The organism is Aquirufa rosea, assembly GCF_004118285.1.
GTDB lineage: Bacteria > Bacteroidota > Bacteroidia > Cytophagales > Spirosomataceae > Aquirufa > Aquirufa rosea.
In genome coordinates this window covers 403,700-634,385 of the sequence record NZ_SDHY01000001.1, presented here as the reverse complement: position 1 = coordinate 634,385, position 230,686 = coordinate 403,700, and the positions used below count along the sequence as shown (strand labels likewise).

The window sequence follows — 230,686 nt, the reverse complement described above, 5'->3', positions numbered from 1 at the left end:
TGTTGGTCATTACAGGTGAGGGCAAGGCTTTTTGTTCGGGAGCGGATTTAAAATCAGGTACTAGTGATTCGGATTTGGGAGCTGTTTTACGAGCAACATATAATCCCATGATTTTGGCCTTGAGGAATTTAGATAAGCCGGTGATTGGGGCTATCAATGGTCCTGCAGCTGGAGCTGGATGTTCATTGGCATTGGCTTGTGATTATTTGGTGGCTAAAGATTCTGCTTATTTTGCCGAGTTATTTGTTCAAATAGGTTTGACTTTAGACGCGGGAAGTACGGCATTTTTAATGCAATCATTGGGATATCACAAGGCATTTGAGTTAGCTTCCACCGCTAAAAAATTTAGTGCTCAAGAGGCTAAAGAGATGGGTTTGGTGGCAGATGTTGTTGCAGAAGAGCAATGGGAGTCACGATTACAGGAAATTGTAATGGATTTTGCTCGTCGACCGACTTTAGCTATCGCCCTGATGAAGAGAGAGTTGCAGAAGGCATACCAGCCTGATTTAGCGACAGTTTTAGAGATGGAGGCACATGCCCAAAGAGAGGCAGGATATTCCAAGGATTTCCAAGAGGGTGTCAAATCATTTTTGGAAAAACGCCCTCCTAAGTTCATGGGGAAGTAAATAATGGGATTAAATTGATTTTTTTTCGGCAATATCTTTTCATATTCCCAAAGAAATTCTACCTTTGCAGTCCCGATTGGGAAATGGTTGCGTAGCTCAACTGGATAGAGCATCTCACTACGGATGAGAAGGTTTGGGGTTCGAATCCCTACGCGACCACCAAATGAATCAAAAGTCTGCTAATATTCAATTGGCAGACTTTTTTGTTTTAGTTATAAAGAATTTTTATTCTTTTTTATATGGATGCTATGGCTTTGTCTGACATTTTTTAAAAGATTTAGATACCATTTCAATATCAAGCAAATAAACAATGGAGCTTTCTTTCTCCCTACAATTAAGGCTAAGGAGAGCCTAATTAACTGTTAAATTTCGTTGATGAAAAATTATGTACTCAGTCTAGCCTTTCTTTTCACATCATTTTTAGGATTATCCCAAAAGGAAAATCGGATCCAAGGGAAATTGATCGATTCATTGAGTTCCGAACCCCTATCCTTTGCCACCATCCGTCTGGAATCTAAGAGCCAATCGAATCAGGTAAAAGGCCTTATCGCTGACGAAAAGGGAATATTTGAATTAAAGGATGTGCGGGAAGATAAATATATCATTAGGATTGAATACGTAGGATATAGAACCAAGTATTTGGAAATCAATATGAATGACGCATCTCCTCAGCTTGATTTGGGAATTATTAGTTTAGTTCCTCAAAATCAGATGCTTGAGTCCGTTAGCGTAACCAGTAATAAGCCCAATGTGATAGCAACACTGGAAAAACAGATTTTTAAGGCCGATCAGTTTGAAGTGGCAAAAGGTGGGACAGCTACTGATGTATTGAGGAATATTCCTTCCATCATGGTCAATGCAGAGGGCGAGCTTTCTATGAGGGGCTCCAAAGGTTTTTTGATTTTGATCAATGGGAAACCTACTCAAGTGGATGCAACCACAATTCTATCTCAAATTACCGCCAATTCCATCGAAAGAATTGAAATGATTACAGCTCCTTCAGCAAAATATGATGCTGATGGAAAAGCGGGTATCATCAATATAGTAACCAAAAAAGGCAGCAATGATGGCTGGTCTTTGTCGGGAAATCTGCAATATGGCCTTCCTCGCTTGAAACAATATCTCAATGCATCAGAGCCTTACAGGTATGGAATTGATTTTTCTACCAATTACCGAATGGGGAAATGGGATATCTCGACTTCATTGAATTACCTTAAAAACGATATTGCCGGTAGGAGGGTAGGTGATGTGAATACTACCATAAACAATATTTACACCAGCTTCCCCAGTGAAGGAGAACGAAGTTTCAAGCGGGATAATTATGGCCTTAGAACTTCTATCATATATTCACCTAGCACTCAGGATGATTGGGTTTTAGGCGTTTATTTGGGAGAACGTGAGCAATACCGCACGGCAGATATTACCTACAATAATGTTAAAACAGACTTGTTGACTAATTCCGTGATTGGTCGGGCTAATTACTATAATGCGAACCTAGTCTTGAAATCAGGTTCATTTAGAGTCTATAATTTGGACTATACGCATCGATTTCAAGATAAATCTAGCATATCCGTTTCTGGTCTTTATGAATATGCCATGATTGACGGATATACTAAAAATAGGAACTTGAATATAAAGAATTATGCAGATACGCTTCAATATACGCTCAACACTGGCAGAAATCCATTGGATGCATATCGCTTTAAATTTGATTACGATAAAACAATAGGCATAGGTAAATTGTCGATAGGTTATCAATATCGCTACCAGCTACAGAAGGGCATGTTTAACTACTTTGAAAAGGCGGGTAATTTTACTTCATTAGTTTTTAATCCATCCTTCTCTGCCAATATCGAAGTGGTCAACCGAATTCATGGTCTTTATGCTCAATATGCGGGAGTATATCAAAAATTAGAGTTTTCGACAGGTCTACGCTATGAGAATGCCTTTAGAGAGTTTAAGGCAGATAAATTGGCAAATTCAGCTATTTTGGATCTTTCTAATTTATTTCCTTCTGCCAACTTGATGTACCATATGAAGGATGATTTAAGTATAAAATTGGCCTATAGTCGAAGGGTACAGCGTTCTACCAACAATGAGTTAAATCCGTATCCAGAAAGGGAACATAGCGAGACATTGGAACAGGGAGATCCAAATATCAAGCCTGAGTTTGTGGGGATTATTGAGACAGGAGTGACTAAGGATTTTAAAAAAGCCTCTTTGTACATCAATTTATACACTCAGCAAATTGATAATATCGTGAATCGTGTAAATAGTATTTACAATGATACCATACTTAACCGAATTTATACCAATGCCGGCAAGGCTAGTCTCTGGGGCTCTGAATTGGGATTAACCTTAAATCTGATTAATAAGCTGAAAATCTTCTTAGGCGGAAATGTCTACAGTTTAAAAATTAATGGAGAGATTTTCAATAATTCGGTGGCCGTGAATTCCACGGGTACGGTGTATTCCATTAACTCCAACATTAGTTATCAAATCAATAATAGCTTGTCTACCCAGTTTAATTTGTCCTATTTATCGGCCAAAAACACAGCGCAAGGAATCGATTCCAGATTTTATCAGCCTAATTTTTCGGTAAAGAAGGTTCTTTTTGACAATAAATTATTTTTAACTGTCCTTTGGCAAAATGCTGCTTTGGGAAATATGAAGGTAAATGAACAGAGTATTTCGACTTGGGGGAGGAATTTTTATACAACAACTAATTACATACAGGAGCGAAATATTATCATGTTGAATTTAAGCTATAATTTTAAATCTTCAGAAAAGAAATCAAAATTGCCCACCAGTGAGTTTGGAGAAAGGGAATTTTAAATTTTTAGGATAGGCAATATTAATTTGTCCTAGTATTTTCGTGAATAAATTCTTTACAAAGTTGAAAAGAATGATTCATGCTTTAATTATTAGCCATTATATTTTAAAATTGATTAAAATCATTATTTAAAATTAGTCTAATAAAGGATTCTGCATTAATTTTGACAAATAAATGCAAAGGTAATTTGAATTGGGGTTGTAATTTTTACTCCGTGTTCTCAATTTGAAATAAGTTTTTTGAATCTTCTATTGATTCTCAATTTCAAGATCTTGCCTGTTTTACTCCTGTTGTTCTAGCTAAAAACTAATGTGTATTCCTGAAAAGAATAATCCTTAATCATGGGTAATTTTCGGGTTTAAATTGATAACCGAATAGGTAGAATATATGGATGGTATGCTCATTTTTATGGTACTTTTCAAACTAGTGGTTTCACTAGTCTTGGCAGTATTTAATTTCAGAGTAAATCGGAATACTATTTATTTGTCTGGTGTATTAATCATTATTGCTTTATTTGGATTACTGCATTATAGTTTATTTGCTAATAACTCACCTACCATGTTGGTTTTTATGGGGGTTTATAATATTCCTACCTATTACCTGATTGGGCCATTTTTATATTTTTATTTCAGAGGAACTATTTTGGATAATTCTAAAATTCAAAAAAGTGACTTGGTTCATTTTATCCCATTTCTGATTGCTTTTATCAATATATTTCCTAGTTACCTCAAGCCCTGGGATGAATCCCTAGAATTGGCTAACCGGATTTTGGCTGATCCCAATTATCTGAAATCCTTGAATTTAGGCTGGTTATATCCAAGTAATTTCAATATGATTGGTCGGCCAATATTCATGATTCTGTATGTCATATTAATCATTCGTCTATATAGAGAACATAGTGGTGAGCTTTATCGTAATGCACTACCAGATAGCCATCGTCAATTGATGAGGAAATGGTTGGTTCTATTGCTGATTGTTGTATCATTTGCTGCTTTGAGTTATCTATTAGGAGCCTTGGTATTTATCAATACACCCAATATTCCCAAAGAAACAGTTTTGCATTCTCCTTTGACCTTGATTGTGATGCTGTTTTTCTTGATGATTCCACTGCTAATTGTCATTTTTCCTCAAGTTTTATATGGTATACCCATTGTTAAAAAGAAGCGTAAGTCTTTTGATCATTATTTAAATGCAGGTGAAATTTATAAGTATGTAAATAAATCTGACGATCCACTAAAAGAGGATGCAATACGAATTTTGGATAGTATTCATAATGAAAAGTGGTATTTGGATCCTGAGTTTAACGTAGACATCTTGTCGGTTAAATTAGAACTACCCAAACACCATATTTATTACTGTTTCAATTACATCATTAAGTCGAAGTTTACGGCTCTCAGAAGTCAATTGAGAATTGAATATGCCAAAAACTTGCTTAAAAATGAGGAGGATATCAGTTTGGAAACTGTGGCAGTGCAATCTGGATACAGTTCATTACAGAGTTTAAATAGGGCTTTTGTAGAAGAGGAGGGAATAAGTGTTTATGAATATCTTTTAAAATTGAAGAGAAATTAAAAAATAGGATTGTAAAAATCCGACATATCAAAAACAACTGTGGTTTCTATTATTAATGTTTAAATCTGATAAAATGAAAAAAATGTTTCACTAAGGGCCCTGAGTGGTCCAATTTTATGACCCTTTATGTTGTGTTTAAGTTTACCAACCACTAAGAAATTAAGTACTAGAATCTCTACTAAAATCTTTTACTTAATTATTTCAATGAGCATTACTTGGATTAGTATGGCTCAAGATACCAATCAATTGTACAAACATGCCATTGGTTATAAATACACTACCTTATGTCAAGGAGTTATATTTAGAACAAAAATTGATCAATCGGCATTATTGGAGGCATTTGCCGGTCCGATTGAGAATGATCCCAATAAGCGCACTACAGTTTTAGGTGTTCGATACATTTACACTTTTCTTCAGGTAAAAGATTATCCCATGAATCCCTATATATTTGGAGGCTTTGGGTATGCAGCCAGTGAGATTAAGCACATAGGTTGTAAAATGAAAGATCCATCCGATATATTTAATTTATATGGATATAGTGCGGGAATTGGGTTAGAGCTCAAAATGACAGATCGAATATCATTAAATGCTGAGGCGGCTAGGATGACTTTATTTAATACAGTTAAAAAAGCGCCTAATTTGGATGGAATTTCCTTGAATTTTGGGATCAATTATTCCTTTGGAGGAATGGATTAAATGGGAAAAATGGCCAAGAAATTAAAAAAAAACGATTTTCTGAAGTTCACATTAATACTATTCAAACAATAAAGGCCTTTAAGAAATTATTTAGATGGCCTGATTTACAGCTAAATTAGCCTATCCTTGATTTATAATATTTTACATAAAATTCTCTTTTTGTTGATTGGGGTTCCCAAAATTTATAATTGTATACCCATGTACATGTTTAATTTATCCACCTTCCATATGTTGAGGCTGATGGCTTTCACCCTTGTGATAAAATTTTTTTAGCTTTTTGTAGTTTAGAAACAGGAGCTAATTTTCATGAGCCTAGTCATGGATTTGGGATTAGTTATGCATATTCTTCTTGGGATGTAACTTGGCGACATGCCTTTAGTCGAGTTAATCATTTTGTAGAATAACCCATTATAGAGAATAAGTCCAATCAAACGCTGGGGATATACGCGTGGGAGTGGGCATCAATTTTACTTTGAAGTGAAATGAATGCCAAAATTTGCGACTAATTGACTTGGTCTACTTTTAGCCTGTAAATCAATGATACATTCCTTTTTCTTTGCACGTTTAAATTTATGCATAATATAAAGTACCCCTTCCTCCCAAGAGGCGGATTGAATATTGGGCTTATTTATGAGATTTTTGATACTCTTACAGAAATCGATTATGATTGAATCTTGGCACCTGCTCTACAACTATGACAAGTATCGATCGCGATGATTTTTTGGCAAATAAGAGCGCACTTTGCTTTATGGAAGAAGCTTAAAATAGCTAACCACAAATTTTTCTCGGAAAATCTTGCCCTGGACTTGTGCCTTTCTCACCGCCTTACAAAAGCCATTGGTCGCATGGCTTCCACCATAATCATTGATGTTTGGACCCACAACATAATACTTTTTATCCTGGAATTTTATGGCTAATTGGCAATCATCTCCAGGCATATCGAATTGACAAGTACCACAGCTTGCTTCCACTTCATAGACCTTTTGTTTTTTGTTCAAATGAGTAAAATGAGGTCCTACCTGTTTGGCGGACATGGTACCCATTACCAGGCATGTCCAAATGATTAATAGATACAAGGGCTTTTTCATCTTTTGTATATTTTTTATTGTTTTCAGCATTACGGTAAATGTTATTTGAAGCTTACAAATCTTTCTTTTTAAAATATCGTAAGGAGTACATAAATGGAATAATTACCCACAAAACCAAAGTGCCAAAAGAGAGGCTAATTCCACTTGCTGTGCCAAAAAAATCTTTAAAAATGGCTCCTGTATATCCCATCAGGGCAGATACATCTAATTGCATTAAAATAAGGATTCTAGCTAAATCTATCGGGTTGAACATGCTTATGGCAATCATGAATTTTTCAATAGGATAATCAGACAACTGAAAAAGCATAAATAACACTATACCGTCAAAAATGATGGTGAAATATAGCCAAAGCATGATGGACAAACCAATGCCCTTGGCTTTGTCTTTGGTCAATACCGCAGCTAATAAGGCTAATGCGGTGAAAATACAGCTCAAAAGTAGTCCACATAAGACCAACATAAGCCCAAGAAGACTAGTCTCAAAAATCAAAATAACTATGCCTGCTCCTAATAGAAAGGCAAGCCCCAAGGCCGTTAAAAGGCCAATAAATAAACTCCACCAAATGGTATTCCTTTTAAGAGGCTGACTCAATAATAATTCGATAAATTCTCCGCTGTTGTACATATAAATGGTGGAGAATATGAGGCTCACCAACGGAACTATCATCAAGATGATGTTAAGCATGCTTAATATGCCTTTGGAAGAGGTATCTTCTAAACTAAATATACTAAGCGAAACTATAAATAGGAGTAGCGTGTAAAATAAGACCATTCGATTGCGAATGATATCTACCATGACATGTTTATATATCTTGTTCATAAGCTTAGGCTATCATCTTGGCAATCATCTTGGAAAGTTTAACTTCTTGGGTGGCTAGTTTTAAATCCTCCATCGACTTTTGAAATAGCACTTGTCCCTCATGCATATAAATCACTTCGGAAATCATTTCGTCCAATTCACTGAGCACGTGGGAAGTAATGATAGTCGTTTTACCTTTACTTTTCTCCTTAATAATTTTTTGTTTCAAAATTTCAGTGGAAAGTGGATCTAAGCCTGCCGTAGGTTCATCCAAAATGAAAACATCAGGTTGAAAAAGGAAGGCCAAACAAGCCCCTACTTTCTGCCTCATACCTCCTGAAAGAGTTCCCATTCGTTTATGATAAATATCCTTGAGCTGGTATTGTTCTAATAATTCCTCATCTCGGTTTTTTTGATCCTTGCGAATGTCCATCATCATGGAAATGACTTCACCAATCGTCATGTTTTCAGGATAGCGGGTCATTTGTGGCATAAATCCAATCTTGGCTCTGTATTCGCATTGGCCGGTGATGTCATCTCCCTGGAAGATGATTTTACCTCTGTCTGGAATAACCATTTGCAATATGCTTTTAATTAAAGTTGTCTTACCACTTCCATTGGGTCCAATTAATGCAATACAGGCTCCTGGTCGGCAGGTGATATGTACATCTCTCAGAACTTGCTGACTTCCAAATCGTTTATGTAAATGTTCTGTGATAATCATAAAGGGATAGGTTGAACGCGTGGACTTTGATCCTTCAATTGCTCAGGTGTTAGGCTTGGAATTAACTTCTCCGTTTTATCCATTAAAGCCGAAATGAAACTTCTGAACATGATGAGGGTTGTAGGATTTTTTTCTAATATGATGGAGAAAAGACTGACAGGTCTAAATGGGATATCTCCGAAATGATCTTTGTTTAAATCGTAGCCCTCGTATTTATCCCAATAGTTTCCATCAAAATTATTCAGTACCAAGCTGCCGTTGGTACTTACATCAAATGTATTGTTGATGAAGTTGTTCTGGTGTATGTTCATATCTTGGCAGCTTGCCTGTATTTTTAGTCCCCAGCCATTGGAGGAGAAAGTATTTCTGGACATATTCACCCGACTTACCCCCTCTAGGTAAATGCCTGTGGTATTTTTTTTAAATTGATTTCCTTGAATTTTTCCATCGGAAATTTCTTTCAGTAAAATACCGTAGGAAGCATCTCCCCAATTTTGATGAAAGGTATTATTAAACATATTGACGTGGTTTGAAAACATAACCGCGACCCCAGCTCCGTTATTAGTGAAAACATTGGAGATATAGGTATCGTGATTGGAGAACATGAAGTGTAAACCATAGCGAAGGTTTCGGAATGAACGGTTATTCTTGATAATTGACTGAGTAACAAATTCAAAATAGATCCCATCTCGATGTCCACTGACTACATTATCCTCTATGTGCATGTAACTGCTATTCCAACAATGAATGCCATTGCCGCTTTGTTGCTCTTCTTTTCCGTAAGCTACAATCTGGTTATCTTTGATCTGACAGTTTTTGCCGTATTGGGTATAAATGCCAAAAAATGAGTTCGTGATGAGGTTATGGACGATTTGAACATCCTGTGCATCATAAATTTTGATGCCAGCTAGATCTTTTAGACTAGAAATTCCAGAGTTACGAATATGAAATCCTATTACTTTTACAGAGGAAGCTTTGATGGAAATGATCTCGTACTTTCCTTCACCATCTAACACAGGTAATCCTTCTCCAATCAAAGTCAATGGTTTGTCAATGATCAAGTTACGTTCGAAGTAGACTCCTTTTTTTACCCGAATTTCATCCCCAGCCCGTGCTGATTGAATGGCTTGATTTAGACTATGTAAGCTTTCATTTTTGCCAACCCACCAAGTTTTTGCCTCTAGCTTAGCCAAAAAGCTAAGAAAGAAAATAATAAGTATCAGGTACGTTTTTTTATACATTATGGCTGAATACTTTCCCAAGTCTTTTCTTCTCCAACAAAAGCTTGGTTGTTTTTAATTAATTCGTTTTTATCTTGAAAAGCTGCCAGATTACCTGCCATAGGACTTCCCAAGCTGGGGCTTGCCAGAAAATAGGCGCTAGAGGCTTTGACCAATTCATGTTTTCCTGAGAAATTGCTGACATAAATGTCTTTGACTTTTATGTCTTTATCGGTCGATAAATAATTCAATAGACATTTGATATCATCAAAGGGATAAGTTTTTCCTTGTTGGGTGAGGATAGCCGAAGCAAAGCGGATATCGCTGATACCCATTTTGCAGAAATGGCAATTGTCTCTTCCTACTTGGATGGGTTTAACCTCATCCTGACAGGAATTTAGTAGGAAAACCAGGGGGAGGAAAGATAAAACTGATCTGGGGCTTTTGGAAAAACGCCATTCCAAAATGACCCCAGTCAGTAACATCAAACCTATGACTATAAATATCCATCCTCCTATATCTGGTATCGAATATGCCCCAAAATTCAATAATTGCTTGAAGCCAATCAGCGGAGGCTGATAAGCCATTCCGGGCACCTGAATAGCAGCATTAGGATCTAGGTCATGGCCATAATCATATTCCCATTTCCAAAAGTCCACCATGGCCACTACCCCGAATAAAACGAATGCACCGAATAGTGTGTACAATAATTTTTTTCGGTTAAGCCAGGCACCTAGCAGAAACAAAACGGAAAAACCAATGATGATATAGGGTAAGATACTAAACTCAATAAAGTCTTCTTTGTGCATGGTCTTCATCCCAATGTAGTGATTAAGGCCATTGATGATATCTACGTTTCCACGGATATCATTGGCATGAATTTGAAGCGTTAGACCCTCTGGATATTGAGGTGCGTCTAATTCAATTTTCCAAATGGGTAAAAATACCACCAATGGCAAGAGTAAAGAAGAAATTAATAATAGTACTCTGGCTGGTTTTCCAAGTTTCTGAGTATTCATGAGGAGGCAATTTAAACTATTTACTAGGAGGTAATAATACACCATCTATGACATGAATCATGCCATTGGAGGCGGGTATGGAGGCAACAATGGTGGCTGAATTGTTCAGAATAATTTTGCCGTTTTTTAGACTGACAATTACATTATCTCCATTTACCATGCCTAATAATTGACCATCTTGAAGAAAGTCAGCTTTTAGGGCAGATACAGTTACATGGTATTGGAGAATATTTTGTAGGTCAGCTTTTTTTTCATCTGTCATTAAGGCATTCAAAGTGGCCTTGTCTAATTTGTCAAAAGCCGCATTGGTAGGGGCAAAAACCGTAAAAGGACCTGCGTTCGATAGAGAAGTGACCAAGTCCGCCTGCTTTAAGGCAGCCACCAGGGTAGTATGGTCTTTAGAACCCACGGCTACTTTGACTACATCTTGCTGTGAATCATCATCTTTCACATTTTCTTGTCCTCCTGTTGCAGTAGTACTTTCTGTGCTGGCAGATGAGGTATCAGTTTCTGAGCTGGAACATGCTGTGCTAAACAATAGCCAGGCTGAACAAAGGATAATCGATAAAGCTTTCATAATAGCTAAAATTTTAGGGAATTAAGGGAGTATGGAAGCTATTCCATACTCCCCAAAGATTAGTTTTTGGCAATCGGTTTATTTTTACCTAGGCTGAAGCTTAAAGGAACATTACTTCCTTTCGGAGATACTCGAATGTATCCTGACATTTCTTGGTGTAGTGCACTACAGAAGTCGGTACAATACATTGGGAAAATACCTACTTTATCAGGTTCCCATTTTATAGTTTGTGTTTCACCAGGCATGATCAATAGTTCGGCATTGGTTGCCCCTTTAATGGCAAAGCCATGAGGTACATCCCAATCTTGTTCCAAGTTGGTTACGTGGAAATATACCACATCTCCCATTTTAATGCCTTCTATGTTATCTGGAGCAAAGTGAGAGCGAATAGAAGTCATGTACACATGAACCACATTACCTTCTCTAACCACTTTGGCTTGTCCTTCACCCTTGGTCACATACTTATTTTCATTCTCATTGATTTTGTAAAACTTAATAGAACGATCTTTCACTAAATCAGCAGAAATAGCTTGCGCATAGTGCGGTTCTCCAATGGTCGGGAAGTCCAAAATCATTTCCATTTTATCCCCACTAATATCATACAGTTGGGCACTTTGGGTTAATTCTGGGCCGGTTGGCAAGTAGCGGTCTTTGGTGATTTTATTATAAGCGATTAGGTATTTTCCGTTGGGCTTCTTGCTGTCTCCACCCGGAATACATAAGTGGCCCACGGAATAATAGGTGGGAGCACGATCCAACACTTTTAGGTCTTTGATGTTCCATTTAACCACCTCACTGGATACAAAAAAGGTAGTATAGGCATTTCCTTTTCCATCAAATTCAGTGTGCAATGGTCCAAGTCCTGGTTTTTTCACTTCTCCATACAAGGCAGCCTCGTATTTAATTACCGGAATACCTTCAAAGTCTCCATCAAATTGTTTTCCTTCAATGGCCTTGATCATTTTATCAAAGCTAAATACAGGAATCAAAGCGGCTAATTTACCTGATCCAACGATGTATTCACCTGTGGGGTCCACATCACAGCCATGAGGGGATTTAGGGCAAGGAATAAAATAGCATATATCTTTTAATGCTTTGGCATCCAACACCAACACATCCTTTTTCATTTCGGAAGTTGCCGTATGTGTTTTCTCGTTGTATTTATTATGTGCATACTTGGCGGCAATACGTTTAGCTTTTCCTGCTTTGATATATTCCTCTGCTTTTTTCCAGTTCACCGCCATGATGAAGTCTTTATCTCGTTGGGAAGCATTGACCTCCAACAAGGTATTGGCTTGTTCGGTATTATAGCAGCTGAAGAAGAACCATCCATTGGATTTGCCTTTTCCAGCATGGCTTAGGTCAAAGTTGACACCTGGGCATTCAATTTGGAAGGCTAAATCCATCTCACCACTTTCTTTTTTTACCGAAATAAAACTGATATATCCCTTGAAGTTTTCCTTGTAAGTGCTAATTGGGATATCTCCATTGGCATTATCTGGTGGAACAGAGAAACGAGTGCCTGCCACTACGTATTCAGTGTTTTCCGTAATGAAAGGGGAGGAGTGATTACCTGCACTATTCGGTAATTCAATGATTTCAGCTGTTTTAAAACTAGCTAAATCGATGCGAGCTACACGAGGGGTGTTGTTGGCATTACCAAATACCCAACGGCCATCCACTTCTCCATTGGTTTGGGAAAGCTCCGTGTGGTGCAAATCATCCCAAGGCACAAATCCATGAGAAGTATTTAACATGGGCTTGGTCTCCTCGCTGTAACCATATCCTTTCTCTGGATCAACAGAGAATACAGGAATAACACGGAACAAACGACCGCTTGGAAGGCCATAGACACTCATTTGTCCAGAAAAACCTCCCGAGACTAAATTGTAAAATTCATCGTATTTGCCGGGGGCAACATAAGCTTTTTCTGCTGAACCAGAGGAAGAAGCATTGCCAGCATTTTTTGGCTTACAAGATTGGATAGCCAATCCAGCAAGCATCAATAGCGGCAGAAATTTGGTTAACTTAGTTTTCATGTGCTTTAATTATTTGGTGAATATTTATTTTACGCCATCATTTTGACGCATAAACTCATAAAGTGATTTGGCTTCATCATCACTAAGGTTTTGATTTGGCATTCTAACCAAACAAATCTCCAACTGCGCTTGAGCTGCCGGGTCTTTGTTGATCATTTCATCGGTATTAGTCATGAAGTTTAAAATCCATGCTGGGCTATGGCGACTAGTAACACCCTTCCATCCTGGACCAACCAATTTTTCATCAGTTAATTTGTGGCAACTGCTACATTTAACATCGGAAGTAGCTTTCCCTTTTTCTGCTAAGGCTTTGTCTAAAGTTGGGCTGACAACAACGTCGGTAAATTTTCCAGTACCACGTTTTGGATCATAATCGGGGTTGGCACCACTGCTTTCGGTGGAACTAGCTGAAGCACTTGAATCCGCAGAAGAATTTGATCCTTCATTACCTCCACAGGACGTTAGCCAAAGGCCAAGAGCAAGCATCATTATTACTTTTTTCATTGTTTGATTTTTTTGTTGGGACAATGTTATCGCTCAGATTTTTCGAACTTTATGCGTGCAGTCATAAAGTGGCTCTTGAGCCTAATGCATATATATAATAGGTTACTTAAATAATTGAAAATCAGCTTATTGTGTTCATTTTTAAGCACTTTGTATAAATGTGATTTTAATCATAAATTGACATGATTTAGCTCATATTTGAACTGAAAAGAATGAGCTTGTTTCGCTTAAATTTTCAATGATGATCGACGAAAAATTACTTATTTCTTGGGGGGCTACTTATCGCACTTTGGAAAAAAACGAAGTGCTTTTTTCCGAGGGAATGGAATGTGCTTACTACTACCAATTGGTCGATGGACAATTGAAATGGGTGAACATTTCGGATGACGGCAAAGAGTATCTTCAGCGTTTGATAAATCCAGGGGAGAGCTTTGGGGAGATTCCTTTATTTGATGACGAACCTTATGCTGCTTCAGCCTTTGCATTGGTAAAATCTACCGTGATTCGTCTTTCCAAAGCTAGTTTTCAAACACTAATGAAGGAGCATCCAGAAATTCACCTTCAATTTTCCAAACGATTGGCTCAGCTTTTAAGATTCAAGTTCTTTATGCTGAAAGAAATGAGTAGCAATGAGCCCGAAAAATTGGTCGTGGCAGTGTTGAATTATTTAAAAGAAACGCAACAATACGTGACTTCGGAAGATCATTTGGTGCAATTAACCCGCCAGCAAATTGCAGATTTGACTGGTTTGCGGGTAGAAACAGTGATTCGTGTCATTCGGAATTTGCACCTAGATGGCAGGTTGAAAATTGAAAATCGAAAAGTGTTTTTATTTGATTAGGGATATGGAAGCGAAAGGAATCAATTTTTGGGTAAAAGTAGCTTTATTTAATCTAGTGGTGGTGGCACTGTTAGGGGTACTTTTACGCTATAAAATTGCTTTCTCATGGCCATGGATTCAACAAAAACATTTACTTCATGGGCATTCCCATTTTGCTTTTGCGGCATGGGTGGGACAAATGATCATGACCTTGATAGGTTTCTCCCTGAATGAACGGAATCAACAACAGGTTTCCTTCCAATTTAAATCATTATTATTTTGGAATAGCCTGGTGGCCTTTTTTATGCTATTTGCCTTTGTGTACCAAGGTTACGGCTTTATTTCTATCTTTTTCTCTACTTGGAGCACTGCTATTAATTATGTTTTTTGTTGGCGAGTTTGGCGGAATTTAAATCAAAATAAGTCGCTGACAACGGGAGATTATTACATTAAAGCAAGTATCATTTTTAATGTGCTATCTTCCCTAGGAACAATGTATTTAGGCTATTTGATGTCCAATAAAATCAATCATGCTGAGATGTATTTGGCTTCCGTGTATTACTATTTACATTTTCAATACAATGGCTATTTTATATTCTCTTGCTTGGGTTTGTTTACTTATTTCCTTGAAGCCCATCAGCTTCAAGTACCGAGGGAAAAAATAGTTTTTTATTTGATGGCTGTGAGTTTAGCTCCTGCCTATTTATTGTCTATCATTTGGGCTAAATTACCCTTATATATGTATTTGATTTTGGTCTTGGCTGCATTTACTCAACTCGGTGCTTGGTTTTATTGGCTTCTCCAAATTTTCCGACAAAGAGCATTCATCAAGCCTCATGTATCAGCCTTAAATACTTTTTTGTGGATCTTAGTGGCTCTAGCTGCTAGTTTAAAATTTAGTCTTCAGGGTTTGTCGGTACTCCCGAGCCTCAGTGAATATGCCTTTGGGTTTAGACCCGTAGTGATTGCTTATTTGCATCTGGTATTATTGGGGGTAGTTACCTTGTTTTTATTGGGATATGCCTTGAATAAAGGCTATATAGTTTTGAATAATTGGTTGCCCATAGGTCTGTTTATTTTCATTTTGGGAATATTATTGAACGAATTAATTCTGATGTTACAAGGGATGAGCTTTTTGAATTTAGTACAAATACCTTTCAGCAATCAGTTACTCTTTGGGGTAGCCCTAATCATGATGAGCGGAACTATGGTATTGTTTTGTAGTCAAAATAAGCCCCGGGCATCTTTAAAGTGAAAACATTGCCCTAGTATGATTTTAATAGTTTAATTTTGTCCATTCATGAACCGAGTAATAGCCCTAATTTTATTGATTGCCATTCAATTGCCTCTGATGAGTCAATGGGCATCAGTGGCATATTACCAAGTTAATAGGAATTATATCGCTAAAAATCTTTGTGTTAACCGCGACAAGCCTAAATTAAACTGTAACGGACAGTGTTATTTGGCTAAAAAATTGAAGGCAGCCGAGGACAAAGAGCAAAAAACCAATTCAGAGCGATTGGAAAAAATGCCTGAGATTCAATTGGCCTGTGAATCTGTGGATCATTTAACCTTTTTGGCCTCCTTTTCAGACCTCTCTGAAAATCATTTTTCCATGGCAACCATGGCCCCTAAGAGTATTCCTGAGTTAACATTTCACCCTCCTCAAATTAGCTAATTTCTTGAAACCATTGTCTTGGACTTTAGTGCCAAGCTTATTTTCTCATGTAAATTAGTTTAAAATGAAAGCTTTATTTTTAGCAGTCATAAGCATGCTATCGCTAGCAAGTTATGCTCAAATAGGTACCTATAAAATCTTAAATGCCAGTACTCAAGAACCCATCATTGGAGCCTCCTGCCTCCGTGACAATCGATTGATAGCCTTGAGCAATGAACGAGGTGAATTCATATCCCAACGTTTTCAATCTCAAGAAGAATATGTATTTAGTGCCTTAGGATACAAATCTTTAAGGTTGAAAGGTGATGCCATCCCTTCCATTATTCAGATGGAAGAAGCCTCCTTGGATTTAGCGGCGGTAATTGTAACCGCATCCCGACAAGCCGCTTTGCGTACGGAAACTCCCATAGCTATTCACAAAATACCCGCAAATTTACTTCAAGATACCAAGGCCATCCAATTAACCGAATTGCTTAACAAGGTCCCAGGTGTGGTGATGTTAAACTATAACAATGAGCAACATGCCATGGGCATTCGACAGCCCTTTGGAACCTCGGCGTATTTTTTATACATGGAGGATGGCCTGCCATTGCGTCCGTTGGGTGTGTTTAATCACAATGCTTTGATTGAAAGTAATTTACAAGGCATAAATTCCATCGAAGTTATTAAAGGACCCGCTTCTTCATTATATGGACCCGAAGCAGTAGGAGGGGCAGTCAATTTAATCAGCAAAGTGGCTCCCGGTATTCCTACCGCCACGATTGGTTTTCAGGGAGATGAATGGGGATATTTACGTACCCAGTTTACTGCTGGCGGACAATTGACAAAAAAATGGTCCATCATGACGGGAGGCTATATAGCTAAACAAAAAAATTCTTGGGCTTCCAATTCAGATTTTGATAAGTCATCTATTCAAGTAAGATTGGATTTTCAACTCTCTACTAAAAGCAAATTGTGGGCTTCTTGGGCTTATAATGATTATTTTTCTCAAACAGGTGGAAATATTGACAGCATAGGTTACTATTCCAGAAGCTATAAAAGTCCTGCCGATTTTACTTACCGCAGTTCTTACTCTTCTCGTTCAAGAATTACTCTAGAGCACCAGGGTGATGATCAATCTATTTCCAGTTTGACTGCTTTTTATCGCGATAATGCTTTGGGGCAAAATCCGGCCTATAGTATTGCTTGGACAGCACCATCCACTACGGCTTCTGGCCAAGTTAATTCGAATAATTTCACGAGTTGGGGACTGATGGGTCAGCACAGTAGGAAGTTCACATTTCTGGATGCTAAATTGGTAATGGGATTTCTATTAGACCGCTCCCCAAATACTTATTGGGCTTATAAATTAAATTTATCTGCTACGCTTAGACCTGATAAGAAGTCGGTGGAGAAATATGAGATTGCTCAAGCTTTGCCCAACAATTTTCTTTCCAATTATCAAGCCATTATTTGGAATAAGGCAGTTTATGCCCAATGGGATTTGAATCCCACCGAGCGATGGAGAATTTCCCTGGGTGGAAGATACGATGACATGTCATTTGATTACACTAATTTCATAGACCAAAGTATTATTGGATCTAAATCCTATGCCCAGTTTTCTCCTAAAATTGGGATGACCTATGAGGCTAGTTCATCCCTTGGTTTTTATGCCAATTATTCCAAGGGTTTTTCTCCTCCTGCATTATCGGCGGTATTTAGGACACGTCCAGTAGCACAGGCGACCGCAACGGGAGAAAAGTTTTATTTAAGTATTGACCCTGCTGTGTTCCATAATGTGGAGACGGGGGGATGGGCCTCTTTGTTTCAAACTAAATTGTTTTTGGACTACTCTATTTATCGCCTAAGTGGTCAGAATGAATTGTTGGGTATTCGTCAGCCAGATAATTCCACCGATTACCAAAGTGCAGGTAAAACCCTGCATGAAGGTATTGAATATGCCATTTCATATCGTCCTGACAATCAATGGAATTTTAGATTAGGCGCTACTAATGCCCGTCACATTTTTGTGGATTTTGTCTTGAGTCAAAAAGCCTCCGACGCTATCAGAAATGTAAACCAAAAGGAAATGCCTCAAGCTCCACATTTTATTGCTAACGCTGAGATTACCTATAAACCTAATTGGCTAAAAGGAGCCAGAGTATCATTGGAGTGGCAGCGAATAAGTACTTGGTATCAAAATCAAGTGAATACGGTGGTGTATGCTGATCCAGGATTTGCAGGATTGCCTGGCGTGTCGGTATTGAATTTACGCTGGGGCTATCAGTGGAAAGCCTATCAAATCTTCATGAATGTGATGAACCTTTCCAATGAATTATATGCCAATTCAGCTAGCCGGGGTAATAATGTCAATGATAAAAGTACTTACACTCCTGCAGCACCCAGAACCATCAATATGGGCTTGCAAGTGGATATTTTTCAATTGTTTAAATCGAAGTAGTCATGAAAATATCGATGCTATTAATCTTAGTCCTAAGTGTATATTTGACTCATGCTCAACAAGTATCTGATGCCAAAAGAGTTGCCATGGACCCTTCTTTTGCAATTAAAAAGGATGGAAGTCCCGTGCTTTCCTGGGTTGAAAAACATGGCGATTCTGCTTTGTTTTTCAGAAAAGTATGGAGCAAAGCAAGTCAATCTTGGTTGGCTTCAGAAGCCATTCCTATTCATCCGAAGGCATCTACCCATGCGGAGGGAATGCCGAAATTGGCTTATAAGTCGGACGGTACTTGTATTTTGTTGTATGAGTTAAATAAGCCTTCAGAGAAATCCCGATTCAGTGGAGATTTGTATTATGCCATGGAAAACCAAGGTAAGTGGACGAAGGCACAAACGATACATCAAGATACCATTGCCGGGCTAAGCCACTCCTTCGGGAAGATTTTTCCATTGCCGAATGGACAAATTGGTGCTCTTTGGCTGGATGTCAAGCTGGGACCTAAAGGCAGAACCTTGGTTTATGCAGAGACGGATAATAATCAGGGTTTTGGTTCTATGCGTGTCTTGGATAAGCAGACCTGTGAATGTTGTCGGATTGATGCCATCGCAGATGAACAAGGTAATATGGATATTATTTATCGGGATTTAAATAATATTGGAGAGCGGGACATGGCTTATATTCATTCGAGTGATTTTGGAAAGACATTTTCTGAGCCAATCACTTGGGTTGAAGACCATTGGCAGGTAAATGCTTGTCCACACGCTGGACCCAGTTTAGCCCGAGGCCCCAAGGGCTTGGAGGCGGCTTGGTATACAGGAGCTAGTAGTGGTTCGGGAATAAAATGGTCCTATCAAAATAAAAAAGAAATGATTTTACACTTGAAGGGGGATAAATACCGTCAAGCACAATTGGCATCTAATCCTAAGGGAGAGGTGGCCTTGGTATATGCGCAAATCAAGCAGGATGGAGAGCGTTATTACAAGCAGATTGGGATTTATGTCAAGGATATTTCTGGTAAATTAAGGCACGAACTGGTTTCAGATCCTTTATCGGATTGTTCTTATCCCGTTATCACTTGGAATGGCAAGGCTTGGCTATTGGCCTATGAATCTTGGAAAGGAGAGGAGAGGGTAATAGTGTCCAAAGAGATATTTTCTATCAAGTACTAAGCTGGTATAAAATAAACAATCCCCGAATTCGGGGATTGTTTACGTAGAAGAGTGGATTAATTAATAGTTAAACCTTAAGGTAAGTCCGTAAGTGGCTGGATCACCCAGCACCGCCGCATAGTGTCCAGCATTTCCTGCCGCAGGTAATAACTGCTCGAAATAATCTCGATCCAATATATTTCTTCCCCAAGCGAAAATTGAGAAGCCATTGGAAGCTCTGAAGCCAATTCGACCATTGACAAGATTATAGCCTGCAATGTTTAGGTATTTGGATGGTGAGGCACTGGAAGAAAAAGTAGAACGAGCATAAGTATCTACACCGATAAAGAAATTACCTTTTAGCGATAGGAATTTAGCAGAGTGAATATACTCACCGCTTAATGATCCGGCCCATTTAGAAATTCCTGGTAATTCTCCACCTGAAATATCTTTAAAGGCAGAAGCTGCGCCTGTTTCTTCTAGGGGCACTGGAGCATTTTTGAAGGAAACATAAATTCCATCCGTATAAGAAAGAGCTCCTGTGAAAGTAAAGTGGCTGTTAATTCGAATACTTCCATCTAATTCGACACCTTGTACTCGCACTTTTTCGGCATTGGCTAAATATCCTCTGTTGACACCTACCTCGGCAGTTTGAACTTGGGTTTGATAATCTTGAATTTCAGTGTTGTAAACTGTTAAATTCAAGGTAGATTGAATACTTGGTTTGGTTTTTAGTCCTAGTTCATAATGGGTCACAAATTCAGGTTTTACTCGTGCCAAATCGATTAATACCACACCATTCGCACTAGGTAATCCGCCCAGATTGACGCCCACAGGTTTGTAGCTATTGGCATAGGTTCCAAATAAATTTACAGATTTATTGGGTTTATAAGCCAAAGTAACTTGACCAGAGAGATTATTTTCATTCACACTAAAATTAAATGCTTGGTTAGTATATAAGCCGTTTTTCAAGGCCAATAAGGCGGGGTCTGTAGTCTGCAAACCACCATAGGTTTCTCTTTTATAGTCCACATCTTTTTTGTCGTAGTTAAATCGAATTCCTGGCAACACATGGATTTTATCGGTTATCTTCCAGTCGATTTGACTAAACACCGCTGCTCCTAAGGTATGTAGACGAGAGGTAGTTCGGGTACCAAAACCATCAAATAAACCAGGTGTTTTCCAAAGCGCAGAAGTAGAACTTTGGGCAAATCGCCACTGGGCAGAGCCAGATTCTTCTGTTTGTACTGGATTGGAAGTAAGAATTTGATCTATTAAGAATATGCCAAATACACCACTTAAACTTTCTGTGAATTGCCCAGAATATCGAACTTCTTGCGTCCATTGGTCATGTCGGGAATTTCCCTGTGACTTAGTTAAAACCGGTAATCCGATGAAATCACGGTCATTGGATGGATCCCAAATCCAGTAGCGCCATGCGGTGGTTGAGGTTAAAGTTCCTTTTCCAATTTTTGCATCTACGTTGATGGAAGCACCACCAAAATCATTGTTGACACGCCAAGGAGAATCAGCATCTGTGATGCGATCAAATGGATTGGTCGTAGGCAATTTATAACCTAAATCTGCAATGATGGCATTGAATTGACGGTAGGCAGCTCTTTGAGTTGGAACTACACCCGCCACCACAGTGGCATTTCCATCGGGTCTTTGTCTAGCATTATCTCCTGCAAAAGTGATATTGACATACTCTGAAGGGGTGTACAATAACTGTGCTCTGAATCCTAAGTTATTTAAGGCGTTGGTTGGTTTTAAGGTGGTCAAATTGTAAATCGTACCATCCCGTTGTGTACCTGAAAAGGAAAGTCTAGCGGCCAGTTTTTTGCTTAATGGGCCAGTAACGGAAGTTTTTACTTGGATGTAATTCAAATTTCCATAACTAGCTTCAAAAGAAACACCTTGCGTGAAACTAGGAGCTCGAGTAGTAATATTAAAGGCACCTGCTGTGGTATTTTTTCCAAAAAGTGTCCCCTGTGGACCACGCAGAACTTCAATACGATCTACATCGACAAAATCGATGGCAGTGGCAGCTGGTCTGGCATAATAGACTCCATCCACATAAAAACCAACTCCTGGGTCAATACCATCATTGGTTAAACCAAATGATGATCCCAAACCTCGAATATTTAAGGTAGTGTTTCGACCGTTGGAAGAATATAATTGAACAGACGGGATTAATTCTTTCAATCGATTGGGATTAAATGCCCCTGCATCTTCAGCTACCGCACCGCGAATCACCGAAATGGGAATAGGTATATCTTGACTGGATTCCTGTCGTCTGCGAGAGGTAACCACCACATCGCTTAGTTCATTTGTACTTTCTTCTAACCTAATTTCCACTTGGTGGCTATTAATGAGTATTTCCTTTTTTTGGTATCCCACATATGAAACCACTAATGTAAATGGAAGTTTTTGAGCCGTGATTAAGGTGAATTCCCCATTGGCATCCGTGCTGGCACCATTGGTAACCCCTTTGATAAATACGGAGGCACCGATAATGAATTCATTGGTGCGTGCATCAAGAATCTTACCCGAAATCTTGGCATTGATGATGGGTTTTTCTTGGGCGAATGAAAGGAGTGGTACTAGACCTAGTAGAATTAATAGAACTAATTTAGAAAATTGTTTCATGGTATATTAGAGTGGATTATGGGTGTGATTATTATATTTTATTTATCATGATTGGCCTTGTGAGGCTTTGAATCATTGTTGATTTTCTCAACTCGATGGCAAATTAAAGACATTATTCTATTAAGTATATATATTTAATAGACTAAATAAATAAAATTCTTTATTTTGTTCTGGTGAAACTTGAAATTGTATAAAATATCGCACCTTGAATAAGCCTATTTCTACAAATCAAGAATAAAAAATGTCAAAAGTGAAAGAGGATCTTATGTTTTAATTTCGGCTAATTGGCGTAAAAAAATCTCTCTGTCAGGTTTAAGCAGGTTTGTTTTTTAGGTGAATTCCTTTAACTTGGATCAAGTAAAACCTATTAAAACTGCTACTTGTTGCTTCATTTCACAAGTAGTGTAATCTAAGTACTGTTCATACGATGAGTCAAGCGGTCTCCATTTCTGCTTTAAGTAAGCGGGATACCCAGGTATCCATACTGATTATAGGCTTCATGTTTTTTATCTTCGGATTTGTTTCTTGGGTCAATGCTATTTTGATTCCATATTTTAAAATTGGCTGTGAACTGAGCAATTTTCAGGCCTATTTTGTCACTTTTGCCTTTTACATTTCCTATTTCGTTATGTCCGTTCCTGCTTCATTCTTACTAAAGAAAGTGGGATTTAAACGTGGAATGATGATGGGTTTTTGGCTAATGTCATTGGGGGCCTTTATTTTTTTACCAGCCTCTATGACTCGAACATATCCCATTTTTTTATTTGGATTATTTACCCTGGGTGCAGGTTTGGCTATATTACAAACTGCTGCTAATCCCTATATCACCGTGTTGGGTCCTCAGGAAAGTGCCGCTCAGCGCATTTCCATCATGGGGATATTCAATAAGGGAGCAGGCGTTTTGGCTCCATTGGTATTTGCTGCGGTCATTTTAAAAGCAACGGACAGTGATTTATTTAAAAATTTGGCCAATATGTCAGGGGAGGCAAGAAATGCTGCTTTGGATGAATTGGTTGGACGAGTTACCGTTCCCTATGCAATTGTTGGAAGCGTTTTGTTTTTATTGGGTTTAGTAGTGCGTTATTCTCCTTTGCCAGAAATTGACACAGATGCTGAGTCGGAAGAATTGGCCATGGTCAATTCAAGTAAACATAATATTTTTCAATTCCCTCATTTGATTTTGGGTGCTCTTGCCATCTTCCTACACGTGGGTACTCAAGTAATTGCCATAGATACCATTATTGGTTATGCAGGTTCCATGAATATTCCACTCATGGACGCAAAAGTTTTTCCATCCTATACTCTCTTGGCTACTATCGCCGGTTATATTTTGGGAATCATCTTTATTCCTAAATTCATATCCCAAGTCAATGCCTTTAGAATCTGTACCATCTTAGGGACTCTTTTTACTTTGGGTATTTTATGGGCACAGGGAGAAGTGAACTTTATGGGCCATCAAGTGGATCTTTCCATTTGTTTTGTGGTTTTATTAGGCCTAGCTAATTCCTTGATTTGGGCGGGTATTTGGCCATTGGCATTGGACGGTTTAGGTAAGTTCACCAAACTAGGTGCCTCCATTTTAATCATGGGACTATGTGGAAACGCTATCATGCCTTTGTTTTATGGCTATTTTGCAGATTTGTATGATTTACGTTCAGCCTATTGGGTCTTGTTTCCTTGTTATTTATACCTCGTATTTTACTCTATTTATGGTCATAAAATCAGAAAATGGATTTTCTGAATTCCTATATTATGAAGAAATTATTTAAGTCTCGTCGAGCATTTTTACAACAAGGTAGCCTAACCAGCTTATCCTTGTTAAGTACTACATCTTGGGCTACAATTTCTACCCATTCCAATCTAAAAATGGCAGAAATAGGAAAACGCATTGGAATCATAGGTTTAGACACTTCTCATGTGACGGCATTCACCAAGGCCTTGAACGCGCCCAATGCCACCCAATATGCTGGCTTTAAAATTGTAGCAGCTTACCCCCACGGAAGTAAGGACATCGTTTCCAGTGCCGAACGTATTCCGGGTTATACAGCAGAGGTGCAAAAATATGGCGTAGAAATTGTCCATTCCATACAGGACTTATTGACCAAAGTGGATGTGGTTATGCTAGAAACTAACGATGGAAGGTTGCATTTGGAACAAGCCATGGAGGTATTCAAAGCAGGCAAAAGAATGTTTATCGATAAACCCATAGCGGCCTCTTTAAAAGATACTCAAGCTATATTCGCTGCCTCGGAGAAATACCAAGTACCTATTTTCTCGGCTTCATCTTTACGCTATTCACCTAGCGTGCAAGAAATTCGTGCCGGTAAAGTGGGGAAGGTCAATGGTGCAGATGCATTTAGTCCTATGAAATTAGAAAAAACACATCCCGACTTGTTTTGGTACGGTATTCACGGTGTGGAGACTTTGTTTACTATGATGGGAACAGGTTGCCAACAAGTGAATCGATACATTAACGAGGATCAGGAAGTGGTGGTAGGTGTTTGGCAAGATGGCCGAATCGGGACATTTAGGGGGATAAAAAATGGTAAACAGGAATATGGCGGTACAGCTTTTGGTACTAACTCTGTGGCTCATTTAGGACCTTATGGAGGATACGATCCTTTATTGCTAAAAATTATAGAGTTTTTCCAAACAGGTATTCCTCCTGTTTCCAAGGAAGAAACCTTGGAGATTTTCGCTTTTATGGAAGCTGCCGATGAAAGTAAACGCAAGAAGGGTGCATCCGTTAAGCTTGCCGACATGTATTCAAAAATTAAATAATTCAAAATGAAAATCGTTTATAGTCTATTGATTGCTAGTATGTTATGTGCTTGTACAAGAGATAATGTTTTAACTCGTGCCGAAAAAAAAGCGGGTTATGCCTTGTTATTTGATGGTAAGAGTACTCAAGGGTGGCGAGGTGCATTTATGAATGAGTTTCCTAAAAAAGGCTGGGTGGTTCGTGATGGCACTTTGTTAGGAGAGTTGAGTGATGGAGGAGAGGCCGCAGATGCTGGCGATATTGTCAGCATTAAGAAATATCGAAATTTTGATCTAAGTTTTGATTGGAAATTGGGAAAATTGGGTAATTCTGGAGTGAAATATTTGGTGGAGGAAAAGCTTCCTAAAGCCACAGGTGGCTCTCAACCGGGCTATGAATATCAATTGATTGATGATGCAGATTTTATCTACAACGATAAGCATTTGCCTGCCGACATTAAAACGGGCTCTCTATACCAAATAGCAGCTGCCAACAAGCCTGATGTGGATATTTCAACTTGGCATCGCTCCAGAATCGTTTTTAATCAGGATCAAATTGAACATTATTTAGATGGGAAATTGATTGTGTCCATCAACCGTAAATCGAAGGCATTTATGGATGGTTTTCAACAAAGCAAATTCAAATCTTTTCCCAATTACCCTTTGATCCAAGAGGGACATATCCTATTGCAGGATCATGGCCATAATGTAGCCTTTAAAAACATCAAGATTAAAGAATTATAGTGAATGGTTGGGATCGTAGATGATTCGTCCATTGACCATGGTCATTTGGATGTTGATGTCCTTGTCAAAGATTAGGATATCGGCATCTTTGTTTCGGCTCAAACTGCCTTTTTGCTGGTCCACTTGAAGAATTCTGGCAGGTACTAAGGAAATCATTTGAATAATATCCTCCAAGGCTATGTCTGTCATTTGAAGCATGGTTCTCACCAAACGATTGGTCGTTGCGATGCTGCCAGCAAATGCACTTCTATCAGGTAATTTTGCCACGCCATCCTCTACAATAACGGCTAAACCTTTGTCCTTATGACCTAGCACGGAATGATCCGTATCTTGTCCTGCCGCTCGCATAGCATCGGTTATCAAGGCAATTTTGGAAGTACCTTTGATTTTGTGAATCAATCTCAATAAACTAGAGGGTAAATGCACGCCATCTGCTATGATTTCCACATCCATTTCGTCTATTAAATAGCCCGCCTCTACTGCGCCAGCATATCGGAAAGCGTTTTTTCGGGTAACTCCCGACATGGCTGAATAAAAATGGGTGGCTAGGCTATAACCATGTTGAAAGGCTGTTTCAACCTCCTCACAAATAGCATCTGTATGAGCTAGGGCAACCAAAACTCCTTTTTTTCTAGCGTAATCTGCAAATTCCAAGGCGCCGGGTAATTCAGGTGCAGCTGACCACCGTCGGATACAGTTATAATTTTCCAAAAGATCAGTGTACTCAGCTGGATCAGGATTTCGTATATATTTTGGATCTTGCGCTCCTCGTTGACTTAATGCAAAGTACGGGCCTTCTAAGTGCATGCCTAAAAAACTAGCGCCCTCTGTATGGCTGGCATGGGCTTTTTGATAGGCTTCCAAGGTTAAAATTAAATCCTCCTTTTCACTGGTCAAAGTGGTAGGAAGCATAGCCGTAGTTCCAAATCTTGCATGCGTTTTAGCAATTTCTAAAAACGCTTCTACCGTTCCATCCATGAAGTCGTGTCCGCCTCCACCATGCAAGTGAATATCGATGAAGCCTGGCGAAATGAAATTTCCGGCAGCATTTATTTCAATGGCACCCGGAAAGTCCAATTCTCCTTCAGCAATTTCCACGATTTTACCATTTTCCACCAATACCGTACCCACAGGGAGAATTCCATTCGGTAAAATGACAGAACCATGGTAGATTTTATATCGTGTTATCAGTGATTCCATTAGGCTATGAATGCTTGTTTTTTCAAATCTGCCGATAGTAATTCGGCCGAATGGATGTCTAAAAACATGGAGCAATCAGTGTGCTTTTGTAAGATACTGGCAGGATACCAAGGACTCACTTCATTTTCTAAACAGTTTTTAACGGCCTCTGCTTTACGGAAATCTGGAACCGATGAAATGATTTTGCTGGAAGCCATAATGTGTTGAATGGACATACTAATAGCCTGTGTTGGAACATCTTCTAAAGTAGGAAACCATCCTTCGCCCATTTGTTGTTTCCGACAAGCTTCATCTAATTCAACTACCAAATAGGGGTCTTTAGTTTCAAAATTTGCCGGAGGATCATTAAAGGCTAAATGCCCATTTTCTCCAATGCCTACCAAGGCTACATCGATGGGATGTTGGCTAATGATACTATTTAGTCTAGTGCATTCCGCTTGGGCATCCGTCTCTCCATTGATTAAATGGAAGGATTTTAAGTTAGGAACGAGCTGAATAAATCGCTCTTTTAAATATTTTCTAAAACTGGCAGGATGGCTTTCTGACAATCCAATGTATTCATCTAAATGGAACAAATTAACCAAACTCCAATCAATCTCTTTTTCCTGAATTAACTGATTCAGGGTTTCAAATTGACTAGTACCTGTCGCCAAAATTATATTGGCCTGTCCGTTTTCTTGGATGGCTTTTTTAATATGCTCGGCCGCTAAACTTCCTGCAGCTTGCCCTAAGTGCTTTGGGGTTGAAAAAATATGTAGTTTCAAAATAATAGGTTTTAAACACGTAAAAAGACCTTTTTCTCGTAAAGGAATCTTAAAAATACCCATTTAATCAGGATCACACAAGCCACAGCCATGATTATTGAATACGGCTCGCCCAGGAGTTGAAATAACCAAGTAAACAAGGCCTTGTTCGTATAATCCCAATCTAAGAAATGTCCAGAAAGGTATATCAGGATGGAATTCATACCGATGACCTGAAAGAAAAAGGACCATTTTTGATAGCCTTTTACATCAATGACAAAATAGAAAATGGCTAACAAAATAAGACTCAAACCCGTGGTTTGCAGTACAAAAGAACTAGACCACATGTTTTTATTGATAGGAAAATCTAGGTTCCATAATTGAGCCAGCACCAAGGAGCCAATTCCTGCATAAATCATCCATTTAACCTTAGTCATTGGGGCTATTTCAGGCTTTTTAAGGTAGATTCCGGTGATAATTCCTGCCAAGGCCGTGCTTATAGCGGGAATATTATTAAAAAAGCCCACGGTATCATGTATGCCTCTTGAGAGCCTTCCTGGTAAAATACTTCGATCCACATAGGATGCAAAATTGCCTTGCTCGGTTAAATCACCCAATGGAAAGCCCGGTGCGGATGTGAACTTTAAGATGAGCCAATACGCAATCAATAAACCGGAGAACCAGTAGATTTGAGCTTTATCTTTAAAATATAAATAGATGATATTGGCCAACATATAGGCTATACCGATTCTTCCCAAAACACTCGAGAATCGGATTTCAGCGATAGGTTTAATTTCTAAACCCTCGTTATAAATAATGCCTAAAATGACTAGCATCAATCCTCTCTGTACTACCTTTCTAAGTACCTCAGCCTTTGATTTTCCCAGTTCAAGCGATCTACCAATGGAATAGGGGGTTGATACCCCCGCCAAAAATAAAAATAGCGGAAAAATCAGATCATAGATTCTGAATCCATCCCATTTGACATGTTTGAATTGATGGGCTAGGGCCTGCCAAAAGGGCGATTGACTTTGATCGGCAATTTTGTGAATGAGTTCATCCGCCCCCATAATCCAAAACATATCAAAGCCCCTCAGCGCATCCAATGAATGCAGACGCTGATGTATAAATGAGTCATTGTTGGAACTGGCCATCAGTTTAGATTTTTGGTTCCCAACCTTTTTCATAGGTTCTACTCCAAAACTTCATGGCTTCTTTGTCGTTCACAATATGCCCATTGGTTGGATCTATTTGCAAACTTCTACCCACTCGCTGTGCGATATTACCCAATTGAACCAACAACGTACTCTGATGTCCACTGACGATGTCTGAATTCAAGGAAGTCCCTTTTTTTATGCCATCAAATAGGTTTTGAATATGCAAAGCATCCAAATTAGATGCTGGGTCAGCTAAATTGCGGGCATCTACTGCAAAATCATTTTTCACCTCTTTTACTAAATTATTTTTAAGGTCGAAAATCTTGTAGGAGTTACCACTTTCAATCAACATGGATCCTTGCTCTGCATAGAAAATCACGCCGACACTTTGGCCCTCGGTAGATTTACCATTGCAACTTCTTCCTTCCCAAGTAATGAGTGATTTATTGGCAAACTCTAAGTTAATCATTTGGGTATCTGGAGTTTCCCAATCATCTTGATAACGGTATCTTCCGCCATTGGAGCTTACTTTGGTAGGATACTCTACATTTAAACCCCAACGGGCTAAATCCACCATGTGGGTACCATTGTTTAAGGCTTCACCGGTTCCCCAGTGCCAAAACCAATGCCAATTATAGTGAATTAAATTATCCTTGAAGGCTTTTCTAGGAGCTGGTCCTTGCCATAAATCATAATTTAACCAAGAAGGAACAGCAGTTTCTTTCCCTATACCAATGGAAGGACGGTTATTCGTATACCAGGTTTTCGCATAATAGGGCTTTCCAATGACCCCCGCATGTAATTCGGCAATGGCTGCGGCCACATTAGGCCATGACCTGCGCTGGTTACCCATTTGTAAGATTCGATTGTGTTTGGCAGCTGCCTTTACTAATAATTCCCCTTCGTTGGGATTGTGCGAACAAGGTTTTTCTAAATACACATGTTTTCCGGCTGAACAGGCCAGTATCGCTGCAGGTGCATGCCAATGGTCAGGTGCGGTAACTATTAACACATCTACATCCTTATCTTCTAATGCATTTCTGAAGTCGGGTGTAGCTTTAGGTCTTTTTTGTTGAATTTTCTCAATGGCATTAATACAGATATCAGCTGCGCGAGTATCCACATCGCTGACATGCAAGACTTCACAGTTTTTTTGTGCAGCAAAATTCTTTCCCACGGCTAAGCCCCTACTGTTCACACCCATGCAGGCGACGGTAATTTTTTCATTCGCTCCTAAAATGCGGTGATAGCTTTTGGCTGAGAAGCAAGGAAGGATTCCTCCTAAGGATAAAACGGCTGCCCCTGTGGAAGCCTTTTTTATGAAATTTCTGCGTGAATTTTTCATTATTCCGAGTTAAAATAGGTTTATTTGTTGCAAAAAATTGGGTCTGTATTTTCCAAAGTTATCAATTGCTTTGATTAATACAAGCCTGCCTTGGCTTGAATTTGACTTGGAGTTTAATTTTATGAAAAGACTAACCTATTGAATCATGACCAGGCTCCTATTCATTCTTTTTTTCTATTTGTTCTTATATCCTGTTAGCGCTCAATCATTGATTAGCCGAGAGGATTTGGCTTTTTTAAAGGAATTGACTCAAGCCGTTGTTGATAGTTCAAAAATTTATCCTGGCCAGCGTATTTCAAGGGATTTTGGCCCTAATCAAACAGGTGGTGTTTTAATCCGTCCTGGAGGTAGGACTTCCTATCCTGCATTTTGGATAAGAGATTATGCTATGTCATTGGGAACAGGAATGATTCCTATAAAAGAACAAAAGCACATGCTTTTATTGACTGCTAGTACTCAAAATGATCACGAATTTAAGACCCAATTTGGTTCTTTTGTACCCATGGGTGCGATAGCAGATCATATTCGGATAGATGATAGTCTACCCATTTATTTTCCGGGTACCTACGATTTTGAAAACCAAGGAGAAATACGCTGGGGCCAGCAACCTCCATTGGATGATATGTTTTTCTTTATTCAAATGGCTTATGTGTACATAAAACAAAGTGGAGATTTATCCATCTTGCAAAGCCCCATACGAGGAAAAAGTCTATTTGATCGACTCTTATCTGCTTTTCATGCCGTTCCTATTAATCCACTGAATCAGCTAGTTTCTGTAAGTGATTTTAATAGAGGTGTGGATTTTGGTTTTAGGGATGCAATTCACATCACAGGAGATTTATGTTTTACCTCCATCTTGAGGTACCAAGCTTTATTACATTTGGCTGAGCTATATCGATTGCAAGAGAGAGAAAAGGACCGATTGAGCTTTCTTGCTAAGGCAGATACATGTAAAATGGAGCTAATTCGGGTCTTTCAGGATAGGAGAGGTATGTTGAGAGCGTCCACAAGAAAAAGTGCACAGGCCGATGTTTGGAGTACCTCTTGGGCGGTTTACTTAGGTCTTTTAGAGGGAGAGAATGCCATGAAGGCATCAAATTGTTTAGCACAAGCCTACAAAAGTAATCACTTAGCTTTTAGGGGAGCTATTAGACATGTATTAAATACAGACGATTTTAATCGTCGCACGGCCTGGGAGGGAAGTCTAGTGGAGAAAAATAGCTACCAAAATGGGGCTTACTGGTCTACCCCTACGGCATGGGTGGCTTACACTATTTCATTAACACAGCCCAATTTAGCTCAACAATTGATCAAAGAACTCATTTCAGACTTGAAAAAGGGGGATTTTCGTAAGGGCAAGGACTTTGGAGCTCCATGGGAGTGTTTTACCGAAAGTAGTCGACAAAATCCAGTTTATATGACTTCGGTAACAGTACCATTTCAGGTTTTATTGGAGCTTGTTTCCCACTAATTTTCCTAATAATTAATTGTTGGATTAAAAATAGTTTAAATTGAATTGTTTCAATCCAAATTTGTTTTAGATTTGAAGATTGAATTGGCATGTAGGAATTGTCATTTCGGGATACCTTTAAATTTAGACCTATGAAACTAAAAAAATCCGATGCTTCCAGAAGGGAGTTTATTAAGTCTGCCAGTTTAGCCTCTGCTGGTTTTATGATTGTTCCTCGCCACGTTTTAGGTGGAAAAGGCTTTACCGCTCCCAGTGATAAAATAGTAGTAGCCGGTATAGGAGTTGGAGGGAAAGGAAAATCAGATTTACGTTATTTCGCTCAAAGTGGAAAAGCCGACATCGGATTTTTATGTGATGTGGATGACCGTCAGGCGAAAGATTCAGTGGAAGCATACCCCAAAGCGAAATATTACAAAGATTGGCGAGTGATGTTGGAAAAAGAATCGAAGAGCTTTGATGCGGTTTCGGTATCCACTCCAGACCATAACCATGCCATTCAAGCTATGGCAGCCATGCAATTAGGTAAGCACGTGTATGTGCAAAAGCCTATGACACATGATATATATGAGGCGAGAGCTTTGACGCAAGCGGCCAAAAAATATAAAGTGGTGACTCAAATGGGTAACCAAGGGGCTTCTGGTGACGGAGTTCGTCAATTGGTGGAATGGTTTGATGCAGGTATCATCGGTGACGTGCATACGGTACAAATCTGGACTAATCGTCCTATTTGGCCGCAGGGTATACCATGGCCTAGTACAAAGCCTGCAGTTCCACAAGGATTGGATTGGGATTTATGGTTAGGAACGGCTCCATACAAAGATTATGTTGACAATTTAATTCCGGGTAGCTGGAGAGGCTGGTGGGATTATGGTACTGGTGCATTGGGTGACCTAGGTTGCCACTTAATGGAAGCACCATTCCGTGTATTAAACTTAAAATATGCGACAGATGTACAAGCTTCTGTAAGTTCGGTATATACGGCATTCGGTAAAAGAGGGTTTTTCCCAGATAGTTGCCCTCCATCAAGTCATGCTACTTTGACTTTCCCTAAGACTGATCGGACCAAAGGTCCAATCACGATGCATTGGATGGATGGTGGTATTAAACCAGAGCGTCCTGAGGAATTAGGTCCAGATGAAATGTTTGGAGATGGTAATTCAGGTATCTTGTTCATTGGAACAAAAGGTAAAATGATGGCTAGTGAGTATGCGGCCAATCCACGTTTATTACCATTGTCCAGAAATGAAGAAGTGAAAGTGCCTCGCAAATTGGAGCGTGTTCCTGGAAGTGCCGATGGCCACTATGCTCAATGGGTAGAAGGCTGTATCGCAGGATATGGTAAAAAGGAATTGAGTTCTCCATTTGAAATGGCTGGTCCGTTGACTGAAGCTATTTTGATGGCGAATTTAGCCATTCGTGTCGCAGATATTCCAGTTCCAAGAAAAACGGGTAACGGAATGCATTATCCTGGCTCTAACACCAAATTACTTTGGGATAATCAAAATATGCGCGTAACTAATTACGACGCTGCCAACGCCTTTGTCAAGAGAACATATCGCGAAGGTTGGACCTTAGGTAATTAAAACCTGATAAGATGGATCCTGCCAAAGGGTCCATCTTTTTTTTATACCTATGGAATGGATGAAGCAGTTCCATCTTTAAAACATCGATTAAAAATTAGTAATTATGCCCTCTAAAATTAGTTTTGGAATCTTAGGTATTGTATTAGCCATTTTGGCATTCAGTTCTTTCCAACCTACCTCGTCGCCCTATCTTAGCATTAAAAAACAATCAACGATTTCCTTAATAGGGAATAATTTGGGTTCAAGAATGATCAATTTTGATCACTTCGAGACAGAATTACATTTGAGATATCCTGATAGTTTGTTAACTGTCAGAAACCTTTGTGATGGAGGAGATACTCCTGGTTTCAGACCTCATTCCTCTAGAAATGATCCTTGGGCTTTTCCGGGTGCAGAGAAATTTCAATTGGAATTTGCCAAAAACTCAGGTTCAGAAGGGCATCTTGAAAAACATGATGTGTGGTTAAGTCGGCTTAAAACTGATATCGTTGTAGCATTTTTTGGATACCCAGAATCCACAGAAGGTGCTGCCCGGGTGGATAATTTTAAAGCTGAATTGCAAGCATTTATAGAACATACTAAAAAACAGAAATATAATGGAGTTCAGGCACCTCAATTGGCACTTGTTTCTCCAATCTCCTTTGAAGACCTGAGTGCCTTGAGAGATTTACCCAATGGGAAAAAGGAAAATGAGCGTATAGCGCTTTACACAAAGGCCATGAAAGAGGTGGCTGAACAAAATGGGGTGTTGTTTGTCGACGTTTTTGAGGTTTCTCAAAAATGGTATGATGAACATAAGGAACCTTTGACCATTGACGGATTACAATTAAATGACGCAGGATATAAGCTTTTATCGCTGTATCTGACGGATAAACTTTTCGGTAAAAAGGCTGCCGAGGTGGAGTCGCGCCGTGCTTTAATTCAAGCAGCAGTAGATGAGAAAAACTGGATGTGGCACAATGATTTCAAAATACCGAATGGAGTGCATGTTTATGGAAGACGTTACAATCCTTTTGGACCAGATAACTATCCAGCAGAAATTGAGAAAATACGTCAAATGACTCAGATACGTCAGGAGGCAATTTGGTTGGCAGCTCGAACAGGTAAGGTAATGGATATAGAGGCTGAGGATAAGAAGACCAGAACTCTACCAGCAGTGACGACGAATTATAGTCCAGATAAAAATGGAAGTTTGAAGTATCTATATGGAGAGGAGGCATTGAAGTCCATTCATGTTCCAGCAGGATATAAGATTGAATTATTTGCCTCTGAGCAGGAATTCCCCAATTTAGCGAAGCCTTCTCAAATGACTTTTGATAATAAAGGACGACTTTGGGTAGCAGTTATGCCTACCTATCCTCACTATAAACCAGGTGATCCCAAGCCCAATGACAAATTATTGATTTATGAGGATACTAATGGAGATGGTAAGGCAGATAAGGAAATTGTATTTGCTGATCATTTACAATTACCTGTAGGTTTTGAAATTACTCAAGAAGGGGTGTTTGTGAGTCAGGGGACAAATTTGGTGTTACTAAAAGATACTAATGGCGATGATCATGCTGACACCAAAGAAATTATTTACAGTGGTTTTGATGACCATGATTCCCACCATGAAATTCATGCCTTTGTTTCAGATGAATCAGGAGCTATCTACATGGGAGAAGGGGTATTTTTACATACTAATGTCGAAACTCCTTATGGAACCGTTCGCGCCACCAACGGAGGATTCTATCGTTTTAATCCTACTAGACGGCATTTGGAGCGGGTGGCACAATTATCTATTCCTAATCCATGGGGAATTGCGTTTGACCAATGGGGACAAAATTTCTTTGCTGAGACTTCCGGACCAGATGTGCGTTGGATGATGCCGGGTAGTGTGCTAAATCGCTATGGAGAAGCAAATCATAAATCTTACAACCTCATTGAAGAGGCACATCGTGTTAGACCTACTTCTGGTTTAGAATTTATTTCTAGCAGACATTTTCCTGATGAGGTTCAAGGAGATATGTTGATTAACAATACCATTGGATTTTTGGGAATGAAGCAACACCAGATTTGGGATGATGGTACAGGTTATAAATCCAAGCATCGGGTTGATTTGGTGAAGAGTGATGACCGTAATTTTAGACCCGTGGATATGGAATTTGCTCCTGATGGATCCTTGTATTTGATTGACTGGCACAATGTGTTGATTGGTCATATGCAACATAATGCCAGAGATCCACTAAGAGATCATACGCACGGACGTATTTATCGTATTACCTATCCATCTAGACCATTGGTGAAACCAGCTAAAGTGTATGGGGCTTCCATAGATGAATTATTGGAGAATTTAAAGCTACCAGAATACCGTACTCGTTACCGTAGTCGCAGGGAGTTGAGAGGAAGAAATGTGGCTGATGTATTGGCTAAAACAAAAGCTTGGGTGGCTAAATTAGATAAGAATGATGCCAACTACGAGCATAATGCCTTAGAGGCCTTGTGGGTAACTTGGGGAATGAATAAAATAGATCAGGTATTGTTAAGTCAATTATTAAAAGCGAAAGATTACCATGTACGTGCGGCAGCTGTACGTGCAGTTCGTTACAATGGACATCAATTGGCAAATCAAGCTACATTACTTAGTCAGGCAGCCCAGGACAAACATGGCCGAGTTCGTCTAGAAGCTATTGTGGCCGCTTCTTGGATAGGTCCTGCCAAGGGTTTACCTATTTTAGCCATCGCCAAAACCAAGCCTTTGGATGATTGGATGATTCATACTTATGAAACGGCTTTGGCTCATTTAAGTGGCAAGGGTGTGGAGCGTAAAAAAGAAGTTTATGGCGCTACTAACTTAAAGGGAAGTGATTTGGAATCTTACACGGCGGGTGGTGCTTTATTTGGCAAAGAAGGCTATTGTGGTACATGTCATCAATTAGACGGAAAAGGATTATCTGCTTCAGGTTTTCCTCCTTTGGCGGGTTCTAAATGGGTAACGGGCAACCAAGATCGATTAATCAAATTGGTTTTAAAGGGTTTAATGGGACCAATGACCGTGAATGGGGTGAAATATGCGGGTCAAGTACCTATGACTCCATTTGGTGGATTGATGAATGATAAAGAAGTGGCCGATGTATTGACGTATATTCGTAATGCGTTCGGTAATAAAGGTTCAGTGGTTAGTCCTCAAAAGGTTAAGGAAGTAAGAGCCGCTATTCAGAGTAAGAAAGATTTTTATCAGGTTGATAAGCTTCTTTCTGAACATCCCATGGAAGATTAAATACTGATTCTTTGAAGATAAAAAGCAGCCTGGACATAGGCTGCTTATTATCTTTAATGATGGATTGATTTTTTAATCCAATAACTTTTATTCTTTTGAGACCTTTATTTGGTTTTGAAATTAACATGGAACAAATAACCATTAATTATTACCTGTATTTTTTGGGATACCTTTTTTTTGCCTTTGGGGCAAGCTTACTACTGAAAAGGGGACTGTTAGCTACCAAATTTTTAGGGCTTCAATTTCTTCAATTAGGCCTCCAATTATACGGTAGTTATTATGTTCAATTTCCACTGATATTTGAACATCCCAATTATTTTCGTGTCATTTCTCCGTTGTTTTATTTAATAGGTCCGCTGTCCTATTTATTTCAGCATTTTTTGCTTTATCCAGAGCGAAAATTCCGATGGATACATCTACTACATTTTCTTCCCTTTCTTTTCCACTTCATCGAGCTAATGCCTTTGTATTTAAGTTCAGAGGCTGTAAAAATGGTGGAAATCAAACAAGCATTTAGAGAAAATACTTTTAATACCAGACATTCTCAATTTGGTGTATTTTCCATGCATGTTCATTTGTATTTGAAGGCTATATCCTATGTCGCTTATTTGTGTTGGACCTCCTTTGAATTGTATAAGTACTATCGATCAGTATCTGAGTCGTTTTTATCCAAGAATCGATTAATAGTTTTTTGGCTTACAGGAGACTTAGCTCTTAAAATTTTGGCTCTGAGCATCCACATTGCATTTAACTTGATTTATCCAACTCATATAGAAACGTTAGCTAGGGATTATTTATATGCAATGGAATTTGCCATCATGGCATTATTTCTATTTTTAAATCCTCGATTGCTGGACGGCCCCTATTTAAAAGGATTAGTTTTTCAGCATTCGTATCGAGATATTCCAAAAAATGGAGAGAGATTATCAGAAAATTCGGAGATTCTACCCAAAACTCGTGTAAAGAATAAATCAATTTTGGAAAAACTTGATCGATATTTTGAATCAGAATTTATTTTTTTAAAATCTAATATTACGATCAATTTGGTGTCTCAGAATTTAAAAATTAAACCTAGACTTATACGTATATGCCTTCAAGAAGAGCGTGATTTTTCCTTTACAGACTATGTAAATTCGTGGAGAATTCAGTACGCGGAGGAACAATGTAGGGAAAATCCTCGTTGGAAATCCTATAAAATAGAGGTTATAGCAACAGAATCGGGTTTTGGTACTCGGCAAAGTTTTAATGCGGCTGTCAAGAAATTAAAGGGGGTGTCGCCTGGTCAATACTTTGCTAAATACTTAAGTTGATGTTCTCTTGTTTAAATTTCAGTTAAAATTTTAATTATTTAAATGTTCTCTTTTTAAAATTGGTAAAGAATATTTTTGGGTTAAATTTTCTTTACATCTACTTATTATTGATACTTTGTGTTTGTTAATTTTTGCTCTACCTTTGAAGTGTTGTAAAAATAATATCCGCTAGTGGTTGATACGTGTGGTTCCTACATGCAGTTTTTATGACATTGGAATAAGATATAATTTAGAACACGGAGTAATGTAAATCCAAGATTCGCTGAATCTTGGATTTTTTTGTGCCTTGAAATGAACTTGGTTTTACTTTAGTTCCAGCGTTTGAATCTGGGAGTTGATGGTCAACTCTTGCTCAAGCTTGTAAAGTTCCTTCTTTGGGGTGGTTTGATGGCTGTTCATAGACCATAAATACATTTCGTAGGTGCCATCTTGAATCGATTCGTGATTGAATTTTATGGAACCGTACTTAGCTCGGTAATTTTCCCAAAGAATAAAGTTCTTTTTGCCGTTTAAGCCAAACTGTATAGGTAATACATACGTGTATCGAGATTGATTCTTTAACCTTATGATGATATACCATTGTTTTTTAAAATCATTATCTAGAGGGAATTCTTGAAATTCTAGCCAATAATAATGGTTTACCCAGGTTTTATGTTTTTGCTTCATAATATCCTTGTATTCTTTGGCATGTAAGTTCAAGGATGCTGTCTTTATTGCTTTGCCAGTGTCACTTTCAATTGGATTTACCCATGGCATTGTCATAGTGTAAATTTGATTCTTTTCTGCCTTTTGGTAGATTTCTCTGGCATTGGATAAATATCCTGAGCTCACAGAGAGTAAACTTTGATTATAGTACCAATTGATTCGATCTGCCAGAAAGCTCATTTTTTTGTATTGCTGCGAAATGGTGTGATTGAAATAGGATAAACCACTGAATGAGATACTAAAGGCCAATGCGATGAAGAATACTAAAGCTTGTTTTTTTGCACTAGCTCTACTTAATAAAAATAGATATAGGATAATGACCGAAAGGGCTGCGTACAATTGGTATCTACTATATATGGTGTAGCTTTCTGCTGAGCGGACAAGGGCAATTAATCCTGATGTGATCAAGATGAAGGCTAGAATACTAAGATAAGTGGCTTGGAGTGTGTTTTGTGAATTTCTTTTCCAGTATGACCAACTATAATAAACGAATATACTTACGACCCCTAATCCTAAAAAACCTGATAATATTAAACTTATTTTAGGGAATTCAGTGGCACTGGCACCGATAAATGCTAAAAAAGAAAATAGGATGTGGCTGATGTTCCAATGGAATTTAGTCGTTTGGCCCATTTGGTAAATTTGCAGGTAAACGGCAAAAAAGACAAGTAGACCAAAGGCGACAATCAGCACATTTTTCCAGTTTTTTTGAATCAAATACAAGTATCCGATGGTTAAAAACAAGATAAAACCATTACCATAGGTATAGCAAGCTAAGAATGCAAATAAAATGGACCACGCTAATGCAAATGGTTTTTTCTCTGAAATCAGAATTAAACTGCTAAGTAAAAAAATGTTTATTAGGCTATGTTGTAGGCCAGTGATGGCCCAATTCGACACTTCGTGGTACTGGGGTTGCAACCAAATGAGTACTACCGGAATAAAATATACCATGGGTAATTGTTGCTTTTGAAAAAGTCGATACAATAAGTAAAGAATAAACAACAAATTGACCACAGTAATCATGATCAGATGCTGGAAATTTACTTTCCCATTGATGATATAGTCCAACCAAGTGATTAATCTAGGTAAGGCGATGGAATGATCATTGTCCACCCGGAATAGTTCATGTAAAAAGACCGACCAATTCCATGGACGTATTAACGTTGTATTAACAAAATCTAGTAGGGAAACATCGTCCTGAAATGGAAAATCTAGACTGAAATTGTAAATGTAACATACATATACTCCAATCAAAGACAATATTATGATGGTGGAAATATAGGTAGAGACTTTGTACATAGGTTTAAATAATGGTCAAAGGTAAATAAATTTTATAAATTAGACTTAGCGAAAATTTAGGCTTATTTTACCAAGCATGACTTTGTTCTAACATTTTAGTTTTAATTTTAACCACTTAAGATAGAACTGTGAGAAATTTTCAGTCCTTTTAAACCTATTTAAACTTTATAAATTATGTTACATCGAATGACCTATGTGATAGGTTCATTGGCATATTTCATTAGCCTGAATTTTCGAATACTTTTCAAACGATTAATTGAGCCCCAAGCCGTACACATAGGTATTCTGATGGATGGGGATTTAGGGGACATGGTGGCTTCTGAGCCGATTGTAGGGGCTTTGCACCAAAAATATGGCAAAGTGGCTTTGTACTGGATTACCGAGAAAAAATATTTCCCCGTATTTTCAGAGCATCCCCAAATCACCGAAATGGTGGATGAATACAATTTATTGGTAGCGCGATTTTTATTGTGCTGGAATCCCTTCTCTAAATTTTATTTTTTACAGTTAAGTGATTTTCGAATTGAGCCTGAATTTCAAATTCCTTTAAAAAATGAAAAAGCTGATGCCTTTGGAATACAATTGAATAATTATTACCATCAGTTTAATTTATTGGAAATTGCCTCTCAATTAGCAGATTTAGGTATTATTTCAGGTCAACCTCATTTATACGTAGATAGCCAAGCTTTACAATGTACATTGCCTGCTACTTATTGGGTAGTGCATTGCAAATCCAATGCTGGCCTCCGAGATTGGAAAGATGAACATTGGATAAAACTTATACAAGAAGCTATTGCTACTTGGGGAGTGCATGTGGTGGAGATAGGTATGAAAAATCCTCTTCCTTTTACTCATCCTAATTTCACTTCCTTGGTAGGGAAATGTGATATCATGGAAACCATGAAAATTATCAAGGGAGCTAGCTTTTTTATTGGTTTGGACTCTGGACCCACGCACATGGCCAATGCATTTCAAATACCGGGATTGGTGATTTGTGGTGAATTTACTTACTTTAAGAAATATATGTCCTATTCAGGCTTTTACCAGGAAGCTAAGCACTCTCGAGTGTTATTTAATCTCCATGGTAGAGCGGAAGGACTACCTTACGATGAGGTTTGGCAAGCCTTGCTTGCCCTTCAGGAAAAATAAAGTATATGTTATTTCTCGTAACCTTTGGGGCTATAGTCTTATTGGTTTTAGCCATGACTTGGCTGAAATTTCCTCCATTTGTTGCATTTATAGGTGTTAGCATTATTGCTGGCATCTTTTTCCAGTTGAGCCCCACCTTAATATTTAAAGCCATTCAAGATGGCATGGGAAGTACTTTAGGGTCTATTGCTGGCATATTGGCATTTGGCTCCATCCTAGGGAAATGGGTAGGAATGAGTGGCGCCGCCCAAAAAATGACGGAGGTCTTATTGCGAATTTCGGGTACACGATATGCTCGGATTGGCTTTATGATGGCTGGGTTTTTAGTGGGCCTTCCTTTGTTTTATTCGGTAGCATTTATGTTATTAGCTCCTTTGGTGATTACCGCGGCCGCTAAATTAAAGCAACCAGCAACTTTCATAGCAATCCCGATGTTGGCTTCTCTCACGGTTACTCAAGGCTATTTACCGCCTCATCCTGCTCCATTGGCTATCATGCAGGAGTTTGGTGCTGATTTATCCAAAACGATGCTATATGGTGTTGTCATTGCTATTCCTGCTATATTGATTTCTGGTTTATGGTTTGGTTTAAGTACCCGTTATATTTCAAGTCCTCCTAATCCTGCTTTTGTATTTACGGATCCAGAGGAGAAAACAGGGCGTCCTCAATTGTCTAGTTTTCAAAGTTTCCTAATCGTTTTGTTTCCCATTCTTTCCTTGGCTTTGGGTTCATTTGGAGCATCTTACTTTCCTTTATTAGCTGGGTATTTGTCTAACCCCGTGTTTTCTTTGTTTTTAGCAGTATTATTGGCGGCATTATTATTAAGAAGGATAGGTTTTCAAACTGAGGATTTACTTCAATCATCCATTGTTTCCATTAAGGATATTGCTGGAATCTTATTGATTTTCGGTGGAGCAGGAGCATTGAAACAGGTTTTGGTGGAAGCAGGGGTGAGTCAAGCGGTTGCAGATTCTTTAGGCTCCTCCACATGGAATGTATATGTGCTAGGATGGACAATGGCCGCTGTGATTCGTGTTTGTGTAGGTTCTTCTACCGTGGCAGGAATCACCGCTGCTGGGTTTATGAAGGTAATCTTGCTAAATTCCTCAGCCGACCCCAATTTAATGGTATTGGCCCTAGGTGCAGGTAGTATGATGTTTTCTCATGTCAATGATACCGGTTTTTGGCTATTTAGAGAGTATTTTTCTTTGAATTTTAGGGATACCCTAAGGTCTTGGACCCTCATGGATACCTTAGTCTCCTTTACGGGTTTACTGGGTGTGCTTGTGCTCGATTTCCTATTGTTTTAATAGTGAGAGACTTAGATTCACTGACCTAAGTCATTGTTTGAGAAGATAGATTTCTCTAATTTAGGTCGTTCATCTTGGAAATTATGAGAAACTACTTAATCCTTCTGCTTAACCTATCTCTGCTGGCTTGCCAATCCCCTAACTCTGAAAATAAGCAGCCTATAGCTCCCCATTTGATTTTGAATGATGTTTTGGCCTGTAAAGATTTAGCAGGTTTACAGGCTAAATTTGGAAAGGATTCCTTACTGGCAGATACCAGCTGGATCATGAATGAAGATACTTTAAGAGGTTCTATTCTTTATCCAGGTACAAACAAACAAGCTTATGTGCTTTACCATGATGGAAAAATCGTGGATGTATCGGTGGTGGGTAAGCAATCGGCATGGAAAACGCTTTCGGGATTGTATTTGGGCTTGCGAGTAAAAGATGTAGAGCAATTGAATGGAAAGAATTTTACCATTTCGGGCTTTAATTGGATCAATGGCGGCATGGTAGTTAGTTGGGAAGGTGGTAAGCTAGGAGGGGATAGTTTAACCCATGTTTTGCAGTTTAGCAATGCGGGAAATAAGCATGAAGGCCTATCTGATATAGAATACAGTCAAATTAGTGGTGAGGCTGAGTTTGATATTCGTCACCCTTTAATTCAAAAATTAAATCCAAGCTTGGATCAGTTGGCCATTATTAAACCATATGTCCCAAGTAAATCGGAGGGACAAAGTATTGGAAATCACATTACAAAAACTCAAATTCCACCTTCAAAGAAAAAGCCTTAATTGACTTGATTGATGGCTTTTCCCTCCAGGAAGCCTTCTAAGGTTAACGTTAGACTTTGAATAATGCGAGTTCTCGCCTCGATGCTTAGCCAAGCATTGTGGGGAGTTATGAAGGCATTGGAAATACCGATTAAAGGATGTTTTTGTGGAGGAGGTTCTTGGTCTAAAACATCCAATAAAGCTGCTTTAATTCGATTTTCTTTTAGCGCATTGGCGAGGGCCATATTATTCACTAAGCCGCCCCTCGAGCTATTAATTAAAACAGCATGCTCAGGCATCCAGGAGATAAACTCCTCGTTGATAATTTGGTCGGTTTGCGGGTTTAATGGACAATGTAAGCTGATAACATCGCAAGTTTGGGCCAATTCTTTTTTGGAAAGAAAAGTATAATTGGGCAGCCCCAAATCTTTAGTATGGTGATAATAAATGCTCATTCCTAGGCTGGCAGCCATGTTGGCAAAACATTTTCCAATATTTCCCATACCTATGATTCCCATTTTTTTACCTGCCCATTCATTTAAGGGACTCAAAGAATAAGCCCAATCATTTTGAATCCATTCTCCTGCCTGAACAGAGCGATTATGTTGTTCTACCCGATTGCTCCAAGCCAACAAAAGGGCGAGGGTATGTTGGGCTACCGAATAGGTTCCATAAGCTGGTACATTGGAAACTTGAATACCACGATTTTTACAGGCCAAGGTATCTACCGAATTATACCCAGTCGCTGCTACCAACACTAATTTGACTTCTTTGAAATGCTGCAATGCCTTTTCATTCACCAAACATTTATTGGTCACTAAAACCGTGGCCGCTGGGTCTCGTAAGGGAATTTCATCTGGATTCGTTTTTTCATAGAAATCAATCTCCCCAAAAGCTTGGAATGCATTTCTAGGAATATCTTGTTGAAACAGCGCTAAACCATCTAAAATTACAATTTTCATGCCTTTAATTTGGGATTGTTATGGTGGCGATCATGGTCTCTTTGGGTCTTTTTGGCAAGGTTTTTGGCCAGGGCCTCTTCCAAATTAATCCCTGTTTGATTAGCCAAACAAATTAATACAAATAGCACATCCGCCATTTCATCTCCTAGGTCTTTCTGCTTGTCAGATTCTTTTTCTGACTGCTCTCCGTAGCGTCTAGCGATGATTCGGGCAACTTCTCCAACTTCTTCTGTCAGCATAGCCATGTTAGTCAGTTCGTTAAAATAACGAACTCCTACGGTCTTAATCCATTGGTCCACTTGCTCTTGTGCTTCTTGTATGGTCATATTAGGATGATTTAGAATCAAGGATAATGGTGACAGGGCCATCATTGGTTAGGCAAACTTGCATGTCTGCTCCAAAGGTGCCCGTTTGTATTGGGAAACCTAATTTCTCTTCCAATAATTGGATGAGTAATTCGTACAAAGGTATCGCTTGTTCGGGCCTGGCAGCTTCGATAAAGCTAGGTCTATTTCCTTTTCTGGTTTGAGCGTATAAAGTAAATTGACTGACTAAAATGATGCGCCCTTGGATGGCTTGAATATCTAAATTCATTTTTCCATCATTATCAGAAAATATCCGCAATCCACTAATCTTGCTAGCCAGATATTGGCAATCTTCCTCAGAATCAGTTTGATGGATACCCAATAAAATCAGAAAACCCTGATCAATTTCAGCTTTGATTTGACCATCAATTTCGACCTTAGCTTCTGAGACACGTTGAACTACCGCCAGCATATTAAAGCAATAAATAAACGATCAGGAAGTAGACTCCGTAGCCTAATATATCGTTGGTGGTGGTGATAAAAGGACCACTTGCCACGGCAGGATTGATTTTTAATTGATTTAAAACGAGGGGAGTCAAGGTTCCCATCAAAGAGGCTAACATGACCACGGCGAATAAAGATAACGATACAGTAATAGATAGCATGATGGCCCCATGGTCCACTAACATGGAACAGCCAAAGGCGAATGCCGCAGCAATTATGGCATTAATCGTGGCTACAATCAATACTTTTTGAAGTCGTTTCCAAAGACTGGTATCTAAACCACTTTTATCGGCCAAACTTTGAACAATCAATGAAGAAGATTGAATTCCTACGTTTCCTCCGGTAGAACCTATCAATGGAATAAATGCCGAAATGGCTGGCATGAGTGAGATGGAACTATCAAAGCGGTCGATGATTTTGGCAGCTAAGAAACTGCCGACCATGCCCCCGATCAACCAAGGTAAACGAGATCTCACTAATAGCCAAATGGAGTCGTCCTCTTCCACATCTTCGGAAATACCGGCCATGACCTGGATATCCTCTTGAGCAGATTCTGTGATGAAATCGACCACGTCGTCGATGGTGATGCGTCCTAAAAGTCGGCCTTGGATATTCACCACGGGAATAGCCTCCAAATCATATTTTTGCATTAAATCCGCTACTTCCTCACCCGAAACATAGGTCTGCACAGATACAATTCCATCGGCATCAAACACATCTTGAATTTTAGAACCACGTTTAGCTAAGATGATCTTTTTCAGTGAAACGGTTCCCATTAATAATCCGTCATCATCTACTACATAAACAGCATATACTTTTTCAACGTCTTCAGCCTGTCTACGGATTTCCTCTACACATTCCGTTACCGTTTGTTTGACATTGATTTTTATTAACTCCTTTTGCATTAAACCGCCTGCGCAGTCCTCGTCATAATGCATCAAATCAATGATGAAACGAGCTTGTTCACGGTCTTTCAAGAGAGCAATAACCTCTTCTCTAACCCTGACAGGTTGTTCATTTAAAATATCCACGGCATCATCCGAGTCAATGACATTGATATAGCCCGCAATTTCTTTTGAATTAAAGTTTTTTAAGAATCGCTTTCGGTCATCGGAGTCTAAAGTGGAAATAATTTCCGCGGCTAGTTTAGTATCTAACAACTGAACGATGTATTTGGCCTCTTCTCCGCTGAGCTCATCTAAAATACTAGTGATATCTGCTGCAAATAAGTCCTCTATTTTATGTAATATAGCCTCATTAGATTGCTCTGCGATGAGTAATCTGATATCCTCTAAAAACTCTTTGGTGAGTTCAAACGGAAGGTGTTGTGGGTTGACTACTTCCATGGATTTCGCTGAGGTTTGAAAATTTCGTATCTAAATTAAGAAATATTTGCTGGAATCTGCCTATGCTCCTATATATCCATGGGTTTTCCAAAGTTCAGTCAGCTCAGAAAATTCTGCGACACCCAATTGTTCGGCGCGTTTATTCAACAAGGGATGGTCGGGCAATTGCATAGCTTTTAAAGCATTTCTTAGGGTTTTTCTACGCTGATTAAATGCCATTTTGACTACTTGCTTAAACTTTTGTGGATCGCAATCTAGCTTCTTATCCCAATTTCTCACAACTTTAATCACCCCGGAGTTAACCTTGGGTGGGGGAGTGAAGACCTCAGGTCCTAACGTAAAAAGATATTCTACATCAAAATAAGCTTGGAGTAAGACACTTAAAATGCCATAGTCTTTATTCCCTGGTTTGGCTGCTAATCGTTCAGCTACTTCTTTTTGAAGCATGCCCACCACTTCGACACATTGATCTTTGTATTCTAAAATTCTGAAAAATATTTGAGTGGATATGAAATAAGGGAAATTACCTACAATAGCGAATTTTTCTTCTCCAAAAATCTTTTCCAAAGGATATCTTAAAAAGTCCCCATCGATAAGTCGAGGCCCCGTAAACTCCAAATAATTCTTTCGTAAATAAGCTACTGATTCTTGATCAATCTCGATTAGATAAGTTTCGTACTCTTTCTTTTTTACCAGATACTGAGTAAGAACCCCCATGCCTGGCCCAATCTCCAATACTTTTTGATAAGATCCTTTCGGATCTAGTGCATTGACGATGCGCTGGGCAGCATCTAAATCATTTAAAAAATGTTGACCTAAATTCTTTTTTGCTCTTACTTGCACGTGCTCTTGGGGCTATTAGGAAACAAAATTACGCCCTTTTTTGTACATTGTAAGTAAATTTTAGAATAAAGCTATGGCAGGTTGGGCCCAAAAATCCAAAGAAGAATTAATTCAAGAAATTAGACAGCTGAAAAACCAGCTGGATGTACTCGAAATGACGGAATCCTCATTTTCAGGTACATCGGCCAAAGAGAATTTAATTCGAACTTTAGATAGTCTAAAGCTATTTGGGATCATCATGGCATTAGATGGGACCATTACCCATGCCAACGCCTACACGCACAGGTTATTAGGTTATGAAGCTAATAGCCTCAATGGGAAAGATTTTTTCACCACTTTATTGCCGGAAGAAGAAAGGCAAGTACGAAGGAATGCCTTCAACCAAGCCATTGCTAATGGGGGGTTGTTTGAAGAAAGAGAAAGAACCTATGTCACTAAAACAGGTGAGATTAAATGGGTGGAGGTGAACTCCACTATTGTGAGTGAATTGGATGAACAAACCTATTTAAGTATCATTGGTGAAGATATCAGTGAGCGTAAAAAGGTAAGTGAGGCATTGAGTCGTTCCAATGCGCAATTACAAGATTTGATCAACAATACTACCGACCTCATCCAGATTACAGGAATAACGGGGCGGTTTTTATTTGTGAATCGTGCCTGGTTGGAGACCATGGGATATACTGAGGATGAGGCGAGAGATTTAAAATTGCAAGATGTCCTGCACCCGGAATTTGCCTCCCATACGCTAGATCAGCTGGATTTGCTTAGTAAGGGACAAGAAATACCGGAGTTTACAGCTGTATTTAGACGAAAAGACGGTAGACGATTGTATGTCAGTGGCTCAGCCACCTGCCGATTTGAAAAGGGGGTACCTACCGCTTTCCGCTGTATTTTGCATAACTCCACGGCCAAAGTACGTGCCGAAAGAGCTAGTAAATTATACTCTTCCATTGCTCAGGTAACCATCAATTCATCCAATTTAGATGATTTATACACCAATATTCACAAGCAATTGGGAGAAGTAATTGATGTTAAAAACTTCTTCATTGCTCAATATGACCCAGGGAAAAGCTTTTTATATTTCCCGTATTATGTGGATGAATATTTCAATTCCAGAGTGCATTTTACCAAAAGGAAATTAGGTAATGGATTGACAGAATACGCCATCATGGCCAATAAGCCTTTGATTTTGCATGATGATGATATTCATCAATTGGCTAACGAAAAGAAAATTTATCTCTATGGAGTGGTGCCCAAAGTGATGCTTTGCGTGCCTCTGCGCATTGGAGACCGAGTGACAGGGATTATTGGTGTGAAGTCTTATGAACGTGCCAATAAATATGAGAACCGAGATTTAGAATTGCTCGACTTTATTTCAGGACAAGTGGCATTAGCCATTGCTAGAAAGCAGGCTGAAGAGGCATTGGCTAGGGAAACAGCTCGTTTAAATGCGATTTTCGAAGGAAGTTCCCACTTGATGTGGTCAGTGAATAAACGCTTGTTTTTGACCAGCTTTAACCATGAGTATTCGGACTTGTTGGTAGAGCAACTAAGTATTAATCCTCAAATCAATATCAGTGCTGAAAAAATGGGATTTCAGCTCTTAGCTCCTCTCGAACGGAGAAGGATGGAAGAGGGTTATAAATATGCATTCCGAGGTCAAAAACAGCATTTTGAATTGGAGTTAATGACTAAAAATGGAGAGGAGAAATGGTTAGAGATTTATTTGAATCCCATTTTTCTAGAGAACGGTACCATTGAAGAGGTATCTGGAATTGCGCGTGATATCACAGAATTGAAGAAATACCAACAAGCTCTGGTAGAAGCTCGTGAACAGGCAGAGCGTTCCTTGAAGGTAAAGGAGCAATTCTTGGCTAATATGAGCCATGAGATCAGAACTCCGATGAATGGTGTTATTGGGATGGTTGACTTGCTAAGCGATACGCCATTGAATGTGGACCAGTTAGACTATGTACAGACCATTAAGAAATCCTCGGAGACTTTACTCCATATTTTAAATGATATTTTAGATTTAGCTAAAATTGAAGCAGGTAAAATGGTCCTACATCCAAGTGATTTGGTGCTGGATGATGTACTAGATCGATTGATGGCTTTGTTTTCTCAAGTAGCCTGTCAGAAAGGGAATACGCTTGAGTATCATTTATCGAAAGACCTACCAGAGGTAGTGGTGGCCGATGAGACCAGACTCTTGCAAATTCTTTCCAATTTGACTTCTAATGCCCTGAAATTCACGGAAAATGGCAAGGTGAGCATTGAAGTTAGTGGAGAAAACATCACTAAAGATGCTTTGGATTTAATCGTCAAGGTAAAAGATACCGGGATTGGTATCAGTCCCGAAAATTTAAAAATACTATTCAATGCTTTTCAACAATTGGATAATTCCACTTCCAAGGTTTATGGAGGGACAGGATTAGGCTTAGCTATTTCAAGGGAGTTCTGTAAAATGATGCAAGGTGATATTGGGGTGGAGTCTACCTTGGGTAAAGGAAGTACCTTCTGGTTTAAAGTTCATTTGCAGGTTGGAAAGCAGGAGTTGGTTCAAAGAAACAAGGAAGCTGATAAGTTTGTTATTCAGGGTAAATTGGAAGAAATTCAACCGCATATTTTGTTGGTTGATGATAATTCAACCAATAGAAAAGTGGCTTCCCAAATTTTATCTAAAGCAGGATGCATTGTTCAAACAGCCTCCAGTGGTAAAGATGCTATTGGCTTATTAAGTAAATCTCATGAGTTTGATTTGATTTTGATGGATATTCAAATGCCTGAATTGGATGGAATGCAAACAACCCAACATCTTAAGCAGATGAATTTACCTGATCTGCCACCCATTATTGCCATGACTGCCTATGCGATGAAAGAGGATCGTGAGCGTTTCTTAGCTGTGGGTATGGATGATTATTTAGCCAAACCTATACGTGCCCAACAATTGATTCAGATGGTCAATCAATGGGTGATTAAAAGCGTTAAACCGCATGTTATACAGGGGGGATTTAGCGAGGAGCATTCAATAAATCCTTTGGATCAAGAGGCATTGGATTCACTACTTGAAGCCACTGGTGGAGATCAAAGTTTTGTGAAAAGTATGCTATGTGATTTTATTCAAGAAGCCAAACAGCAAATTCAAGATGCGGAGGATTTCCATGAAAAGAATGATTGCAAAGGTGTTCAATCAGAACTCCACACCTTGAAGGGGAATTCAGGTACACTCGGTGCAGCTGAGGTATATAGTCTTTGTCGAAAAATAGAAGCCAAAGCCAAGGTCTGTGATTTTCAACATTTTAAGGAAGAAATTACCTTATTAAAACAAGCATTGCATCGATTCGAGGAACTTATTCAGGTACATTATGCCTGATTTAATGACAAAATGGCCTGTTTTTGAAAATTAAACCCAAATAAACAGGTCATTATTTCCGCTTTTTCTACTTGGATTCACATTTGATGTAGGCTGTGTCAAATTGAAAATAAAGCGATGAATCCTAAAAATTACACTTCCCAAGCGAGTATCGTGATTCAAAATTCGGTGGAAATAGCCTCCAATGCGGGGCAGCAAGCCATTGAAACGGGTCACTTATTGGCCGCCATTTTACAAGATGATACCCAAACGGTTTCATTTTTGTTGAAGAAATTGGGTATTACTACGCAGCAAATCCAAGAGAAGTTGAGTAAAATCATGGCGACATACCCGAAAGTTTCGGGAGAGCCTTTTCTCAGTAATGGATTGCAGCAAACCCTTCAAAAGGCGGATAAGTGGAAAGAAACGATGGGAGATTCGTATGTCAGCGTAGAAGTCTTGTTTCTTTCTTTGCTGGATGGAAGTGATGCCGTGGCGGATATTTTGAAATCTATGGGCCTCACGACTACTTCATTAAAAAATGCTATTGTTGAACTAAGAGGAAATAGAAAAGTGAATGATCCACATGCAGAGGGTACCTACCAATCCCTAGAAAAATATGGTAAAAATTTGAATGATTTGGCCAAGGTGGGTAAAATTGACCCTGTAATTGGTCGAGATGAGGAGATAAGACGCGTGTTACAAATCTTATCACGCAGGACTAAGAACAATCCAATTTTATTGGGTGAGCCAGGTGTTGGTAAGACAGCCATTGTAGAGGGTTTGGCTCAGCGTATTGTGTCGGGGGATGTTCCGGAGAACTTGAAGTCTAAAATCATCATGTCTTTGGATATGGGTTTGTTGGTAGCTGGTGCTAAATACAAAGGCGAGTTTGAAGAAAGATTAAAGGCCGTTATTAAAGAAGTGACTGATTCCAATGGAGAAATAGTCATGTTTATTGATGAGATACACACACTTATTGGAGCTGGAGGCGGTGGAGAAGGAGCTATGGATGCAGCCAACTTATTGAAACCTGCTTTGGCACGTGGAGAGCTACATGCGATAGGTGCGACCACATTGAAAGAATACCAAAAGTATATCGAGAAAGATAAAGCCTTGGAGCGTAGATTTCAGGCGGTCATGGTGGAAGAGCCCGATGTGGCTGACGCAATTTCCATTCTACGCGGTATCAAGGATAAATATGAGCTTCACCATGGAGTTAGAATTCAGGATGATGCGGTTATTGCTGCCGTAGAGTTATCTAATCGTTATATTTCGGACCGCTTTTTACCCGATAAGGCCATTGATTTAATTGATGAAGCTGCTGCTAAAATGCGCTTGGAGATTGATTCGGTGCCGGAGGAAATTGATGATATTCAACGCAAAATCATGCAATTGGAGATAGAGCGTGAGGCGATACGTCGGGAGAATAATAAGGAGAAGGAAACGATTTTAACTCGTGAATTAGCTGATTTGACAGAGAAGCGTGATGCCTTAAAAGCACGCTGGCAATCTGAAAAATCGGTATTGGATTCCATCCGCGAGGAAAAGGAGAAAATTGATAAGTTGAAGTTGGAAGCTGAACAAGCCGAGCGCCAGGGAGACTATGGAAAGGTGGCGGAGATACGTTATGGTCGTTTGGTGGAGTCTGAGCAAAAACTGAAAGATTTACAATCAGCTTCTGCCGGAGAAAATACGATGTTGCAGGAGGAGGTAACCGCGGAGAATGTGGCAGAGGTAGTAGCGAAGTGGACAGGCATTCCTGTAAGCAAGATGCTTCAAACGGAGATCGATAAGCTTTTACATTTGGAAGATGAATTGCACAAACGAGTAGCTGGACAAGACCAAGCCATAGAATTGGTATCAGATGCTGTGCGTCGTTCCAGAGCGGGTTTACAAGACCCTCGTCGCCCAATCGGATCCTTTATTTTCTTGGGAACCACGGGTGTAGGTAAGACAGAATTAGCGAAATCATTGGCTTCTTATTTGTTCAATGACGAGAATGCCATCGTGCGAATTGATATGTCGGAATACCAAGAGCGTCACGCGGTGAGTCGTTTGATTGGAGCTCCTCCAGGATATGTGGGATATGATGAGGGGGGGCAATTAACCGAAGCCGTGCGTAGAAAACCTTATTCAGTGGTCTTATTGGATGAGATTGAAAAGGCTCATCCGGATGTTTGGAATATCTTGTTGCAGGTGTTGGATGAGGGTCGTTTGACAGATAATAAAGGTAGAACCGCCAATTTTAAAAATACCATCATCATTATGACCTCCAACATTGGTAGTCATTTGATACAGGAGAAAATGGCTCAAATGGAGGGTTGGAATAACCAAATCATCATGGATGAGACCAAAGAAGAAGTGATGACATTGTTGAAACAAGTGGTTCGTCCGGAGTTTTTAAATCGTGTGGATGAGGTAGTATTGTTTGAACCATTGTCTGAGGAACATGCTCGTAAGATTTTGGGAATTCAATTCAAAGAAATTCAGCGTAGATTGGCAGAGCAGCAAATTACATTGGAAGCTACCGATGAAGTATTAGCTAAATTAGCCAAGGAGGGATATGATCCAAACTATGGAGGTAGACCTATGAAGCGTGTACTTCAACGAGCTGTCTTGAACGAATTATCTAAAGAGATTTTATCTGGAAAAATCAAGAAAGATTCAGCGGTGTTGATGGATTTGGATACTGATGGGAATATCGTTTTTGATAATGTGCCCAATCCTGAAGTCTTGTAATCTGTAGATTAAATGTAAAGGCCTGAGAAAAAATCTCAGGCCTTTTTTAATAACGTTGTCAAGGTTTTAAACCTTAACAACGTTGGGGAAAAAGAGTTTATTATTCAGTTATTTGATAAGGAAAGTTAATTGATTTTATCTCCATCAATTATCAATGTATTGATTTTAATGTACAAATTATTGTACATATATTTGTACAAAAAAATAATAAAATGCTAACAACATCCATTTCTGATTTCAGAAAAGATATAAAAAGTTACTTGGATCAAGTGACAGGTAATTTTGAAACATTGATTATTAATCGTGGGAAAGATAATGGGGTAGTCATAATATCTCTTAGTGAATATAATTCGCTTTGTGCTACACAGCATGAGTTGTCATCTAAAGAAAATGAAAAAAGATTGGATTCAGCCATTGAAAAATTGCGATCAGGGGATGTTCAAAGTAAAAGTCTTTTGGAAGAATGAAATATGTCTTTGTGGATGAATCATGGGAGGATTATGTGTATTGGCAACAGACTGACAAAAAGAAATTAAAGCGGATCAATGAATTATTGAAAGATATTTCTCGGAATCCATTTGATGGTATAGGTAAGCCAGAGCCATTGAAGTTTAAATATGCAGGGTTTTGGTCCAGGAGAATAGACGAAGAACATCGTCTAATTTACCAATATCGTGGGGGAGAAATATTAATCGCTAAATGTAGGTTTCATTACGACGTATAGAAAAACATAGGCCTAAGAAAATATCTCAGGCCTTTTATTTAACGTTGTCAAGGTTTTAAACCTTAACAACGTTGGGGAAAAATCAGATATTGCATCAATTAATTGATTAAGTCCGCAGGGAAATTTTGGTAGCAGATGTGGCGAGTAAATCGATAAATCGCTTGTGTACCCACCGAAGTACCTCTTGAATCTGAAGTAGCGGGGAATGGACCACCGTGCACCATAGCAGGTGAGACCTCAACCCCCGTTGGGAAACCATTTAATAGGATTCTACCAACTCGTAAACTTAATACCTCAATCAGCTCAGGAAAGGCTTTAATCTCTTCAATTGTTCCGTGAATGGTACCGGTAAGTTGTCCCGGTAAAGACTCAATAAAGGCAATCATCTCCGATTCATTTTCCACCACAACTGCTAAGGTACTCGGTCCGAAAACTTCTTCTAAAATCTCCTGATCCTTCATGGCAGCTTGCGCTGTAGTAACGAATAAACTAGGGGATGGGATTGCCTGCTTGGTATAACGTTTAACTTCAGGATGCTGGTCTAACTTTTGACAGCCCTTCGTAAATGCCTGAGCAATTCCTTGAGTTAAAAAAGCATTCATCGACATGGTGTCTAATTGAGCCGCTAAATCGGTTAAAAATGCTTCATCCGATTTCTTGATCACAATTAAGCCCGGGTTGGTGCAAAATTGTCCTTGGCCCAAGCAAACTGACTGACTAAAATTGGCCGCCAGACTAGTGCCATTAGCCGCCAATCCATTTGAAAGTAAGACAACAGGATTTATACTTCCCATTTCCGCATACACAGGAATAGGATTGGGTCTTCTAACCGCCAAATCATACAATGCTTTTCCTCCTCGGTAAGATCCAGTAAACGCAACAGCCTGGATGTCAGGATGCTGCACTAAATATCCGCCTAATTCGTGGGAAGTCGTATGAATCATCGAGAATATACCTTCGGGCATGCCTGTTTTTTGGGCTGCTGCCTGAATGGCTCTTCCTACCATTTCACAAGTATTGGGATGCGCTGGATGAGCTTTAAAAACCACAGGACAACCTGCGGCTAGGGCCGACATGGTATCACCCCCAGCAACAGAAAATGCCAATGGGAAATTACTTGCACCAAACACCGCGACGGGTCCCAATGGAATCTGTTTTTGAAATAAGCTGGGTTTCGGTAAAGGCTGACGATCAGGTAGAGCAGGATCATCAATGGGATTAGTCCATGATTTGTTCTTAATGAAATTAGCAAAGGCAAGTACTTGTCCTGTCGTGCGTCCGCGCTCTCCTTGGATACGCGCAGTAGGTAATCCTGCTTCCAAACAAGCCATTTCAATCAATGGCTCTCCTATGGCATTTATCTCTGCCGCAATGGCCTCTAAAAATGCGACCCTCTTTTCATCTGATATTTTTCTCAATGCCCCAAATGCCGATTTAGCCAATGCAACCGCTTGATCTATTTCTTCTGTGGTAGCCTCATAAAATGGCTGGGAAATGGCAATGCCTGAATCCGCTTGCATGCCTTGGAAAGTACTAGTACCTTTTTTGGAAAATGAATTTCCTATAATTTGTTCACCTGTTAGGTTCATTATGCTACAATTTGAATTAAAGTTCCGATGGGTTCTATTTGAATTTCAATGCGGTCGCCTGACTGCAAGGTAAAAGGGAAATCAGGCACCACGCAGGTTCCCGTCATTAAAAAAGTGCCTTTGGCGAAGCTCAACTCACGAGTAAGGTATTCTACTAATTCGGCATGTGTTCTCTTCATTTGCGAGATTTGAGTGTCTCCCTGAAATACCTCATTTTCATCACGGAAAATACGCATATCAATGACCGTTTCAGGGGCTAATGGTTTGTCAGTTACCAAAAGACAGGGTCCAATGCCCGCCGCTCCATCATACACTTTAGCTTGCGGTAAGTACAAAGGGTTTTCTCCCTCAATATCCCTAGAGCTCATATCGTTACCGATGGTATATGCTGCCAATTTCCCGTGAGCATTGATGAATAAGGTTAATTCTGGTTCAGGGACATTCCATGCGGAATCCTTTCTGATTCTTACTTTTCCTCCTTGTCCTACTGCCCGGTGGCTATTGCCTTTATAAAAAATTTCGGGTCTTGGAGCCGAGTATACTTTATCATAAAAAGTATCACCACCAGATTCTTTAGATTCTTCCATACGGGCTACCTTGCTACGCAGATAAGTAACACCTGCCGCCCAAATCTCTTGTTGGTCAACTGGATGTAATAAATGAATATCACCAAAATTCACTTCCGTTCCGTGAGCAAAGGCTTGAGCACAGGCCTCAAATAGATTTTCTTGATTGATGAAATCATCCCAAGATTGTGATTGATGAAAAATAGATTTATCCGATTGGCTGGATTGAATGACATGTCCGTGAGGCGTACGGTACAGTTTAAAATAGTTCATTTGAAATAGGTTTATATATGTATTTGGGCTATTTTTTCCAATGCTTTCATGATGTCAGCGGCATTTTTTTGCGTGAAGGAAAGATGGAAAGTACAAAGATTGTCAATTTTTTGATTTAGAATTCGAATTGGTAATTTTTTACAAACTTTCATGACATCATTTAATGTTTTATAAGCAAACTGAATTTCCACTTGCTTCAAAGGTTCATGTTCTATTATTTCTGCTTGTGTCAAGGCATCTATACTAGCCTCTTTATAGGCATGTATCAATCCAGGTACACCCAACAAGGTTCCCCCAAAATAACGAACAACTGCCACCAGCACGTAGTGTAATTGATGTGATAAAATCGTATTTAAAATCGGTTTACCCGCGCTGCCTGAAGGCTCTCCGTCATCATTGGATCTAGCCTCTTCTGCTGTAAAACCCAGACGATAGGCATAGCAAATATGTCGAGCCTTAGGGTGCAAAACTGACAGCTCATGTAAATGGCTTTTGATTTCTTCCAGATCTTTCACGGGATATGCCATGCTGATGAATTTACTTCCTTTATCTTTGTAAAGACCTTCTGAAGGAGCAGCAAGTGTTAAATATGCATCTGGTTGGGCCATATAAAGGTTAAATTCCTCGCAATTTATGCACAATAATTATTATTTCTTAAAAGTCATAGCCGCGACCTTACGTCAAAAATTGATGTATGCCCGACTGAAACAATGTTTTTCCCAAGATAAGGACGAGCTCATGCTGGGTTTCGAGCGACAAAACGGAGAAGAGTTTTGGATGAAATGCAGTCTTGGAGCTCAATTTTCTAGCTTACAATTTCCGGCTACTTTTCACCGGGCAGGGCGTAATTCCGTGGATTTATTTTCTGATTTATTATTGGCCGAGGTACAAGAAGTGGAAATGTACGAGAATGAACGGGCTTTTAGCCTACATTTTTTGGGTGACTTTGTACTGCTCTTTAAACTGTATGGAAATAGGTCAAATATCATCCTTTTTAGAGATGGTGAATTTCAAAGTCTATTTCAATCCCGCCTAAAGAAAGATGCTGAAATTTCTTTGGCGAAGATTCACAGGCCCATCCAACAAAGTTGGGAAGAGTTTCAAGCACATGATGGAGAATATGGAGCTTTGTTCCCTACTTTTGGAAAAGAAATCAAAGCGCATATTCATAGCCTAGGTTATGAAGAGGCACATCTAAAACGACGCTGGGAAATTGTACAAGAGGTACTTGCAGAACTAGAAGACCCTACTATTTATGTATATCACCAAGAGGATGGAGTCTATTTAAGTTTGTTGAAATTGGCTGGAGAGGCTCTTTATGTAGGACATGACCCTTTGGAAGCCTTAAATGCGCTGTATAAATTTCATTATTCTATAGGAGAGTTTCTAAAGGAGAAAAATCAATTGATTGTATTCTTCCAAAGGGCTCAGGACAAGGCTCGTTTGTATTTACAGGATTTACAAAAACAAGGATTTAAAAGGCAAGAGTCGGTTCCTTATGAGGAAATAGCCAACATCATTATGGCTCATTTGCACCTAATTCCTGCCAATGTCAGTTCTGTAGAACTACCCGATTTTTATCGGGATGGAATAATTAAAGTCAAGTTAAATGCTAGCTTAACTGCCACTCAAAATGCTGAAAACTATTATCGGAAGGCTAAAAATTTCTCTAAGGAATTGGCGCATTGGCAAGAACAAGTAGATCGAAAAATGGAAGAAATACAAATCTGGGCTAAAAGATTGGAAGAAGTTTCGCAGGCTACCAGTCGGAAGCAATTAAATGCCTTTGTTCCACTAATGACCAAAGATACTTCTCAGAAAGAAGTAGAGGAAATTCCATTCCGAGTGTTCGATGTGCAAGGTTGGACCGTTTGGGTAGGAAGGAATGCCAAAAACAATGACCTTTTGACCATGAAATACATGAAACGCCATGATGTGTGGTTGCATGCTCGGGATGTAGCAGGTTCACATGTGGTGATACGTAATCCTCAACAAAAGGTCGTTCCCAAGCAGGTGATCGAAGAAGCGGCAGGCCTAGCTGCGCATTTTTCTAAAAGACAACATGAGAGCCTTTGCCCGGTCATCATTAGTTCAAAAAAGTACCTGAGAAAGACGAAAGATTTATTAGCCGGTCAGGTCATCGTGGATAGGGAAGAAGTTATTTTAGTTCCACCTGCTCGAATAGATTAAATCACATTTTGTCTAACTATTCTTCAATATTTTTTTATTTTCCTTTGGATTAATCTAAATTAGTAAACTTTTGACCCATTCACTTTAATAAAAACTATGCAATCTCAAGGTTTACAGTTATTAGATTACCTCGTGTTTCTCTTTTATTTTATTGTCGTTTCCGGATACGGTTACTGGATTTACAGACAAAGACAATCAAAAATTTCAAACTCCAATGACTTCTTTTTAGCTGAGGGTTCATTGACTTGGTGGGCCATTGGAGCCTCTCTGATCGCTTCCAATATCTCAGCAGAGCAGTTTATTGGTACTTCGGGTGATGGATTTAGATTGGGATTAGCCATTGCCACCTACGAGTGGATGGCAGCAGCTACCTTACTAATTGTGGCCATTTTCTTCATGCCCATCTATCTTAAAAATAAGATTTTCACCATGCCTCAATTCCTAACCCAGCGCTACAGCCCAACGGTTAGTTTGATCATGGCAGTTTTTTGGTTGATGTTATACATTACCGTAAACTTAACGTCTATTTTGTATTTAGGGGCATTGGCGGTAACCACCATCTCCGGTGTTGACTTTACCGTTTGTATGATTGGAATGTCGGTATTTGCCATCTTTATTACTTTGGGTGGTATGAAAGTTATTGGTTACACCGACGTTATTCAGGTAGTATTCCTCGTTTTAGGGGGCTTAGCCACGGCATATTTAGCTTTAAACATGGTAACTGACCGCTTTGGTGGTTCAGGAGTAGTGGATGGAGTCAACCACTTGTTGACCAAAGCTCCAGAGCATTTCCACATGATTTTACAGAAAGGCAATCCCAATTACCCAAGTTTACCGGGTCTAGCGGTATTGGTTGGGGGTATGTGGATTATCAACTTAAATTATTGGGGATGTAATCAATATATCACACAAAGAGCCTTAGGAGCTGATTTAACTACAGCAAGAAATGGTATTTTGTTTGCTGCTTTCTTGAAATTGATGATGCCTATCATTGTGGTTTTACCGGGTATTGCGGCATATTTATTGTACAAAGACGGTATGTTTCAAACAGAGATGTTGAAAGATGGAGTTTTGAATAAGGACAACGCCTATCCCGTGTTATTGAACTTATTGCCAACAGGATTAAAAGGTCTTTCATTTGCGGCATTAACAGCTGCGGTGGTGGCCTCCATGGCTGGAAAAGCCAACTCTATTTCCACCATTTTCACTTTGGATATTTATAAAAAATACATCAATCCAAACGCAAGCGAGAAGAAATTGGTGAATGTAGGTCGCTTTGCCGTAGTTGGAGCCATGGTCACTTCGGTGATTGTAGCGCCTATGATGGGTATTGATAAAAAGGGTGGTTTTGAGTTTATTCAAGAATATACCGGATATGTATCTCCGGGTATCTTTGCCCTATTTACTTTAGGATTTTTCTGGAAAAGGACGACTTCTACAGCTGCATTAGTGGCTCTTTTAGGTGGTGTTACGTTTTCCATCATCACTAAATACATTCCTTCATGGACGGGTGTAACAGAATGTTTATTCTATTCTTCATTCCCTGATGAGACAGGTCGTATGATGATTCCATTTATGGATCGTATGGCGTGGGTATTTATTTTCTGCGTGACCTGTATGGTAATTATTACTTTGGCAGATCCAGAAAGCAAGAACAATCCGAAGGGATTAGAGATTGATGCTAGCATGTTCAAATTATCTCCATCCTTCATTGTAGGTTCGGTGGTGATTTGTACCATATTGACTTTCTTGTATACCTATTTCTGGTAATGATTAGCATGAAAGAATTCTTTTCTATTCTTTTATGCTTGCACATATTAGGAGGAGGCCTAGGTTTATTGGTGGGAACGTTTATTCTCTTTTTGAAAAAAGGGGATAAGCTACATCGACGACTTGGCCTTCTTTTTTATGTAGGTATGGCTCTGGCTGGCTTTACCTCCTTGATCATGGCGGTACTTCATCCCAATAATTTTTTGTTCATTGTGGGTATTTTTACGCTATACATGAATTTGAGTGCCAAACGCTATTTGAGGTTCAAGAAGAAAGAGCAAGTAGCTGAATACTTCGATTATATCATCAGTGCTTTTATGCTGATTTTTGGTCTGATATTTATGGGTTGGGGAGCTTATTTATTGATTCAATTTAAAATTTTTGGTCTGGTGTTTGTCGTATTTGGCTCCATCGGACTACGTTTTGTTAGGCAGGATTATCTATTTCATCAGACCATGCCAAGAGGCCCATTAGCTTGGCTTTCTAACCATATTCAGCGAATGATGGGAACTTATATCGCTTCATTGACAGCATTTTTAGTCGTCAATGCTTCCATTTTTCCTGCATTTATTCCGTCCTTTGTTTTTTGGTTATTGCCTGGATGTATCGTCGGCCCCATGATTGGTCGTTTCGTAAAGCAATACACTCAAAAAACCTCCATGTCATGATGGCCAAACAGCCTATTTTATTGGTGATTGCAGGCCCTACGGCAGTGGGGAAAACGGCGCTTTGTGTAGAGCTAGCTCAAAAGTTACAGACAGAAATTATTTCTGCGGATTCTCGGCAGTTTTACCGCGAATTATCCATTGGTACGGCCAAGCCATCGAAAGAAGAACAAGGAGGTATCAAGCATCATTTTATTGATTCTCATTCCATTCAGGAATATTTTTCTCCTGGAGATTTTGAACGCGAGACCTTGGTACTCTTAGAAGAGTTATTCCAAAAACATCCCGTGGTGATTTTGACGGGTGGATCGGGTTTGTACATCAAGGCTTTGCTAGAGGGTTTGGATGAGATGCCTGAGGTGGATTTAGCTTTAAGAGAGCAACTAAACCAACGGTTGACTCGTGAAGGAATCGAACCCTTACGAAAACAATTACAGGAATTGGATTCAGACTACGCAGGGCAGGTGGATGTTCAAAATCCTCAACGGATAGTGAGGGCTTTGGAGGTATGCTTGTCAACTGGCAAAGCCTATTCCGAATATAGGAAAAAGCAGTCGGTTGATCGGCCATTCCAGGCTATCAAGATTTGCTTGGACAGGCCACGTGAGGAATTATACGCCCGCATTGATCAACGAATGGACCAGATGTTGGCTCAAGGCTTGGTGAATGAGGCCATACAATTTCAGGACTATCAACATCTATATGCCCTTAAAACGCTAGGCTACAAGGAAGTTTATGGACATTTGAGGGGAGAATACGATGAGCAGGAGATGGTTCGATTATTAAAAAGGAATAGTCGGCATTATGCAAAAAAACAATTAACCTGGTTTAGGCATCAAGGGGAGTTTGAATTTTTACATCCCGAAGAGGTGAAAGAGGAGGTTTTGAGGAGATTGGGAATGTAGAATGTCATGTCCTGATATAGGTTGACAGTTGGAAAAATAAAATATGTTCATTTCTGTAACATTTACTCGATTGTAAAAGTGATTTTCCGGCCGAGACCCACTTCTAAAAGTTTGTATAAAGTGGAAAGTTGAATGTCGCTATGTCCATTTTCAATTCTGGATATGAAACTTTTTTTCGTTCCCGTTTTTTGAGCCAATTGTTCCTGAGTCATAGAACATAAACGTCTTTCTTCTTTTATGACTTCTCCAATGGCAAATGCTTTGGCTTTTATTTCAAAATCTGTTCTTTTGACTGACCCTATTTTGCCATAACGGTTTTCAAGATGCTCTTCAAAAGTGGAGATGTTTGAGTTATTTTCCTTTATAGCTGTCATAATTTTCTTGATTTAGATTCTTCAAAATATTCCGCTTTAATTTTTAAAGCTTTGTCAATTTCTTCTTGAGGTGTTTTTTGAGATTTTTTCTGAAAGCCATTGAATAGAACAACTACTTTTCCTTCGTCGAAGCAACAAAATATTCTAAAAATATTACTTTGGAATTCAACTCGGACCTCATAAAGTCCATCTGTACCTTCCAAGTGCTCAAAAAATTTCTTAGGTACCCTTTCCGTCACTGTGATGACAAATAAAACGTAATCGATTTTTTCTTTTACTTTTTCTGTTTGTTCATTAAAAAAGTCAATAAAGTAATCTTTGAAAAAGATGATTTTTCATACAGTTTCCATTAAAAATTTAGAACACTTGTAAAGTTAACTAATAATGGAACAGAAAAACAAGGGACGGTTGTTATGGGATTAAATATTTAAGAGATATTTTAAACTTAACTTAATTGATTAATTAATTAAGTTAAGTTTTTTACTTAGATTATTCTCATTTAATAATGAAAGAATGATCTAGAGCATTGTAAGTATCCCCTTTTTCAGACAGTCAAAACTGTAGATATGGGGTTTTTAAGTACTTTTTCTTTCCATTCCTTGGGAGTTAAATTTCCTAAAGATTCATGGGGTCTTTTGTAATTATATTCTTCAATCCACTCATTTGTTAATTTTCTTACATCGTTTAGTTCAAAAAAAAGATAAGCATCAAGTACTGCTTCGCGGTAAAGACGGTTGAATCTTTCGATAAAACCATTCTGCATTGGTCGTCCTGGTTGGATAAATTGTAAGGTTATTTCTTTGTCATTACACCAATCTCTAAATCCTTCGAGGTAAACTCTGACCCGTTGTCTGAACGAAGAATAGCTGGTTTTCCTCGGTCTTCTATGATTCTTTCCAAAGTTCTAATAACTCGCTTAGAAGAAAGCGAAGTATCGATTTCAATCGCCAGCTTCTCTTGGGCAATCATCCAATACATTAAACGTACGAAAGCGTCTGCCGCTTACTACGCTGTCACTCATAAAATCCATACTCCAGATTTGATTTACATTCACCTGGGTAGCTAAAGGCTGCTTTACACGAGCCGGTAATCGTCTTTTCCCTTTACGCTTACGGTTAAGCTTTAATAGTTTATATACTCGGTACACCTTCTTATGATTCCACACATTACCTGCCCGCCGAGTGTAGGCAAATAACTTCCTAAATCCATAAGATGGATGCTTAAAGGCTAAATCCTGCAAGACATCGATTACTACACTATCGTCCTTTTTACTTTGGTAATAATACTGTGACCGAGGTAATTTAGTTAGCTTACAGGCCCTACTAACGGGTAAATCATACTCCTTGACGATTTGCTCCGTCAGTTCCCTTTGCTGGTAGGGCCCCAGCCTTTTTTTGATATTACATCCTTTAAAACCGAATGATCCAAACTCAAATCAGCAAACATTCGTTTAAGTCTGAAATTCTCCTCCTCAAGCTCTTTTAATCGCTTGACATCACTGACAACCATCCCGCCATACTTGTTCTTCCACTGATAGAAAGTGCCTTCGGCAATGGCGTGCTCTCGGCAGATGTCACGGACACTTCGGCCGCTCTCCTGCTGGTTCAAAATCGAAACAATCTGCGTTTCTGTGAATCGGGTCTTCTTCAAATGCAATTTAAAATTAAAGGTTTTTTCTTCAATTCTAAACTGTCTGTTAATTAGGGACACTTACAAAAGGTTTGATATTCAGAAAATAAGTTTTTCTCTATGAAAATATACACTAGCTTATTTAATTCTAATGCAGTCCTAACTTCAATTTGAGAAATGGAGTTATTTTTATGCTGACTTTCACTACCAAAACTCCCACCAATAATTGAAACTTAAATTTCAACATTGCTAATTTTTTTGTAACAATATTCTTCTAGTTTTTCATCTTTACCGTAAGATATTTTACCAAATTCATTTAGAACTGGTTCGTATCCTAAGTCTTTGATAAATCTATCAAGGTCCGATCTTACTTGTCGAAGATCATAGAATGTTGAGCTTGCGAAAATTCTTGGTTTAGCAATATTTACTTTGTAGTCAACTTGATGTTATGAATTATAATTTTCAATAACTATTAAACCCCCAAATACGCCTCCAAGCCTCCTGCTAAATTCTGACATGAGATGCCTTTGGCCAGGAGCAGTCGACAAGCGATGCTGCTTTGAGTACCATTATAACAAATTACGGTGATGGGTTGTGGGATGGCTTGGACTTCTTCGATGCGGTCCAATAGATGATCTAGTGGTATATGAACACCTCTCAGATTAAAATCGTCCCATTCTCGGGGTGTACGAATATCCAGGAGGTGTAGTTGATTCAATTGTTCTTTAAAATCGGCAGCCGAGATGGATTGCATCTTAATAGCCTGCTGCCTGCCAAGCGAGCATGCCGCCAATTAAATTGCGGACATTGCTGTAGCCTTCGCTAGTTAAGTATTCTTTGGCACGGCCTGAACGGGCTCCTGAGCGGCAATGCACGATGATTTCCGCATCTTTGTCTGCCTTAATCTCATCCAAACGTTCTGGCAATTCTCCCAGTGGAATTAATTGAGCTCCAATATTGAACTCATCAAATTCATGTTCTTCACGGACATCAATGACATACAAGGACTCATTTTTATCCATTCTTTCCTTTAATTCTTCTATTGTAATATCCATAAGATTATTGATTTTCTCCTCCACCCACAACCCATAGATCGATGGTGTCTCCCGGGTGAATACTGGTACCTGTGCATGTAGCACATACTTGTTTAAAGACTGTTCCTGGTTGGAATTCCTCATTGGCTTCGTAATAAATTTTACCCACCGTCAGGTTCATTCCCGCTAAAATAATGTTTACTTCATCCAATGGCTTTCCGACTAAATCGGGTAATTCCATTTCCACATTGGCTGTTCCATTTCCTATCACAAGATCTACCAATGTTCCCTTAGGAATAGTGGCCCCTGCTTCGATCTTTCGTCCATTTACTTGCATTTCAATGACCTCCTTCACCCTTGGATCATTGATTTCCCGCACGATACCTTTTCTCAATCCTGAGATAAGTAACTGCTGCTCAGCACTTCTCACGGATAAACCAATCAAGCCCGGCATTTTAATGGTCGGTGGAGTTTCGGAATTGATGGTGATGTAAATCTTTCTGCCCGACTTCACCAAAGCATTCGGCAATGGATACTGCGAAAGAATGGTCAATGGCGGTTTATCTGCCGTAAAAGTGCAATCCGAAATTTCGTAGGTCAGATCATTGGCATCCACCAATTCCTCCATTTTCTCTAAGCTCATGCCCTTTAAATTAGGCACTTTAATGGTTTCCCCATGATGGGTACTCCAAGGCAAATACACAAAAAAGAACCCAAAAAATAAAACCAGAAACAAGGAGATCAGAATCGCGATGTGCGTGTACAGATCTTTTTTGGTTTGAGTAGGGATTTTCATCATGAGGGATGCGTTCAATTACAGCATGCAAGTTAGGCAATTGTCTGGAAAACAAAAACCCATTTTGTTATGCCAATGGCTAGTTTGGACATAAAAAAACCGAGTAGTTCAACTACCCGGTTTCTTATTTGAACTAGTTCTTAGTATTTGAATACCTTTGAACCTGCCATTACTTCTTGTGTCTTCTCGTTGAAGGTAACACGCTCTCCTGTGCGGTAAGCCGCATTCGCCATGATGGTAGCGATGGAGTGCTGATAACCTGCTTCAATTGGAGCGTTTGGAGTTTTACGTGAGCGAACACATTCCATCCAGTTTTTGATGTGCGCAAATGTCAAGCTATCACCACCTGTGTTGGATCCAGTCTCTACTTTTGGTCCTTCAATTTTCAAGGTTGGTAATAAGTTAGCTTGCATTCCCATACTTCTAGCTTCACCTTCCGATAAACCTCCGTTTGGAGAAATCATGTTGGTATCTAGATTTAACTCTCCACCATTGGAATAATAAATTTCTTTTGTTCCACCTGCACCATTGGAGAAACGAGAAGTAAAGCTTACTTGGAATCCTTTGTTTGGCTGATCTGCAGGACCGTAATCAAATACCGTGGTCATAGTGTCCGCATTTTTACGTCCATCATTCCACTGGTAAATACCTCCATTGGCAACAGCCGAACGTGGGTGTGCTAAGCCAGAGAACCAGTGTACGGTGTCAATTTGGTGCGACATCCATTGGCCTGGAATTCCAGAAGAATATGGCCAGAATAAACGGTATTCTAAATATTTACGTGGGTCAAAAGTATCTTTTGGACGGTTCATCAAGAAACGATTCCAATCGATATCAGACTCTTTCAAATCTTTGCAAAGATTTACTCTTCTCCAACGACCCGGTTGATTCACATTCCACATTAACTCCACCATTTTGATGTCGCCAAATTTACCCGATTTGATGAATTCATCTGCTGCCCAGTAGTTAGCACCACTACGACGCTGAGAACCAATCTGAACTATTTTACCTGATTCTTTTACGGCTTTTAATACGGCGCGTGCATCTTCCATGGTCTCCGCCAATGGCTTTTCAGCATATACATCGCAGCCCGCTTTTACTGCTTCAATGGTATGTAAAGCATGTTGGAAGTCAGCCGTAGAAATGAATACGGCATCCACCCCTTTGGCTGAATATAACTCTTCATTATTGCGATAGGTAGTGATTTTACTGCCTAATTGTGACTCTAAATACGCTTTTCCTTCCTCACGTCTACGGTTCCATAAGTCGGAAACCGCGACCATTTCAAAGTTCATTTCTTTTTGTAAAATCTTGAATGGAGGAACGTGTGAAGAACGGTGACGGTCAGAAAAACCGACACAAGCTACACGAACACGATCGTTTGCACCAAGAATCTTACTGTAGGATTTTGGACTGAAAGCAAATGTTCCCAAGGAGGCAATGGCACTCTTTTGGATGAAATCTCTTCTTTTCATGTTAAAAATTATTTTTGAGGTAAAGGTTTTTAATTAATTTCTCTGATTTTGATGTTCTTGTAAAATACTGAATCTCCGTGCTCTTGTAACAAGATTGGTCCTTTGGCTTTCATACCGAAACCCGGCCATTTGTTGTATTTACTGTGAGCTACTAATACTTTGTAAATGTTGCTTCCACGAACATATTCTATAACTTTGAAGCCATTTAACCAGTGTTGAACCAGGTTGTTAGGATATACAACTACCCGTCCACGATTCCACTCGCCAATTTTTTTGATAGCCCGCTTGTCTTTGTCGGACGGAATCAAATCATATAAACTAGACAATGTTCTATTGCCTTCCGTTCCCAATTTTGCATCTGGGTGTTTGTCGTCATCCAAAACTTGGAATTCCAAACCGATGGCCGACATACCTGAATTGTATGACTCGTCCACAAAATATTTCACACCAGAGTTGGCACCTTCCGTTAATTTGAAATCAAATACCAATTCAAAAGCACCAAATTGATCGTTGGTTAGGATGTCGCCACCATTACCAGACTCTTTGCCGCCTTTGCTATTCACATGCAAGGAGCCATCTGATTCAACTGTCCAAACGGATGGAGGAGCCGTAGTTTTAAAGGCAGAACGCCAGCCACTTAAATCCTTACCATTGAATAATAATTTAAATCCTTGAGCTTCTTCCTGAGGAGATAGGGTGTTTAGGGTATAGTTTTCGACTGGAGTTGTCTTGTCCAATGGACGAGGGCGCATTTGCTTGCCAGTTTGAATTTTGATGTTTTTCCACATCACCTGAGTTCCTTCTTTTTGATCTTTTCCGATGGCATGCACTTGGAAGGCGATGAATCCTTTGGGAGTTACATCATCTACCAAATAAGTAACTGGAATATCATTTACCCAAGTACGAATTGTGTTTCCGATGGCCTCGATGCGATAATGATTCCATGCATCTTTTTTGAAGGCTTTTTTAGCGGCTACATTCTTTTCAACTGTGTATAACCAGCCACGACGTGCCTCATCGTATAAACCTCCTGACCAAGCACGGTCGGATGGGTCAATTTCTACTTGATAGCCATGTACACGACCATTCATGTAATCTGGAGTAGATAAACTACGGATTTGAATACCTGAATTCATAGAATTGTCAACTTTTACATCGACCTCCAGAATAAAATCATCGTATTCTTTTTCGGTAGCCATGAAAGAGTTGGGAGTATTGGCTACGGTAGTTCCTATCATGACGCCATTTTTGGCCTCATATTTAGCCTGACCATTTAATTGTTTGAATCCTTTGAACGATTTCCCATCAAATAAATTCGTCCACTGCTCACTTTGTGCCATGGCAGGCAACATTAGCCCTAAGCTTAGGACTAAGGCAAATATTTTTTTCATAGTTATGCTTAAAATGTATTAATTGCCTGTAAAAGTCCAAAAAAGAATTGATTTACTCAAATACCTGTAAGGATTCCTACTATTTTTTTCTTAGGTTGATGTTTACATATTAAATAGTCCCTTGTGGCGCTCAAAGCCTCATGCTGAAATATTAAATTTGATTTTCGTTCTATTCCATTAAATTTGTAGATTAAATTTCGCCTGCATCTATATGAAGAAACAAACTCAAGCTATCCGAATTCAAGCAAAGCGTTCACATAACCGTGAGCACTCTGTACCATTATATTTAACTTCTAGTTTTACGTTTGAAGATTCAGAGCAGGGTAGAGCCATTTTTGCAGAGGAAATTCCAGGTAATATCTATTCTAGATATCAAAATCCCAATGTAGATGAGTTTGTTGAGAAAATGTGCATGTTGGAAAATGCTGAGGCTGGTTTGGCTTTCTCCACAGGTATGGCGGCGATTTTTTCTTCTATCGCTGGTTTATTGAAACAAGGTGATCATGTGGTGGCATCTAGTGCGCTATTTGGATCGGCTATTCAAATCCTAACTAAAATTACAGCTAAATGGGGTATCGAATGCACTTTCGTGGAGGGGCATGATCTCCAGGCTTGGAAGGCAGCCATTAAAGACAATACTAAATTTTTCTTTTGCGAAAGTCCCTCCAATCCAGGGCTAGATTTAATAGATTTAGCTGAGTTAGCCGCATTAAAAGAGGGTAAAGACATCATTTTAGCAGTAGACAATTGTTTTGCCACGCCTATTTTGCAAACGCCATTGGATCTTGGGGCAGATTTAGTGATTCACTCAGCCACTAAATACATTGATGGACAAGGTAGAGTTTTGGGTGGAGTCGTTTGTGGAAAGGAAAAATACATAACTGAAATACGCTTTTTTGCTCGTCATACAGGTCCTTCCTTATCCCCATTTAATGCTTGGGTATTATCTAAAAGCTTGGAATTATTAGATTTACGCATGCAGAAGCATGCCGAAAATGCCTTGGCCTTGGCTGAGGCATTGGAGGGGCATCCTGCTATCAAAACCGTGAAATATCCGTTTTTAAAGAGTCATCCACAGTATGAATTGGCTAAAAAGCAAATGAAATATGGGGGAGGAATCTTGACTTTAGATATCCATGGTGGATTTGCTAAGGTGCAGAAATTGAGTCAATTATTACATATAGTTTCTATTTCCCCTAATTTAGGAGATACGCGTACCATTTTAACGCATCCAGCTTCTACTACTCACTCTAAAATTTCGCCAGAAGACCGTGCTGCCGTAGGTATTACTGATGGTCTAGTTCGTGTGGCGGTTGGTTTAGAGGCGATAGAGGATTTAAAAGCTGATTTTTTGAACGCCCTAAATCAATTGTAATCCATGTGGATAGCCTTGGTGGTTTGTTTAATTTTACTGACTATCAATGTGGTGGTGGGTGTTTACGTGGAGCGTAAATTATCTGCGTTTATGCAGGACCGATTGGGACCTATGGAAGCGGGGAAATGGGGTTTGCTTCAGGTTTTCGCAGATTTATTGAAATTATTTCAGAAGGAAGATATTGTTCCCGCTTCGGCTCAAAGGCAGTTGTTTATGTTGGCCCCTTGGATCATTTTTTTATCGGTTTTTGGAGCATTTTCCGTCATTCCACTCAGCTCGGGTAATTTTCTACAGGGCAGTCAAACTGAGATGGGAGTCATGCTGTTGATGGGTATTGTCTCATTGGATACTTTAGGGATTTTGTTAGCCGGCTGGACATCCAATAATAAATATTCTCTTTTGGGAGCCATTCGCTCAGCAGCACAATTGGTCTCTTATGAAATTCCTCTGGGTTTAAGTATTTTATGTGTCATCCTGATTTCCTCAAGCTTAAACTTGCAGGAAATAGCTTTGCAGCAAGGCGTTTTTAGTTCAAAAACTAATTACTTGTTTGGATTATCCTTTCTAGATTGGGATGTCAGTCGGGTAGGAGGAATTTTAACCTGGAATGTAGTTCGGGTACCTTTTTTCTTTTTTCTCTTTATTCTGTTTTTCATCGCCAGTTTAGCGGAAGCGAATCGAGCGCCCTTTGATATTCCTGAGGCAGAGTCTGAATTAGTAGGAGGTTTTCATACTGAATATGCCGGTATGCGTTGGGCCCTACTTTTCTTGTCAGAATATGGTATGATGCTACTGGTCAGTGTATTGGGAGTTATTTTATTTTGGGGTGCTTGGTATTCTCCCTTTCCCAATGTAGGAAGTTTACGCTTGGCTGATTGGACGAATGGTACACCTGGGACGATTGCTGCCACTTTATTGGGATTTATGTGGCTTATGATTAAAACTTATCTACTCATTGCACTTCAAATGTGGGTACGTTGGACATTGCCTCGTTTACGCGTTGATCAACTAATGTACCTGTGCTGGAAGGTTTTAACACCTGCCGCCTTAGTTTTCGTCGCATTATCGTCCATTTGGTCGATGTTCATGTAATTTCATTTCTACTTTTCAGCTATTATCCGTAACATTGGTTTTTTACCTCAAACCAATTCTATGAGTAAACTCTTTACCAGGGTCTTTTGTGTCTTATGTTGCTTAATCGTTTTCCACAAAAGCTTTTCACAAAATACAACTACTTTACCCTATTTGGAGGGTAGAGTCACAGATGCTCAGACAGGAGAGCCTCTTCGTGGAGCAGATATATCTGTTGATTTTAAAAAATCTGGCACTTCTACAGACTCCTTAGGTTATTATCGAATCTATTTGCCTTATGGCGAGTTTGTAGTGAAGATAGGTCATGTGGGTTATAATCCTTATCGTACCAAGGTTTATATCAAATCCAACACCACGCTGAATGCACAATTAAATGATGTGACCAAGCAGTTGGAAGAGGTTATTGTCTCCAGTGCGGCAACTAAACGTGATATTCAAACACCCTCCTTGGGCGTAACCGTACTAAGCTTAAAGGGAATCAAAAAGCTGCCTACGATGATGGGGGAAGTGGATGTTATTCGAAGTTTACAAACCCTTCCAGGGGTGTCATCCGTGGGTGAGGGGGCTAATGGTCTTAATATTCGAGGATCCAATGTGGACCAAAATCTGGTATTTATTGACAATACCCCTATTTTTAATCCAACTCACATGTTTGGTTTATTCTCGGTTTTTGCTTCTGATGCCATCAGAGACCTAGAATTATACAAAGGAGGAGTGCCTTCTCGATTTGGGGGTAGAACTGCAGCTGTCTTGGATATCAAAATGATTGAGCCTAATACGGAGAAGTTCAAAATGCAAGGTGGGGTTGGGTTGGTATCTAATCGGGTAATGGCAGAAATTCCTATCTTAAAAGAGAAATTGTCCGTTCTTGTAGCAGGACGATTATCTGTCAATGATTTTATGTTCAAATGGTTTGCTCCCACTGAACTGAAAAATATCCGTGCCAATTTCATGGATGTAGCAACCAAAGTGTTTTACCGTCCAAACAATAAAAATACTATTTCAATTTCTAGCTATTTGAGTCAAGACTTCTATCGGGTGGATTCATTGTTTAGCATTGAAAACGTGGTTGCCAAGCGGACATCCTTTGATTATGGACATAATAATTTGGCGGTACACTGGAACCATTATTTTTCAGATAAGTTAAACATGATGCTCAGTGCGACTAGTACTCTATACAAAACCAAAACCTATTCTCCTGATACGGTTAACACCATTGATTTGTTAAGTTCCATCGATTACAAAAATTTACATATTAGTTTTGATTACCAGCCAAGAGAAAGCCATAAGATGAACTTTGGTGCTATGGCGACCCGCTATTATGTTAAGCCTGGTTCTTTAAATGATGGGGTAGTTTCTCGTGTGGCTCGCGTGGTTTTACCGGATGAACAATCTTTAGAGGCCGCTATTTATGCCGATGATGAATGGACGGTCAATTCTAAATTTACTATTCAGGCTGGTTTGAGATATGCCCAATATTGGCGAATAGGTGCAGGAGTGGTAAATCAATACGATCCATCTCGTATGCCAGCTGCCAATACGGTGACTGGGAAAAAAGTATATGGTGATGGAGAAGTCATGGCATCCTATGGTGGTTTAGAGCCCCGATTGACCATGAAGTATTCGTTAGCGGAAAATACCACCATGAAATTTGGTTATAACAGAATGCAACAATTCTTCCAATTGTTGTCGAACAATACCACTCCTTTACCTACATCTCGTTGGAAAACGGCCGACAATTTTATTAAGCCACAGCAATCTGATTTTTATTCCTTAGGCTTTTTTAAAACCTATAATGAAAATGTGTATGAGGCATCTTTAGAGACTTATTACCGTGATGTAAGAAATACCTTGGATTTTGTTTCAGGGGCTAATTTGCAGCTGAATCCCAACATTGAAACTCAATTAATAACAGGTAAGAGTAAAGCTTACGGAGTGGAGTTAATGTTGCAGAAAAAGAAAGGAGAGGTATCTGGCTGGGTGAGTTACACTTATGCTAGAGCATTCAATCAAATGATTGGTGATTTTCCTGAAGTACAGGCTATCAATGGGGGAGAATGGTTTGCCACCAATTATGATAAGCCGCATACCTTCAATATGATGTTGAATATTCAGCCGACTACCCATCATAGTTTCTCCTTTACTTTTGCTTACAATACGGGGCGTCCATTTTCTTCACCATCAGGAAGTTACGAGATTGCAGGGAAGAGATATCCTGTTTTTGCGGCCAGAAATAATGATCGAATTAGAGATTATCACCGTTTAGATTTTTCATGGACTATTAGTAATCCATCCATGGTTAAAAAGAGATGGGAGGGTTCTTGGGTATTCACCGTATATAATTTATACGGAAGACAAAACCCATATTCTGTCTTCTTTAAATCGAATAAGCAAATGCTTCAACCCTATGAGTTGAGCGTTTTTGCTGCCCCATTTGTTTCATTGACCTATAATTTTAAATTTTTGTAGAATGCCTAATAAGTTAATTAGCTATATATTCTTGTGCTTTGCCTTGTTCTTTATGACTTGGGCATGTATCAATCCAATCAAAGATTTTGTCCAAGTGGACTCTACCTCCTACATGACCATAGAAGCGGACATTGTGAATGATCCAACCATGTGTCGAATTCGTTTGACGAATTCTGCGAATAAGATCATGTCAGTTTTATCCCTGCCTGTAACAAAAGCTGAGGTATATATCGTAGACCAGGCCGGAACTAAAACCATATTTAAAGAAGTGACTGGTGGAACTACGGGTACATATTTTCCTCCAACGGGATTTGCTGGTAAGGTAGGTTCTACTTATCAGTTATTTATCAAGACTTTGGATGGTAGGCAATATCAAAGTAGCCAGGAAGAAATGAATCCTGTACCCGAGATTGAAAATATTGTGACACAGTTTGAAGTATTAGATCAATATTCGAAAGGAGATGTTCGTAGGGCGGGTTATACAGTTTATCTGGATTTTAAGGATAGTCCAAGAGAAGGCGATTATTATATGTGGAATTGGAAACATTATGAGCCAATCAGTGTATGTGCCTCTTGTGGAGGAGGAGGAGTTTGGAATTTTAGGCAAAATACTTGCACTACGCCACCTGTAGCCACTGACCAAATTTTGAACTACGCTTGCGATGGTAAATGCTGGGATATTTCGACTAACAATGATTTGAATGTATTTTCTGATGTCTTAACCAATGGTCAAAGAATTGTAGGTCGACAAGTTGCGCGTGCGCCCTTTGATAATTACACGCCTTATTACTTTCGTTTAGAGCAACGCGGTATTTCAAAAAATGCCTTTAATTTTTATCAAAGTTTAATTGCTCAGGTTCAATCTAGTGGTTCTCTGTTTGATGTTCCAGCGGAGACAAGATTCAGTGTGAATATCAAGTCAGTGACGAATCCCAATGAAAAAATTTTAGGTATTTTTAATGTTTTCTCCGTAAGTAAAAAGATCTTTTACATAGATCGTACCAAAGGAATTCCTCCAGGTGAAAAGGCTTTAATACCCCAATTGCCAGGTGAAATGTTTTACTGTCCAGGAGCTTCTCCTGGCTGTCAGGATCGTGTACCCTGCTTTGAAGGACCTACCCGAACAAAGATTACACCAGAAGGGTGGACTTTATAAGAATTTTACCTCATCTTTGCGGCAAATTAGAAATACATGGTAGGAGTATTATTGGTTAATTTAGGTACTCCGGATGCTCCGGATACCGCATCGGTACGTCGATATTTGCGGGAATTTTTAATGGATGGTAGGGTTATCGATATACCTTATCCTTTCCGATTTCTTTTGGTGAATGGAATCATTGCACCATTTCGTGCGCCCAAATCTGCGAAAATATACCAGCAATTATGGGAGGAGAGAGGCTCCCCTTTAAAATTTTATGGGGAGGATGTATGTGCTGGATTGCAAGAAGCTTTGGGAAGTGAGTATGTGGTTAAATTAGCCATGCGTTACCAGAACCCAGATTTGTCATCTGTATTGGCTGAAATGGAGAAATTGCAGTTGGACAAATTAATCATCATCCCATTGTTTCCGCAATACGCCTCTGCTACAACAGGTTCGGTCTATGAAAGAGTTATGGAGTTGATGAGCTCTTGGCAAGTCATGCCCACTATTTCTTTGGTGAGTTATTTTTATCAACATCCTAGATTCGCAGCATATTTCGCTGATAGGGCTAAGAAATACCAAGCAGAGCATGATTTTGATTATTACCTTTTCTCTTACCATGGTGTTCCTGAGAGACATATCAAAAATGGAGATATAACTAAAAATACTTGTGTTTTTGGATCTTGCTGTGAACAGATTGGTCCTAAAAACCACGGATGTTACCGGGCACAGTGTTTTGAAACTACCCGACTCATCGCTAAGCAAATGGGACTCAAGGAAGGGACTTATGCCACGGCCTTTCAAAGTCGATTGGGAAGAGATCCTTGGTTACAACCCTACACGGATGATACCATCAAGCGATTAGTGAAAGAAGGAAAAAAGAAAATTTTAGCCTTTTCTCCAGCTTTTGTGGCAGATTGCTTGGAAACAACCATTGAGGTAGGTGAGGAATACAAAGAGTTATTTGAAGAGGCGGGTGGAGAACATTGGCAATTGGTGGAAAGCTTGAATAATTCACCGGAATGGATTCATTTGTTGAAAGATTTGGTGCATCAAAACTAGGCACATGCTTTACTTTATATTGAGTGTCGTTTTCTCGGTGTTATTGTTGGTCAACTTCCGTATACACGCCAAGTATCAGGTGGATACAAGTTTGACTATCCTTTTGAATTACCCTATTTGTTTTTTGACGGGATGGGCAGTCCAACCTAACGCCTTACCATTTCATTGGCCAGACATGCCTTTTACCATCGCTATGCTGGCCTTGGGTTTAGGATTTGTTGTGACATTCCTTTTGACAGGATATTCCACTCAAAAGAATGGCATGGCCACTACTTCCTTAGCCAATAATATATCCCTGGTTATTCCTGTTTTATTTAATCTATTGATTTGGAATCGGGGAGGCGCTACATGGACTTGGCAGGTAGTGGCAGGTTTGATTTTGGCTTTTGGAGCCATTTATTTTTGTAGTCCAGCTTTAGATGGGAAAGGCAAAAATAAATCCTTAACAGCCTTATTATTGGTTTTTGTAGGTTATGGTATTACCAATACCGCTTTTAATTTTCTAAATGCCGAAGTATCAGTGCAGGCAGGTGGGACTATCCCATTTATGTTAATGATTGTACTTGGGGCCATTGTAGCCTCTGTGGTGGAAATTATCCGAGGAACCATTTTAGGTAATTTTACTTGGAATAAAGCTTCCGTGTGGGCAGCTTTCCCACTAGGTTTACCTAATTTCTTCTCTTTTTATTTTTTATTAAAAACGCTAGATTATTTCAATAACAACGGAGCCATCGTATTACCTATTTTTAATATTGGGGTGATTGTAGGTTCTACGGCAGTAGCTTATTTGTTTTTTAAGGAAAAGATTAGCAAAAGACAAGGTATTGGTATTAGTTTAGGGTGCGTAGCAATCGTATTATTGTTGCAATAATTGAATCGATATGGAGGTTGAAATATTTACGTTGGCGGATTTTGCGGCAGATTATGGCCAAGGGAAATTAGTCATTAATGGGACTTTTGATAATATTGTGGCCAATGATTTTCCGGCCATTCATGCATCTTGTGCCATTGTAGCCAGAATTAGAATCGCTAATTCTGAGGCTGGATTGCATTATTTTCAGATTGATGCCATAAATCCTCAAGGTGAAAATTTTCAAGAACCTTTTAAGGGGGAATTTACAGTCCACAAGAATCCGAATGCCGATCACAACACCTTGAATATCATTTGGAATTTAGTACATACCCGATTCGATACTCCTGGTAAATATGCCTTTGAATTTTATTATGATGGGGAATTTAGGACGGGATTGAGCCTGACGGTGGGGATGCAGCAGGGGTAGACGGTGAATGAAGAATATAGAATGGATTTTTGAAATTATCCTTTACATGTAATTCTTCATTCTACATACTACATTTTTCATTTAATATTTACAGCACATTCGCTGTCTGCTCCTTAATCTTTTCCAACTCATCTTTCATGTTAACTACCAAGCGTTGAATGACAGAATCATTGGCCTTGGAGCCAATGGTATTGATTTCACGGCCGATTTCCTGCGCCATGAAATTGAGTTTTTTGCCATTTCCCTCTTTTAAGACTTCCATGAAGTAGTCTAAATGCGTCTCTAAGCGTACTTTTTCTTCTGATATATCAAATTTCTCAATGTAATAAACGACTTCTTGTTCAAAGCGATTTTGGTCAAAATCCTCGTTAATGCCAAGCTCCAGCAAAGACTTTTTCATTCTCTCCTTAATATTAGGCATTCGGATTAAATCCTGCTTTTTAACTTCTTCTAAGCCATTTTTAATGGAGGCAATGTATTCCTTAAATTTTTCATTGACCACATTTCCTTCCCTCAATCTAAAGGCTTTACACTCTTGGGTAGCCTCTTGAATTAACTCAAAAATGGATTGCCATAAAGCCTCAATCTCCTCTTCCGTTTCTTGTGTTTGCTCTGCTTGAATGGTATTGGGCATGGATAATGCATGCAAATACAAGGAAGTCTCATTGAGCTGTTGCACTCCCACTTGTTGGGCCAATCTTTTTAATTCCTGAAATAGTTCCTCGATTTGTTTTTCTGGCAATAAGGTATTGGAGGTAACATCATTGGCCTTTTGCATGCTTAAGCTAAGCTCAATTTTCCCTCTTTCTAGCTGTTGAGTCAGGTAATTCCTTACCTCAATTTCTCTAGCAGAAAGTGCTTTAGGAAGACGACAAAATAAATCAGTGAATTTGGAATTCAAACTCTTGACCTCTACCTTGATTTGAAGATCTTGTATTTCTTTTTGGGCCTTCCCAAAACCGGTCATGGAATAAATCATCGTTTTATTTTTTACTTTGTTTGTAGGCCAACCCCAAGGAAATACCTACTAATAATATTAAACCAATGGATGCGATTCCATCTATTTTATTGCCTAGTTCAACTGATTTAGGTTCAAATTTGAATACAATTTGGTGTTTGCCTGCTGGAACCACCATCGCTCTTAAGACGTAGTTGGCACGTACATGAGGGACTTCTTTCCCATCAATATATGCCTTCCAATCCTGGTTACCTCGATAATATATTTCAGAGAACACGACCAGGCCTGCAGCACTCAATTGGCTTTGATAGCTAAGTTGATTCGGTGCATACTGGCTCAAGCTCACTTGACCACTAATAGATGATACCGAGAAATTACCCAACCATTTTTTATCCTGCACTTCCAATACTGCTTCCTCCTTTGGATTAATTTTTTCGATGGCGTTGAGAGCCTCGTCCGCATTGTTGGCCCATTGTACCTTAGAAACTACCCATGAATTGCCCAAAGCTGATGGATTAGTTTGGGCGATTGGTCTATTGGTAGAATCCATTCCAATGACGTATTTGGTATTTAACATATTCAATACCGTCATTTGAGCAGGATTTCCTGCCATATATTTTTCAATCAATTCTTGATAGCGACGAAGTTTTGCACCGTGATACCCCCCAATAGAATGATGATAATAACTGGTGCTGGCATCACTCATGAAGTCAACGGTAGAGTTTAAGACCCTAAACTGACTTTTATCCGCCAAGATTTGTTGGTCAGCAGGACTCGGTTCTACTTGTTCTTCTATGGTACTTTTTGATACAAAGAAATCTTTACCAAAATATCGTTTAGCTACGGGAGTAACATCCAAAACCAAAAGAAATACCATACCAAATACCCAAACACTCTTTTTGACTTTTTCTAAAGTACTTAGAAATAGTAGACCCGCACCTGCCAATATGAAGAATAAACTTCTCCAAGCATCTGCTTGGAACAAAGCAATTCGATCTAAACGAATGCTGTTCCAAATGGAATTGTTCAAATTGGCGTCCTGAATCAATTGGAGGCCATCTTGAGGCCCTTTAAAGGATAGAAATAAATCAGGCAATAGAGCAAAGATCAAACAAAGTCCAGCCGTAGACCCTAAAGCAATTAATAGGGGTTGTTTGATTTCGGCGAATTTGGGTTTTTCTTTAGCCAACTGAATCAATCCCAACATGGCTAAAGCTACCAATCCAAATTGTACAAAGGAGAGCACCATCGTGATGGCTCTAAATTTGTTGAATAGCGGGAAATAGTCAAACAAGAATCCATTGAAGCCAAAATTTTTACCCCAAGAAAATGTGATAAACAAGAGGGTAATCGAGATGATCCACCATTTTTCTTTGCTTTTTACATACCAGGCAGAAAAGACAAATAAGAAAATGAGAAGGGCACCTGCATAGGCTGGTCCAGCCGTATATCTTTGTTCACCCCAATAAGTAAAGCCTTTCTCCACAAATCCCAAGGATTGTTCTTCGGGAATACCTGCGTCGGTCATGGTTTTGAAAGTATTGGATTTAGTACCTCCTAAATCTCCTTGAGAAGCACCTCCCATAAAATTAGGGATTAAGAGTGTTCCCGTTTCCGCAATGCCATAAGACCAGTCGAAGGCATAAGCTTTGTCTAATCCATCTCCACGTTTGGCATTGGATTTTAATTCCGAGGGACCACGGGTTGTTTCTTTGCTATATTCATAATTGTTCCAAAGGCGCATGGAATGTGTGCCCAATGCCAATACCAAACCCAAGGCCATCCAAAGGCCATTGATCAGCCAGGTTTTGAATTGTCCCGTTTTAAGGGCTTTTGCCAACAGATATAGCTTGATGGCACCAATGATGAAGAATAAATAATAAGTTATTTGTATGTGGTTAGCATATAATTCCAAGGCCATTCCCAGGGTAAAAATGGCTAATCCCAACCATTTTTTTTGTCCCCAGCATAAGCGCAATCCAGCTAAAACCACCGGTGCATAAGCTAATGCTAAGACTTTGGAAGTGTGTCCCGCTGGAATGATAACCATGTTATAGGTAGCAAAAGCATAGGCAACCGCACCCGCAAATCCCAAGATAGGAGAGATGCCCATGGCCCACAAAAATAGGTACATGCCTAATAATTGCAGGAAAATAAGATTGACTGGATTAGGTAAAATATTGGTAATCCAGCTACCGAGGTAGCTGGATATACTGTTGGTGTAAGAACCAGCAATCTGGTAGGTTGGCATTCCACTAAACATGGAATTGGTCCACCAGGCATCTTGTCCCGTTTCATTTTTAAATTGAACGCTTTCTCTTGCCGCTGCTTGCGCCTGCTGGATGTCATGCTGTATCAATACTTTGCCTTCCAGCACGGGTCCGCAGTAAAGAAAAGCCATGATGATAAAGCCCAGAATAACTAATCCATGAGGCAAAATAGAACGAAAATCAATTTTCATGTCTAGGAAATTATTTGATCGCCACTAATTCTAATTCGAAAGTTAAATCTTTACCTGCCATCGGGTGGTTGGCATCTAAAGTGACATGGGTGTCACTTAAATCCGTTACTGTAACTTCAATGACGTGACCTCCTTCTTGGTGCATGTTTAAGGTAACACCCAACTCCACAGGAATGTGGGCAGGAATTTGGTTTCTTTCAATCGTTACGGTATTTTCTGGAGAATGTTCGCCATAAGCCTCAGCTGCTGGAATTGTAATGGTTTTCTTCTCACCGATGGTCATGCCTGTCACCCCATCATCAAATCCTTTGATAACCATGCCAGAACCTAATTGAAACTCCAATGGACTATTTCCTACCGATGAATCAAAGACGCTTCCATCGGTATGTTTTCCTGTGTAATGAACGGCAACATGGTCGCCAGTTTTTGCAATAGACATAATGTATTGTTAAGTGTAAAAAATCAGAGACAAAGGTCAGTATTTTTTTGTTAATCGAGGCATGAGGCGACCGAAGTTTTTCGCTTATCTCATGGTCACCACACTGATACCTGCCCCCCCTCGATCTGCGTGCTCGTCTTGAACATGTTTAATTTGAGCGTATCGTTTCAATTGTTCCCGGACCAAATTGCGTAAAATGCCATCTCCTTTGCCATGTAGTACACGCACCTCTGGCGCCCCCAACAGCAAGGCATCATTGATGTATTGGTCTAAAGAAACCCATACTTCTTCTCCTCTTTTTCCTCTTAGATCCAGGGTTAGACTAAACTGAGCCATCCGGTCATTGATATCAATACCTTTCATCGGCAATGTTTTGACCTTTTCCGTCTTAGGAGCTTGCACTTTTTGTAAGCGTTTCAATTTCAATGTGGACCTAATGGAGCCCAAAGCAATCAACGCATCTTTGCCTTTGATTTCCAAGACCTGTCCGACGGTAGGCTCTGCACTTCCATCTTGAATGGCCACCCAATCTCCCATTTCAATGGGACCTGACACAGGCTTAATGGAATTGTTTGCCGCGGGTTTAGGCTTCACTGGGACTTCTTTCAAAGTTTTTGTCGTGAATTCATCCAGTTGCTCTCGAAGGATTTTGGTTTCTTCTTTCCCTGCTGCTTTCTCTTTTATTTCACGAATGGTCTGTTCAATGCGTTGATTAGCCTCTTTGATCAGTTGCTTGGCCTCAGACTTGGCCTTATTCAGGATATTTTTTTGCTCCTCCTGCAAATGATTTTTTAATTGCTCGTATTGCTCTTTCAGAGCAGCTACTTGCTCATTTTGAAGGCTCAAGCCTTTATTTTTGCTCTGCCAAATTTGTTTTTCTGTTTCTGTTTCCAGTAATAATTTATCAAAGTCAACTTGTTTCTTCCCAAGTTTTTTTCGAGCATTTTCAATGATTCCCGAGGGTAGACCTATTTTTTGTGCAATCTCAAAGGCAAAGGAACTACCAGGTTTTCCCATGTCTAAGATAAACAAGGGTTCCAGATGTGCCGTATCGTAACGCATGGCGGCATTGAATAGGCCTTCTTTTCTGTCGGCCAAACTTTTCAAATTCCCAAAGTGGGTATTAATAGCGCCGTAGCAACCTTTATCTGCCAATTTTTCTAATATAGCTTCCGCAATAGCCCCTCCCAAAGAAGGCTCCGTTCCCGTTCCGAATTCATCCACCAAGATGAGCGTATTTTTATTGGCATGCTGTAAAAAATACCGCATATTGCTCAGGTGGGAGCTGTATGTACTTAATTCATTTTCAATGTTTTGCTCATCTCCCATATCCAAAAAAATCTGTTGAAAGAATCCCATGCTAGACCCCTCTTCAATGGGCACTAAACAACCAGATTGAAATAAATATTGCAATAAGCCTATGGTGCTCAAGGTGACCGATTTACCTCCGGCATTTGGTCCTGAAACCACCATGAGTCGTTTTTTCTCATCAAGCTGTATGCTCAAAGCCTTAATTTTTTTACCATTCTTTTCCAAGGATTTCTCTAATAGGGGATGACGGGCATTCCTCCAATCCAAATGAGGTTTATCGTTCAAATGTGGTAAAATAGCTTGGTGCTCTTGTGCCCAAATGGCTTTGGCACGGATAAAATCAATTAAACCCAGCCATTGCATCCAGATTCCCAGCATGGGTACCATGGGCCTAATACGATCTGCTAAGCGGGTAAGGATTTGAATGATTTCACGTTTTTCTGCTGACTCTAAGGATTTGATTTCATTATTAGCCGTTAAGGCATCCGCTGGCTCCAAAAATACGGTTTTACCTGTATCCGATTCATCCTGAACAAACCCTCGAATTTTTCGCTTATGCTCCGCAGCCAATGGAATCACCATCCGGCCGTTTCGGAGTGTCAAGGAAAAGTCTTTTGAAATCCACCCTTGCTGTTGCGCTTGGTGCAACATGCTATCAAGTTTCTTTCGTAAGCCTTGTTCTTCCGCATGTTTTTTTCTTCTGATTTCTCCTAACTCTGTGGAAGCACTTTCTTTTATCTGTCCATTCGCATCAAATATTCTGGATAATTCCTGCACAATGGGCAATAATTGCATGTAATCTACTTCGGATACTTCTGCAATTTTCTGTGCGTATTGTCGGGTTAATTGATGTAATTCAGGGTAAGTTTCAGGATCCAACAAATGGAAGAACCGAATACATTGATAAAGTACTTCTATACCTCTTTGCCAATCTCTCCATTGGTCGGCCGACAAATAATTCCCCTCCAAGCTCAAGGGAGCCAACCAAGGTCTTAGGTCATAATAATCAACTTGGGGCCATTCTCCTCCTCGCTCCGCCATCAATTGCTTCATCTCATGAACCTGCTTCGCCCATTGTTGCACCAGAGTAAAACGGGAAGAAAAGCGCATTTTTTCGGCAAATTCTATGCCCATTTGGCTAAGACATGCCGCTTTGATGTCGGCCTGAACGTGGCTAAATCCGATTTTATCGGCTAATCCTTCTGGGTAATTCATGCGGAATAAAAGGCGCTTATTTTTTCTAAAAGCACTTCATTAATTTTTCGATAACTTTCTACTGTCCAGCCAGCTACATGTGGACTAAACAGGCAGTTCGGATGCGAACTTATTTTATGAAAAAGACTTTTTTCTTCTTCTGACCAAGTGCTTAATTTCTCATTAGGTAACACATCCAATATTAATCCGGCCAATTGACCTTTTTGTAATCCTAAAGCCAGACTCGCTAGCGGACTGATGGCGCCCCGAGAACTATTGATTAACACAATGGGCTTTTTAAACTGAGCCAACCATGTTTCAGATACCAATCCTCGGGTTTCATCTGTCAATGGAATATGCAAGGAAACGATATCAGCCTGATGAAAAATTTCTTCCATTTGGGCTTGATAAGGACCACTAGGATGGTATTTGTCGTAGCATAAGATACGGGCTCCAAAGCAGCTTAATCGACTGGCGACCGACTGCCCCATGTGTCCATATCCAATGATTCCCACTGTTTTTTGCGCTATCTCCCAACCTCTATTTCCTTCTCGATCCCAAATGCCTTGACGTACCTCTCGGTCTGACTTATGTAAATGATGGGCAAGGGATAGTAATTGTCCAATGACATGCTCAGCCACGGCTTCTTTGTTTCCTTCATTGGCAGAAAATACCTGAATGCCTCTTTTCTCCGCTGCAACTAAATCAATCAAATCCAATCCAGCCCCAGCACGAGCTATGAAACGTAGAGCATTAGCCTTTTGAAGAAATGTCTCATCTATTTTCAATTTACTTCTTACTACAATGCCTTCAAAATCAGCTATTTGCTGAATGATATCCTCTTTGGGCCACTGACTCCCATCTACTACCTTAAAATTTAAAGCCTCCAAACCAGGTAGCATGGATTCATGAACTTCATCGATGAGTAAGACTTGGGCGGGCATATTATGCTTGCATTCTGTTTTTGACTAAATCCAATGCCAAAAATAGGGCATATAAAAAGGAACTTGGATCAGCTACATTCTTTCCAGCGATATCATAAGCTGTTCCATGATCGGGAGATGTACGAATAACCGGAAGACCCGCTGTGAAGTTCACACCCGTGTCAAAAGCAATGTATTTAAAAGGGATTAAACCTTGGTCGTGGTACATACCTAACACCCCGTCAAACTCTTTAAACTGCGCTTTACCAAAGAATCCATCAGCAGGATAGGGGCCAAAAACTAAATTCCCCTTGCTCCTAAATTCCTCTATCACGGGTTGAATAATTTCTAATTCTTCTTTACCCAACAAGCCAGATTCTCCTGCATGTGGATTTAATCCTAATACAGCCAGTTTGGGTTTGTCGATGGAAAAATCTTCCTTCAAGCTCTTCAAAAACAAGTTGATTTTTTCCTTGAGTAAATCGGCATTTAAAGCCTTGCTCACTTCTTGTAAGGGTAAATGCCCTGTGGCCACGCCCATTCGTAGATTTTCGCTGACCATCATCATCAAGGAAGAAGAGGCATCGAATCTTTCAGTCAAGTATTCCGTATGTCCGGGGAATTGAAATGCTTCCGATTGAATATTGTGCTTATTAATGGGCGCAGTTACTAAGGCAGAAATTTGTCCACGCTCTAAATCTTTACAGGCTATTTCTAGACAAGCTAAAGCGGCTTTTCCTGCTTCTGGGGTAACTTTTCCTGGCTCTACGATGGTTTCTTGATCTTCCCATGCCTTGACCAAATAACTTTGTCCTTCGGTCACCTGATTTAGGTTTTCTACTACTTTAATGGACCAATCTTTAAGCTCTAATTTTTGACGGTAAAAATCCAATACCTTTTTGGATCCATAAATGACAGGAGTACACCATTTCAACATTCTTGGACTACCCAAGGCTTTTAAAATGATTTCTGGGCCGATTCCATTGTAATCACCCAAGCTAATACCAATCAAAGGTTTATTTGTGCTCATGCTTCAAAAATTCAGCCTGCAAGTTAAGAAATTTCAAGGGAAGCAGGCCTGATTTTTTTTCTGTGGATGCTTTATGAAAATATTCTATGGCCAATTTAGTAACGAACCCTATTATTATTGTAAATTTTTAATATTTGACAAATAAAGTGGCCTAGTTCATGTAATTATGCCAATTATTTTAGCATTTTTGTTAGAATGCAATAAATGAAGATAATGCCAAAGTCATACGTAAGAAAAATTTCTAGTCTCCTTGTCGCCAATCGTGGTGAAATCGCTATTCGTATTATGCGTGCTGCTTCCGAATTAGGAATTCGGACCGTTGCGGTTTACACCTTTGAAGACAGGTATTCCTTGCACCGTTACAAAGCAGATGAAGCCTACCAAATTGGAAAGGATGATGAACCATTAAAGCCGTATTTAGATTACGAGGGATTGATTGCCTTGTGTAAAAGTAAAAATATCGATGCGATTCATCCAGGCTATGGATTTTTGTCAGAAAATGTCAATTTGGCCCGTCGTTGTAGAGAAGAGGGCATTGTTTTCGTGGGACCTTCTCCAGAAGCTATGAATGCTTTAGGAGACAAAGTAGCAGCCAAAGCGGCTGCCTTGAAGGCCCAAGTGCCCATGATTCAAGATTCTAAAGGGGATTTATCTGAATATCCCTTGGCTTTGTCGGAAGCTAGACGCATAGGTTTTCCCGTGATGGTGAAGGCTGCCGCTGGTGGTGGAGGTCGAGGTATGCGTGTAGTGAGAACGGAGGAAGAACTAGAAAAGGCTTACAATGAAGCCAGAAATGAAGCCAAAAATGCCTTTGGAGATGAGACCATCTTCATTGAAAAATTTATTGATCAACCTAAGCACATCGAGGTGCAGCTGTTGGGTGACCAGCATGGCAACTTAGTACACTTGTATGAGCGTGATTGCTCCGTTCAGCGTCGTTTCCAAAAAGTGGTGGAGATTGCACCTTCTTACGGTTTAAAAGAAGAAACAAAAAAGAAATTATACCAATATGCCTTGGCCATCGGTAAAGCTGTAAATTATTACAATGCAGGTACCGTGGAGTTTTTGGTGGATCGCGATGAAAACATCTATTTTATTGAGGTTAATCCTCGCGTTCAGGTAGAACATACCATTACAGAAGAGGTAACAGGCATTGATATTGTTCGTACTCAAATCCTCATTGCTCAAAACTATAAGTTATCGGATCCAGGAATCTATATTTTATCTCAAGAAGAAATTCCATTGAAAGGCTTCGCCATTCAGTGCCGAATTACTACCGAGGATCCTTCCAATGGATTTAAGCCCGATTTTGGTACTATCATTGCTTACCGCAATGCTGCTGGTTTTGGAATACGTCTGGATGAGGGTTCTTCTTACCCAGGGGTTAAGATTTCACCCTATTTTGATTCCATGCTAGTAAAGGTTTCTGCGAAAGGTCGTACCCTTTTGGGGGCTGCTGAGCGCTTAAACCGTGCCTTGACCGAGTTTCGTATTCGTGGTGTTAAGACCAACATTCCTTTTTTAAGAAATGTGATCTCACATCCGATTTTTCAAAATGGACAATGTACGGTGCAGTTTATCGACTCGCATCCGGAGCTGTTTAAATTTACTCCTACCCGAGATCGTTCCACCAAGGCACTACGATATTTAGGAGAAGTCATTGTGAATGGCAACCCCGATGTTAAGGTTAAGCCTAGCACGGCATTCAGAACTCCTCTTGTTCCATTCTCTGACCCTATGACTGATTTCCCCAAAGGGAATAAGCAATTGTTGATGGAATTAGGGCCAGAGAAATTTGCCAAGCACATCCGAGAATCTAAACAAGTATTATTTACGGATACAACTTTCCGCGATGGACATCAGTCTTTATTAGCAACCCGTGTAAGAACCCAGGATATGTTGGCCGTGGCCTCAGGTTTTGCTAAATCTTTCCCACAATTATTCTCAATGGAGGTTTGGGGAGGGGCGACCTTTGACGTAGCCATGCGTTTCTTGCAGGAATCACCTTGGAAGCGTTTGCAGGATTTTCGTCAGGCTATGCCGAATATGTTATTACAAATGTTGTTCCGTGGCTCCAATGCCGTGGGTTACTCGGCCTATCCAGATAATCTGATTGAGAAGTTTGTCGAGAAGTCTTCCGAGGCAGGAATCGATGTATTTAGAATATTTGATTCCTTAAACTGGGTGGAGGCGATGAAAGTGTCCATTCGAGCGGTAAGAGAAAGAACTCCGGGTATTGCTGAAGCCGCTATTTGTTATACAGGCGATGTATTTACCAATGAGAAATATAATTTACAATACTACCTGGATTTAGCCCGTCAATTGGAAGATGAGGGTGCTCATATGTTGGCTATTAAAGACATGGCTGGCCTATTAAGACCTTTCCAAGCGGAGTTATTAGTCAAAGAATTGAAAAAGGCAGTGGATATCCCTATCCACTTACATACTCATGACACAGCTTCCATTCAATCCGCCACTTACTTAAAGGCGATTGAAGCTGGTGTGGACGTGGTGGATGGAGCCTTGGCAGCGATGTCGGGATTAACTTCTCAGCCTAGCTTGAACTCTTTGGTGGCCATGATGCAGGGACAACAGCATCAGGATTCATTGGATTTGGAAGAAATGAACCAATATTCCAATTATTGGGAGGCGGTGAGAACCTGGTATGCACCATTTGAGTCAGAATTGAAAGCAGGAACGGCCGAGGTTTATGACAATGAAATCCCAGGTGGACAATACACCAACTTACGTGGTCAGGCAGTTGCCCTAGGCGTAGGGGATAAGTTTGAACAATTAAAAGTAAATTATTCGGAAGCCAATAAACTCTTTGGAGATATCGTAAAAGTAACTCCTTCCTCGAAAGTAGTAGGGGATATGGCTATTTTTATGACGGCAAATTCATTGACTGCCGAGGACGTTTACGCAAAGGGAGCAACGCTTTCTTTCCCAGAATCGGTAAAAGACTTCTTCAAAGGAGGTTTGGGACAACCATATCAAGGATTCCCGAAACAATTGCAGGAAATCATCTTGAAAGGTGAAACTCCAATGGAGGGTAGACCTAATGATCACCTTGCTCCAATTGATTTTGACAAAGATTTTGCCGCATTCCAGGCTAAATTCCCAGATAATGAGGGTGGATTCTACGATTATTTATCGTATAAAATGTATCCTAAGGTATACGAAGACTATTACAAGAATCATCAAATTTATGGTGATTTAACAGCTATTCCGACCCTTGCCTTTTTCTATGGATTAAAGCAGGATGAGGAAATCATGATTACGATTGAGCCAGGAAAAACCATCATTGTGAAGTTTTTACATATGTCGGAACCCGATGAATCTGGATTGCGCAATGTGACTTTTGAACTGAATGGTCAGGCCCGTCGAATCAAAGTATTGGATAAGAACATTAAAATTGAGCGTCCTCAACATGTGAAGGCTTCTCAAAAAGGAGATATCGGTGCTCCGCTGCAAGGAAGGTTGAGTCGCATCTTAGTGAAGCCGGGTGATGAAGTGAAGAAAAATGCTCCATTGTATGTGATTGAAGCCATGAAGATGGAGTCCATTGTTTCGGCACCTTTTGAAGGGATTATTGGTAATGTAGTTTTGCATGAGGGGACTGTGGTAGAGCAGGACGACTTAGTCTTGACCTTAGAGGAGGCCAAATTACCTGAACCGAATGTGGAGGAATATTTATTCGTTTATGGAACGCTTCGTAGAGATTGTGGCAATGACTTACATCGCCTGCTGGCTCGAAATTCAGATTACGTGGGAATGGCTAGTTACCAAGGAAAGATGTTCCAAGTGGCTGAGTATCCAGGAATCATAGCTTCCAATGACTCTAAAGATCAAGTAGTGGGTGAATTGTATTTATTATCTAATACCATCAAGTTGTTGAGTGTTTTAGATGAATACGAGGAATTCGATGCAGAAAAGCCAGATAAGAGTTTATTTGTTAGAACCAAAGTGCAGGTGATGCTCAATGGACAACCGGTAGAAAGTTATGCATATCTGTATAACAGACCGACCGATCTAAGTACTCAAATTACCTCGGGAGATTATTTAAAGAAATAAAATGAAAGGTCTATTAATTGCTGTATTTAGCCTATTGGCTTTAAATATGCAGGCGCAAAAAGCCTTAATGAAAGCGCATGCCCATAATGATTATGAGCATAGCAAACCATTTTATGAGGCTTTTGGATTAGGTTTTGGTTCCATTGAAGCCGATGTTTATGCTATTAAGGGTGAACTATTAGTGGCACATGATATCAAAGACATCAAGGCTGATAGGACTTTAAAAACCTTGTATATTGATCCCATCGTCAAAGTTTTATCAGAAAATAAACAAGGCAATTTTCATCAGTTTTTGATTGATTTTAAGACGAGTGCAGATTCTACCTTGCCTTTGCTAATAAAGGCCTTAGAACCTCATAAAGATTTGTTTATCCAAAGAGATTTACGCATTGTGATTTCAGGAAATAGACCAGCAATCAAAAACTATGTACTTTATCCTACTTGGGTAACTTTTGATGGACGCTCTACAGAAAGCTATCCTGCGGGACTAGGAAATCGTGTGGTTTTAGAAAGCGAATCTTTGTTTAAGTTTGGTGTTTGGAGTGGACAAGGACCTATTAGTCCTGAATTGAAGGAAAAGCTTAAGGCATATGTTGACAGGGTACATGCCCAAGGAAGGAAAGTGAGGTTATGGGCCACCCCAGATAGCCTTCTTGGATATCAAACATTATATGATTTAGGAGTTGATTATATTGGAACAGATCACCTAAGTGAGCTGGCAGATTTTCTTCGATTAGCCGTTAAGTAGATTATTTAAGACAAATCCTTTCCTATTAAAAATTAAACCATGATAAACCGTCGAGAATTTCTACAACAAAGTTCTTTGTTAGCCTTTATGGCTTCCTTGCCAGCCTCTGAAGCGGCCTCAAGTTTTAAAATGGGCTATTCAGCCATTACTTGGGGAGGGAAAGATGAGCAGGCCATTGCCGATATTTCGTCTTTAGGATTTAGGGGTATTCAATTACGGGCTAATTCTTATGCCAAATACAAGGATAATCCGCAAGATTTGAAAGCCTTGTTGGATGCAGCTAAATTACAATTGGTGATGTTTTCTAGTGGTAATGTGGAAATAGACCCAGCCAAGGTTCCTTCTTCTATTGAGCAGCACGTAAATCATGCGAAGTTCGTGAAGGCTTTGGGCGGAGATTCTATACAGTTGACCAATAGCTTACGTAAAAAGGGCGAAACGCCAAGCAAAGAGGATTTAGTAAAGTTGGCCGAGGTAATGAATGAAATTGGTAAAAGGACTAAAGAGGTAGGTGTTCAAGCCACTTACCATAACCACATGCATCAATTTGGGGAAACTCCAGAAGAAGTGGATATCTTGGTTAAGAGTATGAACCCATCTTACTTACGTTTATTGTTAGACGTTGCTCATTATCATCAAGGAGGAGGCAAGCCCGCAGATGCCGTTTTGAAATACAAGAATATCATCCATGCTTTCCATATCAAAGACGTAGAAAGCCCAATCAAAGGACAAGAAAGCAATCCATCTTCTTATAAATTTGTTGAGCTAGGGCAGGGAAATGTGGATATGAAAGGTATATTTACCAATATTCGTAAAATCAAATTTAAAGGTTGGGCCATCGTGGAATTGGATGGAGTACCTGATAAATCTAAAACACCTTTACAGTGTGGAACCATAAGTAGGGATTTTTTGCGGGATAGCATTGGTTACTCATTCATCTAATAGCAAATAAATCAATCAAATGGCTCGTAAAAAAGGTGCTGCTAGTGTTTTATTCATTTTTATCACTTTAGTTATCGATGTGTTGGGCATTGGGATTATTGTTCCCATTATGCCAACCTTGATTTCAAGTTTTACGGGCGGAGATTTAAGTTCTGCTTCCCAATATTCTGGCTGGATGATGGCTTCCTATGCCATCATGCAGTTTTTATTTTCACCTGTATTGGGTGGATTGTCTGATCAGTTTGGGAGGCGTCCTATCATTTTAATATCCTTGTTGGGGTTTAGTATTAATTACCTCATTTCTGCCTTGGCACCCAGCCTATTGTGGTTGTTTTTAGCAAGGATATTTTCAGGTATAACAGGTGCAAGTTTTACTACCGCTCAGGCCTATATTGCGGATATTTCTAAGCCTGAGGATCGAGCCAAAAATTTTGGTATGGTAGGAGCCGCATTTGGTATTGGATTCATCATTGGCCCAGCCGTGGGAGGTTTTTTGGGTTCTTATGGAGCAACTGTCCCTTTTTATGCCTCAGCTATTTTAACTCTGCTAAATGCTTTGTATGGTTATTTTGTATTGCCAGAGTCCTTGGCAGTAGAGAATCGTAGAAAATTTGATATCACCCGAGCGAATCCACTAGGATCCTTAAAAATATTTACCCGCTACCCTTTAATCACAGGATTGGTTGGTGGATATTTTTGCCTCCAACTGGCTGGACAAGCTCACCCTAGTACCTGGTCCTATTTTACCATGAAGGTTTTTTCTTGGACCCCCACAGAGGTCGGATATTCTTTAGCATTTGTTGGGGCTATTGTTGCCATTGTGCAAGGCGGTCTCTCCCGGTTTATTATGCCCAAATTGGGTGATAGAAGGGCTATTATGTATGGATTATTGATGTATGGATTGGGTTTTTTCTTATTTGCTTATGCCTCTAAATCCTGGATGATGTATGTATTCATGGTACCATTTGGATTAGGAGGAATTGCTGGACCTGCCTTACAGAGTATGATTACCCAACAAGTGGGACCAGATGCTCAAGGGGAATTGCAAGGAGGTTTAACTAGTTTGCAATCCATTACCACCATTTTAGGCCCATTGGTGGCATCTAACCTATTTGCTTATTTTACCTCTGCTTCTGCACCTATTCAGTTTCCTGGAGCTGCCTTTTTCATAGCTGGAATCCTAGTATTCATAGGTCTTGCCATTGTCCTTTCGTCCATCACGTCTAGAAAACGAGCATAATTGATAATTGGCGATTATTGGGGATGAACGATTTTCTAATTCGTTTGGAATCTTCTAACTTCAAGCATTATTTAAAATCCTAATCATGAGAAAAATCATTTATTTAACGGCATTGATTGCCTTCACAAGTTTTTCATTTGTAACTACCGCGCAAACTGCGGATGAAATTTTAGCCAAACACCAGGATGCTATGGGAGGGGCTGAAAATTGGAGTAAGGTTAAATCCTTGGTTCAGCAAACTAAATTTACCGTACAGGGTATTGAGATTCAATCAAAAGCATCCATTTTAGTGGGTAAAGCCTTACGAACTGAAATGGAAATTATGGGCAATAAGATGATTCAAGTTATAGAAGGGGATAATGGCTGGTGGATTAGACCTCAAATGATGGGTGGATCTGGTGAACCAGAAGATATGCCCAGTGAAATGGTAAAAATAAGCAAAAATCAGGAAGCTGTGGGATCTTTATTGTTGAACGCAAAGATGGAAGGTCATAAGATAGATTTAGTAAACAAGGAAAAATTAGATGGAGCTGATGTGTTTGTATTTCAAGTAACCAAGAAAAATGGAGATACAGGTCAAGTTTACGTTTCAGCGAGTACTTATTTGATTTTGAAGGTTATGGCTAAAGTTAATATGGCGGGACAAATTGTTGACTCCGAAATGAGATTTTCAAATTATAAAAAGTTGGAGGGACTTAATTTTCCATTTTCCATAGAGACCGCAAGCCCAATGGGTGGAGGAATGATGCAGATAGATACTACATCTATTGAAATTAATCCTACTCTAGATGCATCTATTTTTGCAAAACCAACGAAGAAATAAGACTAACTCAACAACATCTTTACAAAAAAATACCCAAGATAAATTCTTGGGTATTTTTTTGCCTAATCGTTACCTAGTTTTAAGGTAAATACTGTTTGATATGATTTCTAGCACTTAAAATAGCTTTTTCGATATCTTCATCCGACCCTTCATAAGCTTTGTCCTCCACCTCAATGACAATCGGTCCACGATATCTTACATCATTTAAAGCCGAAATGAATTTTCCCCAATGAATATCTCCTAAACCCGGAATTTTAGGTGAGTGGTATTCTAAAGGATTAGCCAATATCCCTACACGATTTAATTTCTCAGGATATACTTTGACGTCTTTCAAATGGATATGATGGAGTTTTTCTGCATAGTGATAAATTGGGTAGGTATAGTCCATCATTTGAAAGACCATATGCGAAGGATCATAGTTCAGTCCAAAGTTTTTGGAAGGTATTATCTCAAATAATTGATCCCAAATTTTAGGAGTAGTCATGAGGTTTTTACCTCCTGGCCATTCATCGTCCGTAAAAAACATAGGACAATTTTCTATTCCAATCTTAATATTTAAGGAGTCAGCCAAGGCGATAATTTCTGGCCATACCTCTTTAAATTTAGCAATATTGTAGGCTACATTTTTAGTGTAATCGCGTCCAATGAAGGTATTTACATTTCCTATTCCTAAAACCGATGCCGCATGGATGACCTTTTTTATATGTTCCCGATAAAATGAGGCCTGCTCTTCATTGGGATCCATTGGATTAGGATAATATCCCAAAGCCGATATTTTTACGGGATGAGCAGCTAATTGTTCTTTCAGTGCTAACAGGTCATTGGTGGATAATTGATCTACGGCAATATGGCTTACGCCAGCGTATCTACGAGTATCTGCATTAGCTGAAGGCCAACACATGATCTCCACGCAAGCAAAATGTTGAGTATGAGCGAAATCCAATACTTCAAATAAGTTCATATTGGGTAGAATAGCTGAAACAAATCCTAAATCAAGCATAGATTAATTGTATTTTTTATCAAGTAAATAAAAGGTAGCAAAAGATAAAGTCGTTATCCAAAGCCCTACAGCCTCACGAGCTAACTCCTGGTTCATAGTTTTCATACTTAAGCCATCTGTGATAAATCCTTCCCAAGCCGTCATCTCTACCCAAGTTTGTAGTCCAGCTACCCCAGAAAGAATAAATAGGATGACCATCAATTCCGAATTGACTTTACCAAAAATGGCACGAAAAGATGTGTAAGTAGGGATAAGGTAAATGGGTACCCACAATATTGGATCTGGATCATTTAATTGCCAATAGGCAAATAAGATGAAAACGATTGTAAATAGAATGCCAGAAATCAGAAATGCTTTGTTCATAATGGTAAAATTTAGATTTTATTCACAGAGTTTTTGTACGGCTTCTTTGGCACCAGGATATTTGAGTTTTCTGGCCTGCTGAAAGGCTAAACAAGCTTTTTCTTTTAATTTTTGCTGATAAAGACTTAAGCCCAACGCATAGTAGCCTTTGGCGAATTCAGGATTAATTTCAACCGTTTTTTCGAAGTCTTCGGCTGCCTCTGTAAGCTTATTCCCTTGGTAATAGATATTTCCACGGTTGTAGAGGGCATGTATTTCTTGTGGGTTTTTGGCTAAGCATGTAGTGAAATCAGCAATGGCCTGCTGAGGTTTTGCTAATGCAGCCCAAACTATACCTCTTTGCAAATAGGCTGAGGCAGAATCAGGCGAATTTTTTATTGCAATTTCCAAGGGGGGCAAAGCTTTTTCCCAATTCAATTTTTCCATTCTTACTGCGGCTAGGTTTAGCTGAGCTTGGTATAAAGATGGTTTTAGTTCAGTCGCTTTTAAGTAATTACTTTCAGCTTCTTCGTATTTTTTTTCTTGGAAATCGATGACCCCTAGCATATTGAATGCCTCCGAAGAGCCAGGGTTTTTTTCAATGGATTTCTTTAAAGCTTCTCTAGCTGAGACCAGTTCTCCTTTTTTCAAACGCGTCTTGGCTTCCTCTAACCAAGCATCGGAAGAGGAAGAACAAGCTCCTTGGCTAACTAGCAGCACCATACCGATAAATTTCAGAAAATGGCTGGATTGTGTCTTGAAAATATGCATAACCAAAGTTAATGCCAAAGCTTAAATTATCGGTATATATTTTGAAAAAAGGGGCATATTTTATTATATTTGCATCGGCAAATTACCAGCTCCCGCTGAATCCCCCAGGTCTTGATCGAAGCAAGGGTAAGTTGGTTGTAGCGGTGAATTTGCCATTTTTTTGTTCAAACCCATTCTTCCCATGAAATTTTTTATTGATACAGCTAATTTAGAGCATATTAAAGAAGCACAGGATTTAGGTATTTTAGATGGTGTGACCACCAATCCATCCTTGATGGCTAAAGAAGGGATTAGTGGAAAAGATCGTGTTTTGAAGCACTACAAAGCTATTTGTGATATTGTAGATGGTGATGTTTCTGCAGAAGTGATAGCCACTGATTTTGAAGGAATGATCCGGGAGGGCGAAGAATTGTCAGAATTGGATGAAAAAATTGTGGTAAAAATACCTATGATCAAAGATGGCATTAAAGCCTTGAAATATTTTTCTGATCGTGATATCAAGACTAATTGTACTTTAGTTTTTTCTGCTGGCCAGGCTTTGTTGGCAGCTAAAGCAGGAGCTACTTATGTGTCTCCTTTCATAGGTCGTTTAGATGATATTTCTTTTGATGGTATACAATTAATCGAGCAAATACGCTTGATTTACGATAATTACGAATTTGAAACTGAAATTTTAGCCGCTTCTGTTCGTCACCCGATGCACATCATCAACTGTGCAGAAGTAGGGGCAGATGTAATGACAGGCCCATTATCAGCAATTTTAGCTCTATTAAAACACCCATTGACTGACAGTGGATTGGCTGCTTTCTTGGCTGATCATGAAAAAGCAAAGAATAAATAAACGTTTCTATGGCCGTTCTGTCTTTTGACAATGTCTCGATCTTGCAAGAAGATGTTCCTACCTTGCAGCAGGTTAATTTGGAAATGAATGAAGGTGATTTTGCCTATTTAATTGGTAAAACGGGTAGTGGAAAAAGTACTCTTTTTCGTTCCATCTATGCAGAACTTCCCATTAATTCGGGAGTTGCCAGGGTAGCAGGCTATTCTTTGAATGATATCAAGCGCTCCGATATTCCATTTTTACGTCGTAAATTGGGTTTTGTCTTTCAAGATTTTCAATTGTTGACGGATAGAAATGTGGAAAAAAATCTATCTTTTGTGCTGGAGGCAACGGGACATTCTAATCCCGATGAAATACGTTTTAGAATAGAACAAGTTCTAGCTCAAGTGGGCATGAGTAATGCTATTCAAAAGCGTGTGCATCGTTTGTCGGGTGGAGAGCAGCAAAGAGTCTGTATTGCTCGAGCCATTTTAAATAAGCCTCTGTTACTCTTAGCAGATGAACCTACTGGTCACCTAGACCCAGAGGTTTCTTTAGAAATTATGCAGCTATTTAAGCAGTTGAATCAGCAAGGTACTGCCATTTTAATGGCCAGCCATGATTACAATACTATGCGTCAGGTACCTGGCAAATTGCTCAAAATCGAAGCAGGAAGGATATTTCCCGTAAACTCTTTAGATTAAATCGATTCATTCAGTATATCAAAAAGGAGATGCCAATGCATCTCCTTTTTGATTTCCATCAGTAGCTTTATTTTCCTGTAAGATAAACTACGGGAATAATGCATTCTTCCAAGGAAATACCACCGTGCTGAAAGGTATTGCGGTAGTGATTGACATAATGGTTGTAATTGTTAGGGTAAGCGAACATATAATCCTCCTTGCTAAATACATAGGTGGTGGAAACATTAGGTTTAGGTAAAAACAACTGTTCAGGTTTTCTTGCCACCATCATTTTATTGGTATTATCCCAATTCAAATTCTTCCCCTGCTTATAGCGTAAATTGGTGTTCGTGGTTCTATCTCCAATGATTTTAATAGGATTTTGCACTCGAATCATTCCATGGTCTGTGGTAATGATAACCCTTCCTTTTTTGTCAGCTATTCGCTTTAACAAGTCGAAAAGGGGAGAGTGTAAAAACCAACTGGCCGTCAAACTTCGATAAGCCGATTCATCTGGGGCCAATTCCTTGATCATGGCCATGTCTGTTCTGGCATGAGAAAGCATATCCACAAAATTGTACACCACCACATTCAGGTCATTGGTTAAAAGCTTACTGAAGTTGTCAACCAAATTTTTGCCCTGATATTGATGAATAACTTTATGGTAGGAGGCTTTTGCTTGAATCCTAAGGCGCTTTAATTGTTCCTGCAAATAGAATTCCTCATATTGATTATACCCTTCTTCATCTTCTGAATCCCCTAAATCAAACACCCATTTGTTAGGATAATTTTTTTGAATTTCCAATGGCATCATGCCAGCAAATATGGCATTTCTAGCGTATGCAGTAGTGGTAGGTAAGATAGAATAATAGGTGTCCTCTTGCTCCAATTGAAAGTATTCTTGAATGATTCCTTCCAATACTTTCCATTGATCAAATCGTAGATTATCAATCAAAACAAAGAACAAAGGGTTTTTTTCTTTCAGCTTAGGAAACACAAATTTTCTCATCATTAAATGCGAAAGGACGGGTGTTTCTTTGTCAGGCTTTTGTAACCAGTTTTCATAGGAAGTTTCAATAAACTTACTAAAGTGAACATTTGCCTCAGATTTTTGGCTGCTCAATACCTCTGCCATGGACTTATTTTCCGTTTGGTCAATTTCCAACTCCCAGTATAACAGTTTTTTATAAATTTCAGACCATTCCTTGGCACTCAATTGATCCTGGTATTGTAAGGACAAGGCGCGAAATTCCTGTTGATAACTGATATTTGTTTTCTCTTCTTCCAAGCGTTTTTTATCAAATATACGCTTGACAGAAAGGAGTAATTGATTAGGGTTGAGTGGTTTAATCAGGTAATCGGCTATTTTGGAACCAATGGCATCCTCCATTAATTCTTCCTCCTCAGATTTAGTAATCATGATCACTGGTAAATTTGGCCTTATTTGTTTGATGGAAATAAGCACCTCTAAACCAGTCATTCCTGGCATATTCTCATCTAAAAATAATACGTCAAATTTCTGTTTTTCCACCAATTCCAATGCATCTGCACCTGAATTCACGGTCGTAACCTGATAGCCTTTATTTTCCAAAAAAAGTATATAGGGAGTTAATAAATCAATCTCATCATCAGCCCAAAGTATTGAATACGTCATAGAAATATGTTTGTCTTATTTAACCAAGTTGGATACTAATTATTGCGCCTTGAAAAAATTAAATTTTGTTAAAGGAGCAATCTAGGCTTTGGTCAATAAATTTAGCTAATTTTGTTCTGTTAATCATTTTATTTCATGTCAAATCAGCCCCATCCTGTCTGTTTTACGGAAAGTGCCAAAGACAATTTGTTGCCATGGGTTTTGGAAGGAAAAATGCCAGAGCCTTATATTCGAATTGGGATGAAGGGGGGTACTTGCGGAGGTACCTATGTATTGGGTTTTGATTCAAAAACAGAGTTTGATGAAGAATATTTGATTGATCGCATTCCTGTGGTCATCGACCGTCGACAGTTATTATTTGTTCTGGGTACAGAAGTTGATTTCCAAGCCCGAGCCAATGGATTTTACTTGCATAAAACTCAGAATTCATGAAATTTGCCGCCATTGATATAGGTTCAAACGCCGCCCGCCTTCAAATTTCCAGTGTATTGGAAAATGAGGGAGTGATTAGCTTTAAGCGGATTGAATACGTTCGATTTGCCCTGCGTTTAGGCCATGATGTATTTATTGATGGGGTAATTTCTCCCGATTCAGAAGTAAGGATTTTCAAGTTATTGCATGCCTATAAATTGTTAATGGATCTACATGAGGTGAAAGATTATGCCATTTGTGCTACTTCTGCCATGCGTGAAGCTTCCAATGCCCCCGATATCATCACTCGTATTCACAAGATATTGGATATGAAAATCAATGTCATTGATGGAAGTCGTGAGGCGGAGCTTATCAATGATGTGGTGGTTCAATCTTTGCATCCTAAAAAGAACTATCTGCACATCGATGTGGGTGGAGGTTCTACTGAGTTAAATATTTACCACAAAAGACAAAAATTGGCTTCTAAGTCATTCAAAATTGGATCTGTGCGTTTGCTTGAGGGAAAGGAAAAAGAAGGAGATTGGGAAAAAATGCAAAAATGGATTTCGCAGCAAAAGATGGAAATCCCAGGTCAAATGGTTGCTGTAGGAACGGGTGGGAATATCAGTAAACTCTATAATATTTCTGGCAAGCTCAACGATGCCAAAACCATGAAATATGAGGAACTCCAGCAAATTTCAGATTATGTAGCTTCCTTTTCTTATGAAGAAAGAGTACATAAATTACGTCTTAATACCGACCGTGCCGATGTCATAGTGCCAGCTGCCTCTATTTATTTAACTGCCATGAAATCAGCAGGTTGCGATGAAATATTTGTGCCAGATTTAGGCTTGAAAGACGGTATTATTCAATTGCTCTACGACAGGTATTGTCAACGTAAAAAGAATAATTAAGAGATTTACTGGAAGGCAAAATGCCTTTTGTTTTAGCGGGTGATTTTATACAACAAACCCATGGACAGAATTTGAGAAAACTGCCAATTGGGATCTTGGTCATAATCTCTAAATAATACCGCTTGTACATTGGTGCTTAGGTATTTGTTCACTTTCATCGTAAGATTGGCATCAAAGCGATGTACGATTCCATTGGAAACTCCAAATCTGAAATAATCGATCAAAGCCGAGTAACGCGCCTTTAAGTTGACGTTTTCAAAGATGTTTTTATCAACGTTGGCCAAAAACTGGAATACAAACTGATTCCTGATATTATCTCCAGGTTTTTTCAAACCATATAGTCCTGCCCTAGATATACGCTCATCTAATACAAAGGTTTGACGCAAACTACCGATACCAAATCGGGTATAAAAAGCCTTTTGAGGGTGATATTCAAAACCCATGGAAGTTGTCAAATATGCTGGCGCAAATATGCTAGAAGTCAATGAGTCTACGGGTATGCCAGCACTGTTTTTTTTATTGTATTCGAAACCTTGAAAGAATTGAGTTTGGAAGTTAGTGGAGCCATAGTAATCCCATTTTGGACTAATCCGATAACCCGCTTTAAATTCATAAAATATTCGGTCAACGTTTTTACGTAAACTTTGAGTTCTATTTTGCAAAAAACCTACCTGCATTTGTAAATCACTAGCTAAGCGCCAAGAATTATTTTGAACACTAGCAGAGTGATTTAAATACCAACCTGTGGCAAAAGTGTTAGTACCTCCACCTTTCCAATTATCGCTAAAACTTGATTGATTTAAATTGATTCCTGTGGTAAATTCCTGTTTCCACTTTCTCACTAAGCTGTCTGGTTTCATCGAGCCCATCGACTGAAATGCCAAGAAAATGCCAGCAATAATGAGTAGGAAATGGACCTTCATGAGACAAATGTACAAAAATGATTGTTTTACCTTGTGAGCTCTAACGGTTTTCCTGCCCATATTTGTACATTTCCCTGAAAAAAATCCTGAGACTTTAGTTGAATCAGTCCATCCAAAGTGTTCATGGCATCCGTATTGGCGGTCATAGGTTCTATCGCCACACAATCTTCATTTGCAGGAGCAAATACCACTAAAAATGGAAAAATTTCACTGGATTGTTGTACAAATAACGCTCTATTTTTCTTGATGTCAGTCAATTGGGTAACATGAGCCTTTTCTGGATAAAGTCGAAATACGTGATCAATCTGATTACTTTTGAAAGACAAACCTTTGGGTATATCAATAGACTCCTCTTTCATAGGAATCATTTGTGAATCTGACAAAAACCTACTTTTTCCCTTAAAATGAATGTGGTAATCTTCTACTAAGGTGCCTGGAATTCTAAAATAGGGATGCCAACCGCAGGCAAATGGCATATCGCCACCACCAGTATTCTGGCAATTAAATGAAACATCTAATTTGCCCGATTGGAATAAGGTGAATTCCCATTCAAATCGGAAAGGGAATGGAAAGCCAACAAAGTCTCCCAAGTACTCATGGGTCAATTTTACTTTGGCAAAATCATCCTGAATGGTTTGATTACCTAGTGTGAACTTTCTTCTGGCTAAAAATCCATGAATGGCATTACCTAAAGCGGGCTCATTGATGGGCAATTGATAGTTTTTACCTAGAAAGGAGTAATTCCCATTGCGAACACGATTGACCCATGGACAAAGTAATGCACTTGGGTATAAATCATTTTCTGCTAAAGTGTATTTCTTGGATTGAGGTATGGCAATCACATTCAAAAGTTCACCTTGAACTCTTAAATGAAGGCTTTTTAATGTTGCTCCTAAATCCAATAGAATTTCTGCTGATTCACCATTGGCAGGATTTTTCAATTGGACAATCTTACCATCTGATGAAGCTAAATGATTTATTTCCATGTCGTTTTATCTTCTATTCCCATACCATAAAGAGCAAAGTCATATCGGGTAGGGTCTGTTGAGTTTACTTGTTTTAATACATTGGTTAATTCTATGGCCTTTTTCCAATTACTTGGTCCACCACTTACCAAACCTAATTTTTCAGCGGTTCTTTGCGAATGAACATCCAAAGGACATACTAGTTGGGCAGGAGATATACTTGACCAAATGCCAAAATCTACTCCAGCATTGTCTTTTCTGACCATCCATCTTAAAAACATACACAAGCGCTTGCAAGCTGAATTTTTCATGGGTGCAGCTATATGCTTTTGGGTTCTCTGAGGTGCCCATGGTTCATCAAAAAAATAGGTATAGAACTGATTTAATGCAGGTCCAATATCTTTATTTTCAGTTGAAAATCCATTCAAAGTGAATGCACTTTCTAAACTATCATGTTGTTGGTAATGCTTTTGGAAAAAATGAATAAAATATAAGGTATCTGTTAAATGAAAGGTTCGATGTCTAAAGCGTTCAAATCGCTTCAAATCAATTTCCTGATGCTGTAATATGAATTGATGGGGATTTCCATCCATTAATTCAATGAGTTCATGTCCCTTTTGTAAAATCGTTTTTCTTTGTCCCCAGGCTAGCATCGCTATCCAAAGGCCCATGATTTCGATATCCTGTTTCCGAGTAAACAGATGAGGAATAGAAATAGGATCATGTTCAATAAATCTAGGATGATTGAAGAAAGCTACTTTTTCGTCCAGCAGCTCAATCAATTCATTTGACAATCCTTTATTTTTTTGATCCAAAGAAGGCGATAATTTTAGAGGGTAAAGAAAATATCCATACTAAGATGGTTACTAGCACAGAAAATACTGCTATGAATGGGTAGGATAAAATAAATAACACTTCAAAAACAATATTCCCTAGCGTTATTGGCCTTTTACGCTTTGCCATGTTTATTGTACTAAATAACTGATCTCTGCTCGAATTCTTTTGTCTACAGCATTTAATCTTTCAAATGCTTTAGGAGACAATTTAATGACCACTTTGTTGTCAGTATTGGGTAATCTTCCTATCACCTTTACCCAAATACTTTGATTATTGGCTAGGTTTTTGACCAAAACTAAGGTACCGATAGGTGCTGATTTATGTAAGGCAAGATATTTACCTGAGTTATCTGGTACATCGATTAGTTCAGCAATTCCGGTTTCAATGGTTTTGCGGATTCCCTCTGAACTTGTAGTAGCTGTAGCATCAGCTGTGTTGGGAGCAGTATTGGCCGTGCTTTCTTTTGTAGGAGGAAGCGTCATGTCAATTTTGGACTCGACAGCTGCGCTAGCTTTTTCATTTTTGCTAGGCAATAAACTAGTTTTATCAATGCTGGTGGAACCGCTTGGTTCTGCCACTATTAAGCGCTGACCTTCCTGCAGTCTGTCAGAAGTAAGGTTATTCCATTTTCTGATTTGAGCCATGGTTACCTGATGCATGTTCGCGATGGTCAACAGACCTTGTCTACGTGCTACAATGTGTATGCCTTTGTCAGATTTATTGCCTTCTTCTACTAATTTTTCATTGGGGCTAGGAGCCATTGCCGTTTCATTAGGCTTATCGATGGTTTTAAGAATACTAGGACTTTCTTCCAAATAATGTAGAGGAATGAATACCAATTCTCCTGTTTTAACAGGAATGGCAATTTCAGGATTAACTTGCTTGAATTCAGTCAAGGATAAATTATATCGACGTAGTATGGAAAAAAGCGATTGCTTAGGTCCTACTTTAAATACCACATAAGTTTTATTGTTTTCTTTTTTTAGGCCTAAAGAATCCACTGCTATGGAATTTGCCTGAAAAACGATAAATAAGCCCAAGAATAAACAGAGTATGGTTGATTTAAAATTCATAAATTTCTAGTTGTTGCTTGTGTTGAATAAATAATAAATTGTTTTGGAAGATTTGAAATGTATGATAACCCATCAATTCGCCTTCTTCCAAAAATTCATGCAATATTATCTGGAAATCTAGGTCACAGACCAAAAGAAAATTTTTCCAAGCACCGTCGTAAAGATAATAAGAAAATATCAGCTTATCCTTGCCTTCCCAATAATCTAAACCCTTGCCAATCTCTAAACTGAATTTTAGGTGAAAAAATTGTTTGAAAGCCTGAAATTGTTCTTGACTATCTTCGATATGTGTAGGGCTTTCGAATTGAAAATGGACAGACGTTTTATCAGTTTTTAAGTTAGAAAACTGCCCTGAATCCAAATCAAGGTAAAATCCTCCTTCTTTTTGTTGTATGAAAATTTGTTCTTCAGTAATAATTTTAGCCATTTGGCATGGAACGGCATAGGCCAGTTTTCCATCAGACATCTGGTATGCCTCTATGGCCTCTATTCCAGGGTTTTTGCCTGATTGCAGACGGACAAATATGCCTAAGGTTGGCCTTCCCACGAGCCATTGAAGGTGACTGTGATGGGAAGGACTATTTGTCATTGGATAAAGTTCATTCGTTTGGAATTCATAACTAAACCAGTTCCCTGACTCGATATCTTTGGACTCAATCCATAATTTAGGCTGATCTGGATTACCCCAATAACCTAAACTCCAAATGGCTTTATCAAAACGGTATGTGAATTTTTTTTTCAAGAGGGATGAAAGGTTTCTAGGCAAATAATGTGCAAATTTGACAATATTCTATCAATTAACGTACATCTGGATATGATGCAAGGTAAAAAAGTCGTCGCTGTGATTCCTGCAAGGTATGCATCTACTCGTTTTCCTGGAAAACCCCTAGTGGATTTAGGAGGTAAGCCCATGATACAGAGAACCTACGATCAAGTAGCATCTGTGGCTGGTTGGGAGAGGATTATAATTGCTACTGATGATGAGCGAATATTTTCAGTGGCTAAAAAGTTTGGAGCAGAGGTTATGATGACGGATTCAGCCCACCAATCAGGTACGGACCGTTGTGCCGAAGTTTTGACTAAGTTGGATGGGTCTATTGATTATTTGGTTAATATTCAAGGAGATGAGCCCTTTATAAACCCAGATCAATTGATGGAATTGAGTTCTGGATTTACCAGTAATGCACCTATACTCACCTTAGTCAAAGAGATTCATGATGAATTGACTTTGTTCAACACAAATGTTCCAAAGGTAGTTATGGACGATCAGCAGAATGCTTTGTATTTTTCACGTCAAACGATTCCTTATTTAAGAGGAGTAGCTACGGAAGACTGGTTTGATCATCATCGATTTTACAAGCACATTGGTTTATATGCCTATCGTGCGGATGTATTACCTCGATTGAGTTCCTTGCCTGTTTCAAGTTTGGAAAAGGCTGAAATGCTAGAACAGTTGCGCTGGTTGCAGCATGGTTTTCAAATTAAATTGATTCAAACCCAGCATGAGACAGTGGGAATAGATAGTCCGGCCGATTTGGAAAAAATAAAGAAATTAGGGTTCCTTTAGCTTAATTTTTCTTCATTAGAAGCTTCAAAAGCTGTATCTTTATTGGATTTTAATAAGATTATCCGAATTATTTAATGATTCGGAGACTAGTATATATATGCAGAAACAAAATATCTTGGATAGATTGAAAGAAAGAATCTTGGTGCTTGATGGTGCCATGGGTTCATTAATTCAACAGTACCAGTTAACAGATGCCGATTACCGAGGTGAACGATTCAAAGATTTTCCCCATGAAGTTAAGGGGAATAATGATTTACTCTCTTTAACTCGTCCAGATGTTATCAAAGAAATTCATGCCAAATATTTTGAGGCAGGTGCCGATATAGCGGAGACCAATACCTTTTCAGGAACTTCTGTGGCCATGGCGGATTATCATATGGAAGATTTGGTATATGAACTGAATTTTCAGTCGGCCAAAATAGCCAAGGAAGTTGCCGATGTTTACACATCAAAGACTCCGAATCAACCCCGTTATGTGGCTGGTTCAATAGGGCCTACCAATAGGACCCTATCCCTTTCCCCTGATGTAAATGATCCGGGCTACCGTGCTATATCTTTCGATGAATTAGTAGAGGCTTACCAAGAACAGGTGAGAGGTCTTGTGGACGGTGGAGTGGATTTACTCTTGGTGGAAACTGTTTTTGATACCTTGAATGCTAAGGCAGCCCTTTTTGCTATTGATCAATATTTTCAGCAGCATCCTGCGCGACCTTATTTGCCTGTTATGGTTTCTGGTACCATCACCGATGCTTCTGGAAGGACATTGTCTGGTCAAACTACGGAGGCATTTTTAGCTTCCATCGCTCATATGCCTTTGTTGTCTGTGGGACTCAACTGTGCTTTGGGGGCAGATTTAATGCGTCCATATATCAAGACCTTGGCAGATAAATCGCCATTTTATGTTTCTGCGCACCCCAATGCAGGTTTGCCCAATGAAATGGGGGAATACGACCAAAGCCCTGAGCAAATGGCGGAGGTGATTGAGGATTATTTGCAACATGGTTTTATCAATATCATCGGAGGATGTTGCGGTACTACACCCGCACATATTCAATTGATTGCAGAAACTGCTGCTAAATATGCACCAAGGATATTGCCTCCTGTTAATCAACATCAGAAACTGTCAGGTTTAGAGCCTTTGGAAATCACGGAATTGACCAATTTTGTCAATATCGGGGAGCGTTGTAATGTGACGGGTTCTAAGAAATTTGCTCGATTGATTCGAGAGGAGAATTTTGAGGAAGCCATTGCTATTGCTCGAGAGCAAGTAGATGGAGGTGCTCAAATTTTGGATGTGAATTTGGATGAGGGTATGATTGATGGGGTTCAAATGATGCCTAAATTCCTTAATTTATTGATGGCAGAGCCCGATATCTCTCGCTTACCCATTATGATTGACTCTTCCAAATGGGAAGTGATTGAGGCTGGATTGAAATGTGTTCAAGGAAAATCGGTAGTAAACTCCATCTCTTTGAAAGAAGGAGAAGAACGATTTAAAGAATTAGCCCATAAGGTTAAACGATATGGAGCATCGGTGGTGGTTATGGCTTTTGATGAGCAAGGACAAGCAGATTCTTACCAACGCCGAATTGAAATTTGTCAAAGAGCTTATAATATTTTAGTTAATGAAGTGGATTTTCCACCTCAAGACATCATTTTTGACCCTAACATCTTAACCGTAGCCACGGGAATGGAAGAGCATAACAATTATGCGATAGACTTCATTCAAGCTACCTCTTGGATCAAGAAAAACTTGCCTTTGGCAAAGGTTTCGGGTGGAGTTTCCAATATCTCATTTTCCTTCCGAGGAAATGAGGTGGTGCGTGAGGCCATGCATACCGTATTCCTATATTATGCTATTAAGGCAGGGATGGATATGGGTATAGTTAATGCAAGCCAATTGGGCGTTTACGATGAAATATCTCAGCCTTTAAGGGATTTGTGTGAAGATGTGCTTTTAAATAGAAATCCGGATGCTACTGAAAAATTAGTGGCCTTCGCTGATACGGTTAAGTCGGCAGGAAAAGAACAAGTGGTGGATGATGCTTGGAGGAAATTGACGGTAAACAAGCGTTTGGAACATGCTTTGATTAAAGGTTTAACGGAGTTTATTGATGAGGATACCGAGGAAGCTAGAAAGTTAGTAGATAGGCCTATTGAGGTGATAGAGGGTCCTTTGATGGACGGAATGAATGTGGTTGGCGACTTATTTGGTTCGGGTAAAATGTTTTTACCTCAGGTAGTAAAATCTGCTAGAGTGATGAAAAAAGCGGTAGCTTATTTATTACCTTTCATTGAATCGGAAAAACAAGTTGGAGAGAGTTCATCAGCAGGGAAAATACTTTTGGCGACTGTTAAGGGTGACGTACATGATATTGGAAAAAATATTGTGGGTGTGGTTTTGGCATGCAATAATTATGAGGTGATTGATTTAGGGGTCATGGTTTCCTGTGATAAGATTTTAGCTGCGGCTAAGGAACATCAGGTGGACATCATTGGACTTTCCGGATTGATCACTCCAAGTTTGGATGAGATGGTTTATGTAGCTAAAGAGATGAAGCGGATGGGCTTTACAATTCCTTTGTTAATTGGAGGAGCTACAACTTCTCGTTTGCATACTGCGGTGAAGATAGATCCACACTATGATGGTCCAGTGATACATGTATTGGATGCCTCTAGATCGGTGCCAGTAGCGGGAAGACTATTGCAGAGTGAATTATCCCAGCAGGAAATATTCCAAGAGATCAAGGCAGAATATGCTCAAATTCGGGTACAGCACGCTGCTCGCCAACAGGAAAAGAATTATTTAACAATTGAGCAAGCTCGACAAAAACGAAGAGGAATCGATTGGTCAGATTTTTCTGCCCATCAGCCTAGCTTTTTGGGAGTGAAATATTTTGAAGATTATTCCTTGGAAGAAATTGTGCCATATATCGATTGGACACCATTCTTTGCTACTTGGCAGTTGAGTGGAAAATACCCACGCATTTTTGACGATGAGGTGGTGGGACATGAGGCTAAAAAGCTGTATCAAGATGCTCGAAATTTATTGGATGAGATTGTACGTGATAAATCGCTGAAAGCCAGAGCAGCTATTGGTTTTTTCCCAGCTAATGCCTACGGAGATGACATTATTTTGCATGAGGTAATTAGTAAGGAAACGAAAGTGGCCTGTGAGAAACATGGAGAACATGTGCATACTCAATATGAGATTGTTAAGAAAGATGAGCACAGCGATTCAAGCCAATGGTTACATCATTTACGCCAGCAAAATGTAAAAGCGGCCAATTTAGCTAACCATTGTTTAAGTGATTTTGTGGCGCCATTGGAGACAGGATTGACGGATTATGTGGGGGCATTTGCTGTGACAGCTGGCATTGGGATTGAAGCATTACTAGAAAAGTATGATCATGCCCATGATGACTATAATTCCATCATGGTCAAGGCTTTGGCAGACAGATTGGCCGAAGCATTTGCTGAATTAATGCATGAGCGGGTGAGAAAGGAGTTTTGGGGATATGAGCGTGATGAAAACTTGTCCAACGAGGAGTTAATTGCTGAAAAATATGTGGGCATTCGTCCTGCACCAGGATATCCCGCTTGTCCCGATCATACAGAAAAGAAACGATTATTTGAATTATTGAATGCCGAGGAGAAAATTGGTATCAAATTAACAGAGAGTTATGCCATGTATCCTGCCTCTTCTGTTTCAGGTTTTTATTTTTCTCACCCTAAATCTACTTATTACGGTTTAGGTAAAATCACGAAGGATCAAGTGGAGGATTATGCTAAACGTAAGCATATGCCTGTAGAGGAGATTGAGCGTTGGTTAAGTCCGGTGTTAAATTATGATGCATAATGACTAAAATAACTGAATATTTTAAGAGCTCTGGGGGTAAAACATTATTTTCTATTGAGATTATTCCGCCAGTAAAAGGTCAACATCTGGGAGAATTAATGGGGCATATTGAACCATTGATGGAGTTTAATCCGCCATTTATTGAAGTGACTTACCACCGTGAAGAATACGTGGAAAAGGAAATAAATGGTGAAATAAAGCGTATTCCCATTCGGAAGCGTCCAGGAACCTTGGGGATTTGTGCGGCACTGATGCAAAAATTCAAAGTGGAAGCTGTTCCTCATGTTATTTGTGGCGGTTTTACGAAGGAGGAAACGGAAGATTTCCTGATCGATTTACATTATTTAGGAATAGAGAATGTGTTGGCTCTTCGTGGAGATCAGGAGAAAGGGGAGGATAGATTTATACCCAAATTGGGTGGGCATGCCTATGCCAATGAGTTGGTGGAGCAAATTGCTCGTATGAACAATGGGCAGTTACTTTATGAGGAAACAGAATCCTTTCCTACGAATTTCTGTGTTGGAGTAGCAGCTTATCCAGAAAAACATTTTGAGGCAGTTTCCTTGGATGTGGATATACATTTCTTGAAGCAGAAGGTGGACGCTGGTGCCGATTATGTAGTAACTCAAATGTTTTTCGACAATCAGAAATACTTTGATTTTGTGGATGCTTGTCGTTCGGCTGGCATACAGGTGCCTATTATACCAGGCATAAAACCTTTAGCTACGGCTAAGCAATTGGAAGTTTTACCTTCTATATTTCATTTAGACATTCCAAAAGAACTATCTTCAGCGGTACTTTCAGCTTCCAGCTCGACTGCGATTAGGCAGGTGGGTATAGAATGGGCGATTCAACAAGGCAAGGAGCTAATCAAAGCAGGTGTACCTGCCTTGCATTTTTATACCATGAGCAAGTCGGATAGTGTTCGGGCCATAGCCTCAGCCTTATTTTAAAAGAAAAGAGCGGTGAAAACACCGCTCTTTTTTATAAAACTCCTGATTCTTCTAATTTCACATGTTTCCAGTTTTCACCTGATCGGATACGATTCAGTTGGGTATGAGTAATTCCAAATTGCTTGGCAATCATTTTGAAACGACTTTTTTCCGACTTTAACATCTTTTTAATCATCAAGACCTTGCTTTCAGTCAATTTATAATTTTTGGTTCTCTTGGGTATCTGTCGATTGATGACTTTGGGGTTTGTTTTGTTATGTGCCGTAACCATACTTCTACTTCCCCAAATTAAATTTTCAGCTCTGTTATTCATTTTGTCATGATCCAAATGCAACACAAATTGGTCGGTTTCATTTTTTTTAGGGACAAAACTCTCAGCCACTAATTTGTGGATGTACCTATTGGCAGATTTTTGTTGAAAACGAATATTCAAGGAACGATAACCTTGAATCATGGAGCCTTGAATCAATTCTCCTTCAGGATTATTCTGAAAGCTTTTAACACGGCCGTAATTTGAAATCTCGTAGTGAATTTGGTTGTTAAATTCAGGAAACAGAATGCGCACCCATTGCTCATTCCAATAGTTTTTTAAGGCGGTCATAGTATTAATAAATTATTATAGAACGGTAGTCACTGCAAGATAAAGATATTCTTTGAATTGCAAAAGTCAAGTTAAAAACGAAAAAGAATAAGTAATATTGTTAAGTTTTAATCATAACATTTTTTATGAAGGTTTTAATTTATGGCGCTTCCTTAAATCCGCAACGGTACGCTTATTTAGCGGCAAACATGTTGCATCAAAAGGGACATGAAATTGTGCTTGTAGGAATAAAAAAAGGAGAATTATTGGGTCAAACAATTCATCCACCAGAATGGATGGAATCGGATGTACATACAGTGACCTTATATGTGGGCCTTAGAAACCAAAAAGGTTTGTTGGATTATTTAAAACAAATAAATCCCAAGAGGGTAATTTTTAATCCAGGTACGGAAAATCAGGAACTTGAAAGTGGACTAGAGGCAGCAGGAATAGCTGCCGTGGAAGCTTGCACATTGGTGATGTTACAAACTGGTCAATTTTGATGGGTATCTGTCAGATGAATTCCAACAGATACCTGATACATGTTAGATAGTCTTTAGAACGAAATCAAATTCTTCCATAATTAAGTTGGCTAATAATTTCTTACAAGCATTGGTAACAATTTCATTCGCCTCAGCTTCAGAACTAGCTTCCAATTGTAGCTGAATGTGTTTGCCTATACGTACATCAGCTACCTGATGTATATCTAAATTTTGTAATCCTATTCGCACCGCTTTCCCCTGTGGATCAAGGATTTCTTTTTGAGGCATTACATTGATTTCAGCTAAAAATTTCATTTTTGTTGGGTATTAAGTATGTAGATAATTCCTGAAAGGACGATATATGATGCCACTAATAATGGCAACGCTGCAAATTTAAGGAAAATCAGTCCAGCAACACAAAAAACTAAGAAAATGAATTTTATTTGGTTGCTTTTCCAATCCCAGGATTTAAACTTGAATGCCATGAGTGGTAATTCACAAACCAGTAAATAACTCATGATGATGGAGTAAATGAGCAAGCCCTTGAAGTTTAATATATATTCACTAAACTCAGGCTGAAACTCCAAAATCAAAGGCAATGAAGCAATAACAATGGCATTTGCTGGGGTAGGAACTCCTATGAATTGGTCGCTTTGACGGGTATCGACATTGAATTTGGCTAGTCGGTAAGCAGAGAAAATAGCTAATGAAAATGTCAAAAAGGGTTTATAAAAGCCAAATAGTCCAACTGAACATTGTGTGCCACAACTCGATTCTACCAAATAGAATAGCATAAAAGCGGGTAATACTCCAAAGGAAACCATATCCGCCAATGAATCTAATTCTTTACCTAAATCGGAATAGGCATGCAATAATCTGGCTAAAAAGCCATCTAAGAAATCACATACTAATGAAATCAGTATGCAATATGATGCCCAAAGGATATGTCCTTGCATAACAAAATAAATACCAAAGCAGCCAGCTAATAAATTGCCTAGGGTTAGGGTATTGGGGATTTCATTTTTGATTGACATCTTATGCTCGGACAAAAGGGTTTTGATTTTTTTCTATTCCTATGGTGGTACTTCCTCCATGTCCGGGAAAGACTTCTGTCTCCTCAGGTAAAACATAGAGCTGATTTTGAATGCTGTTTACTAAATCGGCATGATTACATAATGGGAAATCTGTTCTACCAATGCTTCGCCTAAATAGAACATCTCCATCAATCAGCCAGCCTTGTTCTTCCAAATAAAAGGCTACATGCCCGGGAGCATGTCCAGGCACAAATAAAACCTTGATTTTCATTTCTCCTATTTCAATGATCTCATCATCTACTAAAAACCGATCTACTTCCACGGCTTGGTAGGCAGGAAAACCATAAACAGCTGCGCGATTAGCCGCATCCATTAACAAGGGCAAATCTTTGGCATGTAAGGCAAATGGCACTTGATACCGTTCTTTTATGTAGTGTACTCCCAACACATGGTCTATGTGAGAATGGGTGTTAAGGCAGTATTTTAATTGAATGTTGTTGGATTCAATGAATTGACTTAGCGTTTTTCTCTCCTCATAATTATGGCATCCTGGGTCTATAACGATTCCATTTAAGGCATCATCCCACAAAATATAGGTATTCTCTTGAAAGGGATTGAATGTAAAAACTTCTTTTTGTACCACGAATGATTCAGTTTAAATGCAAATTACTGATTTCCCGTAAATTGATATTGCCCCAGTAAAAATAAGCATGGTTTTTTGTGTAATTCAGGAAGAGATTTAGCCCAAGTATCCATCGTTTTAGTCTGGATAAACCCTTCAGGGGCTTGAATATCGCAGCCGATGCAGAGCAGTTGTTGTTTAGGCGCCCATTGAATTAAATCAGCCAATAGGGTATTGTTCCTATATGGTGTTTCGATGAATAATTGAGTCTGGCCAGATTTTTCCACCTCTCGGATCATTTGTTCAATTTTCTTGTTTCTGGCTATTTTTTCGATGGGTAAATAGCCGTGAAAACAAAAGCTTTGACCCGAAAAACCTGAACCCATTAAGGCCAAAAGTATGGATGAGGGCCCCACGAGTGACTGGACCTCAATATTTAATTTATGTGCAATGGAGACGGCCATAGCACCAGGATCTGCAATTCCTGGGCAACCGGCTTCAGAAATGACACCGATGGAATGATTGTGGGCAGCTTGTTTTTTAATAAAATTTTCTACTTGGGAAGAAGAACTGTCTTTATCCAACACCTCGAAAACTAATTCATCGATGCTAATTCCTAGTTTTAATTCGCTGATAAATCTTCTTGCCGTACGCACATTTTCCACTAGGAAATGTTTACAGGCTAAAACGGCCTGACTTACTTCTGGAGCTAATACTTGCGCGGCAGTTTGTTCGGCAATCGGACAAGGAATTAAATAGATTTTCATAAAATTTGATGTAATACCTTCACAAAGGCTTCTGGCTGATCAGCTTGCACCCAATGCCCTGCCTGTGGAATTTCAATCAGCTCGAAATTAGGAAATATTTCAGCGATATAGCGTTCGTCTTCTGGTTGAATGTAATGAGAATCTGCTCCTTTGATGAAATAGGCCGGAGTGTCTACCGCCTTTTTTACCCAAAGCTCATGACCTACCACATCGATATTTTTGGTAATCACTTTCAAGTTGATTCTCCAAGCAAATTCCTGCTGATCATTTCTATATAGGTTTTTCAATAAGAACTGTCGTACTCCTTCTTTCTCCTCGAAGCGTTTTAAATGCTCATTGGCTTCGGTTCTGCTAGCTAGATTTTTTAGATCAATGCTGTTCAATCCTTCTAAAATGGCAGTATGGTGTACTGGGTAAAATTTAGGAGCAATATCTACCACAACCATTTTACTAGCTATTTCTGGATGATTTAAGGCAAACTGCATGACAACTTTCCCTCCCATAGAATGACCAAGGATAATTGGCTTGACCAATTGATGTTCTTCGATAAACTCTAATAAGTCATTGGCCATGACCTGATAATCAAAATCGTCTGACCATGGGGATTGTCCATGGTTTCTTTGGTCCACCAAATACACTTGATACTGGTCAGATAATACTTTGGCTATCGCTAACCAGTTATCAGAAGAACCAAAAATACCATGTAAAATGATAAGTGCCGGGCCCTGATCACCTACTTTTCTAAAATATAGTTTCATTTTTTATAAGTAAATGGCCTTTTCACCTTTTGCCATGGTTTCTCCAATGACATTCAAAGAAAAGCCTTGTGCTAGAGCAAATGATTCAAATTTCGCTTGAAATTTTTTATCGACCGCGATCAGTAGACCGCCGGAAGTTTGCGGGTCAGCTCCAATGAGTCTTTGCTGCTCGGAAATCTGTTCATCTACCCGATGGCCATAGCTGGCCCAGTTTCTAGAAGTTCCCCCTGGAAAACATTTTTTTTCTAAATAATGACTGATCTGAGGTAGGGTGGGGATTTGGTTAAAAAATAAAGAAGCGCTAACTCCAGAACCATCGCACATTTCCACCAGATGGCCCAATAAACCAAATCCTGTTACATCCGTTAATGATTTGACATAAGGTAGAGGACCTAGTTTTTCACCTAGGTTATTTAAGCTACTCATTTGCTTGACTGCTAATTGTAAATCTTCAGGACTAACAATACCTCGTTTTTGGGCGGTGGTCAATATGCCCACACCCAAAGGTTTAGTTAAGTAGAGCAAACAATTGTCGGTGGCTTGGTCATTTCGTTTCAAATGATCTTTTTTTACTTTTCCTGTAACTGCCAAACCAAAAATGGGTTCTGGGGAGTCAATGGAGTGACCACCTGCTAATGGAATACCTGCTTCTGCGCAGGCAGCTCTTCCACCTTCTAAAACTTTTTTAGCAATTTCTGGGGCCAATTTATCAATGGGCCAACCCAAAATAGCGATGGCCATCAGAGGGCTGCCTCCCATGGCATAGATATCGGATATGGCATTAGTAGCTGCAATTTTTCCGAAATCAAATGGATCATCCACTATGGGCATGAAAAAATCTGTAGTAGATATTACAGCTTCTCCATTTTGCCAGTCAAAAACCGCAGCATCATCTCGACTCTCATTTCCCACCATGAGCAGAGGGTGATTCTTTTTTGGGGTATCAGTATGTAAAATTTGATCTAAAATTTGTGGAGAAATCTTACAACCGCAGCCCGCGCCGTGTGAATAAGAGGTTAATTTAATGCTTGTATCCAATGTCGTTAGATTTAATTTGCGATTACAAAAATATTCTTTAAAAAATTAAAAATTAAGTTTGTGTTAAGATTTCCCTTGAAATTGTACAATAGGGTGAGTCTTTTTGTTAAAATACAGGATGATTATGCACAATAAGTACTATAAATCAATTATTTAGTACAATTTTATCTTGAATGACTTTTGTCAATTAGTTGTAGTATTTGATTTTTTGCGTTTATTTTGTGTAAATATCTTTCAACTCAATTATAACTAAATTCCAATTATTTATGCAGAAAAGATTTATTACTCGTTCTGTGTTGTTAGGAGCGTTTTTTGCGCTTTTGATGGCATTGCCGATTGGGCAGCTTTTTGCTCAAGTTACAAGCTCTTCTTTTACCGGTGTGGTGACCGATGCCAAAGGAGAAGTTTTGCCAGGTGCAAGCGTACTTGCTGTGCACACTCCATCCGGAACCAAGTACGGAGTAGCCACCAACGCTGCTGGTCGCTTTACTTTGATTGGTGTACGTGTGGGTGGACCTTTTGTCTTGAAAGTGACATTTGTAGGTTACAAAGAGCAAGTTAAAGACAATTTGTTTACTAGCTTAGGTACTGCCACTAACGTAAGCTTTAAATTGGAAGAAGAAGGTCAACAATTGCAAGAAGTCGTTGTTAAATCTTCTCGCTCTGATTTATTTAGCTCGAACCGTACCGGTGCTGCTACCTCCTTTGCTACAGAAACAATTAATGGTTTGCCTACAATTGGTCGAACTATTGATGACATCACCAAATATAATGCATATAGTAATGGACGTTCTTTTGCAGGACAAGATTCCCGTTTCAATAACTTTACTATTGACGGTTCCGTGTTCAACAACGGTTTTGGTTTAGGTAGTTCATCTCAGGCTGGTGGTCGTACAGGTACCACAGCGGTGTCTTTGGATGCTATTGAGCAGATTCAAATCAACATTGCTCCATTTGATGTACGTCAATCAGGTTTTGCAGGTGCTGGTATCAACGCAGTAACTCGTTCAGGTACAAACGAATTTACAGGTTCAGCATATCACATATTCAGAAACAGTGATTTAGTTGGAAAGAAAGCTGATGGAAGAGATTTACCATCGATCAATATTTCTGAAAAAACTACAGGTTTTCGTGTAGGTGGTCCTTTGATCAAGGATAAATTATTCTTCTTCGCTAATTATGAGGAATTCAAAAGTTCAACACCTGCGTTAAACTGGTCAGCTAACCGTCCAGGCGCAACAGGAAACGTATCGCGCGTGTTAGCTTCTGATATTGAAGATTTAGGAAATTTCATGAAGACTAATTTCAACTATGAGATTGGTGCCGTGGATAATTTTAATAATGAAGTAAGTTCTAAGAAAGGTTTGTTGCGTTTGGATTACAATATCAACAATAATAATAAGTTGACTATCCGTTACTCGCACCATGATTCAGAATCTGGATCCATCATTTCTAACTCAAACAGTAGTAATACTGCAGGAAATGGTAACCGTACTAACTCTGCTTTGGCATTGTCTCCCCAAAATACAGGATATATCATCCAAGACAATACTCGTTCGATTGTAGCTGAGTTAAACTCAACGATTAATTCTAAGTTTGCTAACAACTTCATTGCTACTTATAATAAGCAAATTGAAGACAGAGCTCAAACAGCTTTATTCCCAACAATTGATATCTTGAAAGATGGCTCTACCTATACTTCTTTAGGTATGGATCCATTTACTCCGAACAATAAGTTGAATTATTCTACTTTAAATTTCACGAATAATTTGACTTACTTCAACGATAAGCACACCATCACGTTTGGTTTAAGTTATGAATACTTCGTTTCTAACAACGTATTCTTCCCATCTTCTAATGGAGTTTATGTGTTTAACTCTATTGACGACTTTAAAAAGGCAGCATTAGCGTATAAGGCGAATCCGAATTTAACCGTTTCTCCTGTTGTGATGCCTCGTTTCAACTACAGATATTCCTTGTTGCCAGACGGTGCTGAACCATTACAGCAATTGAAAGTATCTACTTACTCGGCTTATTTGCAGGATGAATTCCAAGTTACTGAGAAGTTTAAGGTAACCGGGGGTGTTCGTTTTGATTTGTTCTCTTATGATAACTCTACTTCTGCTGATTTCTACAATCCAGTAGTAGCCGGATTGACTTACAAAGATGAAAATGGTAAGGATTTAAAGGTAAATACAGGTGCTTTCCCTCCAGCTAAATTATTAGTTTCTCCACGTATCGGATTTAACTACGATGTAAATGGAGATAAGTCATTACAAATCCGTGGAGGAACTGGTTTCTTTGTTTCAAGAATTCCTCAAGTATTGGTATCTAACCAATTGGGTAATAATGGAGTAAATACAGCGGTTATTTCTGCTTCAAATACAACAGCTTATCCATTTACCATGAATCCTACGGTGTACAAGCCCGCAACTACTGATATCAATAAATTGCCAGCTTATGTAGTGAATGCTTCTACCGAAGATTTGAAAAACCCAATGATTTGGAAAACAAACTTCGCAATTGATAAGAAATTACCATGGGGCTTAGTTGGTACATTGGAAGCTATTTACAATAAGAACATCAATTCTTTACGTTATATTGATGCTAACTTAAAGGCTCCAACAGCAAATTTTGTAGGTCCAGATAACCGTAGTCGTTTCGCTACAGCCGGTCGTTTCATCAACGCAGCGACCACAAACGTATTCGTATTGACTAATACAGATAAAGGTGAGTCTTACTCATTCACTGCTAAATTAGAAAAGCCTACAGTAGATGGTTTTGGGGGTATGTTAGGTTATACGTATGCAGTGGCTAAAGATATTCAATCAGTAGGTTCTACTGTACAAGCGAACATTGCTACTGAATTAGGACAGAATTACTTAGCTACTTCTTTCTCTGACAACGACTTACGTCATCGTTTTGTAGGTTTCGTAAACTATCGCTTAAACTACGGTGGTAAAGTTGGCGGATCCACCATGTTTACTTTAGGTATGGTTTCTTCTAGCGGTTACCGTCAATCATATACTTATGGAGCTGACTTCAACGGAGATGGTCAAATCAACGACTTAATCTTTGTTCCTTACAAAGCATCTGATTTAACATTTACTCCATTGACTGTAAATGGTCGTACTTACACTCCTGCTGAGCAAGCAGCTGCTTTCGACGCATTTATTGAAGGAAATGATTATTTGAAGAATCGTAGAGGTATGTATGCTGAGCGTAATGGAGCTTACTCTCCTTGGTTAACTCGTTTTGATTTTACAGTTGAGCAAGATTTCCATGTTAGAACTGGAAAGAACAAGAGAAACATCATTCGTTTACGTGCGGATATCTTGAACGTAGGAAACTTAATTGACAATAAGTTAGGTGTAGGTTGGGTTCCAACCAATGCTAACCCATTACGTTTTACTACTGCTTCCAATGGTACTGTAACATACCAAATGGGAACTCAAGTAATTCAAAATGCAGCTGGAGCCAACGAGACTATCTTATTACGTGATTCATTCGTGAAATCAATTAACGTAAATAACGTTTGGCAAGCACAATTGGGTATTCGTTATATCTTCGAATAAGAGATTATCAAATTATTAAAATTGGACGAGGCTGCCCATCGGGCAGCCTCGATTGTTTTCAACGCAAATTCCTAACGCTGTTAAGGTTGTGAACCTTGACAGCGTTGTGCGTTGACAACGAATTTGATATTTAATTTATTTCAAATCTAACATGATTATCAAGTTCTTGATGTTGGTAAGTACAATAAAAAAGACCAGCATTTAGCTGGCCTTTTTCGTGTGTAATCTGTGATTTTTATTTAAACTCCTTATGATGAGCTAAGCGATGAAGATCTTCTTGACTTAAAGATTTAAAGTACTCGTATGTAATTTTTAATCCTTCAGCTCTAGAAACCTTGGGCTCCCAGCCTAAAATACCCTTAGCCTTGGTAATATCAGGTTTTCTTTGTTTTGGATCATCCGTTGGTAAAGGCAAAGAAATTAACTTTTGGCTGGTACCAGTCAATTTAATAATCTCCTCACCAAATTCCTTGATGGTAATTTCGTCAGGGTTCCCAATGTTGACAGGAAGCGCATAATCGCTCAATAACAATCGATAGATACCTTCAACTAAATCATCTACATAACAAAAGGCACGTGTTTGAGAACCATCACCAAACATGGTTAAATCTTCTCCACGCAATGCTTGTCCAATGAAAGCGGGTAATACACGACCATCATTCAGTCGCATTCTTGGACCATAAGTATTGAATATACGAACAATACGTGTTTCAAGGCCATGATAAGTATGATATGCCATGGTCATCGCTTCTTGAAAACGTTTAGCTTCATCATATACTCCCCTAGGCCCTACAGGGTTAACATTTCCCCAATATTCTTCAGTTTGTGGATGAACTAAAGGGTCACCGTAAACCTCGGATGTCGAGGCAATTAAAACCCTAGCATTTTTTACTCGAGCTAATCCTAAGCAATTGTGAATTCCCAAGGAACCTACTTTTAAGGTTTGAATCGGGATTTTTAAATAATCGATAGGAGAGGCAGGTGATGCAAAATGTAAGATGTAATCTAAGTCACCCGGGACATGAATGAATTTGGAGACATCGTGGTGATAAAATTCAAAATTAGGGAGCTTAAAAAGATGCTCTATGTTTTTTAAATCACCAGTAATCAAATTATCCATGGCGATCACATGATATCCCTCCTTGATAAAGCGATCACATAAATGAGATCCCAGAAATCCAGCTCCACCGGTTATTAATACTCTTTTCATTTCTGTAAATTAAGATTGGATAGTTTGACGGCCAATAGAATAATAGGTATATCCCAATTCTTTCATTTGAGATAATTCATATAAGTTTCTGCCGTCGAAAATCACCTTATTTTTTAACAAAGAATCCATTTTGTCGAAATCCGGTGTTCTAAATTGAGGCCATTCCGTTACTATCATTAGCGCATCTGCATCTTCCAATGCCTCATACGGGTTTTTACAAAACTGAATACTATTTCCTAATAAGGCTTGTACATTTGGCATAGCTTCTGGATCATAGGCCTTAATACTACAACCTGCTTCCAATAAAGCATCAATATTATATAAAGCTGGAGCCTCACGAATATCATCCGTGTAAGGTTTGAATGCCAAGCCCCAAATAGCGATGGTTTTACCCACTAGCTCATTATTGAAATAATTTTTAACCTGCGGCAATAATTTAGTCTTCTGGTTTTCATTGACCTTCATGACACTATCCAAAATATGGAATTGGTAATTATTTTCCTCTGAGGTTTTTGCCAAAGCTTGTACATCTTTTGGGAAACAACTTCCACCATATCCAATTCCTGCAAATAAGAAACGTTTTCCAATACGAGAATCAGTTCCTATTCCTCTACGAATATCATCCACATTAGCACCTACTAATTCACACAAATTTGCAATCTCATTCATGAAGGTGATTTTCGTCGCTAAAAAGGCATTAGCTGCATATTTGGTCATTTCTGCCGAACGTTCGTCCATGAAAATGATAGGATTACCTTGGCGAACCAAAGGGGCGTATAACTTAGCCATTACTTCTTTTGCTTTTTCAGACTGTGTACCGATAACCACACGATCAGGCTTCATGAAATCCTCCACAGCTACTCCTTCCCGTAGAAATTCAGGATTTGAAACGACATCAAATGGCACTTGTGCTTTTTGAGCAATGGCTTCTTTGACTAATTCCGAGGTTCCTACAGGTACCGTACTTTTATCTATAATAACGGTATATTCTTTTAACAATGGCCCCAAATCATTGGCCACTTGTAGAATGTATTTTAAATCGGCAGAACCATCTTCTCCAGGAGGCGTTGGCAAAGCCAAAAAGATTACTTTGGCCCCTTCAATTCCCTCTGCAAGGGATGTGGTGAAGTTTAATCTTCCCTCGGCTACATTTCGATGAAATAATTCCTCTAATCCAGGCTCATAAATAGGTACTTTACCCGCCTTCATTTGATTTATCTTTGCTTCATTGATATCAACACAAGTAACATGGTTTCCTGTCTCTGAAAAACAAGTTCCTGTAACTAGGCCAACATATCCCGTTCCTACTACCGCAATTTTCATAGATTAATCTTTATTTAGTTCAAAAATTAGGGTCAAAATTAGCTATTTTTCTTCTAAAATTTATAATAACTCGTTTTTAAAACGACTTATTTAGCGATCGGTATAATTTTGCCAATACTGCCAGATGGTTCCATACATCCTAACCAATTGGCTAAGCTAGTTGAAATATCACTAATGCTAGTGCGACTAGTCAATTCTTGAGGTTTAACTTTCCATCCATAAAACAGAAGAGGTACATGGGTGTCATAGGCATATAATGTACTATGTGTGGTTCCTGTTTTTCCTCCCATAAACCATTGCGGCTTTAACAAAATCATAAAATCACCACTTCTAGTTGGGTGATAACCATTGGTTACCAATTCTTTGTAGGGCTGAATTAAATGACTATTACTCACATCTTGCATATCGATGATACTAGAAAAACCTTCCATTTTTGAATAGGCTTTCAACAAAACTTGATGCAGCCTGTTGCGATTGATATTTAGTTTTTCCGCCAGTTGGTGATCAATGTACAGTTGAGAGTTTTCACTTCCAATGATTAATTTGTCAGAACCAAACTCTTTTTCTAAAGCATTCTTGGCTTCAGTCAATGCTTTATTAGCCTCAAATACTCCACCAGGCATCTTTTTCGATTGTAAATATCCCGGTACCTCTGCCACAGCATGATCGGCTGTTAAAAATACCAATACGCGATCTTTGCCAAATTGCTTGTCCAAATAGCTTAAAATTTCAGCGATATCTCGGTCCAAACGTAAATAAGTATCTTCTAATTCAATAGACTGTGGTCCAAAAGCATGACCTACGTAGTCAGTGGAAGAAAAGCTTACTGCCAGAAAATCAGTGGTATTATTTTGTCCTAATCTTTCTGCCTCAATCGCTTTCAGAGCAAAATCTTTAGTTATTGAATTACCAAAAGGAGTAGATCGAATAATTTCCAATGGATTAGGTCCTTCTAATGCATGTGGGAAAGTAGGCGTTTTTTCTGAGGGTAATTTTCCTTCAAAAGGTAGATTATCTTCCGCACTTTGAGTGTATGTTTCAATGGGGTATAAGGTATTCCAGCCTTGTTTTACATATTTGATTGCCTTCTCTTCTGAGTTAAACTGTTGAACCCAAGTAGGTAATTCTTTCATGTAAAATGAAGAAGTAATCCATCTTCCTTCTTTGGAGTCATACCAATAGGAACCATTGGCAGTATGTCCGCCTGGTAAAATAGCACCGCGATCTTTTAAAGCTATCGCGATGGTTTTAGAACGAAAATTCTGAGCTATTCTTAGTTGGTCAGTAATGGTACTGGTCCAGAGATTTTTAGGTGACATAAAGCCTGTTTTGCCTGTAGTACCCACCGTAGTTACGGTACTATCATCTGTGCAATATACTTTTTTACCACTTGCCACATCTGTCCAATCATTGCCTACAATACCATGTACTGCAGGTACAGTACCTGTATATACGCTGGCATGTCCTGCAGCGGTTACCGTAGGGGCATAATTATAATGATTATCTTGGCAGTTTAAACCTTCCCTCATCAAACGCTTAAAACCATTATCACTGTAACGATCTTGGTATTTGTACAAATAGTCATAGCGCATTTGGTCCACAACGATACCTACCACTAAAGCTGGCCTTTTGGGCATTGTTTTAGCTTTATTTTGTGCATTCATAGTACCGACACTAAGTAGGCAGATGAAAAGATAGACAATAACTTGACTGATTTTTTTCATAAGTAAATAGGAAAATGAGTTAATGATTTGGTTGTTTGATTATTGGTGTCAATTTCTACTATTTGTGTATCAAGGCCATTCGTTAATACCAAGTACTTGGCCAATACTTCCTTTTGGTATTGACTAATTTGGTGCCATGTCATTTCTGAGAGTTTGACGAATGGCGCCTTACATTCAATTAACATAAATATGGAGCCATCTCTGCCAAATACTTGAATGTCACTCCTGCGAGTCAACTGATTAGTTTGAATACCTCCCTCAATTTGAATCATCCCAGTTGGATATTTCATTTCATTCGTAAGGAAATGTAAACAATGCTGACGCACCCACTCCTCTGGGGAAAGAAACCTATATTTTTTGGCTATAAAGTCGAAAATATAGAGTTTTCCATCCTTTTTTTTTAATTTGTAATCATATGGAGGAAATTGGAGCGTCAGGTCAGCTAAAGGTTGCATCATGGGCCATTACACAAACTCTAAATTAATCTATTTGTGGATTAATTTCATCACGAACTAGCTCTTTTCATGAAAACAAAAGAAGAAATTGTACAAAATTGGTTACCTAGGTATACCGGAACACCACTAGAGAAATTTGGTCAGTATATCTTATTGACCAATTTTAAGAATTATGTCGACATGTTTGCTCAAAAATTTGATGTGGAAATTTTGGGACTAGATCGTCCTATGCAAACAGCCACGGCAGATAATATTACGATCATCAATTTTGGAATGGGTTCACCTATGGCCGCCACGGTCATGGATATTTTATCTGCCATTTCACCTAAAGCCGTTTTATTTTTAGGTAAATGTGGAGGTTTAAAAAAGAATCTATCTCTTGGCGATTTGATTTTACCCATTGCAGCAGTGAGAGGAGAGGGTACTTCTGACGAGTATATGCCCAAAGAAATTCCAGCTCTTCCTTCCTTTCGCTTACAGCGTTCAGTTTCTTCCATGATTAAGAAACATGAGAAGGATTATTGGACAGGATTAATATATACGACCAACCGCCGTGTTTGGGAGCATGATGAAGAATTCAAGAAGTATTTGTCGGATATTCGTGCTATGTGCATCGACATGGAAACAGCCACCATTTTTACAGTCGGCTTTGTAAATAAAATCCCTCGTGGGGCTTTGTTGTTGGTTTCAGATAATCCAATGACTCCTGATGGTGTAAAAACAGATGTCAGCGATAAAAAAGTGACCGATAACTTTGTGAACCTACATTTGCAAATAGGCATTGATGCCCTAGAGGAATTAGCTTCCTCTGGAGAATCTGTTAAACACTTACGATTCGAATAAATTAATTACAGTAATCTCGAATTACCTGAAAGGATGGATTGTAGCCCAGCTCGCCTGCCTTACTTAAGTCCATACAGCCGGAGGTATCTGATAAGGCTAATTTGATGATACCTCTGACAAAATATGCTTCAGCGTATTTGGCGTTGAGCTTGATGGCATTACTGCAGTCTTGGATAGCATTTCGTTGATCGCCAAGGTTCGACTTGGCCATGGCACGCATGAAATAGGCATCTGCATAGATTGGATTTAGAGATATGGCCCTGTTGTAATCATCCATAGCTTGTTTTGGATCTCCAGATTTAGATTTTGCCAAACCGCGATTGAAATATACCTCAGCTTTTTCAGGGCTGAACTCGGCAATCTTGATTTTATCTTGTACTGAATTGCGAAGTTCATCTAATGCTACTTTGTTCAATTTAGCCGTGTAAAGGATTTTAGCATTATCTTGATTGCCAATCTCGACGGATTTGGTATAATCCTCAATGGCTCCTCTCTGATCCCCTAATTTCGATTTCACAAATCCTCTACCATAAAACACTTCTGATTTACTTGGGTCCAATTCTAGCGCTTTATTAAAATCTTCAAGAGCACCTTTTTCTCCGTTTTCTCCACGAAAGTTTTCTAATTGTGTTTTGCAGAATCCTGAATAATACCAATCACTGGCTTCATCTGGACTGATTTTGATGGCTTCATTAAAATCTTTTAAGGCATTAGCAAAATCGTTTAATTTCATTTTGGCAAAACCTCTACCCGAATAATAACTGGATCTTTTAGGACTTATTTCAATGGCCTTACTGTAATCTTCTATACTACTAGAATACTCACCTAATTTCACCTTACATTCGCCTCTGGCTGCTAGGCATGGAGCATATTCTGGATTTAATTCTAAAGATTTGTTGTAATCAGATAATGCTCCACGGTAGTTTTCTAATTTGCTTTTTGATAATCCTCTTGAATAATAAGCTGTTGATTCTAAAGGATTTAGGCGAATTGCCTCATTGTAGTCTTGTATCGCAATCTTATGATTATCTTGTTTGCTGTAGCTTTGTCCTCGGGCAATAAACGCCTCGTAATAGGTTGCCTTTAATTCAATGGCCTTTTCGAAATCTAAGATAGCACCGCGGAAATCCTTTAAATTGTATTTGGCAAATCCACGGTTGTAAAAAGCTACTGGATTAGGGTTGGCGGTATTTCTTTCAATTTCAATACTAAAGTTTCTCAATGCTTCGGCGTAATTACCTGTTTTATTTTGAGTTAAACCTAATTCCATGTAATTGACATCCTGTGCCAAAATTGAATGGGAAAAAACAAGTATTGCGGCAAATGCCCAAGAAGTCCACTTCATGCTATGAATGATTTATTATTTCGTAAAAATAAGGGAAATCACTCGCTAAGAAAAATTTGAGTAAAACCAAATACCAAAATTAGCCATAAGGTAATTAAAGCCGTTTTTTTCAAAAACGGATCTATCTGTGCGGGACTCAATTTGTCATGAAGTTTATTGGCAAGTAGCGCTATGGGAATGTAAGCTGCCAGCATGGTGCTACTTTGTAGGAAAGTAGGAGGGGTGCCCGTATTGACCATGGGGAATAAGCCAAAACTCAAGATGGTAAGTATGTAGAGAAATTTTTGATATAAAAACCCTGCTTTTTTGCCGATGCGCACAGGAATCGAATGCTTGCCCTGTTTTTTGTCGTTCTCCAAATCACGTAAATTATTCAGATTTAATACGGCCACCGACATGAATCCACATCCGGCAGCAGGAAGTATGGTGGAAATTTTAAATTCTAAGGTTTGAAGGAAATAAACCCCCACAGTACCCACCAAACCAAAGAAAATGAATACAGATAAATCACCAAGACCAATATAACCATAAGGTCTTTTGCCCACCGTATAAGCAATAGCCGCTGCAATGGCCATGACTCCTAAGGCTAAAAATGTAAGAATGATAGCTAGGGAGGCATGTTGAAGGCTGAAATAGAGCAGAGTTAAACCAGTTAAAAATGAAATAATGGCACTTAAGTAGACTGCTTTTTTCATTTCAGCAGGACTGATTGCCCCTGTTTGTACGGCTCTTAATGCTACTTTTCTGTTGGAATTATCTATTCCATTTTGAGTATCTCCCAAATCATTAGCGAAATTGGATAAGATCTGAAGTGAAAGTGTAGTTAAAATAGCTAAGGAAGCAATCAGCCAATTAAAGTGTCCATTCACATAGGCTAATATATTCCCTAAAATAGTACTGGCGATGGCCAAAGGTAAGGTACGTGGTCTGGCAGCTTCTACCCAACGATTCATATTGTAATTGCTAACGTTTATAAACAATCATCCCTGAATTAGGCTTAATTCAGGGATGAAAGATACTTATTATTTCGCAATTGCTTGAAGGAACTCTGGGCTACTTGGCTTTACTGCTGAAGCAAAGAAATTAACCAATTCTCCTTTTTCATTGATTACGTATTTGCAGAAGTTCCAGCTAGGCTCTTTTTCATTCCAGCCATTGCTTTTCTTGTCTGTTAACCATTTGTAAAGGTCACACTTCCCATCTCCCTTCACTACCACTTTTTCCATCATTTGGAAGCTTACACCATAATTTTTTTGGCAGAAGCTGGCAATTTCATCGTTAGACCCCGGCTCTTGACCACCAAATTCATTGGCAGGGAATCCTAAAATAACAATGTCTTTGTTGGCTTGATGGAATTTCTCCCAATCTGCATACTGAGGTGTATATCCACATTTGGAAGCAGTGTTCAATACAACTACTTTTTTACCTTTAAATTGACTAAAGTCGATTAATTTACCATCTATTCCTTTCATTTTAAAGGAATGGAAGTTAGGGGCTGCTACTACTGATTCCATGTTTTCTGGGCGAGTTAACACTTGGTTTTGAGTAAACGGCAACGTAAGTGCTGTTAATAAGGATCCGATTTTTACAATATTGAATAACATAACGACAGTGATTAATATGAGTGAGAAAGTTAAAATTCGCTTCATTACATACGTTCAGGAGAAACTATACCTAATAACGAGATTGCATGCTGAATTGTTTTGCCTGTCACATCTGCCAAGATAAGTCTTAATTGACGAACCTGTTCATTTTCTTCATTCAAAATACTCAATTCATTGTAAAATTTATTGAATTGTTTAGCCAAATCAAAAGAATATTGGGCAATTACGGATGGGGAGAAATTGTCGCATGCCTCTGCCAGTCTACTTTTATAAGTTCCTAAAAGGTAGATTAATTCCTTTTCAGACTCGGCTAAGGCCGATGTTTGGTTGATATTTCCTTCTAAACTAAATCCCTTTTCCAAGGCTTTTCTACGAATGGAGCAAATTCTTGCATGGGTATATTGGATGAATGGGCCAGTATTTCCCTGAAAATCAATGGATTCTTCTGGATTAAACAACATCCGTTTTTTAGGATCCACCTTCAATAAAAAGTATTTTAAGGCACCCATACCCAATTGATGAAACAAAGCATTAGATTCTTCCTCCGTAAAACCCTCAATTTTCCCTAATTCCAGCGTTCGTTCTTTGGCCGTATTAACCATTTCCTCCATTAAATCATCGGCATCCACCACGGTTCCTTCTCTAGATTTCATTTTACCGCTTGGAAGGTCCACCATACCATAGGATAAATGATAATTGCCTGTAGAAAATGGTTTGTTGAGTTTTTTCAAAATATGGAACAATACCTCAAAATGGTAGTCTTGTTCATTTCCAACTACATAAATGGATTGATTAGCGCCAAAATCTTCATATTTCAATTGAGCTGTTCCCATATCCTGGGTAATGTAGACAGATGTCCCATCTTTTCTAAGAACTAATTTCTCATCCAGACCTTCTGCCTCTAAATTGATCCAAACAGAATTATCTGGTTTTTGATAAAAAATGCCTTGCTGTAAACCTTCTTCTACTAATTTTTTCCCCAATAAATACGTATTGGATTCGCGGTAAATTTTGTCAAAATTCACGCCCATTTGTTGGTAACTAGTCTCAAAACCTGCGAAAACCCAGGAGTTCATTTTCTCCCAAAGTTCCATCACCTCTGCATCTCCTTGCTCCCAAGCTAATAACATAGCTTGAGCTTGCTGCATGATAGGCGCCTGATTTTTTGCTTGTTCTGCCTCCATGCCCCCTGCTACTAATTTTTCGATTTCCGCCTTGTAGGCTTTGTCAAAGGCCACATAATATTTCCCTACTAAATGATCTCCTTTGATCCCACTAGATTCAGGAGTCTCTCTATGTCCAAATAATCGGTAGGCCAGCATAGACTTACAAATATGAATACCTCGGTCATTAACTAAATTGGTTTTAACCACCTCATATCCTCCTGCTTTTAAAATTTCAGCCACCGAATATCCCAGAAAATTATTTCGTAAATGGCCTAAATGCAGCGGTTTATTGGTGTTGGGAGAGGAGTATTCAATCAGAATTTTTTCATTCTTAGGAGCTAATTGAAATGCCGATTTATCTTGAGCTATATCTTGAATTAAAGAATACCAAACTGAATCATGCAAAGAAATATTCAAGAAACCCTGTACCACTTGGTAAGCTTTAACTAAGCTTGGAATATCTGCTAATAAAAATTCTCCCAACATTTGAGCAATCTGTCCAGGAGCCTTGGCTGCCCTTTGGGTATAAGGAAAGACCACAAACGTATAAGTACCTTCAAATTCTTTTTTGGTTTCCTGTAGGCTCAGCTCAGTTTCGTCTATTTGAAAAAGAGAGCTCAAACCCGATTGAATGCTGTTTATTAGTTGTACTTGTATACTCGACATACCAAAGAGTTAGAAATAAGGATTAAAATGTTTGCAAAGGTAGCCAATTACACCTAAACATTAATTCTTGACTAAATAAAAGAGGAATTAATCTTTACCTTTGCAGCATGATACAGTCTATATACGACGAAGCCATCAAATCATTAAAATCCAGTGGGGTTATTTTGTACCCTAGTGATACCATTTGGGGTTTGGGTTGTGATGCTCGCATGGATGGCGCCATTGAGAAATTGTTTAATATCAAGCAAAGACCAGAAAACAAGGGGCTTATTTTGCTTATTTCAAAGATTGAACAATTGAATGAATATGTAGAGCAAGTGCCAGATATCGCTTGGGATTTAGTAGACTTTGCCGAAGATCCTTTGACCGTAATTTACCCTAAAGGAAAAAATGTTAGTCAGCATGTACTTGGTCCAGAAGGCTCCATCGCCATTAGATTGGTGAAAGATGATTTTTGTAAGGGTTTAGTTTATAGGTATCAAAGGGCCATAGTTTCGACTTCGGCCAATATTTCAGGGGAGGATTCACCAGAAAGATTTGAGGATATTTCTATCAAAATAAAAGAAGGTGTGGATTATATTCTTCAAAACCCAAATCCTTCCAAAGTAAAAGCCAAGGCCTCTAAAATAGTTAAATTAGGTCTAAATGGTGATTATTCAATGATTCGTAAATGATTAAAACGGGAAAGGAAATTATAGAAAATCCAATTTTTGCAAGAATTGGTGCAGCAGCTGACCGTTTAGGGGTGGATGCCTATGTCATTGGCGGATATGTTCGTGATGTTATTCTAGGTAGAGATACCAAGAAAGATATCGATGTGGTATGCATAGGTTCTGGGATTAACTTAGCCGAAGAAGTGGCTCGAGAGTTTAACATGCCAGAACATCAAGTATCCATTTTTAAAAACTTTGGCACGGCTATGCTGAAGGTAGAGGATTGGGATTTAGAATTTGTAGGAGCTAGAAAAGAATCCTATCAAAGAGATTCCAGAAAGCCTTTGGTGCAGGAAGGGACCTTAGAGGACGACCAAAATAGGCGCGACTTCACTATAAATGCCATGGCTGTACAGCTAAATCAAGCTCATTGGGGTAAACTGTTAGATCCATTTGATGGCTTAAAAGATTTAGAAGCTAGGATTTTAAGAACGCCATTGGAGCCTAAAATTACATTTTCAGATGATCCTTTAAGAATGATGCGTGCCGTACGCTTTGCGGCTCAATTGGGTTTCGATATTTATCCAGAAACATTTGAGGCACTTCAGGTGGAAAAATCTCGATTGGAAATCATTTCCATGGAACGAATTTCAGAGGAATTAAATAAGATTATTTTATGCCCTAAGCCATCCTATGGATTTTTATTGTTGGATGCCTGTGGTATACTGCCCATCATTTTTCCGGAGTTTGTCAAGTTAAAAGGGGTGGATACGGAAGAGGGGAAAGGACATAAAGATAATTTTTACCATACCTTACAGGTCTTGGATAACATTTCCAAACATAGCGATGACCTTTGGTGGCGCTGGGCTGCCATTCTACATGATATTGCAAAACCTGCTACTAAACGTTTTGATCCCAAAAAAGGTTGGACTTTTCATGGCCATGAAGAAATGGGAGCAAGGCAAGTTCCGACCATTTTTAAGCGATTAAAATTGCCATTGAACGAAAAGATGAAACTCGTTCAAAAGCTCGTTCGACTGCATTTAAGGCCTATTGCTTTATCCAAAGAAGAAATTACCGATGCGGCATTGAGACGCCTGCTTTTTGAGGCTGGGGAAGAATTGGAGGCTTTGATGACACTGTGTCGGGCAGATATTACTTCCAAAAATGGAGATAAGGTAAAAAGGTATTTGAAAAATTTTGATAAGGTAGAGGAGAAACTAAAAGAGGTAGAGGAGAAGGATTCGCTTCGGAATTTTCAACCAGTCATTTCGGGTGAAATCATTATGCAAGTTTTTGATATTGGCCCAGGTAGAGAAATTGGTTTGATTAAAGTGGCCATTCGTGAGGCCATTTTAGAGGGACAAATTAAAAATGATTTAGCCTCAGCCTGGGATTTTATGTTGGAAGAAGGAAGTAAATTGGGACTTAGTCCCCAGATTCAAATAAATGATTTAAACTAAAAAAGGTCTCCGAGGAGACCTTTTTTAGTTTTGAGTATAAGTGAACTAAAGATGAATAAATAACTCTTCTTTAGGCCAACGAACTTTCTTGGCATTTACCATAAAGTCTGAGGCAGCATCACGTTCACCCACTGCCATCATCAAAACGGAGTGAAGACCTTTTTCTTTGAGTCCTAAAATAGCATCCACTTCAGCAGGTTTAAAACCCTCCATAGGTGTGCTATCAATCTCCAATTTGGCGGCAGCAGCTAAGGCAGTGCCTAAAGCCAAATAAACTTGCTTGTCCATCCATTTTACCTGATCCTCTACCGAGCGACTTAACAAAGCCCCTGCAATGGAATCGTGATAAGGTTTCAAATCTTCTACAGGTACATTTCTGGTTTTTGAAACCAATTGGATAAAGTTTTCAATTTTTTCAGCCGTAATTTCATTCCAAGCGGCAAAAACCAATAAATGGGATGATTCTACTACTTGAGGTTGATTGTATGCAGCTGGTTGGATTTTAGCTTTGATTTCTGGGTTTTCGATCACCAAAATTTGATATGGTTGAAGACCAAATCCCGAAGCTGACAATTGAATGGCGGATAAAAGTGCATCTATTTTGGTAGATTCAATTTTGTTACCATTCATTCTTTTGGTAGCATATCTCCATTCTAAAGCGTCTATTAATGACATATTATATTAGGGTTATAGTTTGTTTGAAATAAAGACTAAGTCTGATTAACAGGCTTAGTCTTTAAATTGTTTTATTCTGAAACTAAATTCACGGCTAATGTGAAGTCATCAAAAATGGCTTTATCTCCAATAGATTCGAAGAATTTCTTTGATCCAAATTTGATATCATAATCGGTACGATCAATGGTAATGTTGGCTTTAGCGCTCACTTTTCCTTTATTAACTGCAATTTGAGCAGGGAAAGTGATGGCTTTAGTAATTCCTTTGATAGTTAAATTTCCACTGATTTGGTTACCCACTACTTTTGTAATCACAAATTGAGCAGTTGGGAATTTTTCTACTTCAAAAAAGTCACCAGAAGAAATGTGACCAATAAATTTCTTGTTGTATTCTGGATCAGTAATGTCCTTGCAAACAATGGATTTCATGTCGATGGTGAAATTACCACCTGTGATTTGATTTTTGTTTACTACTAATTTACCTGCTGAAATAGCGATAGTACCTGTATGTTCTCCAGTTACTTTCTTAGCGTTCCAAACAATGCTGCTAGCTTTAGTAGATACTGGACTTGTGCTAGGAGCGGCAATTGTTTGATTTGTAAATGCCATAAAGGCTAAGGCGGAAAGAATAAAGCTTACTTTTTTCATGGTTGTTTAAATTAATTTGAATTGTTTTTACTGTGATTATTGAGAGAATATAATATGTTGATGAAATGTACTTGGGTTAATTTCTTAATTTGTCTAAAAGTTCATTTAGCTGTGTTAAATCTTTTTGACTCATGTGAGCGAAGCGTTTAGCCCATTGGTTTTGAATCTCGTCTATTTGTTCAAGTAATGCTAAACCTTCTGGCAAGATTAATACATCTACAGCCCGGCGGTCATTAGGGCATTCTCTTCGTAGTACCCATTTTTTTTCTACAAGTTTGTCCACTAATCTCGAGGCATTGGATGTCCGGTCTAACATGCGCTCAATGATGGCAAGTACGGTCATGGGTTTACCATTTTGTCCCCTCAAAATGCGAAGAACATTGTACTGCTGCATCGTAAGGTCATAGGGTTTAAGCAATTCTTGTTGCTGGTAAGTCACCCAATTTCCTGTAAATATGACGTTGACAATGGCCTTGGCTTCCTCAGATGCAAAGTTGCTTTGTTGTAATTCACTGGCAATTTCCATAAAGTGTAAATTGATGTTGCAAAATTAAATGTAATTACATTAAATGCAAATGTTTTTAAATATTTTTTTTTAAAGAGTTTTTAAAATCCAAAATCACGTATTTTTGAAATATGTCTACACCACTTTCACTCGAATATCCTCTCGTATTAGCCTCCAATTCTCCTCGCCGAAAAGAAATTTTATGGCAGGCGGGCTTTGATTTTACCGTTTTACCAGCTGATATTGATGAATCCATTGATGCTTCATGGAAGTTGGAGAATGTTCCTGGGATTTTGGCAGAAAAAAAAGCAGAGGTGCTAGCCTCTAGTTGCAACAATCAACTGATACTGGCCGCTGATACCATTGTGGTAGTAGATGGGCAAATTCTCAATAAACCTGCTGATAAACAGGAGGCTATTCGAATGTTACAAATGCTTTCAGGAAAAGCCCATGAAGTATATACAGGTGTATCTTTGGTGGGTCCTGCCGGTGTAAATACACAGGTGGATGTTGCCAAAGTGACATTTAGGAATTTGCTGGATTGGGAAATTGAGAGGTACGTCAAAGGTGGCTCCTCCTTAGATAAAGCAGGAGCCTATGGTGTTCAAGATTTTATAGGGATGGTGGGTATTAGCCGATTAGAAGGCTCATTTTACACCGTCATGGGATTGCCTATTCATCGAGTATACGATATGCTTAGCCCCTATATTTTAGACGGTCGACAGTCGAAATTGGCTTTTTAATTAAATCGAAAAGCTCTCTCCGCAACCGCAAGTACGCGAAGCATTCGGATTTTTGAATTGAAAACCTTTTCCATTTAAACCATCTGAGAAATCTAATTCTGTGCCCGCCAAGTATAAGATCGATTTTTTATCAACCATCACTTTGATACCCTTGTCCTCAAAAATCATATCATTGTTTTGGGGTTCTGCGGCAAAATCCAATTGATACATCAAACCAGAACATCCGCCACCTTCCACGGCTACGCGGATATTGTATTCTTCCGTTAAACCTTCTTTTGACCGTAATTCTTTGATGCGCTCTGCTGCTAAGTCGGATATACTAATCATGATGACGAATTTTATTTGAACACAAAATTAGAAAAAAAATACAGAAATATACATATTGTTTAGAGTGAATCTAAATAAGCTATGGTTTTTCCCATCTATTGAATATAATTTTGCAGCACAAAGCAAGAATCAAATTCAAACATTATGCTGTTAATAAAAAATTTACACGCCTCAATTGGTGAAAAAGAGATACTCAGAGGAATCGATTTAGAAGTTAAAACGGGTGAGGTACATGCCATCATGGGGCCCAATGGATCAGGAAAATCGACATTAGCTTCCGTTTTAGCGGGTCGTGAAGATTACGAGGTGACGGAAGGTTCTGTTAATTTTTTAGGAAAAGACTTATTGGACCTAGCTCCAGAGGAGAGAGCTGCAGAGGGTATTTTCTTGGCATTTCAATATCCAGTCGAAATTCCAGGAGTTTCTACCACTAACTTCCTAAAATCAGCGGTAAATGAAATTAGAAAGTATCGTGGAGAGGAACCTATGGATGCTGTTCAATTTTTGAAAATGTTCAAAGAGAAAATGGCCTATGTAAACATTGACCAGTCATTGTTAAGTCGTGCCTTAAATGAAGGCTTCTCTGGAGGAGAAAAGAAACGCAATGAAATCTTTCAAATGGCAGTTTTAGATCCCAAGTTGGCCATTTTGGACGAAACAGATTCTGGATTGGATATCGACGCTTTACGTATAGTGGCTGAGGGAGTTAATAAATTGAAAAGCCCTGAAAATGCTACCATTGTTGTAACTCACTACCAACGTTTATTGGATTATATCGTTCCTGATTTTGTACACGTATTGTATAAGGGGCGTATTGTGAAGTCTGGAACCAAAGAATTGGCTTTAGAATTAGAAGAAAGAGGATATGATTGGATTAAATCTCAAGTAGATTAAAATAGATATGTTGTCAACAGAGTTAAATACAGCTTTGCAAGAAATTGCGGAGAAATTAGGAAAGAATTCAGAACAGGGTAAAGCCTTGTCTCAATTTATATCCAAGGGCTTTCCTACTTCCAAATGGGAGGAATGGAAATATACGTCATTGAAAGATTTTAACGATACGACTCGGAATTGGTTTCCCCAAGGTGAAGCTCAGATATCCTCCTCTGTGGATTGGGCCTCCTGCATTATTCGCTCTACGAATGCTCATTTTACGGTAGAAAAGCCGTGTCAACAAAAAGGAATTGAATTGTTGAATTTTGAGGAATTTATTCAAAAATGTCCTGATTTTAGCACTATTTGGGAAAAAAAGAATCCTATTCTAGATCAAAATTCTTTGTTTGATTTAAATGTGGCGCTTTCTCCTCAGCACTGGGTTATTTGGGTGAAAAAGGGGGTGGATGTGGATCAGGCTATCTTGCTTAAATATGTGGTGAATTCTCTGGAAACAGCCTCTGCCGCACAATCCAGATTATTGATATACTTGGAGGAAGGGGCAAAGCTTTCATTGGTAGAGCAACAAAATTCCGCAGGTACCGCCGACATTCTTTCCAATTATGTGCAGGAAATCTTTGTATCTAATGGAGCTCATTTCACCTATTTGAAAGATCAGGATTTCCAAGATGGAGTTAGTCATATAGACCATACTTTTATCTACCAAGAAGAAGGTAGTCAAGTGGATACTTTCACTTTTTCTATCAATGCCTCCTTGATTCGAAATAATTTACATTTTTATATCAATGGCCCGCAAGTAGTTTCAAATTTGAACGGATTATACATTCCTGGTGAAAATCAGTTAATGGATTCTCATACAGTGGTAGACCACCGAATGCCTCACTCGGAATCAAATGAGTTGTTTAAAGGGGTATTGATGGGTAATGCTACGGGTGTATTTAATGGTAAGATCTTTGTTCGTCAAGATGCACAAAAGACTAACGCTTTTCAATCTTGCCGGAATGTATTGGCTTCTTCCCGTGCTACTATGAACACCAAACCTCAGTTGGAAATTTGGGCGGATGATGTCAAATGTTCTCATGGTACTACGACGGGACAATTGAATGAGGAAGCCTTGTTTTATATGCGTTCACGAGGAATTTCCTTACCTGCAGCGCGTACTTTATTGTTATTAGCATTTGTACAAGAGGTCATTAATAAAGTGGATCATGAAGTGATGCGTGAATTATTGACGGAAAAAATAGTGGCTAAAATTCAGCAATCGGTGGATTTGTCCAAATAGAATTATGAGCAGCATCGAACAAATACGTTTAGATTTTCCTGTATTAGACCAGCTAGTCAATGGTTCTCCATTGGTGTATTTTGATAATGCCGCCACAACTCAAAAGCCTAAAGCGGTATTAGATGCTCTACAACATTACTATTCTTTAGATAATGCCAACATCCATCGAGGCATACATAGTTTAGCAGAAAGAGCAACGGCAGCTTACGAGTTAACAAGGAAGAAAATTCAGCAATTTTTACATGCGGAATCTAGCGACCAAATTATTTTCACTTCAGGCACTACAGGGGGTATCAATTTAGTTGCACAAACCTACGGTAGAGCTAATTTTCAAGCTGGAGATAAAATTTTGGTTTCCAATCTGGAACATCATTCCAACATCGTGCCTTGGCAAATGATTGCTTTGGAGCGTGGGGCAGAGGTTCTGGTGATTCCTGTTTCTGATGTTGGTGAGCTTGACATGGATGCCTATTGTCAAATTCTACAAGAAAATACGGTGAAGTTGGTGGCTGTCAACCATGTTTCCAATGCTATTGGTACCATTAATCCCATCAAGGAAATGATTGAATTAGCTCACGCACATGGGGCTAAAATTTTGATTGATGGAGCGCAATCAGTGGCTCATTTGGAGGTGGATGTTCAGGAATTTGACATGGATTTTTTTGCATTTTCAGCCCATAAATTATTTGGTCCTACCGGAGTTGGGGTTCTTTATGGAAAGCGTGAACTTTTAGAAGCCATGCCTCCCTACCAAGGTGGAGGAGAGATGATTAAGGAAGTAAGTTTTTCGGGAACAACCTACAACGAATTACCCTATAAATTTGAAGCTGGAACTCCTAATATTGCCGATGTGATTGCGTTTTCTGCCTCCTTTGATTACTTGGAATCCCTAGATAAAGGATGGGTAGAAAAACAAGAAAATGAATTATTGGCCTATGCCACGGAACAATTAAGCCAAATTGATGGTTTACGAATCATTGGAAACGCAGCCAAAAAGATTGCAGTAATCAGCTTTTTGATCGATGGAACTCATCCTCAGGACATAGGTGTTTTGCTTGACAAGTTTGGAATTGCTATCAGAACGGGTCATCACTGTGCACAACCCTTGATGCAGCGATTTGAAATACCAGGTACTTGCAGAGCTTCATTCTCTTTCTACAATACTAAAGAAGAAATTGATCGATTGGTTACAAGTCTTAAGCGCGTAAAGACAATGTTATTATAATAATATGGCTTCGACGATAAACGATACACAGGAGGAATTGATAGAGGAATTTGGCCTATTTGAAGATTGGGCTGATAAATATGAGTATCTGATAGATTTAGGAAAGAAATTACCAGGATTATCTGAAGACCTAAAAACGGATGAAAATGTGATTAAAGGATGCCAAAGTAAAGTTTGGCTTCATGCATTCATGCAAGACGGAAAATTGATTTTTCAAGCTGATTCCGAGGCGGTCATTGTAAAAGGTTTAATTAGCATGTTAATCAGGGTACTCTCTGGTCACAGTCCAACTGAAATCTTAAAAGCTGATTTATATTTTATAGATCGAATAGGAATGAGTCAACATCTGGCACAAACAAGGTCTAACGGACTTTTATCTATGGTGAAACAGATGAAAAACTATGCATTAGCCTATTCCTCACAAGTTTAAAATATGGAAAATACCACACCAAGTTCCGTGCTTACTGAGGCAGACCTTAAGGAAAAGGTTGTAAAGGCCATTAAAACAGTGTATGATCCTGAAATACCTGTGGATGTTTATGAATTGGGACTGATTTATGAAATTAAGATTTTCCCAGTAAATAATGTCTATATATTAATGACTCTTACTTCTCCATCTTGCCCTTCGGCAGAGAGTATTCCAGTAGACATAGAAAAAGCTATTCGTGAAATTGAAGGGGTGGCTGAAGTATCCGTAGAACTAACTTTTGACCCTCCTTATTCACAAGATATGATGTCAGAGGTAGCCAAGTTAGAGTTAGGATTTATGTAATAAATAAAACATTCAAATTTAAATTGATTTCATATGTATCCAGAACATTTAGTACATCCTATGCGGATGGATATTGTAGAAGGGGGCTTTCAGGAATTGAAACAAGCCTCTGAAGTAGAAGAAGTATTAGCTAAACCAGGTACTACTTTATTGTTTATTAATTCGGTGTGCGGATGTTCTGCACGTACCGCAAGACCAGGTGTGAAAGAAGCGGTGGCTGCTTCCAGCAAAAAGCCTGATCAATTAGTTACCGTATTTGCTGGTGTAGACCAAGAAGCAACACAAAAGGCTAGAGAATATACTTTGCCATATCCTCCATCTTCTCCATCCATTGCATTATTTAAAGATGGTGAGTTAGTTCATTTCGTTGAGCGTCACCACATTGAGGGTCGTTCTGCAGAGCTAATCTCGGCTCACCTAGAAGGTGTTTTTGAGGAATTTTGCTAATTAAAATTTTACAGAATCAAAAAAAGCCGTAGCGTTATGCTACGGCTTTTTTTGATGGGAAGAATTGCCGATATGAATTCGGCAATTTTACTATTTCGGAGCCCCACCAACAGCACCTGTATTGTTAGGAGTATTTTCCGATTTGGCAGCTTTTTTCTTGGCAGCACCCTCATAATCTCCTGCCTTGATCAATGACATTTTCATTAAATCCAAGGTCTTGCGAGTAGCTTGTAAAATTTGATCAGAAGTTAATGCACTCACTTTCTTTTCTAATTCCTCCGAGAATTTGAAGCTACGGTTTAGGTATAAATTACTGTTCAAAGCATTGCTAAGTGCATTGTCCTGAGAACGAGTAACTTGTCTACCTTGCAACCAAGATTTTTTCGCTTCATCGATTTCTTTCTGGGTAAATCCATCTTTCAAGACTTTTTCGATTTCCTCCTTGAATGCAGCCTCTAATTTGGCCAAATTTTCTGGTGCGTAAATGGCATAAGTCAAGAAACTACCCGATTTATCAATAGGATGAGCAGAGAAGTTGGAACCTACTCCATAAGATAATCCTTCTTTTTGACGGATTCTTTCCATCAATCGATTAGCTAATCCTGGGCTTCCTCCCAAAATATAGTTACTTAATTCAAGTGCTGGATAATCTGGATCAGTATCTGAAATTTTGATTGGCTGATATGCGACAAAAAATGCATTGGCTTTATCAGGTGTTTCAATAGATACATTCACAGGTTTAGCCTCGTTAAGCACATCTGGAATACGAGTAAAAGGCTTGGGAGATTTCCAAGTAGAGAATTCTGTTTTGATTAATTCCTTTACTTCGTTTTCATCAAAGTCACCTACCGCTGAGAAGGTTGCCGCACTAGCACCATAAAAATTCTTATAGAAAGATATTGCTTCATCCAATTTTGCAGCACTGTAACTAGCTGTTTGCTCTGCCAACGTTGGATTGTAACGAACATCATTTTTGGCATAGTGCCCAGTTCTTACCTGATTTAATACCTCAATGGCTTTCGCTTGTGGATCACTTTTCTGTGACTCAATTTGAGTTAAATTTAATTGCTTTAATTTCTCAAATTCATCCGCAGGGAAAACAGGTGTTTTTAATGCTTCAGCCACCAATTTTAAAGCAGGAACTAAATTTTCACGAGTAGTCTCAATGGATACGTTGGCCTGGGTAGGTCCTCCCGTTATAGAAACCCTAGCTTTCAGTTTATCTAACTCGTCTTGGAATTGTTGACGAGTATGTTTCGTAGTTCCTTTGGTTAACATATCAGCAGCTAAATCGGCTGCTACTGCTGTACCCAACAAGGACTTTTCGTCACCGAAACGTAGTGTCATTCTGGCAAAAACGGAACTTCCGCGCGTCTTTTTAGGTAATAAAGCTACCTTCACTAATCCAATAGTCTCTTTCTTTGTTCTAGAGTCAATGTTGCTTGGTGATGGGTCAAATGCCTCACCCTCTGCTACAGCCGCTCTTCCTTTGAAATCTTTTAAAATATCTTCTGCTTCTTTAGCTTCCGGTATTTCTGCACGATCTGGCTTTTCTGTCGGATAGAAAATACCCGAAGTACGGTTAGACGACTTGAAGTAATTTTTTGCTACGCGTTGAATATCCTCTACAGTAACTTTTTCAATTAAATTTCTTGTATGAAATAATAAGCGCCAATCTCCCTGTGCAATGTATTCGGAAAGACCTACACCCACACGCTGTGCATTGTTCAATAATAATTCAATATTCTTTAAGTTTTTAACCTTGATTCTTTCTACATCTGCCGGAGTTGGAGGAGTCTTAGCAAATTGCTCAATCGTCTCAATCATGAGGGTGCGAACGGAATCAGCTGATTTTTCTTTTGGCACTTCAGCCCCAAAATAAACAACACCTGGCTCTTTAAGTTGAAAACTGTAACCATATTGCGAAGCCGCTTTTTTGGTGTCAATTAATGCCTTGTACAATCTTCCAGAGGGAGCATCTGTTAATAAATCAGTAAAGATATCACAGGCTACATAATCAGGATGTAAACCTGAAGGTATGTGGTAGGCAAGTCCCACGGCTTGTACGTCTCCTACACGACGTAAGGTTACTTGACGTTCTCCATCTTGAGTAGGTTCTGCTGTAAAAGTTTTAGGAAGTACACGCTCTGGTCTTGGAATAACACCAAATTTCTGATTGATAATGTTCAGTGTTTTTACTGGATCAAATTTTCCTGCTACTAAAAGCACAGCATTATCTGGCTGATAATATTTTTTGTAATAAGCCTGCAAATTCTCAATAGGTACTTTTTCTATATCCGAACGAGCACCTATGGTGGAATTTCCGTAATTATGCCATAAAAAAGCCGATGAAATAATGCGGTCATTAAGTACAGAACTTGGGTCATTCTCACCCATTTCAAATTCGTTTCTAACGACTGTCATTTCTGTTTCTAGCTCACTTTTAGAGATTCTAGAGTTTACCATACGGTCTGCCTCCATATCCAAGGCCCATTCTAGATTTTCATCAGTGGCAGCAAAGGTTTCATAGTAATTGGTTCTGTCTAACCAAGTAGTACCATTGAAATCTGCTCCGTGATCCGTAATCTCTTTAGCCACGTCTTTGTGCTTTTCTTTTGTCCCCTTGAAGACCATGTGTTCTAACAAGTGAGACATACCCGTTTCACCATATCCCTCATGGCGAGAACCTACCAAATAAGTAATGTTTACAGTAATAGTTTGCTTGGAAGGGTCTGGGAACAATAACACCTTCAAACCATTGCCTAAGCGATATTCAGTGATTCCCTCGGCTGAAGTTACCTTCTCTGGAATACTTAAGGCAGGTGATTTAACGGTTGCATTAATGGATTTAGATGCAGGCGACGTTGATTTCGATTTTTGTTGAGCTTGTATACTGTGAATACCGACTACAAGCATTAGCGCAATGAGAAGTGTTTTTTTCATAAAATGAATTAGGGTTGGGATAATAGACTTGAAAATGCCAAATTTCTGAGACATTTCTTAGAATTAAGTATAGGTGGTTCGAAAACTATATGTAAGGTTATTTCTTGTACTGTTGAATGAGTTTGAAAATAGCCTTTTGGGTTTCTAAGTTGGGAAAGAAATCAAAGATAATTTCATGCTTGTCGTAATCCAGTAATAAACCCGATTCCAAAAAGTGAAAAGCATCTTTAAATTGCCCAGCCTTAATAAGGTAGATGGCAGACCTATAATATAATTCTGCCTCTTCGGGAAGTTCATCGATAGCTGACAACATGATGTCAGCAGATTTTTCGTAGTCTTCCAATTCAAAATGCAATTGTGCCCATTTGATCCAAGTAGGTGCGAAAAACGAATCTAACTCTATGGATTTTTGATAGGCCTCATCGGCAGAAAGAGTATTGCCCAAATAAGCTTCTACATCCGCTAAGCCTGTCCAATACAAAGGATTGTTCTCGTTGAGTTTGAGCGATTTTTTCAGGAAGTGTAAGGCTTCAAACCATTTGTCTAACTCCGTTAAGCAAACCGCTAGCCCATAATATCCCTCGTCCCATAATGGGTCTATTTTAACGGCTTCTTTATAATATTCTATAGCCTCATTGAACTTTTTTTGGCGTTCTAGGCTAGCTCCCAAACAACAATATAATTCAGGGTTGGGCTCTTCATATTTTAGACATTGTCTATAATTCTCCTCAGCCAGTACATAACTTTGCAAATTCATGTGTGTATTCCCTAAATTAAATAGGGATGAACCAAAGGTGGGTTCTATGGCTAAAGAATACTCATAAGAATCAATGGCTTTCTCGTATTGCTTTAATTTTGAATAGGCTATTCCTAAATTATACCAAGCCGTGTAAGAAAAAGGATCCTCGTCAATAAACTGCTTATAATAAGGAATACTCTCTTCGATTTTGCCAATATCATCCAATGAATTGGCTAATTCAATTAAGGCATTTTCATTCTGAGGATTAATTTCCAAGGCTTTTTTAAACATATCTACAGCCTCTCTAGGTTTGGACCATGCGTGGTAGGTAAGGCCTAATCTAAAATAGATCTCATCTTTTTCCTCTGCCATTTCCAAAGCATTTAAGAATACCTCCACGGCAGCCTCATGCTGTTGCATCTGACTTAAAAGAGAGCCTTTGACCAACATAATTTCTATGTCGGTTGGAAATAATAAAATGGCATTTTCGATTAATTCCATTCCTTCCTCAGGCTTCTGCATGTCACCTAAAATTTGGGCTTTTAGGGAAATTAATTCGAGTGTGTAGGGGAAATGGGTTAATCCAATGTCACAGGCTTTCAAAGCTTCTTCAAATTTGGCATGAAGAAAATAGTGCTCGGCAATTTGTTCCAAAGTCTCCACATCGAAAAATGAATTTTCATGCTGATATATCATTTTTTCGAAACGCTGAACGGAAGATTGCAAATCTTCTTTATGATCATCAAAGTTGGAATCCAGCATAGAAGTTAATTGAGATGGAATAAGCGAACGTTTCCTCTAAAATAAAGAAAATAATTCAGGACTTTAACCTCTTTTGGGATTAATTTTGTTTCCATATCCAAATTAAAATGAAGCCCATAGCCGTTATTGATCTAGGTACCAATACCTTCCAACTTTTGGTTGCACAATGGCACTCACAAAGTGGTGAAATGCAGGTTTTAGCTCATGAACAAAGAGCAGTGCAATTGGGAAAAGGGGCTATGAAGTCCAATGTTCTTCAAGACGATGCTTTAGAAAGAGCTTTAGTTGCTTTGAGCGATTTTAAACAAATAGCAATGTCTTTTCAATGTGCTGAAAATCAAATATTTGCAATTGGCACAAGTATACTAAGAAGAGCTAAAAATGCTATCGATTTTTTAGATAAAGTAGAATATGATTTACAGATTCAAGTCGAGGTTATTTCAGGAATTCAGGAAGCAGAATTAATATATAATGGTATTAAGAATTCGTTGCCAAAGTTCTGGGAGCATACTAGTTTGGTGATGGATATAGGAGGCGGAAGTGTGGAATTCATTCTATTCAAATCCAATCAGGTTTTAGGGAAAATGAGTTTAGAAATTGGTGGATTACAATTGCAATCTTTGTTTCATGTCAATTCGGAATATGATCCCCAAATTGATCAGGAACTAACCACTTACATTCAAGATGCCTTAAAACCTTTGGACCAATTATGTCAAAAATACAAACCTCAAGTATTGGTGGGGGCGGCGGGAGCCTTTGAGACATTGTGGGACCTAGAAAACGCCAGTATTCCATTGGAAGAGCGAGTTATTAAAAGTGCTTATCCTTTATCGATGGAATATTTTTTAAAGCATAAAGTTCTGGTAGATCAACTGCCTTACGCAGAAAGAGTCAATCTTCCAGGTATGAAAATGTTCCGTGCGAGCATTTTGCCTTATGCCAGCGCATTAATTTTTCAAGTATTGAGAAGATATGATATACCTGAGATGTGGGTTTCTTCGTTTAGTCTCAAAGAAGGTTATTGGTTTTTAAAGCAATCTCAGGCCCATAAATCAGATTAGAGATTTTTAAAAAAAAATCGTAAACTTGTAAACAATTGTAAACCTTATTTAAGACTTATCTTTTATGGCTTTATCGCTAGCTTCCATTTTACTTCAAGCAGGTTCTTCCCTTGATTCAGTCTCTGCTGTAGTTTCCGATTCCCTTGTCACCCCCTCTGTTCAACAAGCCACTAAAGTAGTGGAAGAGTTTTCTGTACTTGACTTGTTAGGAAAAGGTGGTTATGTCATGTATCCCATCGGTATTTTATTTGCTGGCGCAGTCTTTTTGTTCATTGAACGATATCTATATATCCGCAAAACAGCCAAATTGGATGAGAATTTTTTGCATACCATCAACGATATGTTGGTGAATGGCAATGTGCAAGGAGCAATTACCTATTGTAAAACCTCTCAGTATCCGATTGCCAAATTATTGGAAAAGGGGCTAAGTCGTTTAGGATCTCCCATTCGGGACATTGAAACAGCCATTGAGAACAAGGCGAAGGTGGAGATTTATAATATGGAAAAGAATTTGGGTATTTTGAGTGCCATCGCCCGAATTGCTCCAATGTTTGGATTCTTAGGAACGGTAACGGGTATGATTCGTACTTTTCATAATATTTCGATTTCCAATAAAATTGATATTTCGACCATTGCAGGTGGTATTTACGAGAAAATGGTAACCTCGGCTTCTGGTTTGATCGTAGGTATTATCGCTTATGTATTGTACACTTTATTGATGACCATGATTGATCGTACCATCAATAAAATGGAAATTACGGCTATTGATTTCTTAGATATCCTTCATAAACCAGCTAACAAAGCCTAAGAGTATGAATTTTAGAAAAAGAAATAGAGAAGCCTCAGAGGTTGAAACAGGTGCATTAGCGGATATTTTATTCTTTTTGCTCATGTTCTTCCTGATGATATCTACTTTAGCTTCCCCGGATGCTATTAAGTTATTGCTTCCAGAAACCGCTAAGCCGGCACCAACTCCAGCCAATGAGGTGGTTCGATTGACGGTTGATGAGAATCGTAATTATTTTATCGATGATAATCCGGTCGATTTTACTAATCTTGAGACAGCCCTTACGCAAGCAGTATCTGCCAAAAAAGCGGCGACTTTGATTGTGCGCATGGATCGCAATCAAACTGTTCAAGAATTAACTAATGTGTATGACTTAGCTGCCAAATTGAACCTTTCCATGGTGATGGCCGCAGAAAAGAAAAAATAATATGGAGGGCTATGTACTAATCGCCCTTAAATCTATAGCCGTCTACGTGTTCATCGTGGCGGCTATTCGTCTTTTTGGAAAGCGCGAGTTTGCTCAATTATCCGTGGTGGATGTAGTATTCATTTTATTGATTTCCAATTCAGTTCAAACGGCCATGGTGGGAGAGGATAGCAGCTTGATCGGTGGATTGGTCGCGGCTCTCGCACTATTTATGATGAATTTTCTGTTTAAAAAAGTCATTACTTCCAATAAAAAATGGTCTAAGGCCATTGATGGAGAATCCATTTTATTGGTTTATCAAGGTAAATTAAAACCTCAGGGTTTGAAAGAAGCCAGTTTGACCTTGGAGGAATTAGAAACGGCCATCCGCGAACATGGGGTCGAAAAAATAGAGGAGGTGAATTTAGCCGTTTTTGAAGTGGATGGGAATATCTCCGTACTTTCAGAAAACTATCGAAAAATATCTAAAAGGAGACGAGGTGGTCATCGAATCATAGGGAATAATACCGCTTAAACTCGTATATTTGTCGAATCCTTGCCTGTTTGTAGAGGTAGGAATCATTTTCTCTTCTTTATTAATGGAAAAAATTTTAAAATTCGGAGGGACTAGTTGCGGTAGCGTAGATAGTATCCAGTCCGTCTTATCTGTCATTGAATCAAATTGGAAATCAACTAAACCATTTGCCGTAGTATTTTCCGCCATGAGCGGGGTTACTAACTCGTTGTTGGAGGCAGGCAAATTGGCTTCTAAGGGAGAAGTGCCTTATTCTTCTTTGATTGAAACCATCGAAAATAGGCATTTTGAGGTCCTTAAGCATTTTATTCCGCTCAAGGGCCAATCTCAAGTAATCGCGCAAATCAGAACCTTAGTTAACGAGCTCAGGGATGTATTGAAGGGTATTGCTTTGATTAAAGAGATCTCGCCAAAAACCTCTGATTTATTAGTCAGTTTCGGTGAAAGACTGTCCACCTCCTTGATTACCGCCATTTTAAAAGAAAAGGGATTACCTGTTCTTTACGTGGATGCACGTCAGTTTATTAAAACAGATGATGCTTTTGGTAAATCAGAGGTTGATTTCGTTCAAACGAATACTCTCATACAAACTTTTTTTAATCAACATACGCAGGAAATCTGTTTAATTACTGGGTTTATTGGCTCTAATAATCAGGGAGAAACCACTACTTTGGGTCGGGGAGGTTCTGATTATACCGCATCTATTTTAGGCGCGGCTTTAGCTGTGAGGGAAATCGAGATTTGGACAGATGTGGATGGCATGATGACAGCTGACCCAAGGAAAGTGAGCAATGCCTTTACCATACCTTCCATCAGCTATGCAGAAGCTATGGAATTAACGCATTTTGGAGCCAAAGTAATTTACCCACCCTCCTTGCAACCTGCTTTTGCCAAAAATATACCCATCAGGGTACTAAATACTTTTAATCTGGCATTTAAGGGTACAGTAGTTAGTAAAGAACAAAAGCCTAATCCATATATTATTACGGGAATCAGTTCCATTGATTCCTTGGCATTAGTTAATTTACAAGGCTCAGGAATGATTGGGGTAGCTGGTGTTTCTGCCAAGCTATTTACCGTTTTGGCTAGAGAGAAAATATCGGTTATTCTAATTTCTCAAGCTTCTTCTGAGCATTCCATTTGTTTTGCCATTGAGCCTCACAATGCTATTCGCGTAAAAGAAATTCTGGAGGCAGAATTTGCTCCTGAAATCGCTATGGGAGATATTGAAGGTATTGATATACAGTCAAATTTATCGGTCATCGCCATCGTGGGAGAGGGTATGCGTAAGCACACGGGTGTTAGTGGTAAGTTATTTTCTGTTTTAGGTAAAAACGGTATCAATATTGTGGCTACGGCTCAAGGCTCCTCTGAGCTTAATATTTCGGTAGTAATCGAACAAAAAGATTTATCTAAGGCACTGAATGTTATACATGAGACATTCTTTTTCTCCAAGCTGAAAACCTTGCATTTGTTTTTAGTAGGTACAGGATTAATCGGAAAAACATTATTGGATCAATTAGCCGGTCAGGAGCGATTTTTAGCTAAATACCGTGGATTAAAGGTGAAGCTGGTGGGTATTGCCAATTCTAGGCAGCAATTGATACGTGAAAGAGGTATTGATATGAAATCTGCCTTGGACCTTTTATCGCAACACGGCAAAGCGCAAGACTTATCGGGTTTTACAAAACAGATTAAAGCACTTAATTTGCCTAACTCAATATTTGCAGATTGTACAGCTGATAAGCAAATTTATACTCATTATTTAGGCTTATTCAAGTCGAATATTTCCGTGGTGACTCCTAACAAAGTAGCCAATTCGGGGCCATATCCTTTGTATGCGGAATTGCATCAGACGGCTTTAGAAAAGGGGGTTAAATTCTTGTATGAAACTAATGTAGGGGCTGGTTTGCCTGTTATTAATACTTTACAAGGTCTCATTGCCTCGGGAGATCGATTTGAGAAAATTGAGGGGATTTTATCCGGAACCTTATCTTACATTTTCAATCAATTTAAACCGGGTCGTTCCTTTGCCGATGTGTTGCGCGAGGCCAAAGCCAAAGGTTACACGGAACCAGATCCGCGTGAAGATTTGAGCGGGATGGATGTGGCTAGGAAGATTTTGATTTTAAGTCGGGAAATAGGCTTGAAGCTTGAATTTTCAGATATCACCATTGAAAAAATTATTCCTCCAGCATGCGAAGAGGCTGCCACGGTAGAAGATTTCTTTAAAGAATTGGAAAAGGCCAATGACTATTTTGAAAAAATGGTAGCATCTGCCGCTGAAAAAGGACATGTTTTACGCTATATCGCGGTCCTGGAAAATCAAAAAATAACCATAGGTTTGCGAGAAATAGATGCTTTCCATCCTTTTTATCAAATGGATGGGGCTGATAATGTGATAGCCTTTACCACTAAGCGCTACCATGACCGTCCCTTGGTTATTAAAGGGCCTGGCGCAGGAGCAGAGGTAACCGCTTCAGGTGTATTTGCTGATATTGTTTCATTGGGTAGTCATTTAGCATAATATGGAAAGAATTCGTGTATATGCACCCGCAACTGTAGCGAATGTCGCCTGTGGATTTGATATTTTTGGCTTTGCGGTCAATCGACCAGGAGATGAAATTGTCTTAGAGAAAAAGGAAGAAGCTGGTATTCGTATCATAGAAATTACAGGGGATGATGGGCGCTTGCCTTTGGATGTTGCCAAAAATACAGCAGGAATAGCCATTCAAAAATACCTAGCTCATATTGGTCAGGAAGATCAAGGATTTAATTTGTCCTTGCACAAAGACATGCCTCTAGGCTCCGGCTTAGGTTCATCGGCTGCATCAGCTGTGGCAGGGGTTTTTGCCGCCAATGAGTTGATGGGTAAACCCTTGACGCAACAGGAATTATTGCCTTTTGCGATGGAAGGAGAGCGGGTAGCCTGCGGTTCGGCGCATGCCGACAATGTAGGACCTAGCTTATTAGGTGGTTTTATTATCATTCGAAGCTACCAACCTTTGGATATCATTCAAATTGCGACCCCGAAGGATTTATATGCAAGTATTGTTCATCCTCATATTGAAGTAAATACGAAAGATGCTCGGGGGATTTTGGATAAGGAGATTTCCTTGTCTACGACAATTACCCAAATGGGAAATGTGGCTGGATTGGTCGCAGGACTGTTGTTGCCAGATTATGAATTGATAGGCAGATCCTTGGTGGATGTAATCATTGAGCCATCTCGAGCCATCTTAATTCCTCAATTTGCCGAAGTGAAAGCTGCGGCAAAAGTAGCTGGGGCATTGGGTTGCTCTATTTCTGGTTCAGGACCTTCATTATTTGCATTGTCCAAAGGAGAAGAAATAGCCAATAAAGTAGCTAATGCTATGAAAAATCAGTTTGCTTTGGTGGGTATCGATTCAGATATTTTTGTTTCTTCTGTCAATCAACAAGGGCCCATGATTCTTCCGAATTAGGCTTTTGGATGTGCTTGTGCATAAGTTTCCTTAATTTTTTCCATAGAGTTATGGGTATAGACTTGGGTGGCTGCTAAATTGGCATGTCCCAAAAGCTCTTTGATGGCGTTTAAATCCGCACCATTATTTAATAAATGAGTGGCATAGGTGTGTCTAAGTACATGAGGAGATAGCTTTTCTAAAGTACTGATTTTACTTAATTGCTTTTTCACTATTCGTTGAATGAACATAGGATAGACGGGCTTTCCTTTATTATCTACAATCAAGTAGGTGCTTGTAAATGGACAGGCAGATAAATAGGATTGAATTTGCTTTAATAGAAGCAAAGGGATGGGTATAACTCGTTCTTTATTCCTTTTTCCTAAAACCCTCAAGGTGCCTTGAGAGAGGTTGATATTGGCCCTTTCTAGTCGGAGTAATTCAGCCAATCGCATTCCAGTTCCGTACAGCAAATAGATGATTAAGTCATCTCTTAAGTTCTCAAAGGTGGGCTCTTCCCCATCAGAAGGAGCTATTTCAGCCATTTCTGTCTCACGAAGGAAAAGGGGTAGCTTTTTGCTGGTTTTAACCGTTCTTATAGGTAATAGTGGGTTTTGCTGGACATAGCCTCTCTGTAACAAAAATTTGAAAAAAGTACGTAGGCTGGCTAATTTCCTATTGATACTTCGATTTTCAATGGATTGATCGGATAAATGAACCATCCATTCCCTGATTTGCTTGGAGCTTGCTTGAGTTATGGGTGTAGCTGCGTGATTTTCTGCTAGGAAATCACTAAACTGCTTGAGGTCAGTCGTGTAGGATACAATGGTGTGCTGACTGCAGCGTCGCTCCACCGATAGATGCTCTAAAAAAAAATTGACTACATGCGAATCCATCATTCGAATGTAGTCAATTAATAGAAATTAAGGGAATTAGTTATTGATATTCCCGTAAGTTTTTTGCTTGTAAGACGCACGAATCAATTCAGTACGGCGAGTGATAGATGGTTTTTCGAAAGCAGATCTTCTACGCAATTCTTTCACTACACCCGTTTTCTCGAATTTCTTCTTGAATCGCTTTAATGCTTTGTCTATTGACTCGTTTTCTTTGATTGAAATAATTAACATGTACGTGATGATTTTAAAATGTCCGCAAATATAGTTTATTGTTTTTTTATATGCAAAAATTGATCAGATTTTTTAACTAATATATTCGAGTTTTAAATGCTGTTTTTTAGCTAAATTTGTGCTTTATTTTAACAAAGAATTATGTCTGAATTTAAACGAACCACAGTAACTGCTGCACTGATTTATGCCAATGGCCCCATTCATATAGGGCACTTGGCCGGATGTTATTTGCCAGCAGATATTTACGTTCGTTTTTTACGTCTTCAAAATAAGGATGTGATTTTTGTGTCTGGTACTGATGAACATGGGGTACCTATCACCATTAAGGCTCAAAAAGAGGGTAAAACACCACAAGAAGTAGTGGATTATTACTATAAGGAAATCAAGCAATCATTTGAAGAGTTTGGTATTTCATTTGATATCTACGGTCGTACTTCAGATCCTGTTCATCATCGTTTATCGCAAGATTTTTTCTTGAAATTATATCAAGAGGGAAAGTTTATAGAGGAGGTGACTGAGCAGTTTTATGATGAGGAAGCAGGTCAGTTTTTAGCGGATCGATACATTGTAGGAGAATGTCCTAGTTGTCATCAGCCGGGTGCTTATGGGGATCAATGTGAGAAATGTGGTACAACTTTATCACCTACTGAATTGATTCATCCAAAATCTACTTTGAGTGGCTCTGCCCCTTCCATGCGTCCTACCAAAAACTGGTTTTTACCTTTGGATCAATGGCAGCCGGAATTGGAAAAGTATGTTGCCTCTCATCCAGAATGGAAAATCAATGTAGCAGGACAAGTAAAATCTTGGTTGCAAGATGGTTTGAAGCCTAGGGCTATGACCCGTGATTTATCTTGGGGTGTACCTGTTCCAATTGAGGGCAATGAGGGGAAAGTCTTGTATGTGTGGTTTGATGCTCCTATTGGCTATATCTCTATGACAAGTCAGTTAAGGCCAGATTGGGAAAAATATTGGAAAGAAGAGGATAGCAGAATTGTGCATTTCATTGGAAAGGATAATATTGTTTTTCATTGTTTAATTTTCCCTGCCATGTGTATGGCCCATGGGAAGTATCAATTGGCAGACCAAGTGCCAGCTAATGAATTCATGAATTTGGAAGGGGAGAAGATATCGACTTCGAGAAACTGGGCCGTTTGGTTACATGAATATTTACAGGAATTTCCAGGAAAACAGGATGTATTGAGATATGCCTTAACGGCCTCTAGTCCTGAGACAAAGGATGCGGATTTTACTTGGGCTGATTTTCAGACCAAGAATAATTCTGAATTAGTGGCCATTCTAGGCAATTTTGTCAATCGTGCCTTTGTATTATTGGATAAGAATTTTGAATCTAAGGTTCCCGCTAAATTAGAAGATAGCTCCTTAGAGAAAGATTTGAAAATAGCTTTAGGAGAATTGCCTGATAAGCTGGAGGTAGCTATCGAAGCATATAAATTTAGAGACGCATTGGTCTTGGCCATGGAAGTAGCTAGGCTAGGTAATAAATACTTAGCTGAGTCAGAGCCATGGAAAATAATGAAGGAAAATCCTGAAAAAGCTGGCCATGTTTTAAATTATGCGATTCAATTAGTGGCACATATCAGTATTGCTTTAGAGCCATTTTTGCCATTTACTGCTCAAAAGTTAAGATCTGCCCTTGGACTACAAAAAGTCAATTGGGCTAGTTTAGGTGATTTTGAATGCATAGCTGTGGGGACCAAGCTGCAGAATCCAGGCTTATTATTTGAAAAATTAGAGGATGATGTCATTCAAAAGCAGGTAGAAAAGTTGAATCTGACAAAGCAACAGCAGTTAATTCAATCTAAGCAGCCAAATCCAATCAAAGAAACGATTGATTTTGAAAGTTTTGCCAAGATGGATATTCGAATTGGTCAGATTATTGCTGCCGAAAAAATGGAAAAAAGTAAGAAATTACTCAAATTGACCGTGGATGATGGAATGAAACATCGTACCATTTTGAGCGGTATTGCCGAACATTTCCAAGTGGATGAAGTGCTGGGTAGGAAAGTAACTTTTTTAGCCAATTTAGCTCCACGCAAAATGATGGGATTGGAAAGTGAAGGTATGATCCTGATGGCTGAGGGGCAGGATGGAAAACTGTCATTTATTGAGCCTGAAAAGGGAATTTGGAATGGTGCGACCGTCAGTTAATAAGGTTTATTAAACATAAAAATAAGGTCAGAAGATGCTTCTGGCCTTATTTATTTAACCTCTAAACCTATTTAACTATGAAAATTTATACAAATATATATGTTTTGCAAGAATATTATAGGATTAATGCAAAAAAAATATTGTATCATTTAGATTAAATAAAAAAGGTGCCGTTAACAACAGCACCTTTTTTTATTACCTCTAAACCTATTTAACTATGAAAACTACTTACAATCTAATTTTTAAATACAACAACTAACTCAGGCTTTTGTTCAAATTCTAAGTCTAAGTTTGAATCAATCACGGGTTCTTGACCTAAAATCGCCCAAATTGTATTAATTGCTTTGGCGGATTTATTAATTTCTTTCATCCAGTTTAACGATTTATCATCAGAGAAATTTTGTGCCTGACGAGATATTGTTTGAATAGTTTGGTTGAAAGTGATTTTATCCTGCTTGCTAGCACTTAAATATGCCGAGTTGCCACTTTGGTAATCTTCTAAAATTGAGATTGTTAAGCTGGCTGCTGATGGCTTAGTTGTGCTATTGTTTTTCTTTATAAAATTCTGAATTACTTCAGATAAAGTTTCCTTCTTGATCGACAAATTGCTTGTCGATGTTTCGTTGTTACGAATGTTACCGCTTGCTTTTGCTTCCGCTCCGATTAGGCTTAGTCCCACTAAACAGCTAATCACTAATAAATTCTTTTTCATTTGTTTTGTTATATTTAATTACTAAATCAACACGACAAAATTATTGTATTTTTTTAATATAACAAAACTTGAATTTACACAATTTTAGAATTTAAAATTGTTAAAATTTGTTTTTTACTTACCAAAACAGAATATAATATATTTAAATTGACTTATTGACAAATAATATTTTGCAATACGATTTAATACTTTTTGATAATTCTAATTTGAAAATTTAGGAATAATTCAAATATTCTTTAAAAAGTACAATTACTGATTGTATTTATTCATTGTTTGTTGGATGCCTTCCAGGCAAAAAGTTTCAATTATTTGGATACTCCTTTCTAGTACCTCAGGAATTAATCCTAATTCTTCTTCAGAAAAGTTACTTAATACATATTCGGCTTGTCTTCCTTTGGGAAAATTATCACCAATACCCATTCGTAATCTTGGGTATTCGTTGCTTGATAGGGTGGCCTCAATGCTTTTTAATCCATTATGTCCACCACTTGATCCTTTGGGCTTAAGTCGTAGTGTTTCGAAGGGTAAGGCTAGGTCATCTACTAAGATTAGAACGTTTTCTTTGGTGATTTTTAAATGTTGCATCCAATAATTAACCGCCTTGCCACTTAGGTTCATGTAGGTATTTGGCTTTATTAAGTGAATTTGATGTCCTTTTAAGCGATAAGAACACTGACTGGCATAGCGATCAGGGCTAAACTTGATGTCTTTTTGTTTGGCAAGGAAGTCTACCGCCATGAATCCTATATTATGTCTAGTAAATAAATATTCTGGACCAATATTGCCCAAGCCTACTATTAGATAGTTCATTTTTATAATTTTTGACAAAAGTACAAGCAAATTTTTTAGAAGACTGCTTAGACATTAACTTCGTGTAAAAAAAGAGATGAATAAAATTGCTTGTATTACGGGTGCTAGTTCGGGAATAGGTTGGGCTACTTCCAAAGCTCTAGCCAATTTAGGTTATGCTTTAATATTATGTGGAAGACGTCGTGAGCGCCTAGAAGAATTACAATCAAGCATTTCGAGCCCTACCATTTTATTGACTTTTGATGTTAGAAATTGGTCTGAAGTTGAGTCTGCCTTTTCAAGTTTGCCAAATGAATGGAAAAATATTGATGTTTTAATTAATAATGCGGGTAATGCTCACGGTTTATCAGCCATTCAGGATGGGGCCTTGGAGGATTGGGATGCCATGATGCTAGGAAACGTGAATGGCTTATTATATGTATCTAAAATGGTCATTCCTGAGATGATTCGTCGTCAGATGGGACATATCATTAACTTGTCATCTATTGCAGGGAAACAAACATATGCCAATGGAAATGTTTATTGTGCCTCAAAAGCAGCCGTAGAGGCCCTTTCACAAGGTATGCGTATTGACTTAAATACGTTTAATATTAAGGTTTCAAATATCGCCCCTGGGGCAGTAAATACAGAATTTTCTTCCGTTAGATTTAAGGGAGACATGGAGAGAGCCAATTCGGTATATCAAGGATTTACCCCTTTGGTGGCAGAGGATGTAGCCGATTTAATAGCCTATATTGTTTCCTGTCCATCCCATGTTAACATAGCCGATGTTACCATATTGCCAACAGCACAAGCATCAGCAACCCAGATTAAGAAGGATTTATAAGATTATTGAATTCTTTGTCTTACGGCTTCATAGATTATGACGCCCGCTGCCACAGATACATTCAATGAGCCAACCTGTCCTGCTTGTGGAATGGAAGCTAATTCATCCGCTTTACGAATCAATTCATCGGAGATACCATCTTCTTCAGAACCTAATATGATGGCTGCAGGCTCTTTGAAGTCCTTAGAATAGACAGAATCTTTCGTTTTTTCTGTACAAGCAATCACCTTAAGTCCAGAATTTTGAAGAAATTCTAGTGTCTGGACTAAATTTTCCTCCCGACAAACAGGTAAAAAGTTCAGTGCACCGGATGAAGTTTTCATGGCATCAGCATTGATTTGCGCCGCTCCCCTAGAAGGAATCACGATGGCATGAATTCCGGCACATTCAGCCGTACGAGCAATGGCTCCAAAATTTCGAACATCCGTTATTCGATCCAAAATCAGAATCAAAGGTGTTTCACCCTTTTCAAAGGTGTCCGCTATAATGTTTTCTAATTTGGCATAATGAATGGCAGATACGAAAGCAATTGCACCCTGATGATTTTTACGCGTTATTCTATTGAGTTTTTCAATAGGTACTTTTTGTACCTGAATTCCTTTCTCTTTGGCAAGTTCAAGTATTTCAATATTCCCAAGTTCCCTTTGTACCAATAATCGATCAATTTCCTTTCCAGCTCTTAGAGTTTCTAAAACAGACTGTATGCCAAATACAAATTCTTTATTATCTGTTTTGGGGGTAGTGAAATGCCTAAATGCTTTTTTGAAAGGCTTGGGATTTTGCTCGAATGACACGTTGAATGGAATAAAATGTAGAACAAAGTTCGGCATTTTTTTTTGTTTTTCTTTCAACCGCCCGTATTAGTGTTATTTCATAAGCCGGAAAGTGAGGTTTATTCTCAAATTTTTAACCTTTTTAGATTTAGCTAATGCGTGTTTCCAATAGTCCTGCGTGCATCCTTGCATATTAATTAATTGCCCATTCTTTAAGTCCAAACTTATTTTTTCCCCTGTCTGAAGGTGTTTAACATCAAATCTTCTGGTACTTCCTAGACTCAAAGATGCAATGCTTGAATGGGTAACTATACTTTTTTCATTGTCGGCATGCCATCCCATTCCTTCATTTCCGTCATGATATAGATTGAGCAAACAGGCATTGTAATTAGCCCGGCAAAGATTTTCAACTCGGGATTTTATTTCTAGTAAAAGGGGTGTCCAAAGGTGGGCAGTTTTAGTACTACCAGAGTATTGATAATTTTTTCCAACGTCACCATACCATGCCACCATGCGTGAAGTTTGATATACTCTTCCAAACAGCTTAACCTGATCATGCTTCCATGCAATGCTTTCTAGCATTTGCTCCATGATCTTATATGCTTCATCCTGCTCATAGATGATTCCATGGTCATACAATTCTCCGTCAAAAGGAAGTAAATTTTTCATTGGATGAATAAAATTAAAAAATCCTGACCTTCATAGAAAATCAGGATTTTAATCTTAGCCCGAAATCATTATGTATGATTTAGCTATGATGTATGGTGGTTAGGTATTATTCTCATTTAGGTGTAAATATTTTTTTATGTTTTCTACATAGGTTTCAAAGGCAATTTTCCCCTTTTCAGACAGACTAATGATGGTTAATGGGTAATTGTTTTTGTAAGTTTTCTCTATGTAGATGTATTGTGCTTCATGCAGTTTTTTAAGTTGGTGGCTCAAATTACCTTGCGTGGTTTGTGTTTCTTTTAATAAATCATTGAAGTGCGCATGTTTAACTGTTAGTAAAATAGACATAATAGCTAATCTTACAGGAGAATTTAATAAAGGATCTAATTCATTAAACATGATGAGTGATCAGATTGGGCAAAACATTTCCCACAATCATGCATGTCCCATTTAGGAGTAATTGTTGATGAAAGGGGATAAATAAACAATAGATTGCACCTAGTCCTAACATAATTCCAGATATAATGAATATTCGGTTTTTCATTAAAAATCCAGAAATATTTGTTCCTGTTCCCACACAAATCAAAAGATAGGGGAATGGGCTTATTTCATTAAACAAAGCTACAAAGAGCGATAAACCCATGGCTATGTATAAGGTAAACCACATGGTTAGGACAAAATGGTTATAATAACTCAAAGAAGACTTTTTGCTGGATAAACCCCAAATTATACTTAATATGAATCCAATACCAGGAAAAAAAATCCAAGGGGAATACCAAGGCAAGGGAATCAGATTGAGTTGAATGGCATATTGGGAGAAACTAGCGATGGCAATCAGTAAACCCCAAAGGATATAGAATTTTCTTTTAATATGGTAATCTTGACGGGTAGATAAAACTACTTTTTGAATAATTGCCAAGCTCTCGTTGGGATTTAATAAAGTTTTAGGCATTGTTATTAGCGGTTTAGTGTTTACAATATTAATGTAGTTTGTATTTCAAACCAAATTTTTTCAAAAAAAATATTTATTTGATTATTCCTACCTTTGTATGCAAATTCAATCATATGTATAAAACTACCGAAATAGCCTCTTCCGAAATTGCTTCTGATAATCCCATCCATCAACGACTTTTATTTCCCTATCTCCATGTAAGTCATTTAGTATCAGGAAATGTGTTGGAGATAGGTTGTGGAACGGGAAGGGGAGTAGGGGTTTTAGCTCCACAGGTAAGTCATTATACGGGAGTAGATAAAAACACTGAATTGATGGATGAATTGAGTAAAAAATATCCCTCCTTTCGATTTATAGACATGTTTTTGCCTCCTTTAAAGGATTTGCCTTCTGATCATTTTGATTTTGTAATCACTTTTCAGGTGATAGAGCATATTGAAAATGATGATTTTTTCCTTCAAGAAGCAGCACGTGTTTTAAAGCCGGGTGGAAAGCTCTATTTGACCACCGTTAATAAGAAATTCTCGCTAACTAGAAATCCATGGCATGTACGTGAATATGATGCCCATAGCCTCGAAAATTTGATGAAAAAGCATTTTTCTACTGTGATTACTGAAGGAATTCACGGAAATGCAAAAGTGATGGAATATTATGAAGAGAATAAAAAATCCGTGCAAAAAATTACGCGTTTTGACATCTTCAATTTGCAATATTTATTACCAAGAACCTGGTTACAAGTGCCTTATGATATAGCTAATCGCATGAGTAGACTGATTGTTTCCAAGGCAAATAATCAACTAGTTGATTCTATTCAGGTAGAGGATTATTCACTCAATCAGACTCCAGATTCTTCTTTTGATTTCTTTTATACAGGAATAAAATAAGCCTATGGAATTTATTGATCCAGCCATTGATGCTTATTCCAGGGCATTTTCAAATCCAGAAAGTGATTTATTGAAACGACTTTCTAGAGAGACACATGCCCAAATTTTACAGCCAAGGATGCTTTCTGGGCATTTGCAGGGTCGTTTTTTAGCATTGCTATCTTCATTGCTTCAACCTAAATTAATTGTTGAAATAGGAACATATACGGGTTATTCAGCCTTATGTTTAGCAGAGGGTTTAGTGGCAGACGGTAAGTTGATTACCATCGATATCAATGAGGAATTGGAAAGTTTTACCCGTTCTTTTTTCAATCAATCTCCTCTTACTGCACAAATTGATTATCGTATTGCTGATGCGCAAGATGAAATTCCCAAGATTCATGACACAATAGATTTAGTATTTATTGATGCAGATAAACGTAAATATGGGCTCTATTTTGATTTAATTGTTGATAAGGTCAGAAAAGGTGGATTAATTATTGTGGACAATGTACTTTGGAGCGGCAAAGTAGTGGATGAGTCTGCCAAAGATAAATCTACCCAAGCCTTACGCGACTTTAATCAAAAGTGTATGGACGACCCCCGAGTAGAGAATTTATTGCTCCCCTTGCGAGATGGCTTGTATATTCTTAGGAAAATCGATTAGGGTTTAACTTTCAATTGCTGTCCCACTTGAATTTTAGGGTTTTTCCCCAATTTGTTCCAATCCAATAGGTTTTGAACTGTTATGCCATATTGTGAAGCAATTCTGAACAGGGTTTCACCTGATTTAACTAGATGGATTGAAGTTGAATTTGTTTTTTCCCTAGCAATAGAAATTGCCTTTATCTCAAGACTTGAACTGATTTTTTCAGCTGCTTTACTAATCGGATTTTCTACAGGGGTAGTTTGGCTAGGTGTATAATCCTTTTCTGAATTTTCTGAACGTATTGTAATTTCTCTACTGACTGCAGGGTCTATGTAATCACTTCCTGTGTTGCTTTTGATCCTTACTTTAGGTTCATCTGATTCTGTCTTTTCAGGTTTCTCTATCTTTTCAATTCTTTCAGTTGGAGTATTAACCATCACCGGTTCTTTTTTTGCTTTTTCGTCTAACTGCTCAGCAATGAGTTCTAACATGGGAATTTTTCTTGATACTTTAATTTTTTGCCCCAAATTAATGGTAGAACTCATATCAAGCCCATTTATTTTGACCAAATCAGGCAACTTCATGTCGTATTTCTTCGCGATAGAAGTCAAGCTTTCGCCAGCTTCCACGGTATGCCAACGCATTTCCACTTTATCGCTTAAAATAGGTTTATGTTTTTTCTTAGGGTAAAGAGCTTCCTGAGGTACTTCTTTTTCTACGTATAATTTGTTGGTATCAATGGAGGCAGTCAAAACAGTGTTTTGTGCTGCCATACTAACAGGTCCTTTCGATTCAAAAATGGACACATTGGAAGGGTGGTAAAGCGTATATTCTTTGTCTTCAGGCACCCAATCTTTTAAAACCCAGGAATTATATTTTTTTAAATCGTCATAACTAACTTTCCATTCATCAGATAATTCCATCAAATTTTTACCCTTCACCTGGGTGTAGGTAATCATACTAGGAGCCGCAGAAGTATTGTTTTCCTCTGAATTAAGTTGTAATTCTGTTTCCCAAAAGTGTTTGTAGGCTAAAAATCTGAGCACGTACCAGTCTGTACTGGAGTCCACTTCAATCAGGGATTTACCAGACCAGTCGGTCGCCAAAGGCATTTTTTTCAAAGTGCCTAGTCCTAGTCGATAAGATAAAAGCGTGCTTAACCAGTTATCAAGTACGGTATTATTGCGTGATAGATAATTAACGGCTCCTTTGGTTGCTTCCATGATATGTCGCCTTTCATCTACCTCTTTATTGACTCTTAGTCCCACATCTTTAGCCGTTTCTAGTTTAAACTGCCAATAGCCTACGGCATTGGAGGTAGAAACGGCATTAGGATTGAGCGAACTTTCTTGCACGCATAGGTATTTAAAGTCTTCAGGTATATTTCCTTCCTTTAAAATTGGTTCAATTAACGGAAAAAATAAACGCATTTTTTCTTTCATCATCCCCACAAACTTTTTGTTTGCACCTAACATAGCCCACTCTTTCTCCAAAATAGATTTGGCAGAGGGATGCACCGCTACTTTTAAATTTCCTAAGCTTAATGTATCTGTTGGAGTACGTGCAATAAGAGAATTAGATATGTAGCAAGAAAGCCACAAAAAAAGAAAAAGTAGCTTTTTTTGAATCATATAGGAAAGATAAAATGCCGATTTACACTCGGCAGTTAATTTGTTGTAAAATTACCAAATAATATCATTCAACGCTTGCCTCTAGGGATTATTGCTAAAATTGCTTTTGTAAAATTGCATGAGAATATCTTTACCTTTGTGAAAAATTGATCAAATGATATTAATTGACGATACAGTTATCAGTGAAGATGTGGCAGATGAGTTCTTTGTGTGTGATTTAAGTAAATGTAAAGGGGCTTGTTGCGTGGAGGGTGATTTGGGTGCTCCGTTGGAAGAAGAAGAACTCAGTATATTAGAAGGCATTCAAGAACAAATTGCTCCTTATTTATCCGAAGATGGGAAAGCGGTGATTAAAGAAGTTGGAACTTGGGTAAAGGATGAAGATGGCGATTATTCCACACCAGTCATCCAAGGAAGAGAATGTGTTTATGCGTATTATGATGAAAAAAAATATTTAAAGTGTGGAATAGAGCAGGCGTATTTCGACGGAAAGATTGATTTTCGGAAGCCTATTTCATGTCATTTATATCCAATTAGGATTGCTAAATTAGCTGAATTTCAAGCACTTAATTACGATCGATGGTCGATATGTTCTGATGCTTGTTCACATGGTAAGCAATTAGGGGTACCCATTTACAAGTTCCTTAAGGAGCCCCTAATCCGAAAGTTTGGTGCTGCCTGGTATCAAGAATTGGAAAATGAAATAGAGGAAAGAAATATTTCAAAATAATCGTTTGTATCATCAATTGTATGAGCAGCAACCAACTAAATTCTTTTGATGCCATTTATCAGGTGGTTCAATTGATTCCACATGGACGAGTGACATCTTACGGTGCCATTGCAGCTTATTTAGGGATGAAGGGTGGTGCTCGGATGGTGGGATGGGCTATGAATGCTTCCCATACATTACCAGATGTTCCCGCTCATCGGGTAGTCAATCGAAATGGTTTATTGACAGGGAAACATTTTTTTGGAGGCGATCGAATGCAAGAATTATTGGAGGCTGAAGGCTTGGTGATTCGAGAGGATAAAATCGTGAATTTTCCAATGCATTTTTGGGATCCTTCGCAAGAATTACAGATCTAGTCAATTTGATTTAAGAATTTTTTACCTCCTAACATTCTCATTTGTCGCTGAATGGTGGCCGTTCTTCTTTGCACGTAATTAGAAGGATTTTCAATGGAGAAACGAATCGGATTAGGTAATACTGCAGCAATTCGGGCGGCTTCAGCTTTACTTACTTCCAAAGCAGAGTGGCCATAATACCGTCTGCAGGCTGCTTCTACTCCGAAAGTCATTTTACCTGTTTCGGCTACATTGAGGTACACTTCGATAATTCTTTTTTTGCCCCAAATTATTTCAATCATGAAGGTGAAATAGGCTTCTAATCCTTTTCTCAAATAACTTCTTCCTTGCCATAAAAAGACATTTTTTGCTACTTGTTGGGAAATGGTACTAGCTCCTTTGATGCGCTTGCCTTTCATATTGTGCCTCATGGCACCCCACATGGCTTCAAAGTCAAAGCCACTGTGCTCAGGGAATAATTGGTCCTCCGAGGCGATAACTGCCAAGGCACAGTTTTTATCTATTTCAGAATATGGTGTCCAATTGGAATAAATCTTACTGGGCTTTCCCTCTAGTATGGCATCTATTTTCCGACTGGCCATGGTTGGGGTGAAGTAAATGGGAACAAATTTGAAAAGCAAAATCATGACTAGGGATGCAATCCATGAATAGAAGGCAAACCAAGCCAATTTGATTAAGTATTTTTTGAAAGTTGAAGTAGATTTGGCAGAAGGATTGGCATTGACTTTTCCGAATTTAGACGATTTTGTTCCCAGTCGAGCCTCTTTCGTTAAGTCAATTCTTTTTGCCATGGAATAGTTTAGGTTAAATAGATTGCAAAAATACAATCTTAATTGACATGCTTGTTTAAATTAAAAAAATATCGCCACTCAATTTGTCGGCGATTAATTTACCTGAATCAGTTAGGATTAAATGGCCATTTATTTCCTCTGCAAACTGCCTATTTTTCCAGTTTTCCAACACCTCTTGAGGGAAGGCTTGATTCAATTGTTGGTACGTATTTTTTACGTACGCCAAATCAATTCCCCACATGGTTCTTAATCGGGTCATGATATACTCGTTGATTCGATTTTCAGGACTCAGTTGCTCTTGCTCAAAAAATCCTTTACCCTCCTTAATCCCTTGTATATATTTTTTATTGTTGGCTATATTCCACTGCCTGCTGTGCAGGTTAAAACTATGGGCTGAAGGGCCAATGCCTAAGTATTCTTCTTGATTCCAATAGCTAGAATTATGCTGAGAATAGCGCTTATTTTTAGCAAAATTGGATATCTCATAGGCCTCAAAATGCGCGGATTTTAGTAATTGGTGACTTAATTCAAAATGACCTGCCATCTTAGATTCGGGTGTTTCAGTCAATAATCCTCTTGATTTTTGTTTACCAAATACTGTTCTCGACTCTATGGTCAGGCTATAAGCCGAAATGTGTTCTACGCCTAAATCAATGGCCTGTAAGATGTCCTTTTCTGTATCGACTAACTCATGCTTGGGTAAACCATAAATAATATCAATGCTGATATTTTCTAATCCCGCATGTTGTGCGTTTTTAACTCCTAGAATGGATTGTTGCGAGCAATGATTTCGATGTAAAAACTGAAGGCTTTCTTCGTTAAATGTCTGAATTCCAATGCTTAATCGATTGACTCCTAATTGTTTGAGTAACTGAATGTATTCGGGGTTTAAATCTTCTGGATTAGCCTCGAGGGTGATTTCAGCCTGAGGATTTACTGTAAATAAGCGGTGTATTCGATCAAATAATTGATGTAATTGTTCGTCAGAAAGTAGGGAGGGAGTACCACCTCCCAAATAAATGGTTTCTAGGTTTATATTGGAAAGGTAGTCCTTTTTTCTATCTAACTCATGAAGCATGGCTTCCAGCAGTTCATCCTTTTGAGATAATTGTGTAGAAAAATGGAAGTCACAATAATGACAAGCCTGTCGACAAAATGGTATGTGCAGATAAAGGTGCAAAACTTTTGTAGGCTAAGGTTCAAAGATGAGGTAGCTAAGTTGGTCTGGAACAAACATCTCTTGAGCCAATGATTGTAATTTATCTGAAGTGATCTCGTCGATTTGCAAGAATAACTCATCTAAACTTTCGATTTTTTCCCTGTCTAACAGGTTTTTAGCCATCATGAGCATGAAATTCAAATTTCCTTCCTCTGCCATGGCCAACTGACCTTTCAATTGAGATTTGATTTTTTGTAGGGCTGGAGCAGACAAAGTTTTTTGTTGCAATTTGTCAAATTCCCGCATGATGAGTTTCAAGGATTTATTCACTTGGTTGGGTTCAGTACCAAAATATATGGCCCAAAAACCTGAATCTATATACGAGGTAAAACTTGCCTCAATGGAGTAAACCAATCCATGCTTTTCTCGAACGGAAACGTTTAATAGGGAGTTCATACCAGGGCCGCCCAAAAGATTTATGAGCGTGAAAAAGGCCATTCTGTTCGGATTGGCAATTTCGAAGGATTGTCTTCCTAATGCCACATGTGATTGCGTAACACCGCGTTTAACCACTTTTCTCTCAGGTAACATGGCTTGAGGTGCAGTTCTTTTTAATTGTTGTTTCTTGGCTGTTATATGTCCTAAATGCTTTTCAGCCCATTGAAATACCTTTTCATGAGGCAATTTGCCGATGGAAGAAAATACGATGCGAGAGGTATCCATATTTCTCTCAATGAATTCGTATAAATCCTTAGGCTGGAACCCTTGTACGGTTTGGTTAGTGCCCAAGATATTCATTCCAAGCGAGTGGTTAGGGAATAATAATTCATCAAAATCATCTTGGATGGCATCTTCAGGAGAATCATAATACATGGACATTTCTTCCAAAATTACGCTTCTTTCCTTCTCTAATTCTTTTTGTGGAAAGGTCGAGTGAAAAGTGATATCCGCTAATAATTCCAGGGCTCTTTCGTAGTATGGAGTCAAAACGGAAGCATGAAAACATATTTTTTCCTTGGTGGTATAGGCATTTAACTCACCTCCAATGATTTCCAAGCGGTTGATAATTTGGATGTTATTCTTCTTTTGGGTGCCTTTGAAGGCCATGTGCTCCCAAAAATGTGCAATACCTTGTTCTGCTAGATCTTCGTCTCTACTGCCTATGTCTAACATGATTCCCACATGCGAAATTTCTGTATGAACTACTTGCCTGTGGACCAGTATTATGCCATTGGAAAGGGTTCGTGTTTGAATGGAATTCATGTATTTTCTTCGATAAAAATGTCCCAAATTTAACTAATTTTATGGCCATTTCATCCATATTTTTTTGATATGCCCACGCATTCTAAGGTTCTTTTAATTCAAACAGCTTTTTTAGGTGATGCCATTTTATCAACTGCCTTGTTGGAGAAGATTAGAATGCAATCTCCTGAAACAGAAATTCACTTATTAGTTAGAAAAGGAAATGAATCTTTATTCAAGGCATACCCCTATCCCAATTTGAGTCGAGTTTGGACCCATGATAAGTCCAAGAAATGGGCTTCTTGGTTGGAATTACGCCGCGATCTTTCCCAAGAACGCTTTGATGCCGTGTACGTCATTCAGCGTTTTTTCGGAATGGGTCTTTTGAGTTTATCCATTGGTGCCAAACGGGTGATTGGTTTTGATAAAAATCCACTATCCTTATTTTTTACGGAAAGAATCAAACATGAGTGGGGTAAAGGAAAGCATGAGGTTGTTAGAAATATTGCATTGGTGAGTTCTTGGCTTGGGGATAAAATCTATAAACCTTATTTAATGGCTCAACCTATCATGCTGGACCCTGTTTTAAAAAAGAAGGAATATATCTGCATTTCCCCGGGTTCTGTATGGGAGACGAAGCGTTTACCCATTCGAAAATGGATTGAATTCATTCGAATGTTGCCTGAGGATCAAGTGGTGGTCTTGATGGGTTCGCCGGGTGAAGTTGATTTATCTAATCAAATAGCTTCGGCTTTTGAAGGAATGAAACGCATAGTTTTGAATGAAACGGGCAAACATGCCCTTTTAGCATCAGCTTATATTTTTCAAGAAAGTAGGATGAGTTTTGTCAATGACTCAGGTCCTATGCATCTTTGTTCGGCTGAAAATGTACCTACAGTGGCGGTTTTTTGCTCCACTATTCCTGATTTTGGATTTGGTCCATTAGCCGATTGGAATCGAGTGATAGAAACCAAGCAAAGCTTAACCTGTAGGCCATGTGGAGACCATGGGAAAAAACATTGTCCTCTACAGCATTATGCTTGTGGTGAAAGTATTGAAGCGCAGGCTTTATTGGGCGCTTACGAAGAATATTTAAGCTTTGGAGGCCAAAAGGTATAAAACGGCCATTCTCACTGCTACTCCATTTTCTACCTGATCCAAAATGATGGAATGCGGAGAATCTGCAGCATCAGAACTTAATTCCACTCCGCGGTTGATTGGTCCTGGGTGCATCAAGACGATCTCTTTGGGTAATTCATCCAACATTTTTCTGGTAATGCCAAAGAACTGTGCATATTCTCTTAACGAAGGGAAATATTTGATTTGTTGGCGTTCCAATTGAATACGCAGTACATTGGCGGCATCACACCAGGCCAACGTATCTTTGACATCGTGTGAAACTTGCACACCTAGGCTTTGTATGTACTTAGGAATCAAGGTGCTAGGGCCACAAAGTCGAACTTCTGCTCCTTGTTTTTTCAAGGCATAAATATTGGAAAGGGCCACTCGGGAATGAAGTATATCTCCAATGATGGCTATTTTTTTGCCTGCCAAATCTCCTAATTTTTCACGCAAAGAAAAGGTGTCTAATAAAGCTTGGGTAGGGTGTTCATGAGTGCCATCTCCGGCATTGATGATATTGGCCTTGATGTGTTTGGATAAATAATGTGGAGCACCCGGACTAGCGTGGCGCATCACAATCATATCCACCTTCATGGCTAAAATGTTATTGACGGTATCGAGTAATGTTTCTCCTTTTTTGACAGAACTTCCGGAAGCCGAGAAATTGATGGTATCTGCTGAAAGTCTTTTTTCCGCTAGTTCAAAAGATAGTCTGGTACGAGTAGAGTTTTCGAAAAATACGTTGGCTATGGTTACATCGCGCAAAGAGGGAACTTTCTTAATGGGTCTGTTAAGAACCTCCTTAAATTCTTTGGCCGTTTTTACTATCAGGTCAATGGATTCAGCATCCAGGTCTTTAATTCCTAATAAATGTGGCGATTTTAACATAGTTATTTCATCATGGATGAGTGATTAGCCAAATTTTATCTGCATCATGGCCTTGTTCAGTCCATTCTACAAGCACTTTTTCTGTGGAAAGCGTATTGACACTCTTGCCCACGTAATCGGCATTTATGGGTAAATCTCGGTTATATATTCGGTCAATGAGTACACACAATTCAACTTTAGCGGGTCTGCCAAATGCCGTCATGGCATCTAGAGCTGCGCGAACCATACGTCCAGTAGCCAGCACATCATCTACTAAAATGACCCGCTTATTTTCAATGATAAAGGGAATGTGAGTGCTGTTTGGAGAAACAGGATCTCTTCTTCTGAAATCATCTCGATAAAACGTGGCATCTAATTGGCCAATTGGGGGCGTTTCTGGAAGATGTTTGCTTAATTCCTTGGCGATTCTTTCGGCTAAAAATATACCTCTTGGCTGTAAACCTAAAATGACAGTTTCAATCCCTTGAATTTGATTTTCAATGAGCTCTTGGCATAACCTGGAGATGGTTATTTCCAACAGAGGACTGGATAAAATCAGCTTGCGAGTCATTTTTACAAAGGTAGCATTTTTGACAAATCTATTTTAGAAGATTACTTCAGATACTTTAAAAAACGGTAATATTTGGTCTTTTTCCGATACGATGGGATTTTCAACTCCCCAATCGATGGCTAAGCTAGGGTCATTCCAACGTATTCCTGATTCAGCTTCTTTATTCCAGAAGTCGGTGCATTTATATACAAATATGGTTTCTTCCAAGGCAATGAATCCGTGGGCAAACCCAACGGGAACATACAGCATATTGCCTTTATCTGCTTCCAGCAAAAATTTTTCATGCTGACCATAGGTTGGAGAATCATGTCGTAGATCTACAATGACATCCATGACCTTTCCAGTCATGCAACGAACTAATTTACCTTGTCCGTGTGGATTTTTTTGAAAATGTAAACCTCGAAGTACCCCTGGAATAGAGAAAGAATAATTGTCTTGAACAAAATCTTCTGAGATACCATTGGCAGAAAATAATTTTTGATTATAGGACTCATAAAAATGTCCTCTGTCATCAAAAAATTTAGTTGGAATACATTCAATAACTCCTGGGAGTTGGTGTTTTAAAAATTGCATAAAATGGAGATCGTGATTGCTTTCCTCTTTTTTTGATATTGTATGGAAAGAACTTAATTTGCGCCAAAATTATTCATATTTCGGCATTTAAACAATGTCCAATTTTAAACTCCATGAATTCAATTGAATTAGTTAAGCAAATAGAAAATAAGCGCTCATTTTTATGTGTAGGTTTAGATACTGACATCGATTTGATTCCCAGCAAATTTCGATTGGAAAAAGATCCTATTTTCACATTCAATAAAGCTGTAATTGATGCCACGCATGCCTATGCAGTGGCTTATAAACCTAATATCGCTTTCTATGAAGCTATGGGACCTCAGGGTTGGGAAAGTTTACAAAAGACCATGGAGTATGTTCCTAAAGATGTTTTTACTATTGCTGATGCCAAGCGAGGTGATATAGGAAATACTGCGCTTAAATATGCTCAAACATTTTTTGATCCTCAATCGAGTGGATTAAATTTCGATTCACTGACAGTGGCACCCTATATGGGAAGAGATTCGGTAGAGCCTTTTTTAACTTACCCTGATAAATGGGTTATATTATTAGCCCTGACTTCCAATGTGGGTAGTCATGATTTTCAGATGACCAAGTCAGAGGATTATATGCCTTTATATGAGCGTGTGATGCGTACCGCCATGAGCTGGAGTTCTCCTGAGCACTTGATGTTCGTAGTTGGGGCGACGCGCTCGGATTTTTTGCAGAAAGTACGTGAAATAGCACCCGATCATTTCTTTTTAGTTCCTGGAGTGGGGGCTCAAGGTGGAAGTTTAGAAGATGTGGCAAAATATGCTATGAATTCACGCGTGGGTTTATTGGTAAATTCCTCCCGTGGAATCCTTTATGCCGGAGATGATACGAGTGTTTCTGCTGCTCGTGAGGCCAAAAAGATTCAGGAAGAAATGGATAGGTATTTGGATGAATATAGGAGGTAAATGTTGAATGGTGAATGGTAAATGGTGTTTGGTTTATAAGTAATTGATTATCATTTGTTTAACTTTTATGGGTGAGTTTGTTTTGAAAATTTGACTTTCTGTTTAAAGTATGTGTGTAATTCATTATTTCAGATTTATTGGTAAAAAATTACTTATATAATCGTTTAGCTTACTTATACAAAATTTAATTAAAAATCTATATTCAATATTTCATCACTTACCATTTATCATTCACCATTTATCATTCACCATTTATCATTCACCATTTATCATTTACCATTAACCATTTACCATTCACCATTTACCATTTATTTATGGAACTCTCCATCTCCACACCTGCCTTATTATTTTCTACAGTTTCTCTGTTAATGATTGCCTTCACCAATCGATTCATGTCGATGGCCTCTTTGATCAGGGATTTACACGTGAAGTTTCAGAAGAACCCGGAAGACGCCATTTTTAAGCAAATTGAGAATCTTCGACTGCGCATGAAACTGATTCAGTCCATGCAGATCATCGCCATCATTAGCTTATTGTTGAGCGTTATTTGCATGTTCCTACTTTTTATGAAGGAAGAAATGATAGCCAGGTGGTTTTTTGGGATTGGCTTAATAGGGATGAGTTTGGCTTTGAGTTTAAGTGCTTGGGAGATTACCATTTCTACCAAAGCCTTGGAAGTTGAGCTCTCTGATATGGAGGATATCATTGCCAAACGAAAGTAAATCCAAGTTTATTTTAATTAATTATTCGAATAGTGAAAAATATTTTTTGTTGCTATTTAATTATTGAATATTAGTGTTATTTTTGTGTACAATTTCAATGAAAAATAAGACGAAATTGTATTTAAATAGAATCAACCATTAAAAATACTACTTAGGCGGATTGAATAAAGGCTCGGAATTTTTCTGAGTCTTTATTGTTTTTAGGCTTTTAGTATTATTGCTGCCATAGGAGGCAGGTTCAGAGAAATAGAAAATGCCTTGCCTTGCCAATTGATTTCTTCTGTCATCACAGCTCCTGAAATTGGATAATTACTTCCTCCAAATTCAGACTTATCTGAGTTGAAAATTACTTTCCAAATGCCAGGTAGAGGAACTCCGATTCGATAGTTTTCACGAGGAGCAGGAGTTAAGTTCAAAACGACTATGACTTGTTGCTTTGCTACTTCCCCTTTTCGTAAAAAGGTGATGACTGAATTACCTTGGTCATTGGATTCAATCCATTCAAAACCTTCGTGTGAGAACTGCTTGCTATGAAGAGCAGGTTCATCTCGGTATAATTGATTGAGGGCCTTGACGGTCGACTGAATGCCTTTATGGTAATGATTTTCTAATTCATGCCAATCGAGGGATTGATTATGGTTCCATTCTTCTTTTTGGCCAAATTCACCACCCATGAATAAGAGTTTGGTACCTGGGTGGGTGAATTGCTCGGATAGTAAGACGCGGAGATTGGCAAATTTCTGCCATTCGTCTCCAGGCATTTTATTCCAAAGGGAATTTTTTCCATACACTACCTCGTCGTGAGAAAGAGGTAGGCAGAAATTCTCGGAGAATGCGTAAATCAGCGAGAAGGTTAAATCATTTAAATGGTATTTTCTATGAATGGGATCTTTGTGGAAGAAATTGAGGGTATCATTCATCCAGCCCATCATCCATTTTTGTCCAAAGCCTAATCCCCCTTGAAAAACAGGCTTGGTTACTCCTGGAAAAGAGGTGGACTCCTCGGCAATCATTTGAATATCAGGGAATTCTCCATACATATGTACGTTGAGATCCTGTAAGAAGGAAATGGCCTCCAAGTTATGGTTTCCGCCATAAATATTGGGTTCCCATTCTCCATCATTTCTGGAATAGTCTAAATACAACATGGAAGCTACGGCATCTACGCGCAAGCCATCAATGTGGTAACGATCCAGCCAGAAGGCAGCGTTCGATAAAAGAAAACTTCTAACTTCGTTTTTGCCGTAATCGAAAATGTAAGATTGCCAATCAGGATGAAAGCCTCTTTTAGGGTCTGGATGCTCATATAAACAGCCTCCATCGAAATTTCTTAATCCATGTTCATCACCAGGAAAATGGGAGGGAACCCAGTCCAAAATGACGCCAATGCCTGCTTGGTGCAAACTTTCAATAAGGGTCATGAATCCTTGTGGGTCTCCAAAACGAGAAGAGGGAGCGAAGTATCCAGTGATTTGATATCCCCAAGATGGGGCATAGGGATGCTCCATCACGGGCATGAATTCTACGTGGGTGAAGCCCATTTCTTGGACATACTTCACAAGTTTTTCACTTAAGTCTTGGTAGCTTAGGTAATCATTTTCTAAAGTTTTTTGCCATGAACCCAGATGTACCTCATATATGGAAATAGGTGCTTGAAGGGAATTCTTTTGTTTTCTCTCATGCATCCAACTTTGATCCTTCCATTCTTTGTAGGTGTTCCAAACAATGCTAGCTGTTTTGGGAGGGGTTTCACAGAAAAGTCCCATGGGGTCTAATTTCTCTAAGATTTCACCCGTTTTACTTTTGATCCAATATTTATAGGTTTCACCTGTTTTTACCTGCGGTATAAATCCTTCCCAAATGCCTGAGGAATCCCAACGGGGATATAGGCCATGGGCGTTAGAATCCCAATAATTGAAATTTCCTACTACAAATACGGATTCGGCATTGGGGGCCCAAACGGAAAAGAAGGTACCAATTTCCCCATCGAGTTCTATCTCAAAGGCGCCCAGTTTTTCATATAGACGGGTATGTTTACCATTTAAAAATAGTGCAATATCAAAATCAGAGAGTAGAGAATGAGGTTTAACGATAGCCATAATTCGATGGGTTTCAATGCAAAAGCTAAAATAATAAAATTAAATTGATTAAAACCCGCTTTTTTTTTCATGCAGTATTTGAATTTTTCGAGGAAACGCGTACCTTTGTGCCACCAAAATAACAATTGGTCCGTTCGTCTAGGGGTTAGGACACGTCCCTTTCACGGATGAAACACGGGTTCGATTCCCGTACGGACTACTTCGGTAGACAAAAACCACTCAATTGAGTGGTTTTTTTGTTTTTAGGCGTTAAAATAAATTACTCAAGTTGAAAGTTTTTAAGGGGAAATTTAAAGGATTTGTTGAATTTAAGTACACAGAGAAGTGTTTTGTTTGATTAGATACATTTTCAAAGTTTGTTTAAATAAAATGCTTGCTAATAACTTATGTATACAATTTGTTTATAATCTTATTGAATATATAATTCCTAGCTTAATTTCTAAAATGGATGAGCCTCAATCCTCAAATCAAGATTTTTTAAAAGCTTTTTTTGCCCCTTTCCATTCATTATTTAGAGGTCATTTGGTACGTTAAATAAATATCTCATACATACATGTCCTTAGATGTTCATTTTTAAGGATAAATTGATAATTTTACGAGACTCCGTGTTGATCCAACCTAATAATTTTTAATAAGAAATTTTGGTAAGAATGAATTCTTGGTCAACGGTAGATTATTTGTTGTATTTGAGTTTTGGTTTTTTTGCTTTTGGGGTATATCTCATCTCAAGAAAAGAATTAATTGCCACCAAGTTTTTGGGCATACAATTTCTAGGATTAGGTTACCAGCTTTTTGCAGGCTATTTCATTCAGCCCAGCCATATCTTTGATTATCCTCATTTTTTTAGGACCGCATCGCCCTTTTTCTACCTGCTAGGTCCTCTTTCCTATTTGTTCCAGCATTATTTATTATACCCAGAAAGGAAGTTCACTTGGACACAAATGTGGCATTTTCTGCCCTTTATTATACATGTGATCGAATATATTCCTTTTTACATTTTGCCTGCAGAACTAAAAATTCAAGAGGTTAATTTCGTATTCCAACAACATACTTTTTTCAATACAGTTTCCAATTTTGGTTGGATCTCTATGCGGGATCATTTGTTGGTCAAAACAGTATATTACCTCATATACTTGTTTTGGACGCTGTATGAACTGTATAAGTTTTACCAAACCACTTCCAAATCCTTCCTTCGGAAAAATTTATTGATAGTGTATTGGTTAACTGGAGATATGGTCATGAAATTTGTGGTAATCATCATCCATTTTTTTAATTTGGTCTTTACGGAAAAAAGGCACCTGGAGCTTACTTGGATGGATTATATTTTTATTTTCGAATATATCATCATGATGATATTCATGCTTTTGAATCCAAGATTATTGAAAGGTCCCACCTTGAAGGGATTAGTTTTGCAACATTCAGCAGGGACTTTGGAGAAAGAAATAAAAGAAAGTCACAGAAAAGAAAAAGCTAATCAGAAATTGTCCCGAGATAAGTCGGTGGTGTTTACCCTCAATCGGTTTTTTGAGACGGAACAATTATTCCTTCGGCCAGACATCACTTTGGCTGAAGTGAGTGCCTATTTGAAAATCAAGCCTAGGATTATCCGAATGGCACTTCAGATGGAATTGAGTCTGTCATTCTCCGATTATGTGAATACCTGGAGAATTCAATATGCCGAAGAGCAATGCCGTGAGAACCCCAAATGGAAGAATTACAAATTGGAAGTAATCGCTATAGAATCAGGTTTTGGAACCCGTCAGAGTTTTAATTCTGCCGTTAAGAAAATCAAAGGAGTATCGCCAGGTAAGTATTTTGAAAAAATTAACTAAGCCATTTTTTCAAGTTCAGATAGACACAAATTGATATTAATTTCTTACCTGTTTAGATACCAATGGAGAAAATTTAGCTGATCATGGCTCCCATCGATTATTTGTATTATTTGTGTTTCGTATTCTTTGCTTTTGGAGGCTCATTTTTCTTCAAAAAAGGAATTATTGCGGCCAAATTTTTAGGATTACTTTTTATTGTTTTGGGTTTACAGACTTTGTTAAATTATTACATACGTCCAGAATTATTATTATTGCACCCGCATGTATTTAGGACAGTTTCCCCGTTAATGCTCTTGTTAGGGCCATTGTATTATTTGTTTCAAAAGTTTTTACTGTATCCAGAACGCAAGCTGAAACCTATCTTATTCTTACATTTTCTACCATTTGCGCTACATGTCATTGAATATATACCCTTTTATATATTGTCTCCTGAACTAAAAATTGAGGAAATTAGAAAGGTCTTACAAGAGAATACACTGTATACGATAGATTCTCAATATGGCTGGATTACCATGCGAACTCATTTGAAATTACGAATCCTTTCCATCATATTTTACATCTGTTTGACATGTTATGATTTGGTGATGTATTACCGATCTTCGTCAAGGGCCTATTTAAAAAACAACCGTTTAATCGTCTATTGGCTGTTCTTCAATATGGGGATGAAATTTTTAGTCATGGGATTATTGATTTCCAGTTACTACTATGTGGAAAAATTCCAAATTACACTTGTTTGGAAGGATTTTGTCTACCTGCTGGAATACATATTTATGATGATATTTATGTTATTTAATCCTAAATTATTGGACGGCCCTACCTTACGTGGATTGATGTGGCAACAGGCCATGGGAAGAAATGAAGCCAAAATGGCTTTGGATACCCATGTCAGTTCCATCAAAATTGTATCAGGAAATAAACGAGAAAAGGATTTACTAGATTCGCTGAATCGTTTTTTTGAAACAGAGAGGATATTTTTGAAATCCAATCTGACTTTAGATGAAGTAGCTAAAAAGCAGAAAGTTAATTCCAGGTTGATTAGGATAGCAATTCAATCTGAGTTGAATTTGTCTTTCACAGATTACGTAAATACGTGGAGGATACAATATGCTGAGGACCAATGTCGGGAAAATCCAAAGTGGAAAAATTTCAAATTGGAAGTAGTAGCCCTTGAATCAGGTTTTGGTACCAGGCAAAGCTTTAATGCGGCAGTAAAGAAGATTAAAGGGGTTTCTCCTAGTCAGTATTTTTCTGAGTATTTATATTAAAAACCTTCCAGCAAAAATAAAAAACAGCATGCCTGTTGTGGGCATGCTGTTTCTATTTAAAATTTTGATTAAAGCTTCCAGCCAGCGCGGTATTCGCGTTTTACGAATTGGTTGGCATCTTCGAAATTGGTGATTTTCATGTTTTGACCATCCCACAGTAATTTCTTCCGTCCAGGGTAGTTGAAACGATTTGGCTGACCTTGTATTGGAGTACGAAGGGTATAGCTTCTGATAGCTAAATTTCCCATTAATACAGTTTCTGATAACGGACCTGCATAATCAAAAGTAGAGCTTAATTCTTTATGCTCCTTTGAATTAAAACCCGCTTTGCAAGCTTCTGCCCACATGGCCTGATGGCCGTATTCTTTTAAATTATTTGGCTCGACCTTTGGCATCTCTATTTTGTCACCATTATTAAGGTAAATGCGCGGCTCTAATCCATAAGTTGCATGAGTTAATACGCCTTTGCTACCAATCATGATGACTCCATTACTATTATCTGCCGTTCCAATGGGGTCATTGGCAGGGATTAAGTCTGGATGGAATCCTCGCAAACCTCCATCCGTCCAGTTCATGGTCACGGCGGATTTATTCTTTTTTGTGGCTGGAAATTTCAATTGGATGGACGCAGATGGAGGACAACCCTCTGGAATGTATTCTGGTTGGTTTCCGCTGATGAAAACGGAGCCAATACTAGCTTCTACTTCTGTAGGATACCCTAGACCTAAAGCCCTAAATGGTCCATCAATTAAATGGCAGCCCATATCACCCAAGGCACCAGTACCAAAATTCCACCAACCTCTCCATTTGAATGGGTGATAGGCAGGATTATAATCGGTGAAAGATGCCGGTCCTAACCATACATCCCAGTCGATGTCGGAAGGTTTCGCATGCTGACCGGTCGGCACTGGTATTCCTTGTGGCCAAATCGGACGATTAGTCCAGATGTTGACGGTATGTACTTTTCCAATTAATCCTTGGTCAATCCATTTAACAATTTGCTGTGTTCCTGGGCTAGAAGCACCTTGATTACCCATTTGGGATACAACTTGATATTTTCTAGCTGCTTCAGTCATGGTGCGGGCTTCGAATATATTGTGCGACATAGGCTTTTGTACATAGACATGTTTGCCTAATTGCATAGCGGCCATGGCAATGGCCGCGTGATTATGGTCGGGAGTAGAGATGGTGACAGCATCAATGCTTTTATCTTTTTCTAACATTACGCGCCAATCCTGGTATTGACCCGCTTTGGCATATTTTTCAAATAATGGCTTCGCCCTAGTCAAATCTACATCACAAAGCGCGACAATGTTGTTGACTCCTTCATTGTAGGCATTATTTACATCAGATAGTCCCTTGCCATTGATACCTACACCCGCAATATTTAGTTTATCGCTGGGAGCTCGGTAACCCTTACCCAAAACATGTCTGGGTACAATGTAAAAGCTACCGGCTGCGAGGGCACTTTTACCTAAAAAATCTCGTCTAGAAATGCTCATGAGTTAATGATTTAAAAGTTTAGATCTGAGTATAAAATGGTTTTTTAGATCATTACAAGGCACAATATAATTTAAAATAGTATAATATCTATCTGCATTTAGATTTAATCAAGTCATCTTACGTGTCGTGAAATATTCATTCCTTTATTTCATTGATGCAGGACAAGCTGCCGAATAAATTTCCCTAATTTGCAACTTCATGCCTTAATGAAAGGTAAGTTAGCTTATCATTTTTGTGAAAAGAGGTTTATTTATTTGCTTATTTTTTCTTGTACCTATGTGCCCGTCTTTAGTGGCACAGCAAATCGCAAGAATGCGGTCAGATGATAATTTCAATTATCTGAAGCTTGATACCAACCATCGTAGGACTTGGGATGAGTCATTGAAATTTTTACCTCTAATAGGTAAATCAACCATCAGCTTTGGAGGAGAGTGGAGAGAGCAATACCAATCCTATGAGCATGTAAATTTTGGCGATGTTCCCGAAAGTTTTGTTACGAATAGTCCTCATCAAATTATGCATCGAGTGATGTTGCATGCCAACTGGGAGCTGGGTTCTCACTTTCGGATTTTCACACAGCTGAATAATACTCTTCGATTTTTGAATGATAATCCAATTAATTCAACCTTGGATCAAAATGCTCTGTCATTGCATCAAGCCTTTTTGGAATGGCATCCTAGACCCAGTTGGTCGATACGATGGGGAAAGCAAGAATATACTTGGGGCTTAGAGCGATTGGTGGCTTTAAAGGAGGGACCCAATACGCGGCAGCCATATTATGGTGCGACGTTTAAATGGCAAGCTAAAAATCAGAAGATTGATGCATTTATTGCTAATCCCATGAAGCAAAATACGGGAGTATTTGATGATGTTCGCTCCTCGGAGGTATTGGCGGGAAGTGTTTGGGGACATACTTTTTCGAGCAAAAAAGATTTTTTTGATGCCTATTATTTCTTCTTTGAAAGCTCATTGCGAGAATATTATCTGAAAAAAGGCCTGGAGGCGAGAAGTACCTTGGGTACTAGGTGGTATAGCGAGAAAAAGACTTTTAATTATGACCTAGAAATAGCTGCTCAATGGGGGCATTACAACGATTTGGCCATTCGGGCAATGATGTTCGTCTATGATTTCAATTATGAGGCAAGGCATCATTTTTTCTTGGGTTTCAGTGGTAATTGGGTGCCTGGTGATGTTTCCAATGAGGATCAACAACTAAATACTTTTAATACCTTGTTTTCGAGACCACCGTTCGGACAAACTGTTTCGCTGAATATTACTAATACGCTGAATATCAGTCCTTATATTCGCTACTCAGATAACCACAAATGGTTAACCACGCTGAGAGCCTCCTTCGTTCAACGAGCCAGCCTTCATGATGGTATTTTTACTCCGAATATGTCGGCTTTACTTCCCGTACTAGGTCGACGAATTGATAGTCAAGCTAGCGGAGTAGCCGATATTTTTGCCTTAGAGGCTAATTATTTTGCCAACAAACATTTAACCTTTCAATTTGAATTAGGCTATTGTCGGGCAGGGGATTACCTTAAAGAATCAGGTCCGGGAAAAGACGTGAATTATTTAGCTACCCGAGCAGCGTATAAGTTCTAAAATGGCAGTTTGACAAGTTCTCAAATGACTTATCAATTTAATCGCACATTACTTTTTAGCGCTTCTTTAGGCATTTCTTTTTTGGAGAAAAAAAGAAACAAAAAAACATTATTTCCATTCGGTTAATCCAATACGAATTCCGCGTTGCGGAACCGATGTCCACTTCGCATACGGTTTTAATTTTTGACGCTTGTCTAAGTCCAGCGCACAGGTCAAAAATGCGCCTGCCGCTTCGCGCATGTTCCGTTCCCATCTTTCGTTGGGGATTAATCTAGGGTAACTTTCTTGTTATTCGACATGACTCTTCGGAACATGTCGAACAGCGAAATCAAACCACAGCTGTTTCCGCACAGAAATTCAATTCTCCAATTTTATTCACAATATTTTAATGCCTAAAAGCCTAAGCTTAGACAGAAGTATCTTAACTTCGCTAAATTTTATAAACCTATGAAAACTATCATTACCTCATTGGCACTGACAATATGTGCCTTTCAATCCACCGCTCAGACGATTTTAGAAGTTCCCGGTCGAGATATGACCGCCAAAATAGATACAGCGGGTTTTTCCGTTCTACCCTCTGGAAGATTTGTGAAGCCTGCTGGGAAAACACTTCGCATCAATGCTGACCCCTTTGGAATGGTCATCAGTCCCAACGGGAAATGGGCCATTACTTTGCATAATGGTGCTTTTACGCGCATTGATTTAGAAAAACAAGTTAGCAAGCGTTTCCCTCCTTATGGTACGCCTTCTAAACTTTCTCCTTACGGAAAAAGTACCTATTTAGGCGTAGTTTTTTCACCCAATAGCGAATGGATTTACCTAAGTGGGGGAGATTCAGGGAATATTTTGGTTGTGGAATTATCGACCGGTAAAGTATTGAAAACCTTTAGTCTAAACGGTACTTTCAAGGGCTACGATTTCGATGATAGTTTTACCTCTGATTTGGTGCTTTTGTCAGAAAAAAATGAATTATTGGTCTTGGATCGAGCCAACTTTCGCATGGTACGCATGAAAGCCGATACAGGTGAAATCGTGGGCGTAGTTCCTACAGGCAGACAACCTTTTGGCATTTCTCTAAGCCCAAATCATCAATTCGCCTTTGTGGCCAATGTGGGGATGTATTCATATCCTTTAGTAGAAGGAACTAATTTGGTCAATTTGAAAAGCCAACATATTCCTTGGCACCCATATGCGAATGACAGTAAGGAATCAAGGGAGGGAACGGAAATTATGGGTAAAAAAATACCGGGAGTCGGTGATCCTCGCTCGGAGGAAGCCATGAGTGTTTTCCAAATTAATTTGTCCACGAATCAAATCACCAAGAAATACAAGCCGGGTTTCCAATTGGGAGAAATGGTTGAAGAGATGGAGGTCGTAGGTGGTTCCAGTCCTAATTCCTTGGTAGTAAGTTCTAAGTTTGCTTATGTGAGTAATGCCACTAACGACAATATTGCGGTCTTGGATTATGCTACCCGACAAATCAAAGCACATATTCCGGTTAAATTAACTCCAGTATTGGACAAAAGAAGAGGTTATTTGCCCTTTGGTTTATGTTTAAGTAAGGATGAAAAAACCTTGTATGTTACCTTACTGGGCTTAAATGCTGTGGCCGTAATTGATGTGCCTAGCCAAAAAACCAAGGGTTTTATTCCTACGGGTTGGGGACCTACTCGTGTTCGACTTTCTGAAGATGAAAAGAAAATTTATGTAACTACTTGTAGGGGATATGGCGCAGGGCCCAATGGAGGAAAGGACTTTACAGCTCCTGAACAAGGATCCTATGTAGGTGATATTCAATTAGGTACCTTCCAAATCATCGATATGCCCAATGATCAGCAATTGGCAAACTACACACAAGAGGTAAAAAATAATACCTACCGTGAATACTCTGCCAAGGGTAGAGGAAATAAGGTATTTTCTCTGGATAAAAATGTACAAGCAAAATCTCCCATTAAGCACATTGTTTATATCACCAAAGAGAACAGAACCTATGATGAGATTTTTGGTCAATTTCCGGGGGCCAATGGAGATCCGACCATCGCTCGCTATGGATTAGACCAAACGGTAGTTTTTCCTGATTCCCTAAAAACCACTCACCACAATGTCAATGTCATGCCCAATCACTCCCTTTTGGCCAAGCGATTTGCCATGAGTGATAACTTTTATTGTGACAGTGATGCCTCCATTCATGGTCATCACTGGATGGTTGGGGTGATTCCTAACGAGTGGGTAGAGGCTAATTCCTCTGTGAGTAAATCAGCCAAAATCTTCTCCAAAGCGCCTGGAAGAAGACATCCTGGTACTACGGGAAGTATCGATCCTGAGGATTATGCGGAAGTAGGAGGCCTTTGGGAGGCATTGGAACGTAAAAATATTTCCTTCTATAATTTTGGTGAGGCCAATGAGACGGCGCATACTCGAGAAGATTGGGATGATACCTTAACAGGGGCGGGTCACGTAGTGATGGTTCCTATGCAAAAAGCCTTGTGGAAAAACACGAGCCATAATTATGCTGGATTCAATATGGATATTCCAGATATGTTCCGTGCCGAGCAATTTGAATCGGAATTCACGAGAATGTGGTTGACTGGCAAAAAGAAAATGCCTTCGGTGGTAACTATTCAATTACCGAACGACCATGGCTCAGATCCAAGACCAGAGGATGGTTACTTTAGCAACCATTCCTTCATGGCAGACAATGATTTGGCCTTGGCCAGGATGATTAGCTTCCTTTCTACTACGCCTTATTGGAAAAATATGTTGGTGGTGGTGACAGAAGACGATCCTCAGGGTGGGGTAGACCACGTAGATGCCCATCGCAGTGTTTTATTGATGGCGGGTCCCTATGTTAAAAAGAACTATGTTTCTCATAAGCATGCTAATTTCGGTTCGCTCTTACGATTGATTTATACCAATTTTGGCGTTCCTAGTGTGAATCATTACGATCAAACTGCCACTTTATTGGATGATTTCTTTACCGATAAGCCAGATTTTAGCCCAGTGGATTTCGTTTTCCCTGATCGTAGAATTTTCCAACCTGAGCTAGTAATGAAGAAATACAACAAGACAATTGATTGGAAGAAAATCAAAAAGAGAGTAGAAATGGATAATGTAGAAGAGATGCGCAAGGAACATTATAAAAGCCTAGAAAACAAGTAGACTTTTTCGCTAGATTTTGGAATTTTGTCGCAAACTTCTTTTAAATGTTGATGATTTTTTGATCAGTTAATAGGTTTTGTGTTATTTAATGGTAGTTTCGAATTCTATAATTAACCCATAAAAAATATTATTATGAAAAAATTACTTTTAGCTATTGCTCTTTTGTCATGCGGTTTATCTGCTCAAGCTCAAAAATGGAATGTAGATAAGTCTCACTCAAAATTAGGATTTAGTGTAGTTCACTTATCCATCTCTGATGTAGAGGGCGCTTTTAAAATTACAGAAGCTACGATGACTGCTGCGAAAGATGATTTTACTGATGCAAAATTCAATATTGTTGCTGATGTTAACTCTGTTTTTACAGACAATGAGCGTCGTGATAATCATTTAAAAAGTCCAGACTTTTTTGATGCGGCTAAATTTCCAACCTTAACTTTTTCCAGTAAAGCGATTAGCAAGGTTGCTGAGCGTAAATACAAATTGACTGGTGATTTAACAATGCATGGTGTTACTAAGCCAGTAACCTTAGATTTAGTATTGAATGGTACTACTACTAACCGCCAAGGCAAAAAGATCGCTGGATTTAAAGCTTCTGGTAACATTAACCGCACCGCTTGGGGTGTTGGAACTATGCCAGCTGCGATGGTTGGCGAGGAAATTGAATTACGTGCTAGCGGAGAGTTTATCCAGGAGTAATTCCAATTCCTTTAATATTAAAAAAGGCGACATCAGTCGCCTTTTTTGTTGCTTAATTTTTAATTCGAATCATCCAGAGCAGGGCGAAGCAAATGGCTCCATTCAGAATTAATTTCGCGAAACCAAAGCCTCCGAAAATTGCCTGAGCCTGCATTTCCAATACAAAAGTAATAATAGGAGAAGCCACACAAACAATAGGGACCCATTTATCCTTTACGGCTGTTTTGGTAAATAGTCCAAAAGAAAACAATCCCAGGAGTGGCCCATAGGTGTAACCTGCCAGATTAAATACTGCAGAAATCAATTCTTGGTTATTGAAAAGGTGAAATAATCCAATCACCACAAAAAATAAGGTAGAAAATCCCAAGTGTACATAATGCTTGATTTTATGTCTTTTTTGCTCTTGAAACTTCTCAATACGCAAGAAATCAATACAGAAGGAGGTAGTTAGTGCCGTCAAGGCAGAATCTGAGCTGGCATAGGAAGCCGCTATGATTCCCAATAAAAAAGTTACCGCTGCTAAGGTGCCAAAATGGCCATTCAAGGCTAGCATGGGATATAAATTATCCGTTTGAGCAGGAATCGCGATTTGATTGGATTGAGCATATAGGTATAATAATGCACCCAAGGAGAGGAACAATAAATTAATGAAAAGAAGCACCCAATAGAACCAAAACATATTTTTTTGAGCTTCCCCGATGGATTTACAAGTCAGATTTTTTTGCATCAAATCTTGGTCTAATCCCGTCATCACGATGGCTATGAATATTCCAGCCAGAAAATCCTTTCCGAAGAAATGGCTGTTTTTCCAATCCCATTCAAACATGTGCGAATACTTGCTATCTGAGATGGTATGAATCATATCCATCAAACCCATGTTCATTTGTTTGCCTACTAAAATGATGGTAATGAACAAGGCTATTAACAAAAACAATGTTTGCAAGGTATCTGTCCAAATGATGGTTTTCACGCCACCACGGTGCGTGTAAAGCCAAATTAGGAGGATAGAAATGAATACGGTCAAGCCAAATGGCACCCCGATGGGGGCAAAAATGGCGATTTGTAATACATTAACTGCTAAATATAAACGGGCCGCTGAGCCGATGGTTCTAGACAATAAGAAAAAGGCAGAGCCTGTTTTATAAGACCAAAAACCAAATCTGCTTTCCAAATAGCCGTATATGGAAATAAGGTTTAATCGATAATACAAGGGCATCAGGACCAATGCTATGGTTAAATAACCTAATGAATGCCCTAAAATGACTTGGTAATAGGTGAAATAGGTTTTACCAACTGCTCCTGGTACGGAAATAAAAGTCAATCCAGAAATGGATGTTCCGATCATACCAAAGGCCACTAACCACCATGGAGATTCCCTATTGGCTGTAAAAAAGGCGTGGGTATCAGCTCCTTTGGAAGTTATGTAAGAAATAAGTAAAAGTAGGCCAAAATAGATGGCAAGAATTCCCCCGGCTAATGTAACAGACATAGGTGTTTCAAAGGATTTTTTTTAAATTTGCTTGGAGCTTATTTTTATAATTCTATCAAAAATATGGAATTCTCGGAAGATAACATTTCTCGTTTTGGTATTTCTTTTCAAAACCAAGAAAAGCATCAGGAAGATGTTGCTGTGGCTATAGAGGAAGAAATAGTGGCATCGCATCAACTAGTGGTTTATAATGATGAGGTAAATTCCTTTGACTATGTAATTATCACCTTGATGGAAGTTTGTGAACATAGCCCAGAACAAGCCGAACAATGCACCTTGCAAATTCATTTTAGAGGTAGATGTGGGGTAAAATCAGGGGAGTTTGATGAATTAGTAAGCATGCGAAATGAGATTTGTCGACGGGGGATTTCGGCTGAGATAGAGACTTTCGAATAAATTATGGCGATGAATGCATACCCTTCCCGGATCATAGAACAAGCAGTAGAGGAAATCTCTAAACTGCCCGGAATCGGTAAAAAATCCGCCTTGCGTTTAGCTTTACATTTGCTAAAAAGGCCTGAATCTCAATCCTTGCAATTGGCACATGCCATTGTTCAACTACGAACTGAAACGCAATTTTGTCCGCAATGTCACATGATTTCCGATGATGGGCTTTGTGGAATTTGCAGTAGCCATAAGCGAGATGAAAGTTTAGTTTGCGTGGTGGAGGATATGCGAGATGTGTTAGCTATCGAAAATACAGGCCAGTTTACTGGACTTTACCATGTGCTGGGGGGAATCATCTCTCCTCTAGCAGGTGTTTCGCCTAGTGATTTACAAATAGAATCCTTGGTTCAAAGAGTAAGCTCAGGTAAAATTACGGAAGTGATTTTGGGCTTAAGTCCCACCATGGAAGGGGATACCACGGCATTTTATTTGACCAAAAAATTAAAAGAATTTCCCATCAAAATCTCCACTATCGCCCGAGGTATTCCTATTGGAGGTGATTTGGAATATACGGATGAAATTACCCTTGGGCGAAGTATTGTCGGCCGAGTAGTATATGAATAATCTATCTTCCCAAGCTCATGAAAAGATCACATTTTTTGCAAAAAACATTCGGCCTTGTAGGAGCGAGCCTTGTTTTACCTTCCTTGGCTGCTAAGGCTTCTGATCAGAATTTAGAATCTGCACCCTTTAGTTTACCTGCCTTGGGCTATTCTTTTGATGCCCTTGAGCCTCATATTGATAAAATGACCATGGAAATTCACCATGATCGTCATCACAAGGCTTATGTGGACAATTTAAATAAGGCCGTTACAGGTACTCCCTTGGCTAGCCAGACTTTAGAATCCATGATGGGGCAAATGAGTCAACTGCCAGCAGCAGTTCGTAATAATGGGGGTGGTCATTGGAATCATAGCTTTTTTTGGAAATTGATTGGTCCAGCTACGGGATCTAAGCCCAGCGCTGAATTGGCAGCTCAGATTCAAAAGGATTTAGGTGGAATAGAAAATTTCAAAGCCGAATTTGCGAAGGCTGCTACCGGAAGATTTGGCTCTGGATGGGCCTGGCTTCTATGGAAAGAGGGTAAATTAGTGATTAGTTCCACTCCCAATCAAGACAATCCTTTGATGGATTTGGCGGAGGTGAAAGGTACACCCATATTAGCTTTGGATGTGTGGGAGCATGCCTATTATTTAAAATATCAAAACAAACGAGCAGATTACATTTCGGCATTTTGGAATGTAGTCAACTGGGATTTTGTGTCTCAGCAATTTTCATTAATAAAAAAATAAACATGTTGTTAGAAGAAATTCCTTCACTCGATTTGAATGAATTCAATTCCGGTGATCCAGTAAGAAAGGCGAAATTCGTTCAGGATTTGGGTAATGCCTTTAATACGATTGGCTTTGTGGCCATTAAAGGACATGGTTTATCGGATGATTTTACTAAGAAATTGTATCAGGAAGTAGAGCGCTTTTTTCAATCTCCCGATGCTATTAAGCAAGCCTATGAAATTCCAGGAATAGCGGGGCAAAGAGGATATGTGGGGAAAGGTAAGGAGACGGCAAAGGGTTTTAAAGTGCCTGATTTGAAGGAATTTTACCATATAGGTCAAAAACATCAAGATGATGGAGATAAGGTTTGGAGTGAATATCCTGAAAATGTTTTTCCTAAGGAATATCCGGATTTTGAAACCTATACCATAGGTGCATATCAAACCTTAGAAAATGCGGGAAAATCTCTCCTAAGAGCTATAGCCTTGTATTTAAACCTACCAGAAGATTATTTTGAGGATAAGGTTAAAAATGGTAATTCCATTTTGAGGGCTATACATTATTTTCCCATTGCCGATCCTGATTCCCTGCCGCCAGGAGCAGTTCGTGCCGCAGCGCATGGAGACATTAATTTAATTACCTTGCTCATGGGAGCATCTGCTGAAGGTTTAGAAGTCCTTCGCATGGATGGTAAATGGATTCCGATAACAGCACTTCCAGACCAAGTAGTGGTGAATGTAGGAGATATGTTGGACCGTTTGACAAACCATCATTTAAAGTCGACCATTCACCGAGTGGTGAATCCACCTCGGGAGAAAATGGGGACTTCACGTTATTCTATCCCTTTTTTCATGCATCCTAGGTCAGAAATGGATTTAACTTGTTTGGAATCTTGTGTAACTGCTGAAAATCCCAAAATGTACACTGATATGAGCGCTGGGGAATTTCTGACAGAGCGTTTAATCGAATTAGGTTTGAAAAAATAGGCCTATGTGGAGGAAGCCAAAACATATCGAATTCCTATGGGATGTTTTGTTTTTGGCGATGACTTCCTTCGGTGGTGTGCAGGTGCATATTGCGCTATTTCTCAAAAAGCTGGTTAAGGAAAAAGCCTATTTGACAGAGGATGAATTGTTTGAAATTCAGGCTCTATGTTCCTTTTTACCTGGTCCCACATCTACCCAAATGATTACAGCCATTGGTTTTAAGAGGGGTGGGGCCAATCTAGCCTATCTGACTTTGATGGCTTGGATTACTCCAGCCGTGTTTGTCATGACTTTGGCGGCCTTTGGGATGACCTATTTGAGGAATAGGGATGTTATTCAGTTTGTTACACCCGTCGGTATCGGTTTGATTTTGCAAGCAGGATGGATTATGGCGAAGAAGTTTCTTCGAGCACCCATGTACATCCTGATTTTTTTGTTCACTTTATTCACAGGATTATACATCCAGTCCCCCTTTATATTCCCCTTGTTGTTATTGATAGGTGGTCTAATTTCTTCTTTGAATTTTAAGGATTTTCCTAGGCAGAACAAGCATAAAATGATTATTCCTTGGGCTAATTTTCATTTATTTTGGGGTTTTGCTGTTTTTTTAGCGCTTTTAGGTCATTTTACAGACTATTTCCCCATTCGTATTTTTGAGAATTTTTACCGAAATGGAAGTTTGGTTTTTGGAGGAGGGCAAGTATTAGTACCCGTACTTTATACTGAATTTGTGGAATTCAAGCATTTGATTCGTGAGGACGACTTTTTGACGGGTATGACCTTGTCTCAAACTTTACCAGGTCCGGTGTTTGCCCTTACCTCTTATTTGGGAGTCTTGTTGATGAAAGATTTTGGAATAATCGGAGAATTAGCAGGAAGTGTAATTGGGGCGCTTGGAATCTTTTTGCCCGGTACCTTTTTGATTTTCTTTGTCTATCGAATCTGGGGTCAATTAAAACAATATCGTTTTATCAGGGCATCTTTACCAGGAATTCAGTCGGTGTCGGTTGGCTTAACCATTGTAGCCGTGTATACCTTTATCCATCCGATGATTTTACAAGCCAATTACATTGGATTTGGCATTATATTGGTATCCTTTCTGGTTGCTCAGATGACAAAACTCCCACCAATAGCTCTATTTCTCATAGCTTTATTGGCAGGAGTGATCGTTTCTTAACGTAATAAATTGAGTAAGTACTGTCCGTAACCACTTTTTACCAATGGCTTGGCGATGGCCTCCAATTGCTTGGCATCAATGAATCCCATGCGATAGGCCACTTCTTCAATACATCCAATCTTCATGCCTTGGCGTTCTTCTATCACTTGTACGAATTGACCAGCTTGCATTAATGAAGCAAATGTACCGGTATCTAACCAGGCAGTACCTCGATTTAATATACCTACTTTCAATTTTCCTCGCTTTAAGTATTCCTTGTTGACATCTGTGATTTCATACTCACCACGTGGTGAAGGGGCAATATTTTTAGCAATTTCGACGACCTCATTGTCATAAAAATAAAGGCCTGGTACCGCGTAGTTTGACTTCGGTTGACTAGGCTTTTCTTCAATCGATAATACTTGATTGTTTTCATCAAATTCCACTACTCCATAGCGCTCAGGGTCATTGACAGAATACGCATAGACCACACCACCCTCAGGGTCATTATTAGCTTGCAATAGCTTACTAAGTCCTGAACCATAAAATATATTATCACCTAAAACCAAGGCTACTTTATCCTTGCCAATGAATTTTTCTCCAATCACAAAAGCTTGGGCTAATCCATTGGGTTCTGGTTGTACAGCATATTCAAAACGACATCCAATTTGGGAGCCATCACCTAATAATTTTTCAAAATGAGGTAAATCATGTGGGGTGGAAATGATTAAAATTTCCCTGATTCCTGCCAACATTAAAATAGAAAGCGGATAATAAATCATGGGTTTATCATAAACCGGCATTAATTGCTTGCTAACTGCCAACGTCAATGGATGCAGACGTGTTCCTGAGCCTCCTGCTAAAATGATTCCTTTCATAATTTATCTTCCTTGATACATGTTTTGGTAATATTGTTGATAGGCACCTGAGGTAACATCTTTCAACCATTTTTCATTGGATAAGTACCAGTCTACCGTTTTCTCTAATCCTTCTGCAAATTGTAAAGATGGTTCCCAACCTAATTCATTCATGATTTTATGGGCATCAATGGCATAGCGTAAATCATGTCCAGCTCTGTCGGTGACATAGGTAATGAGTTGCTTCGAAGTACCTTCTGTTCTACCTAATTTTTTATCCATGATTTCACACAATAAATGCACCAAATCAATGTTTTTCCATTCGTTAAATCCTCCGATATTGTAGGTGTCTCCTGTCTTTCCATGATGAAAAACGGTATCAATGGCACGCGCATGATCCACTACATACAACCAATCTCTCACATTTTCACCCTTTCCATATACGGGTAAAGGTTTGTTATTGAGGATATTATGAATCATTAATGGGATTAATTTTTCTGGAAAATGGTTGGGCCCGTAATTGTTGGAACAATTGGTGATAACTGTAGGTAAACCATAAGTTTCATGAAAAGCCCTCACAAAATGATCGGAAGATGCTTTGGAGGCAGAATAAGGGGATCTTGGATCATAGGGAGTGGTTTCTAGAAAAAACTCTTCTGGATTATGAAGTTCTCCGTACACCTCATCGGTAGAAATATGATAAAACCTTTTTCCTTCCCAATGGCCAGCCCAGTGTTTTTTAGCGGCTTGCAATAAATTTACCGTACCGATAACATTGGTTTTGACAAATGCCAAAGGGTCAGAAATAGAACGGTCTACGTGGGATTCAGCGGCCAAATGGATAACGCTATCAAATTGATATTCGGTAAAAAGCGCATCAATATGAGCTTCATCGGTAATGTCTGCTTTGATAAAGTGGTAATTGGGTAAATGGGCTATGTCTTCATTATTAGCCATGTTGCCCGCATACGTTAATGCATCCAAGTTAAAAATTTGGTAATCAGGGTATTTTTGAACGAATAATCGAACTACATGAGAACCAATGAATCCGGCACCACCGGTTATGACAATTTTTTTCATAAAATTACGATTTAAGAAGCTGCTCTTGCCATTTCCACGAATCCAGTAGCGCCTCCTCTAAGCTTTTTTGAGTAGACCAATTTAGTACCTCTTTTGATTTATTAGTAGCTGCGTAAACAGCAGTTATATCTCCAGATCTACGAGGTTTAATTTCATAATGGACTTTCTTGCCAGTAGCCTTTTCAAAGGCATGGATAACTTCCAAGACAGAACTTCCCATTCCGGTGCCTATATTAAAATAATCATAATATGGAGAATCCGAATGCTTAAGTAAATAGCTAAGTGCTTTCACATGGGCCTCTGCTAGATCGCATACGTGAATGTAATCACGAATCGCCGTTCCATCTGGGGTAGGGTAATCATCTCCAAATATTTGTAATGGACCACGTATGCCTGCCACTGATTGCGTTAAAAAGGGCACTAGATTAGCTGGAGGACCTATTGGTAATTCACCAATCAAGGCACTTTTATGGGCTCCTATGGGATTAAAATAGCGTAAGGATATAGCCTTTAAATGGGCATTTTTAGCCTGGACACTGTCACGGATGATTTCCTCACAAATCTGTTTGGAATTCCCATAAGGAGAAACGGCGGGTTGTATAGGAGCAGATTCTGTTACAGGTAAACTCTCAGGTTGTCCATAGACGGTACAAGAGGAAGAAAAAACTAGATTTTTGATGCCATACTCTTGCATTTTTTCTAATAAGAGTACAGTAGCAGCCACATTATTTCTATAATATTTCAAGGGGTTTTCCACTGATTCTCCAACAGCTTTGTAAGCAGCGAAGTGAATGACCCCCTCTATGGCATATTTATTGAAAATTTGGTCATACATCGATGCATCGTTGACATCACCCTCGATACAGGTTACCTCATCTAGGGTTATTTCCTGTAAACGATCCAATACCATTGTTGAAGAATTGGCGAAATTATCAACGATAATAGGAGTGAAGCCATTTTCTTTCAAAACCACGTAGGTATGAGAGCCAATGAATCCTGCTCCTCCCGTTATTAAAATATTCATATATTGAATTGAAGCAACAATAAGTAACAAATTTAGGCTTATATTCTCTTGAAAAAAAATTATTAGCGACAACAATTATTGTAAGGGCTTATATGCTAAGTGATTTGTATTTCGTTTCATAGTCATTATTTTTGGCAATATGAATATTCAATTATGACGGAACCAGCTATCAAAGCCATGATACAATTACTGGATGACAGTGATTCTGAGGTGGTGCACCTGGTCGAACAGCAAATTCGAACCTTAGGACCGTCAATTATTCCCATGTTAGAAATGGAATGGGAACAACTAAGTCTTAATCCATTCCTTCAGGCCAAAATTGAAAATTTGATTCATGAACTACAATTGGAGTCCATGCGCAATCGCTTGGCTATATGGAAGGAATCTGGTGGAATGGATTTAATGGAAGGTATGTGGATTGTGGCTACCTATCGTTTTCCAGATTATTCCTTCGCTCAGTTGAAGACAGATTTAGATCAATTGTATTATGAAGTATGGCCACAAATAAGGGAAAATCTTCATCCCATGGATCAGATTAAGGTATTGAATGGAGTGATTTTTGATCAATTGAAATTTGGTGCTAATACCAAAAACTTTCATGCGGCCAATAATTCCTACATCAATGTGGTATTAGAAACCAAAAAGGGCAATCCAATCAGTTTGTGTGTCATTTACATGTGGATAGCTCAGCGCTTAGGCTTTCCGGTTTACGGAGTAAACTTGCCAAATTTGTTTGTTTTGACTTACAAACAAAAAGGACTTCAGTTTTATATCAATGTATTTAATAAAGGATTGATTTTTAATCGAGTAGACATTGATAATTACTTGGCGCAATTGAATTTAGCCCCCAATGAAATCTATTATAATCCTTGTTCCAATTTGGAAATTATTCGTCGTGTACTCAGAAATCTGATCATGGCTTATGACAAAGCAGGTGATGAGGAACATAAGAATGAGTTAAGTCAAATGATAGATTCCTTGGATTAATTTCTGAGGACTAAGCTGACTATGAAATTTGGGAATTCTTCTTGCCTGACTTCATAGCTCGTGTTTTCTTCCCTAAAAACATGTCCTTGTCTTACAGGATATTCAAAGTCAAAGCTAATTTCATTCTTGAAATCCAATCCAGCTTGTTGGTGCGCCTTGTAAAGGGCTTCTTTTACAGTCCAGGCAGCTATTAATTTTTGAGTATCTTCTCTTGCCCAATCTAATTCTTTGGCAGATAGGAATCTGGGAGCAATGTGCTGAATTTTGCGATCTTTTCTCTCTAAATCTATTCCAATTGGTCGATGAAGGCTGATACAGGCCGAGACAAATGGAAAGGAGTGGCTAATGCTAATATGATAATTAGAATCTTTTAAATAAGGTCTTTGACTGGCAGTTTTGACCAATTCTAGTGGCTCTGTTTGTACATCTTTTACCAGTTGCCATAAACAATAACGGGCCGCGAGGGATTCCAATAGCTTTTGTGCATGCGCATTTTCAGGTGGAAGCGTTTTTTTCCATTTCTCTGGAATGTTTTGGAAAAAGGACGTGCTTTCCTTGATTTCCCACATCATCCATTTAACGTGGGGCGAAGCTAGCGCTATTCCTGGGAAAATTTGAGGCATGGATGAACGTATTTGCTCGCAAAATTAGCATTTTTGTGATCAAATAATTAGATCATGCAAATTGAGCGAATAGATACTTTTTCTGGGCATCGAGGGCCAATCTATGCTTTAGCTTCAGGTGAACAGTCCAACGAGTTTTATTCAGCGGGTTCAGATGGTTGGGTGGTTCAGTGGAATTTACAGAAACCAGATGTGGGTAAGGTGGTGGCGCAAATCAATGGATCTATTTATGCTATGAAGCGAGATCAGCATGGTGTCCTATGGGTAGCTCAGAATTACGATGGCATACATGGGATTCAACTATCTAATCAGGAGAGAATCTTTTCGATAGGCCTAGGTAAAATTTCCATTTACGATTTATTGTTTACCAATGGACAATTATGGGTAGCGCATCAGGATGGATTAATAACGGTAATTGATGAAGCTTCTCGACAAATTGTTAAACACATTAAATCAAGTGATAAAAGTGTTAGGACTTTGGTGTTATTGCCCCAAAATAAAATTGCTGCCGGCTACAGTGATGGTTTTATACGGGTGTTTAATCAAGCTTTTGAACTAGAATATGCTTGGAAAGCCCATGAGGGAAGTGTTTTTTCATTGCACTTTTGGGAACCTGGTCAAGAAATTCTTTCCGTAGGAAAAGATGCTCGAATTAAAAAGTGGGATTTACCAAGCCAATCTACTGGACAAATTGCTAAATCTGAAGTGATTGCGCACATGTATGCCATCCATGATATTGATTTTCATCCCAATAAAGATTTGTTTGCTACGGCTAGTATGGATAAAACCATTAAAATTTGGAATGCGGCAGACTTGACGCTTTTGAAAGTGATTGATGCGGCGAGATATGGGGGTCATAAAAATTCGGTTAATAAACTAATTTGGACTCCATTTGAAGATCAATTAGTCTCAGCCTCAGATGATAAAAATATTTCCGTTTGGAAAATTCATTAAAGATTTTTTCTATTTTAGCAGATTATGGAGCATATATACCAACTACCTGAAGCATCTTTTTCTAAATCCTTCCGTGGATATGATGTGGCTGATGTCCAAGATTATTTATTTCGATTAGAGGAATACCATCAATCCAATCAACGAAGTAGGGAGCGCTTGGAGACTAGGATCGCGGAATTGGAAAAAGAGTTAAATCGATTGAGAGAAGCTGAATCATCGATGTTGAAAGCAGTCCAGTTAGCTGAAGAAGCACAGATAAATTGGAAACAAAAAGCGGAGAAAGATGCTGCCATTGCTTTAGAAAAGGTGAAGAATGATTCAAAAAGTATCATAGAAACCGCTGAAAAGGAAGCTGCCAAAATAAGACTTTTGGCTGAAGGGGAGGCCAAGCAAATTTCTTTACAAACTCATCAAGCTATCAAGGAACAAGAGCGGATTTTATTGGGACTTCAAGAGGCGCAAAAAGAGATAGCCGAACAATTAATGGGGATATCCGAGAAGACGCTATTACAAATTAAAAATTGGTCAGTTTCTCAAGAAAGTTTGCCTCAGGTAAATCAGATTGAAGTAAAAGCTACTACATCGAGGAAGGCTCCAAAAGCAGTTTCCATTCAGCCTAATAAAGCAAAAAAAACTGCTAAGAAAAGCCCGTTAAAAATTGCCAAAGCCAAGCCAGGAAGGCCTAAGGCAAAATCTTTGCCCAAAACCGCAGATGCTGCGCCAGTGAAGAGAGGCAGGAAACCCAAAGTAAATCAAGCTGATCAGGCTCTTAAGCCTATTACTGCGAATAAAACAAAACCTAAGAAAAAAGCTTTAAACCCGAGTTCTTTAACCCCAGATGACAGTTTGCCCACTTTGAATAAGGTCTTGGAGGCATACGCTAAATCGTCTGGACCTCAAGGGAAAATAAGCGAGATTAATTAGTATGGATTTGTACCATGTGGCTTGGAAAGGCTTAAGGATGTATGCTTACCACGGATATTTTCCGGAAGAAAGAATTTTGGGAAGCTGGTATGAGTTAGATATTCAAATTGGATTATTGACTCCTTCAACCTTGGGCGATGATTTGAGTCAGACAGTGGATTATAGTCAGGTTTATCAGATTTGTCGACAAATCATGAATGAGCCCGTAGATTTATTGGAAACAATCGTTGAAAAAATAGGCAAGCAATTGACTATACAATGGCCTCGAATAAAAACATTGGAAATTAGTTTAAAAAAAGAAAATCCCCCTTTGGGCTTGTCTAAAGGAGATTCTTGCATTATTTGGACTAAAACATTGGAATAGATTTTGGGTTTATAAATACCATACAAACTTCATTACGAAATGCGTCATCAAGTAACAATCAAGGATATTGCCAAGCAGTTGAATGTTTCTGTTGCGACCGTTTCAAGGGCCTTAAGGGACTTGCCAGACATTCATCCTGATACTAAAAAATTGGTCCTCGATTTAGCCAAAGAGTGGGATTATCAGCCTAATTTGCTAGCGACCAGTCTGGTTAAAAGTAAAACCAAGACCCTGGGTATCATTGTGCCTGATTTAGGTTATTATTTCTTCTCAACTGTTATTAAACATATAGAAGAAGCAGCTGTCAAGGCAGGTTATAGTTTATTGATTACTCAAACACAGGAATCATATGAACGGGAATTAACCAATATCCAAAACTTATCCAGGGGGCAAGTGGATGGTATAATTATTTCTCTTTCCCGGGAAACTAGTAATTTTGAGCATTTGACCAGGTTGCAAAGAAGAGGGATCCCATTGGTATTTTTTGATCGAAATTGTGAAGACATTGAGGCGTCCAAAGTCATGGTAGATAATGAGCAATCTGCCTATGAGGCGGTGAAACACCTCATTGAAAACGGCTGCAAGAGAATTGCGTTTTTGGCTGGTCCTAAGAATGTTTCAGTGAGTAACCAGCGTAGAATTGGGTATATTCATGCTTTAGAAGAAGCCGGATTACCTGTTGATCCAAGTTTAATTCTTCATTCCGATTATTATCAAGACACGGCTCGCTCTCAGACACATTTATTGATGCAACAGGAGCAAAGGCCTGATGGGATCTTGGTGGTTTCCGATCGACTAGCCATTGGGGTTTTGACGGCACTTAAAGAATTAAAAATAAAGGTTCCTGAAGATGTAAAAATAGTGAGTTTCAACAATGAGCCTATTTGTCAAGTAATTTCTCCTACCATTACCTCGGTTTCTCAACCTTTAGATGAAATAGGAAGAATAGCTGTAGAATTACTTTTGGCGCAAATAGAACAAAAGACAGGAGAGGCCATTCCTAAAATAGAGGTATTAAAGACTCAATTGATAATCAGGGAATCTTCTACCCATCTTTATTAATGTATCAGCTTCAAAGTGTAGCTTTTGCCTTTCAGACGGTATTCCAAAATATATTGCCCTGTCGGGAGTCCATCCATGACGCTTTGATCTATAAAGCCTTCTTTTTGGATGGATTTCCAAGTACGACCTAATAAATCATATATTTCCAGGGACTCAAAAGGCTGATGGATTAATTCTTCCCATTTGGTGGTTCCTAGTGGAGGATTGACAGTAATTTCAAAGCTGTCTTGTAAGCATTTCTGAGTATCAGTAACAGTATAAGTGCTTGTTTTTAAGGGCCTTAGGTTGATTTTTTGTGATTTTTCACCACTTGACCAAACGTAAGAGTTGGCCGGGCCTGGCCAGGAGGCTTTTAATTCAATCGGATCATAGGCATTGATGGTCTTTTTGGTGATTTTATTGACTTCTTTAAAAATGGTGAATTGGTCTAAAACTTCACCTTCCTCGTCAATAAACTTGGCATCCAAGCGATTATCTTCTATATCGATGGCCATAGAGCCACCGCGTTTATCCAAGGAATATTCCATGACAGGATGGGGCCAGTTGAAACGATGTGCGGCAGTTTGTCCACCACAACCATTGACTACATAAGTCGTGCCTTTTTTCTTAGGTTCAACGTTTTGAAACACATAAGCACAGGATTTATCGCTGCCATCGTATCGGCCAGAAGAATTGAAAGGCCAATTTTTCTCTGGGCTAAACTCGCTAGATAGGCCATATTGCTCTCGTAAAGGCCTAGATCTTTCATATACGTGACTATGGCCAGACATCACTAAATCAACGCCGTATTCGTCAAAAACACGAGTTAGGTAATCTCGAAGTTTGATGATTTCCCCACTGACATCTGAATCATAAGTGCCTTTGGTATAGACAGGAAAATGGAAATAAATGATTTTCCAATCTTGCTTGGTGGCTTTTAAATCTTCTTTCAGCCAATTTAATTGAATGTTATTTTCTTGGTCAAATATTCTAAAATTATCCTTTCCCCATGCATAAGAGTCCAAAACAACCAAGTGAACATTGCCGTAATCATACGAGTAATAAGCCTCAGAATTGGAAGGAATGCCCCCTAATTCACCTTGACTAGGTAAGGTGAAGTTTTGATAATAAGCCATATTGGAATCATCTTGCTGATATGGAAATGCTTGATTATCGTAATCATGATTACCCGTGGAAGGGAATAAAGCGGTCTGGCGGAGCAGAGGACCAGCGTGATAAGGGTTAAAAAAGTCTTCTTGCCAACAGCCATCACTACCACCACAATAGATATTATCTCCCATAGTAATGAATAGGTTGGTATAATTCGATTTTTGTCGATTTACATAGGCATTATATATTTTCCTTTGGGTTTCACCTGCCGCCATATCACCCACAGAGAAAATTGAAATTTTATCTTTTGAGCCTACAGTGGGTGCCGTTTTAAAAAAATAGGAGCTATCCCCTAAGGCCACTTGGTCATTGATGTGGATGCGGTAATAATACTTGGTATTGGCTTGGAGAGAGGAAACAGCTACGGTGTGCTCACTTACCTTGTTGGTGCTTTTAATGGATGGATTGAAGGTCTTACCATCGGTACTAATACTTATTTCGGATAATGTGGCTTGATCAGTTCTGTATCGAATTAAAACGGAATTGGATTTGGCTAATTGAATGTAAGGTGCGCGAATGATTTTTTGAGCCCAAGTATTAGTTGACAGAGTCCATAAAATGACCAGAGAAAACAATCCTGTCAGTCTAGATTGGGAAATATAACTTAATTTAAGAAAAATCATAAGTAGAAGTAATGCATAAAGTTAATGACAAAGCTTAAATATTCTTAGGCCTCAGTCGAATTTGCGATTTGATTGAGGGTTATTGCTGAATTTTTCTAGGTTTTAGTCAAAATAGCACATGTGAAAAACGATTATTGTTTAAGCTAATTGTCCAGATAACATGAAATTAGATATAAAAATCCCCATTTTTCTTGGTTTTAAATCTGGGAATTGCTAAGCCAGTTTGGTAGCACTAATTTGACTATGAAATTTCTTCAGACTTCCAAAAAATAATGCCTTTCTAAAGGTAATTTCCCCAAACATTTTTATTGGCAATTTGTGGTGATTTATCTTGGAAAAATTGGCATAATTAATGATATTTGTAGTTAATGAAAATCTCTCATTTCCGCTAAATTTTTTGTGTAAAGGAATGAGATATTTCAGTGTATCAAACTATAATTTATGTCAGTATCAACCAATATTATCCCGATCAACATTGAAGATGAAATGAGAGGGGCCTACATTGATTATTCAATGTCAGTAATTGTGTCTCGTGCCTTGCCAGATGTGCGAGATGGATTAAAGCCAGTGCATAGGCGAGTGTTGTTTGGAATGGAGGAGTTGGGAGTAAGTTATAATAAGGCATATAAAAAATCGGCTCGTATTGTCGGGGAGGTACTAGGAAAGTATCACCCACACGGTGATTCATCAGTATATGATACCATGGTTCGTATGGCACAAGATTGGTCCTTGCGTTATCCATTGGTTGATGGCCAGGGTAACTTTGGTTCGGTGGATGGAGATTCTCCAGCTGCCATGCGTTATACGGAGGCGAGATTGAAGCGAATAGCTGACGAAATGTTGTCGGATTTAAACAAAGAAACGGTTGATTTTCAGCCGAATTTCGACGACTCTTTGGAGGAGCCAACCGTTTTACCGTCTAAGATTCCCAATTTATTATTGAATGGAACTTCGGGTATTGCAGTAGGTATGGCTACCAACATGGCTCCCCATAATTTATCTGAAGTAGTAGATGGCATTTCGGCTTATATAGATAACCGTGATATTACTATTGGCGAGTTGATGCAATACATCAAGGCGCCAGATTTTCCAACCGGAGGAACCATATATGGGGTACAGGGTATAAAGAATGCCTTTGAAACCGGTCGTGGTCGTATTGTAGTTCGTGGAAATGCTACATTTGAAACATCTAAATCAGGTAAGGAGCAAATCATAGTTTCTGAGATTCCTTATATGGTAAATAAGGCATCCTTGATTAAGCAATGTGCTGATTTAGTGAATGATAAGAAAATTGAGGGTATTTCAGAGATTCGTGATGAATCAGACCGTCAAGGTATGCGCATCGTGTTTGATTTGAAAAGGGATGCGGTAGCCAATGTAGTATTGAACAATCTTTACAAGCATACTGCTCTTCAATCCTCCTTCAGTGTGAACAATGTGGCTTTGGTGAAAGGCCGCCCCATGATGCTTAATTTGAAGGATTTGATCCATCATTTTGTAGAGCATAGAAATGAAATTATTGTTCGTAGAACACAATACGATTTACGTGAAGCTCGTAAAAGGGCACATATATTAGAAGGTTTCATCATTGCATTAGATAATTTAGATGCAGTGATTAAATTGATTCGTGAGTCCAAGGATCCTAGTTCGGCACAAGAGGGCTTGATGAGCACTTTTAACTTGTCTGAGATTCAAGCGAAGGCCATATTGGAGATGCGTTTACAGCGTCTTACAGGTATGGAGCGTGAGAAAATCATGAATGAGTATGCTGAGATTATGAAGTTGATTGATGATTTGGAAGATATTTTGGCTAAACCAGAGCGTCAATTACAAATCATCAAAGATGAATTGGCTGAGATGAAGTCACGTTATGGAGATGAGCGTAGAACGCAAATCAATATGACTGATGATGAGTTCTCGGTAGAGGATATGATTGCTGATGAGGAAATGTTAATTACCGTTTCAGCTCAGGGTTATATCAAGCGTACTCCAATTACTGAATACAGAGCCCAGACAAGGGGAGGAGTAGGTTCCAGAGCGGTGGCAACGAAGGATGATGATTACACAGAACACCTATTTACAGCCACCATGCATAACTGGTTGCTATTCTTCACAGAAAGAGGTAAATGCTTCTGGTTAAGAGTATATGCTGTTCCTGAAGGTTCTAAGGTATCTAAAGGACGTCCAATTCAGAATTTGATGAATATTGAAAACGGGGATAGCATCCGTGCCGTGATCAATGTGAAGTCGATCACGGATCCAGACTATGTGGACAATAATTTTATTGTCATGTGCACAGAAGATGGTACCATCAAGAAAACGAGCCTAGAGGCTTATTCTCGTCCTCGTCAAAATGGAATCATTGCCATCACCATCCGAGAAGGAGACCGTTTATTAGATGTGGCCTTGACCAATGGAAATAACCAAATTGTGATTGCTACTAATACCGGTCGTTCAGTTCGATTCGAGGAAACGCGTGTTCGTCCGATGGGTCGATCTGCTGCAGGTGTGAAAGGTATTTGGATTGATGAGGAAAATGCGGAAGAGAAAGTGATTGGTATGGTTTGTGTATCGGATCCAGAAGTTCAACAGTTATTAGTTGTATCAGAAAAAGGATTTGGTAAGCGTTCGGAGGTAGAGGATTACCGATTGACCAACCGTGGTGGCAAAGGGGTTAAGGCCTTAAATATCACTGAAAAGACGGGTAACTTGGTAGCTATCAAAGAGGTGAATGATAATAATGATTTGATGATCATTACGAAAGCAGGTATTTTGATTCGTACCAGTGTGGCTGAATTGAGGGTGATGGGAAGAAATACACAAGGAGTGAAGTTGATACGTTTGAAAAACGAATCTGACGAAATTTCTTCAGTTACTAAAATTGATAAAGAGCCTGAATTAGAAGAGACGGATGCTGTAGAGGGAATTATTCCTATCGTAGAGAACACCGAAAACGCTTCAGAAGCAGGTAAAGAAGGGGAGGATTTTGGTACAGAAGATGAAACTTTAACAGAAGAATAATAATTTTATCGTCCCGGGGTGAAATTCGGGCTATTTTTTAATTTAATAATCACATGAAAAAACTAGTTTTAACCCTGTTCACTGTGGCAATGGCCGCGGGTACGACCTTTGCTCAAGCGGACAAAGCTTTGGTAGAGGCTCAGAAAAAATCAATCGCGGATGCCGTTAAAAAGTCAGACGAAGAGGCAAAGAAAGCTCCTACTAAGGCTAAATCATGGTTAAACCGTGCAGTGGCTTACATCGACTTAGCTTCATTCCCTGATTCGACATTTGCTTTAACGGACGCAGATGCAGCTTTCAAGGCAATTGAATACATCAATGAAGCGGTAAAGTTGGATACGAAGGACGGTAAAAAAGGTTCAACCGCTAAAGATGCAGAGAAATTGATCGAGGACAAGAAAGTGTATTCAGCTTTGATGAATATGGGAGTAATCAAATACCAAGGAAAAGATTACAAAAATTCCTTGAAATACATGGCTAAAGCCTCTGAATTGACTCCAAAGGATACTACTTCAGCAATGTATACAGGTGTAGTAGCCCAATTATCTCAGAATGACGAAGTGGCACAAACTGCCTACGAGCGCTATATGGGAATAGGAGGGAAGGACGTAGCCATCATCTATGGTTTGTCTCAAATTTACAAGAACAAAAAGCAAGAGGATAAAGCTTTAGCTTTAATTGACCAGGGTATTGCCATTTATCCAACTAGCAAGGATTTGAAGAATGAAAAATTCAATATGTTGATTTCTTTTAACCGCATTGATCAAGCTATTGAGCAATTAAAGAAGACAATTGCATCCGATCCTAAAGATGCGATGTCATTATTGAACATTGGTTTGTTGTATGAAAATAAAATCAATGGAATGAATGAAGAGGTTCGTCATATCTTAGATAAAACAGTTAAAGTAGACGAGGCGAAACGCAAGATTGCAGCTCAGAAGGAACAAGTAGCTGCTTTTACTGAGGAAATTACTCGTAACAGAGCTAAACTTAAAACAGCTCAACCTAAGCAAAAAGCGGCTATAAATACACAAATAGCTCAATTAGACGCCACAGTTAAGGAGCAAAATAGTAAATTAGATGGCTTGAAGGCTGAATTGGCGAAGGCTGAATCTGAAGTGGGTGATGCCGCTCAAAATGCGGCTAAATTGGCTGATTTAAATGCCAAAGTTGATGCGTTGAAGTCAGAGGTTCCAGGATTCTACACTAAAGCTTTAGCTATTGATGGAAATTATTATGATGCACTTTATCAAATGGGAGCTTTCCGTTACAACGAGGCTGCTGAGATTAAGAAGCGCGTTAATGCCATGGATATGGAAACTTACAAGAAAGATGGAAAGGCTGTAGAAGCTCAAATTTCCACGAAATACAATGAAGCCTTACCATATTTTGAAAAAGCGTATTCTGTAAAGAAAGATGAGGATTTAAAAGAAATCTTAAAGCAAGTTTACCGCGAGCTTAAGATGGAAAGTAAATTGGCTGAGTTAGATAAATAAATTTAACTCAAAGTTATTTGAAAGCCCAGTCTACGGATTGGGCTTTTTTTTTGATGCAATGAGAATGAAGAATCTAGAATTGAGTATGTAGAATGATTTGGGGGACCTATCTTAAATAATCTATTTAACATAATATAAATTATATAACATTTTATTTAAATGTTTAAAAGAATGTATTTGGATTGCAGAAATTGGCCATTCTCTTTAATTTATGATATTGGAATTTTTAGCTTAATGTTTTCCTTGCGATAAGGAAATGCTAAACTCAGTCCATTCATTTGGATTGGATTGCACTTGGATGGTGCCATAATGTAAATGTATGATTCTCTCTACGAGGGATAATCCAATTCCATAGCCTTTGGATGAAGCCGTATTTTCACCTCTGAAAAATGGCTGAAAAATATAGGGTAAATCTGATTTTGGAATGCCTTTTCCTTCGTTTTTAACGCGAACATTGATGGTTTGATGGTGTACACGCAATCCAACAAAAGCACAGTGTTTAGGGCTAAATTTGCAGGCATTTTCCATTAAATTTTTAATGGCCGTTAAAATTAATTTCTCGTCACCACGTATCATCAGTTCTTCCTCATCATCTGGCATGAAGGATGTATCAATGTTTACCTTGTAATTGGCATTAAGTTTTTGCGTTAAGCTTCTTGCTTCCCAAATGATTTCATCGATTCGAATTAATTGAAAACTAGCTTGGTAATCGGATACACTTATTTTATTTAATTCCAACAAGGATTCCGTAATGGCGGCTAATTCTTGCGTATCCTCCAGAACTGAGGCGATTGTTTCCTTATAATCTTCGGCGGCTCGTTCTTTTAATAAACTTACTTCCAGTTGCGAAGAAATTTTTGTCAATGGATTCTTCAGTTCATGTGATACGTTCGCAATAAACGTTTTTTGCAGTTTAAAGGCATTCTCAATGCGTTCCAGCAAGCGATTGATGGTAGACACCATCTTCCCTATTTCATCCTCAGAATCAGAGGATTCCAGCCTTTCTTCCAGCCTTTTGGGTGAAAGATTATCTACTTGTTTGATGACTTCAGAAATGGGATTTACGGCCCTTCCAGCAAAGAACCATCCTGAAATAACCACGATGAATACAAATAAAAGGAATAAAGCTATGAGGATATTCTTTAAATCTTTGGCATTTTCCGCGGAATATTGATCCACAGCTCCAGCAAATACTACAATTCTACCTTCAGGAGTGGCAAATACGGTACCTAGAATTTCAATATCTTCATAGGCAAATCGAACTTCTTTTTTTTGTCGAACTTCTTTGACCCGATTGACATCAATATGAAACGATATGGTATCATTAGATCGATAAATTCGCTCATTGCAGGTATCATAGGCCATGATATTCTCTCTAAATAGAATATCTCGATTGGCGCGGTCAATGATTCGTAATAACTTGGAATCTACTTGATTTACATTGACCAAGAGTTCAGCAGCTGTATTTGCTTTTTGCCTTAAACGAGAATAAAAATTCTCCTTGTAGTTCTGCTGCGAGAAAATATATATAATGAGATAGGATACGAATAATATCGCAGAGACCAAATAGGTAAATTGATAAGTTAATCGTGAGCGTATCTGCATGATATCTTATTCTTGTCGAAGGATATATCCCATACCAAATTGCGTATGAATCAATTTAGTGGGAAAATTTTTATCTACTTTTTTACGTAAATAGTTGACATACACCTCTATCAGGTTGGAGGAGTTTTCATCTTCCACTTCCCAAATATTTTCTGCAATCTCCATTTTAGAAATGACTTTCTCTTGATTTTTCATAAGGTATTCCAAGAGCTGAAATTCCTTAGCTGTTAAATTAATTTTTTGGCCAGAACGAGTCACCAATTTACTGTTCAGATCTAATTCTAAATCAGCGAATTTAAGTACTTGGGAATCTAGTAAAGTCTGATTAGAACGTTTAATCAGAGCCTTCACACGTGCCATAAACTCCTTGAAATCAAAGGGTTTGGCTAAATAGTCATCTGCCCCAGCCTCAAATCCTATTAATTTATCATCGGTGGTGCTCAGTGCAGTTAGCATCAATATAGGAGTTTGTATGCCCAAACTTCTCAGTTCTTTGCATAGCTCAATCCCATTCATTCCAGGAATGATGATGTCGGAAACAATGAGCTGGTAGGAGTTTCTGGTGGCCAATTGTTTACCCATGAGGCCATCATATGCTACTTCTACTTCATAATTGTTTTCCTCCAATCCCCTTTTGAGAGACTGTACGGTTTTGGGTTCATCTTCAATAAGTAAAATTCGAATCATCCCAAGATATCTTTTAGATTAGCTGGCGAATAAGCGATGGATTTTAAAACTTTGTTGTCAGATTTCCGGTACACCTTCCAAAGCCCATGCTCTTCTTTTATTTCGGCTTCTGTACCATCTTTCATGAAATAATATTCTACCGTTTTTTCTGCTTCTTCCAAGCTTTTACAGGCCTTGGACATGTTGGATCTTTGTACTTCATTGAATAAATCCACAAATTTTTCCCCTAAACCAAATTCCAAAACAGCCCCAGATAAAACGTATTGTAAATCACAGAGCGCATCGGCTATTTCTACTAAATCGCGGTCTTGAATGGCTTGTTTAAGTTCCTCTAATTCTTCAGCCAATAAACTCACTCTCAATTGGCAACGATCCTCCGATGGGATACATGGTTGAGCCAAAATAGGAGCTCCAAATGTTTCATGAAATAAGGCAACTTGATTGAGGGAATCTATTTTCTTCATAAGGATTATCTAATTGATTAAAATTAATCAAATAATTGCGGGTATGAAAATCAATAAAATAAGGATTCCCACAAATCTGGGAGATGTTTTATGTTCCAATGTTGAAAAAATTAGGATGGTAAATGGAAAATAATTGTCTTTTGTACACAATTCCACTACTTATCCACAGATACATGTGGATAAGTGTCGACAAAATTGACAAATTCTAGGGTATTGGAGAGAAATTTCGATTTGCAATGCCTGAATGGCATTAGACTGAATACAATTGTGCACGAATGTGGATAAGTCGTGGAAAACTATGGAAAGTGGTTTCCTTGTGTTAACTTGATTTCAACATATATCCTACATCTTAATTATCCTAACAAGTTTCATTCACTAGGCTTACTTTCACTAAATGAACCATCCGAATAAAAAATAATCACTCGTTCGATTTTTTTATTGACATGATTCCTAGATATCATTGCTTGGGAATATACAGGATCTGGTAATGGAGAAGAGCTGGGTTGAATCGTATTTTTGGCACTTTCCCTATTCCTTCTGAGATTTGATTGTACGATTGTTTGTTCAGGTAAAGAATTTTTATCCGATTCTGAGGGGCTAGGGTTGGGAGCATCAAATAAGGATGGTCCGGTGCCTATTATGGATTCAGTTTTGGAGGAAGAAGCTGTGCCTATCGATAACATTCTGTCTTCAAATAATAATTCCTCAGCACTTAGTTCGGGATAGGCCTTAAGAATCTTTTGTACAACGTCCAAGCTAGGTTTATTTCTTCCTGATAAAATATGTGAAACGCTGCTACGAGGGATTCCTATTTTATCGGCAAATTGAGAAGAACTAATCTGCTTCTTTTGAATTAACAATTCTATCTTTTGACTTAGATTCATTTGTGTAAACGATATATCATTTCACAAATATAAATTTTAAAAAGAGGAAAACAAATTTTATAATCATTTACAAATGTCTACAATTTAATAATGCAGCCTTCACCTAGTTTAATCCGTTTACTTTTGTATAAACCACCAACAGCCTTTTTGAAATCCTTCTTTGACATCCCTAATTGTTCGTAGATCTCCTCTGCTGGGCTTTTGTCATGCAGGTACAATATGCCATTTTGCTCATCTAGTAAACTTAATAGCTTATCCTTTTGTGAATCTATTCTCTCTAAGCCAATTGCTTCCAAACGTAAATCCAATTTATCATCTTCTCTGATGTTATAAATGTAAACATCTATCACTTCACCAAGTTTAACATTTGTAAATATTTCATTTTTGAATAGTTGACCTATTTTACAATTGTTTACTAGGCATTTAATCCCAAGGTTGGTATATTCAAATGGTAATGCTTGCACTTTTTGTCCAATTGTAAATTCTTCTATATCTTTTGGATTCGGCAAGAATTTATCTATTCTGGCAGAAGCAACTATTCGATCGGTTTGTGGATCCAAGTAAACATAGACTAGGTAGGATTTGCCTACCGACATCTTTTCTAGCTGTTGGCTGAAAGGTACCAATAAATCCTTCATGAGTCCCCACTCAAGGAATACGCCAATGGGACTAACTTGTTTGACTTCTAAAAAAGCGAATTGATTGATCGTTGCCAAGGGTTTCAACGTCGTGGCAATGATTCGATCTTCCGAGTCTCTGTAGATGAATACATCGATATATCCATCTATTTCATACGTCTCTGGAACATATTGAAGAGGTAGTAATATTTCATCTTCATAGCCATCCAGGTAAAGACCAAATGGCACTTCTTTGATGATTCTAAGGCGATTATATTCGCCTATTTTTAATTCATTTTCCATAAAAAAACCCGGTTTTTAGCCGGGTGTAAAGATATTTAATTTCTGATCTTAAACGACAACATTGTTTTCCCTTAATGCTTGATTCAAGGATGTTTTTAAGTCAGTACTTTCTTTTCTTTTTCCTATAATTAAAGCGCATGGAACTCCATAAGTACCAGCTGGAAAGTTTTTTTGTATGCTTCCCGGAATAACCACTGAGTTTTCTGGGACAAAACCGATGTATTCTACAGGCTCAGGACCACTTACATCGATGATTTTAGAGCTACCTGTAATGGTTACACCAGCTCCTAAAACTGCTTTCTTACCGATATGAGCTCCTTCTACCACAATACAACGAGAACCAATGAATGCACCATCTTCAATAATCACCGGAGCTGCTTGAGGTGGCTCTAAAACTCCCCCAATTCCAACGCCACCACTTAAATGAACATGTTTGCCAATTTGCGCACAACTTCCTACAGTTGCCCAAGTATCCACCATCGTACCCTCATCCACATAAGCACCAATATTCACATAAGATGGCATTAATATCGTACCCTTAGCTAGAAATGCCCCATAACGTGCCACAGCAGGAGGTACTACACGAACACCTAAAGCTTGATAGTTCGTTTTCAACCGCATTTTATCGTGGTATTCAAATATACCTACTTCACTAACCGACATTTGACGAATAGGGAAATACATGACAATGGCTTTCTTTACCCATTCGTTGACTTGCCAGCTTCCGTCTTCTAATGGTTCAGCAGTACGCAAGATACCTTTGTCAACTTTTTCCACTACTTCTTCAATGGCTTGGATAACCTCAGGACTCTGACGCAAAGAAACGTCGTCCCAAGCCGATTGAATGATATTTTCTAATGAATTCATATGATATGTATGCAAATTTTGAGAATACAAATTACGGAGAAAAAGCCTGTATAATCAAAAATGAAAGGGAATTATCTGGAGAACTAATTTGTTTAATAGGCAAATCTTAGTTTTTTGTCAATGAAATTTAACTTCAACTTTAATAAGTTAAGTTATTGATTATCAATTACTTGATAATTAGTTCAAAATTTTATTTGGTAAAAATTGAAGGAGAATTTAGCTAAAAAGACAAGTGACATTCTGTCACATCCCTACCCTTTCGAAATGCTGAAGTAGCTTGCTTGTGTAAATATGCAAAATAATCTTGAATAAAAAACGTATCCATATGATTTTTTCTGAAAATTTTATTATTTAGCATTTTGGATAAATAATTTGTTGTCTGTTTACTTTTGTATAAAACCCCTCCTGTTGCGATTAAACATATATTTATCGTTCTACTTTTGCGATTTGAGGAAAAAAGGCTATTTTTGACTTTAATCTGAAATCAAATTATTTGTATCAATGAAAAAAATTAAAGTAGCTATTAATGGATTTGGTCGTATTGGTCGACTTACTTTTCGTAGATTATTAGAGAAGGAAAATGTCGAGGTTGTTGCGATCAATGATTTAACAGACAATGCCACCTTGGCTCATTTGTTGAAGTATGATTCTGTTCACGGTCGTTTTAATGGAACTGTAACTTCTGATGCTGATTCAATTACAGTAAACGGAAAATCAATCAAAGCATTGGCTGAGCGTGATCCTAAATTATTACCTTGGGGTGCTTTAGGAATTGATGTAGTACTTGAATCTACAGGTCGTTTCGTTGATGAAGCAGGTGCCGGACAACATTTAACTGCTGGCGCTCGTAAGGTGATTATTTCTGCTCCTGCCAAAGGAAATGTTCCAACAGTGGTTTTAGGTGTAAATGAAGATACTTTAACTGATGATATGACCATTATTTCTAATGCATCTTGTACAACCAACTGTTTAGCTCCTATGGCTAAAGTATTGGATGATGCATTTGGTTTAGAAAAAGGCTATATGTCCACTATCCACGCATACACGGCAGATCAGAATTTGCAAGATGCTCCACATGCTGACTTACGTCGTGCTCGTGCTGCTGCTTATTCGATCATTCCTACTTCAACCGGTGCAGCTAAGGCGGTTGGATTAGTGTTACCTCATTTAAAGGGATTGCTGGATGGTTCTTCTATGCGTGTACCTTCTCCAGATGGTTCTGTCACTGAATTTACTGCTATCTTAAAGAAAGAAGTTACTGCCGAGGAAATCAATGCTGCCGTAAAGAAAGCAGCTGATGGTCCTATGAAAGGTATCCTAGAATATAATACAGATGAAATCGTGTCTATTGATATCATTGGAAATTCTCACTCTTGTATTTTCGATTCAAAATTGACAGCTACTATGGGAACTTTAGTGAAAGTAGTAGGTTGGTATGACAATGAGTACGGATATTCTTCTCGTGCTGCTGATTTAATCGCTCGTGTTGGATAATTTAACCAGTCACATTATATGCAAAAGGGAGCTTAGCCTCCCTTTTTTATTTGTTATTGATCGCTCGCAAATATTTGATGGAAAAACCTTTCTGGTAAAACATATCCTCAAATCGTGTTTTAATGCCATAGTGTTCCTCATTCCATGCTGATTGGTATAAATCCCAGGTTTGAACCAATATTTTCCAAGGTTCCTGCTCCAATTGTTCCAAAGAATAAGTGAAAAAAGAAGTGGAATCGGTTTTCAAATGAAGAATTCCCTGACTCTTGAGTACTCTATGGTATTTTTCTAAAAAGAAGGGAAATGTCAGTCGCTTTTTTTCATCCCGATCCTTAGGCCTAGGGTCAGGAAAAGTAACCCAAATTTCATCTACTTCGTTTTCTTGGAAAAATTCTGCAAGATATTGAATGGGTATTCGTAAAAAAACCACATTGTTTAATCCTTCCGCCTCTGCTTGCCTGGCACCAGCAGCTAGACGATCTCCCTTGATATCAATCCCAATAAAATTTTTGTGCGGAAATAATTTGGCAAGTCCCAAACTATATTCTCCTCTGCCACAACCTAATTCTAGTACGATGGGTTGATTGTTTTTAAAATAGACTTCGTTCCATTTTCCTCGGCAAGTCTCAAAAAATTCCTTGCCAGATTGAATGACCCAAGGAGAACGAATGGCTAAGCCATATTTAACTTCTTTCTTTCTACTCAAAACTTACATTTTTATTTCAGCCACCAAATAGGTGCTGCCAGTAATTAAAATAAAATCTCTTTCATGGGCAGATTCTTTGGCTATTTGAATTGCCTGATTGACATCTTTTTCACAAATTCCTTTTAAACCATACCTTGCTGCCAAATTTTGAAGGCTCTCGGCCTCAAGCGCTCTGGGATTTTGTGCCTGTGAAAATATATAATGAGCATGGGTAGGGAATAATTTCATGACTAAATCAATGTCTTTATCCGCCACCATACCTAAGATGATCCAAAGTTGCTCAGGATTCAACTCCTTTACTTGATTCAATAATTGGCTGATGCCATTTTCATTATGTCCTGTATCAGCCACTATCCAAGGATTCTTTTGTAGGATTTCCCACCTTCCACGTAATTGTGTATTAATTTTTGCTTTTTCAATTCCTTTTTTGATAGAATTCCAGGCCAAATCAATGATTCCTTCTTCTTGTAATTGTTCACACCAAGCTATTATTCCTGCCAAATTTTTTACTTGATATTCTCCGGCAAAAGGACAATGAATTTCAAAGTCTGGATTGGATTTTGTAGAACCCCTGAGGAGTAATTTATCTTCATCAAAAGTAATATGATTCCATTTTATCCGATCTTCTGCAAAGATGATGGGAGCATTCATTTCTTTTGCTTTGTTTAAAAACACTAGCTTGGAATGGCTTTGACTTTCAGAGATACAAATAGGTGTATCCTTTTTAATAATACCTGCCTTTTCCTGGGCAATTAATTCCAGTGAGTTGCCAAGAATATCTTGATGATCCCAACCGATGTTGGTAATTAAACAAGCTTGAGGAGAAATGATGTTGGTTGAATCTAACCTTCCGCCTAATCCCGTTTCTATGACCGCCCAATCAACCCCTTGATTCTGAAAATATGAAAAAGCCATTAATACTGTCCATTCAAAGAATGATGGCTGAATATCTTGTATCAGAGTAAGATTCTTTTCTACAAATTGTACCACCCAATCCTCGGGAACATTTTGTCCATTGAATTTTATTCTTTCAGTAAATGATTGTAAATGAGGCGAAGTATAAAGTCCGACTTTAAATCCTTGCTCCTGTAAAATGGAGGCCATGAAATGGGAGGAACTACCTTTTCCATTTGTGCCAGCTATGTGTAAAGTAGGAAAAGAGTCTTGGGGATTTCCTAATCGAGCACATAACTGCTGAATATTTCCCAAGCCAGGTTTGAAGGCTTTTTTACCTTCTCTATGAAAAACCGGCAATTGCTTGTATAAAAAAGCAATGACTTCTTGATAATCCATTCGATGATTTAACAGAATTACTTCGAATTGATTTTAAATACAATGGTACCTGTTGAAACTTCAGGACGTTCACCTGCAGAAGTAGGTTTAAAGCTTAGTTTTTCCACTGCCCTTTTGTATTTCTGTGCCACAGATGCAGAAAGCGTATTTTCTATGATTCGTAATGAAATGATATTACCCGTTTCATCTATTTTTAAAGAAAAACGAATAATACCCGATTCATCGGAGTCATCATTCACCTGAGGACGCGAGGCCAATGCCCAACCTGTCATATTTAAGGCTACTCCATTTCCTCCTCCTATTCCACCGCCGCTACCGCCACCTTTACCCTTTTGACCTGAGTAAATAGCTGAATTATTGATATCTCCGTCCAATTGACCTTTATCACCAATTTTTCCTTTGTCATTTCCATTAGAGTTTCCGCCAGGTGCATCTGAGGTACCTCGTGTACCGTTGCTACTAGATTTCTTTTTGAATAAGGCTGACTCATCAATTTTAGGCTGCTCTTCTACCACAGGCTTAACTGGCTGTGTCACTGCCTTTTCAAGGGGTTTGTCGGCCACTTTGACTGGGCTTTTTACGGCAGAACTTAGTACAGGACTTTCTTTGGTAGGAGTAGCTTTTACAATCTCCTTTTTAGGCTCTACTTTTTTGTCGGCCGGTTTTGATTCTATCTCGTCGGGCAAATCATTGGCTTGGTTGTGGGTTTGAATATCCCCTCCTCCAACATCTGTATTACCATAATTCACTTCAAATCCTCCTGCAGGGATTTCCATTTTCACTTCATCTCCAGACCAAATATTCAAAGTCCAAAACAACAATAAAAGCCCACCATTAATCAATATAGTCAGGATTAATGCTTTTAGCTGATTTTTTTTCTCCTCCTCTTTTTGTGCTAGAGCGCTATTCATATCTGTTAAGGTTTATACACCCAAATTTCTAAATTCTTTTCACTTTTAATGGCTGCTGCCTTTTTATAACCAGCCTCCATGCTATTTTCAGTACCAACACTTACACGGAAATGTAAGGCACCTTCGGTTTTAGGTAAAATTTCTGCTTTAAATCCTTTGGATTTCAGTTCTTGCATGGCGATTTCCGCTTTGGCCTGTGTTTGAAAGCTGGCTGCCACCAAATAAACTGTGCCTGAATTTCCAAGTATTACAGGGCTTGATGTAGATTCAGTCGGTGCAGGTACAATGTTAGAGTCAACTTTTACCGCATCATTTGAGGTAATTATTGGCTTTTCAATGGCTTTTTTTACTTCCGCTACTTCTTTCTTTTTAATCTTGATGGTAAATGGACTTAAAGAACTATTTACATATCGTGAGTTAGGCTCTGTTAAAAAATAGGCACTGATACCACCTAGAATAAATGCTAAAAGGGCATATACATAAATTTTAGAACTGATTCTTTGCGGTTTTAACCCTTCTTCAAACGCCTCTTTCACTGATTCTTCTGACATTTCTTCCTGATAAGTCAAGGATTTTTCTACTGGATTTTCAATCAAAATAGGCTTAGAAATAATTCCAGAAGAAGGTAAACTGACAGCTGTTAAACCAAATTGACTCAAATCAAAATTTTGATCTGCCAAGGGAACAAAAGATATTTTAGATTCGGCTGTTAAACTAAAAGTACCCAGTTTAGGTAAAATGACACTTTGATTGTCCTTCAAATATTCTTTTAGGTTTTTACTGAACTGGTTGATTTGATCAAAGGCTAATTTATGACTAATTCCCTCCTGCTTAGCCCAAGCTGTGGCTAAAATTCCATCATCGGAGCAGAGCCTCTCATTGAAGGCAATCCATCTTTTTCTAGGATATATTTTTCCCTCTTTGGCATTGAATTCAAAGTCTTTGACATTCACTACAAACCCACCGAAATTGGGAATAATGATGCAGTCATGCTCATAAAGCAATGTTTCAATTAAACTTACGATGGATTTCTGATTCAACATATTAGAATGAATAAGCCACGCTTACTGTATAATTTAGACCTTGTGAAGGGTAAAATAAATATCTTTCATAATTTTTTCCAAGTAAATTGTTGGCACTTACCGCTGCATTAAACTTTTTAGTTATCAAATAATTCACTTTTAAGTTTAGGTCTATGATATCCTTCATGGCCACAGCTGTATTGGTTCTTGGATTCAATCCATAGAGCCCGTTCATATAAAATACATCTGGCGAAACAATGATCTTATCTTTAAAAGTAATCGAGTTGGTCAAGGAAATATTCATCGCAGGACGGTGAAATGCTTTCTCTAAACTTCCCAAATTATTGTAATTATTGATGTCATATTTCAATACTGATAGGAATCGCTCATTTAATTGGTAGTTAAATTGACCAGAGAAGTTCATGACCTGCGCCTTTTTCAAATCTCCAGCATAAATCACCGCATATTTGGAGCTGTCCATGCTACTAGGTACAAAAAAGGACAAATTGCTAAATTCAGAATACATAAACTTAGCTTCAAAATCGAAACTTTGTTCATTGGAGCCTTTGAAACCTCCATAAACGTTAGCCGTTTGTGCTGTATTTCTTAAATCGATTTGATTCTTGATCCAAGGATTTTGTGAAGCCATTTGATTCAAGGTATTGAAATAGGTATCTCCCCCTAATCCAGCGAAGAAATGGATGAAGTTAGCTGCCTTAAAGTCGAGCTTTACTACAGGGAATAAGCTAGTGGTATTTAAACTCTTTAACTTATCTTTTTCATTGACCACGTTGATTCCAGCATGTACTGAGATACGGTCATTCTTGTAGAAAAAACTTGGTTTTACCCGGTAAAGCTCTCTACGGTTGTTATCCAAACTGGCATATTCACTCATGATCATATCTCCGATAAAATGTGCTGACAGGTTTTCATTGATATGTAAGACAGTCTGAATTTTACTATCCCAAACCCATTCACGCTCATTTTGAGATGTGGACATCATACTTAAACCTGAAGTAGCAACATAATCAAATTTGGCATCTTTTTTGGCACTAGAAATACTACCAATGTAGTTGAAGCGGTCATAATAAATACCAAAAGCTCCATTGGCCATATTATTGTATTGTTCAATAGGTCTTCCGTACCAATTGGCCTCCACTCTTTTATAACTAATCGATCCATTTAATAAATAGGATGGAGTGAACGTTTTACTATAAATTTTAACCTCATTTTCATTTCTACCTGAGAAACTCGTTGCCACCGGACCGCGACGATTGGCATCATGATTCACATATAAACCATGGAATGAATTTTCATTAGGAGTGAAACCAAAGTGCGCATTCATTAAGGTATGGCCATAATTTCCAGCCCCTACTTTAAATACATTTTTAAATTTTGGACCGTATGAAGAGGTTAATTCATCTCCTTCACGCGGGTCAATGATGGAATTATTTATTTTAGGTAATTTGTTCCCCTCCCATCTTCTATCGACTAAATCGTATTTCATTTTACGATCTTTTCGTAAATCTTGGACTTCTTCTAAAGGTTCAAAGCTTCTAGACACCTGAGGCTGTAATTCTATTTTTCTCGTTTTTTCTACTTCGATAGCTTCATCTTGAATGGAGCCCTGTCTTTTTTGCGCAAAACCCTCAAATGCTACAAAGCAGAGTCCGAATGTCGCAGAGAATAGTACTTGTTTAGCTGTTCGATTGAATCTCATTTTGAATTATTTTAAGGGTAAGCTTTCTAATTTAGTTTTAGCCGTTTGAATTACCTCGGTATCGCTGGAGTTATCTACAATGGATTTTAGGGTAGCTCTAGCTTGTGGTATATTTTTTAGGGCAATGAAATTATCCGCTAATAAAATATAGGCTTTTCCTAAAATGGCATCTGAGGCCTCCGAATAAACATTTCGGAATTTATCTAAAATCATATCACTGGATTCTTTGTATTTGGACTCTTTAGATAATAAAGTAGCCAATTTCAATTGAGCCAAGGCCCCGATATCGTTTTTATCTAAATTGGTGATGATACCCAACCAATTTCTTTGATTGATCACATCTCCGTTTGCTTCAAACGTATTGGCCATTTTTTCAGCTAGTTTGGCTTTTTCCTCTTCGCTGATGTCTTTGGACTGAATGATTTCGTCGGTGATATAAGCAGCAGAATCTAACATTTTCGCTTCTAGGAAGGTTGAAAGTAAACCTTGGTTTGCCAGCATTTGATCTTTAGTGGTGTTATATTTTAATTTATACACATGGAACCAATTGGCAGCGGCAGAAAAGTTTTTGTTTTCCAATTCCATCTCGGCACTACGTTGAATGGCTTTATTGATTTGAGGGTGAACATTTTGCTCAATCATTTTTTTGTAGAAAACTAAAGCATCAGCCTTATTTTGAGTTCTGTATGCCGCATCAGCAATTAGGTAAGTAGCTTCTACCACATTCTCATTGCTAGGATATTTTTCAATAAAAGCTTTTAATGGGGCAATCGCTTTGTCGTACTTTTCACCTAAATAAATTCCTTTGGCAGCACGATATTCTAAATCCACGTTTTCCGCTTCATCCGGACTACTTTTCTGGAAATTACCAAGTAATTGTCCAAAGTCTTCCGGTCTTCCTACCTCATTTAATTCTTCTTGTAAACCTACTAAGGCATCCTTAGCTGTTTTATCGCTTGGAAATTCTTGGATAATGCGTTTATAATCTGCGATGGAAAGTTCATGCTGATTAGTATTCGCATAAGATTGAGCTCTTTTTAATAAGGCTTGAGTGAAATACGGGCTCTTGGGGCTATTTTCAATAAGGTCGCTGAATCCAGCAATAGCTTCTTTGTATTTATTGGTATTGAAGGAAATGACATTTTCTTGAAAGGCCGCATCATCTACATATTTCGAACTTGGGAAAGAGTTTCTTAATTGCTTAAAACTAGCTTTGGCTTCTGTATCGCGGTTCAAATAAGTCAAGGTAACCCCTTTTTGATATAAGGCATAGTCCTTTTCTGACTTTGCAAGATCAAAAGCTTGGTTGTAGTAGGTTAAGGCATCCTCATATTTCTTTGAAACCAGATACGTATCTGCCAACCGAATCAATACCGATGGATTATTTTTGGCATTAGGGCTAAGCTTTAAACGGTCCACGTAGGCTTTGAAAAGTACATTAGCCTTAGCAAAGTCTTTGATATTAAAATAAGCATAGGCTAGTCCCATGCGTACTTTTTGAATAAAATCATTAGGATTGCTTACTGGAGGAGTACCAATTAACAAGGGCGAATATACCTGAATGGCTTGTTCGTATTTTTTCTGTTGGGACAATGCCTCTCCTTTCCCAAATAAAGCTTGGTATTTTAAATCAGAACTCTCTGGGTTTTCGGTCGATGTTTGGAACATTTCAATGGCCTGATCAAACTTATTTTCATTGTAGGCTTTTACCCCCAAATTGTATGTCAATGTTTGTAAGGCCGCGTTTAATTTGGAATTACGGTTGCTCAAACTCTTTAAGTAGTCTAAAGCGGCTTGGATATTGTTGGAATGTATGAATGCTTCAGCTACTAGTTCAGTAGATTCCTCGGTGAACTTGCTCTTAGGGAATTTTTTATTGAATTCTTGAATGGAATAAATGGTTTCACTAGCTTTTCCTAAATCCAACATGACTTTGGCATGATTAAAAAACGCCTCTTCTTGAATCTGCGAATTGAACCCAAGGTCTTTGGCTTGTCCAAAAGCCTGTAAAGTTGCCTCTAAATTGCCTGATTTCAGTTGAGCCAATCCTAAGGTAAATGCAGCAAATTGTGCCAAAGTATCTTTTTTACCTGCCAAAGACTTTAATTCATCCGAAGCCTCATTAAATTTATTGGTTTTGTATAGAGAATATCCAAATCGATATTGTATCTCGGAAGTTATTTTAGTTGGATTTAGTTTTTTGTATAAACCATAGCTAATTACTGCTTTTTCAAAATAGCTTAATTTAAATTGAACTTCGGCCACCAAAAGCGACAATTCATCCAGATTATAGCCTGGCTTCTTTTGCTTTAGTATAGGTTCGGCATAATTTAATAATTCATTGAATTTACCTTCGTGGTAGTAACACATGGCAATCCAATTGGGTATATCTTTTCTAAAACGACTAGATCCTTCAGCTTTTCTGAAATCATTACTAGCTTCACCATACCGTTTTTCACCAAAATTGATAACACCTGCATAATAAGCAGCAGCAAACGCAAATTCTTCGTCTGGATCTACTTTAATTTCATTAAATAGTGGAAGGGCTTCTCTTAATTCCTTCAACTGATAATATGAAACAGCTAATTTAAACTTAGCCTCTAGATTGGTATCAGATGATTTACTTAAGTATTTAATGGCTTTCTTATAATCTCCATTGTCATAGAAAAAACTTCCTATACCACGCATCAACTTCACTGCCTGTGGATGCTCTGGGTAATTCGCCACAAAACGATCTGCCACAATCTCCGCTTCTGGCTGACTCATGTATAAGCTACACATGGTAATATAATATTCTGCCAAAACACGCTGACCCGCTTGCTCATTACTTAAGGGTTCAAGACTATTTAAATACGCAGAAAACTCCTCTTTGGCAGCTACATAATTTTTAGAATCGAAGTACTCTTTGGCCTGTCGAAAATGAAGTGTTTGATCTCCAAAATTTAAGGTTTGTTGCGCCACTGAAGACCAAGAAAGCAAGAAAAATAAAATAGCAGGAAGCCAGCGAAGCGAAAGATTTTGTTTTCTCATTAGTTGAAGGTTACAGCATTCTCAATTACTACAATAATACGATTTTTCTTCCGAATAATTGTAGCGACTAATCAATTTATTTAGGCAAATTTGGGGATACAATCCTCAATATTCGTTTGATTAAGCCTATTTTCTTATCTTTACCTTTTGCACCTGATCAACGTTTAATTTTTAAAACTATATGACAAAATTTACTAAATTCTTCTTGACATTTTCCCTGTTTTTATTGGGAATCAACCTATTAAGTATGGGAGCCTCTCCTATTTTGCGACATGAGATTAGTATGGCCGCTCCACATACACATTACTTTCAAGTGAAAACAACTCTTGAACTTAGTCAAGCGCAATGGAATAAACCATTTGTAGATTTTAAAATGGCTGCATGGACTCCAGGATCCTACTTGATTCGTGAATTTGCTAGAAATGTGGAAAGCCTAACGACAGAGAAAAATGGTCAAGCGGTACCTGTTGAGAAAATCAATAAAAATACCTGGCGTGTGTATTTGTCGAAAGGACAAAAGCAAGTCACTATTTCTTATGACGTATATGCTTTTGAGTTATCTGTTCGAACTTCTTTTTTAGATGATACGCATGGGTACATCAATCCAGCTTCTGTCCTTTTATATGTAAAGGAGTTTTCAAATCAAGCTCAATGGGTAAAAATTAACCCTCATAAATCATTTCAGCGTATTTCTACTGCCTTAAAACAACATGCTGAACATGTATTTATTGCCAAGGATTTGGATGAGTTGATTGACTCTCCGATTGAAATAGGAAACCATCAAGTGTTTCAGTTTAAAGTTGGAAATATCCCTCATCAAATTGCTTTTTATGGTCCGGCCAAAGTAGATACTACTAAATTCATCGCTGATGTCAAGAAAATGTGTGAAGAGGCAGCCAAGGTGATCGGTGTTCATCCATGTGATCAATATTTATTCATCGTTCATAATTTGTTAAGGGGTTCAGGTGGATTGGAGCATTTAAATTCAACGACTTGTCAAGTATCCAGAGCAGCTTATGAAACTGAAAGTGGATATCATGGCATTTTAGGACTTCTTTCTCATGAATATTTCCACTTATGGAACGTGAAGCGTATCCGTCCAAAGGCTTTAGGACCTTTTGATTATGAAAATGAAAATTATACACACAATTTGTGGTTATCTGAAGGTATGACATCCTATTATGGAGCCTTAATCTTACAGCGTTCAGGTCAAACTACTACAGAGGCCTACTTAAAAGGCGTAGCTGATGAAATTTCATCTGTTGAAAATCAACCAGGTAACAAGGTGGAGTCTGCAGCATCTTCTTCTTGGGATGCATGGATAAAATATTATCGTCCAAACGAGAATAGTCGTAATTCCAGCATTTCATATTATTCCAAAGGTTCTGTTTTGGGCACTGTATTCAATCTATGGATCATCCAACAAACCAAAGGAAAGGCTAGCTTAGATGATGTTTTCCGTTATTTATATCAAAATTATTATGTGAAATTACAGCGTGGTTTTACAGATGCAGAGCTGGAGAATGCGTTCTCTAAAGTAGCTGGTGTTTCTGCTAAATCCATGTTTGAAAAATATATTTACGGAACAGCTACTCCTGACTATGCCGCATTGTTAAAAGAAGTTGGTTATGAATGGTCAGATAGTAATCAAGGTAAAACACAACCATTCTTAGGTATTACAGTAGCAGCTGGAAAAATAACAAGTGTGGTTCGTGGAAGTTCGGCCTATGATTTTGGTTTAAATGTAGGTGATGAGATTTTAAAAGTTAATTCAGATACATTTGAGAATCTTGAGAAAACTATGAAGGACAAAAAGGTTGGTGATACTATCCTATTTACGGTTCGTCGAGATGGCTTAGAAAGAACCCTGGCTGTGCCTTTAGGTAAATCAACGATAGCTGCCTTCAAAATTAGCCCTATGGAGCACTTGACTGATAGTCAGAAGGAATTGAGAATGAAGTGGTTGGGTAAGAATATTTAATCTAAATGCTTATTCATTTCATTGTACATGGAATGAAAATTTTGTAGTACAAATTCTTGAAAAGAGGAGCTTTTTGCTAGCTCCTCTATTTCTTTTTGGGAAGAAAAGTCCAATACCGAAAATTTGTAACTCTGCTCCAAATTGGGAGCTTCAAATTTCAGGATGTATTTGGAATTCCATTCAAACAAGGAAATTCGCATGGAATCGTGGGGAATTTCTTTGATGAAATGCATATCCTAAGCCTCTTCTTCTATGATGGTGATGCTTTGAATTTTGTCGCCCTGACGAATTAAATCAATCACCTCTAATCCTTCTACCACTTTACCAAAACATGTGTGTTTACGGTCTAAATGTGCGGTGTTGTTTCTAGAATGACAAATAAAGAACTGAGAACCACCCGTATTAGGTCCACGGTGTGCCATGGATAAAACACCACGGTCATGGTATTGATTATTACCACTTAATTCACAGGGAATGGTATAACCTGGTCCACCTGCGCCAGTTCCTGTAGGATCTCCTCCTTGAATCACAAAATCAGGAATTACTCGGTGAAATGTTACTCCATCATAATAGCCTTTTTTAGATAAATCAATGAAGTTTTTTACGTGAATGGGAGCATCTTGCTCATAAAATTCAATTTTCATTAACCCTTTGTCGGTTAACATTTCTGCGTATGCCATAATTTCATTTATTTTTGAGGCACAAAGATGCGAATGAAATTTGATTTTTTTAAATTGAATTCTTTATTCGCCCAAACCATAACCGCCATATGTCCATCTCATCACGTATTCTCCCCTTTTTCAGCCTCTTCATTATCTTTGGGATTAGCTCTTGTGATTCAGAAAAGGATAAAAAGGAGGCTACGCAGTTTTTCTTTCGGGGAAATCAAAAGTTTAAGGAAAAGGAGTATTATGAGGCTATTAAATGGTATAATGAAGCTATTTTAAAGAAGAATGATTTTTCGGATGCTTATTATAACCGTGGTTTGATCTATGAACAATTGGAGAAAAATGAAGAGGCATTGAACGATTTTTCAGAAGCAGTGGCTTTGGATGCGAAGTTTGGACCTGCTTTATATAAAAAAGTAGAAATGCTTCAAAGTATGAAGCGCTTGGATGAGGCAGAGCAAGAAGCCCAAAAATTGGTCAAGCTTTTACCAGATTCCTCTGCCTGTCATCGTTTACAAGGGGATATATTTTTTGAAAAGGAAATGAACAATCAGGCTTTGGCCTCATATGAAAAAGCCATACAATTGGATACTAATTCCGTAGAAGCTCTTATCAATAAGGGGGTTGTATTACAAACCATAGGCGAGTTGGATTTAGCAGAAAAATCATTTCGACATGCTTTGACAAAAGGAAAGTATAAGCACTTGATTTATAATAACTTAGGTTATTTGGAGATTGAAAGACGTCAATGGAAACTTGCCGAAAAGTGGGTAAGAAAAGCTTTAGAAATTGAGCCTAATAATGCCTTGTTTTTAAAAAATTTAGAGAAAATCAATAAGGAACTAGCCCTTAAATAGGCTCATGTATTGGGCTAATGCTTCGGCATTGCTGATGGAGTTGGTTTCAATTTCCATCAGTATGGCGTGTTCGCTGGCTTGAAAAAATTCTTTTAGTCCTTCTGTCAATTCCATTTCATTTTTAACAGAAATGTATTGAATGCCCGCATCTTTAGCGATATTATCTGCTCTAAAATTCTGCTGAGTTTCCATGAATATATCCAATTCAGGTAGATCTTTGGCACCTTCTAAATTCCTGAAAATTCCACCTCCTTGATTGTTCATCAAGATGATTCGCAAATTTTTAGGAACGTAATTATTCCACAAGGCATTTTTGTCGTATTGGAAGGCCACATCTCCTATAATGGATATTACCAATTGGCTATTATTCTGGGCACCTCCTACGGCAGTACTTAAACAACCATCAATACCTGAAGTACCCCGATTGGCAAAAACCTCTATTCCTTTTGGAACGAATTTAATCCAATTTAAATACCTGACAGCCAATGAATTAGCAACGTGTATTTCTGCGTTTTCTTTTGGAATGGCTTGAGATATTTTCTTAAATGCAATAAGTTCATTCCAAAAATCAAGCTTTTTATCTTGAAGAATTTGTACCTGTTCATTGGCATTTTTCCAAGTTTGGAAATAAGATTTTTGTTGGTTGGATACATTTAAATGCACCAATTCTTTCAAAAACTCTTCCTCGTCCACTTCCCATAAATGGCCCAGTCCTTTGAATGGGTCAGCCATCAGTGCTTGAGGATTAGGATTAATCTGCCATTCTTGCTTGTCTGCGTTCGAGCGTAGGAATTGTTTGATTCTTTTCGTTACGAAGCTTTTTCCCAGGTGAATATGTAAATCAGGCTGAAGACTTTCCCAATTTTTTGTATTGGCTAAAATCAAATCATGGCTTTCAAAAGCCAGTCCATTAGCATTAGCCACGGCATCTCCAACAACAGGAATTCCATTTTCCATCAATTGCTGTATGAATTCCTGAATGGCTGGATTTAGCGGCATTTGGCCCAAGGTAATTAAGATTTTATTCGAAACGCTAACTTGTCGTTGAATAAAGGTCTTCATGGATGGGCTAAGTGATTTCGGAGTTTTCCAATGATGTATTTTCCTGATAGGCTCGGCGACGGGTAATGCTGCTCCTTTTTCTGGGTAAAATGGTTCATGGATGGGTATATTGATTTGAACAGGACCCTGAGGGCCTAAAAATGCTGTCCAAAAGGCATTGTTTGCAATTCTATTCCGATGCCACAATTCATCCGTAGTGGCATGTGATCGGGTAGAATAGCTGAAATATTGTTTGGCATGAGCACCAAATATTCTTTCTTGGTAAATAGTTTGGCCATCCCACTGCCCTATCCATTCATTCGGTCTATCGGCAGTTAATACGATAAGTGGAACTTCCAAAAAATAGGCTTCAGCAATAGCAGGAGCCATATTTAGTGCCGCAGATCCAGAGGTACAGCAGAGTATGACAGGTAACTTACTGTGTAAGGCTAGACCTAATGCAAAAAATCCGGCAGAGCGTTCATCACTGATAGAAAAGGACTCAATAGCAGGATTACGGCTGAGGGCCAGCATAATAGGTGCATTTCTAGAACCTGGGCAAATAACAGCTTGTTTTACACCATGTTGGCTAAAAACTTCAATTAATTCAACTAGTCCAGACGGAAAGGCCATAGGTAAAAAAAGCCTCGTGAGAGGCTTTTAAAATTATCCAAGATACGTTTTCAAGGCTTTGCTTCTTGAGGTGTGGCGTAGACGACGAATCGCTTTTTCTTTGATTTGTCTTACACGTTCACGAGTTAAATTGAATTTTTCTCCAATTTCCTCCAGCGTCATAGCATGTTCACCGTTTAATCCAAAGTAAAGTGTTACCACATCTGCCTCACGCTGAGTCAAGGTAGATAAGGCACGTTGTACCTCTCTACGAAGAGAATCATTGATTAAGCCTGAATCAGGCTTATCTTCCGAGTCATTTTCCAATACATCCAATAAGGAATTTTCTTCCCCTTGAACGAATGGAGCATCCATAGAGACATGGCGACCTGAGATTTTCAAGGTATCTACCACCTCACCGGTTGAAATTTCCAATACTTCGGCTAATTCTTCTGGTGATGGCTCACGCTCGAATTTTTGCTCTAGTTCAGAGAATGTTTTAGAAATTTTATTCAAAGAACCAACGCGGTTAAGCGGTAGACGAACGATACGAGATTGTTCTGCTAAGGCTTGAAGGATAGATTGACGAATCCACCATACCGCATAAGAAATAAATTTAAATCCACGAGTTTCATCGAATCGCTGCGCGGCTTTAATTAAACCTAAATTTCCCTCATTAATCAAGTCACCAAGACTAAGACCTTGATTTTGATATTGTTTAGCTACGGACACTACAAAGCGTAAATTGGCTTTTGTGAGACGCTCTAAGGATAATTGATCTCCATCTCTAATTTTCTGAGCGAGAATAACTTCCTCATCTGGGGTCAACAAATCCACCTTGCCTATTTCCTGTAGGTATTTGTCGAGCGATTGACTCTCCCTGTTGGTAATCTGTTTGCTAATTTTTAGCTGTCTCATAAGGGCTTACAAATGATTGAAAGTAGGTTATATTTACACATAACCCACGAAATAACTAATTAGTTGTCAGAATTTTCTGAGCTACGTTCTGGTTTCGGTAAAAGTACTTTAGCAGATAAACGGAATTTTCCTGTTTTCTTGTCTATCTCTACCAATTTTACTTTCACTTTATCTCCTTCTTTAAATACGCCATCCATGGTTTCAATGCGATCCCATGAAATTTCAGAGATATGTAGTAAACCATCTTTTCCAGGTAAAAATTCCACAAAAGCACCAAATGCTTGAATGTTTTTCACTTTACCTTCGTATACCTCACCCACCTCAGGAATAGTTACGATTCCTTTGATCATTCTTACAGCATGCTCCATAGCAGCCCCATTGGAGGAGAATACGCTTACATAACCACCATCTTCTTTTTCTTCAATAGTTACGGTGGCTCCAGATTGTTTTTGAATATCTTGAACTACTTTTCCGCCGGGTCCAATGACAGCACCAATTTGATCTTTCATGATCTTGATAACTGTTGCACGAGGAGTCTGTGGTTTGAAATCTTCTCTCACTTGCGGAATAGCTTTCTTCATCTCATTCAAGATGTGAAGACGACCTTCTTTAGCTTGAGCTAAGGCTTCCACTAAAACTTCATAGGAAAGTCCTTGTACTTTTATGTCCATTTGGCAAGCCGTAATTCCGTTTTCAGTACCTGTTACTTTGAAGTCCATATCACCTAAGTGATCTTCATCCCCTAAAATATCCGAAAGAACTGCATATTTGCCAGTTTTCGAATCAGAGATTAATCCCATAGCTATACCGGAAACCGGAGCCTTAATTTTAACGCCAGCATCCATCAATGCTAATGTTCCTGCACATACAGTGGCCATGGAAGATGAACCATTGGATTCCAAGATATCAGACACAATGCGAAGAGTGTAAGGGAATTCGTCCAAATTTGGAAGTACTTTCTTAATCGCACGCATGGCTAAGTTACCATGTCCTACCTCACGACGCCCTACCCCACGATTTGGCTTCACCTCCCCTGTAGAGAAACCAGGGAAGTTATAGTGTAACATAAACTTATTATAACCTTGGGTCATAGGCTGATCGATGATTTGCTCATCCATCTTAGTTCCCAAAGTTACTGTTGTTAAAGATTGGGTCTCACCACGAGTAAATACGGATGAACCGTGCGGAGTAGGTAAATAATCTACCTCGCAAGTGATTTGACGAATCTCGTTCAATTTACGGCCATCTAAACGATAGCGCTCTTGTAATACCAATTGGCGAGCCGCTTCTTTTTCAATGTCGTGGAAATAGTGTTTCGCTAGTGCTAAGTTAACCGTGTGGTCTTCAGGCAAGGAAGCGATGTATTCATCTACAATGGCCTTGAAAGCTGCTTTACGATCTTCTTTTTTAGGATTTGCTTGCTTGGCTACAGCCAAATATTTGTCATAATAGTTGTTCCATAATTCAGCCCGTAACTCTTCATCATGAGTTTCATGAGAATAAGCACGTTTTTCTGTTTTACCTGTAGCAATTGTTAAATCTTTTAATACTGCACACTGTAATTTGATGGCATCATGCGCAATTTTTAAAGCTTCTAACATTTCCGCTTCAGAAACTTCATCTCCCTCTCCTTCTACCATTAAAATATCATTTTCATTGGCAGCTACAATCAATTCTAAGCTAGCACCTTCTAATTCGCTGGCACTCGGATTAACTTTATATTCTCCATTGATTTTAGCGATACGCACCTCTGATATAGGACCATTAAAAGGAATATCTGATACAGCTAAAGCAGCGGCCGCTGCTAAACCTACAAATGCGTCCGGCAAAACCTCAGCATCGGCAGAAATTAAATTGATTAGTACTTGTACATCAGCATGGTAATCATCCGGAAAAGTTGGGCGCAAAGCGCGGTCAACCAATCGGGAGATTAAAATTTCGTAATCAGAAAGGCGAGCTTCTCTTTTAAGGAAAGAACCAGGAATACGTCCGTTTGACGCAAATTTTTCTTGATAATCTACAGATAATGGAAGGAAATCTACTCCTTCTTTGGCCTCTTTATTAGCTACCACTGTGGCTAATAACATCATATTTCCTGATTTGACAACAACGGCTCCATCGGCTTGTTTGGCTAATTTGCCTGTTTCGATTTGGATTTCCTTGCCGTCAGGCATTGAAATATGTTTCGTAATAATGTTAAATGACATACGTTTTTGAATAAATTGCTACGCCCTGCGCGTAGAAAAAGATGTTTGTTTGATGATTCAAACTGTACCGCAATGAAAAAGCAGGGTTCTTTTGGGAACCCTGCCATTAATTTTATTTACGAATACCCAATTCAGCAATGATAGCACGGTAACGAGTAATATCTGTGCGGGTTAAGTAATCAAGTAAACGACGACGCTTACCAACTAATTTCAAAAGACCTAAGCGAGTGCTGTGATCTTTCTTGTTCTTTTTAAGGTGCTCCGTCAAATGATTGATTCTGAATGTAAATAACGCAATTTGCGATTCAGCAGAACCAGTATCGATTTTTGACTTTGCTTTCCCTTTTGATTCAAAAATTTCTTGTTTTTTCTCGGGTGACAAATACATCTTTTACCAGTTTTTAAAATGTGAAAAATTAATTGGCAAAAGTAGAAATTTTGTTGGAAGATTCCAAATATTCTAAGTTTATACTGGTCGACTGGACTTTTGCTTCCTCAACGCCCAGCGAGTTTTTATTTTATCCCACCAAACTTTATACAAATCAGACTCAAATAGACGAGAATCTTGTAGAGCTATTTTAAGGAAATATGCTCCAATCAACGCTAAAATGGTGTTGGATATCCAAGCCCCTACCTCTACTAATACTTTCCCTTCTTTGGCCATTTTATCCCCTTGTTGGGTCATGATGTACATGAGTATAAAAAATGAAACAGCCACGACAACGGGAATACCAAAACCTCCTTTTTTTATAATGGCTCCCAAAGGAGCGCCAATTAAAAACATGACTAAAACGGCCAAGGAATTGGTGAATTTATGATGCCATTCTAAATCTGTCTTTTTTAATTCTGTCACTCGTTCAGCAAGATTGACTTCATTGGTTTGCCCAAAAGAAATCAAATTTTGAACTTCTTGCTTGGCCAATTCCTCCATGGTTCTGAAATCCCGGTTATTTTTCAATTTTTCAGCAAGTTTAGCCTCTATCCAAGCGGTATTGTGGTTCATGCTTCGTAGTGAGGCGCCTACGGGTTTTCTAAAATAAACATAATACACGCTGGCGGCCAAGCTGAATCCTTTGCGCATATTACGAATATTGCGTGATAAAGAATCGGCATCTTCCGCTAATTGGTTGTTGTTTCGCATGATTTGGTGGTGTGCAAATTGATTTTCTTCTGTTTTTTGCAAATCAAATCCTGCTAATGACATGACAATCTTACTTTTCTTGAATCGATGAATAGCAAGTTCAGATAAATCCATACCTGGCCCCCTATCGGCATCTTCTATATAATCAATGCCATTAAACAATACGAAAATCAAGTATTTTCTGTCTAGAATGGTATACATCTGAGCAGAGTCTGCCAAGGTTACATGTCGGTTCCCGTCATTTCCTGTATGGTCATAGATAATAAGTGATTTTAAGGTTTTATTGTCGGGATACTTTTTGGCCACTTTAATGGAATAGCCCGGAAGATCATTGTAAAAAATACCTTCCTTGATATTGAGTGTGGTTTTTGTTGTTTTAATATCATACAATAAACTCCAGCCTTTCAAATTGGCCCAAGGCAAGGCTACATTGACAAACCAAAACATGAAAATGCTAATGATTATCGTGCAGACAAAAATGGGTCTAAAAATACGATAAATGGATATGCCGGCACTTTTTAAGGCAGTCAGTTCAAAATTCTCACCTAATTTCCCAAATGTCATCAAGGAAGATAACAATATGGATAATGGCATAGCCAAAGGAACAGTAATTAGAGAAAAATAAAAAAACAATTCAAGATATATGCTGGCCCCTAAATCTTTACCAAATAAGTCAGCAAAGTAAAATAGGACCAATCGTAAAAGGAAAATAAAAATGACAATTAGAAAGGTAAGAACAAATGGCCCCCAAAATGCATTGAGGACTAGCTTATCAATTTTACGCATAATTAGCTCCCGACGATTTCTTTTAATTTATCGCAAAGGTAATCCCAAAGTTCGGCAGCATCATCATCTGATTTGAACTTGGATGCACTATCGAATACTTTTAGGTAGGTTGTGTTGGAAAGTTCACTTACTTCCAATTTAAGCTCAATAAAGCCTTTTGATGAACCATCGGAAAGGTTTATGAATTCAAATCGGACGAATTTATTTAGTTTACTTTGAATCAAATTGGCAGGATGGTTCTCATCATCCCAATAAAAGTGAAATGTACTTGAATCAGGAACAGTTACTTTATCAGCAAACCATTGTTGAAGTCCAGATGCGGTACTTAAATAAGGATAAAGTACTTTGGGAGAGGCTTTTACCTCATATTCAAATTCGAAATGATTAGCTGGCATAATATTTATATATTAATGGATTAGGTATATAACTCTCAATTCTAACCCTACCATGGCAAAGGTATTATTTCCTTTGTAAATTCACCAATACGGCACAAAATTATTCAATATTTAGAAATTATTTGTGACTATAATTGCTTTCTGCTACCTTTGCAAACCAATTGGCGGGGTAGCTCAGATGGTTAGAGCGTTGGATTCATAACCCAAAGGTCGGCAGTTCGATTCTGCTCCCCGCTACGAAAAGTTAAAGACAAGTCGCAAGGCTTGTCTTTTTTATTTTGTAGGAAAAGCGTGTTGGATTCTTATCCGTTTGTTGACGGACGGCTTGCGATTCTGCTCCTCCCTGCTACGAAAGATCTTGGCAAGTCGAACGTTTCGCCTATTTCAGGTATTACATAATAGCCTACGTCAATTTTCCCTAGATCTTTAAATTGATGTACTTTATTTATACTGCTATTCAATTGAAAAATAAATCGGATATTTGTCTTTCAAAATAGATTTAAGTCATTTTTACCATTTATGAATAAACCTCCATTCGATGCGATTTTCATGGAATTAGCTCAAAATTTAGCCTTGAGATCACATTGTACTCGTGCTCAAGTAGGAGCTGTTCTCACAAAGGATACTCGAATTATTTCCATTGGTTACAATGGTCCACCCGCAGGAACACATAATTGTGATGATGAATTTGGCGAAGATGGTTGTCCTAGAGATTCTAAAGGATCTTGTTCTCTGGCGCTGCATGCTGAACAAAATGCCATATTGTATGCCTCTAAAAATGGAGCAGATGTAGAAGGCTCTACCATATATGTCACCCTCTCCCCTTGCATTTCATGCGCAAGGATTATTTATAGCATGAAAATCAAAAAAGTGATTTTTTTAAATTCTTACGCATCCTACAAAGGCCTTCCCTCTGACGAAGGTGTGGATTTCTTGCGAAAATTCGGTGTGGAAGTGTGCGCCTATAATGAAATGCAACTACAGTAAAAAATAATGTAGAATTAGGAAGGTAAAATTTTAATCTACATTCCTTATTCTACATGCTAGATTAAATTAATGGTGATGTACTCCCCCTTCGCCATGCACATGTCCATGAGCGATTTCTTCTGGTGTAGCTTCCCTTATTTTAATGACTTTTCCATTAAACATTAAATCTTTTTCAGCTAATGGATGGTTGAAGTCCATAGTGACTGTTTCTGGGCCTACTTGAACCACCATGCCTTGCATACGATTTCCCTGGTCATCCGTCATTGGAATGAAATTTCCCACACGTAACATATCACTGGTGTCTTGTCCCTCTATTTGGAAAATGGATTTAGGTAAATCGATGATGGCATTAGGATCAACAGTGCCATAAGCATCTGCTGCAGCTATGGTAAAATCAAAAGTGTCATTGGCAGAGAGACCATTCAATTGATCTTCAAATGCCTCTGGTAATCCACTAAGTCCATGAATAAATACCATGGGCTCGTTTTCATCTACAATTTCAACTACCTCTGGCTCTCCTGCTTCATTAGGAAAGGACAATTGGTAAGAAATGAAAACTACGGAGTTCGGTCTAATTTGCATTATATCTTATTTTCCAACAAACCTACGGGAATATTTTGTAAAGCTAGTGGCCTTGGGATTATTATTTTTGGTTCAAAAGCTTTTGATTAGCTTTGCAGATTGATTTTTTATCTTCCAATTCCATGCAAAAAAGTGTCCAAGACGTATTAAAAGATATCAAGCAAAATAAATTGGCACCCATCTACTTAATTCATGGTGATGAGCCTTTTTTTATTGATCAGCTCGTCGAAGCATTTGAAAATCAGGTTTTAAGTCCTGATCAACAAAGCTTTAATCAGTTTGTCATGTATGGAAAAGACCAAACCTTGGGAGATGTGCTTACTTATGCCAGGAGATTTCCCATGATGTCCGATAAACAAGTCATCATAGTGAAGGAAGCGGTTTTTTTGGATGCCATGGCGAAAGGAAAAGCCGATGCCAAAGATAAGTCCAATTCAGATTGGAAGGCATGGGTGGACTATTGTGAAAGACCTACTGAGTCAACACTGCTAGTTTTAACGCTAAAAACATTACTAACCGACAAATCCAAGATTTTACCTCCTCTCGATAAAAAGGGAGTAGTGGTTAGTTCTAAAAAAATCAGTGAAGATCGCCTAGGTATGTGGTTGAAGGATTATTTGGGTAGTCATCAATTACCCATACAAGCCAATGCTCAGGAATTAATGGTTTCTTATGTGGGTACAGACCTAAAAAGAATGGCTCATGAAGCGGATAAATTGATTGTCAATGTGCCTAAAGGCAAGGAAATTGGTTTAGATGAGGTAGAGAAGTTTGTGGGTATTAGTAGAGAATATAATTACTTTGAATTCCAGAAGGCAATCGTACAGCGAAATGCGGATCGGGGACAAAAAATCGCCTTTTATTTCGCGGATAATACCAAGCAAAATCCGGCTGCACCCATGTTAATTATGCTGTTCAATTTTTTTGCCAAAGTATTACAAGTGCATGATTTGGGAGCACTTTCTGAAAATGAAATTGCCAGTACCATTGGAGTAAACCCATATTTTGTCAAGGATTATACCCTTGCCAAACGTAATTATCCCTTGGGTAAAGTGGTTCGTATATTAGAGGCCATTAAAAATGCCGATTTAAGGGTCAAAGGTGTAATTGGTTCCGGTGACCCAGAAAGGGAAATTATTTTAGATTTAAGCTTTGAGATTTTTAACCTTTAGTTGATTGGTAAATAGTCATCTGCTTTCACATAGCCAAGTTCGCCTTGGAAATAGCAGTTTACCCAGATATCCTTCTTTCGCCAGTGTATAATTCTATTGCCTTTTTTTAACATTTGTTTGACAGGAGCTGCTGAGGAGGCATAATCGCGCAAATAGGCTTTATCTTTGGTGATGATACCGTATTGCAAAAAGGAAGGGAAGTTGGCAAACCAGGTTAAAAACAGTAAATAAAATGCGAGGTAATATAAATTATAAGCTTTAATCTTCAACTTTTTGACTTTTTTGAAGCTTAAAATGCCTATTACATA

The 230,686-nt window shown here is 38.6% G+C and carries 206 protein-coding genes, 3 tRNA genes and 1 pseudogene (2 of these 210 cut by a window edge); 98 read left to right on the top strand and 112 right to left on the bottom strand.

What is annotated here, in order from left to right:
- From ESB04_RS02835 to ESB04_RS02815, 5 genes are all read left to right on the top strand, one after another.
- Positions 1-626, top strand: partial view of an enoyl-CoA hydratase/isomerase family protein gene (locus ESB04_RS02835; protein ID WP_129026042.1) — the 3' portion only. It extends 154 nt beyond the left edge of the window; 626 of the gene's 780 nt are visible here — the last part of the coding sequence; its start codon lies off the left edge, out of view; it ends in the stop codon at positions 624-626.
- A gap of 85 nt (positions 627-711) precedes the next feature.
- A tRNA-Arg gene (locus ESB04_RS02830) sits at positions 712-788 on the top strand.
- A gap of 213 nt (positions 789-1,001) precedes the next feature.
- The gene (locus ESB04_RS02825) at positions 1,002-3,461 is read left to right on the top strand and encodes a TonB-dependent receptor domain-containing protein (RefSeq protein WP_129026040.1); all 2,460 of its coding nucleotides are present in this window, start codon (positions 1,002-1,004) and stop codon (positions 3,459-3,461) included.
- A 424-nt stretch (positions 3,462-3,885) separates the two neighbouring features.
- Positions 3,886-5,031: an AraC family transcriptional regulator gene (locus ESB04_RS02820; protein WP_205749456.1), complete on the top strand. Its 1,146-nt coding sequence runs from the start codon at positions 3,886-3,888 to the stop codon at positions 5,029-5,031.
- Positions 5,032-5,235: 204 nt separating this feature from the next.
- Positions 5,236-5,727, top strand: coding sequence for an outer membrane protein (locus ESB04_RS02815; RefSeq protein ID WP_205749455.1), 492 nt, complete (start codon positions 5,236-5,238; stop codon positions 5,725-5,727).
- A 746-nt stretch (positions 5,728-6,473) separates the two neighbouring features.
- Here ESB04_RS02815 and ESB04_RS02810 read toward each other — a convergent pair.
- From ESB04_RS02810 to ESB04_RS02775, 8 genes are read right to left on the bottom strand one after another with little or no spacing between them, the layout of a single operon-like run.
- Entirely contained in the window at positions 6,474-6,815 is a 342-nt protein-coding gene (locus tag ESB04_RS02810) for a DUF6370 family protein (RefSeq protein WP_205749454.1), read from the bottom strand.
- A 52-nt stretch (positions 6,816-6,867) separates the two neighbouring features.
- Positions 6,868-7,635 carry an ABC transporter permease subunit gene (locus ESB04_RS02805; protein WP_129026034.1) on the bottom strand — a complete coding sequence of 256 codons (768 nt, stop codon included), beginning with the start codon at positions 7,633-7,635 and terminating at the stop codon, positions 6,868-6,870.
- A gap of 4 nt (positions 7,636-7,639) precedes the next feature.
- Positions 7,640-8,338: an ABC transporter ATP-binding protein gene (locus tag ESB04_RS02800; RefSeq protein WP_129026032.1), complete on the bottom strand. Its 699-nt coding sequence runs from the start codon at positions 8,336-8,338 to the stop codon at positions 7,640-7,642.
- Positions 8,335-9,579: a nitrous oxide reductase family maturation protein NosD gene (locus ESB04_RS02795; protein ID WP_129026030.1), complete on the bottom strand. Its 1,245-nt coding sequence runs from the start codon at positions 9,577-9,579 to the stop codon at positions 8,335-8,337. The genes ESB04_RS02800 and ESB04_RS02795 overlap by 4 nt, the downstream gene beginning before the upstream one ends.
- The gene (locus tag ESB04_RS02790; protein ID WP_129026028.1) at positions 9,579-10,577 is read right to left on the bottom strand and encodes a nitrous oxide reductase accessory protein NosL; all 999 of its coding nucleotides are present in this window, start codon (positions 10,575-10,577) and stop codon (positions 9,579-9,581) included. The genes ESB04_RS02795 and ESB04_RS02790 overlap by 1 nt, the downstream gene beginning before the upstream one ends.
- Positions 10,578-10,593: 16 nt before the next feature.
- A complete protein-coding gene (locus tag ESB04_RS02785; RefSeq protein ID WP_129026026.1) occupies positions 10,594-11,154 on the bottom strand; it encodes a fasciclin domain-containing protein in 561 nt (186 codons plus the stop codon).
- Between the two features lie 59 nt (positions 11,155-11,213).
- A complete protein-coding gene (gene nosZ, locus ESB04_RS02780; RefSeq protein ID WP_129026024.1) occupies positions 11,214-13,193 on the bottom strand; it encodes a Sec-dependent nitrous-oxide reductase in 1,980 nt (659 codons plus the stop codon).
- Positions 13,194-13,217: 24 nt separating this feature from the next.
- Positions 13,218-13,682 carry a c-type cytochrome gene (locus tag ESB04_RS02775; RefSeq protein ID WP_235832164.1) on the bottom strand — a complete coding sequence of 155 codons (465 nt, stop codon included), beginning with the start codon at positions 13,680-13,682 and terminating at the stop codon, positions 13,218-13,220.
- Between the two features lie 253 nt (positions 13,683-13,935).
- Here ESB04_RS02775 and ESB04_RS02770 point away from each other — a divergent pair, with 253 nt between their 5' ends.
- From ESB04_RS02770 to ESB04_RS02750, 5 genes are all read left to right on the top strand, one after another.
- Positions 13,936-14,538 (top strand): Crp/Fnr family transcriptional regulator, encoded by a 603-nt coding sequence (locus tag ESB04_RS02770; RefSeq protein WP_129026020.1) that lies wholly within the window; start codon positions 13,936-13,938, stop codon positions 14,536-14,538.
- A gap of 4 nt (positions 14,539-14,542) precedes the next feature.
- Positions 14,543-15,772, top strand: a complete 1,230-nt coding sequence (locus ESB04_RS02765) for a hypothetical protein (protein ID WP_129026018.1) — start codon at positions 14,543-14,545, stop codon at positions 15,770-15,772.
- A 45-nt stretch (positions 15,773-15,817) separates the two neighbouring features.
- Complete coding sequence (locus ESB04_RS02760; RefSeq protein WP_129026016.1) at positions 15,818-16,195, top strand: hypothetical protein; 378 nt, start codon at positions 15,818-15,820, stop codon at positions 16,193-16,195.
- A gap of 64 nt (positions 16,196-16,259) precedes the next feature.
- On the top strand, positions 16,260-18,635 hold the full coding sequence (locus ESB04_RS02755) for a TonB-dependent receptor (RefSeq protein WP_129026014.1): 2,376 nt from the start codon (positions 16,260-16,262) through the stop codon (positions 18,633-18,635).
- A 2-nt stretch (positions 18,636-18,637) separates the two neighbouring features.
- Complete coding sequence (locus ESB04_RS02750; RefSeq protein WP_129026012.1) at positions 18,638-19,804, top strand: hypothetical protein; 1,167 nt, start codon at positions 18,638-18,640, stop codon at positions 19,802-19,804.
- 60 nt (positions 19,805-19,864) lie between these two features.
- Here the strand turns inward: ESB04_RS02750 and ESB04_RS02745 are convergent, their stop codons facing one another.
- Positions 19,865-22,432 (bottom strand): TonB-dependent receptor, encoded by a 2,568-nt coding sequence (locus tag ESB04_RS02745; RefSeq protein WP_129026010.1) that lies wholly within the window; start codon positions 22,430-22,432, stop codon positions 19,865-19,867.
- A 427-nt stretch (positions 22,433-22,859) separates the two neighbouring features.
- On the opposite strand from ESB04_RS02745, the gene ESB04_RS02740 reads away from it, so the two are divergent.
- The 3 genes from ESB04_RS02740 to ESB04_RS02730 are packed head-to-tail and all read left to right on the top strand — an operon-like array spanning position 22,860 to position 25,936.
- Positions 22,860-24,173 (top strand): sugar MFS transporter, encoded by a 1,314-nt coding sequence (locus tag ESB04_RS02740; RefSeq protein ID WP_129026008.1) that lies wholly within the window; start codon positions 22,860-22,862, stop codon positions 24,171-24,173.
- Positions 24,174-24,184: 11 nt separating this feature from the next.
- A complete protein-coding gene (locus ESB04_RS02735) occupies positions 24,185-25,213 on the top strand; it encodes a Gfo/Idh/MocA family protein (RefSeq protein WP_129026007.1) in 1,029 nt (342 codons plus the stop codon).
- A gap of 6 nt (positions 25,214-25,219) precedes the next feature.
- Entirely contained in the window at positions 25,220-25,936 is a 717-nt protein-coding gene (locus ESB04_RS02730; protein WP_129026005.1) for a 3-keto-disaccharide hydrolase, read from the top strand.
- On the opposite strand, the gene nagA is transcribed toward ESB04_RS02730, so the two are convergent.
- The 4 genes from nagA to ESB04_RS02710 are packed head-to-tail and all read right to left on the bottom strand — an operon-like array spanning position 25,931 to position 30,381.
- Positions 25,931-27,136: an N-acetylglucosamine-6-phosphate deacetylase gene (gene nagA / locus ESB04_RS02725; RefSeq protein WP_129026003.1), complete on the bottom strand. Its 1,206-nt coding sequence runs from the start codon at positions 27,134-27,136 to the stop codon at positions 25,931-25,933. The genes ESB04_RS02730 and nagA overlap by 6 nt on opposite strands.
- Positions 27,136-27,900, bottom strand: a complete 765-nt coding sequence (locus ESB04_RS02720; protein WP_205749453.1) for a glucosamine-6-phosphate deaminase — start codon at positions 27,898-27,900, stop codon at positions 27,136-27,138. The genes nagA and ESB04_RS02720 overlap by 1 nt, the downstream gene beginning before the upstream one ends.
- Positions 27,901-27,911: 11 nt before the next feature.
- Positions 27,912-29,033, bottom strand: coding sequence for an acyltransferase family protein (locus ESB04_RS02715; RefSeq protein WP_129026147.1), 1,122 nt, complete (start codon positions 29,031-29,033; stop codon positions 27,912-27,914).
- A 4-nt stretch (positions 29,034-29,037) separates the two neighbouring features.
- The gene (locus ESB04_RS02710; protein WP_129025998.1) at positions 29,038-30,381 is read right to left on the bottom strand and encodes a Gfo/Idh/MocA family protein; all 1,344 of its coding nucleotides are present in this window, start codon (positions 30,379-30,381) and stop codon (positions 29,038-29,040) included.
- Between the two features lie 145 nt (positions 30,382-30,526).
- Here ESB04_RS02710 and ESB04_RS02705 point away from each other — a divergent pair, with 145 nt between their 5' ends.
- The 4 genes from ESB04_RS02705 (at position 30,527) to ESB04_RS02690 (ending at position 38,007) form a co-directional block, all read left to right on the top strand.
- Entirely contained in the window at positions 30,527-31,852 is a 1,326-nt protein-coding gene (locus tag ESB04_RS02705; protein WP_129025995.1) for a hypothetical protein, read from the top strand.
- A gap of 131 nt (positions 31,853-31,983) precedes the next feature.
- On the top strand, positions 31,984-33,435 hold the full coding sequence (locus tag ESB04_RS02700; protein ID WP_129025993.1) for a Gfo/Idh/MocA family protein: 1,452 nt from the start codon (positions 31,984-31,986) through the stop codon (positions 33,433-33,435).
- A 103-nt stretch (positions 33,436-33,538) separates the two neighbouring features.
- Entirely contained in the window at positions 33,539-36,697 is a 3,159-nt protein-coding gene (locus tag ESB04_RS02695) for a PVC-type heme-binding CxxCH protein (RefSeq protein WP_129025991.1), read from the top strand.
- A gap of 458 nt (positions 36,698-37,155) precedes the next feature.
- The gene (locus tag ESB04_RS02690) at positions 37,156-38,007 is read left to right on the top strand and encodes a helix-turn-helix domain-containing protein (protein ID WP_205749452.1); all 852 of its coding nucleotides are present in this window, start codon (positions 37,156-37,158) and stop codon (positions 38,005-38,007) included.
- 303 nt (positions 38,008-38,310) lie between these two features.
- Here ESB04_RS02690 and ESB04_RS02685 read toward each other — a convergent pair whose 3' ends face one another.
- A complete protein-coding gene (locus ESB04_RS02685; RefSeq protein WP_129025987.1) occupies positions 38,311-40,014 on the bottom strand; it encodes a hypothetical protein in 1,704 nt (567 codons plus the stop codon).
- 174 nt (positions 40,015-40,188) lie between these two features.
- On the opposite strand from ESB04_RS02685, the gene ESB04_RS02680 reads away from it, so the two are divergent.
- The 3 genes from ESB04_RS02680 (at position 40,189) to ESB04_RS02670 (ending at position 43,246) form a co-directional block, all read left to right on the top strand.
- Entirely contained in the window at positions 40,189-41,163 is a 975-nt protein-coding gene (locus tag ESB04_RS02680) for a glycosyltransferase family 9 protein (RefSeq protein WP_129025985.1), read from the top strand.
- 5 nt (positions 41,164-41,168) lie between these two features.
- Positions 41,169-42,473 (top strand): GntP family permease, encoded by a 1,305-nt coding sequence (locus tag ESB04_RS02675; RefSeq protein ID WP_129025983.1) that lies wholly within the window; start codon positions 41,169-41,171, stop codon positions 42,471-42,473.
- A gap of 83 nt (positions 42,474-42,556) precedes the next feature.
- Positions 42,557-43,246 (top strand): hypothetical protein, encoded by a 690-nt coding sequence (locus ESB04_RS02670; protein WP_129025981.1) that lies wholly within the window; start codon positions 42,557-42,559, stop codon positions 43,244-43,246.
- Here the strand turns inward: ESB04_RS02670 and ESB04_RS02665 are convergent.
- The 5 genes from ESB04_RS02665 to rsmA are packed head-to-tail and all read right to left on the bottom strand — an operon-like array spanning position 43,243 to position 47,185.
- Positions 43,243-44,187: an NAD(P)-dependent oxidoreductase gene (locus ESB04_RS02665; protein ID WP_129025979.1), complete on the bottom strand. Its 945-nt coding sequence runs from the start codon at positions 44,185-44,187 to the stop codon at positions 43,243-43,245. The two genes, ESB04_RS02670 and ESB04_RS02665, sit on opposite strands and share 4 nt — an antisense overlap.
- The gene (locus ESB04_RS02660; protein WP_129025976.1) at positions 44,184-44,513 is read right to left on the bottom strand and encodes a nucleotide pyrophosphohydrolase; all 330 of its coding nucleotides are present in this window, start codon (positions 44,511-44,513) and stop codon (positions 44,184-44,186) included. The genes ESB04_RS02665 and ESB04_RS02660 overlap by 4 nt, the downstream gene beginning before the upstream one ends.
- A gap of 1 nt (position 44,514) precedes the next feature.
- Entirely contained in the window at positions 44,515-44,964 is a 450-nt protein-coding gene (gene dtd, locus ESB04_RS02655; RefSeq protein ID WP_129025974.1) for a D-aminoacyl-tRNA deacylase, read from the bottom strand.
- 1 nt (position 44,965) lies between these two features.
- On the bottom strand, positions 44,966-46,342 hold the full coding sequence (mgtE, locus tag ESB04_RS02650) for a magnesium transporter (protein WP_129025972.1): 1,377 nt from the start codon (positions 46,340-46,342) through the stop codon (positions 44,966-44,968).
- 60 nt (positions 46,343-46,402) lie between these two features.
- Complete coding sequence (gene rsmA, locus ESB04_RS02645) at positions 46,403-47,185, bottom strand: 16S rRNA (adenine(1518)-N(6)/adenine(1519)-N(6))-dimethyltransferase RsmA (RefSeq protein WP_129025970.1); 783 nt, start codon at positions 47,183-47,185, stop codon at positions 46,403-46,405.
- A gap of 73 nt (positions 47,186-47,258) precedes the next feature.
- On the opposite strand from rsmA, the gene ESB04_RS02640 reads away from it, so the two are divergent.
- The 4 genes from ESB04_RS02640 (at position 47,259) to ESB04_RS02625 (ending at position 54,003) form a co-directional block, all read left to right on the top strand.
- Positions 47,259-50,558, top strand: a complete 3,300-nt coding sequence (locus ESB04_RS02640) for a PAS domain S-box protein (protein WP_129025968.1) — start codon at positions 47,259-47,261, stop codon at positions 50,556-50,558.
- Positions 50,559-50,675: 117 nt separating this feature from the next.
- Positions 50,676-53,279: an ATP-dependent chaperone ClpB gene (clpB, locus tag ESB04_RS02635; RefSeq protein ID WP_129025966.1), complete on the top strand. Its 2,604-nt coding sequence runs from the start codon at positions 50,676-50,678 to the stop codon at positions 53,277-53,279.
- A gap of 212 nt (positions 53,280-53,491) precedes the next feature.
- Complete coding sequence (locus tag ESB04_RS02630) at positions 53,492-53,746, top strand: type II toxin-antitoxin system Phd/YefM family antitoxin (protein ID WP_129025964.1); 255 nt, start codon at positions 53,492-53,494, stop codon at positions 53,744-53,746.
- Positions 53,743-54,003: a Txe/YoeB family addiction module toxin gene (locus ESB04_RS02625; RefSeq protein ID WP_129025962.1), complete on the top strand. Its 261-nt coding sequence runs from the start codon at positions 53,743-53,745 to the stop codon at positions 54,001-54,003. The genes ESB04_RS02630 and ESB04_RS02625 overlap by 4 nt, the downstream gene beginning before the upstream one ends.
- Positions 54,004-54,101: 98 nt before the next feature.
- Here ESB04_RS02625 and ESB04_RS02620 read toward each other — a convergent pair whose 3' ends face one another.
- Genes ESB04_RS02620 through ESB04_RS02610 form a run of 3 tightly spaced genes read right to left on the bottom strand, consistent with a single transcriptional unit; the run spans position 54,102 to position 57,039 of the window.
- Positions 54,102-55,592, bottom strand: coding sequence for an aldehyde dehydrogenase (NADP(+)) (locus tag ESB04_RS02620; protein WP_129025960.1), 1,491 nt, complete (start codon positions 55,590-55,592; stop codon positions 54,102-54,104).
- The gene (locus tag ESB04_RS02615) at positions 55,592-56,431 is read right to left on the bottom strand and encodes a fumarylacetoacetate hydrolase family protein (protein WP_129025958.1); all 840 of its coding nucleotides are present in this window, start codon (positions 56,429-56,431) and stop codon (positions 55,592-55,594) included. The genes ESB04_RS02620 and ESB04_RS02615 overlap by 1 nt, the downstream gene beginning before the upstream one ends.
- An 11-nt stretch (positions 56,432-56,442) precedes the next feature.
- The gene (locus tag ESB04_RS02610) at positions 56,443-57,039 is read right to left on the bottom strand and encodes an IMPACT family protein (protein WP_129025956.1); all 597 of its coding nucleotides are present in this window, start codon (positions 57,037-57,039) and stop codon (positions 56,443-56,445) included.
- 25 nt (positions 57,040-57,064) lie between these two features.
- Here ESB04_RS02610 and ESB04_RS02605 point away from each other — a divergent pair, with 25 nt between their 5' ends.
- From ESB04_RS02605 to miaA, 4 genes are all read left to right on the top strand, one after another.
- A complete protein-coding gene (locus tag ESB04_RS02605) occupies positions 57,065-58,621 on the top strand; it encodes an NFACT RNA binding domain-containing protein (protein WP_129025954.1) in 1,557 nt (518 codons plus the stop codon).
- Between the two features lie 96 nt (positions 58,622-58,717).
- Complete coding sequence (locus ESB04_RS02600) at positions 58,718-60,391, top strand: sodium/sugar symporter (RefSeq protein WP_129025952.1); 1,674 nt, start codon at positions 58,718-58,720, stop codon at positions 60,389-60,391.
- Between the two features lie 8 nt (positions 60,392-60,399).
- Positions 60,400-61,059, top strand: a complete 660-nt coding sequence (locus ESB04_RS02595) for a DUF2306 domain-containing protein (protein ID WP_164969571.1) — start codon at positions 60,400-60,402, stop codon at positions 61,057-61,059.
- A complete protein-coding gene (gene miaA / locus ESB04_RS02590; protein ID WP_129025947.1) occupies positions 61,056-61,961 on the top strand; it encodes a tRNA (adenosine(37)-N6)-dimethylallyltransferase MiaA in 906 nt (301 codons plus the stop codon). Before ESB04_RS02595 ends, miaA begins: the two co-directional genes overlap by 4 nt.
- Positions 61,962-62,023: 62 nt before the next feature.
- Here miaA and ESB04_RS02585 read toward each other — a convergent pair whose 3' ends face one another.
- The 9 genes and pseudogenes from ESB04_RS02585 to ESB04_RS02545 form a co-directional block, all read right to left on the bottom strand.
- Positions 62,024-62,335, bottom strand: a complete 312-nt coding sequence (locus ESB04_RS02585; RefSeq protein ID WP_129025945.1) for a helix-turn-helix domain-containing protein — start codon at positions 62,333-62,335, stop codon at positions 62,024-62,026.
- Positions 62,332-62,643 carry a type II toxin-antitoxin system RelE/ParE family toxin gene (locus ESB04_RS02580; RefSeq protein WP_262707672.1) on the bottom strand — a complete coding sequence of 104 codons (312 nt, stop codon included), beginning with the start codon at positions 62,641-62,643 and terminating at the stop codon, positions 62,332-62,334. Before ESB04_RS02580 ends, ESB04_RS02585 begins: the two co-directional genes overlap by 4 nt.
- 236 nt (positions 62,644-62,879) lie before the next feature.
- Positions 62,880-63,985, bottom strand: a pseudogene (locus ESB04_RS02575) (IS3 family transposase).
- 212 nt (positions 63,986-64,197) lie between these two features.
- Positions 64,198-64,371 (bottom strand): DUF4062 domain-containing protein, encoded by a 174-nt coding sequence (locus tag ESB04_RS12660; protein ID WP_394343738.1) that lies wholly within the window; start codon positions 64,369-64,371, stop codon positions 64,198-64,200.
- A 65-nt stretch (positions 64,372-64,436) separates the two neighbouring features.
- The gene (locus tag ESB04_RS02565) at positions 64,437-64,718 is read right to left on the bottom strand and encodes a rhodanese-like domain-containing protein (RefSeq protein ID WP_129025943.1); all 282 of its coding nucleotides are present in this window, start codon (positions 64,716-64,718) and stop codon (positions 64,437-64,439) included.
- Position 64,719: 1 nt separating this feature from the next.
- Complete coding sequence (locus ESB04_RS02560; RefSeq protein WP_129025941.1) at positions 64,720-65,019, bottom strand: rhodanese-like domain-containing protein; 300 nt, start codon at positions 65,017-65,019, stop codon at positions 64,720-64,722.
- Between the two features lie 4 nt (positions 65,020-65,023).
- Positions 65,024-65,797 carry a PASTA domain-containing protein gene (locus ESB04_RS02555; RefSeq protein WP_129025939.1) on the bottom strand — a complete coding sequence of 258 codons (774 nt, stop codon included), beginning with the start codon at positions 65,795-65,797 and terminating at the stop codon, positions 65,024-65,026.
- Between the two features lie 137 nt (positions 65,798-65,934).
- Positions 65,935-67,269, bottom strand: coding sequence for a Gfo/Idh/MocA family protein (locus ESB04_RS02550; protein ID WP_129025937.1), 1,335 nt, complete (start codon positions 67,267-67,269; stop codon positions 65,935-65,937).
- A gap of 29 nt (positions 67,270-67,298) precedes the next feature.
- Positions 67,299-68,660 (bottom strand): 3-keto-disaccharide hydrolase, encoded by a 1,362-nt coding sequence (locus ESB04_RS02545; protein ID WP_129025935.1) that lies wholly within the window; start codon positions 68,658-68,660, stop codon positions 67,299-67,301.
- Positions 68,661-68,871: 211 nt separating this feature from the next.
- Between ESB04_RS02545 and ESB04_RS02540 the strand changes: the two genes are divergently transcribed.
- Genes ESB04_RS02540 through ESB04_RS02510 form a run of 7 tightly spaced genes read left to right on the top strand, consistent with a single transcriptional unit; the run spans position 68,872 to position 77,079 of the window.
- Positions 68,872-70,035 (top strand): trans-sulfuration enzyme family protein, encoded by a 1,164-nt coding sequence (locus ESB04_RS02540; protein ID WP_129025932.1) that lies wholly within the window; start codon positions 68,872-68,874, stop codon positions 70,033-70,035.
- A gap of 3 nt (positions 70,036-70,038) precedes the next feature.
- Positions 70,039-71,127, top strand: a complete 1,089-nt coding sequence (locus ESB04_RS02535) for a complex I subunit 1/NuoH family protein (protein WP_129025930.1) — start codon at positions 70,039-70,041, stop codon at positions 71,125-71,127.
- Between the two features lie 60 nt (positions 71,128-71,187).
- Positions 71,188-73,596: a TonB-dependent receptor gene (locus ESB04_RS02530; RefSeq protein WP_129025927.1), complete on the top strand. Its 2,409-nt coding sequence runs from the start codon at positions 71,188-71,190 to the stop codon at positions 73,594-73,596.
- A 1-nt stretch (position 73,597) separates the two neighbouring features.
- Complete coding sequence (locus ESB04_RS02525; RefSeq protein WP_129025925.1) at positions 73,598-74,752, top strand: DUF4249 domain-containing protein; 1,155 nt, start codon at positions 73,598-73,600, stop codon at positions 74,750-74,752.
- Between the two features lie 36 nt (positions 74,753-74,788).
- Positions 74,789-75,799, top strand: coding sequence for a ferrochelatase (gene hemH / locus ESB04_RS02520; RefSeq protein ID WP_129025923.1), 1,011 nt, complete (start codon positions 74,789-74,791; stop codon positions 75,797-75,799).
- A gap of 4 nt (positions 75,800-75,803) precedes the next feature.
- A complete protein-coding gene (locus tag ESB04_RS02515; protein WP_129025921.1) occupies positions 75,804-76,670 on the top strand; it encodes an EamA/RhaT family transporter in 867 nt (288 codons plus the stop codon).
- 10 nt (positions 76,671-76,680) lie between these two features.
- Entirely contained in the window at positions 76,681-77,079 is a 399-nt protein-coding gene (locus tag ESB04_RS02510; RefSeq protein WP_129025919.1) for a DUF6941 family protein, read from the top strand.
- A gap of 88 nt (positions 77,080-77,167) precedes the next feature.
- Here ESB04_RS02510 and ESB04_RS02505 read toward each other — a convergent pair whose 3' ends face one another.
- The 6 genes from ESB04_RS02505 to pdxA form a co-directional block, all read right to left on the bottom strand.
- The gene (locus ESB04_RS02505; RefSeq protein WP_129025917.1) at positions 77,168-78,058 is read right to left on the bottom strand and encodes a YicC/YloC family endoribonuclease; all 891 of its coding nucleotides are present in this window, start codon (positions 78,056-78,058) and stop codon (positions 77,168-77,170) included.
- A gap of 4 nt (positions 78,059-78,062) precedes the next feature.
- Complete coding sequence (locus tag ESB04_RS02500) at positions 78,063-80,498, bottom strand: glycosyltransferase family protein (protein WP_129025915.1); 2,436 nt, start codon at positions 80,496-80,498, stop codon at positions 78,063-78,065.
- Positions 80,499-80,508: 10 nt separating this feature from the next.
- Positions 80,509-80,937: an FKBP-type peptidyl-prolyl cis-trans isomerase gene (locus tag ESB04_RS02495; RefSeq protein WP_129025913.1), complete on the bottom strand. Its 429-nt coding sequence runs from the start codon at positions 80,935-80,937 to the stop codon at positions 80,509-80,511.
- An 84-nt stretch (positions 80,938-81,021) separates the two neighbouring features.
- The gene (locus tag ESB04_RS02490) at positions 81,022-83,463 is read right to left on the bottom strand and encodes an endonuclease MutS2 (RefSeq protein WP_129025911.1); all 2,442 of its coding nucleotides are present in this window, start codon (positions 83,461-83,463) and stop codon (positions 81,022-81,024) included.
- Positions 83,460-84,386: an NAD(P)-dependent oxidoreductase gene (locus ESB04_RS02485; RefSeq protein WP_129025909.1), complete on the bottom strand. Its 927-nt coding sequence runs from the start codon at positions 84,384-84,386 to the stop codon at positions 83,460-83,462. The genes ESB04_RS02490 and ESB04_RS02485 overlap by 4 nt, the downstream gene beginning before the upstream one ends.
- A 1-nt stretch (position 84,387) precedes the next feature.
- Positions 84,388-85,395 (bottom strand): 4-hydroxythreonine-4-phosphate dehydrogenase PdxA, encoded by a 1,008-nt coding sequence (gene pdxA / locus ESB04_RS02480; protein ID WP_129025907.1) that lies wholly within the window; start codon positions 85,393-85,395, stop codon positions 84,388-84,390.
- Positions 85,396-85,608: 213 nt separating this feature from the next.
- Between pdxA and ESB04_RS02475 the strand changes: the two genes are divergently transcribed.
- From ESB04_RS02475 to ESB04_RS02455, 5 genes are all read left to right on the top strand, one after another.
- On the top strand, positions 85,609-89,469 hold the full coding sequence (locus ESB04_RS02475; RefSeq protein WP_129025905.1) for a pyruvate carboxylase: 3,861 nt from the start codon (positions 85,609-85,611) through the stop codon (positions 89,467-89,469).
- A 1-nt stretch (position 89,470) separates the two neighbouring features.
- Positions 89,471-90,217 carry a phosphatidylinositol-specific phospholipase C/glycerophosphodiester phosphodiesterase family protein gene (locus ESB04_RS02470; protein WP_129025902.1) on the top strand — a complete coding sequence of 249 codons (747 nt, stop codon included), beginning with the start codon at positions 89,471-89,473 and terminating at the stop codon, positions 90,215-90,217.
- A gap of 39 nt (positions 90,218-90,256) precedes the next feature.
- On the top strand, positions 90,257-91,159 hold the full coding sequence (locus ESB04_RS02465; RefSeq protein WP_129025900.1) for a sugar phosphate isomerase/epimerase family protein: 903 nt from the start codon (positions 90,257-90,259) through the stop codon (positions 91,157-91,159).
- A gap of 19 nt (positions 91,160-91,178) precedes the next feature.
- On the top strand, positions 91,179-92,399 hold the full coding sequence (locus ESB04_RS02460) for a TCR/Tet family MFS transporter (RefSeq protein ID WP_129025898.1): 1,221 nt from the start codon (positions 91,179-91,181) through the stop codon (positions 92,397-92,399).
- An 85-nt stretch (positions 92,400-92,484) separates the two neighbouring features.
- Positions 92,485-93,222, top strand: coding sequence for a LolA family protein (locus tag ESB04_RS02455; protein WP_129025896.1), 738 nt, complete (start codon positions 92,485-92,487; stop codon positions 93,220-93,222).
- Between the two features lie 79 nt (positions 93,223-93,301).
- Here the strand turns inward: ESB04_RS02455 and ESB04_RS02450 are convergent, their stop codons facing one another.
- Genes ESB04_RS02450 through ESB04_RS02440 form a run of 3 tightly spaced genes read right to left on the bottom strand, consistent with a single transcriptional unit; the run spans position 93,302 to position 95,287 of the window.
- Positions 93,302-94,222 carry a sugar phosphate isomerase/epimerase family protein gene (locus tag ESB04_RS02450; protein WP_129025894.1) on the bottom strand — a complete coding sequence of 307 codons (921 nt, stop codon included), beginning with the start codon at positions 94,220-94,222 and terminating at the stop codon, positions 93,302-93,304.
- Positions 94,223-94,225: 3 nt separating this feature from the next.
- Complete coding sequence (locus ESB04_RS02445) at positions 94,226-94,585, bottom strand: transmembrane 220 family protein (protein WP_129025892.1); 360 nt, start codon at positions 94,583-94,585, stop codon at positions 94,226-94,228.
- Positions 94,586-94,603: 18 nt separating this feature from the next.
- Positions 94,604-95,287, bottom strand: coding sequence for a tetratricopeptide repeat protein (locus ESB04_RS02440; RefSeq protein ID WP_164969570.1), 684 nt, complete (start codon positions 95,285-95,287; stop codon positions 94,604-94,606).
- A gap of 229 nt (positions 95,288-95,516) precedes the next feature.
- On the opposite strand from ESB04_RS02440, the gene fsa reads away from it, so the two are divergent.
- Together fsa and ESB04_RS02430 are read left to right on the top strand one after the other, a co-directional pair.
- Positions 95,517-96,176 (top strand): fructose-6-phosphate aldolase, encoded by a 660-nt coding sequence (gene fsa / locus ESB04_RS02435; protein WP_129025888.1) that lies wholly within the window; start codon positions 95,517-95,519, stop codon positions 96,174-96,176.
- A gap of 8 nt (positions 96,177-96,184) precedes the next feature.
- Complete coding sequence (locus tag ESB04_RS02430; protein ID WP_129025885.1) at positions 96,185-96,859, top strand: cell division ATP-binding protein FtsE; 675 nt, start codon at positions 96,185-96,187, stop codon at positions 96,857-96,859.
- Between the two features lie 67 nt (positions 96,860-96,926).
- Here the strand turns inward: ESB04_RS02430 and porX are convergent, their stop codons facing one another.
- Positions 96,927-98,492 carry a T9SS response regulator signal transducer PorX gene (gene porX, locus ESB04_RS02425; protein ID WP_129025883.1) on the bottom strand — a complete coding sequence of 522 codons (1,566 nt, stop codon included), beginning with the start codon at positions 98,490-98,492 and terminating at the stop codon, positions 96,927-96,929.
- A gap of 135 nt (positions 98,493-98,627) precedes the next feature.
- Here porX and ESB04_RS02420 point away from each other — a divergent pair, with 135 nt between their 5' ends.
- Both ESB04_RS02420 and ESB04_RS02415 read left to right on the top strand, forming a co-directional pair.
- Positions 98,628-98,924 (top strand): iron-sulfur cluster assembly accessory protein, encoded by a 297-nt coding sequence (locus ESB04_RS02420; RefSeq protein WP_129025881.1) that lies wholly within the window; start codon positions 98,628-98,630, stop codon positions 98,922-98,924.
- Positions 98,921-99,817 carry a Ppx/GppA phosphatase family protein gene (locus tag ESB04_RS02415; RefSeq protein WP_129025879.1) on the top strand — a complete coding sequence of 299 codons (897 nt, stop codon included), beginning with the start codon at positions 98,921-98,923 and terminating at the stop codon, positions 99,815-99,817. Before ESB04_RS02420 ends, ESB04_RS02415 begins: the two co-directional genes overlap by 4 nt.
- A gap of 32 nt (positions 99,818-99,849) precedes the next feature.
- On the opposite strand, the gene ESB04_RS02410 is transcribed toward ESB04_RS02415, so the two are convergent.
- From ESB04_RS02410 to ESB04_RS02390, 5 genes are all read right to left on the bottom strand, one after another.
- Complete coding sequence (locus tag ESB04_RS02410) at positions 99,850-100,740, bottom strand: DUF3078 domain-containing protein (RefSeq protein WP_164969569.1); 891 nt, start codon at positions 100,738-100,740, stop codon at positions 99,850-99,852.
- A gap of 26 nt (positions 100,741-100,766) precedes the next feature.
- Complete coding sequence (locus ESB04_RS02405; RefSeq protein WP_129025875.1) at positions 100,767-101,726, bottom strand: aldose 1-epimerase; 960 nt, start codon at positions 101,724-101,726, stop codon at positions 100,767-100,769.
- Positions 101,717-102,520 (bottom strand): TIGR02757 family protein, encoded by an 804-nt coding sequence (locus tag ESB04_RS02400; RefSeq protein WP_235832163.1) that lies wholly within the window; start codon positions 102,518-102,520, stop codon positions 101,717-101,719. The genes ESB04_RS02405 and ESB04_RS02400 overlap by 10 nt, the downstream gene beginning before the upstream one ends.
- Positions 102,521-102,670: 150 nt before the next feature.
- On the bottom strand, positions 102,671-103,615 hold the full coding sequence (locus tag ESB04_RS02395) for a septal ring lytic transglycosylase RlpA family protein (RefSeq protein WP_129025873.1): 945 nt from the start codon (positions 103,613-103,615) through the stop codon (positions 102,671-102,673).
- Positions 103,605-104,357, bottom strand: coding sequence for a hypothetical protein (locus tag ESB04_RS02390; RefSeq protein WP_129025871.1), 753 nt, complete (start codon positions 104,355-104,357; stop codon positions 103,605-103,607). The genes ESB04_RS02395 and ESB04_RS02390 overlap by 11 nt, the downstream gene beginning before the upstream one ends.
- Positions 104,358-104,429: 72 nt before the next feature.
- Between ESB04_RS02390 and kdsB the strand changes: the two genes are divergently transcribed.
- The 3 genes from kdsB to metF all read left to right on the top strand — a co-directional run bounded on the left by kdsB (position 104,430) and on the right by metF (position 109,994).
- Positions 104,430-105,182 carry a 3-deoxy-manno-octulosonate cytidylyltransferase gene (gene kdsB / locus ESB04_RS02385; protein WP_235832162.1) on the top strand — a complete coding sequence of 251 codons (753 nt, stop codon included), beginning with the start codon at positions 104,430-104,432 and terminating at the stop codon, positions 105,180-105,182.
- A gap of 97 nt (positions 105,183-105,279) precedes the next feature.
- Positions 105,280-109,041 carry a methionine synthase gene (gene metH, locus ESB04_RS02380; RefSeq protein ID WP_129025869.1) on the top strand — a complete coding sequence of 1,254 codons (3,762 nt, stop codon included), beginning with the start codon at positions 105,280-105,282 and terminating at the stop codon, positions 109,039-109,041.
- Positions 109,041-109,994, top strand: coding sequence for a methylenetetrahydrofolate reductase [NAD(P)H] (metF, locus tag ESB04_RS02375; RefSeq protein WP_129025867.1), 954 nt, complete (start codon positions 109,041-109,043; stop codon positions 109,992-109,994). The genes metH and metF overlap by 1 nt, the downstream gene beginning before the upstream one ends.
- 31 nt (positions 109,995-110,025) lie before the next feature.
- On the opposite strand, the gene ESB04_RS02370 is transcribed toward metF, so the two are convergent.
- Entirely contained in the window at positions 110,026-110,595 is a 570-nt protein-coding gene (locus tag ESB04_RS02370; RefSeq protein WP_129025865.1) for an NUMOD4 domain-containing protein, read from the bottom strand.
- A gap of 125 nt (positions 110,596-110,720) precedes the next feature.
- On the opposite strand from ESB04_RS02370, the gene ESB04_RS02365 reads away from it, so the two are divergent.
- Positions 110,721-111,077, top strand: coding sequence for a CoA-binding protein (locus ESB04_RS02365; RefSeq protein ID WP_129025863.1), 357 nt, complete (start codon positions 110,721-110,723; stop codon positions 111,075-111,077).
- 42 nt (positions 111,078-111,119) lie between these two features.
- Here the strand turns inward: ESB04_RS02365 and purS are convergent, their stop codons facing one another.
- From purS to selD, 6 genes are read right to left on the bottom strand one after another with little or no spacing between them, the layout of a single operon-like run.
- The gene (purS, locus tag ESB04_RS02360) at positions 111,120-111,371 is read right to left on the bottom strand and encodes a phosphoribosylformylglycinamidine synthase subunit PurS (RefSeq protein ID WP_129025861.1); all 252 of its coding nucleotides are present in this window, start codon (positions 111,369-111,371) and stop codon (positions 111,120-111,122) included.
- Complete coding sequence (pssA, locus tag ESB04_RS02355) at positions 111,368-112,090, bottom strand: CDP-diacylglycerol--serine O-phosphatidyltransferase (protein ID WP_129025859.1); 723 nt, start codon at positions 112,088-112,090, stop codon at positions 111,368-111,370. Before pssA ends, purS begins: the two co-directional genes overlap by 4 nt.
- Before the next feature lies 1 nt (position 112,091).
- On the bottom strand, positions 112,092-112,733 hold the full coding sequence (locus ESB04_RS02350; RefSeq protein ID WP_129025857.1) for an MBL fold metallo-hydrolase: 642 nt from the start codon (positions 112,731-112,733) through the stop codon (positions 112,092-112,094).
- Between the two features lie 23 nt (positions 112,734-112,756).
- On the bottom strand, positions 112,757-113,479 hold the full coding sequence (locus ESB04_RS02345) for an SAM-dependent methyltransferase (protein WP_129025855.1): 723 nt from the start codon (positions 113,477-113,479) through the stop codon (positions 112,757-112,759).
- Complete coding sequence (locus tag ESB04_RS02340) at positions 113,476-114,237, bottom strand: alpha/beta fold hydrolase (RefSeq protein WP_129025853.1); 762 nt, start codon at positions 114,235-114,237, stop codon at positions 113,476-113,478. The genes ESB04_RS02345 and ESB04_RS02340 overlap by 4 nt, the downstream gene beginning before the upstream one ends.
- Before the next feature lie 3 nt (positions 114,238-114,240).
- A complete protein-coding gene (gene selD, locus ESB04_RS02335) occupies positions 114,241-115,275 on the bottom strand; it encodes a selenide, water dikinase SelD (RefSeq protein WP_129025851.1) in 1,035 nt (344 codons plus the stop codon).
- Positions 115,276-115,541: 266 nt separating this feature from the next.
- On the opposite strand from selD, the gene ESB04_RS02330 reads away from it, so the two are divergent.
- Positions 115,542-118,850, top strand: a complete 3,309-nt coding sequence (locus ESB04_RS02330) for a TonB-dependent receptor (RefSeq protein WP_129025849.1) — start codon at positions 115,542-115,544, stop codon at positions 118,848-118,850.
- Positions 118,851-119,085: 235 nt separating this feature from the next.
- Here the strand turns inward: ESB04_RS02330 and ESB04_RS02325 are convergent, their stop codons facing one another.
- The 4 genes from ESB04_RS02325 to ESB04_RS02310 form a co-directional block, all read right to left on the bottom strand.
- On the bottom strand, positions 119,086-120,060 hold the full coding sequence (locus ESB04_RS02325) for a UDP-glucuronic acid decarboxylase family protein (protein ID WP_129025847.1): 975 nt from the start codon (positions 120,058-120,060) through the stop codon (positions 119,086-119,088).
- A gap of 9 nt (positions 120,061-120,069) precedes the next feature.
- Positions 120,070-121,383 carry a UDP-glucose dehydrogenase family protein gene (locus ESB04_RS02320; RefSeq protein WP_129025845.1) on the bottom strand — a complete coding sequence of 438 codons (1,314 nt, stop codon included), beginning with the start codon at positions 121,381-121,383 and terminating at the stop codon, positions 120,070-120,072.
- Between the two features lie 86 nt (positions 121,384-121,469).
- Positions 121,470-123,107 (bottom strand): alkaline phosphatase PafA, encoded by a 1,638-nt coding sequence (gene pafA, locus ESB04_RS02315; protein WP_129025843.1) that lies wholly within the window; start codon positions 123,105-123,107, stop codon positions 121,470-121,472.
- Positions 123,104-123,565: a type I restriction enzyme HsdR N-terminal domain-containing protein gene (locus tag ESB04_RS02310; RefSeq protein WP_129025842.1), complete on the bottom strand. Its 462-nt coding sequence runs from the start codon at positions 123,563-123,565 to the stop codon at positions 123,104-123,106. The genes pafA and ESB04_RS02310 overlap by 4 nt, the downstream gene beginning before the upstream one ends.
- A gap of 66 nt (positions 123,566-123,631) precedes the next feature.
- On the opposite strand from ESB04_RS02310, the gene ESB04_RS02305 reads away from it, so the two are divergent.
- The gene (locus ESB04_RS02305; protein WP_129025840.1) at positions 123,632-124,405 is read left to right on the top strand and encodes an AMP nucleosidase; all 774 of its coding nucleotides are present in this window, start codon (positions 123,632-123,634) and stop codon (positions 124,403-124,405) included.
- Position 124,406: 1 nt separating this feature from the next.
- On the opposite strand, the gene ESB04_RS02300 is transcribed toward ESB04_RS02305, so the two are convergent.
- From ESB04_RS02300 to argS, 4 genes are all read right to left on the bottom strand, one after another.
- A complete protein-coding gene (locus ESB04_RS02300; protein ID WP_129025838.1) occupies positions 124,407-125,750 on the bottom strand; it encodes a tetratricopeptide repeat protein in 1,344 nt (447 codons plus the stop codon).
- A 38-nt stretch (positions 125,751-125,788) separates the two neighbouring features.
- On the bottom strand, positions 125,789-126,703 hold the full coding sequence (gene menA / locus ESB04_RS02295; RefSeq protein WP_129025836.1) for a 1,4-dihydroxy-2-naphthoate octaprenyltransferase: 915 nt from the start codon (positions 126,701-126,703) through the stop codon (positions 125,789-125,791).
- 69 nt (positions 126,704-126,772) lie between these two features.
- Positions 126,773-127,354: a glutathione peroxidase gene (locus ESB04_RS02290; protein ID WP_235832161.1), complete on the bottom strand. Its 582-nt coding sequence runs from the start codon at positions 127,352-127,354 to the stop codon at positions 126,773-126,775.
- Between the two features lie 44 nt (positions 127,355-127,398).
- Complete coding sequence (gene argS, locus ESB04_RS02285) at positions 127,399-129,186, bottom strand: arginine--tRNA ligase (protein ID WP_129025832.1); 1,788 nt, start codon at positions 129,184-129,186, stop codon at positions 127,399-127,401.
- A 107-nt stretch (positions 129,187-129,293) separates the two neighbouring features.
- On the opposite strand from argS, the gene ESB04_RS02280 reads away from it, so the two are divergent.
- Together ESB04_RS02280 and ESB04_RS02275 are read left to right on the top strand one after the other, a co-directional pair.
- On the top strand, positions 129,294-129,860 hold the full coding sequence (locus ESB04_RS02280; protein WP_129025830.1) for an L-threonylcarbamoyladenylate synthase: 567 nt from the start codon (positions 129,294-129,296) through the stop codon (positions 129,858-129,860).
- Positions 129,857-131,302 (top strand): CCA tRNA nucleotidyltransferase, encoded by a 1,446-nt coding sequence (locus tag ESB04_RS02275; RefSeq protein ID WP_129025828.1) that lies wholly within the window; start codon positions 129,857-129,859, stop codon positions 131,300-131,302. Before ESB04_RS02280 ends, ESB04_RS02275 begins: the two co-directional genes overlap by 4 nt.
- Positions 131,303-131,347: 45 nt before the next feature.
- Here ESB04_RS02275 and ESB04_RS02270 read toward each other — a convergent pair whose 3' ends face one another.
- The 3 genes from ESB04_RS02270 to ESB04_RS02260 form a co-directional block, all read right to left on the bottom strand.
- The gene (locus ESB04_RS02270; protein ID WP_129025826.1) at positions 131,348-131,977 is read right to left on the bottom strand and encodes a nitroreductase family protein; all 630 of its coding nucleotides are present in this window, start codon (positions 131,975-131,977) and stop codon (positions 131,348-131,350) included.
- Between the two features lie 71 nt (positions 131,978-132,048).
- Positions 132,049-132,624, bottom strand: coding sequence for a YceI family protein (locus ESB04_RS02265; RefSeq protein WP_129025824.1), 576 nt, complete (start codon positions 132,622-132,624; stop codon positions 132,049-132,051).
- Positions 132,625-132,700: 76 nt separating this feature from the next.
- Complete coding sequence (locus ESB04_RS02260; protein ID WP_129025822.1) at positions 132,701-133,150, bottom strand: MarR family winged helix-turn-helix transcriptional regulator; 450 nt, start codon at positions 133,148-133,150, stop codon at positions 132,701-132,703.
- A gap of 110 nt (positions 133,151-133,260) precedes the next feature.
- On the opposite strand from ESB04_RS02260, the gene ESB04_RS02255 reads away from it, so the two are divergent.
- A complete protein-coding gene (locus tag ESB04_RS02255; RefSeq protein WP_129025820.1) occupies positions 133,261-133,872 on the top strand; it encodes a Maf family protein in 612 nt (203 codons plus the stop codon).
- Here the strand turns inward: ESB04_RS02255 and ESB04_RS02250 are convergent, their stop codons facing one another.
- Positions 133,873-134,199: a HesB/IscA family protein gene (locus ESB04_RS02250; RefSeq protein ID WP_129025817.1), complete on the bottom strand. Its 327-nt coding sequence runs from the start codon at positions 134,197-134,199 to the stop codon at positions 133,873-133,875. It lies immediately after the preceding gene.
- Between the two features lie 144 nt (positions 134,200-134,343).
- Between ESB04_RS02250 and sufC the strand changes: the two genes are divergently transcribed.
- Genes sufC through ESB04_RS02220 form a run of 6 tightly spaced genes read left to right on the top strand, consistent with a single transcriptional unit; the run spans position 134,344 to position 138,819 of the window.
- The gene (gene sufC / locus ESB04_RS02245) at positions 134,344-135,093 is read left to right on the top strand and encodes a Fe-S cluster assembly ATPase SufC (RefSeq protein WP_129025815.1); all 750 of its coding nucleotides are present in this window, start codon (positions 134,344-134,346) and stop codon (positions 135,091-135,093) included.
- Positions 135,094-135,100: 7 nt separating this feature from the next.
- On the top strand, positions 135,101-136,375 hold the full coding sequence (sufD, locus tag ESB04_RS02240; RefSeq protein WP_129025813.1) for a Fe-S cluster assembly protein SufD: 1,275 nt from the start codon (positions 135,101-135,103) through the stop codon (positions 136,373-136,375).
- A 4-nt stretch (positions 136,376-136,379) separates the two neighbouring features.
- Complete coding sequence (locus tag ESB04_RS02235; protein WP_129025811.1) at positions 136,380-137,600, top strand: aminotransferase class V-fold PLP-dependent enzyme; 1,221 nt, start codon at positions 136,380-136,382, stop codon at positions 137,598-137,600.
- 4 nt (positions 137,601-137,604) lie between these two features.
- Positions 137,605-138,030 (top strand): SufE family protein, encoded by a 426-nt coding sequence (locus ESB04_RS02230; RefSeq protein ID WP_129025809.1) that lies wholly within the window; start codon positions 137,605-137,607, stop codon positions 138,028-138,030.
- Between the two features lie 3 nt (positions 138,031-138,033).
- The gene (locus ESB04_RS02225; RefSeq protein ID WP_129025807.1) at positions 138,034-138,372 is read left to right on the top strand and encodes an iron-sulfur cluster assembly protein; all 339 of its coding nucleotides are present in this window, start codon (positions 138,034-138,036) and stop codon (positions 138,370-138,372) included.
- 33 nt (positions 138,373-138,405) lie between these two features.
- On the top strand, positions 138,406-138,819 hold the full coding sequence (locus ESB04_RS02220) for a BrxA/BrxB family bacilliredoxin (RefSeq protein WP_129025805.1): 414 nt from the start codon (positions 138,406-138,408) through the stop codon (positions 138,817-138,819).
- Between the two features lie 90 nt (positions 138,820-138,909).
- Here the strand turns inward: ESB04_RS02220 and ESB04_RS02215 are convergent, their stop codons facing one another.
- Positions 138,910-141,762, bottom strand: coding sequence for a M16 family metallopeptidase (locus ESB04_RS02215; protein WP_129025803.1), 2,853 nt, complete (start codon positions 141,760-141,762; stop codon positions 138,910-138,912).
- A gap of 97 nt (positions 141,763-141,859) precedes the next feature.
- On the bottom strand, positions 141,860-143,263 hold the full coding sequence (locus tag ESB04_RS02210) for a tetratricopeptide repeat protein (protein ID WP_129025801.1): 1,404 nt from the start codon (positions 143,261-143,263) through the stop codon (positions 141,860-141,862).
- A gap of 107 nt (positions 143,264-143,370) precedes the next feature.
- Between ESB04_RS02210 and ESB04_RS02205 the strand changes: the two genes are divergently transcribed.
- The 6 genes from ESB04_RS02205 (at position 143,371) to ESB04_RS02180 (ending at position 149,516) form a co-directional block, all read left to right on the top strand.
- Positions 143,371-144,324 (top strand): Ppx/GppA phosphatase family protein, encoded by a 954-nt coding sequence (locus tag ESB04_RS02205; RefSeq protein WP_129025799.1) that lies wholly within the window; start codon positions 143,371-143,373, stop codon positions 144,322-144,324.
- Between the two features lie 64 nt (positions 144,325-144,388).
- Positions 144,389-145,132 carry a MotA/TolQ/ExbB proton channel family protein gene (locus ESB04_RS02200; protein ID WP_129025796.1) on the top strand — a complete coding sequence of 248 codons (744 nt, stop codon included), beginning with the start codon at positions 144,389-144,391 and terminating at the stop codon, positions 145,130-145,132.
- A 4-nt stretch (positions 145,133-145,136) separates the two neighbouring features.
- Positions 145,137-145,538 (top strand): ExbD/TolR family protein, encoded by a 402-nt coding sequence (locus ESB04_RS02195; RefSeq protein ID WP_129025794.1) that lies wholly within the window; start codon positions 145,137-145,139, stop codon positions 145,536-145,538.
- 1 nt (position 145,539) lies between these two features.
- Positions 145,540-146,052, top strand: a complete 513-nt coding sequence (locus ESB04_RS02190) for a DUF421 domain-containing protein (RefSeq protein WP_129025792.1) — start codon at positions 145,540-145,542, stop codon at positions 146,050-146,052.
- Between the two features lie 64 nt (positions 146,053-146,116).
- Positions 146,117-148,579 (top strand): bifunctional aspartate kinase/homoserine dehydrogenase I, encoded by a 2,463-nt coding sequence (gene thrA / locus ESB04_RS02185; protein ID WP_129026141.1) that lies wholly within the window; start codon positions 146,117-146,119, stop codon positions 148,577-148,579.
- Between the two features lies 1 nt (position 148,580).
- On the top strand, positions 148,581-149,516 hold the full coding sequence (locus tag ESB04_RS02180) for a homoserine kinase (protein WP_129025790.1): 936 nt from the start codon (positions 148,581-148,583) through the stop codon (positions 149,514-149,516).
- Here the strand turns inward: ESB04_RS02180 and ESB04_RS02175 are convergent.
- Entirely contained in the window at positions 149,513-150,394 is an 882-nt protein-coding gene (locus ESB04_RS02175) for a tyrosine-type recombinase/integrase (RefSeq protein WP_235832160.1), read from the bottom strand. The two genes, ESB04_RS02180 and ESB04_RS02175, sit on opposite strands and share 4 nt — an antisense overlap.
- A gap of 33 nt (positions 150,395-150,427) precedes the next feature.
- Entirely contained in the window at positions 150,428-150,622 is a 195-nt protein-coding gene (rpsU, locus tag ESB04_RS02170) for a 30S ribosomal protein S21 (RefSeq protein WP_129025788.1), read from the bottom strand.
- 141 nt (positions 150,623-150,763) lie between these two features.
- On the opposite strand from rpsU, the gene metG reads away from it, so the two are divergent.
- Positions 150,764-152,794, top strand: coding sequence for a methionine--tRNA ligase (metG, locus tag ESB04_RS02165; protein ID WP_129025786.1), 2,031 nt, complete (start codon positions 150,764-150,766; stop codon positions 152,792-152,794).
- Positions 152,795-153,029: 235 nt separating this feature from the next.
- Here metG and ESB04_RS02160 read toward each other — a convergent pair whose 3' ends face one another.
- Together ESB04_RS02160 and pth are read right to left on the bottom strand one after the other, a co-directional pair.
- The gene (locus tag ESB04_RS02160; protein WP_129025784.1) at positions 153,030-153,506 is read right to left on the bottom strand and encodes a hypothetical protein; all 477 of its coding nucleotides are present in this window, start codon (positions 153,504-153,506) and stop codon (positions 153,030-153,032) included.
- A 249-nt stretch (positions 153,507-153,755) separates the two neighbouring features.
- Entirely contained in the window at positions 153,756-154,316 is a 561-nt protein-coding gene (gene pth / locus ESB04_RS02155) for an aminoacyl-tRNA hydrolase (protein WP_129025783.1), read from the bottom strand.
- Positions 154,317-154,392: 76 nt separating this feature from the next.
- On the opposite strand from pth, the gene ESB04_RS02150 reads away from it, so the two are divergent.
- A complete protein-coding gene (locus ESB04_RS02150; protein ID WP_129025780.1) occupies positions 154,393-155,142 on the top strand; it encodes an SDR family NAD(P)-dependent oxidoreductase in 750 nt (249 codons plus the stop codon).
- 2 nt (positions 155,143-155,144) lie between these two features.
- Here the strand turns inward: ESB04_RS02150 and rlmB are convergent, their stop codons facing one another.
- The 4 genes from rlmB to ESB04_RS02130 form a co-directional block, all read right to left on the bottom strand.
- Positions 155,145-155,936, bottom strand: a complete 792-nt coding sequence (rlmB, locus tag ESB04_RS02145) for a 23S rRNA (guanosine(2251)-2'-O)-methyltransferase RlmB (RefSeq protein WP_235832159.1) — start codon at positions 155,934-155,936, stop codon at positions 155,145-155,147.
- A 72-nt stretch (positions 155,937-156,008) separates the two neighbouring features.
- A complete protein-coding gene (locus tag ESB04_RS02140) occupies positions 156,009-156,584 on the bottom strand; it encodes an alpha-ketoglutarate-dependent dioxygenase AlkB family protein (protein ID WP_129025776.1) in 576 nt (191 codons plus the stop codon).
- A gap of 99 nt (positions 156,585-156,683) precedes the next feature.
- Positions 156,684-156,983, bottom strand: coding sequence for a winged helix-turn-helix domain-containing protein (locus tag ESB04_RS02135; protein ID WP_129025774.1), 300 nt, complete (start codon positions 156,981-156,983; stop codon positions 156,684-156,686).
- Complete coding sequence (locus ESB04_RS02130) at positions 156,976-157,536, bottom strand: hypothetical protein (protein ID WP_129025772.1); 561 nt, start codon at positions 157,534-157,536, stop codon at positions 156,976-156,978. Before ESB04_RS02130 ends, ESB04_RS02135 begins: the two co-directional genes overlap by 8 nt.
- 113 nt (positions 157,537-157,649) lie before the next feature.
- Between ESB04_RS02130 and ESB04_RS02125 the strand changes: the two genes are divergently transcribed.
- Both ESB04_RS02125 and ESB04_RS02120 read left to right on the top strand, forming a co-directional pair.
- A complete protein-coding gene (locus tag ESB04_RS02125) occupies positions 157,650-158,420 on the top strand; it encodes a class I SAM-dependent methyltransferase (protein WP_129025770.1) in 771 nt (256 codons plus the stop codon).
- 4 nt (positions 158,421-158,424) lie between these two features.
- Complete coding sequence (locus ESB04_RS02120; RefSeq protein WP_129025768.1) at positions 158,425-159,066, top strand: O-methyltransferase; 642 nt, start codon at positions 158,425-158,427, stop codon at positions 159,064-159,066.
- Here the strand turns inward: ESB04_RS02120 and ESB04_RS02115 are convergent.
- Complete coding sequence (locus ESB04_RS02115) at positions 159,063-160,679, bottom strand: LysM peptidoglycan-binding domain-containing protein (protein ID WP_129025766.1); 1,617 nt, start codon at positions 160,677-160,679, stop codon at positions 159,063-159,065. The two genes, ESB04_RS02120 and ESB04_RS02115, sit on opposite strands and share 4 nt — an antisense overlap.
- 154 nt (positions 160,680-160,833) lie before the next feature.
- Here ESB04_RS02115 and ESB04_RS02110 point away from each other — a divergent pair, with 154 nt between their 5' ends.
- A complete protein-coding gene (locus tag ESB04_RS02110; protein WP_129025764.1) occupies positions 160,834-161,409 on the top strand; it encodes a DUF3109 family protein in 576 nt (191 codons plus the stop codon).
- Between the two features lie 20 nt (positions 161,410-161,429).
- Positions 161,430-161,765 carry an MGMT family protein gene (locus tag ESB04_RS02105; RefSeq protein WP_129025762.1) on the top strand — a complete coding sequence of 112 codons (336 nt, stop codon included), beginning with the start codon at positions 161,430-161,432 and terminating at the stop codon, positions 161,763-161,765.
- Here ESB04_RS02105 and mtgA read toward each other — a convergent pair.
- The 3 genes from mtgA to ESB04_RS02090 are packed head-to-tail and all read right to left on the bottom strand — an operon-like array spanning position 161,762 to position 164,978.
- Positions 161,762-162,556 (bottom strand): monofunctional biosynthetic peptidoglycan transglycosylase, encoded by a 795-nt coding sequence (gene mtgA / locus ESB04_RS02100; RefSeq protein WP_129025760.1) that lies wholly within the window; start codon positions 162,554-162,556, stop codon positions 161,762-161,764. The two genes, ESB04_RS02105 and mtgA, sit on opposite strands and share 4 nt — an antisense overlap.
- A 55-nt stretch (positions 162,557-162,611) precedes the next feature.
- A complete protein-coding gene (gene hemW / locus ESB04_RS02095; RefSeq protein WP_129025758.1) occupies positions 162,612-163,736 on the bottom strand; it encodes a radical SAM family heme chaperone HemW in 1,125 nt (374 codons plus the stop codon).
- 12 nt (positions 163,737-163,748) lie between these two features.
- Positions 163,749-164,978, bottom strand: a complete 1,230-nt coding sequence (locus tag ESB04_RS02090; RefSeq protein WP_129025756.1) for a M16 family metallopeptidase — start codon at positions 164,976-164,978, stop codon at positions 163,749-163,751.
- 69 nt (positions 164,979-165,047) lie between these two features.
- On the opposite strand from ESB04_RS02090, the gene ESB04_RS02085 reads away from it, so the two are divergent.
- Positions 165,048-166,076, top strand: a complete 1,029-nt coding sequence (locus ESB04_RS02085; RefSeq protein WP_129025754.1) for a glycosyltransferase family 9 protein — start codon at positions 165,048-165,050, stop codon at positions 166,074-166,076.
- Here ESB04_RS02085 and ESB04_RS02080 read toward each other — a convergent pair.
- Genes ESB04_RS02080 through rfbC form a run of 3 tightly spaced genes read right to left on the bottom strand, consistent with a single transcriptional unit; the run spans position 166,050 to position 168,090 of the window.
- Positions 166,050-166,967, bottom strand: a complete 918-nt coding sequence (locus ESB04_RS02080) for an aspartate carbamoyltransferase catalytic subunit (protein ID WP_129025752.1) — start codon at positions 166,965-166,967, stop codon at positions 166,050-166,052. The two genes, ESB04_RS02085 and ESB04_RS02080, sit on opposite strands and share 27 nt — an antisense overlap.
- Positions 166,968-166,977: 10 nt before the next feature.
- The gene (pyrR, locus tag ESB04_RS02075; RefSeq protein ID WP_129025750.1) at positions 166,978-167,517 is read right to left on the bottom strand and encodes a bifunctional pyr operon transcriptional regulator/uracil phosphoribosyltransferase PyrR; all 540 of its coding nucleotides are present in this window, start codon (positions 167,515-167,517) and stop codon (positions 166,978-166,980) included.
- Between the two features lie 33 nt (positions 167,518-167,550).
- Positions 167,551-168,090 carry a dTDP-4-dehydrorhamnose 3,5-epimerase gene (gene rfbC, locus ESB04_RS02070; protein ID WP_129025748.1) on the bottom strand — a complete coding sequence of 180 codons (540 nt, stop codon included), beginning with the start codon at positions 168,088-168,090 and terminating at the stop codon, positions 167,551-167,553.
- A 113-nt stretch (positions 168,091-168,203) separates the two neighbouring features.
- Here rfbC and pyrF point away from each other — a divergent pair, with 113 nt between their 5' ends.
- On the top strand, positions 168,204-169,028 hold the full coding sequence (gene pyrF / locus ESB04_RS02065) for an orotidine-5'-phosphate decarboxylase (RefSeq protein WP_129025746.1): 825 nt from the start codon (positions 168,204-168,206) through the stop codon (positions 169,026-169,028).
- Positions 169,029-169,342: 314 nt separating this feature from the next.
- Complete coding sequence (locus ESB04_RS02060) at positions 169,343-169,750, top strand: DUF2721 domain-containing protein (RefSeq protein ID WP_129025744.1); 408 nt, start codon at positions 169,343-169,345, stop codon at positions 169,748-169,750.
- Between the two features lie 200 nt (positions 169,751-169,950).
- On the opposite strand, the gene glgB is transcribed toward ESB04_RS02060, so the two are convergent.
- Positions 169,951-171,849 (bottom strand): 1,4-alpha-glucan branching protein GlgB, encoded by a 1,899-nt coding sequence (glgB, locus tag ESB04_RS02055; protein WP_129025741.1) that lies wholly within the window; start codon positions 171,847-171,849, stop codon positions 169,951-169,953.
- A 127-nt stretch (positions 171,850-171,976) separates the two neighbouring features.
- Between glgB and ESB04_RS02050 the strand changes: the two genes are divergently transcribed.
- The 3 genes from ESB04_RS02050 to ESB04_RS02040 all read left to right on the top strand — a co-directional run bounded on the left by ESB04_RS02050 (position 171,977) and on the right by ESB04_RS02040 (position 174,946).
- Positions 171,977-172,048 (top strand) — tRNA-Glu (locus ESB04_RS02050).
- A gap of 451 nt (positions 172,049-172,499) precedes the next feature.
- Positions 172,500-173,681, top strand: coding sequence for a helix-turn-helix domain-containing protein (locus ESB04_RS02045; protein WP_129025739.1), 1,182 nt, complete (start codon positions 172,500-172,502; stop codon positions 173,679-173,681).
- 83 nt (positions 173,682-173,764) lie between these two features.
- On the top strand, positions 173,765-174,946 hold the full coding sequence (locus ESB04_RS02040; RefSeq protein ID WP_129025737.1) for a helix-turn-helix domain-containing protein: 1,182 nt from the start codon (positions 173,765-173,767) through the stop codon (positions 174,944-174,946).
- A gap of 68 nt (positions 174,947-175,014) precedes the next feature.
- On the opposite strand, the gene ESB04_RS02035 is transcribed toward ESB04_RS02040, so the two are convergent.
- Positions 175,015-176,448 carry a Gfo/Idh/MocA family protein gene (locus ESB04_RS02035; RefSeq protein ID WP_129025735.1) on the bottom strand — a complete coding sequence of 478 codons (1,434 nt, stop codon included), beginning with the start codon at positions 176,446-176,448 and terminating at the stop codon, positions 175,015-175,017.
- A 277-nt stretch (positions 176,449-176,725) separates the two neighbouring features.
- Between ESB04_RS02035 and ESB04_RS02030 the strand changes: the two genes are divergently transcribed.
- From ESB04_RS02030 to ESB04_RS02020, 3 genes are all read left to right on the top strand, one after another.
- Positions 176,726-178,057, top strand: coding sequence for an alginate export family protein (locus tag ESB04_RS02030; RefSeq protein WP_129025733.1), 1,332 nt, complete (start codon positions 176,726-176,728; stop codon positions 178,055-178,057).
- 447 nt (positions 178,058-178,504) lie between these two features.
- Complete coding sequence (locus ESB04_RS02025; protein ID WP_129025731.1) at positions 178,505-181,216, top strand: alkaline phosphatase family protein; 2,712 nt, start codon at positions 178,505-178,507, stop codon at positions 181,214-181,216.
- A gap of 132 nt (positions 181,217-181,348) precedes the next feature.
- On the top strand, positions 181,349-181,912 hold the full coding sequence (locus ESB04_RS02020; protein WP_129025729.1) for a YceI family protein: 564 nt from the start codon (positions 181,349-181,351) through the stop codon (positions 181,910-181,912).
- Positions 181,913-181,964: 52 nt separating this feature from the next.
- Here ESB04_RS02020 and ESB04_RS02015 read toward each other — a convergent pair whose 3' ends face one another.
- Complete coding sequence (locus ESB04_RS02015; RefSeq protein WP_129025727.1) at positions 181,965-183,401, bottom strand: sodium:solute symporter; 1,437 nt, start codon at positions 183,399-183,401, stop codon at positions 181,965-181,967.
- Between the two features lie 63 nt (positions 183,402-183,464).
- On the opposite strand from ESB04_RS02015, the gene ESB04_RS02010 reads away from it, so the two are divergent.
- The 5 genes from ESB04_RS02010 to ESB04_RS01990 are packed head-to-tail and all read left to right on the top strand — an operon-like array spanning position 183,465 to position 187,285.
- Positions 183,465-183,797: an ATP-dependent Clp protease adaptor ClpS gene (locus ESB04_RS02010; protein ID WP_129025725.1), complete on the top strand. Its 333-nt coding sequence runs from the start codon at positions 183,465-183,467 to the stop codon at positions 183,795-183,797.
- A gap of 3 nt (positions 183,798-183,800) precedes the next feature.
- Complete coding sequence (gene recR, locus ESB04_RS02005; RefSeq protein WP_394343737.1) at positions 183,801-184,412, top strand: recombination mediator RecR; 612 nt, start codon at positions 183,801-183,803, stop codon at positions 184,410-184,412.
- Positions 184,413-184,429: 17 nt separating this feature from the next.
- Positions 184,430-185,140, top strand: a complete 711-nt coding sequence (locus ESB04_RS02000; RefSeq protein ID WP_129025721.1) for a superoxide dismutase — start codon at positions 184,430-184,432, stop codon at positions 185,138-185,140.
- A 2-nt stretch (positions 185,141-185,142) separates the two neighbouring features.
- A complete protein-coding gene (locus tag ESB04_RS01995; RefSeq protein WP_129025719.1) occupies positions 185,143-186,108 on the top strand; it encodes an isopenicillin N synthase family dioxygenase in 966 nt (321 codons plus the stop codon).
- Positions 186,109-186,112: 4 nt separating this feature from the next.
- Positions 186,113-187,285 (top strand): chromate transporter, encoded by a 1,173-nt coding sequence (locus ESB04_RS01990; RefSeq protein WP_129025717.1) that lies wholly within the window; start codon positions 186,113-186,115, stop codon positions 187,283-187,285.
- Here ESB04_RS01990 and rfbA read toward each other — a convergent pair.
- The 3 genes from rfbA to galE are packed head-to-tail and all read right to left on the bottom strand — an operon-like array spanning position 187,282 to position 190,225.
- A complete protein-coding gene (rfbA, locus tag ESB04_RS01985) occupies positions 187,282-188,142 on the bottom strand; it encodes a glucose-1-phosphate thymidylyltransferase RfbA (RefSeq protein WP_129025715.1) in 861 nt (286 codons plus the stop codon). The genes ESB04_RS01990 and rfbA overlap by 4 nt on opposite strands.
- A 3-nt stretch (positions 188,143-188,145) precedes the next feature.
- The gene (gene rfbB / locus ESB04_RS01980) at positions 188,146-189,201 is read right to left on the bottom strand and encodes a dTDP-glucose 4,6-dehydratase (RefSeq protein WP_129025713.1); all 1,056 of its coding nucleotides are present in this window, start codon (positions 189,199-189,201) and stop codon (positions 188,146-188,148) included.
- Between the two features lie 4 nt (positions 189,202-189,205).
- The gene (gene galE, locus ESB04_RS01975; protein ID WP_129025710.1) at positions 189,206-190,225 is read right to left on the bottom strand and encodes a UDP-glucose 4-epimerase GalE; all 1,020 of its coding nucleotides are present in this window, start codon (positions 190,223-190,225) and stop codon (positions 189,206-189,208) included.
- A 153-nt stretch (positions 190,226-190,378) separates the two neighbouring features.
- On the opposite strand from galE, the gene ESB04_RS01970 reads away from it, so the two are divergent.
- Positions 190,379-191,212: a transglutaminase-like domain-containing protein gene (locus ESB04_RS01970; RefSeq protein WP_129025708.1), complete on the top strand. Its 834-nt coding sequence runs from the start codon at positions 190,379-190,381 to the stop codon at positions 191,210-191,212.
- On the opposite strand, the gene ESB04_RS01965 is transcribed toward ESB04_RS01970, so the two are convergent.
- A complete protein-coding gene (locus ESB04_RS01965; protein ID WP_129025707.1) occupies positions 191,209-191,835 on the bottom strand; it encodes a 4'-phosphopantetheinyl transferase family protein in 627 nt (208 codons plus the stop codon). The genes ESB04_RS01970 and ESB04_RS01965 overlap by 4 nt on opposite strands.
- 54 nt (positions 191,836-191,889) lie before the next feature.
- On the opposite strand from ESB04_RS01965, the gene ESB04_RS01960 reads away from it, so the two are divergent.
- From ESB04_RS01960 to ESB04_RS01945, 4 genes are read left to right on the top strand one after another with little or no spacing between them, the layout of a single operon-like run.
- Positions 191,890-192,789 carry a WD40 repeat domain-containing protein gene (locus ESB04_RS01960; protein WP_129025705.1) on the top strand — a complete coding sequence of 300 codons (900 nt, stop codon included), beginning with the start codon at positions 191,890-191,892 and terminating at the stop codon, positions 192,787-192,789.
- Positions 192,790-192,813: 24 nt separating this feature from the next.
- Complete coding sequence (locus tag ESB04_RS01955) at positions 192,814-193,713, top strand: DivIVA domain-containing protein (RefSeq protein WP_129025703.1); 900 nt, start codon at positions 192,814-192,816, stop codon at positions 193,711-193,713.
- 1 nt (position 193,714) lies between these two features.
- Positions 193,715-194,077, top strand: coding sequence for a dihydroneopterin aldolase (locus tag ESB04_RS01950; protein ID WP_129025701.1), 363 nt, complete (start codon positions 193,715-193,717; stop codon positions 194,075-194,077).
- A gap of 39 nt (positions 194,078-194,116) precedes the next feature.
- A complete protein-coding gene (locus ESB04_RS01945; RefSeq protein WP_129025699.1) occupies positions 194,117-195,139 on the top strand; it encodes a LacI family DNA-binding transcriptional regulator in 1,023 nt (340 codons plus the stop codon).
- On the opposite strand, the gene ESB04_RS01940 is transcribed toward ESB04_RS01945, so the two are convergent.
- A complete protein-coding gene (locus ESB04_RS01940; RefSeq protein WP_129025697.1) occupies positions 195,136-196,911 on the bottom strand; it encodes a metallophosphoesterase in 1,776 nt (591 codons plus the stop codon). The two genes, ESB04_RS01945 and ESB04_RS01940, sit on opposite strands and share 4 nt — an antisense overlap.
- 441 nt (positions 196,912-197,352) lie before the next feature.
- On the opposite strand from ESB04_RS01940, the gene gyrA reads away from it, so the two are divergent.
- Together gyrA and ESB04_RS01930 are read left to right on the top strand one after the other, a co-directional pair.
- Entirely contained in the window at positions 197,353-199,932 is a 2,580-nt protein-coding gene (gyrA, locus tag ESB04_RS01935; protein ID WP_129025695.1) for a DNA gyrase subunit A, read from the top strand.
- A gap of 53 nt (positions 199,933-199,985) precedes the next feature.
- The gene (locus ESB04_RS01930; RefSeq protein ID WP_129025693.1) at positions 199,986-201,428 is read left to right on the top strand and encodes a tetratricopeptide repeat protein; all 1,443 of its coding nucleotides are present in this window, start codon (positions 199,986-199,988) and stop codon (positions 201,426-201,428) included.
- Positions 201,429-201,659: 231 nt separating this feature from the next.
- Here the strand turns inward: ESB04_RS01930 and ESB04_RS01925 are convergent, their stop codons facing one another.
- From ESB04_RS01925 to ESB04_RS01900, 6 genes are all read right to left on the bottom strand, one after another.
- Entirely contained in the window at positions 201,660-203,033 is a 1,374-nt protein-coding gene (locus ESB04_RS01925) for a HAMP domain-containing sensor histidine kinase (protein WP_129025691.1), read from the bottom strand.
- 6 nt (positions 203,034-203,039) lie between these two features.
- Positions 203,040-203,717, bottom strand: coding sequence for a response regulator transcription factor (locus tag ESB04_RS01920; protein ID WP_129026137.1), 678 nt, complete (start codon positions 203,715-203,717; stop codon positions 203,040-203,042).
- Positions 203,717-204,184: a pyrophosphohydrolase domain-containing protein gene (locus tag ESB04_RS01915; protein WP_129025689.1), complete on the bottom strand. Its 468-nt coding sequence runs from the start codon at positions 204,182-204,184 to the stop codon at positions 203,717-203,719. The genes ESB04_RS01920 and ESB04_RS01915 overlap by 1 nt, the downstream gene beginning before the upstream one ends.
- A gap of 368 nt (positions 204,185-204,552) precedes the next feature.
- The gene (locus ESB04_RS01910; RefSeq protein ID WP_129025687.1) at positions 204,553-205,068 is read right to left on the bottom strand and encodes a helix-turn-helix transcriptional regulator; all 516 of its coding nucleotides are present in this window, start codon (positions 205,066-205,068) and stop codon (positions 204,553-204,555) included.
- 77 nt (positions 205,069-205,145) lie between these two features.
- On the bottom strand, positions 205,146-205,988 hold the full coding sequence (locus tag ESB04_RS01905) for a CvfB family protein (protein ID WP_129025685.1): 843 nt from the start codon (positions 205,986-205,988) through the stop codon (positions 205,146-205,148).
- Positions 205,989-206,036: 48 nt separating this feature from the next.
- On the bottom strand, positions 206,037-206,855 hold the full coding sequence (locus tag ESB04_RS01900) for a 2,3,4,5-tetrahydropyridine-2,6-dicarboxylate N-succinyltransferase (RefSeq protein ID WP_129025683.1): 819 nt from the start codon (positions 206,853-206,855) through the stop codon (positions 206,037-206,039).
- A 501-nt stretch (positions 206,856-207,356) separates the two neighbouring features.
- On the opposite strand from ESB04_RS01900, the gene gap reads away from it, so the two are divergent.
- Entirely contained in the window at positions 207,357-208,349 is a 993-nt protein-coding gene (gap, locus tag ESB04_RS01895; protein WP_129025681.1) for a type I glyceraldehyde-3-phosphate dehydrogenase, read from the top strand.
- A gap of 46 nt (positions 208,350-208,395) precedes the next feature.
- On the opposite strand, the gene trmB is transcribed toward gap, so the two are convergent.
- The 6 genes from trmB to ESB04_RS01865 are packed head-to-tail and all read right to left on the bottom strand — an operon-like array spanning position 208,396 to position 217,031.
- Positions 208,396-209,055: a tRNA (guanosine(46)-N7)-methyltransferase TrmB gene (gene trmB / locus ESB04_RS01890; protein ID WP_129025679.1), complete on the bottom strand. Its 660-nt coding sequence runs from the start codon at positions 209,053-209,055 to the stop codon at positions 208,396-208,398.
- Between the two features lie 3 nt (positions 209,056-209,058).
- Entirely contained in the window at positions 209,059-210,348 is a 1,290-nt protein-coding gene (locus ESB04_RS01885; RefSeq protein ID WP_129025677.1) for a bifunctional folylpolyglutamate synthase/dihydrofolate synthase, read from the bottom strand.
- Between the two features lie 17 nt (positions 210,349-210,365).
- Complete coding sequence (locus ESB04_RS01880; protein ID WP_129025674.1) at positions 210,366-211,259, bottom strand: energy transducer TonB; 894 nt, start codon at positions 211,257-211,259, stop codon at positions 210,366-210,368.
- Positions 211,260-211,264: 5 nt separating this feature from the next.
- A complete protein-coding gene (locus tag ESB04_RS01875) occupies positions 211,265-212,302 on the bottom strand; it encodes an HU domain-containing protein (RefSeq protein ID WP_129025672.1) in 1,038 nt (345 codons plus the stop codon).
- Position 212,303: 1 nt separating this feature from the next.
- Positions 212,304-214,001, bottom strand: coding sequence for a TonB-dependent receptor (locus ESB04_RS01870; protein ID WP_129025670.1), 1,698 nt, complete (start codon positions 213,999-214,001; stop codon positions 212,304-212,306).
- Positions 214,002-214,007: 6 nt separating this feature from the next.
- On the bottom strand, positions 214,008-217,031 hold the full coding sequence (locus tag ESB04_RS01865) for a tetratricopeptide repeat protein (protein WP_129025667.1): 3,024 nt from the start codon (positions 217,029-217,031) through the stop codon (positions 214,008-214,010).
- 181 nt (positions 217,032-217,212) lie between these two features.
- Here ESB04_RS01865 and ESB04_RS01860 point away from each other — a divergent pair, with 181 nt between their 5' ends.
- Positions 217,213-219,012, top strand: a complete 1,800-nt coding sequence (locus ESB04_RS01860) for a M61 family metallopeptidase (RefSeq protein ID WP_129025665.1) — start codon at positions 217,213-217,215, stop codon at positions 219,010-219,012.
- On the opposite strand, the gene ESB04_RS01855 is transcribed toward ESB04_RS01860, so the two are convergent.
- Both ESB04_RS01855 and ESB04_RS01850 read right to left on the bottom strand, forming a co-directional pair.
- The gene (locus ESB04_RS01855) at positions 219,009-219,245 is read right to left on the bottom strand and encodes a hypothetical protein (protein WP_129025663.1); all 237 of its coding nucleotides are present in this window, start codon (positions 219,243-219,245) and stop codon (positions 219,009-219,011) included. The two genes, ESB04_RS01860 and ESB04_RS01855, sit on opposite strands and share 4 nt — an antisense overlap.
- A gap of 3 nt (positions 219,246-219,248) precedes the next feature.
- Positions 219,249-219,692, bottom strand: a complete 444-nt coding sequence (locus ESB04_RS01850) for a peptidylprolyl isomerase (protein ID WP_129025661.1) — start codon at positions 219,690-219,692, stop codon at positions 219,249-219,251.
- 89 nt (positions 219,693-219,781) lie between these two features.
- Between ESB04_RS01850 and ESB04_RS01845 the strand changes: the two genes are divergently transcribed.
- Positions 219,782-220,537: a tetratricopeptide repeat protein gene (locus ESB04_RS01845; RefSeq protein ID WP_129025659.1), complete on the top strand. Its 756-nt coding sequence runs from the start codon at positions 219,782-219,784 to the stop codon at positions 220,535-220,537.
- Here ESB04_RS01845 and menD read toward each other — a convergent pair.
- From menD to ESB04_RS01815, 6 genes are all read right to left on the bottom strand, one after another.
- Complete coding sequence (menD, locus tag ESB04_RS01840; RefSeq protein WP_129025657.1) at positions 220,523-222,211, bottom strand: 2-succinyl-5-enolpyruvyl-6-hydroxy-3-cyclohexene-1-carboxylic-acid synthase; 1,689 nt, start codon at positions 222,209-222,211, stop codon at positions 220,523-220,525. The genes ESB04_RS01845 and menD overlap by 15 nt on opposite strands.
- Positions 222,212-222,244: 33 nt before the next feature.
- Positions 222,245-223,108 carry a sigma-70 family RNA polymerase sigma factor gene (locus ESB04_RS01835; RefSeq protein WP_109323139.1) on the bottom strand — a complete coding sequence of 288 codons (864 nt, stop codon included), beginning with the start codon at positions 223,106-223,108 and terminating at the stop codon, positions 222,245-222,247.
- 59 nt (positions 223,109-223,167) lie between these two features.
- A complete protein-coding gene (gene pnp / locus ESB04_RS01830; protein ID WP_129025655.1) occupies positions 223,168-225,315 on the bottom strand; it encodes a polyribonucleotide nucleotidyltransferase in 2,148 nt (715 codons plus the stop codon).
- A gap of 112 nt (positions 225,316-225,427) precedes the next feature.
- Entirely contained in the window at positions 225,428-225,703 is a 276-nt protein-coding gene (gene rpsO / locus ESB04_RS01825) for a 30S ribosomal protein S15 (protein WP_109323137.1), read from the bottom strand.
- A gap of 78 nt (positions 225,704-225,781) precedes the next feature.
- Positions 225,782-227,242, bottom strand: a complete 1,461-nt coding sequence (locus ESB04_RS01820) for an LptF/LptG family permease (protein WP_129025653.1) — start codon at positions 227,240-227,242, stop codon at positions 225,782-225,784.
- A 2-nt stretch (positions 227,243-227,244) separates the two neighbouring features.
- Positions 227,245-227,637: an START-like domain-containing protein gene (locus tag ESB04_RS01815; RefSeq protein ID WP_129025651.1), complete on the bottom strand. Its 393-nt coding sequence runs from the start codon at positions 227,635-227,637 to the stop codon at positions 227,245-227,247.
- Between the two features lie 163 nt (positions 227,638-227,800).
- Here ESB04_RS01815 and ESB04_RS01810 point away from each other — a divergent pair.
- Both ESB04_RS01810 and ESB04_RS01805 read left to right on the top strand, forming a co-directional pair.
- Positions 227,801-227,874, top strand: a tRNA-Met gene (locus ESB04_RS01810).
- Positions 227,875-228,156: 282 nt separating this feature from the next.
- Positions 228,157-228,624: a deoxycytidylate deaminase gene (locus ESB04_RS01805; protein ID WP_129025649.1), complete on the top strand. Its 468-nt coding sequence runs from the start codon at positions 228,157-228,159 to the stop codon at positions 228,622-228,624.
- Between the two features lie 66 nt (positions 228,625-228,690).
- Here the strand turns inward: ESB04_RS01805 and ESB04_RS01800 are convergent, their stop codons facing one another.
- Positions 228,691-229,206 carry an FKBP-type peptidyl-prolyl cis-trans isomerase gene (locus ESB04_RS01800; RefSeq protein WP_129025647.1) on the bottom strand — a complete coding sequence of 172 codons (516 nt, stop codon included), beginning with the start codon at positions 229,204-229,206 and terminating at the stop codon, positions 228,691-228,693.
- A gap of 122 nt (positions 229,207-229,328) precedes the next feature.
- Here ESB04_RS01800 and holA point away from each other — a divergent pair, with 122 nt between their 5' ends.
- Positions 229,329-230,378 carry a DNA polymerase III subunit delta gene (gene holA, locus ESB04_RS01795; protein WP_129025644.1) on the top strand — a complete coding sequence of 350 codons (1,050 nt, stop codon included), beginning with the start codon at positions 229,329-229,331 and terminating at the stop codon, positions 230,376-230,378.
- Here holA and ESB04_RS01790 read toward each other — a convergent pair.
- Positions 230,375-230,686: the 3' portion of a hypothetical protein gene (locus ESB04_RS01790; RefSeq protein WP_129025642.1), read on the bottom strand. 426 nt of this gene lie beyond the right edge of the window; the window shows 312 of its 738 coding nt (coding positions 427-738); its start codon lies off the right edge, out of view; its stop codon occupies positions 230,375-230,377. The genes holA and ESB04_RS01790 overlap by 4 nt on opposite strands.

Bases quoted from the DNA above. Each gene is read 5' to 3' on its own strand.
- ESB04_RS02825 (WP_129026040.1), top strand. From the start codon at position 1,002: ATGAAAAATTATGTACTCAGTCTAGCCTTTCTTTTCACATCATTTTTA.
- ESB04_RS02815 (WP_205749455.1), top strand. From the start codon at position 5,236: ATGAGCATTACTTGGATTAGTATGGCTCAAGATACCAATCAATTGTAC.
- ESB04_RS02810 (WP_205749454.1), bottom strand. From the start codon at position 6,815: ATGAAAAAGCCCTTGTATCTATTAATCATTTGGACATGCCTGGTAATG.
- ESB04_RS02805 (WP_129026034.1), bottom strand. From the start codon at position 7,635: ATGAACAAGATATATAAACATGTCATGGTAGATATCATTCGCAATCGA.
- ESB04_RS02800 (WP_129026032.1), bottom strand. From the start codon at position 8,338: ATGATTATCACAGAACATTTACATAAACGATTTGGAAGTCAGCAAGTT.
- ESB04_RS02795 (WP_129026030.1), bottom strand. From the start codon at position 9,579: ATGTATAAAAAAACGTACCTGATACTTATTATTTTCTTTCTTAGCTTT.
- ESB04_RS02790 (WP_129026028.1), bottom strand. From the start codon at position 10,577: ATGAATACTCAGAAACTTGGAAAACCAGCCAGAGTACTATTATTAATT.
- ESB04_RS02785 (WP_129026026.1), bottom strand. From the start codon at position 11,154: ATGAAAGCTTTATCGATTATCCTTTGTTCAGCCTGGCTATTGTTTAGC.
- nosZ (WP_129026024.1), bottom strand. From the start codon at position 13,193: ATGAAAACTAAGTTAACCAAATTTCTGCCGCTATTGATGCTTGCTGGA.
- ESB04_RS02775 (WP_235832164.1), bottom strand. From the start codon at position 13,682: ATGATGCTTGCTCTTGGCCTTTGGCTAACGTCCTGTGGAGGTAATGAA.
- ESB04_RS02770 (WP_129026020.1), top strand. From the start codon at position 13,936: ATGATGATCGACGAAAAATTACTTATTTCTTGGGGGGCTACTTATCGC.
- ESB04_RS02765 (WP_129026018.1), top strand. From the start codon at position 14,543: ATGGAAGCGAAAGGAATCAATTTTTGGGTAAAAGTAGCTTTATTTAAT.
- ESB04_RS02760 (WP_129026016.1), top strand. From the start codon at position 15,818: ATGAACCGAGTAATAGCCCTAATTTTATTGATTGCCATTCAATTGCCT.
- ESB04_RS02755 (WP_129026014.1), top strand. From the start codon at position 16,260: ATGAAAGCTTTATTTTTAGCAGTCATAAGCATGCTATCGCTAGCAAGT.
- ESB04_RS02750 (WP_129026012.1), top strand. From the start codon at position 18,638: ATGAAAATATCGATGCTATTAATCTTAGTCCTAAGTGTATATTTGACT.
- ESB04_RS02745 (WP_129026010.1), bottom strand. From the start codon at position 22,432: ATGAAACAATTTTCTAAATTAGTTCTATTAATTCTACTAGGTCTAGTA.
- ESB04_RS02740 (WP_129026008.1), top strand. From the start codon at position 22,860: ATGAGTCAAGCGGTCTCCATTTCTGCTTTAAGTAAGCGGGATACCCAG.
- ESB04_RS02735 (WP_129026007.1), top strand. From the start codon at position 24,185: ATGAAGAAATTATTTAAGTCTCGTCGAGCATTTTTACAACAAGGTAGC.
- ESB04_RS02730 (WP_129026005.1), top strand. From the start codon at position 25,220: ATGAAAATCGTTTATAGTCTATTGATTGCTAGTATGTTATGTGCTTGT.
- nagA (WP_129026003.1), bottom strand. From the start codon at position 27,136: ATGGAATCACTGATAACACGATATAAAATCTACCATGGTTCTGTCATT.
- ESB04_RS02715 (WP_129026147.1), bottom strand. From the start codon at position 29,033: ATGGCCAGTTCCAACAATGACTCATTTATACATCAGCGTCTGCATTCA.
- ESB04_RS02710 (WP_129025998.1), bottom strand. From the start codon at position 30,381: ATGAAAAATTCACGCAGAAATTTCATAAAAAAGGCTTCCACAGGGGCA.
- ESB04_RS02705 (WP_129025995.1), top strand. From the start codon at position 30,527: ATGACCAGGCTCCTATTCATTCTTTTTTTCTATTTGTTCTTATATCCT.
- ESB04_RS02700 (WP_129025993.1), top strand. From the start codon at position 31,984: ATGAAACTAAAAAAATCCGATGCTTCCAGAAGGGAGTTTATTAAGTCT.
- ESB04_RS02695 (WP_129025991.1), top strand. From the start codon at position 33,539: ATGCCCTCTAAAATTAGTTTTGGAATCTTAGGTATTGTATTAGCCATT.
- ESB04_RS02690 (WP_205749452.1), top strand. From the start codon at position 37,156: ATGCCTTTGTATTTAAGTTCAGAGGCTGTAAAAATGGTGGAAATCAAA.
- ESB04_RS02685 (WP_129025987.1), bottom strand. From the start codon at position 40,014: ATGTACAAAGTCTCTACCTATATTTCCACCATCATAATATTGTCTTTG.
- ESB04_RS02680 (WP_129025985.1), top strand. From the start codon at position 40,189: ATGTTACATCGAATGACCTATGTGATAGGTTCATTGGCATATTTCATT.
- ESB04_RS02675 (WP_129025983.1), top strand. From the start codon at position 41,169: ATGTTATTTCTCGTAACCTTTGGGGCTATAGTCTTATTGGTTTTAGCC.
- ESB04_RS02670 (WP_129025981.1), top strand. From the start codon at position 42,557: ATGAGAAACTACTTAATCCTTCTGCTTAACCTATCTCTGCTGGCTTGC.
- ESB04_RS02665 (WP_129025979.1), bottom strand. From the start codon at position 44,187: ATGAAAATTGTAATTTTAGATGGTTTAGCGCTGTTTCAACAAGATATT.
- ESB04_RS02660 (WP_129025976.1), bottom strand. From the start codon at position 44,513: ATGACCATACAAGAAGCACAAGAGCAAGTGGACCAATGGATTAAGACC.
- dtd (WP_129025974.1), bottom strand. From the start codon at position 44,964: ATGCTGGCGGTAGTTCAACGTGTCTCAGAAGCTAAGGTCGAAATTGAT.
- mgtE (WP_129025972.1), bottom strand. From the start codon at position 46,342: ATGGAAGTAGTCAACCCACAACACCTTCCGTTTGAACTCACCAAAGAG.
- ESB04_RS02640 (WP_129025968.1), top strand. From the start codon at position 47,259: ATGGCAGGTTGGGCCCAAAAATCCAAAGAAGAATTAATTCAAGAAATT.
- clpB (WP_129025966.1), top strand. From the start codon at position 50,676: ATGAATCCTAAAAATTACACTTCCCAAGCGAGTATCGTGATTCAAAAT.
- ESB04_RS02630 (WP_129025964.1), top strand. From the start codon at position 53,492: ATGCTAACAACATCCATTTCTGATTTCAGAAAAGATATAAAAAGTTAC.
- ESB04_RS02625 (WP_129025962.1), top strand. From the start codon at position 53,743: ATGAAATATGTCTTTGTGGATGAATCATGGGAGGATTATGTGTATTGG.
- ESB04_RS02620 (WP_129025960.1), bottom strand. From the start codon at position 55,592: ATGAACCTAACAGGTGAACAAATTATAGGAAATTCATTTTCCAAAAAA.
- ESB04_RS02615 (WP_129025958.1), bottom strand. From the start codon at position 56,431: ATGAACTATTTTAAACTGTACCGTACGCCTCACGGACATGTCATTCAA.
- ESB04_RS02610 (WP_129025956.1), bottom strand. From the start codon at position 57,039: ATGGCCCAACCAGATGCATATTTAACACTTGCTGCTCCTTCAGAAGGT.
- ESB04_RS02605 (WP_129025954.1), top strand. From the start codon at position 57,065: ATGCACAATAATTATTATTTCTTAAAAGTCATAGCCGCGACCTTACGT.
- ESB04_RS02600 (WP_129025952.1), top strand. From the start codon at position 58,718: ATGCAATCTCAAGGTTTACAGTTATTAGATTACCTCGTGTTTCTCTTT.
- ESB04_RS02595 (WP_164969571.1), top strand. From the start codon at position 60,400: ATGAAAGAATTCTTTTCTATTCTTTTATGCTTGCACATATTAGGAGGA.
- miaA (WP_129025947.1), top strand. From the start codon at position 61,056: ATGATGGCCAAACAGCCTATTTTATTGGTGATTGCAGGCCCTACGGCA.
- ESB04_RS02585 (WP_129025945.1), bottom strand. From the start codon at position 62,335: ATGACAGCTATAAAGGAAAATAACTCAAACATCTCCACTTTTGAAGAG.
- ESB04_RS02565 (WP_129025943.1), bottom strand. From the start codon at position 64,718: ATGCAATCCATCTCGGCTGCCGATTTTAAAGAACAATTGAATCAACTA.
- ESB04_RS02560 (WP_129025941.1), bottom strand. From the start codon at position 65,019: ATGGATATTACAATAGAAGAATTAAAGGAAAGAATGGATAAAAATGAG.
- ESB04_RS02555 (WP_129025939.1), bottom strand. From the start codon at position 65,797: ATGATGAAAATCCCTACTCAAACCAAAAAAGATCTGTACACGCACATC.
- ESB04_RS02550 (WP_129025937.1), bottom strand. From the start codon at position 67,269: ATGAAAAGAAGAGATTTCATCCAAAAGAGTGCCATTGCCTCCTTGGGA.
- ESB04_RS02545 (WP_129025935.1), bottom strand. From the start codon at position 68,660: ATGAAAAAAATATTTGCCTTAGTCCTAAGCTTAGGGCTAATGTTGCCT.
- ESB04_RS02540 (WP_129025932.1), top strand. From the start codon at position 68,872: ATGAAGAAACAAACTCAAGCTATCCGAATTCAAGCAAAGCGTTCACAT.
- ESB04_RS02535 (WP_129025930.1), top strand. From the start codon at position 70,039: ATGTGGATAGCCTTGGTGGTTTGTTTAATTTTACTGACTATCAATGTG.
- ESB04_RS02530 (WP_129025927.1), top strand. From the start codon at position 71,188: ATGAGTAAACTCTTTACCAGGGTCTTTTGTGTCTTATGTTGCTTAATC.
- ESB04_RS02525 (WP_129025925.1), top strand. From the start codon at position 73,598: ATGCCTAATAAGTTAATTAGCTATATATTCTTGTGCTTTGCCTTGTTC.
- hemH (WP_129025923.1), top strand. From the start codon at position 74,789: ATGGTAGGAGTATTATTGGTTAATTTAGGTACTCCGGATGCTCCGGAT.
- ESB04_RS02515 (WP_129025921.1), top strand. From the start codon at position 75,804: ATGCTTTACTTTATATTGAGTGTCGTTTTCTCGGTGTTATTGTTGGTC.
- ESB04_RS02510 (WP_129025919.1), top strand. From the start codon at position 76,681: ATGGAGGTTGAAATATTTACGTTGGCGGATTTTGCGGCAGATTATGGC.
- ESB04_RS02505 (WP_129025917.1), bottom strand. From the start codon at position 78,058: ATGATTTATTCCATGACCGGTTTTGGGAAGGCCCAAAAAGAAATACAA.
- ESB04_RS02500 (WP_129025915.1), bottom strand. From the start codon at position 80,498: ATGAAAATTGATTTTCGTTCTATTTTGCCTCATGGATTAGTTATTCTG.
- ESB04_RS02495 (WP_129025913.1), bottom strand. From the start codon at position 80,937: ATGTCTATTGCAAAAACTGGCGACCATGTTGCCGTTCATTACACAGGA.
- ESB04_RS02490 (WP_129025911.1), bottom strand. From the start codon at position 83,463: ATGAATTACCCAGAAGGATTAGCCGATAAAATCGGATTTAGCCACGTT.
- ESB04_RS02485 (WP_129025909.1), bottom strand. From the start codon at position 84,386: ATGCCCGCCCAAGTCTTACTCATCGATGAAGTTCATGAATCCATGCTA.
- pdxA (WP_129025907.1), bottom strand. From the start codon at position 85,395: ATGAGCACAAATAAACCTTTGATTGGTATTAGCTTGGGTGATTACAAT.
- ESB04_RS02475 (WP_129025905.1), top strand. From the start codon at position 85,609: ATGCCAAAGTCATACGTAAGAAAAATTTCTAGTCTCCTTGTCGCCAAT.
- ESB04_RS02470 (WP_129025902.1), top strand. From the start codon at position 89,471: ATGAAAGGTCTATTAATTGCTGTATTTAGCCTATTGGCTTTAAATATG.
- ESB04_RS02465 (WP_129025900.1), top strand. From the start codon at position 90,257: ATGATAAACCGTCGAGAATTTCTACAACAAAGTTCTTTGTTAGCCTTT.
- ESB04_RS02460 (WP_129025898.1), top strand. From the start codon at position 91,179: ATGGCTCGTAAAAAAGGTGCTGCTAGTGTTTTATTCATTTTTATCACT.
- ESB04_RS02455 (WP_129025896.1), top strand. From the start codon at position 92,485: ATGAGAAAAATCATTTATTTAACGGCATTGATTGCCTTCACAAGTTTT.
- ESB04_RS02450 (WP_129025894.1), bottom strand. From the start codon at position 94,222: ATGCTTGATTTAGGATTTGTTTCAGCTATTCTACCCAATATGAACTTA.
- ESB04_RS02445 (WP_129025892.1), bottom strand. From the start codon at position 94,585: ATGAACAAAGCATTTCTGATTTCTGGCATTCTATTTACAATCGTTTTC.
- ESB04_RS02440 (WP_164969570.1), bottom strand. From the start codon at position 95,287: ATGGTGCTGCTAGTTAGCCAAGGAGCTTGTTCTTCCTCTTCCGATGCT.
- fsa (WP_129025888.1), top strand. From the start codon at position 95,517: ATGAAATTTTTTATTGATACAGCTAATTTAGAGCATATTAAAGAAGCA.
- ESB04_RS02430 (WP_129025885.1), top strand. From the start codon at position 96,185: ATGGCCGTTCTGTCTTTTGACAATGTCTCGATCTTGCAAGAAGATGTT.
- porX (WP_129025883.1), bottom strand. From the start codon at position 98,492: ATGACGTATTCAATACTTTGGGCTGATGATGAGATTGATTTATTAACT.
- ESB04_RS02420 (WP_129025881.1), top strand. From the start codon at position 98,628: ATGTCAAATCAGCCCCATCCTGTCTGTTTTACGGAAAGTGCCAAAGAC.
- ESB04_RS02415 (WP_129025879.1), top strand. From the start codon at position 98,921: ATGAAATTTGCCGCCATTGATATAGGTTCAAACGCCGCCCGCCTTCAA.
- ESB04_RS02410 (WP_164969569.1), bottom strand. From the start codon at position 100,740: ATGAAGGTCCATTTCCTACTCATTATTGCTGGCATTTTCTTGGCATTT.
- ESB04_RS02405 (WP_129025875.1), bottom strand. From the start codon at position 101,726: ATGGAAATAAATCATTTAGCTTCATCAGATGGTAAGATTGTCCAATTG.
- ESB04_RS02395 (WP_129025873.1), bottom strand. From the start codon at position 103,615: ATGAATTTTAAATCAACCATACTCTGTTTATTCTTGGGCTTATTTATC.
- kdsB (WP_235832162.1), top strand. From the start codon at position 104,430: ATGATGCAAGGTAAAAAAGTCGTCGCTGTGATTCCTGCAAGGTATGCA.
- metH (WP_129025869.1), top strand. From the start codon at position 105,280: ATGCAGAAACAAAATATCTTGGATAGATTGAAAGAAAGAATCTTGGTG.
- metF (WP_129025867.1), top strand. From the start codon at position 109,041: ATGACTAAAATAACTGAATATTTTAAGAGCTCTGGGGGTAAAACATTA.
- ESB04_RS02370 (WP_129025865.1), bottom strand. From the start codon at position 110,595: ATGACCGCCTTAAAAAACTATTGGAATGAGCAATGGGTGCGCATTCTG.
- ESB04_RS02365 (WP_129025863.1), top strand. From the start codon at position 110,721: ATGAAGGTTTTAATTTATGGCGCTTCCTTAAATCCGCAACGGTACGCT.
- purS (WP_129025861.1), bottom strand. From the start codon at position 111,371: ATGAAATTTTTAGCTGAAATCAATGTAATGCCTCAAAAAGAAATCCTT.
- pssA (WP_129025859.1), bottom strand. From the start codon at position 112,090: ATGTCAATCAAAAATGAAATCCCCAATACCCTAACCCTAGGCAATTTA.
- ESB04_RS02345 (WP_129025855.1), bottom strand. From the start codon at position 113,479: ATGAAAATCTATTTAATTCCTTGTCCGATTGCCGAACAAACTGCCGCG.
- ESB04_RS02340 (WP_129025853.1), bottom strand. From the start codon at position 114,237: ATGAAACTATATTTTAGAAAAGTAGGTGATCAGGGCCCGGCACTTATC.
- ESB04_RS02330 (WP_129025849.1), top strand. From the start codon at position 115,542: ATGCAGAAAAGATTTATTACTCGTTCTGTGTTGTTAGGAGCGTTTTTT.
- ESB04_RS02325 (WP_129025847.1), bottom strand. From the start codon at position 120,060: ATGAAAAGAGTATTAATAACCGGTGGAGCTGGATTTCTGGGATCTCAT.
- ESB04_RS02320 (WP_129025845.1), bottom strand. From the start codon at position 121,383: ATGAAAATTGCGGTAGTAGGAACGGGATATGTTGGCCTAGTTACAGGA.
- pafA (WP_129025843.1), bottom strand. From the start codon at position 123,107: ATGAAAAAAATCAGTCAAGTTATTGTCTATCTTTTCATCTGCCTACTT.
- ESB04_RS02310 (WP_129025842.1), bottom strand. From the start codon at position 123,565: ATGATGCAACCTTTAGCTGACCTGACGCTCCAATTTCCTCCATATGAT.
- ESB04_RS02305 (WP_129025840.1), top strand. From the start codon at position 123,632: ATGAAAACAAAAGAAGAAATTGTACAAAATTGGTTACCTAGGTATACC.
- ESB04_RS02300 (WP_129025838.1), bottom strand. From the start codon at position 125,750: ATGAAGTGGACTTCTTGGGCATTTGCCGCAATACTTGTTTTTTCCCAT.
- menA (WP_129025836.1), bottom strand. From the start codon at position 126,703: ATGAATCGTTGGGTAGAAGCTGCCAGACCACGTACCTTACCTTTGGCC.
- ESB04_RS02290 (WP_235832161.1), bottom strand. From the start codon at position 127,354: ATGTTATTCAATATTGTAAAAATCGGATCCTTATTAACAGCACTTACG.
- argS (WP_129025832.1), bottom strand. From the start codon at position 129,186: ATGTCGAGTATACAAGTACAACTAATAAACAGCATTCAATCGGGTTTG.
- ESB04_RS02280 (WP_129025830.1), top strand. From the start codon at position 129,294: ATGATACAGTCTATATACGACGAAGCCATCAAATCATTAAAATCCAGT.
- ESB04_RS02275 (WP_129025828.1), top strand. From the start codon at position 129,857: ATGATTAAAACGGGAAAGGAAATTATAGAAAATCCAATTTTTGCAAGA.
- ESB04_RS02270 (WP_129025826.1), bottom strand. From the start codon at position 131,977: ATGTCATTAATAGACGCTTTAGAATGGAGATATGCTACCAAAAGAATG.
- ESB04_RS02265 (WP_129025824.1), bottom strand. From the start codon at position 132,624: ATGAAAAAAGTAAGCTTTATTCTTTCCGCCTTAGCCTTTATGGCATTT.
- ESB04_RS02260 (WP_129025822.1), bottom strand. From the start codon at position 133,150: ATGGAAATTGCCAGTGAATTACAACAAAGCAACTTTGCATCTGAGGAA.
- ESB04_RS02255 (WP_129025820.1), top strand. From the start codon at position 133,261: ATGTCTACACCACTTTCACTCGAATATCCTCTCGTATTAGCCTCCAAT.
- ESB04_RS02250 (WP_129025817.1), bottom strand. From the start codon at position 134,199: ATGATTAGTATATCCGACTTAGCAGCAGAGCGCATCAAAGAATTACGG.
- sufC (WP_129025815.1), top strand. From the start codon at position 134,344: ATGCTGTTAATAAAAAATTTACACGCCTCAATTGGTGAAAAAGAGATA.
- sufD (WP_129025813.1), top strand. From the start codon at position 135,101: ATGTTGTCAACAGAGTTAAATACAGCTTTGCAAGAAATTGCGGAGAAA.
- ESB04_RS02235 (WP_129025811.1), top strand. From the start codon at position 136,380: ATGAGCAGCATCGAACAAATACGTTTAGATTTTCCTGTATTAGACCAG.
- ESB04_RS02230 (WP_129025809.1), top strand. From the start codon at position 137,605: ATGGCTTCGACGATAAACGATACACAGGAGGAATTGATAGAGGAATTT.
- ESB04_RS02225 (WP_129025807.1), top strand. From the start codon at position 138,034: ATGGAAAATACCACACCAAGTTCCGTGCTTACTGAGGCAGACCTTAAG.
- ESB04_RS02220 (WP_129025805.1), top strand. From the start codon at position 138,406: ATGTATCCAGAACATTTAGTACATCCTATGCGGATGGATATTGTAGAA.
- ESB04_RS02215 (WP_129025803.1), bottom strand. From the start codon at position 141,762: ATGAAAAAAACACTTCTCATTGCGCTAATGCTTGTAGTCGGTATTCAC.
- ESB04_RS02210 (WP_129025801.1), bottom strand. From the start codon at position 143,263: ATGCTGGATTCCAACTTTGATGATCATAAAGAAGATTTGCAATCTTCC.
- ESB04_RS02205 (WP_129025799.1), top strand. From the start codon at position 143,371: ATGAAGCCCATAGCCGTTATTGATCTAGGTACCAATACCTTCCAACTT.
- ESB04_RS02200 (WP_129025796.1), top strand. From the start codon at position 144,389: ATGGCTTTATCGCTAGCTTCCATTTTACTTCAAGCAGGTTCTTCCCTT.
- ESB04_RS02195 (WP_129025794.1), top strand. From the start codon at position 145,137: ATGAATTTTAGAAAAAGAAATAGAGAAGCCTCAGAGGTTGAAACAGGT.
- ESB04_RS02190 (WP_129025792.1), top strand. From the start codon at position 145,540: ATGGAGGGCTATGTACTAATCGCCCTTAAATCTATAGCCGTCTACGTG.
- thrA (WP_129026141.1), top strand. From the start codon at position 146,117: ATGGAAAAAATTTTAAAATTCGGAGGGACTAGTTGCGGTAGCGTAGAT.
- ESB04_RS02180 (WP_129025790.1), top strand. From the start codon at position 148,581: ATGGAAAGAATTCGTGTATATGCACCCGCAACTGTAGCGAATGTCGCC.
- ESB04_RS02175 (WP_235832160.1), bottom strand. From the start codon at position 150,394: ATGATGGATTCGCATGTAGTCAATTTTTTTTTAGAGCATCTATCGGTG.
- rpsU (WP_129025788.1), bottom strand. From the start codon at position 150,622: ATGTTAATTATTTCAATCAAAGAAAACGAGTCAATAGACAAAGCATTA.
- metG (WP_129025786.1), top strand. From the start codon at position 150,764: ATGTCTGAATTTAAACGAACCACAGTAACTGCTGCACTGATTTATGCC.
- ESB04_RS02160 (WP_129025784.1), bottom strand. From the start codon at position 153,506: ATGAAAAAGAATTTATTAGTGATTAGCTGTTTAGTGGGACTAAGCCTA.
- pth (WP_129025783.1), bottom strand. From the start codon at position 154,316: ATGAACTATCTAATAGTAGGCTTGGGCAATATTGGTCCAGAATATTTA.
- ESB04_RS02150 (WP_129025780.1), top strand. From the start codon at position 154,393: ATGAATAAAATTGCTTGTATTACGGGTGCTAGTTCGGGAATAGGTTGG.
- ESB04_RS02140 (WP_129025776.1), bottom strand. From the start codon at position 156,584: ATGAAAAATTTACTTCCTTTTGACGGAGAATTGTATGACCATGGAATC.
- ESB04_RS02135 (WP_129025774.1), bottom strand. From the start codon at position 156,983: ATGTTTAATGAATTAGATCCTTTATTAAATTCTCCTGTAAGATTAGCT.
- ESB04_RS02130 (WP_129025772.1), bottom strand. From the start codon at position 157,536: ATGCCTAAAACTTTATTAAATCCCAACGAGAGCTTGGCAATTATTCAA.
- ESB04_RS02125 (WP_129025770.1), top strand. From the start codon at position 157,650: ATGTATAAAACTACCGAAATAGCCTCTTCCGAAATTGCTTCTGATAAT.
- ESB04_RS02120 (WP_129025768.1), top strand. From the start codon at position 158,425: ATGGAATTTATTGATCCAGCCATTGATGCTTATTCCAGGGCATTTTCA.
- ESB04_RS02115 (WP_129025766.1), bottom strand. From the start codon at position 160,679: ATGATTCAAAAAAAGCTACTTTTTCTTTTTTTGTGGCTTTCTTGCTAC.
- ESB04_RS02110 (WP_129025764.1), top strand. From the start codon at position 160,834: ATGATATTAATTGACGATACAGTTATCAGTGAAGATGTGGCAGATGAG.
- ESB04_RS02105 (WP_129025762.1), top strand. From the start codon at position 161,430: ATGAGCAGCAACCAACTAAATTCTTTTGATGCCATTTATCAGGTGGTT.
- mtgA (WP_129025760.1), bottom strand. From the start codon at position 162,556: ATGGCAAAAAGAATTGACTTAACGAAAGAGGCTCGACTGGGAACAAAA.
- ESB04_RS02090 (WP_129025756.1), bottom strand. From the start codon at position 164,978: ATGAATTCCATTCAAACACGAACCCTTTCCAATGGCATAATACTGGTC.
- ESB04_RS02085 (WP_129025754.1), top strand. From the start codon at position 165,048: ATGCCCACGCATTCTAAGGTTCTTTTAATTCAAACAGCTTTTTTAGGT.
- ESB04_RS02080 (WP_129025752.1), bottom strand. From the start codon at position 166,967: ATGTTAAAATCGCCACATTTATTAGGAATTAAAGACCTGGATGCTGAA.
- pyrR (WP_129025750.1), bottom strand. From the start codon at position 167,517: ATGACTCGCAAGCTGATTTTATCCAGTCCTCTGTTGGAAATAACCATC.
- rfbC (WP_129025748.1), bottom strand. From the start codon at position 168,090: ATGCAATTTTTAAAACACCAACTCCCAGGAGTTATTGAATGTATTCCA.
- pyrF (WP_129025746.1), top strand. From the start codon at position 168,204: ATGAATTCAATTGAATTAGTTAAGCAAATAGAAAATAAGCGCTCATTT.
- ESB04_RS02060 (WP_129025744.1), top strand. From the start codon at position 169,343: ATGGAACTCTCCATCTCCACACCTGCCTTATTATTTTCTACAGTTTCT.
- glgB (WP_129025741.1), bottom strand. From the start codon at position 171,849: ATGGCTATCGTTAAACCTCATTCTCTACTCTCTGATTTTGATATTGCA.
- ESB04_RS02045 (WP_129025739.1), top strand. From the start codon at position 172,500: ATGAATTCTTGGTCAACGGTAGATTATTTGTTGTATTTGAGTTTTGGT.
- ESB04_RS02040 (WP_129025737.1), top strand. From the start codon at position 173,765: ATGGCTCCCATCGATTATTTGTATTATTTGTGTTTCGTATTCTTTGCT.
- ESB04_RS02035 (WP_129025735.1), bottom strand. From the start codon at position 176,448: ATGAGCATTTCTAGACGAGATTTTTTAGGTAAAAGTGCCCTCGCAGCC.
- ESB04_RS02030 (WP_129025733.1), top strand. From the start codon at position 176,726: ATGTGCCCGTCTTTAGTGGCACAGCAAATCGCAAGAATGCGGTCAGAT.
- ESB04_RS02025 (WP_129025731.1), top strand. From the start codon at position 178,505: ATGAAAACTATCATTACCTCATTGGCACTGACAATATGTGCCTTTCAA.
- ESB04_RS02020 (WP_129025729.1), top strand. From the start codon at position 181,349: ATGAAAAAATTACTTTTAGCTATTGCTCTTTTGTCATGCGGTTTATCT.
- ESB04_RS02015 (WP_129025727.1), bottom strand. From the start codon at position 183,401: ATGTCTGTTACATTAGCCGGGGGAATTCTTGCCATCTATTTTGGCCTA.
- ESB04_RS02010 (WP_129025725.1), top strand. From the start codon at position 183,465: ATGGAATTCTCGGAAGATAACATTTCTCGTTTTGGTATTTCTTTTCAA.
- recR (WP_394343737.1), top strand. From the start codon at position 183,801: ATGGCGATGAATGCATACCCTTCCCGGATCATAGAACAAGCAGTAGAG.
- ESB04_RS02000 (WP_129025721.1), top strand. From the start codon at position 184,430: ATGAAAAGATCACATTTTTTGCAAAAAACATTCGGCCTTGTAGGAGCG.
- ESB04_RS01995 (WP_129025719.1), top strand. From the start codon at position 185,143: ATGTTGTTAGAAGAAATTCCTTCACTCGATTTGAATGAATTCAATTCC.
- ESB04_RS01990 (WP_129025717.1), top strand. From the start codon at position 186,113: ATGTGGAGGAAGCCAAAACATATCGAATTCCTATGGGATGTTTTGTTT.
- rfbA (WP_129025715.1), bottom strand. From the start codon at position 188,142: ATGAAAGGAATCATTTTAGCAGGAGGCTCAGGAACACGTCTGCATCCA.
- rfbB (WP_129025713.1), bottom strand. From the start codon at position 189,201: ATGAAAAAAATTGTCATAACCGGTGGTGCCGGATTCATTGGTTCTCAT.
- galE (WP_129025710.1), bottom strand. From the start codon at position 190,225: ATGAATATTTTAATAACGGGAGGAGCAGGATTCATTGGCTCTCATACC.
- ESB04_RS01970 (WP_129025708.1), top strand. From the start codon at position 190,379: ATGACGGAACCAGCTATCAAAGCCATGATACAATTACTGGATGACAGT.
- ESB04_RS01965 (WP_129025707.1), bottom strand. From the start codon at position 191,835: ATGCCTCAAATTTTCCCAGGAATAGCGCTAGCTTCGCCCCACGTTAAA.
- ESB04_RS01960 (WP_129025705.1), top strand. From the start codon at position 191,890: ATGCAAATTGAGCGAATAGATACTTTTTCTGGGCATCGAGGGCCAATC.
- ESB04_RS01955 (WP_129025703.1), top strand. From the start codon at position 192,814: ATGGAGCATATATACCAACTACCTGAAGCATCTTTTTCTAAATCCTTC.
- ESB04_RS01950 (WP_129025701.1), top strand. From the start codon at position 193,715: ATGGATTTGTACCATGTGGCTTGGAAAGGCTTAAGGATGTATGCTTAC.
- ESB04_RS01945 (WP_129025699.1), top strand. From the start codon at position 194,117: ATGCGTCATCAAGTAACAATCAAGGATATTGCCAAGCAGTTGAATGTT.
- ESB04_RS01940 (WP_129025697.1), bottom strand. From the start codon at position 196,911: ATGATTTTTCTTAAATTAAGTTATATTTCCCAATCTAGACTGACAGGA.
- gyrA (WP_129025695.1), top strand. From the start codon at position 197,353: ATGTCAGTATCAACCAATATTATCCCGATCAACATTGAAGATGAAATG.
- ESB04_RS01930 (WP_129025693.1), top strand. From the start codon at position 199,986: ATGAAAAAACTAGTTTTAACCCTGTTCACTGTGGCAATGGCCGCGGGT.
- ESB04_RS01925 (WP_129025691.1), bottom strand. From the start codon at position 203,033: ATGCAGATACGCTCACGATTAACTTATCAATTTACCTATTTGGTCTCT.
- ESB04_RS01915 (WP_129025689.1), bottom strand. From the start codon at position 204,184: ATGAAGAAAATAGATTCCCTCAATCAAGTTGCCTTATTTCATGAAACA.
- ESB04_RS01910 (WP_129025687.1), bottom strand. From the start codon at position 205,068: ATGAATCTAAGTCAAAAGATAGAATTGTTAATTCAAAAGAAGCAGATT.
- ESB04_RS01905 (WP_129025685.1), bottom strand. From the start codon at position 205,988: ATGGAAAATGAATTAAAAATAGGCGAATATAATCGCCTTAGAATCATC.
- ESB04_RS01900 (WP_129025683.1), bottom strand. From the start codon at position 206,855: ATGAATTCATTAGAAAATATCATTCAATCGGCTTGGGACGACGTTTCT.
- gap (WP_129025681.1), top strand. From the start codon at position 207,357: ATGAAAAAAATTAAAGTAGCTATTAATGGATTTGGTCGTATTGGTCGA.
- ESB04_RS01885 (WP_129025677.1), bottom strand. From the start codon at position 210,348: ATGGATTATCAAGAAGTCATTGCTTTTTTATACAAGCAATTGCCGGTT.
- ESB04_RS01880 (WP_129025674.1), bottom strand. From the start codon at position 211,259: ATGAATAGCGCTCTAGCACAAAAAGAGGAGGAGAAAAAAAATCAGCTA.
- ESB04_RS01875 (WP_129025672.1), bottom strand. From the start codon at position 212,302: ATGTTGAATCAGAAATCCATCGTAAGTTTAATTGAAACATTGCTTTAT.
- ESB04_RS01870 (WP_129025670.1), bottom strand. From the start codon at position 214,001: ATGAGATTCAATCGAACAGCTAAACAAGTACTATTCTCTGCGACATTC.
- ESB04_RS01865 (WP_129025667.1), bottom strand. From the start codon at position 217,031: ATGAGAAAACAAAATCTTTCGCTTCGCTGGCTTCCTGCTATTTTATTT.
- ESB04_RS01860 (WP_129025665.1), top strand. From the start codon at position 217,213: ATGACAAAATTTACTAAATTCTTCTTGACATTTTCCCTGTTTTTATTG.
- ESB04_RS01855 (WP_129025663.1), bottom strand. From the start codon at position 219,245: ATGCATTTCATCAAAGAAATTCCCCACGATTCCATGCGAATTTCCTTG.
- ESB04_RS01850 (WP_129025661.1), bottom strand. From the start codon at position 219,692: ATGGCATACGCAGAAATGTTAACCGACAAAGGGTTAATGAAAATTGAA.
- ESB04_RS01845 (WP_129025659.1), top strand. From the start codon at position 219,782: ATGTCCATCTCATCACGTATTCTCCCCTTTTTCAGCCTCTTCATTATC.
- menD (WP_129025657.1), bottom strand. From the start codon at position 222,211: ATGGCCTTTCCGTCTGGACTAGTTGAATTAATTGAAGTTTTTAGCCAA.
- ESB04_RS01835 (WP_109323139.1), bottom strand. From the start codon at position 223,108: ATGAGACAGCTAAAAATTAGCAAACAGATTACCAACAGGGAGAGTCAA.
- pnp (WP_129025655.1), bottom strand. From the start codon at position 225,315: ATGTCATTTAACATTATTACGAAACATATTTCAATGCCTGACGGCAAG.
- rpsO (WP_109323137.1), bottom strand. From the start codon at position 225,703: ATGTATTTGTCACCCGAGAAAAAACAAGAAATTTTTGAATCAAAAGGG.
- ESB04_RS01820 (WP_129025653.1), bottom strand. From the start codon at position 227,242: ATGCGTAAAATTGATAAGCTAGTCCTCAATGCATTTTGGGGGCCATTT.
- ESB04_RS01815 (WP_129025651.1), bottom strand. From the start codon at position 227,637: ATGCCAGCTAATCATTTCGAATTTGAATATGAGGTAAAAGCCTCTCCC.
- ESB04_RS01805 (WP_129025649.1), top strand. From the start codon at position 228,157: ATGAATAAACCTCCATTCGATGCGATTTTCATGGAATTAGCTCAAAAT.
- ESB04_RS01800 (WP_129025647.1), bottom strand. From the start codon at position 229,206: ATGCAAATTAGACCGAACTCCGTAGTTTTCATTTCTTACCAATTGTCC.
- holA (WP_129025644.1), top strand. From the start codon at position 229,329: ATGCAAAAAAGTGTCCAAGACGTATTAAAAGATATCAAGCAAAATAAA.